The sequence below is a fragment of the Corynebacterium sp. LK2590 genome (assembly GCF_040946105.1).
In the GTDB taxonomy this organism is placed as follows: domain Bacteria; phylum Actinomycetota; class Actinomycetes; order Mycobacteriales; family Mycobacteriaceae; genus Corynebacterium.
This window is the reverse complement of record NZ_JAYWMH010000006.1, coordinates 1-212,750: the sequence shown is the minus strand read 5'-3', so window position 1 is coordinate 212,750 and position 212,750 is coordinate 1. Positions and strand designations below refer to the sequence as shown.

The window sequence follows — 212,750 nt, the reverse complement described above, 5'->3', positions numbered from 1 at the left end:
AGTGTCACTGAAATCTAGCACCAAGGAAGGTTAAATCAAGATGAACGGATTTTCCCGACGACAGTTTCTGCTCGGCGGGCTCGTCCTCGCCGGCACCGGGGCCGTGGCCGCCTGCACCAGCGCCCCTGGACCCGCTACCTCGGCACCAGGTCCCTCCCTTCGCCCCACTCCCACCCCCCACTGCGCTCGGTGAGCCGACGGTGCGCCGAACACTGACCGCCCGGCCCCTCTCTCTGGATATCGGCGGCATCGAAGCCAAGACGTGGGGATACGTCTCTGACACCGGGGATGCGGCCATTGAGGCCACCGCCGGCGACGTCCTCCAGGTCGATATCACCAATGAACTGCCTGAGAGCACCTCCATCCACTGGCATGGCATCGCACTCCACAACGCAGCCGACGGTGTGCCCGGCATGACCCAGGACCCCATTGAACCTGGCGAGTCTTTCTCCTATGTTTTTGAAGTCCCCCACGGTGGCACCTACTTCTACCATTTCCACACCGGCCTGCAGCTTGAACGCGGCCTCCACGCCCCACTGATCATCCGTGACCCGCAAGACGCTGAGGATCAGGACGTCGAGTGGACCATCGTGCTCGACGACTGGGTCGATGGCATTCAGGGCACTCCCGACGATGAGCTCGGCAAGCTCACCGGAATGGGTTCGGGCGACCATAACGGGAGGATGGGAATGGGAGGCCACGGCCGGATGATGCACGGCACCCCGGACCGGGTACTGGGCGGGGATGTCGGCGATGTGGTGTATCCGCACTACCTCATCAACGGACGTATCCCCCGTGCTCACCGGACCTTCGAGGCTCGCCCGGGAGACAAGGGCCGCCTGCGGTTTACCAACTCCGGCGGTGACACCATTTTCAAGGTGGCCCTCGGTGGTCACCGCATGACCGCCACCCTCACCGACGGCTTCCCTGTCCAGCCCTGGGAGACCGAATCGATCTACCTGTCGATGGGCGAGCGTGTCGACGTCGAGGTCATCCTCGGCGACGGCATCTTCCCGCTCACGGCTTTGGCGGTGGGTAAGGACGACCGCGCCTTCGCCGTCATCCGCACCGCCGGCGGCCAGGTCCCCCACCCCGATGTCGACTTCCCCGAGTTGTCGTCCACCGGACTGCTTCTGTCTTCCCTGAAGCCAGCAGACCGTGCACTCCTGCCCGAGGACACACCAGACCGAGAAGTCAGCATCGACCTGGGCGGGCAGATGATGCCGTATGAATGGAGCATTCTCACCGACGGCCAATCCTCCTCCGCGACCGTGCAGGAGGGCCAGCGCCTGCGGATGGTCATGCGCAACAGGACCATGATGCCCCATCCCATGCACATCCACGGCCACACGTGGGCGCTGCCCGGCAGCGGCGGGCTACGCAAGGACACCGTCCTTCTCCGCCACGGTGAAACCATGATCGCCGACCTGATCGCTGACAACCCCGGTGAGTGGGCATTTCACTGCCATAACGCCTATCACATGGAAACCGGGATGCTCAGCTCGCTTCGCTACGAGTAACCCCCACAGCAGGGTTGAGTGCCGAGGTGGGCGGGGTGTCCCCCCGAGTAGTGGACACGGCTTTGGTGTCAGGGTTGAGCAATGTGTGCCAGGAGTCGACGGGATTGAAGTATGCGTCAGCGCGCACGGCAGCAAGTTCAATGATGCGGTCGTAGCGCTTGTTAAAGCCGGTGGTTTCGGTATCAATGACCGCAAAGACCGACATGCCCGCCTAAACGCTATCGAACACTGCAAACAACGTGGATTTCTTTGGATAGCCACACTGTGGGGTTACCCGCAAATCGTGGATAGCCACAAATCAAATCAACATGAGAGCCATTGCTTGCTGTGCCGTTGCCGAAGATGCTTTCAACAACGATCTCCAAGGTGTCCCCATCAGGCAAGGAAATATCTGTAAGGAAAGACTTTTCTAGGTTGAGGATGCCGCCTCCAGTTTCTGAAAGCAGCATCTTCTAATCACCAGGTAGCTTTTTGCCAAGCTTGTCTTCGATCTCAAGGATGTGCTGATCGCTTGCCGGCTGTGCAGTGTACTCAAAAAAGCTGGCGTAGTTTTTCATGATTACCCTTTAACAATTCGTAACGGACCTGACCCCTTTTAGGTGGACACCTGCTATCCAGCCTAGTCGGGCTAGGAAGAAAGGTAATCTACCATCATGTCCAGGTACTCCGAACAGTTCAAACGCGATGCTGTGGCTCTCTATGAGAACAATGAGGACCTCTCGCTGAACGCAGCATCAGCAGAGCTTTGAAGCACTCACATACGCTACACTGACCAAAGGAGCATAGCTAACCCCCGACGTGTCCACTTTCCGGGGTTCAGGCCCGTACACCAAGGGTCAGGCGAGCCGGACGCCACGATCAGCTCGTCGTGATCCGCAGGTAGTCGACGCAGCGCTCCAAGCCTGATCTGTCAGCGCGGGAGCGGGCAGAGAGCTTTCGAGGAACTCCTTATCTACGGTGCCGATCATCTCGCGCTGGCGGGCCAGGTTCTGGTCGGCACTGAAGACACGGATATAGGAAAATCTCTGACCCACAGCGTATACCTCGGGGTTACCGGCCAGGCGGAGATTACTTGACGGTCATGCCAAATGAGTCCGCGATGGTCCGGGCGGTCTGCTTGGCGTAGGGGCCTACCCCGGTGAGTGTGGCGGATCCGGGGCCGGTCCAGTCGCCGTAACCGACCAGGTGCAGGCCCGGGTATTTTGGGGTCGTGCCGTCCAGGAGCCGGCGCACCGGTCCGAGGGACGGCCGAAACCCGGTACACCAGATCAGATGATCGGCCCGTACTTCGTTGAGGGAGTTAAACATCGGCGTCGCCGCCAACCATCCGGCGTCGCGGGCAGCGCGCACCTCAGGCAGCACGACAATGTCGCCGAGCTCTGAGTCGGCCCCCGGATCGGTCTCGCCGCGCTGGACGGCCAGGGCGCGTTGCCGGTTCCGGCGAAACAGCACCCGCCCGTCGATCTCATCGGGCATCCACCGTGGTGGATGGCGGGTATACCAGGTGACTTCGGCAACACCGGTGAGTTCGGCGGCGATCTGCGCGGCGGAGTTCGCCGCCCCCACCACAGCCACGGTCGACCCCCGGAAGGGGCCCACCCCGGGATAGTTTGCCGAATGCCACTGCGTGCCGGTAAACAATCCCGGGTATGCCGGGACGAAGGGAGTAGACTAGGTACCGGTGGCGGCTACGACATGGGGAGCCGTCCACGATCGATCACCGGCGTAGAGGCGGTAGCCTCCATCCTCCCGGTCGACGCGGTCCACGTGCACGGGGCGCTCGACGGGGATCCGGTAGCGCTGCTCATAGTCAGCAAGGTAGTCGATGACATGGTCCGACGGTGGGAACCCCTCGTAGGCTGGCATGGGCTTGCCCGGCAGGCTGGAAAACTCTGCGGTGGAAAACAACGTCATCGACGGCCACACATGCCGCCACGCCCCACCGGCACCCTCTTGATCGTCGAGGACCAAGGCGTCCACGCCTGCTCGCAGCAGGTAGTAGGCGGTGGACAGGCCCGCCTGGCCACCGCCAATAATGATCGCCTCGAAGTGTTTGCTGGTCACGTGTGTGATCGTCTCCTTCTCGTCGGTGGTGGGTCAGTCCATCTGCAACACGGTGCGCAGCTCCGCGAACAGCTCCGGGCGCACCTGATGAGTCACCGTCCGACCGACCCGGACCTTGTCCAATAACCCGGCCTCGGTCAACCGCTTCAGGTGGTGCGACACGGTCGGCTGACTCAACCCCGACGTCTCTGTCAGCTCCCCGACGCTGGCCGGGCCGCAGCCTTCGGCCGCTAACTGCGATAGCAAACGCAGGCGGGCAGGATCGGCCAACACCTTGAACAACGTGGCGTAGCGCTCGGCCTCACCACTGGTCAAGGGGCCAGCACCCAGTGAGCAACAGGCGGACAAGTCCGCCAGCGGGAGAGTCTGCGAGAATGTCATACCAACCATCCTATATTGACAACCTTCAATATAAAGGCTACTTTTTGTATTGATGCTTGTCAATATTGTGAAAGGCTCGTATGAATATGAATGTTGATAACCGCCCACGCATGACGATTTTGGACCGCTTCCTGCCGGTCTGGATCACTCTCGCCATGGCCGCTGGCCTACTCATCGGACGGGTGGTCCCCGGTATTGGTGACGCCTTGGGCGCTCTGGAGGTCGGTGGGATTTCCCTGCCGATAGCGCTTGGCCTCCTGGTGATGATGTATCCGCCACTGGCGAAGGTTCGCTACGACAAGGCCGTCGAGATCGCCGCCGATAAACGCCTGATGACGGTGTCCATCGTCCTCAACTGGCTGGTCGGTCCGGCTTTCATGTTTGCCTTGGCCTGGATCTTCCTGCCAGATCAGCCGGAACTGCGCACCGGGTTGATCATCGTCGGCCTGGCTCGGTGTATTGCGATGGTGCTCGTCTGGACTGATCTGTCATGTGGTGACCGGGAGGCCACGGCCGTCCTGGTGGCGATCAACTCGGTGTTCCAAGTCATCATGCTCAGCGTACTCGGCTGGTTCTACCTCCAGGTCCTGCCGGCCTGGCTGGGCCTGGAGACTACCTCGGCCGAATTTTCCTTCTGGTCGATCGTGGTTTCCGTGCTCGTATTCCTTGGCATCCCGCTGGCCACCGGAGTGGCCTCCCGGATCATCGGTGAAAAAACCAAGGGCCGTGCCTGGTACGAAAACACCTACCTGCCGAAGATCTCCCCGCTGGCACTGAGCGGCCTGCTCTATACCATCGTGCTGCTGTTTTCCCTGCAGGGCGAGCAGATTACCTCCCAGCCGTGGACCGTGGCCCGCGTGGCTGTGCCGCTGCTGGCCTACTTCGTCGGCATGTTCGCCATCGCACTGATTGCGACGAAGGCGTCGGGAATGAATTACGCCCAGTCGGCGTCGGTGTCGTTTACGGCAGCGGGCAATAACTTCGAGCTGGCCATCGCCGTGGCCATCGGCACCTTCGGGGCGACCTCCGCACAGGCGCTAGCCGGCACGATCGGCCCGTTGATCGAGATCCCGGTGCTTGTCGGCCTAGTCTACACCATGCGGTGGCTGGGACCGAAACTCTTCCCCCAGGATCCGACCCTACCCGTATCCTCGACACCGTCCTCGCAGACTGCTGTATCCGAGAAGGAGACCTTCACCTCATGAGCACCCACCCAACAGTTCTGTTCGTCTGCGTCGGCAACGGCGGAAAGTCCCAAATGGCCGCAGCCCTAGCCGCTAAGCACGCCGGTGACCGGATCGAGATCCACTCCGCCGGCACGACACCCGGCACGAAGCTCAACACCCAATCCGTCGAGGTCATCGCAGAGGCCGGCGCCGACATGTCCGCAGGCCACCCTAAGGGTGTAGATCCACAGCTGTTGCGCGAGGTCGACCGCGTGATCATCCTGGGAGGTGATGCCCAGCTGGAGCTACCCGACGACGCCCACGGAACGTGCGAACGGTGGGTGACTGACGAGCCGTCCACGCGCGGTATCGAGGGGATCGAGCGCATGCGCCTGGTCCGTGACGACATCGACACCCGGGTACGCAGGCTCATCGCCGAGCTGCTTGAGAACTAATCACCCCACCCCACATCAACGACCCCGCGCGATTGTCACGCGGGGTCGTTGGTGTCTGCACCGGCTGTCAGCTCCTCGTCCGAGAGCCAGACACGCTGGTAGAGACCGGATGTGTCGGGTTAGGACGTAGCCTGCGGGTGCTGCTCCTCCTGGTCACTGGTGGTCTCAGTGGTGTCGGTGTCGTCGTCGGCGACGATCTCGACCCCGCAGCAGTCGGAGGTGGAGTTTTTCTTGGTAAACAGGTCTTTGAAGCCCATGAGGGTCTCCTTTCGTTAGAGGTACGTGGTTTAGAGGATGATCGTCATCGCGTAGCCGGCCAGCATGGCCGCCAGCAGAATGGTGATCACGAAGGTGGTCAACAGTTTCGGCTTGAACACCGCCGCCAACATGGAGACCTCCGGCGGAGAGGCCCCCGCCCCGCCGATCATCATCGCGAAGATCGGGCCGATGGCTACCCCGGCACCCGATAAAGCCAGGGCGACCGGCAGCATCGTTTCCAGTCGGACATACAGCGGGATACCGATCACCGCAGCCAGTGGAATCAGCCACCAGACGTTTCCACCGGCCATAAATCCCAGGCCGTCTTCGGGCACGACCCCGTAGATGAATGCACCGATGGCCACGCCGATGATCATCGGAAGGAGCATGGGGCGAAGATCGTCCCATGTTTGACGGATCGTTGCCGGGGTTTCTTGTTTGATTCCACGCCACGGGGTCCCGTCCAGCTGGCGCCCGCCCTTGACCTTGACCTTGCGCAGCTGGTCTTCCATACCCAGCGCGGTCCAGGCCCAGGGTGCTCCCAGCGCCAGCAGCACCATGATCACCGCGTAGCTGATCGCGACCTGCCAGGTAAAGATCAGCCAGATCCCGCCGACGATAACCGGGTTGAGCAGCGGCGAAGCGATCAGGTAGGTCACGGTGGTACGAAAGGCCACCCCGGCTTTGAGCATGCTGACAAACATCGGGATCGTCGAACAGGAACAAAACGGAGTGATCGCCCCCAATGCCAGCCCTTTGACCTGGCCGGGAACCGCTCCACCATCCATCCAGCTCTGCAACCGCTCCGGACCGAAGCGCCGGTTGATCAGCGCGACCGCATAGGAGATCACCAGAAATAGCAGGAGCAGTTCGACCAGGAGGATAGTGAACGTGCCGAGCGCGCTAATCAGCATCAACGACCTCGCTTCTCAGGGAGGTGTCCGTGCAGCAGGCGCGTTGTCCCTCCGGGGTCAACGCCGCCAGGTGCGCCAGCCAGCGCACCGGATCAGCCAGCTGAGCACAACACACCGAATTCAGCGTGGCACGACCCCTCGGCTCCGAGTCCACCAGTCCGGCCTTGCGCAGGGCAGCCAGATGATGGCTAACCAACGCCTGACTCATCCCGGTGACCTCATGGAGCTGGCGGTTGGTCATCGACTTCTCCGCCAAGGTGAGCAGGATCGTCAACCGGTTTTCATCCGACAGCGCGGACAGTGTGGGTGCGAGTAACTGGGCCCGCTCGGCGGGACTGAGATCTGACGCGGGGATGGATAAGGAAATCTCTGTAAGCACACTCCGATATTAACAAGCGAGTACTTGTATTTCAAGCAATAGTTTGAACGTCGGAAAAGGGGCCCCTTCCGGCCTTTCCCGAACGCCTCACTTTCAAGGAAGTGGGACACCATCAATGACAATGGATTGAAAATACACAGTCCCAGGAGGAGTATTTCCCACAAGTCATGCCACAACCATGTCCCATAATGTCCGCTACAGAATAGACTTCCGGCACTATTCTGGTTATGGATACTGGCTACGCTCGGGTGTCGACCGCGAAACAGGATCTTGACCGACAGATCGACGCTCTGCGCCAGGAAGGTATTGCCAGCAAATACATTTACGTTGATAAGAAATCCGGATCCACCACCAACTGAAGCGTCCTGGGTTTAGTTCCGCTTCTTTTACGGCCCTGTGCTGATCGGCTGGGTGAGACAATACTCGGTTTCTATTTCTTGTGGGGTGGTGTAGTCCAATGCTTCGTGAAGTCTCTTGGTGTTCCACCAATGCACTCACCGCAAGGTGGCTAGTTCGACTTCCCCCACCGATGTCCACGGGCCTTGGGCGTGAATGAGTTCAGCTTTGTAGAGTCCGTTGACTGTCTCCGTCAATGCGTTGTCGTAGGAGTCGCCGACTATTCCGACACTCGGGCGGATTCCGGATTCCGCTAGCGCGGTGGAACACTTCAGTGACACGTACTGGCTGCCCCGATCGCTATGGTGTGCCAGCTGGTTTCCATGGATTCGTCCTGCAGTCGTTAACGCATGTTCCAATGCCTCCATGGGCAGCGCATCGGTACGCATCGTCGAGCGTGTCGCAACACCAACAATTTTTCTATTGAAGACATCCACAACAAACGCGGTGTAGGCGAATCCTGACAGGGTGCGAACGTAAGTAATATCAGCAACCCAAAGCCTGCCTGGTGCTTGTGCACGGAAGTCTCGTTGTACAAGATCCGGGCGATGATCCGGTGTCTTCGGGCTGATCGTGGTGACCGGAGTTCGCCCGCGTCTGCGGCCGGAAACACCTGCTAGCTTCATCAGACGTGTGGTCTTGTCACGACCGATATGAAAGCCTTCACGGTTCATCGCGTGCCACATTGTGCGGATACCGTAGACCGAAAAATTCTTAGCATGCACGCGTTGAATCTCTGGGATAAGCAGGCTATCGCTTAACGCTCTCGCACTGGGAACACGTGTGGTGGCTTTTCGGTAGCCGCGTGAGGTGATGAATCCACGATCTGATTGTCGAAGCGCTCTGCAGATGGCCCCAGGCCCCAAACTGATCTTTATACGCGTCGATGTAAGAGATCATGTGGTCGTGGGTCGGTCGAGTTCCGCTGCGAAAAGCTGAAGTAGTCTTGAGAATCCCGTTTGCTCGTTTCAGTTCGCGGTTTTCTCGACGCAGGCGCCCCAAGTTCTTCTTCCATTGTTTCGCTATCCGGCGCTTTGCGGCCGTCTCGTGTAGAGGCGCTGTCGCGGTACCACGCCCGCAATGTGTGGCGTGATGCATCGAGGAGCTCACCGACTTCCTCGTAGGCGCGTTGTAGTGAGCAGGACTCCAAGCGGACCATTTCGATGACCTGATGGACCGCCTACTCCTTGAGCTCGACGGAATATTTTCTAGGCCTAGTGTCTTGTCCTTGCTTAGCTGAGAAAGGACCTAAACTCAGAACGCTTCAGTATGTTAATTAATCTAGCTGACCAAAAGCTCGGGCAAGAGTGAGAGCGAGGACGGTTCTATCGGAAGCCTTCATCTTGCGCAGTAGGACGGACACATGGTTCTTTACGGTGCCTTCGGCCAAGTAGAGAATTTCAGCGATTTCCTTGTTGTTCTTTCCTTCCGCAACAAGGGTCGCGACTTTGCGCTCTGCACGCGTCAAGGTGGTGACTCCCTCCACGGACGCAGGCTTTTTAGATGATGGACTGCAGCACGCGTTTGTTGGTCGGTGCAGCATGCGGGCAATACGGGGATCGAGGACGATGCCGCCGCTGGCGGCGGCATCGATCGCTTCCGCGAGATGATTGGCATCAATGTCTTTGAGTAGATAGCCTGCAGCACCAGCATCGATGAGTGAGCGGACCAGTGTGGCGTCGTCGAAGGTGGTGAGAACCAGTACGGGAACATGAGGGTAATGGGTCGCACACTCGCGTACGACAGCGAGCCCATCGAAGTCAGGCATGACCGCATCAGTGACAACAATGTCGGGAGCAAAAGCATCGATAAGCGAGCTCACCTCTTTTCCATTAGTAGTAGTTGCGACGACCTCGCACTCGTCGATGGTGTCGAAAATTAAGGCGAGACCGCGGAGAAGCAGCTCATGGTCATCGATGAGAATTACTCGGTTAGTCATACGTTGATCTGTCCTTCTGTTAGCAGCTAGTCACAGGCAGTTCGATACTGAGAAGAAACCCATCAGCAATTCCCCCGTGCCCCGAAACGAGGACTCGTCCGCCAAGCGCTCCGGCGCGTTCTTGTAGCGAGCGAATACCAAAGCCAGCCTGCGAGTCATCAGAACCTGGGCCGTTGTCGGAAACCGACATAGTGATGACGTTGAAATCGCTGTCAAAATTCACGGACATGCGTGCCGTGGTGGTGCTTGCACTGTGTCGGACCACGTTGGTTAAGGCCTCCTGTGCCGCAGCGAGAAGAATATTCTCCACGGGAGGTGTGAGTTCTGGGGCGTTTGATGCTACTTCTACCTCAACGGTCAGTGCGGTAGAAGAAAAGGAGTTTCCCAACGCAGTCAGTGCGTCATAAAACCCTTCGGATTCTAAACGAATAGGGTGGAGAGCCCGCACGACAGTGCGCATATCGTCGAGAGCGGCAATTGTTGTATTGCGCGCATGAGCTATCTCTTCGGCGGCACGTTCTGGGTTCTTCGCTATCATGCGTTGGGAAAAATCCAAGCTCATGCTGATGGCCGTGAGCCGATGTCCTAAACCATCATGCAAAGCTGCTGCAATGCGTCCGCGTTCTTCAGAGAGCGTGAGCTCCCGGGCGGTCTCGATAGAGCGCCGTAGCTGTTCATTTGCGACGGCGAGTTCTGCAGCCCGATGGGTCTTCTCTACAGCATCGGTGGCTGCCGTACGGGCAAGGCGTGCAAGAAAGACACCGATTGCTATCAGCGAGAACGACGCTAGAGCTTCGGTAATGATTCTGCCAAGGCTAGAACCGGAGACGACATGGATTCCGACTACGGCTAAAACAGGGAACAGACCGTAGATGATTCCAGCACGCAACGACTGGACAATGACTACGGCCACGACCCCAAGCCAGATTACTACCAGCGAGGACGAGTTATTTGCGGTGAGGAATACAACTAGGGCTGACGCAGCGAAGCACCACGTAGCCGCAGTGAGAGGCAGGCGCTTTTTTACCGCGTGCGACCACCAGATTTCAGTGCCAAGGAAAAGCGTCAGGGCTACGAGTTGAGGGATCATCGCCTGGGGAGTATCCCAGCGAACAATAGCCAGAATCATAAACACCGCTACTGGGCTGAGGAAAGCTAGAAAAGGCTGCGCAAGTATGGCGACGTCGTAGGTCGACGCAACATACGTGGATGGAGCAATGTAGCGAGCTCGGGAAGGCATAGGGCTAATCCTAGATCGCCCGACCCATGACGTGGGTCATATTTTCAGCGACCTGAAGTAATGACTGGAGACACTTAAAAACAGCTCATAGTAGCTGTAATTTTCCTGACATGAACAAACCTCAATTACCTCTTTCCCCACGTCTTCCATTGAACTGGTGGGGACTCTTGGTTCGCATCGTTGCCGCATTCGTCATACTTATGGCCTCTAATATGGTGCGTGTTCCGTTGCACCAGCTTCCCATCGCGAGGCGAGACGACGCTGTGGGTATCGGAGCTAATGCTGCTATCTTTCTGCTGACCCCCCTCGCTGTCGTGATCATGCTGTGGGGATGGTTGCGGTTTGTCGAGCGGAGAAAACTGCGAGCTATCGGGCTTCTCGATATCTCGAAAATCCTCCCTGGGATTCTCGGTGGCACGGCTGTCGTCGCAGTACCGATGGTAGTTGGCTGGGTTTTCTTATCTGCTTTCTCGGAGCCTGTGGCACAGCACGATGCAGACCCCAGCACTGCTCCAGTGGGAGTGATAGTGGCAGGTGTCGTCTTTGTTCTAGTACGTTCTTATTTCCTGCAAGGGATTCCAGAGGAATTGATTTATCGTGGATGGCTGTTTTCTACTACAGATGAGCGACCCGTATTCACGGTAGTGTGGACGACCTTGGCTTTCACTGTTCCGCACCTCTCCTCCTCGGGTGGGCAGCAAAGCACAACAGATTTTCTCTTATACCTCGTTCTTCCCTTAGGCATGGCGGTTCTCGCCGGCGCGGTGGTTGTGTGGAAGAAAAGCGTGTGGTGGGCGGCCGGTACACATGGTGGCATGCACGCGGTGATGACCGTGTTGGGAGGCCTCGTTCCCGTCGTCCTAGATTCGACGGCGTGGATCATACTCGGCGTGACGCAGCTTGTTACGGGGTTTGCCCTACTGGCGTGGTGGCATTCGAGAAAGAAGAGGCCTTAGATTTCCCTTTGAGAATGCTGCATGGTTTGTGTCTGGTTAATTCACAAAACAGTGAACCCAGCAAGTCTGCTGATTCCCTCTGAGTATCGTTGAGTGTGCATAAACCCGAAAGGGTATGAGGTGCAAAGAGTATCTCTTTTCGTGGGAAAGAATGGCTGAGTATGTCGGGGAAAGAAATCCATGGCGTCGACGTGGACGCCCAGGGGCGTTGCGCGCACTGGCATAGCGCGGTGGATGTGGTGGCCAACAAGTGTGCGACGTGCGGGCAGTTTTACGCGTGCTCTATCTGCCATGCGGAGCTTGCCGATCACCCGTTCGGCGCGATGGATAAGCAGGCGGACGCGGTTTTGTGCGGCGTTTGTGGGGAGACGATGAATTACGGGCGTTACCGGCTAGCCACCGCCTGCCCGGCGTGCGGGCACCCGTTTAATCCCGGGTGTCACGCGCACGAGGAGATCTACTTCCAGCTGGGTCCGGTCGACTAGAAGGACGACAGAGAGCCGAACTGCTGCTGCACCTGGGTTAGCGCGGTGCGAGCCAGGGCGGCGAGATCCGGGATGCGGAAGGTCTGACCGGCGAAAGGCACGTCGACGGTCGGCTGGCCGGGCGCGACCGCCAGCTCAATCACGTTCTGGGCGCGGTGGGTGTTCTGCGGAGCGCGGTTCTGATGGGTGTTTTGTGGGGCAGGCTGCTGCTGGTTGCCCGACTGTCCCAGGTTGCAGCGGTTGACCGCGTCGTCCATGCGGGCGATGGCGGAGCGGATCTCCCCGCCGCGCGGGTGGAAGGTGGCCACGGACAGCGCCTGGCTGCGCTTGGACTGGTAGTCGCCGGGGTTGGTCCAGTAGCTGCGGGCCTTTTCGCAAGAGATCTGGCCGGCGGGCACCTTGGCCAGCAGGTCGTCGACGGGATCGGCGGAAGCCACGGCGGGGGTTGCAAGGGTAGCGGTCAACACGAGGGCAGCGAGGCGTTTCTTCATGGGATACATCTTGGCACGAGTTCGCGGTTCGGGAAAGTGTACGCAGGAAACTTTCTAGACGCCCAGGAAGCGCCGCACCAGGCTGCGGTAGGCCCGGACCGTGAGATCGAGATCCTCCAAGTGGAGCGCCTCGTCGTGGCTGTGGAGCTGCGAATTGGCCTCGGCCATGTCCCGGGCCCGTGCGTGGAGGGCAAAGCCGTAGCCGTTGCCGCCGGCGCGCCGGGCGATGCGCAGGTCCGAGCCGCCCGTCGCCAGCACCGGGGTGACGTCCAGGTCGGGGAAGAACTCGTGGGCGGTGGACTCGATGGCCTGCCAGAGCGCGGTGTCGGTGCCCGACTGCGTGGCGTCTTCGGTAATGAGGTGCTCGATGGTGACCTCGTCGGCCAGATCGCCCAGCGCCTGGCGCAGGAACTCGTCCAGGTCCTCCTGGGTCTGGCCGGGGAAGGGACGGATGTCCATCTCCAGGTATGCGTGGGAGGGCAGAACGTTGATAGCGCCGCCGGCTCGCAGGACGGTCTGGGACAAGGTGGTGTGCGAAAAGGCGTGCGCGTAGGCGTCCAGGTTGCCGAAGGCACGGTAATCTTCCGCGGTGCCCTGGCCGCCGATGAGCGCTTGCTCCGTGGCGGGATCGAAGCGGAACGCCTTGACGAAGCCGGTCCAGGTCTCGCTGGTGGCCACGGGCGCGGATGCCTCTGCGATCCGCCGGGCGACCTCGCCGATCTTCACGATGGCGAAGTCCTTGCCGAAGGGCGTCGAGCCGTGCCCGGCGTCGCCGTGCACGTGGAGGCGGCGCTGGCCCGCGCCCTTTTCGCCCACGTTGAAAGCCAGCGAGTTCGGCAGGTGGCTGCCGCCGGTCTCCGACAGGCAGTTGTCCCAGCTCATCGCCTCCGGGTGGTGGGCATACAGCCAGCGCGAGCCCCAGCCGCCGCGGGCCTCCTCGTCCGCCAGGGCGGCGAAGGTGAGATCGCCCGCTGGCTTCCCACGGCGGGCCACCTCGCGGGTCACGGCCGCCATGGTGGCAGTAATGAAGAGCATGTCGACGGCGCCGCGGCCGTAGAGCACGCCGTCCTCGATGACAGCATCGAAAGGTGGCTTGGTCCACTTGTCTTGGTCGACGGGCACGACGTCCGTGTGGCCCATCAGGGTCAGCGGTTCGCCGTCGCCGCCCGGGACCGTAAACAACACCGAGACCCGCCCGGGGTGGGGCTCAAAGCGCTGTACCTGCACGTTAGTGCCGGCAAAGAAGCGCTCCAGCGTGTCTGCGTTGCGGACCTCGTGGCCCGAATCATCGGTCAGATCGTTGACGCAGGCGTTGCGGATAAGCTCCTGGAGTAGCTCCAGGGTGTCGTCGTACAGGCTGGTGTCTTCGCTCATGCACCCCAGCCTAGTGCCGCGGTCCACCCGCGAAAGAAATAAACTTAAAGTTGCAAAATTAAACGCCGTTCAACTTTGTTCGCTACGCTACCCGTATGAGTATTGTTGATATCGCCCGCGAGAAGGCCTTAGAGCAGGGCATCGGCCTGAACGAAGAAGAGCTCCTGCAGGTCCTTTCCGTCCCCGACGAGCAGCTGGAAGAAATCGCCGACATCGCGCATAAAACTCGCCTGCGTTGGTGCGGCCCGGACGTTTCGGTGGAAGGCATCATCTCCATCAAGACGGGCGGCTGCCCGGAAGACTGCCACTTCTGCTCCCAGTCGGGCCTGTTCGCCTCGCCGGTGCGCGCCGCCCGCCTGGATATCGCCGAGCTGGTGGAGGCCGCGAAGAACACCGCCAAGACCGGCGCGACCGAGTTTTGCATCGTCGCCGCGGTCAAGGGCCCGGACGATAACCTCCTGGACCAGGTGGGGGAGGCCATCGCCGCCATCAACGCGGAGGTCGACATTGAGATTTCCTGCTCCCTGGGCACCCTGACCCGCGAGCAGGCGCAGCGCCTGAAGGACATGGGCGCGCAGCGCTACAACCACAACCTGGAGACCGCGCGCAGCTTCTTCCCGCAGGTGGTCACCACCCACACCTGGGAAGAGCGCCGGCAGACCCTCGACTTCGTCCGCGAGGTCGGAATGGAGGTCTGCTGCGGCGGCATCATCGGCATGGGCGAGTCCCTCGAGCAGCGCGCCGAGTTCGCCGCCCAGCTGGCCGAGATCGAGCCCTGCGAGGTGCCCATGAACTTCCTCGACCCGCGGCCGGGCACCCCGTTCGCGGATCGCCCGCTGGTTCCCCTGGGCGAGGGCCTGCGCGCCGTCGCCGCCTTCCGGCTGGCGATGCCCGCTGTCACCCTCCGCTTCGCCGGCGGCCGCGAGCTGTCCCTGGGCGACGACGGCACGGAGAAGGGCCTGCTCGGCGGCATCAACGCCATCATCGCGGGCAACTACCTGACGACCCTGGGCCGCCAGATCGAAAAGGATGTGGACATGCTCGGGCGCATCGACCTGCCCATCAAGGCGCTGTAGATGTCGGGGAAATCTGCGGAAACTAATCACTCCGCGCTCGCCGCGTCCGTCCTCGCCGGCGATCCGCCCGTCTACCACCCGAATACCGGACAGCTCCTGGAAGCGGTCTCCGCCCTGCACCCGGCGGCCGCGGCCGGCCTGGACGTGCCGCGCTACTGCCGCCTGTGTGGGCGGCGGATGGTGGTCCAGGTCCGCCCCGACGGCTGGCACGCGCGGTGCTCGCCCCACGGGGAGCTGGACTCGAGCTGGCTTTTCGTCGAGACCATCCGGGAGTCGGACTAGAGCTGCCGGACGATGGTGCGCACGATGGCGCGCACCCGCCGGTCCACCGGCAGGTCGTGGTGGAGCACCACCGCGCGAGAATCAAAGTCCTGGACGTAGATGTTGCGCACCGTGCCGTCCTTGACCTTGCTGGGGGACAAAAAGCAAGTCTCGGGCGGGACCACCACGGCATCGTGGCGCGTAGCGATGCACGTGTAGGTCACGCCCTCGTCCAAGTCGCCGCCGTCGTTAACGGCGCTCAAGATCTCGCTGCCGACGATCTGCTGCTGGCCGGCGTCGCCGAAGAACGACTGGATGATGGATTTCATGATGGAGTCGTTGCGTTTGCTGGCCATCAGCGGGCTGATGATGCCGCCTTCGGTGGTGCCGTGGTTGGGCGCGCCGATCGAGATGAGGTGGCGGACCTTGCTGGCCCCGCCGAGCACGCGCATCCAGTAGCGGGCCAGCAGCCCGCCCTGCGAGTGGCCCGCGATGATGACCTTCTCCGCGCCCGTCATGGTCAGCACCGCGTCGATATAGGCGCCGACCTGCGCGGCGGACTCGGGCAGCAGGCCCGTCGCCCGCGTGCCGTAATCTGGGGCGAAGACGGCCCAGCCGTCCTCGCGGAGCTCGCCGCCCAGGATCTGCCAGATGCCCTTGGAATCGGCCGTGCCGTGCAACAAGATGATGGGCCAGGGGCGGTCCGGGCTGGGGCGGGCGGTCCAGTCGTCCTCGAAGATGCCGCGGGGTTTCAGCCGCGCGCCCAGCGGGAGCGAGTCCACCGTGGAGCTCGAGCCGGCCGAGTCGACCTCCTCGTTGGACACGGCCATCCGGGTGCGTGAATCCTCGCTCAGCGAGCCGAAATAGCCCTCCTTGGTGGGGTCTTTGCGCAGCATCTCGGCGATCTCCTCGGCGACCTCCTCGCGCAGCGCGTTGGGCGGGGCGGTGTTCTTGACGCCGAAACGGGGGTTGGCCGGGGCATCGTTCGACCAAAAGCGGCGCAGCTGCTTTTCGATTGTGGAGCGCAGTTCCTGTAGTGCATCAGCGGCCACGTACAACCATCTCCTTATACAATCCGGGGCCTTCCAGCCTAGCGAACTAGCAGGTGAGGCGGATTAGGAAAAACTTTTTTAAAAAAAATGTCATCCGAAGGGTTGACGCTCTTTCCAAAGTATCTTAAAGTAAGCCTTGCCTAATCACGGGCGGTTGTTTTGCAGAAGTTGCGCTCCACTCCTTCTGTTTAGCACCGATTAGATTAGTCATGGGGAGAAGGCCCCGCCAGCGTGCAGCCGGCGGGGCCTTCGTTTACGCGGTAGTGTGGCGGCATGCGCAATCAGGTAGAGACAGTGCAGGTGCAGACGGTGGACGAGGCGGTCACGCGCCTCATCGAACTCTACGAGCAGTCCTGTCGGCGCTCCCACGACTTCGCGGACTACGACCAGGTCCGCTACCCCAAAATCACCGTCGCCGTGCGCGAGTGGCACCCCATCGATCGCTCGCAACCCTTCGGCTACGTCAACGAGGCCGGCAACTATTCCGCGGTGATCTCCAAGCCCTACCTGCTGCGCGACTACCTGACCGCCCAGCTGCAGCGTCTAGTGGACAACTACCCGTGCGATATCTACGTCGGCTACTCGGACGTGCGCATCCCGCCCGAGTACATCCGCGGCGCCCCGCCGGCCCCGCAGGACCGCGGGACCACCGTCCCGCGCCCCACGCTCGACGACGTCAACGACGCCATCATCGACGGCGACTGGGACGCCTTCCACGGCGCGGAGAAGCCGCTGTTCCACTTCGGGCCGCAGCGCTTCGACATCGCCTGCGAGCGGATCGAGCACTACACCGGCATCGAGGTCGACACGGTGCAGAAGTACATCCTGTTCACCAACTACGCCATGCACACCACCGAGTTCGTGCAGTTCGGGCTACGCGAGCTCGCCAGCGAGGACTCGCGCTACACCGCGCTGGTGCTGCCCACGGGCGAGACCATCCACCCCAACGACGCGGTGGACCTGGACGTCGACGAGCTGACGCTGACCTCGCGCTACCAAATGCCCCGCTTCGACCTCATCACCGCCGCCGGCGACGGCATCACGATGATCAACATCGGGGTCGGCCCGTCTAACGCGAAGACCATCACGGACTGCCTGGCCGTACTGCGCCCCGAGGCCTGGATCATGATCGGCCACTGCGCGGGCCTGGACGGGCGCATGCGCATTGGCGATCTCATCCTGGGCAACGCCTACCAGCGCGACGACGGGCTCCTGGACGAGCCGGTCACCCCGGCGAACCCGATCCCCGCCATCCCGGAAATCCAGCGCATGCTGGAGGCGAGCGTGGACGAGATCTACGGCGCGGACAACCCCATCATGCGCACCGGCACGGTCTTGTCCACCAACGACCGGAACTGGGAGTGGCGCACCACCCGGCAGCTGTGGGAGTGGCTGCGGGCATCGGCAGCCGTGGCCGTGGACATGGAGTCCTGCACGCTGGCCGCCAACGGTTACCGCTACCGCGTGCCCTACGGCACCCTGCTGGCCGTCAGCGACCTGCCGCTGCACGCGGTGCCCAAGCTGCCGGCCCAGGCGCAGGCCTTCTACTCGAATTCCAAGCAGGCCCACGTCATGTGCGCGGTGCGCGCGGTCGAGCAGCTGGCGGAAAACCCGTCCCGCCTCCACACGCGCAAGCTCCGGCGGGCGCTGGGGGAAGTGCCTTTCCGTTAACGCTAATCCGGCGATAGACTAGACGGAAAGTTTCCCCATACGAGAGTCTGCAACCGTGATAGGAGCACCACGTGACTAATCCCCATAACCCCGACTGGGCGGTACCGGAAAGGGAGAACCTCACTTGGGAGACGTTTGGTGAGGCCAGCCGCAACCTATCGCAGCAGATCATCGACTCGGGCTGGATGCCGGATCTCATCATCGGCGTCGCCCGCGGCGGCCTGATCCCGGCCGGGGCCATCGGCTACGCCATCGGGGTCAAGGCCATGGGGTCCATCAACGTGGAGTTCTACACCGATATCGGCAAGACCCTGCCCGAGCCGGAACTGCTCCCGCCGTACCTGGACGCCTCCGACATGGACGGCAAGAAGGTCCTGGTGGTCGACGACGTCGCGGATTCCGGCAAGACCCTCGACCTGGTCTGCCGCATCCTCGAGCACGAGGATCTGGATCCGGAAAAGCCGAAGCTGAACGTGGACGTGCGCTCGGCGGTCATCTACACCAAGCCGGTGACCATCTTCCACCCGGACTTCGTGTGGCGCGAGACCGACAAGTGGATCAACTTCTGCTGGTCGGTCCTGCCGGTCATCACCGCGGATGGTTCTTTCCAGGAAGGGTCCTAAGACTCCGGTGAATGACACAGGTTCCCTGGGCGTAGCGGATAGCTTCCGCTACGCCTTTTCCTCTGCCCGCCGGCTGCGCATCGAGGTGCTCGGCGGCCTCGCGGTTTCCCTCGCCCTTATCCCGGAGGTGCTGAGCTTTTCCATCCTGGCGGGCCTGGACCCACGGGTGGGCCTTTTCGCCTCCGTGGTGATGGCTATCTCCATCGCCTTTACCGGCGGGCGCCCCGCGATGGTCTCCGCCGCGGCCGGCGCGGTCGCGCTGGTCATCGCCCCGCTCTCGGCCAGCCACGGCCTCGACTACGTGGTCGCGACCATCCTGCTGGCCGGGGTGCTGCAGCTGGTGCTGGCGGCGGTGGGCATCGCCAAGCTCATGCGGTTCATCCCGCGCAGCGTGATGACCGGGTTCGTCAACTCCCTGGGCATCATGATGTTCACCGCGCAGTTGCCGCACCTGCAGGACGTGCCCTGGCTGGTCTACCCGTTGGTCGGGCTAGGCCTGGTGCTCATGCTCGCCGCCCCGCGCCTGCTGCCGGCCATCCCGGCGCCGCTGATTACCATCGTGGTGCTCACCGCCCTGGTCATGATCTCCGGCTGGGAGGTCCCTGACGTGGCTGACCAGGGCGAGCTGCCGGACTCGCTGCCGGGCTTGTTCCTCCCCGATGTGCCGCTGAGCTGGGAGACCCTGCAGATCATCGCGCCCTACGCCCTGGGCGTTGCCCTGGTGGGCCTGATGGAGTCGTTGCTGACGGCCAAGCTGGTCGACGGCATCACCGATACCCACTCGGACAAGACCCGCGAATCCTACGGCCAGGGGATAGGCAATATCCTCTCCGCCCTCATCGGCGGCATGGGCGTGTGCGCGATGATCGGGCAGACGATGATCAACGTCCGCGGCGCCCGCGCACGGACCCGGCTGTCCACGCTCATGGCCGGCGTCTTCCTGCTCATCCTCATCCTGGTGCTGGGCCGGACCGTCGGGCGCATCCCCATGGCGGGCCTGGTGGCGGTAATGATCATCGTGGCGGCGACCACCGTCGACTGGCATTCCCTGCGGCCGCGCACGCTGCGGGCGATGCCCTGGTCCGAGACCCTCGTCATGGGCATTACAATGGCCGGGACCCTGATTACCTCCAACCTGGCAGTCGGCGTGGTGCTGGGCGTGCTGGCGGCGACGGTCAGTTTCGCCCAGCGGGTCTCGCACGTGGTGACCGTCGACCAGACCGGGCCGGGGGAGTACGCGGTGTCCGGCCAGCTCTTCTTCGCTTCCTCGAATGACTTGGTCTATTCCTTCGATTACGCGCCGGGCACGGACAAGGTCTCCATCGACTTTTCGGCCGCGACCCTGTGGGATACCTCCACCATCGCGGCCGTCGATGCCGTGCGCAGCAAGTACGCCTCCCGCGGAATCGAGGTAGAATTTAGGGGACTGGACGACGAAAGCCAGCGGCGGATCGAGAAATTCAACGAAGCATAACGCAGGTTACGTTAACATAACCTTAAATTGGTAAGGATTTCCTGCCTGGAAATAGTTTTTTAAACGCGTATACTTATCAGTAGTTAACCACCGATCCGAGAGAAAGGTCCAGGTCATGGACGAGAAACTGCAAACCGCAATGAACAACCAGGTCAATTCCGAGCACCAGGCGGCGCTCATCTACACCCAGCTGGCTTACGAGATGGATAACCTGTCCTTCCCGGGCATGCGCGACTGGTTCCTGGGTCACGCCGACGAGGAGCGCACCCACGCTCAGAAGTTCGCCGACCACCTGCTGGCCCGCGGCTACCGCGTCGAGCTGACCGACATCGCTATCCCGTCCCTGAAGGCTGCCACCCCGCTGGACGCCTTCGAGGCCGCCTTCAAGCACGAGCAGAAGGTCTCCGCCGAGATCCGCGAGATCGCCCGCATCGCGGACGAGGTCAAGGATCTGGATTCCCGTAGTCTGGTCAACTGGTTCCTGGACGAGCAGATCGAGGAAGAGGACACCGTCTCCGAGATCATCGACCAGGTCAAGCTGGTTGGCAACGACGGCTCCGGCCTGCTGCGCATCGACGCAAACCTGGGCTCTGCCGAATAAAGAATTAGACCAAATAACGGTCCGGTTAAAATAATCACTTTTGTCCCACTGGAGGCTTCTCCGGTGGGACAATTGTATTTTATGACCGCAAAGCAGAAAACGACCGCCGCCATCGCCCTCGGGCTGATGGTTCTCGCTTTGGTCGGGGGACTGGCACTGACGGCGGTAGACATCGCGTGGGGGATCTTCTTCTCCTCGGCCGCCCTCATGCTGAGCCCGTTCGCCGGCATGGCCATGCTCGCCGGCGTGCGCTTCCTGCGCGCCAGCGGCCTCGTCAAGGCCTTCTTCGGGGTCGGCGGCGTCCTGCTCCTGGCGGCCATCGCCCTGTTCTTCGTGAACCCCGCGGGCACGGGCCTGCCGGAGCTCATCGGCGGCGCCACCTGCGGCATCGTCGGCCTGTGCCTGCTCCAGCCCCGGGTGGTCACGCATGGCTAAGGCCAAGCTGCTCTTCGATCTGTACGGCGTGCTCATGCGGCTGCCCTCGGCCGCGGACCGCCGCCTCCTCGAGGAGACGCTCGGGGTGCAGGACAGCGCGCGTTTCTGGGAGACCTACGAGGAGTTGCGCCCGCCCTACGACGCCGGGCTGGTCTCCGACGAGCGCTGGTGGACCGCGCTCGCCCGCCGCAGCGGCCTGGGCGACATCGACACCAGCCAGGCCGTGGCCGCGGACATCGCGGGCTGCCTCGAGGCGGACATGGAGATGGTTGGCTTCGTGCAGTCGCTTATCGATGCCGGCCACCCCGTCGGCGTCCTTTCCAACATCCCGACTGGGCTCGCCGCCGTCGTGCGGCGCGAGCACCCCTGGCTAGAGGATTTCGCGGCCGTCACCCTGTCCTGCGATATCGGGGTGGCCAAGCCGGAGGAGCAGGCCTACCTCGTCGCCGTCGATGCCCTCGGCGGCACCCTCAAGGACACCATCTTCTTCGACGACCGCGACGACTTCGTGCGCGAGGCCCGCGAGGCGGGGTTGCGGGCCGAGCGCTTCGAAGGCATCGATAGCGTGCGGAAGGTGCTTTCTACACCCTGACCTTGCGCAGCTCGAGCGGCACGCGCAGCAGCGGGTCCAGGGCGACGGCGCGCGCGACCGCGCGGACGATCTCGCGGTGGGTGGGGATCATGCGCAGCTGGACCTCGGCATCGGGGGCCTCTTCCCGCACGGCGCTGGCGAAGCGGCGCGGGGCCTGCGGGTCATCCACGAAGGCGGAACCGGCCACCACCACGGTATTCGGGTGGTGCTCGCGCACCAGCCGGGCGGCGACCACGCCGAGATCGTGCGCGCGCTCATCGAGGATGGAGCGTGGGGCATCGGCAATGCTGTCGACCGTCACGCCCTGCTCCGCCGCCTTCTTGAGCACCGCCGCCGTCGACAGGGAATCCTGCGCGGGGCGGCCCTGCGGATCGGTCAGCGGGGTGAGCTGCTGGACCCCGTCGTCGTTGGACAGGGCCGCGCCGATGGAGTCGTCCGCGAAGAGCACTAGGACCTTGTCCTCGGAGGCGATGTCCGCGGCCTGGGTCTCGGAGCCCAGGATGGCCGGGATGGCTGCGGTGACCACGACCGGCACGCTGAACTGGAAGCGTAGGCGCTCGGCGATGTCGACGCCATTCCACCCCAGGTTCGGGGCGTAGACGAGGCCTTCGTCGTCGACCTGGCCGGAGGTGGTCACGCCGACGGAGACCAGCGCCTGGTCCAGGCCCGCGGTCAAGCGGTTGATGCCGGCCATGATGTGCTCGATGAAATCCGCCTCGCTCAGCGATGCCACCGGGGTGGTGATGTCATCCTCCCGAATGGTGCGGCCCTTGGTGTCGTAGAGGCCGATATAGGTCGAGGAGGTGCCGATGGCGATGCCAGCCAGCAGCCAGTTGTTCTCTGCTACCTCCAGCGGCACCGTCGGGCGTCCGCGGCCCTTCGTGCGGGTCAGGTCGGTGCGCTCTTGGATGAGCCCGGCCTGCAGCAGCGCCGTGGTCGCGCGCGTGATGGTGGGCTGGGACAGGCCGGTCGCTTCCACTAGCTCGCTCCGAGTGATGATCGGCTTGAGGCGCACCAGGTGGAGGCACTTGGCGGCGGGTGTGCGTGGGCGAGTGAAGGCCGGTCCTGGCTTGATCATGCAACTTAGTATAAAGAGAACAGACTGCATTGTCTAATTCTATACGTTGACCGGTGGCCGAAATTAGACTGCATGGTCTAGCAATTGTGGTGTTTTGGTGCGGAAATGTCAGATTTTTCGACATCACCCTCTCCGCCCGGCCATTACCTGTTCGACCGTCCGCAACCAATTGCAGGAGCGCCGGGACATCGGACCCTCGGGGCTGGTGGCCTGCCAGGTGCCGTCGTTGAACAGCCAGATGACGTCCGAGGTGTGCGGGTCGATGACGTAGGTCGCGCGCCCGTCGGTCTTGATGTTGTGGTGGTGCTGACACAGGTTGACGAGGTTGTACGCGGCCGTCGGGCCGCCGTCGCCGAAGTCGACGCAATGGTCCTTCTGGCAGCGCTCCGCCTTGACCGTGCAGCCGGGGTAGCGGCACGTGCCGTCGCGGCCGTTGATGAAGGCCTTGATGTCGTTCGGCGTCGCGTAGTTGCGGCTGCGCTTTTCCGCGATATCCGACATGTGGCGGACGGTGGTTGCTGCGTCCGCCAGCTTCTGGCCGCTTTTGTGGCTAATCCAGCCGAAACCGGCGACGAAGATGGGGGCATGGGGGACGTCGCTGGCCTGGTAGAGGTTGAGGACCACTTGCGGGGAGGAGTATTCCCCGAGGATGAGGCCGGCGAGCGCGGCGGCCGGGCTGATGCCGTGTTCTTTGGCGGTGCGGGAAATGGCGTCGTCTAGTTGGGCGGTGGTTGCGGGGTCGTAGTCGGCGTAGATGCCGGCGCGGGATCCTGACTGGGACTCGCAGGAATAGTTGCCGCCGTCTGGGCCGGAGGTATCGGTCGAATCTTTCGACGTGTCTTCGGGCTGTTCCGTGGCCACCAGGCTGTTGAGCTTGCGGCGCAGGTTGGCGTAGGAGGGCAGGCGCTGGCCCGGGCGGGTAGGGCTGAGGTATTTGTTTAATTCAGTATCTATGCGTTCTAGAACGTCCTGGGTGGGCTCGCCCAGGTTATTTAAGACTTGGTCGATCAGGATGAGGTAATTGAAACCGATGTGCTGGAGTCTTTCCACGGTTTCTTCGAGCTGGGGCAGGGTGTCGAGGCGTTCGAGGGCTAAGCAGCGGTTGAGGCAGGCGGTATAAGAAAGGCCGGTGCGGGCGGCGAGGTTGCCGACGGTGGTCTCGCAATCCTCGTTAATGGGCGGGCGGAGGCGTTGCCACAGGTGGTAGTCAACGCGGCGGATCTGGGTGGCCTCGTGGGCGATAGGGCAGTTCGGTGTATTGACGGTGTAATAAGGGTCCATGACATTCTCCCCGAATGAATATGTCGTAACTATGTTCTAACCCAACCCCCATAATAGCAATCCAAACCAGCACCGCAACCCCTGCGCCAAACTTTTTCGAAACTATGTTGCAATTTTCGAAGGGGACTAGTTCGGGAACTGATGCCTAAGTGTTATCTTCCTGCCGGCAGCGGGAAAAGACCTGGTAAGGGCGACTTTGGCGGGGCAGGAGGCATTCAGCGTTCTCACCGCGCCGCGCCAGGTAGCGGTGAAGCGGGGAAAGTGGCTAGACTTCCCAATCATGAGTTCCGAGCATAACGCCGAGCGTCAGCCTTCCCTTCTGGACGCTTCGTGCGATAATTTCGCAGCTGATTTGGCAGCCCTGACCCCTACCGATGCGACGGCGTGGGGCGTTGCGGGCTACGAGGGTGAGTTGCAGGACTTCTCGCCCGAATACTACGAAGCCGTGGCGGACCGTACCCGCGAGATGATTGCGGATCTCGACGCCCTGGATGACTCGACGGACGAGTCGGACGACGAGGACGACTTCGACGACGTCGACTACGTGACCGCAGCCGTGTTGCGCGATCGCCTCTGCCTGGACCTAGACATGCACCACCGCATGGAGGACCTGCGGCTGCTCAACAACATCGCCTCGCCGGTCCAGACCATCCGGGACACCCTCCTGCTCATGCCGCAGGAGACCGAGGAGGACCTGGACGCCATCCGCTCCCGCCTGTCCAAGGTGGGCAGCGCGCTGGCGGGTTATCGGGACTCGCTGACGGAGGCGGCATCGCACGGCTTGGTGGCGGCCAACCGCCAGATCAATGAGGTCATCGGCCAGTGCAACGCGCTGACGGATAGCGACTCGATGCTCGACGAGCTCGGCCTGGCCGAGGACTCCGCCGAGGTGGAGCACGCCAAGCAGGCTTTCGAAGAATTCTCCGCCTGGCTGTCGACGGACCTGCAGCCGCAGGCGCCGACCTCGGACGCTTTCGGCCGCGAGCGCTACGAGCTGTTCTCCCACCTGTTCGTGGGCGACGTCGTGGACGTGGACGAGGCTTATCGCTGGGGCCTGGAGCAGCTGCGCGAGATCAACGCCGAGCAGGAAAAGATCGCCCATAGCCTCTACGGCAACGAATGCACCGTGCGCACGGCGATGCGCAAGTTCAACCAGGAAGAGCGCTACCTCCTGCGTGGCAAGGACGCGCTGGTGGAGTGGATGCAGTCCACGGCCGACCGCGCCATCGAGGAGCTGGACGGCAAGTACTTCGACGTGCCGGAGCAGGTGCGCGAGATTGAGTGCTGCATCGATCCGGCGGGCACCGGCGGGATCTTCTACACCCAGCCGGCGGATGACTTCTCCCGCTCGGGCCGGATGTGGTGGTCGGTGCCGGCCGGCCAGGACGTATTCCACACCTGGCAGGAGTTGACCACGGTCCACCACGAGGGCGTGCCGGGCCACCACCTGCAGATCGGCCAGGCCCTGGTCGAGCCGGATCTGAACCTGTGGCGCCGCAGCGTGTGCTGGAACTCCGGCCACGGCGAGGGCTGGGCCCTCTACGCCGAGGAGCTCATGGCGGAGCTCGGATACATGGACGATCCCGGCTACCGGATGGGCCTTTTGGACGCTAAGCGCCTGCGGGCGGCCCGCGTGGTCGCGGACATCGGCCTGCACCTGGGCAAGAAGATGCCGGACGGCTCCGGCGTCTGGGACAAGTCCCACGTGCACACCTTCATGCGGGAGAACACCGCGATGGACTCGGCGAACCTCTCCTTCGAGGTCAACCGCTACCTGGGCTGGGCCGGCCAGGCGCCATCGTACGCGCTGGGGGCGCGCCTGTGGCGCCAGACCCGCGACGAGGCAGTCGCGCAGGGCATGAGCGAGCGCGAGTTCCACGCCGAGGCGCTGGCGCTGGGCTCGGTGCCGATGTCCATCCTGCGCGAGACCATCCTCGACTAGGTGCTAGCGTTTCCTCCGCGTGAAGAGGCGGATGAGCTGGGGCAGGTAGCCGGCAATCACCAGCACGATGATGAGCCGGATGAGCTGGATGGCCACCACTGCTGGCCCGGCCCCGCCTTCGGAGGACAGCGCCAGGACGGTCTCGAGCGCGCCGGGGCTGGTGGCCAGGTAGGCCTCGAAATAGGTGATGTCCAGCGCCCAGGTCAGCGGCCAAGCAGTTGCCGCGCAGAGGGCGATGACCACGACGATATAGGCCACGGTGGCGGGCAGCTGCGCCGCGAACCGCTGCAGTGCGGGCCACGACAGGCCGCCGCCGCAGACCCAACCGATGCACATGAACGCCAAGATTCGGAAGGGTTCGATGGGCTGGAGGGTGAGCTCACCGGGCAGGAACAACGAGGCCAGCACCGTCAGCAGGAGCGGGCCGATCACGCCCGGGGCGGGCAGGCGGAGAAGCTTGCCGAGGGGCTCGCCGGCGAAGGCGATGGCCAACACGAGCAGGATCATCCACCAGTGCTGATCCGGCTGCGGGGCGTCGACCGGATGGGAGTCGGCCGGGGTGGATAGGAAGCCGACGACGACCGGCAGGGTCATGGACACGGTCAGCAGGCGCAGGTACTGGGTCAGCGCCACGTAGCGGTAGTCCGCGCCGAGGTCGTCGGCGAGCACCGGCATCATGGACGCCCCGCCGGGCAGCATGGACAGGATGCCGGTGTCCCGGCTGACGGCCTTCGGCTGGGCGCGGTGCAGGAGGAGCCCGCCGCCAATGCCGACTAGCACCGTCACCAGGGAGACCACGACGCCCGCGGGCAGGAAGCCGACGATGCGCGACAGCGGCACCGTGGTCAGGGGGATCGCGGCCAGGATGCCGATGAACCCGCGGCTGAGCGCGTAGATGTGGCGGTTGACGGGCAGCTCTTTGCGGGTCGCCAGCGCCATGCCGGCGGAGACCACGATGGCGGCCACGATCCAGGCCGCCGGCACGTTCCAGTGGTCAAAGAGCCAGCCGAGGCCCACGGAGGCGGGCGCGACAATCATCCAGCGCACTGCCAACGGCATGCGGGCACCTCCTTGTAAATTCGATCCCCTTTATACTATTGGCCTTATACTGTTGCCATGGAAATAGGCGCGGGAACCTGGGCACTGCTCGTGGCGGGGGCCGGGGTGGCCGGCTGGATCGACGCGGTCATCGGCGGCGGCGGGCTGGTGCTCATCCCCCTGATCTTGGCGCTGGTTCCCGGCGTGGCCCCGGCCACGGCGCTGGCGACGAATAAGGTGGCGGCGGTCTCGGGCACGGCATCGGCGGCGGTAACGCTGGTGCGCAAGGTGCGGCCGCCCGCGCGGGAGCTGGTGCCGATGGCGGTGTTGGCGGCGGTGGCCTCGGGCGTGGGTGCGCTGATGGCCTCGCTGCTCAACGAGGACGTGATGCGGCCGCTGATCATTGTTCTGCTGCTCGCCGTGGGCACGTTCATCGCCTTCAAGCCGAGCTTCGGCGGCGGCGACAGCGAGGGGATCCACTCTGGCTGGCGGTCCTGGGCGGCGCTGGCAGCGACGGCTGCGGTGGCGTTCTACGACGGCATCTTCGGGCCGGGCACCGGCATGTTTTTGATCATGGCTTTTACCGCCATCTTCTCCCAGAACTTTCTGCGCTCGGCGGCGATGGCGAAGGTGGTCAACACCGCGACGAACCTGGGCGCGCTGGTGGTCTTCATCGTCGGCGGACACGTGTGGTGGACGCTCGGCATCGTCCTGGCGGTGGCCAATATCGTCGGCGCGCAGCTGGGCGCGCGCACGGTGCTGGGCGGGGGCACGAAGCTTATCCGCTACGCCCTGCTGACCCTCGTGGTGGTCATGAGCTGCTACCTCGCGTGGCAGCAGTGGGGCTAGGCCGGGTCTTCCGGCCAGGCGTGCTTGGGGTAGCGCCCGCGCATTTCGGCGCGCACCTGCTGGTAGGGGCCGGACCAGAAGCTGGCCAGGTCGTCGGTGACCGCGAGCGGGCGGCCGGCGGGGGACAGCAGGTGGAACTGGACCGGCAGGCCGGCTATCGCGGGGGAGGAATGCAGCCCGAAGCACTCCTGGAGCTTGACGCGCACGACGGGACGGCCGGTCGCGTAGTCGATGCGCGGGTGCTTGCCCGAGGGGACCGTGAGGCGTTCGGGCGCGGCGGCATCGATGTCGTTGGGCCACGGCAGCAGGCGCTGGAGCGCCGGGTACATGTCGACCTCGCGCGGGGGCTTGCCGCGGACGATGTCGCCGAGCTCTGGGCCCAGCCAGTACTGCGGATCGGCCTTTTGTGGATCCGGCCAGGGATCGCCGAGGCGCGCGTGGAGGAAGGCCAGGCGGTCGAAGAGGCGCTGCGCCTTGTCGGAGAAGTGGAAGATTTCTAAGCCAGTCCGTTCGAGCAGGCGGGCGAGGGCCTCTGCCGCGGCCTCCGGGCTCGGCTGGGTCGGGGTGGAGCTGAGCTCGATCTGCCCGGCCCGGCGGATCTGGCGGGCGCGCAGCTTGCCCTTGACGAAGTCGGTTTCCAGCTCTTCGGTCACGCCGATGATGTCCAGCGCGTCTTCTTCGGAAATGCGGGCGGCGGCGCGGATGGTGCCGCCCTCGGCGGAGCGGGTCACGACCGCGGTGGCCAGCCACTCGGAGCCGTCGAGGCCGAGGTCGTGGGGCAGGCGGGCCCGCGTTCCGGAGGCCAGCAGGTAGGTGTCGTCGTTCACGCGGCGGGCGATCCAGCGGGGGAAGGCCAGCCCGGTGATGGCGCCGGGATCGCTGACGCCGCTGCCGGTGCTCACCAGCTCGGCCAGGCGCTGGGATTCGGACTTCGGCGCGCGCTGGCGGGCGATGTCGCCACGGGGATCGTCGGCCAGCACGGCGACGGTGGCCGCGGCGGACGGCCCGCATTCGATAAGGGCGCGGCCCAGGTGCGGGTCCAGCGGCAGGCGGACCAGGCGTTTGCCTAGCTGGGTCAGGTGGCCGCCCCGCAGGGCGCCGAGGGATTCCAGGTGTTCTCGGGCGCGGGTCAGGTGCTGCGGCTGGGGGCTATCGAGCAGCGGGCAGTCGCCCCAGGCGGCCAGCTGCAGGGCGGCCTGGGTGAGATCCGTGGTGAGGATCTCCGGGGTGATGGCCTCGGCCGCGTGCTCGTAGTCGGCGGCGGAATAGGCGCGCACCACGGTGCCCGGGCCCTCGCGGCCGGCGCGGCCGGCGCGCTGGTCCGCGGTGGACTTGGCCGAGCTGATGGTGACCAGCCCCGTCATGCCGCGGCTGGCATCCAGCCGGGGCACGCGGGACAGGCCGGAGTCGATGACGGTGCACACTCCGGGCACGGTCAGGGAGGACTCGGCCAGGGAGGTCGAGACCACGATCCGCGGGGTGGACGAGGGTTGCAGGGCCGCGTCCTGCTGCCGGGAATCTAGGCGTCCGTGCAGGGGGAAGCTGCCGGGCAGGCGGCCGACGACGTGTTCGACCTCGCGCACGCCCGGCACGAAGACCAGGGCGGAGTGCCCGGTGGCGGAGACCTGCTCCTGCGCCAGCTGGGCCAGGTGGTCCAGGAATTCCCGGGAGCAGCTGCTGCGGTCGGGGTGTGGGCGGTAGGAGATATCCAGCGGGTAGGTCACCGCCGGGGTGCTGAGCGTTTCGGCTCCTAAGAATTCGGTGAGCTTGTCGCGCTCGAGGGTGGCGGACATGGCTACCAGCCGGAAGTCGTCGCGCAGCTCGGCGAGCTCCAGGCACATGCCTAGGATGAGATCGGTATCCAGCTGGCGCTCGTGGACCTCGTCGATGGCGACGGCGGAGATACCCTCCAGATCCGGATCCCGCAGCAGGCGCTGGAGGAGTACGCCCGGGGTCACGAACTCGACGTGGGTGCCGGGCTGGTGCTCGCCCTTGACGCTGAAACCGACGGCCTTCGGGGCTCCGGAGAGGTGGCGCAGCCGGCGGGCGGCGGCGCGCACGACCACGCGGCGGGGCGCGGTGACGATGACCTTGCCCCCGCAGTGGTTGGCCAGGGCGGGCGGGACCAGGGTGGTCTTACCGGTGCCGGGCGGGGCTTGGATGACTAGGCGCCCGGTGGCATCGACAAGCGTGGGCAGGCGGTCAATGACCCCGGCCACGGGCAGGTCGCGGCCGATCCGTGCGATGTCGAACATGTCATCCAAGCTTACGCACGACCCGCCCGGGGAGCCAAGCACCAGGGAATTGTCCGGCACGTCCTTGGTGACCAGGGTGCCGGCGCCGATGACGCAGTTGTCGCCGATGGTGACCCCGGGCAGGACGGTGACGTGAGCGCCGAACCAGCAGTTGGTGCCTACCGTGATGGGGTGGGCGATCTCCCAGCCGGCGGCGCGCATCGTCGCGTCGTCGATCGGGTGGCCGACGGTGATAAAGGAGCAGTGGGGGCCGACCAGGGTGCCCGCGCCTAGCCGGATCTTGGATTGAGCCAGGAAAGTCGCGCCGAAGTTGATGAAGACGTTGTCGCCGCAGATGAGGTTGTAGCCGTATTCCACGTTGGCCGGGGCAAACCACCCGGGGACTGCGGATTCTTCCGGTAAAAGCTCTCGCAGGATGGCTTCGGCGGCGTGCGGTTCGGTGTTGCCCAGGTCGTTGAACTGCTTGATGAGCCGGAAGCCGCGGAGTTGTTCCGTGCGGAGCTCGTCGCTGCCGGGCAGGTGCCACCGCCCGGATTCCATGCGCTCGCGGGTGCCGTAGACCGCGTGATTGTCCTCGCTGTCCTTGATCGTCATGCTGTCTATTGTGCCGACAATCGCGCCGCTGGTTGTGCCAGACTGGGTGTCATGCTTTTCGAGGTGGAGCGCCCCACGGCCAAGGTCGCGCCCGGGGTGGCGCACGTGCCGGGCTACTGGTCGGCGCCGGAGCAGCACGCGTGGGTCGCGCGGTTTAGGGACCTGGCGCGCCGGGCCAACGGCACGCCCTTTGCCATGCAGCGGCCCCAGCTGGCCTCCGGCGGGCGCATGAGCGTGCACATGCTGAACCTGGGGCATTACTTCGACTATGACAGTTACCGCTACGTGGACCGGAAATTCGGACACACCGTCCCGGCCCTGCCCGGGGATCTTCGGCAGGCGGCTATCGATGCCGTCTCCCGCGCCGCCGCCCTCGCCGAGGAGCTGGTCCCGTGGGCGGAAAGCTACTTGCCGGACATGGCCCTGGTGAATTATTACCCGCCGGGCGCGCAGATGGGCATGCACCAGGATCGCTACGAGTCCACGCGGGCGCCCATCGTCTCCTTTTCCATTGGGGAGGAGGCGCTGTTTCGCATCGGCGGCACGGAAAACCGCAACCGGCCCTGGGAGGAGGTGACGCTGGCCTCCGGGGATCTCATCGTCTTCGGCGGCCCGAAGCGTTTTGCTTTCCACGGGGTGCCCGAGGTTCGCCCCGGCACCGCGCCGGAAGGCTGCGGGCTGGCGCAGGGCCGAATCAATGTCACGGTGCGGCAGGTCTTTTCCGGGTAGGCTGTGCCAGAAACACTTAACCGTTAAACTGAAAGGAAGTCCGACATGGCAAAGATCGGCATCATCATTGGCTCTATCCGCGAAGGTCGCCTGGGCGAAGCCGTCGGCCGCTGGGTCGAGGGTATCGCCCGCGACCGCGCTGAGCAGGGCGTGGACTACGAGCTCATCGACCTGGCTGCCTTCAATGTTCCGCTGCTGACCGCCGCCACCGTCCCGGGCGCGGCCAACAAGCAGTACGACGACGCCAACGTGCAGGCGTGGTCCAAGGCTATCGATGCCTGCGATGCCTTCGTCTTCGTCACCCCGGAGTACAACCACTCCGTGCCGGGCGCCTTCAAGAACGCCTACGACTCCTTGGGCGCGGAGTGGGCCGGCAAGCCGGTCGCCTTCGTCGGCTACGGCGCCTCCGGCGCCATCCGCGCGGTCGAGGCCTGGCGCCTGGTGGTCAGCAACTTCCAGATGGCCCAGCTGCGCAACCAGCTGGAGGTCTCCATCTTCTCCGACTTCACCGACGGCGAGTTCACCCCGGACGAGGACAAGACCAAGCGCATGGACAACATCCTGGCCGAGCTCGAGGATGCGCTGGGCAAATAACCCCCCGGCGGAGTATTGCTTCGATTTTATAAAGCCTCAATATAGGCTTCGTTGATACATCAAGGTGTGTGGAATTACCCCCGGTGGGAGAAAGTCGCTGGCGGTCGCGCTGCGGGGTGCCTGGCTGCTTGTTACGGTGTCTGCGGCCGGCGGTGCCCACGGCATTCGCTGGCCCAGGACACCGTTATTTTTGAGTAGAAAGGACTTTCCGTGACCTTCCCGTTCATCCCGAAGAAGGGCATCGCCAGCGCGCTGGCTGCCGCACTGGTGACGACCGGCGCTGCCGCCCCGGCAGCGCCGGCCAACGAGCTGGATTCCAACATCCAGGGCCCGTTGGTGCTGGCCGAAGCGATGTACTACGACGCCGGGGAGGACGAGATCCGGCTCGACGAAGGCAAGATTGACCACGATCGCGTCACCGCCGAAGAGATTGATCAGGTAGAGGCTGGCCTGGCGGATTTGACCGATGAGCAGGTGGACCAGGTGCTGATCGACAACGGCTACGAGCCGGACGAGATGCGCGACTCGGATAACGACAACTCCGGGGTCTCCTTCCGGATCGCGCCCGCCATCATCTGGGGAGGCGTGGCCATCTTGGGTATTCTCACCGGTGGCGGATTGATCTTCTACTCGATGTACACTTCCCATGCAGAAAAGCAGAACCTGATTAACCAGTGCTACCAGAACGGTGGCAGCCCGGTGGTTGACAGCCGCGATTCCGCCGGCGTGGAGGGTACCACCGATTCCGGAGCAGCTAAGAATGAAGGAGGCTACCGCTTCGAATGCCAGAAGTAGAAACGACTCGAAACGCCCCCATGGTGGTTGCCGCGATCGTTGTGGTGGGGCTGTTCCTGCTGCTGCTGTTGTACCTGGGCCTAAGCCGCTACTACAACGCGCAGGAGCTGGACTCCCTCGTGGAGGGCGCCGAGGCTAACGGGCAGAGCTACTCCGTGGAGATCCACAACGGTCTGACGGGTAGCTATTCCTTCCGCGCCCACTAGCCGGCGATGTCCTTGAGTGCCGCCAGGTGCTCACGGAAGGCAGCGCGACCACGCGCGGTGAGGCTTACCCACACGGTGTCCTTGCCGCGCGTGGAGCCGTATTCGCGGAAGCGGCTGACGTATTCTACCTCCTGTAGGGCGCTGAGCTGCTTGGAGAGCGCGGACGGGCTTAAGCCCACCTCCCGGGCCAGCGAGGAAAACTCCATCTCTTGGTTGACTGCTCCCTCGGTCGCGCCGTAGGCGTTGAGTACGGCGCAGATTTTAAACCGGTTGAGAGGGTGGATGACTGGATCGAGCTGGCCGTTCATGAATGATTCCGCTCCCGGGAGCTGAGATCTAGGGCGCCACTGCCTAGGGCCCACCACACGCTGGCAAAGGCCAGGAGGCCAAGAGGTAGCACGACCCAGGCCGGCAGGTCGTGGGCGAAGATGAAGGCGGACATCGGCCAATAGAGGCAGAAAAGCCCCAGCCCGTAGCGCTTGTCCGCGGAGGGTGCGGCGAAGGGATCTTGGCGGTAAGACTGTCGCACCCGCGGGTAGCGCCGGGGCAGGAGGAAGGCGGCGACGAGTATAACGGCAACGACGATGAGGAGCGCCCACCAATGGCGGGGCCGAAACGCCATGAGCACGAAGGCCGCCAGGTAGGTCAACGCCAGGCAAAAAGCGACCCAGGGTGGGAACAGGGCGTTCTTTTTCTTTGCGAGGGATTCGTTAAAGGACAGAGCCTCGGTGGCCTGCTTCTTTTCATTGTTTTCCACAGTGGAAAGTATGACACTTTCCGTACTAGAAAACAAGGGTTTTGTTACACTGCGGGGCATGACTAATCATGACGCGGGTAACAAGAAAGTAGCAATCGTGACGGGTGCCTCCTCCGGGATTGGCGCCGCGAGCGCGCGGGCGCTGGCAGCCGACGGCTGGCACGTGATCGTGGCGGCGCGGCGCAAGGACCGGCTGGACGCCCTCGCGGAAGAAATCGACGGCACCGCCATCGAGCTGGACGTCGCCAGCCAGGAGTCCGTGGACGCGCTCGCCGCGCAGGTGGACCGGGTGGACCTGTTGGTCAATAACGCCGGCGGCGCCAAGGGCCTGGAGCCACTAGTCGACACCAAGATCGGGGACTGGCAGTGGATGTATGACGTGAACGTGCTGGGCACGGTACGCATGCTGCAGGCGCTGGTGCCGAAACTAGAACAAGCCCCGGATAACTCGGGGCTTGTCATCAACATGGGTTCGGTGGCCGGCTGGGGCGTCTACGAAGGCGGCTCCGGCTACAACAGCGCCAAGCACGGCGTGCGGGTGATCTCCCGGGCGCTGCGGCTGGAAAACCACAACATCCGCACCACGGAGATCGACCCGGGCCGCGTGGCCACCGATTTCTCGCTCGTCCGCTTCAGCGGCGACGAAGAGCGCGCCGCTAAGGTCTACGACGGCCAGCTCAACCTCGCCGCCGAGGACATCGCGGAGGCGGTGCGCTGGGTGGCGTCCCTGCCCGCCCACGTCAACATCGACGTGATGACGGTCAAGCCGCGCACCCAGAGCTAGGAGCTAAGAGCCTACTTCTGCAGACCGAACTGGCCGGAAACGGCCGGGGTCAGGTTCTGGTAGACGTGCTTGTGCTCCTGGTACTCTTCCAGACCCGTCGGGCCCAGCTCGCGGCCGTTGCCGGACTGCTTGTAGCCGCCCCACTCGGCCTGCGGCAGGTACGGGTGGAAGTCGTTGATCCAGATGGTGCCGTGGCGCAGGCCGCGGGCGACCTGCTCGGCCTTGCCCGCATCCGTGGTCCACACCGCGCCGGCCAAGCCGTACTCGGTGTCGTTGGCGATCTCGATGGCCTCCTCCTGCGTGGTGAAGGTCTCCACCGTCACGGTCGGGCCGAAGGCCTCGTCGTGGACGCAGTCCATCTCCCGGGTGGTGTCATCGATGATGGTCGGCAGGTAGTAGATGCCGGCGCCCAGGTCCGTGTTGCCGGTGCCGTGCTGGCCGTTGGTGTCCTCGCTGGTGGCCGCGCGGCCGCCGGTGAGGATGGAGGCGCCCTGCTCGCGGGCGCGGTCCACGTACTCGGCGATCTTCTCGCGGTGCTCGGCGGAGATCAGCGGGCCGGTCTCGGCCTTGTCGTCCGTCGGGCCGCCGATCTTGATGTTGTTGGTGCGCTCGACCAGGGCCTCGATGAACTTGTCGTGGATGGATTCCTCCACGATCAGGCGGGAGCCTGCGGAGCAGACCTGGCCGGAGTGGAAGAACGCGGCGTTGAGGGCGTTGTCCACGGCGGCGTCGAAGTCCGCGTCGGCGAAGACGACGTTCGGGTTCTTGCCACCTAGCTCCAGCGCGGTGCGCTTGACGGTCTCCGCGGCGTTCTTGGCGATCAGCTTGCCGGTGACCAGGCCGCCGGTGAAGGAGACCATGTCCACGTCCGGGTGCTGGGACAGCGGGTTACCGCAGTTGGCGCCGGCGCCGGTGATCAGGTTGGCCACACCGTCCGGCAGGCCGGCATCGCGCAGCACGGCCATGAGCAGCATGGCGGTGTGCGGGGTCAGCTCCGCCTGCTTGAGGACGAAGGTGTTACCAGCGGCGATGGCCGGGGCAACCTTCCAGGACACCTGCAGCAGCGGGTAGTTCCACGGGGTGATCAGGCCGCAGACGCCGACCGGCTCGGCGTCGATACGGGAGCGCACGTTCGGGTCCGCCGGGTCGACCACGCGGCCGGCCTGGTGGGAAGCCAGGGTGCCGAAGTAATCGAAAGCGCCGGCGATGTCTTCCATGTCGCCCATGGACTCTTCCAGGCGCTTGCCGGTGTCGGCGGATTCCGCCTTGGCGAAAAGCTCCTGGTTGTCGCGGATGGCCTGGGCCACGCGCAGCAGCAGCTTGCCGCGCTCGATGGCCGGGACGGAGGACCAGGTGCCGGCATCGAAGGTGCGGCGGGCGACTTTGATAGCGCGGATCGTGTCCTCGTCGGTGGCTTCGGAGACCTCGGCGACGACGGTGCCGTCGGCCGGGCAGGTGATGGTGCGGGTGCCGCCCTCAGCAGCGGCCTCCCACTGGCCATCGATGAATAGGGACTTCGGACCGTCGCCCGTGTGGACGCCGGAGAGGAGCTCCGTCGTAGAAGGATCAAACAGTGCGTTCTGGGTGCTCAACAAAGCATCCTTTCTTGTCGGCGCTTTAATAGGGGCCGGCATTCGTATTCAAACAGGGAAGTTGTTCGGTTCCGCTTTCCGGTCTACCAGAACTAATTATCCTCGCGCCAGATCTGCTCGGGCTCTGCGCCATCGGAAACATCGGACTCACCTGGGCGTTCGGACTGCATGTGCAGGAAGGCCAGGTGGCGTTCGTAGAGATCCAGCACGTTGTTGATGAGCTGGTTCTCGCTGTAGCCGTAGACGTCGTAGCCCAAAGAACCGGTGAGATCGTAGACCTCGAGGCGGAAGTATTCCTTCTGATCACCGGCCAGGAACTCCGGGCATTCGGAGGCCACGGGGAAGAGCTGGTAGCGGAACTTGCGCTCGTTGTGCAGCGTGACCTGCAGGTCCAGCTGGGGCAGTTCCAGGTCAGGCAGCTCGCTGGTCAGCAGGATGGCGTCGTAGCCGCGCTGGCGCATCTGGACCGCGACCTTTTCCAGGGCGAACTCGGCGGTGTTCCGCATATAGGTGTCCATGTCCTGCTTGGTCGGGTAGGTATTGGCGCGATCCAGGCGCTGCTTCCAGCTGTCGCCGTCGGCGGCGATCCGGTCGGTGCGGCCGGAGATAACGCCGTGGAGCGCGGTGGTGCGCGCCTCCTTCTGCAGGTTTTCCAGGCGCAGCGACTTCCACAGGGAGAACATCACCAGGTAGATGACCACGGCGAAGGGCAGGCCCATGACCACGGTGGCGGACTGCACCGTGGCGATGCCGTCGATCTGCAGCAGGGCCAGGGTCAACAGACCCACGGCGATGGACCAGAAGATGCGCAGCCAGCGGGTTCCGTCTTGGCGACTGTCGGTGATCTTCGAGGTGAAGTTCGACATCACCAGCGCGCCGGAGTCGGCCGAGGTGATATAAAGCAGCAGGCCGATGCCCGTGGTCAGCAGGATGATGAAGCCCGAGGCCGGGAACTCCTGCAGCATGTCGTAGAAGCCCTGCTCCGGGATGTTGACCGCGTTCTCGGCGAACTCGGGGTAATCACCCGAGCGCACCATGTCCAGGGCGGTGTTGCCGAAGAAGGACATCCACATCAGGATGAACAGGAACGGGAAGGTCAGGGTGCCGAAGATGAACTGGCGCAGGGTGCGCCCGCGGGAGATACGCGCCAGGAACAGGCCCACGAAGGTAGCCCAGGCGATCCACCAGGCCCAGAAGAACAGGGTCCAGGACTGCATCCACTCGGCCGTGGCGGCCGGATCATCCGTGAAGGCCATGGTGTCCATGGTCCAAGACGGGAACTTGGAGACGTAGTCGCCCACGTTCATCACGATGGCGTCGAAGAGGTAGGCCGTCTTGCCGAAGACCACGATGTAGATCATCAGTGCGATGGCCAGGAAGACGTTGAGCTCCGACAAGAAGCGGATGCCCTTGTCCACGCCCGAGACGGCGGACAGGGTAGCGATGGCAATCGCGATGATGATGAGGGCGGACTGCAGGCCGAGGCCCTGGTCGATATCGAAGATGAGGTGGATACCGTAGGACAGCTGCACCACGCCGATGCCCAGGGAGGCGGTCACGCCGAAGACGGTGCCCAGCATGGCGGCGACATCTACGGCGTCGCCGACTGGGCCGTGCACGCGCTTGCCAATGAGCGGGTACAGCGCGGAGCGGATGGCCAGCGGCATGTTCAGGCGGTAGGCGAAGTAGCCGAAGGCCATGCCCATCAGGGCGTAGAGCGCCCAGCCGGTCAGGCCGTAGTGGAACATGGCGTAGACGACGGCCTCCTTGGCCGCCTCCATGGTCTCCGGCTCGCCGGTGGGCGGGGCCAGGTACATGGTCACCGGCTCGGCCACGGCGAAGAACATCAGGTCGACGCCGATACCGGCGGCAAAAAGCATGGAAGCCCACGCGAAGGTGTTGAACTTCGGGCGCGAGTGATCCGGGCCCATCCGGATATTGCCGGAACTGGAAATCGCGATGTAGAGGACGAAAACGACCGCGATGGTCGCGGTCAGGATGTAGAACCAGCCGAGGTTGGTGCTGATCCAGCCGGTGACGCTGGCCAGCGTGTTGGCGGCGTGTTCGCGGCCCAAGCCGGCGTAGAGCGCCATCGCGATGATCAGCACACTGGAAACGGTGAAAACGGGCCAGTTCGTCTTGGGCGGCTCGACCTCGTCGGCACCGACATCGGAGCCGGTCTCCGCCTTGTAGCTGCCTACCAGGGCGCGGACCTGGTAGCGCGATCGACGTTTGGTGCGCGCCTTACCTTCTGAGGAAGGTTCGGCGTTAGTAGGTTGGGGCGATTCAGGATGATGCTGATCGAAATTCGCCATGGATCACTCCTCTGAAGTTATTAGCGCCCTGGCCCGCACCGACGCCCAAACGGACATAGACGGGCTTAAGGCTAAACGCTCAAACATATTTGATTCATATATTCGAAACGGCGCAAAAAACCCGAGCGCATTTAGGGTGGGAAGGGGCAAAGGCACTATCGAAAATACCAGTATGGAACACGTCAAACTTATCCTATTCTGGGCAAAATGCAAGCTTCTCAGGTAGGCTCGTTATGTAAGTAGGAGCGGAATAATGCGTATTTGTCCATGCACTGATTGCATAATATGCATTTCTGAACACCGCGAAGAAAGGAAGTGCTTTCCGTATGGGTCTATTAGACAAGGTGACTAAGAATAACTCGAAGAAGGTAACTGACGAGGTAAGCGACGTGGTTGTTGTCGGCGGCGGCTCCGCCGGCTCCGTGGTCGCTGCTCGACTGACTGAAGATCCTGAAACCCGCGTGCTGGTCCTGGAAGCCGGCCGCAACGACTCCCTGTGGGACCTGTTCGTCCACATGCCGTCGGCGTTCTCTTTCCCGATCGGCGCCAAGCACTACGACTGGATGTACGAGTCCGAGCCGGAACCGGAGATGAACGGCCGCCGCGTCTACCATGCCCGCGGCAAGCTGCTGGGCGGTTCCTCGTCCATCAACGGCATGATTTTCCAGCGCGGTAACCCCATGGACTACGAGAAGTGGGCCGACAACCCGGGCATGGAGCACTGGGACTTCGCCCACTGCCTGCCGTACTTCAAGAAGATGGAGACCGCCACCGGCGCCGACCCGAACGATCCGCGACGCGGCCACAGCGGCCCGCTCTACCTATCCCGCGGTCCGGCCACCAACCCGCTGTTCCAGGCCTTGTTCAAGTCCGTCCAGCAGGCGGGCTACAACCTGACCAACGACGTCAACGGCTACCGCCAGGAGGGCTTCGCGCCGTTCGACCGCAACATCCGCCACGGCAAGCGCTGGTCCGCGGCCCGGGCTTACCTGCACCCGAACAAGCAGCGTAAGAACCTGGAGATCCGCACCCACGCCTTCACCACTAAGGTCCTCTTCGACGGCCAGAAGGCCATCGGCGTGGAATATGAGTGGGAAGGCGGCGTCCACCGCGTCTACGCGGACAAGATCGTGCTGTCTGCCGGCGCCATCAATACCCCGCAGCTGCTGCAGGTCTCCGGCATCGGCGACCGCGAGCTGCTGGAGTCCCACGGCATCGAGGTCGTCAAGCACCTGCCGGGCGTGGGCGAGAACCTGCAGGACCACCTCGAGGTCTACATCCAGTACGAGCTGACCAACAACACGGATTCCTCCCAGCCGTACCTGGATAAGTGGCGCTGGCCGTTCATGGGCCTGGAGTGGCTGCTGACCAAGAAGGGCCCGGTGGGCACCTCCCACTTCGAGGCCGGCGGCTTCGTGCGCTCCAACGACAAGGAAGCGTACCCGAACCTGATGTTCCACTTCCTGCCGATGGCAGTGCGCTACGACGGGCAGAAGGCCGACGTCAAGCACGGCTTCCAGTGGCACGTTGGCCCGATGTTCTCCGACACCAAGGGTTACGTGCGCATCAAGAGCGCCGACATCCACGAGAAGCCGGAGATCCTGTTCAACTACCTGCGCACCGACCAGGACCGCCGCGAGTGGGTCGAGGCCGTGCGCGTGGCCCGCTCCCTGCTGGACACCGAGGCCATGGAGGAAGTCGGCGCCCGTGAGTTCAGCCCGGGCTCCGACGTCCAGACCGACGAGGACATCCTGGAGTGGGTCCGCAACGACGGCGAGACCGCGCTGCACCCGTCCTGCACCACCAAGATGGGCTCCAAGGACGACGAGATGGCTGTCGTCGACCCGGAGACCATGCAGGTCTGGGGCATCGAAGGCCTCTACATCGCCGACGCCGGTGTCTTCCCGAACGTCACCAACGGCAACATCTACGCCCCGACCATGATGGTGGGCGAGAAGGCCGCCGATCTGATTGCCGGCCGCACCCCGTTGGAGCCGGAGTACACCTCCTGGTACAAGGCCGGCGAGGACATGCCGCTCTACGCCGAGGGCGAGAAGGTCCGTGACCACAAGGACGCCATCGAGGGCGCCTGGTAAACCCACGGAAAACGCTCCGTTACACTAAAACCGTCACCTGCCACCCCGGCAGCGTGGCGGTTTTTCAATGACTGCCCCTTTAAATTACGGAAGGTAGAAACCCCCATGAGCATGGCCTCCCTGCTGACGCTCATCGGCGTGTGGATAGTCCTGCTGGTAACCCCGGGCCCGGACGTGGTGCAGGTGATCCGCACCGCGCCGCGCTCGCGCCGGGCGGGCCTTTTGTGCGCGGCCGGGATCGCTACCGGCACGGGTGTATGGCTGGCGGCCTCCCTGGCGGGCCTGTCCGCGCTGATTGCCGCCCGCCCGGAGCTGCTCAGCGGCTTGCAGGTCATCGGCGGCGGGGTGCTTATCTACATGGGGCTTAGCTCCCTGCGCGGCGGGCTGCGCACGAGCCAGCCCGAGGCCGCGCAGCCCGAGCGCGTCCAGGGGGTGCTCACCGCCGGCAAGTCCTATCGCCTGGGGCTGATGACCAACCTGTCCAACCCGAAGGCCCTGGTGTTTTTCGGCGCCGTCTTCGCCCAGTTCCTTTCCCCGGGCATCTCCGCGCTGTGGACCGTGGCGGTCGGCCTCATCCTCTTGGCCATCTCTTTCGCCTGGTTCGGCGGCTTTTCCCTCGTCGTGCGCACCGCCGCGCGCTGGTTGGCCCGGCACGGCAACTGGCTGGACATCGTCGCCGGCATCATCTTCACCATCTTCGGGCTTGTCATGGTGGTGGAAGGAGTCATGGGCCTGGTTAATTAGCCCAGTACACAAACCTGTTTCCCACTAGGTGGGATGGAGCGTACCTTCGATGGCGGTATCAACTCCGCCGTTTGCGGAGCCAAAGAGAGCTCATCCAAGGTCCCGATGTGCGGTCGGGGCCTTGCAGTCGTTTCTACAGGAGGTGCGCGTGTCTTTAGTCTCTTTGCTCACGCTGATGGGGGTGTGGCTGGTGGCCATGGCCTCACCGGGGCCCGACGTCATCCAGATCATCCGGCTGGGGTCCCGCTCCACCCGGGCGGGGCTGTGGGCGGCCCTGGGCAGCTCCACCGGCCTGCTGCTCTGGGTGGTGGCCTCGCTGGCGGGCCTGTCCGCCCTGATCGACTCGCACCCGGGGATTCTCATCACGCTTCAGCTGCTGGGCGGTACCTACCTGCTGTGGATGGCCTACAGCGCTATCAAGTCCGGGCTGGCGCAGCGCCGCGTGCCCGCCCGCGTGGTGCAGACGGAGACCTTCCAAGAGGACAACCCGGATTCGGCGCCGCGGGTGTGGATCACTGCCGGCAAGGCTTACCGGATGGGTTTCATCTGCGATCTGTCGAACCCGAAGGTCGTCATCTTCTTCGGCGCGGTCTTCTCCAATTTCTTAGAGCCGGGCATGAGCCTGGGCTGGTCGGTGCTGCTGGTGGTGTTGCTGGTGGGCGAGTCCCTGGCGCTTTTCGGCGCCGTCGCGCTGACCGTGCGGGCGTTTTCGCGCTGGATGTCGCGCCACTCCTCGTGGGTGGATCTCTTCTCGGGCGTGGTCTTCCTGCTCCTGGCCGCGTTCATCCTCTACGAAGGTGTGCGCGGGGCAATCGGGGTAGCCTAAAGGCATGATTTTCACGACGACGAACACAGTAGAAGGCCGCGAGATCGACACGTACCTGCGGGTCATCGCCGGCGAGACGGTTTCCGGCATCAATTTCTTGAAGGACTTCGGCGCGGGCATCCGCAACATCACTGGCGGGCGCTCCGCCGGCTACGAGGAAGAGGCCGTGCGGGCCCGCGAGTCCGCCCTGAACGAGCTGTGGAACCGCGGCCAGGAGCTGGGCGCGGACGCGGTGATCGGCATCGCCTTCGACTACACGGTGCTGGGCACGTCCAACAACATGCTGATGGTCACGGCCTCGGGCACCGCGGTGACGCTGAAACCCCAGCGGTAGACTGGTCCGCATGGCGGAAATTCTAGTGCCCATTGCGGGCGAGTCCATCAAGATTGGCCAGTTCCTCAAGCTCGCCAGCGCGGTGGCTACCGGCGGCGAGGCCAAGGAGCTCATCGCCGCCGGCGAGGTCACCGTTAACGGTTCGGTGTGCCAGACGCGCGGCGAGAAGATCGTGCCCGGCGACCGGGTGCAGGTAGCCGACGCCGTCTTCGTGGTGGGCCAAGCCGACGACGCGGACGACGACTTTTTCGACGAGGCCACGGCCGATGATGATTTTGACCCCGAGAAGTGGAGGAACCTGTAGATGCCAGCATTCGAGGCCGAGGTAGGCCTGCCCTTCTGGATCGACTTGACCACCGCAGACCATCCGGCCTCGGCGGAGTTTTACCGCTCCGTGCTGGGCTGGGACATCGAGGGCGAGCCGGGCGGTTACCAGACCGTGACGGTCAAGGGGCTGCCGATCGGCGGGTTTATCCCGCAGCCGGAAGGCGCCCAGACCCCGGATACCTGGGTCACGCATTTCCTGTCGGCGGATATCGCGGCCGACTGCGAGCGCGCGGAGCGCCTCGGCGGCAAGGTGATGGCGGATCCGCGCTCCATCGAGCGCGGGCAGATGGCGCTGCTGGTGGATCCCACCGGTGGCCTCTTCGGGCTGATCCAGCCCGCGGCACCCACCAGCTTTACCGCCGGCGGCGAGCCCGGCTGCGCGGTCTGGCACGAGCTGAGCGTCACGCGGGATTTCTCCGCGGCGCTCGACTTCTACGGCGAGCTCTTCGACTGGGAGCTGCGCACCAGCCCGGGCAGCGCAGGGGAGATCGAATACGCCACCGCGGAGGCCGAGGGCGCGGCCTTTGCCGGCTTCTGGAACGCGCAGGGACAGTTCCCGGACCAGGTCAATAGCTTCTGGCAGACCTTCCTGGGAGTCGCGGACCTCGACGCCGCGGTGGAGCAGGCGCAGGCCCACGGCGGGGAGGTCATCCGGCCGGCCGAAGAGTCCCCGTTCGGCCGCATGTGCCTGCTGGCCGATGCCACCGGCGCGACGGTTACCCTGGTCGAGACCCCGCCGGCGCCGGAGGAAGAACCGCGCGAGTCCGACGACGTGCTCAACCTCGGCGGCTAAGTGAAAGAGACGGTCCGCAGCGTCTGCGCGGCCATCCCGGCCGGCAACGTCACCTCCTATGGCGAGGTGGGCAAGGTCGCCGGCGTAGGCGCCCGCTACGTCGGCTGGTTCTTGAGCCGGCATGGCGCGCAGTTGCCGTGGTGGCGCGTGGTGCGCGCCGACGGCACCTGCCACGATCCGGACCGCGCGCGGGCCCACTGGCAGGCGGAAGGAATCGCGTTTTCCGCAGGTAGAGTGGATATGCGGCAGTGCGGTATCGCCGCTGAAGAATTACAGTCCATCTGGCAAAGGGGTTGAGTGTTTGCGCGCTGGGTTTTTCCTCCTGCTGGCGATTGCCAGCGAGGTGGTCGCCACCTTAGGACTGAAAATAGCCCTGGATCATCCGTGGGTCTACGCGGTGGTGGTGGCCGGCTACGCGGCGGCCTTCGCGCTGCTGCATAGGGTCCTCAAGCTGGGCATGGCCATCGGGGTGGCCTACGGCATGTGGGCCGCCGGCGGGGTAGTGGCCACCGCCGCGCTGTCGGCGGTGTTGTTCGGGGAGATGCTGACCTGGTTGAAGATTACCGGAATGGCGCTCATCGTGGCCGGCGTCGCCTGCGTGGAGATGGGCGCCAGGCCGCGCCCGCAACCGGCCCCCGTGGAGGTGGGTACCGTATGAGCTGGGCGTATATCATCCTCGCGGTGCTCTGCGAGGTCGCCGGCACGATGAGCCTGCGGATGTCCGCGGTGCGCGGCGGGCGCTGGTGGCTGTTGGCCGTCATCGCGGGCTACCTCGCGGCCTATGTCTTTTTGTCCCTGGCCCTGCTGGAGGGAATGGCCCTAGGCGTGGCCTACGGGATCTGGTCCGCGGTAGGCGTGGCGTTGACGGCGGTGCTGTCCTTCCTCTTTTTCAAAGAGCCTTTCACCTGGCTGAAATCCCTGGGCGTGGCGCTGATTATCGGCGGGGTGCTGCTCGTGGAGATGGGTTCTTAAGCAACCCTGTATTTCCCGCCGGCCGCGTATTAATATCAGGGCATGCGCTATTCCGTCCCCTGCGCTGCGGTGATTATCGCAGCGATCGCCAGCCCCGCCGTCGCCCACGCCGCGCCGTCTTTGACAGGTGTGCCGGAGCGCACCCAGGTCACGGTCCGGCACGCCAGCGGCTGGAGCATCGCCACGCCGAACGCCAACGAGTCCCGGCCGGCGCTGTCGCTGGCCAAGCTGTACCTGGGCTACTGGGTGCTCAAGCACGGCGCCGCGGCGGACAAGGCGCAGGTGGAAGAGATGATCCGGGTCAGCCACGACGGCATCGCCACGGACCTAGACGCCCGCTACCCGCAGGCCATCGACGGCGTGGCCCGCCAGTTCCGCCTGCATGCCACGCACCGCAACGGCTACTGGGGCAACTCCGTGACGTCGACGGAAAACATGGCCAGGTTCATCGACGCCATCCACGGCGACCCGGCGGCGGCGCCGCTGTTTCGGGGCATGAACACTGCTGCGCCGGTGGCGGCCGACGGCTACCGCCAGGACTTCGGCACCGCCACGTTGCCGGGCATGGAAGGCACGAAATTCGGCTGGTCCGACAGCCGACACATCCACGCTAGCGTTTCCCACGGGCACGGTTTCACCGTCGCAGCGCACACCTTCGGCACGGCCGGCGAGCACACCGCCGACGTGCGCCGCGTGGAACCGGCCGCGCAGGCGTGCGGGGCCGTCAACCGGGCGGTAGCGCAGATGGGGTCGTCGCGAGTCTGCTAACTCGCCTAAGCTGGGTGGGTATGAAAGACCTTTACCAGTTTGTCAATGGACCTTGGCTCGACGCACACGTCATCCCGGACGATCGCGGCGTGGACGGTACGTTCCACGGCCTGCGCGATGAGGCCGAGGAGATGGTGCACGAGATCGTGCAAAGCGATGACTCCCGCCCGGGCGCGCTTTACGCCTCCTTCATGGACGTCGACGGCGTCAACGGCGCCGGCCTCGCCCCGTTGGATAAGGACCTAGACCGCCTGGCCGTCGAGGACATGGACGCCCTGGCGGAAGTCCTGGGCCAGCTCGAGCGCGAGGGCGTGGGCGCCCCGGTGACCTTCTGGGTGGAAAAGGATTCCGGCTCCGAGGACGCCGTCCCTTACCTCATCCAGTCGGGCCTGGGCCTGCCGGACGAGGCCTACTACCGCGAGGAGGCGCACGCGGACACCCTGCGCGCCTACACCGAGCACGTGGCGCAGATGCTGGGCTTTTTGGATCCGGCCCGCCTCTTCGGTCTGGGCGCGGAGGTCGCCGCGCAGCGCGTGGTGCAGTTGGAGACCGACATCGCCGCCGGCCACTGGGACGTGGTCGCCACCCGCAACGCGGTGGAGACCTACAACCCGGTTGAGCTAAAGGACGTGCCCCGCGTGGCGCAGACCATCGTGCGCGCCGGGGGAATCAAGGACGGCCGCGTGGTCTCCATGATGCCGTCCTACTTCGACCACCTGGCCGGCCTGTTTACCGAGGACCGGATCGCCGACTGGCAGCTGTGGGCCACCTGGCACATCCTGCTCTCCCGCGCCGCCCTGCTGCCGGAGAAGGTGGGGGCGAAGAACTTCGAGTTCTACGGCACCCGCCTGTCCGGGGCCACCCAGCAGCGCGACCGCTGGAAGCGCGCGGTGGGCCTGGCGGAGAGCTTCGTGGGGCAGGAGATCGGCCGCGCCTTCGTGGACAAGCACTTCCCGGCCTCCTCCAAGCGGGAGATGGACGAGCTGGTGGACTACCTGATTGCCGCCTACCGCGAGCGGATTAGCACCCTGGAGTGGATGACCCCGGCCACCCGCGAGCGGGCGCTGGAGAAGCTGGGCCAGTTCAAGGCGAAGATCGGCTACCCGGATACCTGGCGCGACTACGGGGACTTAAGCTTTAGCCCCGCGGGCGCCGACCTGGTGGACAACGCGCGGCGCGGCGCGGCCTTCTCCCACGACTACGAGCTGTCCAAGGTGGGCAAGCCGGCCGACCGCGACGAGTGGGTCACCACCCCGCAGACCGTGAACGCTTTCTACAACCCGGTGGTCAACGACATCACCTTCCCGGCGGCCATCCTGCGCCCGCCGTTCTACAACCCGGAGGCGGACGCCGCGGAGAACTTCGGCGCTATCGGCGCGGTCATCGGCCACGAGATCGGCCACGGCTTCGACGACCAGGGCTCGCAGTACGACGGCCTGGGCAACCTGAACTCCTGGTGGACGGATGAGGACCGCGCCGCGTTTGAGAAGCTCACCGCCCAGCTGGTGGAGCAGTTCGACGGCCAGGTGCCCACGGTGCTCAAGGACAACGGGATCGAGTCCTCCGGCGTCAACGGCAAGTTCACCCTGGGGGAGAACATCGGCGACCTGGGCGGCCTGGGCATCGCCGTGGTGGCCTACCAAAACTACTGCCGCGACAAGGGCATCGATCCGCACGAGAAACTCGCCCCCTTCGAGGTCGATGGCGCCGAGCCGGAGCTCTACGAGCAGAACTACTCCGGCCTGCAGCGCCTGTTCCTGGCCTGGGCGCGAGTCTGGCGTACCGCCATCCGCCCGGAGATGGCCACCCAGTACCTGGCCATTGATCCGCACTCCCCGGCGGAGTTCCGCTGTAACCTGATCGCCGCCAACGTCGCGGAGCTCTACGAAGCCTTCGACGTGCCGGCCGATTCCCCGATGTACGTCGCCCCCGAGCAGCGCGTGACCATCTGGTAGTTATGAGCACTCCGGATAACGCGCGCCCCCTGGACGAGGGCCAAGAATGGTTCATCGGCGGCCAGGACCGGCAGCTGGACGACGACGCCCAGCTCGAACAGCTGGCCTCCTATATCGACGCCCACTACGAGCTGCCGGACTTCACCCCGCCGTGGAAGGGCGGGGCGGGGGATCCGGCCCCGGCGGACAACTACTGCGCTCAGCTGCCCGACCGCGTCACCCACGCGGCCATGATGGTCCTGGGCACCGGGGTGGACCACAGCCTGCCGGGCGTGGCTTTTACCCGCGACGTGGAGCAGACCGACCTGCCCGAGCTCCCCGCCTGCCAGTTCTTCTCCACCCAGGAGACCGCGCATTCGGGCACCTGGGTGGTCAGCCTGCACTCGGGCGGCTGGTGGCGCGGTTCCGGTAGCGCCCTGGACATGCAGTGGCGCCCGGAGGTCGCCGCCGCGGTCGGGCTGAGCGGGGCTCACGCGGTGGACCTGGACTACCCGCTGGCGCCGCAACACTCGGTCGGGCAGATGCTCGAGGCGGTAGCCAAGGCGGTCGAGTACTGCCGCGACCAGGGCGCGGACAAGGTCGTGGTCTGGGGTTATTCCTCCGGCGCCGCACTGGCCGCACTCGCCGCCCCGCTTGCCGATGCCCTCGTGCTCACCTTCCCGGACTTCGGCGCCCTGGCGGCCCTGCCGGACGAGCTGCGCGCAGGGCACGAGCTCCCCGACCCGGAGAGCTGGCCGTCAACCTTCCTCCAGCTCGCCCGCCAGGACGAGGTCGCCGCCCACCCGGACGTTAAAGGCAGCCACATCACCACCCGGGACTACGCCGGGCGGCACCGCTTCCAGACCCCGACTGTCATGCGTCAGCGCATCCGTGACGTTGCGGAGTTCCTCCGCGGGTTGAGCTAACGCAATTAGCTTTCCTGGGTAGCAGGTGCGACATCCATGGTCCGACCATAGAGTTTCACCTGCTTCGCGTTGTTCGGGATGACGAAGGCCCGGTAGATGCGGGACTTCTCGCCCCCGTGCCGGATGACGAACCAATCTTCCGCGCCGTCCGTGGCCATCTGGCAGTCGACGGCGAAGTCGGCTTCCTGGGTGAAGCCCTCGTCGTCGATGATCTCCGGACCCTCGAGCATCGCGCCATTAGCGCTCATGGGGTTGTCCAGCTTCTGGACGTCGAATTCTCCCCACACCTGCAGGTATTGCTTGCCCGAGGCGAGATCGTCCTGCTCGGGAACCCCGTAGGTGCCGTAGTGGCACTCCTCGCCCACGGTGGCGTCGGTGATGGTGAGATAGGCCTCGTTGTCGGGCAGCGAGGAGGTCTCGAAGGGAGTGCCAAACTCGATTGTCTGGGACTCGTTGGTTGGGGCCTTTGTGGTACTGGGCGCTGCGGCGGAGATCGTCTCCCTTGCGTTGTCTGTTTGCTCCCCGCTAGTGCAGGCAGCAGCGCTAAGGGCCGTGGCGGACAGTAGAACAAGGGTGAAGACTCTCTTCATGGTTCCTCCCTAGATGAGACAGTAAAGATGAAAAGAGTGTAGAAAAAGCGCTGGACACCCGGGCGTTTTACTTCGAAACAGTTTTCGATAGCAAATTCATGCCTCTGCTACGCTGGCCCTTGTTCATTGACCCAGCCACAGCAGGAGGACAGCACATGACCCCATATTTCAACGCCTTACTCGCCTTCATGGTGGTCTTTTCCATCGGTGGGGTTGCCTTCGATGGGTTTGCTTCCGTGGAGCGCTCGGTGGTGCTCGTGGCGGTATCCTACGCTGCGGCCATGGGGGTTTATGTCCTGACTAAGCGTTTCCAGAAATAACCCGCCTCAGCCGGGGTTTTAGCTGAGGCGGGTGCGGAGGGCTATGCCTCGCCCTCGGGGCGGACGTTCATCTCGGAGTTCTTCCACCAGCCGGAGCGGGTGATGTCTTCCAGATTGATGTCGGCCTTGTCCGGGGCGATGCCCTCGGAGTTGGTGCGCAACTCGTATTTGTAGATGGAGCCCCAGTCGCGGTCCCAATCGTTGTTGAGGTAGCTGGGGATTTCGTAGGAGTAGTTCACGGCCTCCGAAGTGGACATGGCGCCGCCGCCGCTGAAGGACTGGAAGTCGGTCAGGGAGGTCTGCGCCGGAGCGTCCGGCAGGATGCGGAATTCCGGAATCTCGGTCACGCCGGCGTAGTGGTCGAAGGTGCGCTGGCAGGGGAACTGCAAGGCGGTGGACCAGTCCAGCAGGGCCGGGCGGGAGCTGTCGAAGCGCGAGGTCATACTGGTCAGCTCCGGCACGCGGGGCGGGGTCACGGCGACCCAGTCGTCCTCGTTAGTGGAGTCGTCCACGGCGACGATGCGCACGACGTTGGCCTCGTCCGGGATGTCGGCCAGCGGGTAGCGCAGGTTGCGCCACTTCGGGGTGGCGCCGACGTCCATCATCTCAACCTCGCCGGTGTTGGAGACGCGCCCGGTCTCGTCCGCGGTGCCGTATTCGAGGGTGACGTCCATGCCCTCCTGCTCCACGCCGTTGACGTCGTGGTGGTGGATCTTGCCGGCCACGCCGACGGTGATCAGCGGGGAGTTTTCCTTCTCCTCCGGCAGGTTAAACCACTTGGTGGTCAGCTTCGCGGTCGAGTTCTGGCCCGCGTTGTAGGAGCCTAAGACCGGCACCTGGTGGTAGTCGAAGTTGAACGGCAGGTGCTTGACCGAGCCGTTGACGCCCGTGGTGTCGCGGGAACCGCCCTCGGAGGCGCCGGATTCCTCGGCCGCCTTGCTGGCGGAGTCCTTGTGGCTGGAGTCCTCGGAGTCGTCGGAACCGGTAGCGTCCGAGTCGGAGACGTCCCCGCCGGCGGAACGGTTGCCGCCGGAGGTGGCGGAACCGGCCGAGCCGGAGTCACCGATAGCGCCGACCGACGCGGAGTTCTGCGCCTCCGGCTCGATATCCTCCGGGATGCCGTTGGGGTCGAAACCGTAGTTGTCCTTGTCCGGATCGGTTAAGGAGTCACCCAAGTCGCCGTCTATCGGGGCCAGGAAGGCGTCGTTGGTATTGGTCTCGATCATGGCTTCATCCGACAGCGAGCAGGTCTTGCCCGCCAGGGCCTGGGTGTTGCCCTTGCCCACGCTGTAGGCCGGGTACTGGTCGACATAGGCCTTGGCGAAGGAGGCCACGGAGATACCCACGATGAACGCGCAGGCCAGCGCGATAGGCGCCGACATGACCCCGGCCCAGCGGGACACCCGGGCGGCCTCTTGGCGTGCGAATTCGTCGGTGGCGCCGGCGGCCTCGGCCTTCGCCTTGCGCGAGTTGTGGCGGAAGGACTGCCAGATGCCTATGCCTACGAGGATCAGCCCGATGGCCAGCAGCACGGTGTTGGCCTCGATGGCCCGGAACTGGATGGTGCGGTCCCACCACGGCACGCCGAAGGCGGAGACATACCACCAGGCATTCCAGCCGGCGGTGGAAAAGGCCAGCAGAATTACCACAGCGGCCAGGGAGAAGGTCCTCGCCCGCGGCGACTTCAGCGCGATCTGGGACAAGACCACCGCACCGAGCGCGGCGATGACGCCGGCCACCCCGGCGTAGATGCCGAAGTGGTGGGTCCACTTGGTCGGGGTGAACAGCAGGAAGAACATGGACATGGCCACGATGAGCAACAGGCGCCGGGTGATGTCCTGCGGCGCGCCCGCCACGCGGTGGTCCTTGATGTAGGCGTAGATGATGAGCACCAGGCAGAACAGCATGGTGAACATGGCGAAGCGGCGGGTCATGGAGCCGTCCACGGACTGCTGGAACAGCGTGGAGTAGCGCACGTACTCGGAGTACCACGGCAGCGCCGGGCCGACCTCGGAGCGCACGCGGATGGACTCCATCACCGCGGCTAGGGTCTGGTCGCCGAAGACGGCCACGAAGATCGCCGTGCCGGAGGCCAGGAAGGGAGCGATCATGCTCAGCCAGCCGGTGGCCCCGCCGCCCAGCAGCGGCAGGCGCTCGCGCATGATCTTGAATAGCTGCGGCAGGCAGACCAGGAAAACGCCGACGGCGAACAGGCCGGTCGGGCCCGCGCCCAGGGTCAGCGTGGCGGCGATGGTGCCCACGGCCGCGGGCAGCAGGCGGCGCGTGGCGATGGCGCGCTCAAAGGAGGCCCAGGTGAAAATCACGCCGAGCGCGATGACCGGTTCCGGGCGGACACCGTTGTTGTACGGCAGCCAGAAAGCCAGGAACATCAACGCCGCGGTCCAGTGGGCCACGCGGCGCGAGTCAATCAGCTCGCCGAAGCGGGGGAGCAGTTCGCGCGAGAGGATGAACCAGATGAGAAACGCGGAGACCAGCGCGGGCAGGCGCATGAAGACCGAGGTCGCGGAAATCTGGGACAGGAAGGCCACCAGGTCGTAGTACGGGGAACCGAACGGTGACTCCGGCACGCCGTACCAGCGGTAGTAGTTGGCCATGTAGTCCGCGTTCTCCGAGACCCGCCCCATGGTCAGGATGAAGCCGTCATCGGAGGTGTTGGCGCCGAAGATATGCCAGAAGACCAGCACCGCGGCGACCACACCGTCCAGCGGGCGGATCTTCTTCCAGGACTCCGGCATGAAGCCCGGGCGCTTGCCGTCCAAGCGGTCGATGCGCCACAGCGTGAACAGGCTGACCAGCACCATCGCGAGGCCGCCCCACATGGCCAACGACTTGATCAGGGTGGGCGAAGAGGTAAACCGCGAGTTGATCTCGACCTGGACGTCGAGCCCGTCCGCGCGCAGCTGGGCGAGGTTTTCCGGGGTGTCTTCGATCTCCGAGTAGGCGCCGGTGACCTGCGGGCGCAGGTCGTCGTCATCGATCGACTGGGAGAACGGGCCCACCTTGACGGTGGTCTCGTCCTCGGTCGAGGAGATGTGGATGACGTCCTTGTCGTCCAGGCGCTCCATCTGATCCGGGGTCAGGGAGAGCACGACCTCGTTCAGGGAGCTGACCGACAGGCCGAAGTCGCCCGCGTTGACGAAGAGGCCGCGGTCGGTGGCCTCCTTGGAGGAGGCCGGCAGCGTGCCGAAGAGCTGGGTCTGCCCCTCGCGCAGTTGGTCGATAGCGGAGACCGGGATATCGGCCTCCAGCTGTTCCGGCGCCAAGGAAATGAGCGGCGCGTTGACCGAGTTCAGCGAGTCGTCGCTGGGCCAGCTGAACGAGGACTGGACCTGGTTGACCGGCAGCAGCGGCGTGGCGATAAACAGCACGAAGCCCACCAGGCCCGCCACGATGGCGCTAAGACGGAGCCACCCGGGGGCGGGGGAGCCGTGGCTGGTGGGTTCGGCTGGCGTATACGGAGTTGCGAGGCTATCTGACACGGCGAATAGTTTACGGCACCGCGGCTAAAACTCCATGTCGCGGCATACCTTCCGCCGGCTAATCCGTGCGGACGGCGACCACGAAGGGGCCGACCTGTTCCATCGCCCAGTGCGCCTCGTCGAAGACCTCGGAGTCGAAGAAGACGGCCCGGTAGCGCACGTTCGGCTGGTTCGGGTAGATGTCCTCGGCCAGGTGGGTCTTGAAGCCGTCGGCGGAGTCTTCCAGGCTGCCGCGGAAGAGCATGGCGTCCGGCCCGCGCCAGGGGGCCGAGTCCAGGGCGTCGAGGAACTCCTCCGGGGTCTGGTCCCAGGAGTCGTTGGCCCAGGTCTCGATCTGCTCGTTGCGGGCGTCGAACTGGCCCAGCGGGTTGGCGTAGTGCGAGGTGAAGGCGTTAAAGCCCCAGTAGGGGTGGTAGGCCATGAACAGCTTTTCGTCGGTGAGCATCACGGATTCGTTGGGCACTACCCCGTGGTCTTCCAGGAAGCGCTGGATCTCCTGGTAGTGGCCGGAGGAGTCGCTGGTGTAGCGGTCGGCGCGCTCGCCGTAGCCGTCGGTGTCCGTGTAGGCGTGATCGATGGCGGACTCGTTTTCCTCGGGAATGCGCTGGGCGTAAAAGACCCCGCCCAGCACTAACACGGCCATGAACGCGGCGGTGATGCGGCGGTTGGTGGCGGGGCTAAAGCCCTGCGGCCAGAGCTTGTCGATGCCGTGCATGCGCACCTCGGCCAGCGCCAGGACGCCGGCGGTGGCCATGATGAGGACCACGAGGATTTCCAGGCGGAAGCCGAGCAGCGTGCTGCCCAGCAGGGTCAGCACCATCGATGCCGCGATCCACAGGTAGGCGCCGCCGAGCGCCCAGCCCAGGGTCCGGATGTCGCGGTTGTTCTGGCGCAGGAACAGGTACACCAGGCCGATGAGGCAGAGCAGCCCGATGATGGTCGGGGCCAGGAAGGGCACCGGGATCTGCGTGCCCTCTTCCGGCAGGTAGTGCTGCGCGGTGGAGTTGATGGGGACATCGGAGCGCAGCACGCCGAGGACGTACGGGCCCCAGCAGATGGCGGCCAGGGCCAGCGAGCCGACTCCGATGCAGATCAGGCGCACGATGGGCTCCCAGCGCCGCTCCAGCACCGCGGTAATGATGGCCACGAAGCTGACGACGGTCAGGGAGATCGCGCCGGTGAACAGGGTGTAGAAGGAGGCCGAAGCGCCCAGGAAGAGCGCCAGGCCTAGCGTGGACAGCCAGGAGCCGTGGAAGGCCCGGGAGCACAGGAAGGCCGCCGCCGGCACGCCCATCGCGATGACGGCGGAATAGGGCTCTTCGGCGGCAATGGTCAGCGTCACGGCCGTGGTGGTCAGCGCGATAGCGGTGGCTACGGGCAGGGAGCCGACCAGGCGCTGCCACAGAGGCACCAGGAGGCACCCGCACATGGCCAGGGAGATTAGCGCCCAGGGCTGGAAGACCTCCCAGCCGGGAATGCCCAGCACGTTGGCCAGGCGCCCGCCCAACCAGAACCAGCCCATCGGGTAGAAGGTGGGCAGATCCAGGTAGTTCATGTCCGCGTGCGTGGCGGTATCCGCCATCCGCGTCAGGAACTGCGTGCGGAAGACCTGGTCGACCTGGATGCCGGCCAGCCACAGGCGGCTGGCCGACAGCGGCAAGCCGATGGAGGACAGCACCAGCAGCGCCGGGGAAAGGTAGGACACGACGGTGGTCAGCCAGGCGCGCCAGCGCGGGCGCGGGCCGGCCGAGTGCTCGTCCCGGATCCAGAAAAACAGCAGGACGCCTACCACCACCAGCGTGGCGACAATACCTACCGTGGCCAACGCGCGCGTGACCATCGAGGTCGAAAACGCCGGCAGGGACACCGAGCGGAAGACTGCCCAGCCGGCCAGGGTGACCAGCCCGCCGCCCAGCGCGGCGAGCAGGATGGCCAGCAGCGCCGGCCCACGGCCGAGCTCATCGCGGTGATCGCCGAACTGGGACAGCGGCCGGGCGGAGGCAGGTGCGGAAGGAGTTGTCACGGTGGACTCAGTGGACATGCTCTCTAGTTTCTCATATAGCGCGGCTCGTTCCTCATAGCGCACGCTGCGAACGGGGATACTGGACGAGGCTGCGTACGTCGCTATACAGCACCAGGGATCTTAGGTACGGTGATACGCGGTTACCGTGATCAGAACTAGAGAGAAACTATGAAGCGAGGATACGCAGTCGCAGCGGCGGGCGCGGTCGCGGCGGTGGCTATCGCCGTCCCCGTGGTCGGCCAGTCCTTTGGCGAAGATGAGTCGGAGTCGGTGCCCGCCCAGAAGGTGGGAGTGACCGTCGAATGCGCGGTGGAAGGCCCGGGAGCGGCCGGTGACACGCGCGTTGTGGGCACGGTGATTGGCAACGGCCAGACAGAAAAAGAGGCCCAGCGCGATGCGGGCCTCTACGTCAGCCGTTTCGGCGATGCCGAGGAACAGGAATGTCGCCAGCTGCCCCGGAACGAAAGCTCCGGGGCCTATGACTCAACCGGCGAACCGATTTAGAACGGCAGCTTCCGGAAAACCGGCTGCGGGATGAACTTGAAGGCCAAGCTCACGTACTTGAACAGCGGGTGGACGAAGATGGACTGCTTGCCGTCGAGGACCGCCTGCACGGTGTCCTTCGCGACGTCGGAGACGTTGACGGTCAGCGGGGCATCGCCAGCTTCGGCGGACATGCGGGTGCGGACCTGGCCGGGGCGGACCACCAGCACGTTGACGCCGTCGCCGCGCAGGGCCTCGCCCAGGTTGACGTAGAAGCCGTCCAGGCCGGCCTTGGAGGCGCCGTAGACGAAGTTGGAGCGGCGCACGCGCATGCCGGCCACCGAGGACAGCGCCACGATGGTGCCGTGGCCCTGCGCCTTGAACCGCTCGCCCAGCAGCACGCCGACGGAGACCGGCGCGGTGTAGTTGACCTGGGCAGAAGCCACGGCCTTGGCCTGGTCCTGCCACAGCTGTTCCTGATCGCCCAGGGTGCCGAAGGAAACGATGGCGACGTCGACGTCGCCGCGGGCGAAGGCGGCATCGATAACCGCCGGGTGGGAGTCGAAGTCGGTGGCGTCGAATTCGATGACCTCCACGTCCGCGCCCTTGTGGGCCAGCTCCGCGCGGGCGGCCTCCAAGTGCTGGGAGCCCGGGCGGGCCGCCAGGGTGACCTTGGCCGGGCCGCGGTCCAGGAATTCTTCGACGATGCCCAGGCCGATTTCGCTGGTGCCGCCGAGCAGGAGAATGTGTTGTGCTTGGCCTACTGCGTTAAGCATGAGTGTCCTTTCTTAGTGCAGCTCGAGGCGCCGCGACATATCGGAGGCAAAGACGCCGGTCGGGTCGATTTCGTTGCGGGTTTTCAGCCAGCCCTCCAGGCCGGGGTACATGCGGTGGAAGTTCTCCGCCGAGGTACGCGACTCCTTGGCCAGGTAGAGGCGGCCGCCGAATTCCATAACGCGGCGGTCCAGGTCGTCCAGGAAGGAGCCCAGGCCCTCGCGGATGGGGAAGTCCACGCAGACGTTCCAGCCCGGCATCGGGTAGGACAGCGGCGCGCGGTTGCCTTCGCCGAAGAGCTTGAAGACGTTCAGCGCGGAGTAGTGGCCGGAACGCTGCATGTCCCGGATGATCTCCTTGAACGGCTCGACCGCGTCCATGGGGACCACGAACTGGTACTGCAAAAAGCCCTTGGAGCCGTAGCCGCGGTTCCATTCGCCGATGAGATCCAGCGGCTGGTAGAACTGCGTGAGGTTCTTGACCTGGTTCCGGGCGGGAGCGCCCATCAGGTAGTAGGCCTCACCGATGGCGGACAGCGTCAGCTTGTTCATGGTCCAGGACGGGAAGATGTCCGGCACGGTCATCAGCTGCGGCGCGTTGAACTTCAGCGGATCCTGCGCCAGCTTCGGCGCGAATTCCTTGAGCTGGTCCAGCGTGGCCAGGCTGCCGCGGGAGATGGTGGAGCGGCCCAGCTTCGGCTCCGGGGAGATGACGTCGAACCAGGCGGAGGAGTAGGTGTAGTTCTTCTCCGAGCCGTCCGAGTGGAAGGCGATGGTCTCTTCCAGGTTCTCGGTGCGGTCCGTGTCCGCGATGAAGTAGGCGGTCTCCGTCTTGGTCATGCGGATCTGCGCGCGCAGGATGATGCCGGTCAGGCCCATGCCGCCGACGGTGGCCCAGAACAGGGTGCCGTCCGGGTCATCGGAGCTGCCCTCCGGCTCCAGGTGGAGCACGCGGCCGTCGGCCACCAGCAGTTCCATGGAGACCACGTGGTCACCGAAGGAGCCGGCGGAGTGGTGGTTCTTGCCGTGGATGTCCGGGCCGATGGCGCCGCCGATGGTCACCTGGCGGGTGCCCGGCAGGACCGGGACCCACAGGCCGAACGGCAGGGCGGCCTTCATCAGCTGGTCCAGGGTGACGCCGCCGTCGACGTCCACGATGGCGCTGTCAGGATCGATGGAATGGATCTGGTTCAGTGCCTGCATGTCGATGACGAGGCCGCCACCGTTTTGGGCCGGGTCGCCGTAGGAGCGGCCCATGCCGCGGGCGATGACGCCGCGGCGCAGGTGCTGCGGGGCGTCGGCGTTGGCGTCCGCAACCTGTGCGACCGCGTTCTTGATGACATCTACATCCGGGGTGGACAGCACGTGCGCGGTGGTCGGCGAGGTGCGGCCCCAGCCGTGGAGAGACTTCTCAGTGGTGTGTAATTCCATCTTTCAACTCTTTGCTTGACGGATAGTTCAATGCCCTAGCCTACCTAGTGCCGATCGGTATAGGTGTGAAAGCCAGCGCGGCGAGTTCGTGATATTCGGAACAAAACGGGCAGTACAACCGTATTATTTGTGCCCGGTTTCTATCTTTTCGGGAAGGAAGCCTAGAGATCCATGAGCTCGCGGATCTCGGCGGGAAGCTCCTCCTGGGCGCAGATGACCGGGCCGTCGTAGGCCTTGATGATCTCCATGACCCGGGTGCGGGAGGCCGAGTCCAACATCGGCAGCTCCTGGGCCATCAGCCGCGTCATGAACCCGTCGAAGGGAAGGTTGGTGTGCTCGGTGGCCAGAAAGTGGCCGTGGCGGTGGTCGTCTTCGTGGGTCTGGTCTTTCGCCGCCTGCTGCGCCGGGGTGAGGTGTTGCGGATCCGAAGAATACATGCGCCCAATTCTAGCCCTGCCTACAGTGGTGTCATGACTTCTACCGACCGCGAACGGACCGAAACCACGGTCAGCGCAGACAATACTGACAACTACGCCCTGGATGACACGCTCGCCGGAAGGATCGCCCAATCGGCGATCATCGGCGTGGTGACTTCCTACCCGGACTGGATCAAAAACCGCACCGTGCTCATCGGCGCCTACGCCCTGTCCGCCGCCGGCTTTTTGGGCCTGGTGGGCTACCTGAACGCCCAGGACGAAGACGACGAGGAGTTCGGCCAGGTCCCGGACGACGCCCCGACCCTGCCCGCGTGGTCCATCGTGGCCGGCGTGGCGGTCTTCGCCCTCGGCGCGGCGCTGGACATCGCGGTCACCCGCCGGGTGGTCGGCTGGCTGCGCAAGCGCGGGGTCAGCAAGCCGTGGACGCTGCTGGGGGCCATCGGGGCGGGGTTGACCTTCGTGGTCAGCGAGGCAGAGGCCCGGGAGATCGCCCGCCGCGCGGATTAAGGTCCGTCTCAACTGGGGCAACGGTTAGCTAGCGGCGAAAGCGCTACGCTGGGGCCTATGTCAGAGATGGCCAGCGTCACCGATATCCGCGCCGCCCGCGGCCGCGGGGATCAGCTGGTGCGCCTTGCGCGCGAGCCGCTGACCGTCATCTGCCAGGTCTCCAACGTGCGCGCCGACGCGGAGGTCCACCGCCAGATCGGGCTGAACGACGCCCTGTCCTTCCACGACCTCCACGACGTCCTCACCGTCTGCTTCGACCTGCCGGACGAGGACTCGCCCTGGCACTTCTTCGAGCACCACGACGCCCGCGGCAAGCGCATCGATCCCACCCACCAGGTCTCGGAGTTCCTGTGGCGCGTGGGCTCGCAGGTGGACTACACCTGGGGGCTGTGGGACTTTTCCCTGGTGGTCGCCGATATTTACCCGCGCGACGCGGGATCGCCCCGGGCGCTGTGCGTGGGCGGATCGGGTTCCTTCCCGGGCTCGAGCTTCAACCTAACCGCGGTCAATGCGGCGCTGACCGGGCAGGACACCATCGACGAGGTCCTGGAGCTGGTCACCGACGAGGTGCGCCAGATAGTCGAGCGCACCCGGCTTTATGATTTCGTGCCGCTGCTGCAGGCGCTCGACTTGGAGCGCGAGGGGGATATCAGCCCCCAGGCGCAGCGGGTGCTGGCGAGCCTGCCGCGGGAGGTGACCTCCCAGGGCAAGGACGCCTTCTGGTCGACGGTGCTGGGGCTGGCCTGCCTGTCCGGGCCCGAGGTCACCGACAGCGTCATCGAGACCACCATGAACGCCCTGGGCTGGGTCGATGACGACGGCTCCGAGCTCGCCGCCGACCAGGCCCGCCACGAGTGCGAGGCCTCGCTGAGCGCCCTGGCGGAGATTGGCGGGCTGGGGGAGAAGAAGGCCTCCCCGGTCGAGCGCCTGGATATCTACCGCGCGCTGCTGCGGCGCTGATCATCAAGGCCGCGGGGCGCAGGCGGTAGGCTAGTGACCCGTGAATGACATGCCGGAGAATACCGAAGTCCAACGCGGATCCCTGAAACAGCAGCTGGGGCGCTTCATCGCGGTGGGCGTTTTCACCGCTGCCTTGGACTACGGGCTGACCATGCTGCTAATCGCGCTCGGCCTGCACCGCTCCGCGGCCAAGGCCATCGGCTGGGTCTTCGGCACCATCGCCGCCTACATGGCGAACGCGCGCTGGACGTTCGGCGCGCAGGTGACCGGTCGCACCGCCGCGACGGTGGCGGTGCTCTATGGCTGCACCTTCGCGGTGCAAAACCTGTTGTTCTGGCTGCTCAACTCGCCGCTGATGGCGCTGGGCCTGGACGGCGCGGTCAAAAACACCGTGGCCTTCGTCATCGCCCAGGGCGTGGCGACGGTGACCAACTTCGTCGTCCAGCGAGTATTCGTGTTCAAGTAGGCAAGTAGCGGAGAAACTAGTGGCGGAGCAAGCAGACCTATCGAAGATGGCGGGGCGGTTGTCCCAGTCGAACTCGCTGCGCGCCCAATCCACCAAGTTTATTATCACCGGCGCCATCTCCGCGGTCGTGGACTTGGGTCTGACCTGGCTGCTGCAGATCGCCCTCGGCGTGCTGGGGGAGACCGGGGCGCGCTCCGTCGGCTTCGTCGTGGGCACGCTCACGGCCTACCTGCTCAACCGCAAGTGGACGTTCAACGCGCGCCCCAGCCTGCGGCGCCTGCTGGCGGTGGCCGCCACCTACGCGCTGACCTTCCTGGTCAACATCACGCTCTACCGCTGGGGCTTTGGCTTCCTCGACCACGACCTCGACTGGCCGTCCACCCCGGCGCTGGTGGTGGCCTACGCCGTCTCCCAGGGCCTGGCCACCTTCGTGAACTTCTGGGTCCAGCGCTGGATCATCTTCCGCTCCACGCGCAAGAGCTTTGAGGTGGACTAGGCGCTAGCTACTAGGGCTTTAACGCTAATTCTTAGGCCGGCGGAAGTCCTCGGTGCGGCCGCGGTTGTGCAGCTTTAACCACTCGATGAAGCCGGCCGGGTCGCGGCGCTGGATGAGGAAGAACCAGCCGAAGCGGGCGAATTCCTGCGGCAGCAGCTTGCGCATGCCGCGCTGCCACAGCAGGTAGCCGCGGTTGCGGTAGGTGAAAAAGCGCTTGAACTCGCCTTCCGGGTACTGGGTGTGCATCCGCCCGCCCAAAATCGGCTTGAACTCGTCCGAGCCGTCCGGGTGCAGGTAGGCGCAGTTCAGTGCGGTGCCGAAGGGCAGGCCCGAGCCGACCAGCCGGCGGTGGTACTCGACCTCGTCGCCGCGGATGAACAGGCGGTAGTCCGGCACGCCGATGACCTCCATCGCCTTGGCGGAGATCAGCGCGCCGTTGAACAGGCTGGCGATGCCGGGCAAAAAGTCGCCCTCCAGCTCGTCCAGGCGGCGGCGCCAGACCAGGCCCTGGCGCAGCGGGAAGGCCAGGCGCTGCGGGTCGTCGATGTTGCAGACCGCCGGGGAGACCTCCGCCAGGTGGTGGGCCTCGGCCACGCGGTAGAGGGTTTCCAGCACGGAGTGGTCGGCCGGCCGGCCGTCGTCGTCGGCGCACCAGATGGCGTCCGCGCCCAGGGATAGCGCGGTCAAAAAGCCCAGCGCGAAGCCGCCGGCCCCGCCCAGGTTGGTCTCCGAGGGCACGTAGACCGCGCGCTCGCCCGCCAGTTCCTCGAGGGAGTCGCGCACGGCGTCCTCCGCGCCGTTGTCCACCACGATCACCCAGTCGACCGGGTGGGTCTGGTTGACCACCTGATCCAGCGAAAGGCGCAGCAGTTTGGCGCGCTGGTGGGTGACGATGACGGCGGCGGTGGTGCCGGAGGAATGCAAGGTGGCAGTCATGCGCTCTATTGTGCCACCGGCGGGGCGCCGGCCCGGCTACTGACACCCAGCGGAACTAGGATTGCGCGTCCTCGTTTTCGAAGCGCTTGCGCAGGTCGCGGACGTATTCGCCCACTTCGGGGCCTTCGTAGTCGGCCACCACGTCGGCGACCTCGCCGGCCGAGCGGATCTCGCCGTGGTCGATCCACAGGGCGGTGTTGCACAGCTGCGCCAAGAAGTCGTTGGAGTGGGACGCGAAGACCAGGATGCCGGAGCGCTTGACCAGCTCCTCCAAGCGGACGCGGGCCTTGGCCATGAAGGCGGCATCGACGGCGCCGATGCCCTCGTCCAGCAGGAGGATCTCCGGCTCGATGGAGGTGACCACGCCAAGGGCCAGGCGCACGCGCATGCCGGTGGAGTAGGTGCGCAGCGGCATGGACAGGTAGTCGCCCAGCTCGGAGAACTCCGCGATCTCGTCCATCTTCTTTTTCATCTGCTTGATGGTCTGGCCCAGGAACAGGCCGCGGATGATGATGTTGTCGTAGCCGGAGACCTCCGGGTCCATGCCCACGCCCAGATCGAAGACGGGCGCGACGAGGCCGCGCACGTCGGAAGAGCCGCGGGTGGGCTCGTAGATGCCGGACAGGAGGCGCAGCAGCGTGGACTTGCCGGCGCCGTTGTGGCCGACCAGGCCGACGCGGTCGCCCTCCCGCAGGTGCAGGTTGATGTCCTTGAGGGCCTCGACCACCACGGTGTTGTCCGAGTTCTTGCCGATGGCGCCGCCGGCGGAGGAGAGCACTGCCTTCTTTAGGGAGCGGGACTTCGCGTCGAAGATGGGGAAGTCCACGCAGGCGTTGTAAGTATCGATAGAAACCATAGTTGGTGCTCCTTCTAGACCCAGTAGCTCACGCGGAAGCGCCACTTGCGCATGGCCAGACCGGCGATGAACAGGCCGGCGATAGTGCAGCCGATGACGATCCACCAGTGGTAGGCGGCCACCGGCTCACCGATCATCGGGGCGCGCACGACCTCCAGGTAGTGGTACAGCGGGTTGATCTCCGCGATGCGGGCGCGGTCCGCCACGGCGCCGCCCTGGTCCTTCAGGGTGTTGGTCATCCAGACGATCGGCGTGACGTAGAACAGCAGCTGGGTCAGCGCCTCCAGCAGCGGGGCCACGTCGCGGAAGCGGGTGGCAATAATGCCGAAGAACATCGCTACCCACACGCCGTTGACCAGCAGCAAGAACAGGCCCGGGATGAACAGGAAGAACTCCCAGCCCAGGTGGCGGGGGAAGATGAGGATGAGCAGCAGCCAGATGATCATGTTGTGGCCCAGAAACAGCGTCTGCCGCCAGACCAGGCGGTAGACGTGCACCGACAGCGGGGCGGGCAGCTGCTTGATGAGCCCCTCGTTGTCGATGAAGATGGTGGAGCCTTCCTTGATGGCCCCGGAGATGAAGTTCCACATAATCAGGCCCACGGTGACGTGGGGGAGGAACTCCGCGACCGGGATCTGGAACAGCATGGAGTACAAAAGGCCGAGCGCCGCGGCCATCACGCCCGTGGCGATGGTGATCCACAGCGGGCCCAGCACCGAGCGGCGGTAGCGCTGCTTGATGTCCTGCAGGCCCAACATGAACCACAGTTCGCGCTGCTTGGCGCCTTGGATGAGATCGCCGAAAGCGGCGCTGAACGTCATGGACTTCGACTCCGGGGCGCCGCCGTCCGGAGTAGCCGTCATGCGCGCTACGTCTTCCTGCAGCTTATTTTCGTCTTGCACGTGAAATACCCTATCGCGCTGAAGGGCAAAAGTGGGTCTTGCCGCCCGAGAGTTAACGCACAACTGGCCAAATTACCGGCCGGCTCCGCACGCCTCCAGCGCAGCTAATGGCGGCATAAAGATGGTGAATATATACCTAATAACAGAGCGGAATAGCCGATCCTGGGCATTTCAGTATTGTGGTGAAGTGGCGTATAAAGTGGGGTGGCATAAGGCGCGAAGCCGCGCCCGCAACAACCACCCAAGGAGGGTTCGAACCGCATGGTCACACGGTACGATGTCGCCAGTGTGCGCGGCCTATATACCGGCTTGTCGGGCGGTTGGACGTATCTGAATGCACACGACGTGCCGCAAATCCCGGAAAAGGTGATCGCGGGCGTATCCCGTGCTTTCCGCACCTCCGCCTCGGTGGCGGATCAGGACATCCCCTCCGGCACGCACTCCGCAGCGCCGCAGCCCGGCCGCCTGGAGGGGCAGTACTATATCGACTCCGCGCGCACCGCCGTGGCCGACCTGGTGGGCGCTACCGCCGACCGCGTGGTGCTCGGCGCCAACCTGCCGGTGCTCTACCAGGCGCTGGCGCGGGCGATCGCGCCGCTGCTGCGCGCTAATTCCTCCGTGGTGCTGTCCAAGCTGGACCCGCCGGAGCTCTACTCCGCCTTCACGGAGGTCGACGCGCAGGTGCGCTGGGCGCAGCCGGACCTGGGGACCGGGGAGATGCCGGCCTTCCAGTTTGCCGATCTCGTCGACGGCTCGACCCGCCTGGTCTCCCTGGCCGCCGGCCACGAGCTGCTGGGCACGGTGGCGCCGGTGGCAGAAATCATCGAGAAGGTCAACACCCGCTCCCGGGCCTGGACCCTGGTGGACATCTCCGCCACGGCGGGCTACCGGCCGGTGGATATCGACGCGCTCGGCGCCGACATCCTGGGCGTCGACCTGGGCAAGCTCGGCGGTCCGCAGGTCGCCGCCCTGGTCTTCCGGGACACCCGCATGTTCAAGCGGATCGACGCGCTCAGCCCCGGCCGCCACGGCGCGGCGAAGCTGGAGACCCCCGTGTCCACGGGCCTGGCTGGCGGGGTCAGCCCGCTCATCGATCACTTCGCCGCCCTGGGCGGCGAAGCCGTCGGCCGCGGATCCCGGCGGCGCCGCCTGACGGCCTCGATGGAGCTACTCGAGCCCTACCTGAACGGGCTGCGCGACGATCTCTACCAGTTCCTCGGCACCCTGCCCGCCGTCCACATCCTGGGCGTGACCGGGGAAGCCGCCGCGGGCGCGAAGGAGGATCGCCTGCCGCGCCTGAGCTTCGCCGTCAACGGCGTGCCCGCGGAGACCGTCCACCAGCGGCTCTTTGATAACCGCCTGGTGACCACGCTGGCCCCGGCGACCCCGCTGCTGAGCGAGATGGGCGCCGACGAAATTGGCGGCGCCGTCACCGTCGCCCTGGGGCCGTTCAACACGGCCTGCGACGTGGAGCACCTCACGCGCGTGGTGGCCTCGCTGGCTTAATTAGTCCGCGACCTGCAGCACCAGCGTGCCGGTGACCTCGCCGGAATCCAGGGCCGCGTGGGCCTCGGCGGCCTCGGCCAGCGGGTAGGTGGCGTGCCAGTGGTGGCGCACCGTGCCGTCTGCCAGCCACGGCCAGACGTTGTCCACGGTATCCCGCACGATGGCCGCCTTGTCCTCCAGGGAACGCGCGCGCAGCGTCGTGCCCTGCAGGGTCAGGCGCTTGGCTACCAGGATGCCCATGTTCAGCTCTTCCTTGGTCCCGCCCTGCAAGCCGATGGTGACCATGTGGCCGTCCTTGGCCAGGGCCTTCATGTTCTGCTTCAGGTACTTCGCGCCGATGATGTCCAGGATGACGTCGCAGGAATTCTTGAGCTCTTCGGCGAAGTCCTGCTCGTGGTAGTTGATGAGGATATCCGCGCCGAGCTTCCGGCAGGCCTCCAGCTTCTCCGCCGAACCGGCGGTGACCGCCACCTGGGCGCCGAGCGCCTTGGCGACCTGGATGGCGAAGGTGCCGATGCCGCCCCCGCCGCCGTGGATCAGGATGGTCTGGCCCTCGTGCAGGCCGGCCTCCATGGCGATGTTCGACCACACCGTGCAGGCGACCTCGACGACCGAGGCCGCGTGCTCCAGGCTGTAGCCCTCCGGGATGGGCAGCAGCTGACCGGCCGGCACCGCGACGTATTCCGCGTAGGCGCCGCCGGCGAGCAGCGCGGCGAACTCCTGGCCGACCTCGAGATCGGTGTCGCCCGCGTCCGCGATGGTGCCGGCGCACTCCAAGCCGAGCAGCTCCGAGGCACCCGGCGGCGGCGGGTAGTTGCCCTGCGTCTGCAGGATATCGGCGCGGTTCACGCCGGCGTAGTGGACCTTGAGCAGCACCTCGCCGGGCTGCAGCTCGGGCCGGTCCACCTCGGCGAGCTCGAGCGAGCGTGGGGTATCAGGATCTTTTTGAATGATTGCCTTCATGCCCTTCCACGGTACCGAAACTTCCCCAGCTTCCGCAGGTAGAGAATCCGCAGCAAAGGCCCCGCTTTACCGGAGCGGAGACCCGCTCGGGTAAGGTGAGCATGTCGCCTGCGGGCGGCAGATGGAGACGTGGCAGAGCGGCCGAATGCACTGGTCTTGAAAACCAGCGTGGGGAAACTCACCGCGGGTTCAAATCCCGCCGTCTCCGCCGAAGGCTTCGGAAAATATCGCCTTCTGTCCTTTTCGCCGAACCCCGACCTGGGGAAACGTGCGCGCGGGGCGGCAAAGGTCGATATTTTCCTTAGCCCTTCGAATCCAACCAGGCATCAATCCCGCCGCGCAGCGAGTAGAGCGGGCCGGTAAGCCCGCGCTCGTGGAAAAGGTGCACGGCCTCGGCCGAGCGGACGCCGCCGGCGCAGTGGACCACCACGGTCCGATCATTATCCAAGGCGGCGGTCACCTCGGGCGGGGTATAGCCCTCGCGCAGGCGGGGCAGGGGACAATTCACCGAACCGTCGAGGGCGAAGGTGGCGACCTCGTCCGGGTTGCGCACGTCGAGCACGAGCGCGCCGGCGGGGATGGTCTCGGTTTCTTCTACGTCCGGGTAGGCCGCCGGCGAGGAGGCGGTGGGCTCCTCCGTGGCTGGGGCGTCGGTGACCGGCCCGTGCGCGCAGACCCGCTCGGCGACGGAAGGATCGCCGTTTACCGGGATGTATTCCCAGATCCCGTCGAGGGCGGAGAAGTATCCGAGCCGGCCGATGAGCGGGGCCCCGACGCCGGTCAGCAGCTTGAGGGCCTCGAGCGCCATGGCGGAGCCGACGGTGCCGACCACCGGGCCCAGCACGCCGGCCTGCGAACAGCTGGGCACCGAACCGGCCGGCGGAGGGGTGGGGAAGAGATCCTCGTAGATGGGCCCGCGGCCGGCCCAGAAGACGGTCATCTGCGCGTCGAAGCCGAGGATGGAGGCCCACACGTGCGGGATGCCGCGCCGCGCGCAGGCGTAGGAGGCCAGGTAGCGGGTGGCGAAGTTGTCGGATCCGTCCAGGACCACGTCGGCATCCGCCAGCAGCTTCTCGGCGTTGTCCGCTGTCAGGCGCGCGGAGACGGCGTTGACCTCGACAGTCGGGTTGAGGGCGAGCATGGCCCGCCGGGCCGACTCCGCCTTGGGCTCGTTCGCGCGGGCCGCGGCGTCGGTGTGGATGACCTGGCGGTGCAGGTTGGATACCCCGACGGTGTCGTCGTCGAAGACGGTAATATGCCCGACCCCGGCCCCGGCCAGGTACAACAAGGCGGGCGAGCCCAACCCGCCGGCGCCGATGACGGCCACGTGCCCCGCGCGCAGCCGCGCCTGGGCCTCACGGCCGAAGCCGGCCAGGCTGAGCTGGCGGCGGTAGCGCGCGACTTCCGCAGGGCTGAACTGCGGATCCGCGCCGGGCTGCCCTGTGCTCATTCGATTCCCACCCACTGCACCGAGTCGTCGTCCAGCAGCTGTTCCTTCCAGATCGGAACCTCGGCCTTCACGCGGTCGGTGAGCTCCGCGGCCGCGACGAAGGAGTCCTTGCGGTGGGCCGAGGCCGCGATGACCACGAAGGCCAGCTCGCCGATCGTGAGGGGCCCGGTGCGGTGGGCGGTCCACAGGCGCACCGCCGGGTGCGCGGCGGCGACCTCGCCTGCGATGCGGGCGATCTCCGCATCGGCGCTGGGGTGGGAGGAATAGGTCAGCAGTTTTACCCGCTGGCCGCCGTCGTGATCGCGGACGATGCCATCGAAGGTCACCGCCGCGCCCATCGCTGAAGTCAGGACCTCCTCGCGGGCGGGGCCGACCAGTTCTTCGAGGGGCTGTTGTGTCAGGAAAGCGCCCAGGACCTTGCCGGTCTGGGCGTGGACGTAATCCGGATCCCCGTTAGTGCTCATGTGTCCCTTCTAGCATGTCAACCAGGGGAACCACTAATTCTTCCAGGACTGAACAACCGTCCTTCACTCCTCCCGTGGAGCCGGGCAGGGTCATGGCGAAGGTCGTGCCGGTCACCCCGGCCACCGCGCGGGAGGCCAGGGCCGTGGGCACGGATTCCAGGCCCTTCTGCCAGAAGGCCATGGGGATGCCGGGCAGCTCGCGCTCCAGGTGCTTGGCGACGGCCTCGACGGTGCGGTCGTCCGCGCTCAGGCCGGTACCGCCGGAGGTCAGGATGACGGAGTGCCCGGCGGCGAACGCGGTCTCGACGGCCTGCTCGATATCGGCGTCAGGGACGACCACGGGGTCGGGAGTATCAAAGCCCTTGCGGCGCAGGAACTCCACGGCGATGGGGCCGGAGCGGTCCTCGTAAATCCCGGCGGCCGCGCGGGTCGAGGCGACGATGACGAGTCCAGTGCGGGTCATGGCAGCTCCTTCAATTCCTTCACATTCGGGGAAAATTACAAAGAATTACAGCGGGTAGATGGTCACTTGGGCGCCGGCGTCCAGCTCCGCGGCGATGGGGATGCGGATGAGGCAGTCGGCGCCGATGGCCTGCGCGACCAGGTGGGAACCCGGCCCGCCGACCTGGCTGGCGGTGATGGCGTCGGCCCCGATGGTCATGTGGCCGCGCAGGAAGCGCTCGCGGTCGTCCAGCCCGGTCACCGGGTGCGCGAGCTGGGCGGGCAGGGCCGGCAGGGTGGTCCCCAGCAGGTCGGCTACGTAGAGGTGGAAGCTGACCAGCGAGGAGATCGGGTTGCCCGGCAGGCAGATGACCGGCGTCCCGGAAAGCTTGGCCAGCCCCTGCGGGCCGCCCGGCTGCTGGTCGACGTGGCCAAACCAGCCGTGCGGTTCCAGCACCTGGCGCACGACCTCGAACTTGCCGGCGCTGATGCCGCCGGAGGTCACGATGGCGTCCGGCTGCAGCTCCGCGATGGCGGTGTCCAGGTCGCGGCGCAGCTTGTCCGGATCGTCGTCGGTGCGCACGTGGCCGGCCACGACGATGCCGGCTTCCGCGGCCAGGGCCGTGAGCATGGGCCCGTTCGAGTCCGGGATGGCGGCCGAGCGATCCGCCAGGTCCGCGCTGCTGCTACCGATCTCCGCCCCGCCGGTGCAGATCACGATCCGCGCCGGGGCGACCACGTTGAGGGTCGGGATGTCCTGGCCCGCCAGGGTGGCGATGACCGCCGCGTTGATGCGCGTGCCGCCGGTGACCAGCGTGGAGCCGCGGGAGATATCGCTGCCGGCGGCGCGCACGAACTGGCCCTCCGGCACGGCCGGGGCCGTGACGGTCTCACCTTTAGCCAGAAAGTCCGCCGGCTCGGTGCGCTCTACTGGCACGATGGCGGCGGTGCCGCGCGGGACCTTCGCGCCGGTCATGATGGGCGCGGCCTGGCCGTCCAGGCCGTCCGCGTAGAAGCGATCCGGATCCGTGCCGGCCGGGATGGTCTCACCGACCGTAAAGGTCCCTCCCGCCGCGGTGGGCAGGGCATAGCCATCCATCTGCGAATTATCGAAGCGGGGGGAGTCATAGGCGGCGACCACGTCCGTCGCCAGCGTGGCGCCCAAGGATTCGCTCAGTGCTACCTCGTGGTGCCGGCTGCGGTGGAGCGCGCCGCAGTCATCCAGCAATTGCTTGACTTCCGCATGGTGCTGTTCCGGAGTACGCATGGGCCCCATCTTAGCCGCCCCGGCGCGGCGGCCGCGGAAAAGAGTTGGCCGCGGACTGAACGAGCGTTCTAGTCGCGCTGGGGTGGCGGGTTCGACAAGGAACGCCCTAGCCCGGCATAGTAGAGGCCATGTTGGAGGTGCACTATTTCGCGGCCGCCCGCGCCGCCGCCGGGACGGCCCAGGAGCAGATCCCGGACGCGCAGGTGCCCGCCCGCCTAGGCGAGCTGCTGGACCAGCTGGCCGCCGCGCACCCGGGGACCACGGAGGCGGGGATGGGCCTGGAGGAAATCCTTCCTCGCTGCACCTTCCTCGTCGACGGTTCGGCCGCCGGGGACAGCTACCGCGAGGTAGCCCTGGCAGGGGTCGCCCGCGTGGACGTCCTGCCGCCTTTCGCGGGCGGCTAGGAGCGGCCGCCGCTGGCCAGGCGCCGGACCGGGCTGGTGAAGAAGTTGACCACGCCGGAGACCAGTGAGAGCACCACCGCGCCCAGGATGGCCGGCCACCAACCGTCGATGGCCAGGTTGCCCACGCCCAGATCCAGCTGGTTGAGCAGCCATTCGACCAGCAGCAGGACGGCGCCGTTGATGACCAGGATGAACAGCCCCAGCGTCAGGCAGGTAATCGGCGCGCCGAGGATCCGCAGCACCGGGGTAACCACCGCGTTGACCACGATGAAGGCGATGGCCACGGCGATGAACGTGCCAGACGAGCCGGGCTCGTTGGTCGATCCGATTTCGTTGAAGCCGTTGGCCGCCGGCGGGACGATGTCCACGCCCGGCACGAAGGTGACCACGACCCACAGGGCGATCGCGATGGCCACCACGTTCAGGGCCAGGTTGACGAGGGTACGCATGGCGGGGCACTCCTAGCGGTTGACGTTTCGCCCCATTCTAGCGGTCAGTCCGCCTGTGCCGTGGCGGCGCGGAAGGCGGCCACCAGCGCGTCGGTTTCCTCCGCGGTGGTCACGGTGATGCGGATGCCCTCGTCGAAGGCGCGCACCAGCACGCCCTCGGCCGCGATCTGGGCGGCCAGCTCCTGCGGGGTGCCAAAAGCGGCGATGGCCGGCGCCGGCAGCCACACGAAGTTGGCCTCAGAGTGCGGGCTGCCGAAATCGGCCAGCTCGGCGGCGACGCGCTCGCGCTGCTCGACCGCCTCGTCGGTGCGGGACTGGAGCGTGGCAGCATCCGCCAGCGATGCCAGGGCGCCGGCCTGGCCCACGGCGTTGACGGAAAACGGCACGGCCACCTTATTGAGCGCGGCGATGATATTCGCGGCGCCGAAGGCGTAGCCCACGCGCACCCCGGCCAGGCCGTAGGCCTTGGAAAAGGTGCGCATGCCCACCAGGTTCGGGTACTGGCGCAGGTACTGGGTGGCGTCCGGGGTATCCGCGGCGCGGTTGTACTCGAAGTAGGCCTCGTCGAGGGCGACGATGACGTCGCCGGGCACTTGGTCCATGAAGTCGGTGAACTCCTGGTTGGTGATGGTGGTGCCCGTCGGGTTATTCGGGTTGCACAGGAAGATCAGGCTGGTGCGCTCCGTGATGGCGCCGGCCATAGCGGCCAGATCCATGCCGTGGTCCGCGCCCAGCGGGATGGCCACCGGCTGCGCGCCGACCACCTGGACGAAGATCGGGTAGGCCTCGAAGGAGCGCCACGGGAAGATGACCTCGCTCTCGGCGGTGGAGGTCACCTGCACCAGCTGCTGGCAGATGGCCGAGGAGCCGGTACCTACCGCCACCTCGTCGAAGTCCACGCCCAGGTGCTGGGCCAGGGCCTCGCGCAGGGTCACGGCGCCCATGTCCGGGTAGCGGTTGGCCCCGGCGGCGGCACGGTTCATCGCCTCCTGCGCGGCCGGCAACGGTGGGTGGCTGGCCTCGTTGGAGGACAGCTTCACGGTGTCATCGTTGCGCGCGCCGGGCCGGTAGGCGGGTAGGGAGGAAAGGTCAGGGCGAATCATGGAATTAACCTTAGGGGTTGCGGGGCCCGCGTGGGCCGAAATCGAAATCAGCGGTGGTCGGGCCGAAGGCCTTGAGGTCTTGCGGCGCGTCGAAGGGATCGAGGCGGACCTCGAGGAAGGCGCCGGTCCCGCTGGCGGCAATCTGCTCCAGCGCGGCGTCGAGCTCGCCCTCGGTGGCGGCGCTGTAGGAGGCCATCGTGGTATCGGCCTTGAAGACCTTGGGCAGGGCGCCATAATCCCAGTTCTGGATGTCGTTGTACTCCTGCTCCATGCCCAGAATGTAACGCTCGATGGTGTAGCCGCGGTTGTTGACCAGCACGATGATGGGGTCCAATTCCTGGCGCAGGATGGTCGATAGCTCCTGGGCGGTCAGCTGGAAGGAGCCGTCGCCGATGAAGAGCACGTGCCGGCGGCCCGGCGCGGCCAGCTGGGAGCCGAGCAGGGCGGGTAGGGTGAAGCCGATCGAGCCCCAGATGGGGGAGTTGATGTACTTGGTCGCCGTGGGCATCGGCAGCGGCCCGAGCCCGATGTTGGAGGTGCCGGCCTCCGTGATGACCACGTCGCCCTCCCGCAGGAACCGCGCCATCCGCGGCCAGATGCGCGCCTGGGTGAGCGGGGTGGAAGGATCCGCGCCGAAATCGTCGGTGGCGGAACTGTCGGCGGCGAGGGCGGGGGAGGCGGGCGTGCGGGCCGGGACCTTCTCGACGAGGGCGTCTAGGAGCTCGCGGGTGTTGATGCCCACGAAGTATTCGCCGCCGACGTTGACGTGCTGGTCGCCGAAGTTGATGATGGCGCTCTCGTCCAGCTGGTGGGTGTAAGAGCCGGAGTTGACCTCGATGAAGCGCGGGTTGGTGGTGACCAGGAAGTCGGCGGACTCGACGCGGTCCTGCACGCCCGGCGCGGAGGAGGCGCCGTTGTAGGTGCCGAGGAAGAGCGGATCGTTCTCGTCCAGGATGGCCTTGCCGGAAGACAGCTGGGAGTACGGGATCTGGGCCCGGTGCACCAGCGCGTCCAGGGCCGCGGTGAAACCGTGGCGATCGGTGTCCTGGTCGATGAGCACGAGCGGCTGGTCTGCTTTCTCCAGCCGCGCGAGGACGGCCTCGGTGGCGGCCTTCAGCCGCTCCGGGTCGGAGGGGGCCAGGGCGGTGCTGAACGGGGCATCGTCGACCTCGATCTCCAGGTGCGTGATGTCCGAGGGGATCTGGATGTGCACCGGGCGCTTTTCCCGCAGGCACGTATGCAGCGCGCGGTCGAATTCCTCCACGACGTTCATCGGGGAAACCCGGGTGGAGACCTCCGTGAAGGGGGCGAGGGCCTCCAGCATGTTCGCGTAGTCGCCGTCGGCCAGGGAGTGGTGCATATTCCACCGGAACTCCGTGGCGTACTGCGGCGGGGCACCGGCCAGGGAGACGACGGGCACGTGCTCGGCGCGGGAACCGGCAATCCCGTTGAGGGCGGACAGTTCCCCCACCCCGTAGGTGGTCAGCAAGGCCCCGACGCCGCGCTGCCGGGCGTAGCCGTCGGCCGCGTACGCGGCGTTGAGCTCGTTGCAGGCGCCGACGAAGCGGATGCCGCTGGCGGCGTCGATCTGCTCCAGGAAGCTTAAGTTGAAATCGCCGGGCACGCCGATGGTCTCCGTGATGCCGATGGCCTTGAGCCGGTCCAGCAGGAACTCGCCGATGGTGGTGCGCATGAAAAATCCTTTCCGGTTAAGGTGCGCCAGCACGGCGCGGGGTGGTGGCTCGTGCTGTGGACGTCCTGCCTTCCGATTATGCCGCGAAAAGTGCGCTGGGTCACTATTTCTAGCGGAATTGTCCTGGCTTGTGGGTCTGGCGGGCGCTGCCGGGATGGTAGGGAGGGGCGAGTTTGTTTCTGTTTTGGTTAACAGGTACCCTAAATCTTCGTAACTCATGGTGCGATGGCTGGTTCGCGCTAGCTAGTAGCACCACGTTTTACGTTGGAGACGTGCCAGAGCGGCCGAATGGGGCTCACTGCTAATGAGTTGCCCTCTTAACGGAGGGCCGGAGGTTCAAATCCTCTCGTCTCCGCCGCATTTATAGCCCGCGCTCCGAGGTAGTTTATTCCTCGGAACGCGGGCGTTTTTGGCTTTGTGCAGGCCTTGTCCCGGCGGATTGCGAATCTGCGCGAGCAGAGTATAAGTAGTGTAATGACAAAATCCGGGCGCTTAGACAACGACGCATCTACAGTATCGGAGGCGAATGCCTCGGAGTACCCGGCCGGGCAGGATCCCGCCCGGTGGCGCGTGCTCATCGTCCTGCTTGTCGCGATCTTCATGTCGCTGATTAGCGTGTCCATCGTCAACGTGGCCCTGCCGTCCATCCAGGCCGGCCTGGACGCCAGCGACTCCGACGTGCAGTGGGTGCTGTCCGGTTACGCGCTCACCTTCGGCGTGGTGCTGGTGGCCGCCGGGCGCGCCGGGGACCTGGTGGGCCGCGGCGGCATCTTCCTCGGCGGCATTGCGATCTACACCCTGGCCAGCGCCTCGGCGGGGTTTGCGCCGAACGCCGAGTCGCTCAACCTCTCCCGCTTCATCCAGGGGGTGGGCGCGGGCCTGCTCAACCCGCAGGGCGTGGGCATGATCCAGCAGTACTTCCGCGGCGCGGAGCGCGGCCGGGCCTTCGGCTACTTCGGCTCCACCGTGGGTGTGGCGGTGGCCATCGGGCCGGTGCTGGGCGGCTTCCTCATCCGCATCGGCGGCGCGGACCTGGGCTGGCGCCTGACCATGCTGGTCAATTTCCCCATCGGGCTTCTGGCCATCGTCTTAGGGCTCATGTGGTTCCCGCGGCCGCTGTTTTCTAGGGTGCGCGACAGCGCCGGGGAGAAGGTCGGCGCGTGGCAGGCGTTTAAGTCCCTTGACCCGGTCGGCGCGCTGCTGCTGGGGCTGGCGGTGCTGTGCGTGCTCTTCCCGTTCGTGGAATCCTCCGGCTCGCGGTGGGTCTGGGCCCTCCTGCCGGCCGGGGCGGTCTGCGTGGCCATCTGGGTGGCCTGGGAGCGCCACCACAAGTCCACCGGCCACGAGCCGATGGTGGACCTGGGTATCTTCCAGACCTTTACCTTCCGCAACGGCACCATCATCGCGACGCTGTGGTTCATGGGCATTACCAGCATCTGGGTGCTGGTCGCGCTGTACTTCCAGAACGGGCTGGGCTACTCCGCGCTGGTGGCCGGCTGCGTGGGCCTACCCTCGGCGCTGCTGAACTCCGTGACCGCCACCCTGGCCGGCAAGAGCGTCTCGGTCTACGGGCGGCGCGTGGTGATTATCGGCATGCTGACCACGCTCTTCGGTCTGGTGACGACCATCGCGGTGATTTGGGGGACCACGCACTGGTCCGTCAGCGAGTGGTGGCTGGTGCTCACCCTGTGCTTCGTTGGCGCCGGCCAGGGCGCGGTGGTTTCCCCGAACCAGACGCTGACGCTGGCCGAAGTGCCCGCCAACTACGCCGGCTCCTCCGGCGCGGTCATGCAGACCGGGCAGCGAATCGGCACCGCGGTTGGCCTGGCGGTGACCACCGCCATCGTCTTCGCCACCCTGGGCAACACCGACGCCGATTGGCCCGGGGCCATCATCATGGGCTTCGCCATGATTACCGCGGTCTGCCTGGCGGCCCTGGGCTTCGGCGTGGCCGACCGGGTGGGGCGCCGGCGCTAGGCGCGGGCGGCTGATTAGGACCACTTGGGCCGGGGCGCGACCCAGCGGTCCAGCTGGGCGAAGAGCTCCTCGGCGGTGTCCGCCACGATGAGGCTGTCTCGGTCGGCAGCGCGCACCAGGCCCTGCTCCACCAGGTGGTCCAGCAGGTCCACCAGTGGGGCCCAGAAGGCCGCGCCGAACAGGGCCAGGGGCGTGGCGTGCAGGCCCAGCTGCTGGCGGGTCCAGACGTCGAAGAACTCGTCCAAGGTCCCGGCGCCGCCCGGCAGAGCCACGCAGGCCTCGGCCAGATCGCTCATGCGCTGCTTGCGCTCGTGCATGGTCTCTACTACCTCCAGCCGGTCGAGGCCCGGGTGGGCGATTTCGCCGTCGACCAGGTGCTGGGGGATGACCCCGGTGATGGGCGCGCCGGCGGCGTGGGCGGCGTCCGCCACCGCGCCCATCAGCCCGACCTTGCCGCCGCCGTAGATAAGGCGCACCCCGTGGGTGCCCAGCGCGGTGCCCAGCTCCCGCGCCAGCTCCAGGTTGTGCGGGTCCGTGCCGGTGCTCGCGCCGGTGTACACCGCGACTGAGTGCGGCGCGGATCTTGCCGCCAGCGCCGGGAAAACCTCCTCGGCCAGCAGCGGGGCGAGCGGCTTGTCCGGCGCGTGCGGGTTGACCCAGGCCAGCTCGGCGATCTCGTGGCTGGCCTGGGCGGAAACCTCGTAGGGGTAGCTAAAGACCGCGGCGGACACGGCGTACCCGGCCTCGTGGGCCGCCGGGGCGTTAAACGTGCCGAGCTCCTTCAACGCCGCGCCGGCAAGTTCCACGCCCAGCTCCTCGGCCACCTCGCGCACCGCGGCCTGACGGGCGTTTTCGCCCGGCTCCGGCTTCCCACCGGGGAACTGGAAGAGCTCGGTGCCGGCCTTGCGGACGGTGAGCACCTGGCCGGTGCGGTTGCGGAAAATGACGGCGCTGACGTTAATGGTCGGAGTGGGCATGGGCCATAGACTACACCGGGACCGCCGGCGCTTTGGCCGGTTGATGCGGTGCATCGAAAGGCGCAAAAGGCTGGCAGTCGCGTCCGTTGCCCAAATTCCGCACTTTGGGTTTATTCTTAGCAAGGCACGCCGGGAATCCCGGCACCAAACCAACGCCAATCAGTGTGGATATCAAGGGAGGTGGCGGGTATGAGCAACTCGGTAGACGAGGCCATCGATCGGCTAGAGGAATTGCTGCGGACCGAAGGGGAAATCGATCCGAAAGCGGCGCCGGACATGCAAAGGCTCCTAGACACGCCTCCCATCCAGGACATCGTGGCGCTGGTCGAGCGCCAGAACAACGTCCGCGCGGCCGTGGTGCTGCGCCTGTTGCCGCGGGAGAAGTCCATCGAGGTCTTTGACGCGCTGGACTCCGCGCACCAGGCCGATATCATCGACGAGCTGGGCAACGCCGACGTCTACGCCTTCTTCGACGAGCTCGACCCGGACGACCGAGTCTCCCTGCTGGACGAGCTGCCCGCAGAGATCGCAGATCGCCTGCTGCGCTCGCTGGACAAGACCGAGCGGGACGTTACCGGCGTCGTGCTGGGCTACCCGAAGGGCTCGGTCGGCCGCCGCATGTCCCCGGAGGTCCCGGAGATCTACCGGGAGATGACCGTGGACGAGGCCCTGGCCAAGCTGCGCGCTACTGCCGATGCCGTCGAGACCATCTACACCCTGCCGGTCACCCGCAAGGACCGCCGCTTGGTCGGCGTGGTCAGCTTCCGCGAGCTCTTCATGGCCCGCGGCAACCGCATGGTCGAGGACCTGATGCGCGAGCCGGTCTTCGCCTATGCCTACGACGACGCGGAGGAAACCGCCCGTTGGTTTTTGCCCCTGGACTTGCTGGCGATGCCGATCGTCGACGAATCCAAGCGCCTGGTCGGCCTGCTGACGTGGGACGACGCCACGGACATCGTGGAGGAAGAGGACTCCGAGGATAGCGCCCGCGCCGGTGGTACTGAGGCCCTGCAGCAGCCGTATATGTCCACCCCGCTGCTGAAGCTGGTGCGCTCGCGCATCGTCTGGCTGTTGGTGCTGGCGGTCTCCGCCCTGTTGACCGTCCAGGTGCTCGACGCCTTCGAGGAGACCCTCGCGGCCGCCGTGGTGCTCAGCCTGTTCATCCCGCTGCTGACCGGTACCGGCGGCAATACCGGCAACCAGGCCGCGACCACCGTCACCCGCGCGCTGGCGCTGGGCGACGTGCGAAAACAGGACATCCTGGCGGTAATGTGGCGCGAGCTGCGCGTGGGCATGCTGCTGGGCGCGGTGCTCGGTCTGCTCGGCGTCGGCCTGGCCACGCTGGCCTACGACTTCGACATCGGCCTGGTCATCGGGATCACGCTGTTCTTGGTCTGTTCCATGTCCGCCACGGTGGGCGGCATGATGCCTATCCTGGCCAAGGCCGTGGGCGCGGACCCGGCGGTCTTTTCCAACCCGTTCATCTCCACCTTCTGCGACGCCACCGGCCTCATCATCTACTTCTTCATCGCCAAGGCTGTCCTGGGCATTTAGGGGCCGGGGGAGTTACCGGGCTTAAGCGGATGTCGAGGCGGCCCCGCGCGGGCCGTTTTCGGGGGTGGCTAGGCGGCCAGGTTGTGGCATATGTGACACAAGTTTTGTAAAGTTCCCCACATTAGGCAACAAAGTGTTGTTTGTTTCCTTACCCCATATGCGCACACCTAGGCGCTATATCACCTAGTCGCGATATCTCAGTCTTACAGATTGGTGTTTCCCCATGACAACTCCACAGACTCACGAGTCCACCGCCCACCCAGAAGGCGAAGAGGACAAAGGCGTCAAGAAGGGTGAACTGCGCCGCCAGCTCATCGGGATCGTCGGCGGCCTCGCGCTCGCCATCATCGTCTTCTTCATCTTTCCGGCCAGCTCGGTGGAGACCGTGATGAACTCCAGCGGCGCGGATCCGGACGCGGACTACAGCCACATGGCCCTGCGCACCGTCGCGGCGGTGACCATCCTGATGGGTGCCTGGTGGATGACCGAGGCCCTGCCGCTGGCGGCGACCGCGCTCATCCCGCTGGCTATCTTCCCGCTGGCCGGGGTCGGTGAGATTTCCGACGTGTCCTCGCCGTACGCCTCGTCCACCATCTTCCTGTTCTTGGGCGGCTTCCTCGTCGCGCTGTCGCTGCAGCGCTGGAACGTCCACCGGCGCATGGCGCTGATGGTGGTCAAGCTGGTGGGCACCTCGCCCAAGCGCCTCATCCTGGGCTTCATGATCTCCACCGGCTTTTTGTCCATGTGGGTCTCCAACACCGCGACCGCGGTGGTCATGCTGCCCATCGGCATGTCCGTGCTGCAGCTGACCGCCGACACGGTGGGCGGCATGAAGAACCAGAAGCGGTTCGCCACCGTCCTGATGTTGGCGATTGCCTACTCGGCCTCCATCGGCTCCCTGGGTACCCTCATCGGTACCCCGCCGAACCTGCTGCTGGCCGGCTACATGAAGGAAACCCACGGCATTGAGATCGGCTTCGCCCAGTGGATGCTGGTCGGCATGCCGGTGGCCATCATCTTCACCTTCCTGGCCTGGGTCGTGCTGATTACCGTCTTCCCGCCGGAGATGAAACAGATCCCGGGCGGTAAGGAGCTCATCGACCAGGAGATCAAGGACATGGGCCCGTGGACCGCCCCGCAGATCCGCGTCGCCATCATCTTCGCGCTGGCCGCCATCTCGTGGGTCTTCGTCCCGCTGCTCATCGACTGGCAGGGCTGGGAGGTCGGCTACGACGACGCGATCGTCGGAATCATCGCCGGCCTGCTGCTCTTCCTGCTGCCCGCCGATAGCAAGAACGGTGTGCGCCTGCTGGACTGGAAGACCGCCAACGAGCTGCCCTGGGACGTGCTCCTGCTCTTCGGTGGCGGCCTGTCGCTGTCCGCCATGTTCACCAAGTCCGGGCTGTCCCTGTGGGTCGGTGAGATGGCCAAGGGCCTGCAGGTCCTGCCGCTCTTCCTCCTCGTGGCCGCTGTCGCCGCGCTGGTGCTGGTGCTCACCGAGTTCACCTCGAACACCGCCACCGCCGCGACCTTCCTGCCGATTATGGGCGGCGTGGCCGTCGGTATCGGCCTGACCGACGCGGCCGCCATCAACGTGATGATCCTGACCGTCCCGGTCGCGCTCGTGGCCACCTGTGCCTTCATGATGCCGGTGGCTACCCCGCCGAACGCCATCGCCTACGGCTCCGGCTACGTCACCATCGGCGAGATGCTCAAGGGCGGCCTCTGGCTCAACGTCATCGCCCTGGTCCTGGTGACCCTGGCGACCTATTTCATTGCCGTCCCCGTCTTCGGGATGGTCTTGTAAAAACCCGCCTCCGAAACGCCGGTTTATGTGCAATAAGCTGGCGTTTTGGTACTCGCCACAAGGACGGGTATAGTAATTCTTCGTTGCCGAGAGAACAGCAGTTCTTCGAGTTAGGCAACATGCGCCCGTGGCTCAACGGATAGAGCATCTGACTACGGATCAGAAGGTTGGGGGTTCGAATCCCTCCGGGCGCACCAATTGTCATGAGTCGCGACATGGTTGACAAACCGGCATCTCAGTTTCTTTTTGTTCTGGGGTGCCGGTTTCTTCTTATTCTGGGGCTAAGTGTGGGTCTGTTTGTTTCCAGTAGGGCTTTTGATAGTTGCGGCTGGTATCGATGTAGTGCTCGGTGATGACTTCGCCAGTTTCGGCTAGTGATGTGATGACGTGGTTGTCGGCGATGACCATGAGGATTTTCTGTCTTTTCCATTGGCGGCCGATGCCTGGGTGGAAGAGTTTGCCGGCGTAGCGCACGGTGGTTTTGCCGTTGTCCCAGACGACGTCGTTTCTGGTGCGCCATTCTTGTGTTGGGTTGTGGGCTGGGCTGGCTTTGGCGCCGGTGGTGTAGGCTTGGTGTGGGGTGCGTCGGCCTAGGGCTTTGTGGGGGCGTGTGGTGTTGTAGTAATCGCGGAATTCGTCAAGGCGTTTCTGCAGTTCAGCAACGGTTTTAGCGAGTGGGCGGGCAGTGATCCATTTTTTGAGTGTTTGGTGGAAGCGCTCGATTTTTCCTTGGGTTTGGGGATGTCCTGGCCGGCCGTTTTTCTGTTGGATTTTGTTGGTGGTGAGGACTTTTTCAAAGGCGTTTCGTCCACCTTTGCGCCCTGCTAGGCGGGCGGTAAAGACGAGGCCGTTGTCGGTGAGGGTGGATGCTGGCGGTCCGTATTCAGTTATCAGGCGTGATAGTTCCTCGGCGACTTGTGTGCCGCTAAAGGCTGGGGCTGCGGTGATTGATAGGAGGTAACGGGAGTGGTCGTCGAGGAAGTCAAGGACTTCGATGCGGGTGGTGTCTGCTAGGTACAGGTGGGTGATGTCAGCCTGCCAGCATTCGTTGGGCATGGCCGCTTCAAAGCGGATGAAAGAGCTTTTGGGCGTCTTCTTGGGTGCTGGGGTGAATAAGTCCTGCTGTGGTGAGGATGCGGCGGATTGTCGAGGTTGAAGGGACTCGTTTGCCGTCTTGTTGCAGGTGGTAGGCAATGGTTTCTGGGCCTGCGTCGAGTCCGTGGCGTGTGAGTTGTTTTCGGATGGCGATGATGTCTTTGCGCACGGTGTCTGGCACGGCTTGGGGTGAGTGCGTGGGGCGCGGGATTTTGGCGCGATGGCGTCGGTGCCGCCGGTGTCGAAGGCGTTGAGGATTTGGTAGACGCGTTGGCGAGAGATGCCGAATTGCTTGGTTACTTGTGATGGGCTTCGCTTTTGCTCACGGACTGCTTTGACGATGGCGAGGTTACGGTTGGGACTGTTCATGGTGTCAAACATGTCCCGACTCACCTGTCAAGTATCAGGACTGCCGTCGCAGGAACAGGGTGTCAAATATGTCGTGAACTCAGACACTCTCGTCTCCGCAAATTGTAGAACCCGAATCATCGATTTACCGGTGGCTCGGGTTTTTCTGTTTTCTTCGTCGGGAATGAGTGCTTAATTCAGTACTAACGTTAGGGCGAGCACTGCGGTCGAGAATGCGAGCATTCCCACACAGTTGAGCCAGAACGCGCTGCTGAGAAAGTGGGCGCGGATATGGGCTGCTGCGGCCGCGCAGAAATAAGCGATGACGCCAACCATGGCTGCAATTCCTACGCCGGGGAACCAGAGGCCGGCGATGAGGCCTGTGGCTGCAAGGCACTTGATGACAATGAGCGCCCACCACCAGTCTTGAGGAAGTTTGACGCCGCTAAGGCAGGCCTCGATGAAGGGGACTGGTTTGAGGGAGAGTGCGGCGTCGCCAAGCAGAATCGTCGCTAGCAGCAGGGATGGCCAGGCGGGGGAGGATTCTAGAATCATTGGTTGACTCCAAATGCGGTGTTGAGACGTTCGATCGATGAAGCGGCTTGGGATGTGAGGTGTTCGGTGTCGTAGAGACCGGCGGCCCAGCCGATGAGTAAGCCGAGGTAGACGTTGTACAGCAGGTTGGAGTATTCGGTTGCATCTTCGTTGCTGAACCCGGAGCCGAGGCGCAAGGTGATTTCATCTGTCAGGAGCGTTTTGAGCGCAGTGAGCGCTTCGCCTTGGTTGCCTTGTTGGATGAGCGCCGCGCCAAAGGCGCGGGAGAGCTCTTCGTGGCCAGTAAACATCTGGAGGAAAGGTCTCAGGACATCGAGGAGACTATCGGATTGCCCCCGAATTTCGTCGTGCAGATCTGAAATATGCTGGCCAATAGTGCGGATGAGCAGCGTCTGTTTGTCGCCGACTCCCATGACGGTGCCCACGCTAACGCCTGCCTCGGATGCGATGGTCCGGATGCTGGTGGTGGCGTAGCCCTGAGTGAGGAAGAGGTCGTAGGCGGTGGCTAGGACCTTGCTGACGGTGTCGGCTTTGGCGGCTGCACGTGGTGAGTGAACGTGTTCAGTGAACATGTTCAAAAGGGTAGTTCCTGGCGCCTTGAGGGTCAATGGGGTCGCAGTATGGGCAGCTTCTGCTAGTTCAGCGCGGGGAAGACGCGGTCGCGCAACAGGTGTGCGAGGTCGCGGTCGGGTGCTGCTGGGTTGACCCAGGCAATATCGCCGATTTCGGCGGCGGCGTGGGGTTCGTCGTTTGTGACGGTGTGGGTGCAGGTGAAGATGGTGCCGACGACTGTCTCGCCCGGCTCGTTGGCGGCGGGGGCGTCGAAGGTTCCTAGTTTGTCGAGGTTTTCCGCATCGAGGTGGAGGCCTACTTCTTCGGAGACTTCGCGGAGGGCGGCGTCGACAAGCGCCTCGCCCTCCTCGAGCTTGCCGCCGGGCAGCTGGTATTTCGTGGAGGACTTCTTGCGCACGGTGAGCACGTGGCCTTGCGGGTTGCGGATGACGATGGCGGCGACTTCAATCATGGCCGTCGATTTTAGCGCCTATGTATGCCGGTTTTCTGCCTAGCGGAAATGTTGCCGGCGTTTAGTTGTTAAGACAAGTTCATGTTTCATAACCAAGGGGTTTGATTCGGTAAACTATATTAATCTTTAATTGTTAATCATCGAAATTACTTTATGTGTTTTGGCAGGTTAGAGACTCGAACCAGCAACGAGTACACTGTCTTCAGTGCGCCAAAGTTGGAAGATTTTTATCAGAGATGTAGCCAGGCTTGGCCGCGTCCCCAGGGCGTGGATCATCCTCATCGGGCTTATCATCACCCCCGCGTTGTATTCATGGGTGAACATCGCGGCCTTTCGAGACCCCTATGGCCATACCAACAACATCAAGGTGGCCGTGGTCAACGAGGACAAGGGTGCAAACAACGAGCTCACGGGGGACATTGATGTCGGCAGCGAAGTTATAGAGAAGCTGAAAAAGAATGATCAGCTCGGCTGGCAATTCCTCGACGGTGAGAAGGCAGAGAAGGCCCTGTTAGAGGGAGACGTGTATGCCTCGGTGACGATCCCGGAGGACTTCAGCAAGAACCTCGTGAGCATGCTCGACGGGAAGTTCACGCAGCCACAGCTGATCTACCGCGTTAATGAGAAGAACAACGCCATTGCCGTGAAGATTACGGACACCGGTGCTAAAGGTCTGGACAAACAGATCACCTCGGCGTTCAAGGAGCAGGTGGCCACCGTCGCTGCGGAGAACGTCAAGGACACCGGTACGGATTTTGAGCGAAAAGTTACGCGCGCGATGAACAACACCAGTTCCGCGTTCGGGGAGACCGCGCAGGAGATCGACAGCAACCGCGAGAATCTTGCACGCATTCAGGACAAGCTTGACGCCGCTGCCGACTCCACGTCTGGAGCCAAGTCCACCGTGGCGGATGTGAGTACTGCGCTGGGCGACGCCCAAGCGGCCCTCGCTGAGATCTCTTCCTTGGTTGAGCAGGCCCAAGGGGGCATCGGTGACTTCACCGACCAGACCACGGCGGCCTTCGTCAACGGCGCTACTGCGGTGGCTGACGGCACCGCCCAGGCCCAGGATTCCATTGCGGATGTCACTGCGGGCTTGAACCAGGCCGGTGACCGTTTCGACTACGCCACGCAGCGAGCAAACACCGCTATCGATGCTAGTGCTGACTCGATTGCCCAGCTTAAGGCATTGCGCGATTCCGCGACGCTATCACCCCAGGCGGCCAAGGAAATTGATGATGCGATCCAGCGCCTCGATGAGGGAAATGAATCCAACCGCCAGCTTGTTGGGAACCTTAATGCGCTGAGCAAGGATACCCAGGCCGCGGCGACAAACGTGCAGGCTAGTGCAGACGCCATCAACCAGGCGGCGGCGGATACCAAGGCCACCTCGCAGACGCTGCGCGATACCGTGACGTCCGCCGTCCCAGAGATCAACCGAGCGATGAGCAGCCTGAGTACCACCGCGAGTGCTTTGAGCTCCACGCTGGAGGCGCAGAAGGGTACCATGCAGGAGGCCGATGGTCTTTTGGATGGCGTGGCCAAACAGCTTCGGGCTACGAAGGACACTCTCTCGGACTTCGACACCAACCTCGTTGCGCTCCAGGACAGCCTGCGCGCCATGCAGGGTGATGTGCGCTCGCTGCAAGCCGCGATGAACTCCAAGGTGGCCCAAGATGTCACCGGGCTACAGGCTGAAGAGATCGGAAAGTTCTTCGCAGAACCCATCGAGTTGAAGTCCGAGACCGTGTACCCGGTGAATAGCTACGGCTCCGCGATGGCGGCGCTGTTTACAAACCTTTCGCTGTGGATCGGCGCCTTCGTCCTCATGGTGATCTTCCGTGTCGAGGTGGATAAGGAAGGGTTCCACCGCATCACGGTGGGGCAGGCCTACCTGGGTCGCTTCCTTCTCATGGCCTTGATGGTCATTGTCCAGGCCGTCACGGTGACCGTGGGTGACCTGCTCATCGGTGTGCAGACCGTGAATGCGCCGGCCTTCGTCTTTACGGGCGTGCTCGTGGGATTAGCCTACTTGAGCATCATCTACGCGCTGTCGACCTCGCTGGGTCACCTCGGCCGCGGTCTGTGTGTGGTCTTTGCCATCATCCAGATTCCGGGTGCTTCGGGCCTGTATCCAATCGAGTTGCTGCCCAACTTCTTCCACGCCATCTACCCGTTGCTGCCGTTTACGTATGGCATCGACGCGATGCGCGAAACTATTGGTGGGTTCTATGGCGACCATTACTTCAAGTTTATGGGCGTGCTGGCCTTCATGTTCATCCTGTTTTTCGTCTTCGGCCTGCTGCTGCGTAAGGCCTTGGCGCACTTCAACGTCATCTTTAACCGCGAGCTGCGGGATACCGAGCTCTTTGACTATGAAAACGTGCAGGTGGTGGGCTCTGGCTACCGCATCGCAGACGTTATCCAGGCGCTCGATAGCCGCAGTGGTCTCAAGAAAGACTTGGACCGCCGCGCACACGACTGGGGCTATTGGCTCAAGCTGGTGGCCATTGCCGGCGTCATCGGAGTGGTGATCCTCATCGTGGTCTCAGGGCTGCTGCCTGCCCAGAAGCCACTGATCCTGGGCATTTGGACCGCATGGTGCTTCCTCATCATCGTCGCCGCGGTGACCCTGGAATACCTGCGCATCAGCCTCAAGCAGTCGGCAAAGCTCGTGACGATGGATGAGGACGAAATTAAGCATCCGGCCCGCATCGGCGCAGATTCCACGGAGGGGGAGAGCTAATGCGTGGAACACTCGATCTTTTCCTCAATGACATGCGCACCGCATGCCGCAACGTGATGAGCGCGGTGATGCTGGTGGGCCTCGTCGTGATTCCAATGCTGTTCACGTGGTTCAACGTGCTCGCTAGTTGGGATCCCTTCGACAACACGAGCCAGCTCAAGGTGGCGGTGGCTAGCAAGGACACCGGCTATGAAAGTGATCTACTACCGGTGCCCATCAACGTCGGCAACCAGGTGCTCAATGAATTGCGTGCAAATGAGCAGCTAGATTGGGTTGTGACCACATCCGACGAGGCGATTGAAGGTACGAAGTCCGGTGAGTATTACGCAGCCATCGTGCTTCCGGAAAACTTCAGTACCGACATGATGAACTTCTACACGGATGGTTCCAAACCCGCGGAATTGTCTTTCTACATGAACGAGAAGAAGAACGCACTGGCGCCGAAGATTACCGGCCAAGGTGCAGAAGGCGTGTCGGCCCAGGTTGCTGAGGCATTCACCACGACGGTCGGTGACGTATCCTTCGACCTGGTGACCTCGCTGTCGGATTTCTTGAACAAGGGCGATACCAGGGCTGTCCTGGACCGGATGCAGGCGCGCGCGGATGGCGTGCGGACACAGCTGGATATGGCGGCGCGTACCGCGCGCTCCTTTGCCGGCCTGGTCGATACTGCGGTTCCACTCATGGAGAGCGCTCAGCGCATTGCGGACTCGGCGGATCTGGATCTGCCGGAAGTCCAGTCCTCCTCACTCAACATTTCCACGGACGCCCTGCAACAATCTCTTGATGCCACCAGTGCTAGTTATGACGTGGTGCGTCAACGCGTTGATGCGCTTTTCGACGACGCCTCCACCTCCCGCGCCGACCGCGTAGCTGCGCTGAACACCTGGGCCGGCCAGGTAGAGGGCACCATTGCCCAGTACCAGAACCTGCACGGCCGCATTGAAGCCCTGCCACTTCCTGCCGGAGATAAGGAGAAGGTGCTGGGCCGTATCGAGGAGGCGATTGAGGCTCAACGCACTCTCCACGCGCGCCTCACCGCAGCGGCCAACGCGCCTGAACCCACGAAGCCCGACCTGTCTAGCTTCGACGATGCGAAGAAGGCAGTGGAAGGAATTTCTACCTCTGGCCTGCGTGAATCCCTGCGTGCGCTGCAGGATTCCTTGGGGCAGGTGAGCGCGGACCTGGATATCGCGAAGACCCCCGTCACTATCGATTCCTCCTCGCTGACGGACGCGCAGGACGCAGTGCAGAAGCTTGCCTCTGGCCTGCAGGATAAGGCCAACAAATTCGCCGATCTGAAGAAGGATATTGATTCCGCTGCGGCGTCCGGTGACCTCAAGAAGCTGGCGGACCTCATTGGTTCTGATCCCGATGCTTTGGCGCGTGCGATTGCTGCGCCAGTGGACGTCGACAGGCAAGCGGTCTACCCAGTCAAGAGCTTCGGCGCTGGTATGACGCCCATGTATACGGCGCTCGCGCTGTGGGTCGGTGCACTGCTGACTGCAGTGAGCGTGCGCACGGATGTGGTTGACAAGGATAAGTACTCGCCGATGCAGCGTTTCTTCGGCCGCTTCGGAATGTTTGCCACGGTTGGCCTCGTGCAGTCGACGATGCTCATTCTGGGCCTCATCTTCTTCGTGGGCATCGAGCCCGCGCACCCGATCCTCATGCTGTTGGCCGGCTGGGTTAGCTCGCTTATCTTTATGCTGATTTGCTACACCTTCGTGGTTTCCTTTGCCAACGCGGGCAAGGCGCTGGCGGTGCTCATGTTGGTGATTCAGGTGTCTTCGTCGGGAGGCGCCTACCCCTTGCAGGTGCTTCCTGAATGGTTCCAAAACATTAGTCCCTGGCTGCCAGCCACCTACACCATCCGTGCCTTCCGCGCGGCCATCGCTGGTACCTATCACGGTGATTTCTGGCTGTCTTTGCTGTGCTTGCTGCTCTTTGCGGTGCCGATGCTGGTGTTGGGCGTTGTCTTCCACAAGCCGTTGGAGAAATTCACCAACGGCTGGGTAGAGACCTTGGAGAAGACCAAGCTGATGTAGCGCATAAGATTGTCGGAATATTCACAGGCCAATGGGTTTCCTCAGATTGGTGCTAAGCGGTAGTGTGAATCGCGGTGAAACGCGGTCATTTCTTGGGCCCAGCTCGGCTCACTGCCGCGGGCTTTATCCTGCTCATTCTTGTGGGAACGGTGCTTTTGATGCTGCCGATTTCCGCCAACGTTCCGCAGTGGACTCCGTTCCTTCCTGCGCTTTTTACGGCGACCTTAGCAGTTTCTCTGACGGGGCTTGTGTTGGAGGACACCGGTACGTATTGGACGCCCTTTGGCCAAGCAGTCATCATTGTGCTCATCCAGCTGGGTGGTCTCGGCATCATGAGTTTGGTGTCGTTATCGGGCATGCTTCTGACCGGCCGGATCAGCTTAACAACGTGTCCACGATTTGCGGGTAACCCCAGACACGGTAAGGGTGGGCTAAGTGTCAAGTTTGTCGCGACTCACCTGTCAAGTATCAGGACTGCCTTCGCATATCAGGACTGCCTTCGCAGGAACAGGGGGTCAAATATGTGGTGAACTCAGACACCTCCGGGCGCACAACACAAAGCCCCTAGCTGTGAAAACAGCTAGGGGCTTTAGCTATGCACGGGTTGGTTTAGCGGTAGACCATGCCACCGTCGGTCAGGATGGCCTGGCCGGTGATGTAGTCCGCGCCGGGGCTAGCCAGGAAGGAGACCAAGTCGGCGACGTCCTCCGGGGTCTGGGCGCGGCCCAGGGCGATTCCCTCGACGTTCTTCTGGTAGGTCTCGCCCAGCGGGGCGCCGGTGAGCTCGTGGAAACGCTCGTCGATTTCGACCCACATGTCGGTGCCAACAATTCCCGGGCAGTAGGCGTTGACGGTGATGCCGTCTGCGGCGTATTCCTGCGCCGCAGTCTGGGTTAGGCCACGTACGGCGAACTTGGTGGCGGAATAGGCGCCTAAGACCGGGAAGCCGTCGTGGCCGGCGATGGAGGAGGCGTTAATGATCTTGCCGCCGTGGCCCAGCTCCTTGAACTTAGCGGCGGCCGCCTGGATGCCCCACAGAACGCCCTTGACGTTGATGTCGAAGATGGAGTCGACCTCCCCGTCGGCGATTTCCGCGATGGGCTGGACCTGGGCGATACCGGCGTTGTTGACCATGATGTCGAAGCCGCCGAGCTCCTCAGTGGCCTTGTCGATGGCGGCGTAGATCTGGTCGCGGGAGGAGACGTCGGCGCCAATGGCGATCGCCTTGCGGCCGGTGCCTTCGATCTTCGCGACGGTGTCCGCGCACTTATCGGCGTCCAAGTCCAAGACTGCCACGTTGGCGCCGTCCTCGGCCAGTCGCAGGGCGATGGCCTGACCGATGCCGCGAGCGGCGCCGGTAACGAGTGCGACCTTGTCATCAATGCGTTGGTTTGTCATGAAACTCCCTCCGGTAGGCGGGCGGGAACCCGCGTTTATTGGTTCACCATTCGAGTATCCGGGAGAATATAACTTCCGTCAATGATGTGGATCACGTGTCGGGTTTGGTGTGGCGTGGGGAATTATTGGGCGCGCGGAGAATATCGACTTGTGCCCGTATCCGACCATTCCACTTGGGAAAACGGCGAAGAAATCTGTCAGAGGTCGATAATTTTCCGATGGGAAACCCTAACCCAGCGCCCGCAGGTACCGCCGCGAGGTGAGGGCCCGCCGGGCGAGGTCGATGACGGGTCGGGTAAGCCGCAGCCACCGGGTGGCGGGTTCGGAGCGGGCGAGGATGTCCAGGCGGGCGCGGTTTCCGGGCAGGCGGGTTAGGGTGAAGGTTTCGGCGCCGCGCTCGAGGTGGCCGGAAAGCGTTCCGTAGGTGAAACCGCAGCGGTCGGGCTCGTCGATGACGTCGGTGACGCGGCAATAGAACTTCTTCACCAGTGGGCCCAGGCCGAAGCCCAGCTCAACTACTGCGCCGTGCAGGGCCGGGCCGGTGGCGCGGACGCGGAAGACGCTGGCCTGGACCCGCCAGCCGCGCAGGCCGGCCGCGGCGGTGTCGAAGTCGGCGTCCAGGACGCGGCTGGCGCGCAGCTGCGGGAGGCGGTAAAGCTCCGCGGGCTGGTAGGTCAGCGGCTGGGCGCGCCGGCGGGCGGCGAGGTGTTGGGGGAGCGGGCTAAAAGATTTCAATCCGTCCGCCCAGGGACTGGGACTGGCGCAGCAGCGCGACCCAGCCGTGGCCGCCGGGGTGCAGGCGCAGGACCGGGCGGGAGGAGATCTTGATGGGGGAGACCGACTCCTTGCGCGCGCCGGAGCGGGCCTCAATGCGGGTGCGGGCGCGGTAGCCGGCATCGGCGAGGTCCGCGATGGACGGCTCCGCGGAGGACAGCGAGTCGCGGGCGGCCTGGAGGAGCTCGAGGGACTCGTCCAGGGCGTCGACCAGGGCCGGGGCGTTGGTCTCACACATCTGCTGGACGAGCTCGGGGCGGGTGCCCGCCACGCGGGTGCCGTCCTTGAAGGAGCCCGAGGCCAGCGACTGGGCGAGGATGCCGCCGTTGTCGCCCACCACGGCGAGCAGCTCGGCCAGAATGTGGGGCAGGTGGGAAATCCGGGCCACGGCCGCGTCGTGGTTGTCCACGGTCACCGGGACGGCTTCCGCGCCGACCATCTGGGTCATCCGGGTCACGTCGGCGAAGAGATCGATCCAGAATTGGCCGATCCGCTCGCCGCGGGCCTCGCATTCCTGGGCGTGGTCGAAGGTGATGGCCCAGGCGGCGCGCTTGAACATGCCGGTCTGGGAGTTGTTCCAGCCCGAGTTGGAGGTGCCGGCCATCGGGTGGCCGCCCACGTAGCGGGTCTCCATCTGGCGCTGCTTAATCAGGTCGTAGACGGCGGTCTTGACGGAGACGACGTCGGTGACGCCGCAGGTCGGGGCGTGTTCAGCGATGGCGTCGAGGACCTCTCCTACGGCCTCCATGGGCACGGCCACGACGATGAGGGCCCCCTCGGCCTCGGCGCGGCGGAGGATGCCCGGCAGATCGTCCGTGACGTCGTAGCCCTGCTTGATTGCGGTGCGGGCGCCGGACGTGGAGTGGTTGTAACCGAAAACGGAGTGTTTACATTCGGTCAAATCGCGCAGCAGAGAGCCGCCGATAAGGCCGAGACCGATAATGCAAATGGGACGTTGGACATCTGAAGAACTCACAGTGACAATCTTCCCACATTGCGACTACTCTCACGAGGTATGAGCGACGCAAATTTTTCCGGGTACTCCTTCGCGGTCACGGTTCACCAAGATAACGGCCGCTGGGTGGTGCGCGAATTCGACGACGACTTCGACGACGCCGAGCGCACCGTGCGGGCCGTGCGGAGCCTGCGAGCCGAGGGTGCCGCTTTCGGTTTGGTCTGCGTCGACGACGACTATTTCGTCATCATCCGCCCCGTGCCCGGCGGGGTCTACATGCTGCTCTCGGACGCCACGATGGCGGTCGATGATGATTACGCGGCGGACTTTCTGGACATGCGGGGCCTGGACGTGCCGGATATCGACCCGGATGATTTGGACGACGTGGACGGCTTTGCCGACGGCGACTTCGATATCCTGGCGGATCTCGGCTTGGGCGAGGACCAGCTCGGCTTCATCGTGGACAACGACGAGGACTGGCCCTCGGACATGCTGCTGCGCATCGCGGGCGATATCGGCTTCGGCGACGAGCTGGAGGAGGCCATCGACAACCTCGACAGCGACACCGACGACGAGCTCGACTGATGCCCGCGCCCACCCACGGCCTGCCGGCCAGCGAGGGGTCGCGCCGGGCAGTACGCCGCATGCGCCGCGCGCTCGAGGTGGCGGCCGGCACCCCGGCCGGGGACGTGCCGGTCGGTGCCGTGCTTTTCGATGCCGCCGGGCGCGAGCTGTCCACCGGAGTCAACCGCCGCGAGCAGCGCCAGGACCCGACCGCCCACGCGGAGGTGGAGGCCATCCGGGCCGCGGTCAAAGAACACGGGGACGGGTGGCGGCTATCCGGCTGCGAGCTGGTGGTCACCCTGGAGCCGTGCGCCATGTGCGCCGGGGCGCTGCTGGGGGCGCGAATCGCCTCGGTGGTCTTCGGCGCCTTCGAACCGAAGACGGGGGCCTGCGGATCGTGGGTCGATCTGCTGCGCGCGCCGGGCGGGCTGCACGTCCCGCAGGTGCGGGCGGGGATCCTCGAGGAAGAATGCGCCCAGCTTATGGCAGGATTTTTTGAATCACTACGCTAAAGTGTGAGCCACGACACCTTCGTGGCGGCGCGGTCGAGTAATCACGGGTATGCTGGTTCCTGCGAAACAATTCCGCGTGAAACAAGGAGGAAAATCATGGCTGATTTCGAGAACGCCAAGGACAAGGTCGTCGGTCAGGCTAAGGAAGCTTACGGCGAGGCCACCGACAACGATCAGGTTGCCAACGAGGGCAAGGGCGAGCAGACCGCTGCTGACGCCAAGGACAAGCTGTCCGACGCTGCTAACAACATCAAGGACAAGGCCTCCGAGGCCCTGGGCAAGCTGACCGGCGACGACAAGTAAGTCTAAGACCCGGTGCGGCGGGCGCTACCCGGCGATTTTGTTAACGCGGGGCGCCTGCCGTAACCTGTTACGCGGTGGCGTGTCCGAGCGGCCGAAGGTGATCGCCTCGAAAGCGATTGTTGGGTAACCCCCAACCGCGGGTTCAAATCCCGCCGCCACCGCCAACTCAATTCCCTATCTGACCGGCGCATTCCGGTGGGATAGGGAATTTTTTGATCCATAACTTAGACTAGGGCAATACGGCTATGCAGTCCTTAACCTAGAATTTTTTTAAACTTCCTTCCCGTTTCTTTCCCGCGCAGCGGTGGGAATATTGATGCAGAAAAGGTGTTCACCTCGTGGCTAAACTCCTGTACCGGCTGGGGCATTGGTCCTACCTGAACAAGTGGAAAGTCATCGTCACCTGGCTTGTGCTCCTGGCCGCGACCGCGGGCGCGGCCGTGGCGCTGATGAAGCCAATGACGAGCGAATTCTCCATCGCGGGCACGCCGTCCATCGACGCGACCTACCGGACCATGGAGCTCTTCCCCGAGGGTGGCAACCCGGCGAACGCGCCCACGGTGAACCTGGTCTTCCACGCCCCGGAGGGCGAGAAGCTCAGCGACCCAGACAACGCGCAGGCCATCGACCAGGTGGTGGACTACCTCCGGGACAACCTGGAGATGGGCGACACCATGCGCTTTGGCAACCCGCTGGAGGTCTCGCCCCAGCTGCAGGACCAGGTCGTTGATCAGTTCACCTCGATGGGACTGCCGGAGGAGTCTGCCCGCCAGGACGCGGACAACCTGGCGATGGTCAGCGAGGACGAGACCATCGCCTACACGACCTTTGACTTCGACGCCGAGAGCCCCTATTCGGTGGACTCGGAAGACAAGGAGATTGTCAACGACGCGATGGACTTAGGCCGCGCGGCGGGCCTGCAGGTCGAGGCCGGCGGCGCCGGCTTCGGCGACGATATCCGGGTCAACTCGACCTCCGAGGTCATCGGCCTGGGCGTGGCCTTCCTGGTGTTGATCTTCACCTTCGGCTCGCTGGTCTCGGCGGGCATGCCGCTCATCTCCGCGGTGGTTGGCGTGGGGCTCGGCTCGCTGGGCCTGATGATCGCCACCCACTGGGTGGAGCTGAACAACATGACCCCGGTGCTGGCCGTGATGATCGGCCTGGCCGTGGGCATCGACTACGCCCTGTTCATCCTGTCGCGCTACCGCGCCGAGCGTGAGCGCATGTCCGGGCCGGAGGCCGCGGGCATGGCCGCCGGCACCGCCGGCTCCTCGGTGGTCTTCGCCGGCACCACGGTCTTCGTGGCCCTGTTCGCGCTGGTGATCGCCCGCATCGGCTTCCTGTCCGCCATGGGCCTGGCCGCCGCCGGCACCGTGGCCATCTCAGTGCTGGTCGCCCTGACCCTGATTCCGGCCCTGCTGGGGCTGCTGGGCGACAAGGCCTTCGCCGGCCGCATCCCGGGCGTGGCCGGCAACCCGAACCGCAAGGGCAAGCGCTCCCGCCGCCGCACGATGGGCAACCGCTGGGTCCGCGCGGTCCAGAAGGTGCCGGGCCTGACCATGGCCGGCGTGGTCCTTTCCCTCGGCCTGCTCTCGGCGCCGGTGCTGAACATGGAACTGGCGCTGCCGGCGGATACCACCTCGAACCCGGACACCACCCAGCGCAAGGCCGCGGACCTGCTCGCGGAGGGTTTCGGCCCCGGCGTGAACGGGCCGTTTTTGGTCATCGTGGACGCGGCCGACGTCAACGAGGACTCCGCCGCGCTCCAGCCGCTGATGTCCGCGCAGGAGGGCGACGACGAACATTCCAAGGCCGCGTTCTCCTCCTTCATGTACGCCACGGATCAGCTCAAGGGCGTGGGCGGGGTCAAGCACGCCCAGCTGGTGGGGCTCAGCCAAGACCAGAACGCCGCGCAGATCATGGTCACCCCGGAGACCTCGCCCACGGAGGAGGCCACCGTGGGCGTGGCCAACGCCCTGCGGGATACCAACTCCCGGATCGAGGACGCGACCGGCACCGAGGTCGGCATGACGGGCTTGACCGCCGTGCAGCTGGACATCACGGAACGCCTCGAGCAGGCCATGCCGCTCTACCTGGGCATCGTGGTGGGCCTGGCCATCCTGCTGCTGCTCGTGGTCTTCCGCTCGGTCTTGGTCCCGCTGGTGGCCGGCCTCGGCTTCCTGCTCTCGGTGGGCGCGGCGTTCGGTGTGACCGTGCTGTTCTGGCAGGAGGGCCTGTGGGGCCTGGTGCCGGCGCCGGGCCCGCTGATTTCCTTTATGCCGATCTTTCTCATCGGCGTGACCTTCGGCCTGGCCATGGACTACCAGGTCTTCCTGGTCACTCGCATGCGCGAGCACTACACGCGGACGGGCGGCACCTCCCGGCCGGGCTCGCCCTACAACGGGGTCGAAGAGGCCACCATCGTCGGCTTCACCCAGGGCGCGCGCGTGGTCACCGCGGCGGCCATCATCATGATTTCGGTCTTCGTGGCCTTCATCAACCAGCCGCTGCCGTTCATCCAGATCTTCGGCTTCGCCCTGGGCGCGGGCGTGCTTTTCGATGCCTTCTTCGTGCGCATGGCACTCGTGCCCGCCACGATGTTCCTGATGGGCCGCGGCACCTGGTGGATGCCGCGCTGGCTGGACAAGATCCTGCCCACCATCGACATCGAGGGCAACGAGCTGGAAAAGGAATGGGAAGCCCAGGCCACTAAGCAGAGGGAATATACTGACCAGCATGACGCACGCAGGTGACTTGAGCTTTAAGGTCCGTACCCGCCTGGAACAGGAAGGGGCGGGAAAGCACGGCCGCACCGGGGTGATTAGCACCCCGCACGGGGACATCCAGACCCCGGCTTTCATCCCGGTGGCCACCAAGGCCACTGTCAAGACCCTGACCCCGGAGCAGATCCGGGCCACCGGCGCGCAGGCAATCCTGTCGAACGCGTACCACCTCTACCTGCAGCCCGGCCACGACATCGTGGACGCCGCCGGCGGGGTCGCCGCCTTCGAGAACTGGCACGGCCCGACGTACACCGACTCCGGCGGGTTCCAGGTGATGAGCCTCGGCGTGGGCTTCAAGAAGGTGCTGGCCATGGACCTGGCCGACCTGACGGAGCAGGACATCCGCGCGGCCAAGAAGGAGCGCATGGCGCAGGTGGATGAAGACGGGGTGGACTTCAAGTCCGTCATCGACGGGTCCAAGCACCGTTTTACCCCGGAAAAATCCATGCAGATCCAGCACGGGCTGGGCGCGGATATCATGTTCGCCTTCGACGAGCTGACCACGCTCATCGACACCCGCGCCTACCAGGAGGAGTCGGTGGCGCGCACGCACCGCTGGGCGCAGCGCTGCATCGATGAGCACACGCGGCTGACCCAGGAGCGCACCCACCGGCCCAAGCAGTCCCTGTGGGGCGTGGTGCAGGGCGCCCAGTACGAGGACCTGCGGCGCCAGGCCGCCCGCGGCCTGGTGGAGATCTCCGATAAGGCCTGGGAGTCCGGCAGCCGCGGCTTCGGCGGCTTCGGCATCGGCGGCGCGCTGGAGAAGGAAAACCTGGGCACCATCGTCGGCTGGGTCTGCGACGAGCTGCCGGAGGACAAGCCGCGCCACCTGCTGGGCATTTCTGAGCCGGACGACCTGTTTACCGCGGTGGAGGCCGGCGCGGATACCTTCGACTGCGTCGCGCCGACGCGCCTGGCCCGCCGCGGCGGGGTCTACACCCTGGAGGGGCGGCTGAACCTGTCGAACGCGCCCTTCAAGCGCGACTTCGCGGGCGTGGACGAGGAATTCGGCGGCTACGTCTCCGAGAACTACTCGCGAGCCTACCTCCACCACCTGCTCAAGGCGAAGGAGTACCTGGCCGGGACGCTGTGCACCATCCACAACCTGGAGTTCATGGTCCGCCTGGTGGACAATATCCGCGCCGCCATCGACGGCGGCTACTACGCGGCCTACCGCGACGAATTCCTGGGCCGCTACTACGCCGGCCGCTAACGCGAAGGGCCCGCGCTGTGCCGCCTAGGCGGGTGTTACGGTGGCGGGTATGTCTGGAAAGAATTTTCGCGGTGACCGCCGCTCAGGCGGTACTTTAGAGGACCTCGCTAAGGCCTGCCACGGTATCGACGGCGCCGGTTACGGCGCGTACAAGAAGCTGGCCGGCACCTATACCGAGCCCGGCGCGGACGGGCTGACGGTGGCGATCGACAAGGTGCAAAGCGATCCCTTCGCCGCCCCGTCCAAGGTGCGGGTGCGCGTGCCCCGCGCGGTGGCCGACCTGCCGGCCGAGGTGGTCACCGATGAGCTCGACAAGGTCGCGGTGGCCGACTTTCTCGTCCGCCGGATTGCGCGCACCGTCGCCGCCATCGGCGGCGGCAAGGCAGGCAAAGGCCGCAAGGGCAGCGGCAAGTCCAACAGCGTGAGCGTCGGCTTCATCGGCCAAGAGGTACTCGAGCGCAGCGCCGTCGTGGTCACCGACGAGGTGATCGAGGTGCGCCTGCTGGTCGGCCTGCCGGCCCAGGGCCGCCGCGTCTTAGGCCACCGCGCCGCCGGCCTGCTGGCCGAGGACCTGCCGGACGCGGTGGAAGAGGCCGTTGTGGCCGAGGAATTCAACCCGGATGACCTGGCTGGTCACGTGTGGCTCCTGCGCGACCAGGAGGCCCTGCGCGCGCAGCTGGCTACCCGCGACCTGGTCGGCTTCGTGGGCAACGGCGCGATCCTGCCGCGCCGGGCCGGTGATAGCGACAAGCCGATGGACGCGGATACCGCCGCGGCCTTCATCGCCCCGGAGGAGCTCACGCACAGCTTCGAGCTGCCCAGCGGCCGCACCGTGACCGGCATGGGGGTGCCCGCCGGCCTGACCGTCATCGTGGGCGGCGGCTACCACGGCAAGTCCACGCTGCTGCGCGCCCTGGAGCGCGGCGTCTACCCGCACGTGGCCGGCGACGGCCGCGAATGGGTCATCACCCGCGCGGATGCCGTCAGCGTGCGCGCCGAGGACGGCCGCCCAGTCACGGACCTGGATATCTCCCCGTTCATTACCAACCTGCCGACCGGGGCGGATACCCGCCGCTTTTCCACCACCAACGCCAGCGGCTCGACCTCCCAGGCCGCCAACGTCGTCGAGGCCGCTGAGGCCGGCGCCACCGCCCTGCTGATCGACGAGGACACCTCGGCGACGAATTTCATGATCCGGGACCGCCTCATGCAGGAGCTCGTCCCCGGCGACCAGGAGCCCATCACCCCGTACGTGGCGCGGGTGAAGGCGCTCTACCAGGACAAGGGCATTTCCACCGTCCTGATTGCGGGCGGCTCCGGCGCCTACCTCAGCCTGGCCGACACGGTCATCGCCATGGACCGCTACCAGCCGCACGACATCACCTCCCGCGCCCATGAGATCGCCGCCGGCTCCCGCCCGCACGAGCTGGCGCTGGGGCCCGGCATGTTCGATCCCAGCTTCCGCGCCCTGGCCCCGGGCTGCCTCCAACCCACCGCCGGGCACAAGGGCAAGCCCCAGGGCGCGAAGCCGCGCGGGCTAGACACCATCAGCTTTGCCAAGAGCGACATCGACCTAAGCGCGGTCTCGCAGCTGGCCGATGCCCCGCAGACCGCCGCCATCGCGCTGTGCCTGGAGTGGCTGGGCAAGCACAACGACTCCCGCCCCGTCACCGAACTGGTCGACGAGCTGCTGGCGACCATCACCGCCGAGTCCCTGACCGCGCTGACCCCGGGGCGCTCCCACCCCGGGCACCTGTCCCGCCCCCGCAAGCACGAGATCCTGGCCGCGGTGAACCGTTACCGGAGGTTAGATATTAAGCGCTAAGGGGAAAGCCCGCGAATTTAGGCCGCCGCCCCGCCGGCGACGTAGTTCTCCTTCTTCTTGACCCACTTGATGACCTGGGTGGTCACCGGCAGGAGGACGACCTCGATGAGGGTCTTCCACAGGAAGCCGACGATGACGTAGTTGATGAAGTCGCCGGCGGTGGATATGCCGATGACGGGCGCCGCGATGGCGCAGAACAGGAGGGTGTCGCCGAACTCGCCCACGACGGTCGAGGCGATGAGGCGGACCGGCAGCTTCTTCTCACCGTTGCGGCGCTTGAGCACCGACATGACCCAGGCGTTGAGCAGCTGGCCGACGAGGTAGCCGCAGAGGGAGGCCAGAACGATCTGGGGGACCAGGCCCAGGGTGGCGGCGAAGGCCTCCTGGCCCTCGTAGAACTCGGCTTCCGGCAGCCAGATGCCGATGTAGAAGGACAGCACGGCCAGCAGGGCCATGGCGAAGCCGATGTAGATGGCGCGCCGGGTGGACTTGAAGCCGTAGCACTCGGCCAGCACGTCGCCGGTGATATAGGCCAGGGGGAAGAGGAAGAAGGCGCCGTCGGTGACTAGGGGGCCAAGCTCGACGCCCTTCGTGGCGTTGATATTCGAGATCAGGAAGGTGACGACGAACAGCGTGACCAGCCACGGGTACAGGCTGGCCTGCACCGGGATGAATCGGATGCTCTCGCCACCGGGGTTGGTGGTTGCGGTTGCCGATTGTTTTGTCATGCACCTTATCGTGCCAGAACGCGGGCGGTACGCTGTAATTTATGAGTTCTGAGACCCTTCCTGCGGCCGGGCGTTACGCGCCCAGCCCGAGCGGCGACCTGCACTTTGGAAACCTGCGTACTGCGCTGCTGGCCTGGCTGTTTGCGCGCTGGTCCGGCCGGAAATTCTACCTGCGGGTCGAGGACGTGGACACCCAGCGTTCCTCGCTGGAATCCGCCGCGCGGCAGCAAGAGGACTTGCAGGCCGTCGGCCTGGACTGGGACGGTGAGGTGCTGCGCCAGCAGGATCGGTTTGCGGCGTACGAGGCGGCGCTGGCGCGCCTGCCGCACTACGAGTGCTATTGCTCCCGCAAGGACATCCAGGAAGCCGCCCGCGCCCCGCACGCCATTCCGGGCCAGTACCCGGGCACGTGCCGGGACTTGAGTGATAAAGAGCGGGAGGCCAAGCGGGCGGAGCTGGCCGCGGCCGGCCGCGTGCCGGCGTTGCGCCTGCGCGCCGACCGCGACGAGTACACCGTGCACGACTACCACCGCGGTGACTACACCGGCGAGGTTGATGACTTCATTCTGCGCCGCGGCGGGAACGCGAACCAGCACCAGGACTTCGCCTACAACCTGGCCGTGGTGGTTGATGACGCCTACCAGGGCGTGGACCAGGTGGTGCGCGGCGACGACCTGCTTACCTCCGCCCCGCGCCAGGCGTACCTGGCGCACCTGTTGGGGAAGGCGGCCCCGGAGTACGTCCACGTGCCGTTGGTGCTCAACAGCGACGGCCGGCGCCTGTCCAAGCGCGACGGGGCGGTGACCCTGCGCCAGCTGCTGGAGACCGCCAGTGTCCAGCAGGTGGTGGGGCAACTGGCGGCATCGTTGGGGCTGGCCGGGGCCCGCACTGCGGAGGAAATCTTAGAGCGCTTCGACCCGGCCCGGATGGGCTGGGATCCGGTTTTCTGGGAGCCGGCAGGAAACTGACTGGTGGCTGCCAGCCCCGCGTCCTACACTTAAAACGTAAAGAGAAAAGGCGCGGGGAGAAGGCGTTGTGGAAATAGTTCTAGGGGTAGTGGCGTTGCTGCTGCTCAGCATCATTTCAGTCGCAGTGGGGGAAAAGATCGGGCTGCCGTGGCCTGCTCTGCTATCGGTCGTGGCGATGGTCATCGTCTTCATCCCGGGCATCCCGGCGCTTAACGTGCCGGCCGATCTCATCCTGCCCATCTTCCTGCCGCCGCTGCTGTGGGCGCTGGCGCGGCGGACCTCCTGGGGAGTTATCCGGCAGCAGTGGCTGACCATCGTGAGCCTGTCCGTGCTGCTGGTGGTCGTGACCACGGCCGCGGTGGGAGCTGCCGCGTACGTCTTCCTGCCCGGCGTCGGGGTGGCCGCGGCCCTGTTGATTGGTGCGGCCATCGCCCCGCCGGATCCGGTCGCGGTGGACGCGGTGGCCGAGCCCGCCGGCATTCCGCGCCGTATCATCTCGGCCCTGCAGACCGAAGGTTTGTTTAACGATGCCGCCTCCATCGTCGTCTTCCACATGGCCCTGTTGGCCGTGACCCGCGGCGCGGAACTCTCCGTGGGGGAGGGCATCTTGAAGTTCGCGTACTCCGCCGCGGTGGCCAGCGTCATCGGCCTGCTGGTCGGCCGGGTGGCCAGCTGGTTTATCAAGCACGTGCACGATGTCACCGCGCGCAACGCACTGACCTGGGTGATCCCTTTCGCCACCTATATCCTCTCCGAGGAGCTGGGCGCCTCCGGCGTTATCGCCGTGGTCATCGCCGCGGTGGAGCTCAACTCCCGCGCGCCCATCGAGGCCGAGGACCGCGTCAGTGGTCAGGCCTTCTGGTCCACGGTGGACCTGCTGTTTACCGGCCTGGCCTTCGGGCTCATCGGGCTGTCCGTCAACGACGCCATCACGCAGGTCGGCTCGGATCTGTGGCACTCGGTTGTGGTGGGCGTCATCCTGTCCCTGGTGGCCTTCGCCGTGCGCCTGGCGTGGATGTACGTCTTCTACCGCATCAACCTGCGGCGCGGGAAGCCCGGCGTGGCCCCGCTGCGCCTGCAGGAGGTCCTGCTGATGACCTGGTCCGGCATGCGCGGACTCGTCACGCTGGCCCTGGTGCTGTCGGTGCCGAGCGGGGCCATCCCGTTCTACAACGAGCTCGCCGTCATCGCCCTGACCGTGCTGCTGGTGACCATGGTGCTGCCTGGCATGCTCCTGCCGTGGCTGATGAGCAAGCTGGATCTGGCGGCGGATTCGCAGGCCGCCTCGGACAAGATGCACGCCGAAGTCACGGAGCGCGCCCGCAAGGCCGCCATCGATAGCCTGCGCAAACAGCACGATGACTTGGATCCGGAGGTCGCCGCCAACATCGACGACTGGTTCGACAAGGTCTTCGGCACCGACGACCTCGGCGCGGAGGATCAGAAGGCCCGCCTGGAAAAGGCCCACCGCGCCCGCGCTTTTGCGGCCCAGGCCCGCGCCACCGCCTTCCAGGCCTCCCAGTCCGTCCTGCTGGAGATGCGCAACGATCCGCGCTACAACCCAGCCCTAGTCGACGAGGTCCTTCACGAGGTCGACCGCATGGTGCTCGCCGCCCGGAAATAAGCCGCCGGTGATTAGGATTCGCGGCCGGTCAGCTTGTCGATTTCACGGCGGATGGGGCTTAAATCAAAGCCGTCTTCGCGCAGCCACTCCACCTGCGGCGGGGTGTTCATTCCCCACTCCGCCCGGCAGAAGACGTAGGCCTGCTCCACCTCCGCGGTGTCGAATCCGCCGTCGGCAAGGTACTGGCGGAAGCCGTTGGCGCCGGTGTCTTTAAACCACAGCCACACGAAGTCCTCGAGCGAGTCATCCAGCAGGAAGTCCTCCATCCCGGCCGGGATGTACTGCAGCTCGTCTTTAATCCGCGCCAGCAGGTCAGAGTCCAAGAACGCGTGGAGATAGTCCAGCGAGTCTTCTAAACCGGCGTAGGTGAGGGCGTCCATGGGGCCCAGCTTAGCGCCTGCCGTACACCGGCCGCGCACGACCGCGAAACAACCAGTCACCCGCCCGGCATTTGGTACCCTGAGGCATCCGGCAACCGATGCCCTTTTCAGCCAACAAAGGAGCCGCCATGGCCACCATCCGCCCTGAGACCCCCGCCGATAGCGCGGGTATCCACCAGCTCGTGGAGGCCGCCTTTGCCCCCGTGGAGCTATCCGATCACACCGAGCAGCACATCGTCGATGCCCTCCGCGCAGCAGGCGCACTGACCGTCTCTCTGGTCGCTGAGGACAACAACACCCTGGTCGGCCACGTGGCCGCCTCCCCAGTCACCCTGGGCACCAGCGCCGAAGGCGCGCACGGGTGGTACGGAATCGGCCCCGTCGCCGTCGCACCGCAGTGCCAAGACGAAGGAATCGGCAGCGCCCTCCTGGAAGCCGCACTAGACCACCTGCCCCAAGCCGGCGCAGCCGGCGCAGTGGTCCTCGGTGAGCCCGCCTACTACAACCGCTTCGGCTTTCACTCCGTACCTGGCCTGGAATACCCCGGCGTACCCGCACAGTACTTCACCGCCTGCTCCTTCGGACCCGAGATTCCACTCGGTGAGGCGCGTTACCACCCGGCGTTCGGCTAGCCTGGGGCTAGTACCTGGACATCACCTACCAGTAAGTGCCCGGTCAACGGTGTCACCGTGCAGGAAAAGAAAATGAAGTTCTTCCTCTTGTTTGTTGAGCTTGTTTCCCAGGGTATGCGCCCGCCGCACTTAGTGCGGAGGGCTGAGGTGCGCGCTAGCTGCGGCCTTGGACGTCGATGAGGATTTTCACCTCGGTTGGGTCTTCCTTTAGGGCCTTGTACCCTTTCTCCACGAGATCGTCCATGGGGATCCGGGAGGTGATGTACGGCGCGAGGTCTAGGCGGCCGTCTTGGATCATCTTGATTACCTGTGGGTGGTCGTTGTTGTATCCTACGGAACTGCCGATGGAGCGTTCGGGCATCGTCAGATCTCCCACGATGTCGAGCTCGAAGTTCCGGTTGTGCAGGGCGATGATTTCGATGTGCGCGCCGGGTCGGGTGACGTCGATCAGCTGCTGGAGCACCGTGGGAACGCTGGTGCACTCGAAAGCGACGTCGGCCATGGCGCCGTCGGTGAACTCGCGGACTTTCTCGGCTAGATCCTCGTTCATCGGGTCCACGCTCAGGTCTGCGACCCCGGTCTCCAGGGCTTTCTCGCGCCGGGCCTGTGACGGTTCGGAGATGATGACCTTCACCCCGTAGGCCTTCAGCACTGCGGCGGCGAGCAACCCAATGGGGCCGGCGCCGCCGATGACTGCGACTTCGCCGGTGTGGTCGCCGTTGGCGAATCCGGCGTGTGCGATGGAGTGGTGGGACACGGACAGCGGCTTGATCAGGGCCGCCTGGTCTAGCGGGATATCGCCGATGGGGTGGACCCAGCGCTTTTCGACCACGATATGCTCGGCGATACCGCCGCCCCGGCCGGAGATGCCGATAAAGCCCATGTTGTCGCACAGATGGTAGTCGCCACGCTGGCACGCGTGGCAGGTGCCATCGACCATGAACGGCTCGACCACGACGGACTGACCTGGCTTGAACCCCTCGACATCGTCAGCGACCTCCTCCACAACGCCGGAGAACTCGTGGCCTAAAACGACGGGCAGCGTCTCCCCGGAGACCGGGTGCGGTGCGGTCTCACTGGGTGCTGGCCGGAACGGGCCGTCGAAGTAAAGGTGCACGTCAGAACCGCAGATGCCGCTGTAGGCGGGCGCGATCTTTACCGTACCGGGCTGCAGTTGGGGCTCTTCAATGTCATCGATCCGGACGTCTTCCTTGCCGTAAAGGCGGGCGGCTTTCATGGGCGTTCCTTCCTGTTGTGTGCGCTCGCTTAATTCCCAGGATACGTCGTATTTTCAAGTCCTTCCTGGTAACTGAAACTGGGGAGTTGGGAAGCGCTCTACAGGCGGCTAGAACTGGTAGAAAGGGATAGGTGAGTAATAAAGACACCTTCAATCGTTGGACTTTGAAGGATCCGAGGCGTATTTCCGCGTTGTTCGCGGGCAAAGGCCGCCGTGGCATCTACGTGCTCGAGTACGCGGACGGTTCGATGTACGTGGGCCAGGCAACGGACGTGGTGGGGCGGTACAACAGTCATTACCACGGGAGTGGCCACCACGAGGCCTGGGAGGACGTTGTAGCGCTGCGGTTTGCCGAAGTCCCAGCGGGGCAGGACCTCAACGAGCCGGAGCGCGCGGAGATTCACCGGCTGCAGGCCAAAGGTATTCCGCTTCGTAACCGGCAGTTCGTGCTCGACAGCGTCTCGCCCTCGCCGATGGACCAGGTGGTGACTGTCGTAGAGCAGGAGCATTGGATCCAGGGCCACGAAAGTGTATGCCGGAGCGATTTCGAATCGCACCCGCTGCGACAGCGAATTAGGCCCGGGAAATTCAAATCGTGGTCGAAAAAGAAACGGGGACGTCCGGCGCTTTACGATGCCGTCCTGAACGATCTGGCCATCGCCATCGGTTGCCTCATCCCGGCGCCACTAGAGACCGACGGGCACTATTGGACGCTCAGCGATTTTCCGTCGACTTCCGGTGGCCGGTTCGCCACGTTGAATACCGGGCGCTTGGAATTTCTGTATTTCCCGCGGTGGACTTTTGGCGACTGGTATGGCGCTCCGAAGCGCTTTACGGCAGAGCAACTCGAATGCTTCCCGGGCAATGTCAATATTGAGTATTACCGTTCAGGTGGGCCCCACCCGAGTTTGAAGATTGAGAAACGGTTGAAGAATTCCTACTTGTGGTCGAAGGGGATAGCCAACTACATCGGCCGCGGCAGGCCCACCCAGCGTGTGAGCTTTCCCATTGGTCACCTAGGCGACCTCTTGCTGGAGCGGCCCGACGTGGCCGTCCGAGCACGCGAGTTTGCTCTTACCGAAATGCGCTACACGGGCTCTAATCTTTTCCGCCGCTGGCACAGCAGGGATTTCACTGACGATGTGTACCGGCGCGTGAAGCAATCCTCTGAGATCATTAACGCTGTAAATGCTGCGGTTTCTGAAGAATAAAGATGTGACAGACCAAATCGGTGTTTAGGCTGAAGCTACGTAGTGGTTGTGGATCATCGTCCCCTTCGAGCAAGGCGCGCTCACTGGGGCTTCGAGGGGATCGTCGTCCGGCTGCTGAACCTAGAGCTCTTATCCCAAGTTGGCGCAAAGAAAAACGCGCCTCACCGAAGTGAAGCGCGTTGTGGCGGAGGATGTGGGATTTGAACCCACGAGGGGCGTGAGCCCCGCACGCGTTCCAGGCGTGTGACATAGGCCGCTAGTCGAATCCTCCGAGAAGAAACTGTAGCAGCCCCGGCAAGTAGCGACAAAATCGGCAGGTCAGCTTGGGAAATGGGTGGGTGTTCTAGGGCTATGAAAGTGTCTGTCGGGTAGCTGGTTGTTGGGGCCGGTGGTGGTGGCGCGCGTGGGCGCCTGGGCGGGGAGTGGACTGTTTGGACTATCGCCGGAATCCTGGCTAGAGTATGGGGCAGGATCTCGCGTGGCGTCCATCCTGTGAACTCCCCCAGGGCAGGAATGCAGCAAGGGTCAGCAGGCTCTGACGGGTGCGCGAGGTCCCCTTAATTTTTGTGGCCATCCGGTTGGTGCCGGGTGGCCTTTTTCTATGCCTCCTTCGCGTTTGGGGTCTTGACGGGGTGGGTAGTCTGGGCTAGGTTTACTACCTAAGTAGTAAACCATGTTGGTAGGTCGGTTTGCTGCGGGAACGACAAGGAAGGTGACGGGATGGCTATAACGGCTAAGGATCCCCGCCCTATCTATCAGCAGATAGCGGAGGAGCTGCGCGGCATGATCTTGTCCGGGCAGCTGCCCGAAGGCGACAGGACACCGTCGACGCACGAACTAGCAAATTTTCATGAGGTCACGCCGACGACGGCATCGAAGGCGCTCACGGCGCTGGCGCAAGCCGGGCTCGTGGAGAGCCAGAGAGGACGAGGGATGTTTGTCATGCCCGGGGCGCGCGAGCGCATCAGGGACCAACGGAAGAAGGCGTTCGCCCAAGACTTTGTCCGCCCGCTCGTGGCGGAGGCCAATGCCCTGGGCTTGGGGGAAGACGATATCGCCCAGATGATCGCTAAGGAGTTAAGGCCATGACTAGCACGCAAGATACGGGGAGCCCGCGGCCCATCGTGGGGCTGATCGGGCCGAACGGCTCCGGCAAGACCACGTTTTTCCGCCGGCGCAGCACGGAGCCCGATGTGGCCTTCGGCCAAGCCAGCGCCGATATTCACTTCTTCGGTGCCACGCCCCGAGACCATTTTCGCGTTGTGCAGCGCGGTTGGCAGGGGCTGGACGTGAGCGAAGCGGAGAAAACGCTGGGCTTCGACCCGACCACGCCGCTGGCAAAGCTGAGCGTGGGCCAGCGCCAGCTGGTCATCGTCGGCAGCGTAGTGGCCGCCGGCAAACCGGTGTTGCTGCTGGACGAACCCTTCAACGGCTTGGACGCCCCACACCGCAACCAGGTGCGGGAGCGGCTACGGCAAGCCGCAGAAACCGCCGAAGTATGGGTGAGTTCCCAGCACTCGCAGGACCTGGCGGGCCTGGTTGATGCGGTGGTGGTCATGCGCGATTTCCGCGCCCAGGAGCCTGTGGCCATGGATGAACTGCGTGAGACCCACCCCGTGCTGAGCGGGCCGGCCGAGGCGATTGCGGAGGTCATCGGTAACGCGCCGGTCCTATCCGACAAGGCGCTGGGTGGGCACCGTCGGGCGGTGCTGGGTTCCGGTCTTTCGGCCTCAGGCCGGGATTTTGCCCAGTCCCGCGGCGTAGACGTGACGTATCTCGAAGCCAGTGAGCTGCTGGACGTAGCGGTAGCGGGTGCGCTGGTGCAGAAACAAGGGGAGGAATAACAATGAAAATGCCAGTATTTATCGCCAGCCAACCGTGGCTGATCATCGGGTGCATGGCGGTGGCCCTGGGGCTGGCCGCCGGCGGCCGCTTCCTCTTTATGGACGGCGGGTCGTGGACCATCCTGGCCGTCGTGGCCACGACCGTGATTTTCACCCTCGCCGCGGCGGACTCGGCCCACCTGCTTGACTACCAGGTCGCACCCGGCCGCTGGTTGGGTTCCGCGGTCGTGTGCGCGGTAGTCGCAGCCGCGGTGGCCGCGGGCGTGCTTGGTGTGGCGATGTTTGTCATGCAGGATGACTCGCCGTATTACTCCGGCTACGACAGCTTCATCGTCACCTCCGGCCCGGTGGAATGGCTCGATACCAATGGGCAGCCCTATATCGTCCCCGACGCCGGGGTAGGCGGGCGCGAGGTGGTCCTGACTCTCTTGGTGGTCTTCACCGTCTTCCTAGCCGCCGCGCTCGTCGGGGTGGGGCTGGGCGCGGTGCGCGCCCGCCGCTCGGCCCGCGCGCAGTGGGTGGTGGTCTTCGCCGGTATCGCGGCTGCCATCGCCGTCGCGTGGTTCATCGACCAGGTGCTGGGCATTTCCGTGCCCGCGCCGCTGCCGGGGGTATTCCTCTTTTGTATCCCGGTAGCCGTGGTGGGGGTAGTGGCGGCCGGTGTGAGTATCCAGCGGTCCCGCACACGCTGGGCGGGTAGTGCGGATAGGGTTAAACTCGCCCGCAGCTGAGTGCTAAATCACGTAGGCGGCGCTATGCTAGGGGGCCAATAAGCAATCACTGATCTCTCCTCGGATACCGGAAGGTAGGCAGACTAGCTCCTATGTCTCTTCTAGATTTGGGCGCGGCAGAGCGCGCCGAACTAGCAACTCAGATTCGTGCCGATTACGAAGATTTGAAGGCCAAGGGCCTGAAACTGGATCTGACTAGGGGCAAGCCCTCCAAGGAGCAGCTGGCGCTGTCCGAGGACCTGCTGGAGCTGCCGGGCCGCAACAACTACACCGACGCCACCGGCGCGGATGTGCGCAACTACGGCAACCTGCAGGGCATCGTCGATATCCGCCAGCTGTGGGGCAAGCTGCTGGGCATCAACCCGGACCTGTTGATGGCCGGGGACTCTTCCTCCCTGAACTTCGAGTTCGACGTCATCTCCTGGGCCTACACCTTCGGCACCAATGACTCGGAGCGCCCGTGGAGCCAGGAAGAAACGATCAAGTGGATTTGCCCGGTGCCGGGCTACGACCGCCACCACGGCATCACGGAGCGCTTCGGCTTTGAGATGGTCACCGTGCCCATGCTGGAAGATGGCCCGGACGTGGAGGCCATCCGCGAGCTGGTCAAGGACCCGCAGGTCAAGGGTATGTGGGCCGTGCCGATGTTCTCCAATCCTTCGGGCGTTACCTTCACCGAGGAGGTCGTGCGCGAGCTGGCCTCCATGGACACGGCCGCCCCGGACTTCCGCATCATGTGGGACAACGCCTACGCGGTCCACACGCTGACCGACGAATTCCCGGAGATCATCGACGTGCTGGGCCTGTCCCGCGAGGTGGGCAACCCCAACCGCTTCTTCGTTTTCTCTTCGACCTCCAAGATCACCTTCGCCGGCTCCGGCGTGGGCTTCGTGGCTTCCTCCGAGGCGAATCTCGACTGGTTCAAGTCGATCGCCGGCAAGCGCGGCATCGGCCCGAACAAGGTCAACCAGCTCGCCCACGCGGAGTTCTTCGGCTCCGCCGAGGGCGTGCGCGCGGTCATGCGCCGCCACGCCGCGCTGCTGGCCCCGAAGTTCGAGGCCGTGCTCCGCATCCTGGACGAGCGCCTGGGCAAGTACGAGGTCGCGCAGTGGACCAAGCCCACCGGCGGCTACTTCGTCTCCCTGGACGTCATCGACGGCACCGCCACCCGCGTGTGGGAGCTGGCCAAGGAGGCCGGCATTGTGCTGACCCCGGCCGGTTCCTCCTTCCCGCTGGGCCAGGACCCGAACGACCGCAACATCCGCCTGGCGCTGTCGATGCCGCCGCTGGAAGAGGTCGAGGCCGCCATGGACGGCGTGGCCGTCTGCGTGCTTCTGGCCGCCCTCGAGAAGCTGGGGGCGTAGCGCAATTAACAACACGGAAATTGCGTATTGGCTCGATCAAGTAATCCCGGCCTCCCTGGAGTTCCGCGACGTCTCTTCCGCTGACGGCGGCACCCGCTGGCGGATCGGAACCGCCGAGCTCGGCGACGGCCAGGCGCTGGCGGTGACCGTGGGCTTTAGCCAGGTTGATACCGGCCTGCAGCGCGCCGACGATGGCGTCGACGTGCGCTGTGAGCTGCTGGCCGTGGGCCGGACGAACCCCGCCACGGTGGCGGCGGCGGTGCAGGCTGCCGCGGATCAGATTGCGGCGGCGGCCGGGGTCATCCCGGCCCAGCCCGGCGTCCTACTGCCGAACATGGCCGCGGGCAGCGCCCTGGAGCGCGACGAATCCGTCACGGCCCGGCACGGGCTGCTCATCGCCCCCTACCTCTGGGGCGGGCAGACCCCGCAGGTGGCAGAGGACAAACGCCTGACGCTGATCTGCCAGCTGCTGGTGCTCACCGACGCCGAATACTCTTACGCCGCCGACGAAGGCGTGGGGCCTTTCCAGCAGGCAGTCGCCGACGGCGGGATTGACCTGCTCGACTTCTCCCGGGCCGATGGCTAAGCGGTAGGATTTACGGCGTGGCTCTTTACCGGAAATATCGTCCCGCAAGTTTCTCCGAGGTGGTAGGCCAAGAACAGGTCACCACCCCGTTGTCGGCTGCCCTGGACTCGGGGCGCATCAACCACGCCTACCTGTTTTCCGGGCCGCGGGGCTGCGGCAAGACCTCCTCGGCGCGCATCATGGCGCGCTCGCTCAACTGCGTGGAAGGGCCCACCTCCACCCCGTGCGGGGTCTGCGAGTCCTGCGTCTCCCTGGCCCCGGGTGGGCCGGGCAACCTGGACGTCACTGAGCTGGATGCCGCCTCCCACAACGGCGTGGAGGACATGCGTGAGCTGCGCGACCGCGCCTACTACGCCCCGGCGGAGTCCCGCTACCGTATCTTCATCATCGACGAGGCGCATATGATCTCCGCCTCGGGCGCGAACGCCCTGCTCAAGGTGGTTGAGGAGCCGCCGGAGCACGTCATCTTCATCTTCGCGACGACGGAGCCGGAAAAGATCATCGGCACCATCCGCTCGCGTACCCACCACTATCCCTTCCGGCTGCTGACCCCGCCGGCGATGAAGGGGCTGCTGCAGCGCACCGTCGCCGCCGAGGGCGTGCAGGTCGAAGACTCCGTCTACCCCATGGTCATCCAGGCCGGCGGCGGCTCCCCGCGTGACACCCTCTCCATCCTGGACCAGCTGCTGGCCGGCGCCGGCCCGGACGGCCTGACCTACGAGCTCGCCCGCCCGCTGCTGGGCGTCACGGACATCACGCTCATCGACGACGCCGTCGCCGCCCTGGCCAGCGGCGACAAGGCCGCCCTGTTCCAGCTGGTCGACCACGTCATTGAGGCCGGCCACGAGCCGCGCCGTTTCGCCGTCGATCTGCTGGATCGCCTGCGCGATCTCATGGTGCTCCAAGCCGTCCCGGACGCCATCTCCGCTGGCCTGGTCGATGCCCCCGCCGACCGCGCCGAGGTGCTAACCGATCAGGCGCAGCGCTTCAGCGGCGACCACCTGGTCTTTCTGGCCGAGACCGTCAGCGAGCAGATCGCCGGCCTGCGCGGGGTGACCTCGCCGCGCCTGCTGCTGGAGATCCTCTGCGCTCACCTGGTCTCCGCCGCCCGCCCGGCAGTCGGCCCCGCGGCGCCGACCACCAGCGGCCAGCCCCACCCGGCGGCCCAGTCCGGCCAGCCGCAGCAGCAACCACAGCAGGCCCAGTCCCGGCCCGCCGGCTCCGCCCAGGAGGGCGCGGCAGCCGCCGCGGCCACCGCCGCTCGAATCGCAGCCGCCCGCCGGGAGCGCCAGCAGCAGGGCAACGCTCAAAACCGCGACGCCCAAGCCCACGGCACCCAGGCCCAAAACTCTCCGGCCCCAAGCTCTCAGGCCCAGGGCAACCAGGACCACGGATCCGAACCAACACCCGCACAGGAACCGGCACCGGTCCACGTCGAAAAGCCGGTGCCTGCCGAGCACCCGGGTGAGCAACCGGCGGAAACCGCAGCGGCTGACGCGCAGCATGAGCAGCCCCAACAGGAACAGGCCCCGGCCGCCGCGCCGGTAACGAACGGCGCGGACGCGGAGCCGGAGCAAGCGCCGCAGCCGACCGAGCAGCCGGAGCGCCCGGAAGCGGAGCCCGCTGAGCAGGAGGATAACGCCGAGCAGTCTGGGCAGGCCGCGGAATCGGCACCGGAGCAGGCGCAGGCTTCCGACCCGGAGGAGCTGACCGCGGCTATCCGGAACCAGTGGGCCACGTTGCGCGAGCGCGTGGGCGCGACCAACAAGGTCGCCGAGATCATGCTGACCGAGGCGCGCGTGCTGGGCATCCGGGACAACACCCTGGTCTTAGGGCACACCACCGGGGCGCTGGCGCAGCGCTTGAACGCCCCAGAAAACGCAGGGGACCTGCAGCGGGTCCTGCGCGAGGAATACCAGGTCGAGCTCGGCATCGAGTGCGTGGTCGGAACCGACCCCGTCCAGCAGGGCTTCAACGCCCAGCCGGGCGCCAAGCCGGCCTGGGACCCGCAGAAAAACCAGCGCGAATCCAGCGACGATCAGGAGTCCGAGAGGCCTAGCTCTGCTGCCCCCACGCCCGAACCGCAACCCGCGGATAATTCTGGCTGGGGCAGCCCACGGCCTTTAGGCGGGCCGGAAGAGTCGGGGACAGCACCGTCCCCGCAGCCCCAACAGGCCCCGCCCGCCGCGCCCACCGCGCAGGGTCCCAGTGCGGGTGCAGGTGCGGGCGCCGGCGGAGGGAATGCCGCTAACGCGCGCCCGAGCTGGCAGGACCGCATTCAGCAGGCAGCGGCGCAGGCGAAAAAGCGCGATGCCAACACCTTCAGCAACGGGGTGCCGCTGCCGCCGGACCCGGGCCCGGAGGAAGGCTACGGCGTCCCGCCGGAAGACGATTACGTGCCGCAACAACCGGCCGGTCAGCCAGCGGCCCCGCAGCAGGGCCAGGCGCAAGGCCAGCCCGGCCCACAGGACGCGGCGGCGCTGCGGGACGAGGAAGAGCAGATGATGGCGGCCGCGGCCCAGGAGACCGGGGAGCGCGACCACCGCAGTGCTTTGGAGGTGGCGATGGAGCTGCTCAGCGATCAGCTGGGGGCGCGTCGCTTGTAGCGATCAGGGGCACGCAGCCTCTTCAACGCCCGAGTTTTGGCGGTAGACTCGGGCACTGGCGAATTTATCCCTAAATTTCTTGAGAGAAAGGCATAGCCATGACCCAGCCGGATCAACCCGCAGACATGAATGAACTGATCGCCCAGGCCGCCCGCGTGCAGGCCGAACTGCAGAAGGCCCAGGAAGAAATCCTGGCTTCTGAGGTCGAAGGCACCGCCGGCAACGGCCTGGTGACCTGCACCATGACCGGTGGCGCGGAGCTCAAGGACCTGAAGATCGACAAGTCCGTCGTGGACCCGGAGGACGTGGAGACCCTGCAGGACCTGGTCATCGGCGCCTTCAAGGACGCCCACCAGAAGGCCGGCGAGCTGGCCCAGGAAAAGATCGGCCCGCTGTCCCAGGGCATGGGCGGCGGCGCGGGCGACATGGGCAACCTGATGGGTTAGTCTTGCCCCCGGCTGCGTGACGTAGCCGTCTTACCGGGCCGCGGTTTGCTTTTGGGAAAAAGCAGGCTGCGGCCTTATTCTTGTTCTCGTTGCCTTTCCCGGAGTAAAGAAAGTAGGTCGGTGCCCGGTGTTTGAAGGACCTTTGCAGGATCTCATCGACGAGCTCTCCCGGCTGCCGGGCGTGGGCCCGAAGAGCGCGCAGCGGATCGCGTTTCACATTCTGCACATGGAACCCGAGGACATCGAGCGACTGCGCAACGCGCTGGCCGCCGTGCGCGACGGGGTGACCTTCTGCCGGATTTGCTGCAATATCTCCCGGGAATCGGTCTGCCGCATCTGCGTGAACTCGCAGCGCGACCGCAGCACCATCTGCGTGGTGGAGGAGCCGAAGGACATCCAGGTCATCGAGCGCACCGGCGAATACGAGGGGCGCTACCACGTGCTGGGCGGGGCGCTGGATCCGTTGGCCAATATCGGCCCGAAAGACCTGAACATCTCCCAGCTGCTGCAGCGCATCGGCGGCGTGCTGCCCGACCGGGAGCTCGCGGACTCCACGGAGGAGAACCCGCAGTACGACTCCACGCCGGAGATCAAGGAAGTCATCCTGGCCACCGACCCGAACACGGAGGGCGAGGCCACCGCCTCCTACCTGGTGCGCCTGCTCAAGGACTTCCCGGACCTGCGTATAACCCGCCTGGCCTCCGGCATGCCGCTGGGCGGCGACCTGGAATTCGTGGACGAGCTGACGCTCTCGCGCGCCCTGTCGGGCCGTCTGACGGTCTAGGCCAGGCGCTCCGCCCGCAGCTGCTGGACCGCCGGCAGGTCCAGCGGAGCCAGGTCCTGGAGCCGCTGGCCGGTGGCGCGGGCCAGCAGCAGATCGGCCAGCTGCGGGTTGCGGGCCAGGGCCGGGCCGTGCATATAGGTGGCGATGACGCTGTCCTGGACCGCGCCCTCGCCGACGCGCTGCTGCTTGGCGTCGGGCAGATCGGCGGTGGCGGCGGCATCGCTGTTGCCGGTGCCGCGCTTGACGATACCCAGGGGCTGGGCCGACGGGCCCAGGATGGTCGCGCCCAGGTGGTTTTCGAAGCCGGTCAGCGGCTCGGTCAGCTCGCTGGTGTAGCCGGCCGCCCAGGGGGTGGACTGGACCTCACCGATGGCGCGTTCCTGCAGGGGAGAGGTGGTCGCGTCCAGCAGGCCGACGCCGTCGACCACGCGCCCGGAGGCGCGGAAGGACTCGCCTAAGACCTGCAGGCCCGCGCAGATGGCGAAGATGGGGCGCCCGGCGTGGGCGGCGCGGATCAGGCCGCCGTCGGAGATGAGGTGCTCCGCGGCCAGGATCTGGGCCGAGTCCTCGCCGCCGCCGAGGGTGTAGATGTCCAGCTGTTCCGGGACCGCCTCGCCCAGCTTGATGGGCACGATCTCGGCGTCGAAGCCGCGCAGCCGGGCGCGCTGGCGCAGCACCAGGGCGTTGCCGTCGTCGCCGTAGGTGCCCAAGACATCGGGAAGAATCAGGCCGATGGACAGGGTATTAGGCATGGCGGTTCTCCTTATTCTCCGAGTTGTCGTGCTGCGCAGCGGCGTCGCGCTCTAAGGCCTTTTTCAGATCGCGGAAGGCGGTGTAGTTGGCCAGGACCTCCACGCGGCCCGGCGGGCAGGCGTCGATGGCCTGGACCGGATCCGGGATGAGCTCGTGGGTAATGTCCGCGTAGACCAAGCGCACCGCCAGGTCGGTGCCGCGCTCGCCGGCGGCCTTGACGGAAATGCCTTCGAAGTCCTCGAAGCGCACGTCCCACAGCCAGGACATGTCCACGCCGTCGGCCACCTGGCCGTTGGTGGCAATCACCAGCCCCTCGGCGCTGCGGTCCACCATGGACAGCGCTTCCTGCCAGCCGGCCGGGTTCTTGGCCAGCAGCAGGCGGATCTCGTGCTCGCCGCGGGTGATGGTGGAATAGCGCCCGGCCACGTCGTCGATGCTTTCCACGGCGGTGACGGCGGCGTCGGTAGCAATGCCGAAGGCCTCCGCGGCGGCGGCGACGGCCTGGGCCGCGTTACCGCGATTGGCGCGCCCGGGAAGCGCCAGGTTCAGCGGGAAGGTGCCCGCGGGGCTTATGATGCCCTCTTCGCTGACCGTCCACTCCGGCTGCGGGCGGCGGAATTCACGCCCGTCGGGCAGCTTCTTGACCGCGTACCAGTCCTCCGGTTCGCGGACCACGTGGCCGCCGGTGCGCGGGCAGGTCACGGAGTCGCCCAGCCAGCCGGCGCCGGCCGCCACCCAGATGACATTCGGGGCGTCGTAGGCCACCGAGGTCATCAGCACGTCGTCGCAGTTGGCGATGACCAGCATGTCCGGGTGGGCCTCCACGCAGGAGCGCAGGGCGCGCTCGATCTTGTTGATCTCGCCCACGCGGTCGAGCTGATCGCGCGAGAGGTTCAGCAGCACCAGCGCCTGCGGGTTCAGGTTGTCGGCCACGTGCGGCACGTGCAGCTCATCGACCTCGAGGACCAGGTGGGAGGCCTCCTTGCCCGCCAGCAGGGCGGAGATGATGCCGGCGTCCATGTTGTCGCCGCCGTCGTTGGTGGCCACGGTGTGGCGCGTACGCAGGGCCGCGGCCAGCATCCGGGTGGTGGTGGACTTGCCGTTGGTGCCGGTGACCAGGACGGCCGGGCGGCCGCCGCCCAGGGAGGACATGATGCTCGGGTCGATGGCGTTGGCCACCAGGCCGCCGATCATCCCGCCGGCGCCGCGCCCGGTGGCGCGGGAAGCCGTGGTGGCCAGGTTCGCGGCCGAGGTGGCGACGGACGTCCGCACCTTCCTGAGCGTTCTGCGTAGGTTAAAACTCATAGGCTACAGGTTAGTCCGCCGGTGGGCCCGGGCGCGATTGTGCACGCGGGTGGGCTTTTAAGAATTTGCCTGCGGTTTGCTGTTGCGCTGCCCGCCGCGGTTGCCGCGCCCACCGCGCCGCCGCCCGCCGCGCTTGCGCCGGGAGCCGCGGGAGCCGCCCTGCCCTGCGCCTTCGCCATTACCCGGCGACGGCGAGTCGGTTTTCGCCCCCGCCGCATGCTCCGGCGCGGAACCCGACTGGGCGCTGGAGTTGTTGGACCCGGAGCGGTTCGCCCCGCCGCGGCTGCTGCGCCGGCGCCGCCGCCGGCTGCGGCGCGAGCGACGCGAGCCGTTGTCCTCGGCCCGGCCGCCGCGGGAGCTGCGCGCGCCCCGGTTGGCGCCGGTGGTGTTGTTTCCCTCGGCCTCTTGTGCCGCGGCGTTATCCGCGCCGGCCTGCTCGCTGGCGGGAGTGATGCGCTCGACGGCCTCGAGGAAGGCCCGGTCCGACATCAGCGGGATGCCCTTGCGGTGGGCGTGCATGGGCTTGCCCACCAGGTCGGTGGTGACGTTGCAGACCACCAGGGAGGTCTCCCGGCTGAGCTTTTCCGAGTAGTTGAGCTCGTGCCGGGTAATGGCGGCGATGATCTCGTCCGGGTCCGCCGTGATCTCCGGGGCCACGACGATCTCCATACCCGGCTCCAGCTCGTGCCCGGGCCGGTAGGGGCCGGGGTTCTGGTGGATGCGCGGGGCCTCCTCCGCGTCCACACGCAGGTGGGAGCGCTGCAGGCCGAATTTATCGCCGCGCACCTCGTCCGGGGTGGTGGCAGCCAGCGGCCCGCGCTCGGCCTGGGCGAGGTAGAGGGCCACGAGGAGCTCGGTGGCCTCGCGAGAGGTCTGCGATTCCGGGACGTTGGCCCGCTCCGTGGTGGCGACCGCGCTCGGGGTCAGCACCCCGCAGTGGCGGGCGGTGGTGGCCAGCCGGATGTCCTCGAGCTGGGCGCCCTGGCGCCGCGCGGAGGCCAGTGTGTCGATGATCAGCTCCGGGGCCGGCACGTGGCCGACCTTCTGCCGGCGGCGGTTGTTGCCGCGGTTGCGGTTGCGACTCCGGTTCTGCCGGGCCGCGGCCGTCATGGCGCGCCGGGCCTCGGAGACCACGAATCCCCACGCGAAGGGGGTGTCGTGCACGACCAGGGTGCGCCCGTCCAGGAGACGGTCCAGGGGTTTGAGGATCCGGGAGAAGTTCTGGCCGGCGGAGACCTCCTCGTGGCTGAGCCCGTGCAGGTGCCTAGGGCCGGGATCGCTGCCGGGGTTGAGGACGGCGTGGAAATCCTGGCCAACTTCCCCGGCGGCGTTGAAGGTCACCGCGTCCAGGGCCACGAGCCGGGCCGTGGACGGGTGGATGCCGGTGGTCTGCACGGTCAGGGCGACGAAGGGGAAGTCCGCCGCGGCGGGGGCGGCCTGTTCCGCCGCGGCGTCCTCCGGAAGCTGGGCGCGCGGGTCGTGCGGCTTGGGCGGAGTCGACCCAGCCGAGGTCGCGGACTCAGACCCGGAACCGTTGTTCGGGCGCGCAGGTGAAGTACTCATTGAGGCTAGTCTAGTTCACCGTTTTCCGCTGGGACGATTAGCAGGGCCCCTAGTGCCAAGACCGGCGCCCCGCCGTTTAAGGGGTGGGCTCCGCAGTCTCCGCAGCCGTGGGCTCTGCCGGTTCGGTGGAGCGTTCCGCGCTAAACGTCACGTGGATAGTCGCGGTAGCCTCCGCGGTCCACTCCGACCTATCCGGCGTCGGCTCCCCGGTCGGCGTGGTGGGCGCCGTAGTCGGCGCAGCAGTCGTCGGCGTCGTTGGCGTCGTTGTTGCTGCCGGGGTCGGGGTGGTGCCGGAAGAACTGGAAGTCGACGTGGGATCTGTCGGCCCCAGCGGGACCGTCGGCCCCGTCGAGTCATCCGTGGGCTCTACCGAGCGCGAGCGCCCCGTAAAACCCGGGGTAGTGGCCGCGGTCCCCGTGGTGAGCGTGGTTCGCGCGGCGCTCCTGTCGCGGGTGCCGGTGCTACGGGTGCTCCGGGGCGCGGTACCGCTGGTGGGGGTAGTGCCGGTAGCGGGGGTGGAGCCGTACGCGGGATCCGGGGTGGGGGACGTCCCCTGGCCGCTTCCCGCGGTGACGGGGATTATCACCTGGGGATCGAGGAAGTCCGCCGGGGCCGCGGCCGGGGCCGCCAGCGCGGGGAGCAGCGGAGCGGCTAGGGCCAGGCCCGGATCGGGCAGGAGCGGCTCAGACAGGCCCAGTTGCACAAGAACCGGCTGTAGGACGCTGGTGTGGTCAGGCTCCGGCTCAGCCGGCGCCGCGGACTGGGCGGGGCGGCTGCCATCCGCGCCGGCGGGGGCTGCGCTGGGAGCGGGGGAGCCGGGACGGTGTGCGCGCGTCGGGGCAGCAGGCTGGCGCGGGGAGGAGGCGGCGATGGTGCGCCCACCGGAATAGTCCGGGTCTTCCGCCTTGTTCCAGTTCGCGGAGGTGACGGCGAATCCGCCCACGGCTACTAGCACGCTCGAGGCGACGGCCAGGGCAGAGGTACTCAACCCGGTGGCGCTGCCCGCCCCGATTGCGGTGGCGGTGGATGCGGTAGATGCGGTGGTGGCAGCGGTGCCCGAGGCGGCGGTAGCGCCGGCCGTCCCGAGGCCCGCCGCGCCGGAGGACCCGTAAGCGCCGGTGAAGAAAGAGGCCTGCGCGGTGGAGGCCTTCGCCCGGGCGGTGGCGAGGGCGGTCAGTGCCGCGGCGGAGGTCGAGGCCAGCACCACGGTGGCCCCATGGCTGGAGCGGGCGTCGGTGCGGCCGGAGTGGTTCAGGTGCACCACGGTGCGGGCCAGGTGCTGCGCCTGCGATCCGGAGAATTCCCCCACGACGTGGTCGTCGATGATGGCGTGGACGCGGTAGCGGGTCAGGTGCCGCTCGGCCGTGAGCGTGACGAGGACATGCTGGTCGCCTTCCGGCAGGTGCGGCAGCCCGGATTCGAAATCGCGCAGGACGAGCCCCTCGCCGCAGTCGCTGCCCGGGAGCATGGCCCACGGGGTCGCCGGCGGGTTGTTGACGGGCACGCATAGGCCCGGCCGCGGCAACAGCAGGGAGAACTCCGGCCAGTCGTCGGTCAGGCGAACCTCGGCGGTCACCAGGGGTGACAGGCCTGCCTCCAGAACCCAGGCGAGCTCGGAATAGGCGTTGGCGAACTCGGGCGCCAACTGGCCGATGACTAGGTCATCCACCAGCACGTCGAAGCCCGTGCCGGCCGCGCGGGCGCTTAAGGTACAGTCCACTAAGCGATCGCTGCGGGAAGACAATAGGTCGGTAAAGACCTCCGGGGATACTCCCTGTACGGGCAGCTTGCGGGTTGTCCCGAAGCCCCGGAAAGGGACCGCGTAGGTAGAGTCCATTCCACCTCCTGACTTAGAAACCTGAGGACAATGACCACGCGTGCGACCGTGTGCGCTTGGGCACGCGGGCACGAAGTATGCAGTACCTAAGTATTATCTAAGTAGCTTTAAGTCTGCAACTGCTAATGCCAACCCGCGGGCCGCCGGGCGCGTTACGGGGATACGCAGGGAAATGGTGGGCTAGGGGCCCAGACTCGGGAGCTAGTTTAGGGGGTGGACCAAATCGCGCGGGCCCGCCCCGGGCTGGGGGAGAACCCAGCCGGGGCGGGCGCGGGAAAGCGCTAGGCCAGCGCGCGGTTGACCGCGGAGTCGATGGCGCGCAGGGATGCGGTGGTCGTGGAACCGGCGATCCCCACGCCCCAGACCTTGGTGCCGTTGACGTCGGCGGCGATGTAGCAGGCGGCCTCCGCGTCGTCGCCGGCGCTGCGGGAGCGCTGCGAGTACTCGATGACCTCGAACTCCAGTCCCAGGTTTTCCAGGGCGTTGGCATAAGCCGCGATGGGGCCGTTACCGGAGCCATTAACGGTGGAGGTCTCGCCGTTGTAGACGACCTCGGCGCTCAACTGCGTGGCGCCGCCGGCGGCCTCCGCGTTGTCGATGGAGACGTGGACCTGCTCCAGCGGGGCGGTGCGATCCAGGTATTCCCGGGCGAAGATATCCCACATGTTCTTGGAGTTAATCTCGCCGCCCTCGGCGTCCGTGACCGCCTGGACCACGGCGGAGAACTCACTCTGCATGGCCCGCGGCATGTTGATGCCGTGGTCGGTCTTCATGATGTAGGCAACCCCGCCCTTGCCGGACTGGGAGTTGACGCGGATGACCGCCTGGTAGTCGCGGCCCACGTCCTTCGGGTCGATGGGCAGGTAGGGCACCTCCCAGGTGGTCTCCCGCAGCTGATCCCAGGAGACTTCCGTGTTGTTGGCGCCCGGCACGACCTGGTCCGCCATGGCGTCCAGGCCCTTGTTGATGGCGTCCTGGTGGGAGCCGGAAAACGCGGTGAAGACCAACTCGCCGCCGTAGGGGTGGCGCTCCGGGACGCGCAGCTGGTTGCAGTACTCCACGGTCTCGCGGATGGCCGGCAGATCCGTGAAATCAATCTGGGGATCGACGCCCTGGGTCAGCATGTTCAGGCCCAGCGTGATCAGGTCCACGTTGCCGGTGCGCTCGCCGTTGCCGAACAGGCAGCCCTCGATGCGGTCGGCGCCGGCCAGGTAGCCCAGCTCCGCGGCGGCGATGCCCTCGCCGCGGTCGTTGTGCGGGTGCAGGGACATGATGATGTCGGCGCGCCGGGCGAAGTTGCGGTGCATCCACTCGATGGAATCCGCGTACACGTTGGGCGAAATCATCTCCACCGTCGACGGCAGGTTGATGATCATCGGGTCCCCGGGGCTCGGATCCATGATGTCCACGACCGCGTCGCAGACCTCGACCGCAAACTCCAGCTCGGTGCCGGTGAAGGACTCCGGCGAGTACTCCCAGCGCCAGTTGGTGTCCGGGTAGTCCTGCGCGATGTCGCGGATCAGCTGCGCGGCGTCGGTGGCCAGCTTCTTGATAGCCGGCTTGTCCTTGCGGAAGACCACGCGGCGCTGCAGCTTCGAGGTCGAGTTGTAGAAGTGCACGATGACGTTCTTGGCGCCGGCGCAGGCCTCGAAGGTGCGGCGGATCAGGTGCTCACGCGCCTGGACCAGCACCTGGATGGTGACGTCCTCCGGGATCTTGTTCTGCTCGATGATTTCGCGGACGAAGTCGAAGTCCGTCTGGGAGGCTGAGGGGAAGCCGACCTCGATCTCCTTGTAGCCCATCTTGACCAACAGGTCGAACATGCGGTGCTTGCGCTCGGGGCTCATCGGGTCGATGAGCGCCTGGTTGCCGTCGCGCAAATCCACCGCGCACCACTGCGGCGCGTGCGTGATGGTCTTGTCCGGCCAGGTGCGGTCCGGCAAGCGGATGTCTTCTACCTCGGTGGCAAACGGCTGGTAGCGGCTTACCGGCATGGAGGAATTGCGCTGCTTATTCCAGGCCGGCTGGCCTTCCCGGCGGGGGCCGGCCGGGGTGGTGATTTCGCGCGGGGCGGAGATGAATGCGTCGTTCGGGCTCATGGTGTCGTTCCTTTTCTGCGTGGTCTTCGTGGTCGTTGCTATTAGCTGGTCTGCCTTAACGGGCGGCGGAGACTGTGCGATAGTTGGCGCGGAATGCGCGCGTGGCGTCAAAACCAAGTGGTGGTGATTGGGTGAGCCCTCCGGCGAAATGCGGGGCGGTCAGCGTAGGGGATAAGCCGGCACGGGCGCGGCGAGGTCACCGCGGCGGGGCGCTGACCGCAATCTGCCGGTCGGGGGATGCAGTGCCTGCATCCAAACCGTCGGGCAAACCGGGCTGGGGCTAAATCCCGCCGCGGCTGATAAGTAGTAGCATTTGCCGCGAAGTCATGTGGCACAGACTACATGCCATTCCACGGGGTGGCAACTAAATATTCTTTTATTTCATTAGATGGGAAATTCTGCGCTGTGGCGACGCCGCGGGGAGGAAAACCCCAGCCGTGCGCGAGGTGTGCTGCGGCTTCCCGTGCGCGCGGCGGGCCGCTACCATTTTCAGACGTGGAAGAAACCAAGAGTACCGACGCGCCCCGGCTGCACCGCCGCGACTGGGCGGGGGCCGCGGCCGTCGGCCTGGGCGGTTCGGCCCTGCGCCTGGGGGTACTCGCGGGCATGGGGGCGGCTAACGGCCAGTGCCTCGGGGACCTGCTCAACAAGTGGGATGCCGAGTACTACACGCAGATCGCCGCTCACGGCTACTTCGAGGCCCAGATAGCCGACGACGGCCCGGCCTATGAGAAGACCCTGGCGTTTTTCCCCGGCTTCCCCTTCCTGTTGCGCGCCGGGCACGCGCTGACCGGGGTGCACTATTCCACCCTGGCGGTGGTGCTCAACATCGCGCTGACCGTCGTGCTGGCCGCCGGGTCCATGGCCTTGGCCAACCGGGTGGCCTTGTACTGCGGGGCCGCGCCGGGGCGGGGCTACCGCCTGGCCGCGGCGGCGGTGGTGACCGGCGCGCCGATGGCCATCGTCCTTGCCATGCCCTATACCGAGGCGCTCTTCGGGGCGCTGGCCATCTGGGCCCTGGTGGCGCTGTGGGACAGGCGCTGGTGGTCCGCGGCGGCGCTGGTTTTCTGCCTGGGCCTGGTGCGCCTGACCGCGGTGGATATGCTCGCCGCATTCGCCCTGGCCGTGCTGGTCTACGGCCTCCGGCAGTGGTCCGCGTGGGCGGGGCTGGTGGTCTCCACGGTCCCGCTGGTGGCCTACCTGGCCTGGGCGAATTCCCACCTCACCGCGGTGGGCGGGTACTTCGGGACCCAGCAAAAGCACTGGAACTCCGGCTTCGACGGCGGGCTCGCTAGCCTGCGTTGGGTGGGCACGAGCCTGACCAGCGCGGACAACGCCGGCTTCCTGCTGACTACCGCCGTGATGCTGGCCGCCCCGCTGTGCCTGGTCCTGGCGTGGCGCCGGATGGGGCTGGCGCCGTGGTGGTTTAGCGCGGCGCTGATGGTCAACGTCTTGGCCTCCGACGGCATCATGCACTCGCGCCCGCGGCTGCTGCTGCCGGCGGTCATCGTGATGCTGCCGCTGCTGGTTGCCGGCTTCCGCCGCCTGCCCGGCTGGGCCATGGGGCTGCTGGTGGCCCTATGGGTGCTATTCGGCGCCTGGTTCTCGGCCTATATGCTGGCCGTGTTCGAGTGGGCCATCTAGGCGGCTAGCGCGGTTCGGCGGCTAGCGCGGTTCGCTGCGTGATTTCTCGCCGCTGCCGACGGACTGCTGGGAGAGCACGATGGTGGCTGCGATCATGAGGGCCAGCGCCACGCCCATCACCGCCCAGCCGGCGGCGGAGGTGATCTGGAATTTCTCGCCGAGGATGGCATAGCCCAGCAGGAAGGCGACCATGGGCTCGACGATGGTCATCGCGGGCAGCGACTGCTTGAGCGGGCCGGCGTGGAAGGAATACTGCTGGACCACCGTGCCGGTGGCGGCGGTGGCGATAAGCGCGTAGAACTCCCAGCTGGTCAGGAGCTCGCCTACGCCGGAGTGGGCGAAGATATCGACGACCGCCTTGGACAGCACCGCCACGTACCCGTAGATGCCGCCGCAGATCGTGCCGAGCATCAGGGCGCGCTGGCTGCGGTGGCGCCAGCCGATAAAGGCCAGCACCGCCATGACGGTGATGCCCACTAGCAGCGCCGGCGCCCAGTCGGAGACGGCCGGCTGTGGTTTGCCGGCGCTGGGGCGTCCCAGGATGATGAGCGTGCCCACCGCGACGGTCAGCACCAGGGACCAGCCGATCTCCTGCCCGCTCATGCGGCGGCGGGAATACCAGGCCGCCAAGGGCAGTGTGAACATCAGGGACATGACCAGGATGGGCTGGACGATGAGCAGGGTGCCGAAGCCCAAGGCGACGACCTGCAGCCCGTAGGCCGCCAGCGCGGCGAAGGTGCCCACCCACCACAACGGCTGGGTCATGGCGGTGCGCATGACCGAGGAGGGGGCATCGAGGGCAATCCGGTGCCGTACCACTGTCCCCCAGGCCACGGTGAGGGCCGAGGCCAAGGCGAAGAAGATGGCGAGGAGACTGCTTAACACCTACCCAACCGTAGTGAATGCTACGGAATTCTGTGCCCATTGGGGCACCGATGTCGCGCAAAAAGCTCTACCATGAAAGGGGTGCATGTAAATGCTGGCTCCGTGAATCGCGCGGGGTAACATGAGCACTTGACTACTGATTGACAGGTATTCAAGCAGACTAGTATTCGCGAAAGGTGGCAACAGCAGGTGGCCTTAGTCGTTCAAAAATACGGTGGCTCTTCCCTGGAATCGGCCGAGCGCATCCGCGCGGTTGCCGAGCGGATCGTCGCCACCAAGAAGGCCGGCAACGACGTGGTGGTCGTGTGCTCCGCCATGGGTGATACCACGGACGAGCTGTTGGACTTGGCAGCCCAGGTCAACCCCGTTCCCCCGCGCCGCGAGATGGATATGCTGCTGACCGCCGGTGAGCGCATCTCCAATTCGCTGGTCGCGATGGCCGTGGAATCCCTGGGCGCGCACGCGCAGTCCTTCACCGGCTCCCAGGCCGGCGTCCTGACCACGGAGCGGCACGGCAACGCCCGGATCGTGGACGTGACCCCGGGGCGCATCACGGAGGCCCTCGACAAGGGCAAGATTTGCATCGTGGCGGGTTTCCAGGGCGTGAACAAGGAGTCGCGCGACGTGACCACCCTGGGCCGGGGCGGTTCGGATACGACCGCCGTGGCGCTGGCCGCGGCCCTGAACGCCGACGTGTGCGAGATTTACTCCGACGTCGACGGCATCTACACCGCCGATCCGCGCATCGTGCCGAACGCCCAGAAGCTGGAGAAGCTGTCTTTCGAAGAGATGCTGGAGCTGGCCGCGGTCGGTTCCAAGATCTTGGTGCTGCGCAGCGTTGAATACGCCCGCGCCTTTAATGTTCCGTTAAGAGTTCGCTCGTCTTATAGCAATGACCCCGGCACCCTGATCGTCGGGTCGATGGAGGATATTCCCATGGAAGAAGCAGTACTGACCGGTGTCGCCACTGACAAGTCCGAGGCCAAGGTGACCGTCCTGGGCATCCCTGACCGCCCGGGCGAGGCGGCCAAGGTCTTCCGCGCCATCGCGGATGCCGAGATCAACATCGACATGGTCCTGCAGAACGTCTCCTCCCTGGACGACGGCCGCACGGACATCACCTTCACCTGCCCGCGCGCCGACGGCCCGCGCGCCATGGAGCTGCTGTCCAAGCTGCGCGGCGAGGGCGACTGGTCCAACGTGCTCTACGACGACCAGGTCGGCAAGGTCTCCCTGGTGGGCGCCGGCATGAAGTCGCACCCGGGCGTGACCGCTGATTTCACCGAGGCCCTGCGCGACGTCGGCGTCAACATGGAGCTCATCTCCACCTCGGAGATCCGCATCTCCGTGCTGACCCGCGAGGCCGACCTGGACAAGGCGGCCCGGGCGCTGCACGAGAAGTTCCAGCTGGGTGGCGAGGAAACCGCCACGGTTTACGCTGGAACCGGACGCTAAAGCGCGCAGTCACAGCACCAACCACACAAGTACGGCACGTACGAGACAAGGAGTTTTACAATCATGACCACCGTGGCGGTAGTAGGGGCAACCGGACAAGTCGGCCGCGTGATGCGGCAGATCCTGGAGGAGCGCAAGTTCCCGCTGGACAAGATCCGCTTCTTTGCTTCCTCCCGGTCCGCCGGCACGGAGCTGGAATTCGCCGGCCAGCAGGTGACGGTCGAGGACCTGGCCGAGGTCACCGAGGAGTCCGTCGCGGACGTGGACATCGCGCTGTTTTCCGCCGGCGGGGACACCTCCCGCCAGTGGGCGCCCGTCTTCGCTGCCGCCGGCGCCATGGTCGTGGACAACTCCTCGGCCTTCCGTAAGGACCCGGACGTGCCGCTCATCGTGGCGGAGGTCAATCCGGGCGAGGCCAAGGATCTGCCCAAGGGCATCATCGCGAACCCGAACTGCACCACCATGGCAGCCATGCCGGTGCTCAAGCCGCTCAGCGATGCCGCCGGCCTGCGCCAGCTGCACGTGTCCTCCTACCAGGCCGTCTCCGGCTCCGGCCTGGCCGGCGTGGAGACCCTCGCCGCGCAGGTCTACCAGGTCGGCGAGCACAACGTGGACCTGGTCCACGACGGCTCCCGCCTGGACGGCGAGGACACCGGCCCCTACGTCGCCCCGATCGCGTTCAACGCGCTGCCGATGGCCGGCAACCTGGTCGATGACGGCTCCCTGGAGACCGACGAGGAGCAGAAGCTGCGCAACGAGTCCCGCAAGATCCTGGGCCTGCCGGATCTGAAGGTCGCCGGCACCTGCGTGCGCATCCCGGTCTTTACCGGCCACACCATGACCATCCACGCCGAGTTCGACAAGTCCATCACCCCGGATAGGGCCCTGGAACTGCTGGGGAACGCCCCGGGCGTGAAGGTCGTGGACGTGCCGACCTCGCTGGCCGCCACCGGCATCGACGACTGCCTGGTCGGCCGCGTGCGCCAGGACCAGACCGTGGACGACAACCGCGGCCTCGTTCTGGTCGTTGCCGGCGACAACCTGCGCAAGGGCGCAGCGCTCAACACCATCCAGATCGCCGAGCTGCTGGTCTAAACCAGGCATCTGCCCATAGCAAAAGGCCCACCCGCGAGGGTGGGCCTTTAATTGTTCCCGACGGGCGGGGGCTTAGCGCTAGTCCTGAGAGGCAGGGGAGGCGCCGGACTGCGGCGTGGAACCGGGGCCCTTGGAATTGTCCTTATGCCCGTCGAAGTCGAGGTCGTTGTCAGCAGACGGAACCTCCGGCTTGGTGTGCTGGACGTAGGTCACGGAAGGATCCAGGTCCTCGCGGTCGAAGTCCTCGAGCTCCTCGTCCGCCTCGAGCTCTTCGTAGATCTCCTCGGCGACGAGGTCCTCGAATTCGCCGGTGGCCATGTTGGAGGCCGCGGCCAGGCGGGCGAGCTCGCGCTCGTTCTTCTTGGTGAAGCGCTCGCGCGGGTCCAGCTTGCGCTGCACCAGGGTGCGGGCGCGCATGCGGCGGTCGGACTCGTCCATGAGCTTGCCGCGGCTGCGGATCCAGGTAAAGGACATCACGACGATCATCAGCAGGCCGAGGTAGCCCAGGATCGGGTAGACATTGCTGACCAGCTGCTGGAAGCCCACGAAGGACAGCACGAAGCCGATGAGGCAGGCCACGCAGTAGACTGGGTAGAACAGCTGTGGCTTGGAGCGGGTCAGGCGCTTGCCCAGCGCGTAGAACATGCCCACCGCGGTGTTGAAGACCATGCCGTAGATGACAAAGGTCATGACGTAGCCCAGGGTCGGGTGGATGGTGTTGATGAGCTCCAGCACCGGCATGTCCTGGCCGTTGACGGTCGGGGCGACGAAGAACAGGGAGAAGACCAGCAGGGCCAGCAGGATCAGGTAGATGATGCCGCCGATGAGGCCGCCCCAGCCGACGGCGCGGTTGTCCAGGAAGTTGCCGCCGATGACGATGGACATCGACACCGCGCACATGACGTTCAGGCCGGTGTAGTTCAGTGCGGAAATCCACCAGTTCGGCAGGGTGGTATCCACGTTGTTGGTGGTCCACTCGTGCATCTGGCTGAAGTCCACGTCCACGGTGAGGATGGTGTAGCCGGTGGCCAGGACGATGAAGATGACGATGAACGGCGTGATGGTGCCGATGACGGTGGTCACGCGGTCCACGTCGAGCAGGCCGACCAGCAGCACCAAAACCAGCATGACGGTTCCGCCCACCCACACGGGGATGCTCGGGAACTGCTGGGTGATGTTCGAGCCGCCACCGGCGAACATCACGAAGCCGATGCTAAACAGCGTGGCCAGCGTGGACCAGTCGAGGATCCGGGACGTAATCGGCCCGGAGACCTTTTCGTAGACGGCGGTGTGCTCCGAGGCTTGGAAGTAGGAGCCCAGCTGCAGGATGGAGATGCCGGTGATCATCATCAGGCCGGCGGCCAGGGCGATGCCGATTAGGCCCCATTCGCCGAATGCCACGAAGTACTGCATGGCTTCCTGGCCGGAGGCGAAGCCGGCGCCGACGACGACGCCGATGAACGCCATCGAGATTGCTATGGCGCGTTTAAACATGGAAGTTAAACCCCAAATCTGTTATCAAAAAGCAGCGTAGCCCGAGGTGGGCCTAAAAACGTACGGTTTATGAATTTACCTGTTTCTGGCCTGGTTTTCCGGGTAAACACCAGACAGACCGCCCGGAAATTCACAATGTTAACCGGCCGGCCAGGTGTCCCGGCCTGGATGTGCCCAGCTTTTCTCCCGTTTGTCACTATTTGGGCACAATCTGGCGAGCCCTCAGTCGGCGGAGTTCTGGCTGGCCTCCGTGGCGGTGATGAGGTCCTTGCGGGCGCGGGCGACGCGCGAGCGGATGGTGCCGACGCGCACGCCGGTGATTTTGGCGGCTTCCTCGTAGGTATAGCCCAGCACCTGGGTCAGGATGAGGGCCTCCCGGCGGTCGGCGGGGAGGGCGTCGATGAGCGCGCGGGCGTCGATCCAGTCGCTCCAGGTGGCGGAGTTTTCCAGGGCGGGGGCCTGGGCGGCGGCGTCCTCGTAGGAGGTGGCGGACTTGCGGGGCCGGGCCATGTCGTGGCGGATGTTGTCCACCCAGGCGCGGCGGGCGAGGGAGAGTAGCCAGGTGCGGGCGGAGGACCGGGCGGCGAAGCGGGGGAGGGCGGAGATGACCCGCAGGTAGGTTTCTTGCGCTAGGTCGTCGGCGTTTTCGGGCCCGGCCAGGTGAGCTAGGAGGCGCCAGACGTCGTCCTGGGTGGCGCGGATGAACTCCGTCAGCGCGCGGCGGTCACCGCGCCCGGCGGCAAGGGCCAGGTCGGTGACGCGCGCGTCGTCGGCTGCGGAGTGGTGTTTCATCATCCTGAATTTACCAGGCGCCGAAAGCGGTTTTGGACCTACACTGGGGGCCAGGCAGGGTGCTGCACGAACCCTGACTGAGGCAAACCTATCAATAGTTGGAGTTTGTTTGCCAACCGCTATTAAATGGGCTAGACTATAAGCCAACGGCTTTTGATAGCTGACCAATATTGCCACTGAAGGAGGCATACCCCATGACTCAAGATTCTTCTGCAGCAGACCAGATCCTGGGCCGCGGCAACCGCACCGCCGGCGAGGGCCAGACCACCCGCCCGTCCGGCCAGCCGGTAGCGTCGGAGAACCGTTCCATCACCGCCGGCCCGCAGGGCCCGAACGTGCTCAATGACGTTCACCTGATTGAGAAGCTGGCGCACTTCAACCGCGAGCGGGTCCCGGAGCGCACCCCGCACGCCAAGGGGCACGGCGCCTTCGGTGAGCTGCACATCACCGAGGATGTCTCCCAGTACACCAAGGCCAAGCTCTTCCAGAAGGGCACCGTTACCCCGATGGCCATCCGTTTCTCCACCGTCGCCGGTGAGCAGGGCTCCCCGGACACCTGGCGCGACGTGCACGGCTTTGCCATGCGCTTCTACACCGAGGACGGCAACTACGACATCGTGGGCAACAACACCCCGACCTTCTTCATCCGGGATGCCATTAAGTTCCCGGACTTCATCCACTCCCAGAAGCGCCTGGGCACCAACGGCCTGCGCAACGCGGATATGCAGTGGGACTTCTGGACCCGCTCCCCGGAGTCGGCGCACCAGGTGACCTACCTGATGGGTGACCGCGGTACCCCGAAGACCTCCCGCCACCAGGACGGCTTCGGCTCCCACACCTTCCAGTGGATCAACGAGGAAGGCAAGCCGGTCTGGATCAAGTACCACTTCAAGACCCGCCAGGGCTGGGACTGCTTCACCGACGCCGAGGCGGCGGAGATGGCCGGCCAGAACGCCGACTACCACCGCGAGGATCTCTACAACGCCATCGAGCGCGGTGACTACCCGGTCTGGGACGTCAAGGTCCAGATCATGCCTTTCGAGGACGCGGAGACCTACCGCTTCAACCCCTTCGACCTGACCAAGACCTGGTCGCAGAAGGACTACCCGCTGCACGATGTGGGCTACTTCGTGCTCAACCGCAACCCGCGTAACTTCTTCGCGCAGATTGAGCAGCTGGCCCTGGACCCGGCCAACCTGGTCCCGGGCGTGGGCCTGTCCCCGGACCGCATGCTGCAGGGCCGCGTGTTCGCCTACTCCGACCAGCAGCGCTACCGCATCGGGCCGAACTACAAGCAGCTGCCGGTCAACCAGCCGCTGAACGCGGATAAGGTCAACACCTACGAGCACGAGGGCCCGATGTCCTTCCTGTTCAACGACCCGCAGGATCCGGTCTACTCCCCGAGCCGCTACGACAAGGGTGCGGGCTACCTGGACGACGGTGAGACCTCCAACCAGCACGATGACTTCGGTCAGGCTAGCGATCTCTACGTCAACCCGGACCCGCACGGCACCGACCTGTCGCGCGCCCCGTACGTCAAGCACGCCGAGGATGACGACTTCATCCAGCCGGGCATCCTCTACCGCGAGGTCATGGATGACGGTGAGAAGGAGCGCCTGGCCGACAACATCACCAACGCCATGGCTGGTGTCTCTGAGCCGGTCGAGCAGCAGGTCTACCACTACTGGGATCAGGTAGACGAGAACCTGGGCAAGCGCGTCCGCGAGCTCTTCGCCGAGAAGAAGTAACCAGCGCGCTGACCCAGCCGTTCCACCCGGCTAGAAACGGCCGAAGATAGCTAGTACCCCGCGGGAAACCGCGGGGTACAGTGCTTTGTGCACTACATCAGCCTCCCCGCGCGCCGCCGGGCGGCAAGCGCTGCGGCCGGCGCGGCACCGGGGCCGGCCCGCCGGGAATAAAAATGGCAGCAGTGGCCGAAACGGCGCGCCTAGCCGAAACTATAGGTGCTGGTAGATATCGTTTCTTAGTATGAACGACGCCCGCCTTGCTAGCCCCGCCAGCCCCTCTGCCGCCGCGGATTCCGCGGACGGCCACCGCCAACCCCACCGCTTCCGGTCCGGGCTGGCGGCTCTGGTCGTTCTGGTGCTGCTCGCCGCCTGCGCCGGTATTGCTGCCGCGGTGGGGATGAGCCCGGAGAAGGCCTGGAACTCCGCCGACTCGGAGGAGGGGGTGACCGGCGCCCCGGCCGCCGACGCCCCCGCCGGCATCGATCCGAACGAGCTGGTTGACGCCCGGCGTGCGACCGGCGAGGCCCAGAGTCAGGCCGGCTTCCTCAAGTCCGGCACGCAGCAGCTGGCCGACGGCACCGGCCAACTCAAGGACCGCACCGGGGAGATCACCGGCGGCGTGGATCAGCTCAGCCAGGGCACCCAGGAGCTGGTGGACGGCTTGGTGCAGCTGCAAGCCGGCACCGGCCAGCTGGGCGCGGGCGCTACCGAGCTCGCCGACGGGGTCGGCCAGGCCGTCGATCAGATCACCGGTATCGAGGTGGTCCGCGGGCAGATCCTGACCGCCATCGACGGCGCGCTGGGGGATCTGCGCGGCAACGACTCCGCGGACGCGAAGAAGCTGCGCGGTCAGCTCAAGGACCTGCGCGGCCAGGTCGATACCTTCAAGATTGACGAGTCCATCACCGGGGAGCTCAACCGCCTGAAGGACGGCTCCCGCGAGCTGTCCAACCAGCTGGCGGTGCCCGGCTATGCCTACCACGACGGCATCTACTCCGCGACGGAGGGCGCCAAGCAGCTCAACGCCGCCATCGGGGAGTTAGACGGCGGCGCCGACGAGGCCGTCAACGGCATCAACGAGCTGGACGAGGGCGCGCGCAAGATCGACGGGATGGCCGATCAGAACAAGACCAAGGTGGAATCCATCCAGCGCGCCATGCCGCCGGTCCAGTTCGCCGCGGACGGGCAGGACGCCGGCCCCTCGCGGCTGCTGGCCCCGGTGGTGGCCATGCTGATCGCCGCGCTGGTAATGCTGGGCGGTATCGGCCTGGGCTGGCTGTCCACCCAGCGCGGGTGGCTGAGCCTGCTCGGCGGCCTGGTCGGCCTGGTGGCCGCGGGCGAGGTGGCCCTGTTCGTGCTGGCCACCGGCCTGACCGCCGCCGCGGCAGCCATCAGCGCCGGTGTCTTCGCCCTCGCCGCGGTCGCCGCCGCGGTAGTCACCCGGGCGCTCGTGGGGCTGCTGGGCCGCTCCGGTGGCATGGTGGCCGCGGCCATCCTGGGCATCGTGCAGGTGGGCGTGGTCGGCTGGTTCTGGAAGTCGGTCGCGGCCAGCGATGCCCCGACCTACTGGCAGGTCATCGCCAACCTGCTGCCGCTGAACTGGGCCACCAATGCCCTGACCGTGGTGGGCAACGGCGGCCAGCAGTCCCTGCTGTGGATGTCGCTGGGCGTGCTCGCGGCCGTCGCCGTCATCGGCGGCGCCGGCGTGTGGTGGGCTAATCGCTCCAGTGTCCGCCCGGCCCGGGCTTAGGCGCCCGGCTCGGGCCTAGGCACTAGCGGGGAAGAATTAGTTGTCCTGGGGGTCCTCGAGGGCCTCGGGCTCGCCGAAGTACTGCTCGGGGATGGGGCGCGGCTGCGGGTTCTGCGCGCGGAAGAGCTGCAGGCGCGGGCGCCAATTGCGGGGATCGGTGTCGTACTGCTCGAGCTCACCAGTTTCCCGGTTCACAAACGTCGGGCCCAGCTCCTTGTCTGGGTGGGCCGGGCTGAAAAGCCAGTGGGTGTCGGTCTCGGCCGCGCCGGAGAGCGGCCCGCGGTGTTGGTAGGCCTTGGCGACTGCGTCCTGGAATTCCATCATGGTTGTCCAATCTAGCCCATTTCCTGGCCGCGCCGGGCCGGTTCTCGGAGCGCCTGCCGGTGTGCTGCCTGCCCGCCCGGGGCGTGCTCGCCCGGGGTTGCGTTTTCCACCCAGATTTTAGGATGAATGAAAATGCGCAGCATACGGCGGTGATGATTTTGTCAGCTTTATGCCGCAATTGGAGATACCTTAACAGGATTCTGTGAAAGTGCTGGTGAGCTAGGATCTGACACTTCGGGGTGCTAGGCTAGGTCTCGCTCACGTAGTCCGCTTAGGGGGCGGACTAGCGGTTTAAATCCGTTGTGAGTGATAGGGAATAGGGGCGGCGCCGCAGCTGTAGGGATGCGGCGCCGTTTCCCTGTATCTAGGGGGATAACAAAAACTCAGCCGCAGTTAGGCCGGTGCGTCGGGGGCCTGGCGCAGGAGCGCTTCGGCCATGGGGAGAAGGTAGTCCACGAGTTCTTCGGTGCTGGCTTCGGCGGTTTCCGAATACTCCATGAGGTAGCGGGTAATCGCGACTCCTAGCAGCATGCTGCCCATGACGGGGAAGAGCGCAATCTGTTTGGGACTGAAGCGCTCTTGCAGGCCGGGGGTCTGTTTGATGGTGTCGAGGAAATTCGCGCTGAAGTAGTCGCGCAGGCGCTCGGCCGCGAACTCGGAGCCGATGCCCGCGCGGACGATAGCGCGTAGCCGCGGGCCGGTGTACGGGTCCTCCCAGTTGCGGAAATAAGTCAGCAGCATGTCCCGCAGATCCGCGCTGTGGTCGATGTCCGCCGGCACGGTCAGGAGGGTCTCCACGGCGGCATCGAAAAGCCCGGCCTTGCTCTTGAAGTAGTGTATGACCAGCGCGGGGTCGACGTCGGCGGCGCGGGCCACGGCGCGGATGGTGGTGGATTCGTAGCCGACGCGGGCGAAGGAGTCGCACGCCGCTTCTAGGATTGCCTCCCGGGTCTCCTCGTTGCCGGGGCGGCGCCCCAACTTCTTGGGCGCGGGATTGTCTGCTGCGTCCTTACCTGCTGATTCCTTAGCCATACATTCCATACTAGCTGGGATCTCTGTGCGTAAATTCACCGGGTGTTGACATTCAATGCTCGTTGAATTACGTTTCTTCAACGTACGTTGAGATACTGACGGAGGGAAAGCTCACATGCGGGACTGGATGAAGGCGGTAGCGGTCGGCGTGGCAGCACCGCTGGCCGTGATGATTTTCATCATGGCTTTCATGTGGCCGATGGCCACGATGGAGTCCAAAGACATCCCCGTTGCCGTGGTAGGCAGCGAGGAGCAGGTGGCCCAGATTGAGAACGCCATCGATGAACAAAAGCCCGGACTCCTGGACATCGAGCGCGTCGACAGCCGCGACGAAGCCCAGCAAAGGGTGGAGGAGCGAAAGGCCGACGGCGCAATTGTCTTAGGCCAGCAACCGGAACTCCTGGTTGCCTCGGCGGCCGGAAGCGCCCAGGCGGGAGTAGTCAAAAACCTGGCTGAGCCCCTGACCGCCATGGCCAACAAGCAGGCCCAGGCGGCAGCGGCGGCCAAGGGTATCCCTGCCGATGCCGTGCCGGAGGTCCAGGTGGAGGTCACCGACCTGGTCCCCTTCAGTGCGGATGACCCCCAGGGCCTGGGAATGAACTTCGTGATCCTGCCCATCGCCATCGGCGGGCTGATCGGCGGCGCGATTGCCTCCTTCACGCTGCGGCGCCCCGGGCAGCGCCTGCTGGCCGTGGCTATCCACGCGCCGCTGGCGGGCACCCTGGTCGCGGTGGTTATGGGGCCGCTCTTCGGCATGCTGCCGGGCGGGTTCTGGGCCTCGGCGGGCGTTCTGGCGCTCGGTATTGGGGCCTTGTCGAGCTTGATTGCCGGGCTGCGATCGGTGCTGGGCATCGGCGGCTTCGTGCTCGGTGCGGTATTCAACATGCTTTTCGCCAACCCCTTGGCCGGCACCATGGCGCCGAAGGAATTCGTGGCGGGCGACTGGGGCGCGCTGGGGCAGCACCTGCCCAACGGCGCCACCGCGACGCTGGTGCGCAGCGTGAACTACTTCCCGTCCGCTCCCATCGGGCAGCCGGTGTGGACGCTGCTGGCCTGGATTGCCGTGGGTGTGTGCCTGCTGGGGGTCGGGATGGCGCTCGGCAAGCGCGGCGCGGCTGCGCCAAGCGCCGAATAGTCGGCAGAAAGCCCGAGGTCACGAGCAGGGCCTCGGGCTTTGGTGAAGGCAAATCGACTGAATCGATCCAGCATGGTTTAAGCTGGGTCACACTAATGAAAATGGTGTGACGCACCTGGTGAACCGTCTGGATAAGGAGCCGGCATGCAAACCCCGCTCGGCCTGACCCTCATGGGCCTGGCCATCATCATTATTACCGTGACCATCCTGATCCGGGGGCGGACGACGCCGCTGGTGCCCATGACCATCGTCCCGGTCGTCGGCGCGCTGATCGCCGGGTTCGGCTTCGGGGAAATCGGGGACTTCTTCGAAGAGGGCCTGGGCTCGGTCATGAACGTCGTGGCGATGTTCATCTTCGCCATCATCTTCTTCGGGATCTTGCAGGACGTCGGGCTATTTAACCCGGTAATCCGGGCGCTTATCACCGCCACCCGGGGCAACGTCATCGCGGTGACCGTGGGCACCGCGGCCATCGGCATCGTGGCGCACCTGGACGGTTCGGGGTCGACCACCTTCTTGCTGACCATCCCGGCGCTGCTGCCGCTGTATACCGCGCTGCACATCTCCCGCTACGTGCTGGTGACCATCGTCGCGCTGGCAGCGTCCGTGATGAACATGGTCCCCTGGGGCGGGCCGCTGGGGCGCGCGGGCTCGGTGGTCAACCAGGAAACCCACCAGATCTGGATGCACTTGCTGCCCATCCAGGGCGTGTGCGTGGTGATGGTCCTGGCCATCGCCGCCGCGCTGGGCGTGTGGCAGAAGCGGCGCATCGCTAAGCTGCGCGCCGCCGGCCAGCTGGAGGGGGAGGACGCCGTCGACGTTAACGCCATCGCCGGTGACTTCATCCGCAAGCAAAAGCAGGAGCAGGAGGACAAGGGCTTCCGCAACCGCACCGGGCGGGTGGTGACCATCCTGAACGTGGCCGTCATCCTGCTCGTGCTGGTGGCCCTGCTGTCCGGCCTGCTGCCGCCGGCCCCGGCCTTCCTGCTGGCGGCCACCGTTGCTCTGCTCATCAACTTCGACTCCCAGTCGGAGCAGACCGATGCCCTGCGCCGCCACGCCCCGAACGCGCTGTCCATGGCCGGCATCATCCTGGCCGCCGCCATGTTCCTGGGCGTGCTCAACGGCGCCGGCATGCTGGAGGCCATCGCCCAGCAGCTCATCGCCATCCTGCCGGCGTCCGTGGGGCCGTACCTCCACGTGATCATCGGCCTGCTCGGCGTGCCGCTGGACCTGATGACCTCCACGGACGCCTACTACTTCTCCATCCTGCCCATCGTGCAGGAAACCGTCGCCAACTTCGGCGTCAGCGGCATGGGCGCGGCCAGCGCCCTGATTATCGGCAACGTCATCGGCACGTTCGTCTCCCCGTTCTCCCCGGCCCTGTGGCTGGCGCTGGGCCTGGCCCGCGCCGACATGGGCAAGTACTTGAAGATCGCCTTCCCGCTGGCGTGGGCGTTCTCCGTCGCCATCGTCCTGGTGGCCTTCGTCTTCGGCCTGCTGGCCTAAGGGCAGCAGGGCTGGGCAGAAGAAAACCCCGCTCTCACGGAAAGTGAGAGCGGGGTTATTGTTGGTCGGGATAACAGGATTTGAACCTGCGACCTCCTCGTCCCGAACGAGGCGCGCTACCAAGCTGCGCCATATCCCGGCGACCGTTCTTTGCGGTACCGGAATACTGTAACGCACTTTCTTCCCAACTAACAAAACGCCTGCACAGCGGGTGTGTATTTGGCGTGTGTCGGGGAGGCGTTGGTTAGGGGGCCTACTAGGCCTCCCGCTCGGTGATGCGCAGCAGCGTGGCCGAGGGGCGGCAGAAGATGCGCACCGGCGCGTACTTGGAGGTGCCCAGGCCGTTGGACACGTGCATCTTCATCGGCCCGAAGTCGTGGAGGCCCTGGACGCGGGCCCGGTCGATGTCGCAGTTGGTCACCAGTGCCCGGGAGCCCGGCAGGCAGATCTGGCCGCCGTGGGTGTGGCCGGACAGGGACAGCTGGTAGCCGTCCGCGGCGAATTGCTCGAGCACGCGCGGCTCCGGCGAGTGGAGCAGGGCCAGGCGGAGATCCGAGTCCGGGTTCGGGGCGCCGGCTACCTCCGAGTAGTCGTCCAGATCGTGGTGTGGATCGTCCACGCCGGCCACGGCCAGGCGCACGTCACCCACCTTGAACTCCAGGCGGGCCTGGTTGGCGTCGCGCCAGCCGTGCTCCAAGAACGCCGCGCGCATGTCCTTCCACGGCAGGTCCACATAAGACGGCTCGCGCTTGGCGCCCCACAGGTACTTCAGCGGGTTGACCGGGCGCGGGGCCCAATAATCGTTGGTGCCGAAGACGAACAGGCCGGGTCGCTGCAGCAGCGGGCCCAGGGCGCGCAGGACGTCGGGGACCGCGGCGGCGTCGGAGAGGTTGTCGCCGGTGTTGACCACCAGGTCCGGCCGGAGGGCATCGAGCGCGGAGACCCAGGCGATCTTCTTGTCCTGCCCGGGGATCATGTGCAGGTCGCTGACGTGCAGCAGGCGGAATTCTTTGTCTCGGCGCAGCGTGCCCGCCGGCAGCAGGGGAAGGGTGTATTCCTTGAGCTCGAACTTGTCTAGTTCGGTATAGCCCCAGGCCAGGGTCGCGGCCCCGGCGGCGGCGAGGGCGCCGATGCTACTGAGTGCTTTCGTCGAATTTTTCACGCCGTCCAGCCTACCTGGCGTATCTTTTACGGTATGAGCAACCTAAAAGAAACCATCCGTGCCGATCTGAAAACATCCATGAAGGCCAAGGAGAAGGAGCGCACCAGCGCCATCCGCTCCCTGCTGGCCGCTATCCAGGCAGAAGAGACCAACGGCTCCCGCCACGAGCTGACCGACGAGGACGTCCTCAAGGTCATCGCCCGCGAGATTAAGAAGCGCCGCGAGTCCGCCGACGTCTATAAGGAAAACGGCCGCCCGGAGCTGGCCGAGGCCGAGCTGGCCGACGTGCCCTACTTCGAGGCCTACCAGCCCGCCCAGTTGGACGACGCCGAGGTCGAGCAGCTGGTCGCTGAGTCCGTCGCCGAGGTCGAGAAGGAGACCGGGGAGGCCGCCAGCATGAAGCAGATGGGCGAGGTCATGAAGGCCGCCAATGCGAAAGCCGCCGGCCGGGTCGACGGCAAGCGGCTCTCAGAGGCGGTCAAGGCGCGGCTGCAGGGCTAGCAGCTAGCTGTAGGGGGGTAAAACTACAGCCCGAACAGCCCGCGCAGATCGTTGGTGAAATTATCGATGTCGCGCTGGGAAATCAGCGGCTCGGGGCGGCTCTGGCCGCCGCCACCGCCGCCGCCTTGGCCGCGGCCGGAGGGGGCATCGTTAGTAGCCGGGGAGGGGCTGGACGCGCCCGTGCTGTTAGAGTCGGCGGTGCCCGACGAGCTGCCGCCCCCGCCGGAGCCGTCCGATAGCTGGACGCGCACCGTCGCGCCCTCCTTGAGGCCGGCGGCGCTGGGCACCACGCGCACCACGCGGCCGTAGGGGGTGTCGCCGCCGATGACCTGGGTGGTCTCCACGTTCAGGCCCTTGCCTTCGAGCACGCGGCGGGCCTCGGCCTCGGACTTGCCCCGCAGGCCGTCCAGGACCGCGTCATTGTTCGTGCCCTCGCGGTATTTCTCGTCGCCTTGGGCGACATTGCCGTTTGCCGCCTGCGGGACCTGGCTGGCGAAACCGAAGAAGGTCTGCGCCGGCTCGTCGCCGCCGTACATGCTGCCGCCGCCGCACTGGCGGGTCGGGCCCGTGCACAGCGGGGAGGTGGAGGTGCCGTCGTTGAAGATATAGGGAGCGGCGGCCACGCCGGAGTTGAATCCCAAAAAGGCGGCGGATTGGTGCGACTCGGTCGTACCGGTCTTGGAGGCGGCCTGCCCGGAAAAGCCCATGGACTTGGCGGCCTCCTCCGCGGTGCCGTGGTCCATATCGGCGGTCATGGCGTCCGCCAGGGCGTCCGCCACGCCCTTGTCCAGGGCGCTCTCACAGGGGGTTTCCTCCAGGTAGACCTGGTTGCCCTCCTTGTCCGTGACGCTGGTGATGGGGTTCGGCTCGCACCACTTGCCGCCGGAGGCGATGGTCGCGCCGACGTTGGACAGCTCCAGCGGGTTGACCGCGGTCGGGCCCAGCGTGAACGAGCCCATGGGGGCCTCCTTGGCGAATTCCGCCAGGACGGCGTCGCCGTAGGTGCCCTCGTCCTCGTAGGAGCGCATGCCCAGATCCACGGCCATGTCCACGATGGCCTCGATCCCGACCTGCTCGGAGAGCTTGATGAAGGTCGTGTTGGGGGACTCGGCCAGCGCGTCCTGGAATGTCAGCGTGGGCTTGTAGGTGCCGGCGTTTTCCACGCAGTACTTGTTGGCCGGGCAGCCGTCCGCGCCGCCGTGACCCAGGCCCTCGGCCTCGTAGCGGGTGGGGACGTCGAGCAGGGACTGGGTGCCGTAGCCGCCCTTCAGCGCCGCGGCGGCGGTAAAGACCTTGAAGACCGAGCCGGCGCCGTTGCCCACCATGGAATACGGCTGGGGCAGGATCGTCTCCGCGTTGTCCAGGTCGAGTCCGTAGGTGCGGGAGGAGACCATGCCCAGCACCTTGCGGGAGTCCTGGCCCGGCTCGACGACGTTCATGACCTCGGCCACGCCCGGGGTGGTCGGGTCGGTCTGCGCGTCCACGCTTTCCTTCGCGGCGTCCTGGACCTGCGGGTCCAGGGTGGTGTTGACCGTGTAGCCGCCGTGCTTGAGCTCCTCGGTCGACAGGCCCTTCTCCTCCAGGTACTGCAGCACGTAGTCGCAGAAGAAGCCGCGGTCGCCGGCGCCGATGCAGCCGTTGGCCATCAGGTTGGGGCTGTCGAGCACGCCCAGCCCCTCGCCGGCGAAGCGGTCCGCGTCCGCCTGGCTGAGGTAGCCGTTATCGGCCATGGACTGCAGCACCTGGTTGCGCCGGTCGGTGGCGCCTTCCGGGTTGGTGTACGGGTTGAGGTACTCCGAGGACTGGACCATCCCGGCCAGCAGGGCGGACTGCGGCACGCTCAGGTCGGCGGCGGGGATGCCGAAGTAGGTCTGCGCGGCGGCCTCGATGCCGTAGGAATGGTTGCCGAAGGGCACCAGGTTCAGGTAGTTGGTCAGGATCTGGTCTTTGCTCAACTCCTTATCCATCTCCGCGGCCATGCGGATCTCCCGCAGCTTGCGGGGGATGGACTGCTCCGTGGCGGCGGCGCGCTCCTCGTCGGTCTGGGCCGCGACCAGCAGGAGGTAGTTCTTCACGTACTGCTGGTTCAGGGTGGACGCGCCCTGGGAGACCCCGCCGGCGGCGAGGTTGCTGGCCAGCGCGCGGAAGTTGCCCTGGAAGTCCACGCCGTCGTGCTCGTAGAAGCGGTGATCCTCGATCGCGACGATGGCGTCCTTCATCGACTGCGAGATCTGATCCGGCTCGACCGGGTGGCGGCGCTGATCGAAAAGGTAGGCCAGGTCCTCGCCCTGGGCGTCCTTGATGGTGGTCACCCCGGGGGCGGCGCCGGCGTTGAGCTCGTCGATGTCGGACTCCATCGTGGCGCCGGTGCGGGCGATGGCGACCGACGTGATGCCTGCAATGGGGGCGAAGGCGACGGCGATGAGCACCCCAACCAGGAGGGTGGCTAGGGCGATCTTTGCCAGAGGTCTAGATGCATTCACGCGTAATACCCTACGTTGCTTTGGCCCGTGGGGAAATATGCAACTCCTGTTGGCGTGGGTATAGCTATGGGAAATGGGCGAACTCACAGTGCGCTGTGATCTAGGCGAACACCCCCTAAAGTGTGACCTGTTAGACAGCTAATCGGTGCTGTTAATACACTGACCCTAAGCATCACGACGACTGCTGGTCACGCCGCACGGACGGTGCGTGAAGGCGTGGCAGTAGATGGCTCACCGAAAGGAGTGCAACCCTTCCATGACTTTAAGCCTGCAGGGTTCTGGCCAACGCACGAAAGCTACCGGCACGGCCTCCGGTTTCGAGCGGGGTGAGTGGATTACCCAGGCCAAGTGCCGCAACGGCGACCCGGACGCGCTTTTCGTGCGCGGGGCGGAGCAGCGCAAGGCGGCCGTCATCTGCCGCCACTGCCCAGTCATGATGGAATGCCGCGCCGATGCCCTGGATAACCGCGTCGAATTCGGCGTCTGGGGCGGGCTGACCGAGCGCCAGCGCCGCGCCGTGCTGCGCAAGAACCCGGACGTGAAGAACTGGGCCAACTACCTGGCCGGCGGTGGGGAACTGCACGGCATCTAAAGGGTTGTGCCCCGGAGAACCGACTCAGTTAAGAAATAGTGAGAATCTGTGAGAAAGCGCCCCGCAAGACCAATGTCTTCGGGGCGTTTCTTCGTCTAAAATGGACACCATGACTAAATGGGAATACGCGACCGCGCCCGTACTCACCCACGCCACCAAGCAGATCTTGGACACTTGGGGTGAAGACGGCTGGGAATTGGTGACTATTACTCCCGGGATGAACCCGGAGAACGTCGTTGCATATTTCAAGCGTGAGGTGGAATAACACATGAGTTTCAAGAAGCGACTGGAAGAGCTGGGCTACGAGCTGCCGCAGGTGGCCAAGCCGCTGGCCTCGTACGTGCCGGCCCTCAAGGTGGGCAACCAGGTCTGGACCTCGGGCCAGCTGCCCCTGGTCGACGGCCAGCTGCCGGCCACCGGCAAGGTCGGCGCCGAGGTCAGCCTCGAGCAGGCCCAGGACCTGGCGCGCCGCAGCATCCTCAACGCGCTCGCGGCTGTCGATGCCGAGGTGGGCCTGGACAACATCTCCCGCGTCCTGAAGGTCGTGGGCTTTGTCTCCTCCGACCCGGACTTCGTGGACCAGCCCGAAGTCATCAATGGCGCCTCGAATCTCATCGGTGAGATCTTCGGGGATGCCGGCCAGCACGCTCGCTCGGCCGTCGGCGTGGCAGTTCTGCCGAAGAACTCCCCGGTGGAAATCGAGCTCATCGTGGAGATTTCTTAAAGATCGGATAGGGTAGGATTTATGGAGCATCCTGCATATAGCCAACTTCGCCCGGTGACTCGTTCAGCGGGCGTTGTCCTGTGTGACAACCCCAGCTACACGGCCCTCGAAGGGACCAACACCTGGATCATCCGCGCGGCGGAAGACGCCAAGTCGATCGTCGTCGATCCGGGCCCGGAGGACGAGGGAAACCTCAACGTCATCCGCAACAACGCCGGGGAAATCGGCCTCATCGTACTGACCCACCGGCACAACGACCACGCCGACGGGGCCACCCGGCTGCGCCAGCTGACCGGCGCCCCCGTCCGCGCCTTCGACCCGAACTACTGCTCAAGCGGAGTTGAGGCCCTGGAAGACGGGGAGATCATCTCCCTGGACGGGGTCACCCCGCAGCTCGAGGTGGCGCACACCCCGGGCCACACTGCGGATTCCACGTCCTTCTTCGTCTGGAGCGGCGAGCCGCACAACTCCCACCTGGAGGGCATCATCAGTGGCGACACCATCGTCGGCCGCCACACCACGCTGCTCTCGGAGACCGACGGCGACTTGGGGGCCTACCTGGAGTCGCTGGCCATGCTGGAAGAGCGCGGCAAGGACGTGCCCCTGCTGCCGGGCCACGGCCCGGACCTGGAGGACACCTCCGCGATGGCGCGCAAGTACATCGACCGCCGCCACTACCGCCTAGACCAGATCCGCACGCTGCGCCAGGAGCACGGCGAGGACATCGAGCTGCAGACCCTCATCGACAACATGTATGACGACGTCGATCCGGTCCTGCGCCACGCCGCCGAGCAGTCGACCCGCACGGCGCTGAAGTACCTCGACGCCGAGAAGAACAGCTAAAAGACCCTTCCCAGGGCACTTGCCTCCCCGCCCCTCAACTGGCTTTCGCGAGTCAGTGGGGCGGGGAGGTTTTTGTCTGCCGTTCGCGCCCACGGGGCCCGGGAATAAAAATAACCCCGCCCCCGCGGGCGCGGGGCGCGAGGCTGGAAAAGGCCGGCCTTAGCGGGCGCGGCGAGCCAGGTGCTCGGTGTCCACGATGATGACGGACTTGCCCTCCAGGCGGATCCAGCCGCGGTGGGCGAAGGTGGCCAGGGCCTTGTTGACGGTCTCGCGGGAGGCGCCGACCAGCTGTGCGATCTCCTCCTGGGTCAGGTCGTGGTTGACGCGCAGGGCGCCACCTTCCTGCACGCCGAAGCGGTTGGCCAGCTGCAGCAGCGTCTTGGCCACGCGGCCCGGCACGTCGGTGAAGATGAGGTCCGCCAGGTTGGCGTTGGTGCGGCGCAGGCGGCGGGCCAGCACGCGCAGCAGCTGCTGGGCGATGGACGGGTGGTCGCTGACCCACTGCTTGAGCATCTCCGAGTTCATGGTGGCGGCCTGGACCTCGGTCACGCAGACCGCGGCGGAGGTGCGCGGGCCCGGATCGAAGATGGACAGCTCGCCGAACATGTCGGACGGGCCCATCACGGTCAGCAGGTTCTCGCGGCCGTCCGGGGCGTGGCGGGCGAGCTTAATCTTGCCCGAGGTGATGATGTAGAGGCGGTCGCCCGGTTCGCCCTCGTCGAAAATGGTGGTACCACGCGGGAAACGGACCGTCTCCATCTGCTCAATCAGGTTGTTAACCGCGACGGGATCGACACCCTGGAAGATACCCGCGCGGGAGAGAATATCCTGAACGCTTTCCACTAATGCTCCTTGGTCAATCAGCTGATGGGGTCGAAGGTGTAAATCTGCAGTGAATTTCACCGCAGGCACCGGAAAATTTTATGTAACGGCTCATATCCTACCGTGGAATTGGTCACTTATGGGGTTAAAAGCGCAATTCCTAACAGAAACAGAGCCTGCACACAGGGCACGCGTAGTCGCGTAATCCGTGCGTATGAAAGATAAAAGCCACCGCTGCAACCTCCGGCTCCGCAAGGGGAACCGCCAACTCAGTCGTGACAACCGGGTCTTTTCCAGACGCCCGGTTGTGGTATCTCCAGTTAGCCCGAGGCGCGAGCGTGTCAGTCCTGCTAGCTACCAGCTAATGCAGGCTAGTCGAGGACGCTTGATTCAAGCTTCTCCATGAACATGGCGAACACGGCCAGCGCGACGGGCGCGACGATGACTAAGACGATCATGGCCCCCATCTTACTAAGCTTTTATTCATGCGCGACCATAAACCCTCGAATTCTGCGAAAAATCTTCGCAATTCCGGCCCGCGGCGGGCCGAGACGATCAACAAAATTCTCAGCCAGGAATATCCGGACGCCCGCTGTGAGCTGGACTTTGAGACCCCACTCGAGCTGCTCGTGGCCACGGTGCTGTCCGCGCAGTGCACCGACGCCCGGGTCAACCAGGTCACCCCTGCACTCTTCGCAAAATACCCAAACGCCGCCGCCTACGCCCAGGCCGATCCGGCGCAACTGGAGGAAATCCTGCGCCCGCTCGGCTTCCAGCGGGCCAAGACCAAGCACCTGCTGGGGATAGGCGAGGGGCTGGTGGCCCACTTCGGCGGCGAGGTCCCCCGCGGGATAAAGGAGCTGACCAGCCTGCCCGGGGTGGGCCGCAAGACCGCCCTGGTGGTGCGCGGCAACGCCTTCGGCCTGCCGGGGCTGACCGTGGACACGCACTTCCAGCGCCTGGTCACCCGGCTCCGCCTGACGGAGAAAACGACCCCGGTGGCCATCGAAAAGGACATCGCCGGCCAGCTGCCGGAGGAGGAGTGGACCATGTTCTCCCACCGCCTCATCTTCCACGGACGGGCGGTCTGCCGGGCCCGCAGCCCGCGCTGCGGCGACTGCGTGCTGGCCCACCTGTGCCCGGCGGCTGCGGAATACGGGAAAGCGCCCCGGCCCAGTAGACTGGTGGGGAGATGAAAAAGCAGGTTTTCTGGTCCATCGGGGCGGCCGTCGTGCTGACGGTCGCCGTGGTCGCCGCCGCCCTGGCACTCCTGTCTCCCGGGGGCGGTGGCGAGCAGGCCTCCGGCCCGGACGCGGCCGGGGCATCGTCGGCCCCTGCGGCATCGCCGGCCGAGCAGGGTCAGGCCGCCGACGTGCCGGCCCGCCCGGACTGCCCGGCCGGTCCCGTCGCCGGGGTCGACCTGGACTGCCTGGGCGGGCAGGAATCCGCGGAAGAAGGCTCGGCCGATAGCGGGGTGACCATCGTCAACGTGTGGGCCTGGTGGTGCCAGCCCTGCCGGGAGGAGCTGCCCCTGCTGGAGGAGGTCGCCGCCAGCCACCCGGAGTGGGAGGTGCTCGGCGTGCACGCCGACACCAACGCGGCCAACGGTGCCGCGCTGCTCGAGGAGCTGGGCGTGGGCCTGCCCAGCTTCCAGGACTCGGATAATTCCTTTGCTGGTGGGCTCGGCCTGCCGCGGGTCATCCCCATCACCCTGGTGCTGAAAGACGGGCACGAGGTCGGCCGCTTCGTCCAGGCCTTCGAGTCCACCGCGGAGATTGAGTCCGCGGTCGCGGGGGCGCTGGATGGCTAAAGCTAGCGCTCTGATAACGGGACGGTCAATGGCCGGGGCGGTGAGGCGCTGATGGGGCTGTACTTGCCGCACCACGGGGACCGGCCCGGAGAGAACGTGACGGTGCGCCCGGCGGCCGCGCCGCGGTGGCTGCGCCCGGCCCTCGGGGTGGATTCGCACCAGATCGAGGCCACCATGGGCCAGCGCCTCGACCGCAACTTCCCGCCGGTGAAGAAGCTGCGCCGGGACGCGGCGGTGCTGGTGCTGCTGGCCGGGGACTGCCTGGACAACGCCCGGGTGCTGCTCACCCACCGCACGCCGACCATGCGCTCGCACTCCGGCCAGATCGCCTTCCCCGGCGGCCGGGTGGATCCGGAAGATACCAACCTGGTCGACGCCGCCCTGCGCGAGGCCTGGGAGGAAACCGGGTTGGATCGCCGCAGCGTGACCCCCATCGATCAGTGGGAGCGGCTGCGGATCCGGGCGACCGGCAACCCCGTGACCCCGGTGCTGGCCTACTGGCACAGCCTCTCCCCGGTCGGGGTGGCCAGCCCCGCGGAGACGGACGACGTCTTCACCGTCCCCCTGACCGATCTCATCGATCCCGCCAACCGGATCCAGGTGGGGTGGGGAGCCTGGACCGGGCCCGCCTTCCGGATCCAGGGCTACGTCATCTGGGGATTTACCGCCGGGGTGCTGGCCACCACCTTGCGGCACGCTGGCTGGGAGCAGCCCTGGGATAACAATTCGGTGCGACCGCTCCGCGCCACCCTCGCCGCGTCGCGCAATCGTGAGAAGATGAACGAACCGCACCAGCAGCAACCGGCGACCGAATAGTTGTGTAGCTGTTTAGCAGCTGCGTCGCCGCGCGGTAGTATGCTGGCCTAGCCAAAACAGATTTTTACAGGAAGAACCCTTTTTCAGTGAGCGCATTTTTAGTGGTCGACGCCCTCATCGTGATCGCCGTGCTAGCCGCGGTGTTCGCCGGGTGGCGCCAGGGCGTGATGTCTTCCGTGCTGTCCTTCATCGGCATCGTCGCCGGCCTGGTCATCGGCATGGGCCTGGCCCCGCTGGCGATGCGCCTGACGGACTCGGTGGCCCTGCGCCTCTTGCTGGCCGTCGGCGTGATGATCCTGCTGGTCGGCATCGGCCACCTGGCCGGGTCCTCCCTCGGCGCTCGGCTGCGGGACAGACTCCGGCTGCGCTCGGCCCAGCGCATCGACTCCCTGGCCGGCTCGGTCTTCCAGGCCGTGGCCGCCCTGCTGGTCATCTGGCTGGTCTCCATCCCGCTGGCCAGCGGGCTGACCGGCGTGGTGGGCAAGGGCCTGCGGGAATCTCAGATCCTGGGCGGCATCCACTCGGTCGCGCCGGAGCAGCTGAAGGCCCTGCCGGGCGGGGTGACCTCGCTGCTGAACCAGACGGGCCTGCCGCCGCTGGTGGCGCCCATCGACGGCGACCGCAACGTGGAGGTCGCCGCCCCGCGCATCGAGGTCGAGAACAAGGCGCTGGTCAAGCAGTTGCGCCCGTCGGTCATCCACGTGCTGGGCGACGCGGACTCCTGCAGCCGCCGCCTGATGGGCTCCGGCTTTGTCATCCAGGACGACTACGTGGTCACCAACGCCCACGTCGTGGCCGGGACCAACCTAGTCAACCTGGACACGGTCACCGGCATCCAGCAGGCCGAGGTGGTCTACTACAACCCCGAGGTCGACATCGCCGTGCTGCACAGCGAGAACCTGCAGCTGCCGCCGCTGGACTGGGCGCCGGAGCCGGGGGTGACCGGCGACGACGCCATCGTCATGGGATTCCCGCAGTCGGGCCCGTTCAGCGCCACCCCGGCCCGCGTGCGCGATCGCATCACGATTGCCGGCCCGGACATCTACAACATGGGTCGCGTCGAGCGCGACGCCTACACCGTGCGCGGCAGCATCCAGCAGGGCAACTCGGGTGGGCCGCTGTTCAACACGGAGGGCCAGGTCCTCGGCATGGTCTTCGGCGCGGCCGTGGATGACACGGACACCGGCTACGCGCTGACTGCCGACGAGGTGATTTCCCACATCGGGGACGTCGCGCAGCTGACCGAGCCGGTCAACACCGGCGAGTGCGTGGCCCGCGACGTCGTGTCCAATTAGGCCTCGGCCCGCCGCCTTCGGCTAAAGCTGGCGCGCCCAGTCCGCGACGGTCGCGACGAAGTCGGCGGGCTCTTCCACGTGCGGCAGGTTCTTGGCGTGCCGCAGGCTGTGATCGGCAAAGGCGCCGGTGGTGCGGGATCGCGCGCGCCGGATGATGGGGTTCCACAGGCGCTGCCCGGAGTGGAAGAAAAGCACGGGCGCGGAGATGGTCTCCTCGACCCAGCGGCGCGGGACGGCGGCGGTCAGCAGCCGGTGGTTCCACAGGATTCCGCGCACGACGTTGCCGATGGAGGCGGCCTCGAGCCGCAGCTGCAGCAACCGCTGGAAGCGCTCGCCGCGGAAGCGGCCGGTGGTATTGAGCAGCAGCTCCTTGCGGTAGACCCACTCGGAGAGCCCGGGCACGCGCTGCAGGGCCCGGTAGGGCAGGCGGCACAGTCCCGCGCGCAGCCACAGCCAGAAGAAATCCCAGGGGCGGGCGGCCATGGCGCGTCGCAGGTCCACCGGGTAGGCGCCAGAGATGCTCACGATGCCGGCGACACGCTCGGGGTGCTCCACCGCCAGGGACCAGGCCACCGAGGCGCCCGTGTCGTTGCCGATGATGATGGCCCGGCGGTGGCCCAGCGCCTGGATGAGCCCGGAGAGATCGCCGGTCATTACGCGGATGTCGTGGCCGATATCGGCCGGGGGCTTGTCGGACATGCCGAAGCCGCGGGCATCGATAGCCGCGACGTGGAAGCCGCGCTCGGCCAGCGGGGCGATGACGTCCCGGTAGTCGAACCAGCCGCCGTAGGACCCGTGAATGGCCACGACGAGGGGATTTTGGGGATCCCCGGCCACCGCGGCGTGCAGCCGGATGCCGCGCGTGTGCACCAGCTGGTGCGTAAACGGGCCGTCCAGCTCCACGACGGAGGGCGAAAGGTTGCGTGCCGACACGGGCGATACTCCTCCAGGTTGGGCTCGGTAGAAACTGACAAAACTCCGCCGAACGCGGTGCGTGGGGCGGAGTTAGGGGGTAGGGAGGGGGGCTTTAGGGGCTGGCCTAGGAGTTGGTGAACAGGCCCTTGTTGCCCTCGACCTTCTTCTGGGCCTTGCCCGGGACCAGGTCCTTCATGTCGCTAAAGGAGTTGATGGTCTTTTCCGGCTTCTTGACCTTCTTTACGTTCTGGATACCCACCAGGGCGCAGACGCCGGCGATGACCAGCATGATGAGGAAGACGATAAGGAAGGCGGCCCAGCGGTCCAGCCACTTGGCGAGCAGCTCCGCGAGGAAGAAGAAAAAGAAGAAGGAGCTATACAGGGCGACGGTGCCGGCCACACCGAAGAAGCCGGCGCCGATGCCGCCCTTCTTGGCGGAAGCGGCCAGCTCGGTCTTGGCCAGCTCGACCTCCGAGCGGACCAAGCTGGAGACCTGCTCAGTGGCGTTGGAGACCAAGGTGCCGATGGAAGCCTCACCGGAGCGGGAGGTGTCAGCGTCGCTGAGGGGGATCGCGTTGACCTTCGGGGCAAACTGATTACTGCCGTCGGTGAAAAGTCCGTCGTTGCTCACAGGTTAAACCTTCCTTGGGTGGAAAATATTTCGTAACTTAAATACTACGTGGAAACGTCGTCCGAGCGCACAGCGTCCCGACACGCGGGTCACAGTCTAAAAAACGACCGGCCGCAGCCCGTCGCCACGTTTGCTAACGCCTATCCTAGTTCATATGGCCGAAAATGACCCGCTATCCCCGCTGTTAAGGGACGAAGAAGTCTCCCGCCTGTCCGGGCGGGCCGAGAGCGCCATCGCGGCGGCACACCGGCGACCTGCGGCTTTGCGCAAACCCGAGGTCGTATCTTCGGAGTCCCTGCTGCGCGGCGCCAGGGCCAGCGCGGGGCTGGTCAGCGGGCGCGTGGCCCGCGACGTGGAGGAAGAATTTAATGCCGACGGCAGCCTGCTGGCCCGCCACATCAGCGCCTATTCCACGCTGGCGCCCGAGCAGTTCGCTGCGACCATGCGCACCTTCACCCGCGCCCCGCTGCAGGTTTTGGCCCGCTGGGACGTGGCCGGCGGCGGGGCCGGCAAGCCCCAGGCCGCGGCGGATCGCCTGACGGTGCTGGCCGGCTGGGTCGTGGCCGGTGCGGGCAGCGCGCCGGGGCCGGGACTGCGCTTGCTGCTTCCGGCGGTGCTGCACGCTGAGGTCGCCGCCCACGGCTGCTTCGGCGAGCGCAGCGGGCTGGTGGGGCGGATGGCCGGGCGCGCCGCCGCCATCGCCACGGGCCTGGATCCGCGCGGTTTCGCGGTGCCGGAGACGTATTTCTCGCGGCACCGGCAGCAGTACACGGAAACGCTGCAGGCCTACCGCGCCGAGGATCCCTTCCCGCTGCTGCGTCTCCACCTGGCGGCCTGGGAGGCCGGCGGCAAGGAGGCAGACGGCATCGCCCGCGCCGCTTAAGCCTGGGGCTTAAACCTGGGGGCTTAAGCCTGGGAGCTTAAGCGGTAAACGGCACTAGGCCGGCCACTTGGCGGGGCCGGGGCGCCCGGCCAGCCAGATGCCGCCGGCGATGAGGGCGGCGATGCCGGCGACCACGCCGGCGCCGATGCCGACCTCCTTGGCGCCGGGCAGGGTGAACAGGGGCTCGGGGTCCTTGAAGGTGCGGATGTCCCAGCCGTGCTCTAGGGCGTGCTTCTTCATGGCCCGGTCCGGGTTGACGGCCACGGGGTTGCCCACCTTTTCCAGCATGGGGATGTCGGTGGCGGAGTCGGAGTAGGCGAAGCTGCGGGGCAGGTCGTAGCGGCCGGACTCGGCGAGGCGGTCGAGGGATTCAGCCTTGGCCGGGCCCTTGCAGTAGTAGAGGACCTCGCCGGTGAACTTGCCGTTTTCGGCGGCGAGCTCGGTGGCCACGACCTGGTCCACGCCGAGCTCGTCCGCGATGAGCTGGACCAGCGGGCGCGCGGAGGCGGAGATGATGATGACCTCGTGGCCGGCGGCCTGGTGGTAGGTGATCAGCTCGCGGGCCTCCGAATAGATGGCCGGGGTGAGCACGGTGTGCATGGTCTGCTGGGCGATGGCCTCGACCTCGTCCACGGGCCAGCCGGTGACCATCTTGGCGAGCTGGTCGCGGGTGGCGTCCATCTGCTGGCTGGACTGGCCGGCCATCATGAAGCTGGTCTTGGCCAGGGACAGCTGCAGGGCCTCCGTGGGGGTAATCAGCCCGTTGTGCATGAACTCTTTGCCGAAGGCGAACGCCGAGGAGGTCGCGATGATCGTCTTATCGAGATCGAAGAAGGCCGCCACGCGGGCGGTGTCGGCGGGGAGGCGTTCGGGCTGGCGAGTCATATGGGTGAAATCCTGGCGCTAATTTCCGTTACTGAAGTGTCTGTCGAGTCCTGTGTTGCAATTGTTATGTTTGTGTTTAATCTACCGCAGTTTCCGGCAGTTTCCTAGGGGAGCCGGGATACTACCTACTCAATCGTAGGTTTGGCCTCGATGGTTACACTCCGCCGGCAGCCGCGCAAGGGCGAACGCCGGGTCATTCACACCAGGATGGTTACATGTGTCGCGGGCCACTCATGAGTGGCCACCTGCGGCGGGGTTGTCCACAGGCGTTGTCGCCCGCCCTGGATTGGGCGGGGGACACCGGCCAGAGTGAGGGGCATGAACGCACCGATTACTGACTTCATCCTCATCGCGGTCACGGACCCGCTGCTTATCCCCGAGGCTCAGCACGCCGCGGCGGCAGCCAGCGCGGAGGTCCGGCACGCCGTCGACCCGCGGGAAATCTCCCGGCTGGCGGCCCAGGCCCGGGCCGTGGTGGTCGATGAGACCACCGCCGCCCACGTGGCCAGCCTGCGCGGCCGGGCCCCGGTCTATTTCGTGGGCAATGAGCCCGGCCCGCTCAACTACGAGGCGGTGCTTAACTGCCACGCGGAGGCGGCGTTTATCCTGCCGGCGGAGTCCCGCCAGCTGCTGGAGACCCTGGGCGAGGTCATGCGCGGGCCCGAGGAGGCCAACGCCGAGCACCGCCTGGTGGCCGTGGTGGGCGCTGGCGGCGGGGCCGGGGCATCGCTGCTCGCGGCCGTGCTGGCCCGCACGGCCGGCCAGCACTCGGCCTGCGGGGCGGTCATGCTGGTCGACGCCGGCGAGTTCTCCGGCGGGCTGGATCTTCTCCTGGGGCTCGAGCAGCAGCCCGGGGCGCGCTGGCCGGAGCTGCGCCTGGGGCAAGGTGCTATCGCCGGGAACGAGCTGCGGGCCGCGCTACCGACCACGGCGGACGGGATAGCGGTGCTTTCGGCGGCGCGCAGCGCGGTGGCCGATCCGTTTCGCCTCGAGCTGGCCGCCGTCGAGGCCGCCGCGGAAAGCGTGCGCGGGCAGGCGGGGATAAGCATCTTCGACTGCGACTGGCACCTGCTGCCGCGGCAGGCCCAGCACGTGGTGGTGCTTACGGCCGCGGAGGTGCGCTCGACTGCGGTGGCCGCCCAGCTGGTGGCCCGGCTGGCGGCGGACAACCGCCGCTGCCACCTGGTGGTCCGGGACCGCGGCTGGTCGGGGCTCGGCCTGGGGGAGGTCGAAAAGATCTGCCACGCCGACGCGGTCGCGCAGGTGCCGACCAGCAAGAAGCTGGCCGCGGCCGTGGAGATGGGCGGGCTGCCGCAGCGCCTGCCCCGCGCCATCGATGCCACCTGCCGCCAGATCCTGCAGGCGGTGGGCCAGGATGTCTAAGGTCTCGCGGCCTGCGCCGACGCCGTCGCCGGCGCAGCTTATCGACAGCCTCCAGCAGTGCGTGGCGGCCGAGCCGGAGCTGCTCCACCGGCCCGCCGATCTAGCGCGCCGGGTCCGCCAGGAGGCCGGCGTCATCACCGACGTGGAGGTCCTGCGCGTGCTGCGCCAGCTGCGCGACGACACCACCGGGCTGGGCCCGCTGGAGCGGGTGATGAGCTACCCCGGCATCACTGACGTGGTGGTCAACGGCCCGCACTCCGTCTTCGCCGACACCGGGGCCGGGCTTGCGGAGGTCCCGGTCCGCTTCGCTGACGATGCCGAGGTCCGCCGCCTGGCCACCCGCCTGGCCGTGAGCTGCGGGGCGCGCCTGGACGACTCCCAGCCCTTCGCCGACGGGCGGCTCGAGCGCAGCGACGGCACGGTCCTGCGTCTGCACGCGGTCCTGTCCCCGCCGGCCGAGGGCGGGACCTGCCTGAGCTTGCGCGTGCTGCGGCAGGCGCAGACCAGCTTCACAGAGCTCGTCGACAACGGAACCATCGACCCGGCGGTCGCCCCGGTGGTCCGCGATATGGTCGCCGCCCAGGTCTCCTTCCTGGTGGTCGGGGGCACCGGATCCGGTAAGACGACGCTGCTCTCGGCGCTGCTGGGCGAGGCCGATTCCGCCCAGCGCCTGGTGGTCATCGAGGACACGGCCGAGCTCAAGCCCAACCACCCGCACGTGGTCAGCCTGGTCGCGCGCCGCGCCAACGCGGAAGGGTGCGGCGAAATCACCATGGCCACCCTGCTGCGGCAGGCGCTGCGGATGCGTCCGGATCGGATCATCGTCGGCGAGATCCGCGGCGCGGAGGTCGTGGACCTGCTGGCGGCGCTGAACACCGGGCACGACGGCGGGGCGGGGACCCTGCACGCCAACTCCCTGGCCGAGGTGCCCGCCCGCATGGAAGCCCTCGCCGCCCTCGGCGGGCTGGACCGGGCGGCGCTGCACTCTCAGCTGGCGGCGGCGGTGCACGTGGTTTTCACCACCGAGCGCGGCCGGGACGGGCGCCGCCGGCTAGCCCAGATCGGTCTCCTGGAGGGAAACCCGGTGCGGGCGCGCGTGGTGTGGAGCACGGAGGCCGGCCCGCGCGAGGGCTTCGCCGAATTCGCCGCCGAGCTTTCCGGGAGGTTGGCATGACTAGTGCTCTGTGGTGCTTGGCCGCGGCTGCTGGCGTGTGGGCCACGCTGCCCTCTGCGGCTCCCCGCTTGGGAGGGGCCCGCGGCGGCGCGCCGGGTGGGCGGGGATCGCTGCGCGCCGCGCCGGCCGTGCTGGCCGGGGTCTTCGCGGTGACGCTGGTCAGCCTGTGGGTGGGCCGGGCCAGCGTGGTGCTCGCGGGGGCCGTGGTGGCCGTGACGGTCTGCTGGGTGGTCCGCGACGTGCGGCGAAACCGAAACCGGCGCGCCGAGCGGGAGGTGCTGGCTGCCTTCCTGGGCACCGTGACCGGCGACCTGCAGGCCGGGGCCACCCTGCCGACGGCGTGGGCGCGCGGGGCGGAGGCCCTGCCGGCGGGCGGGCCGCCGGGGCTGCGCGACGTGTTAGTCAGCGCCGGGGTGGTCGCCGCCCGCGGCGGCAGCCTCCCGCAGGTGCTGCAGGCCAGCCCGCAGCTGCGCGGCCTGGCCCAGCTGTGCGCGCTCAGCGACGACTACGGCATCCCCCTGGCCCGCCTGATGGAAAGCGCGCAGGCGCGCTTCGACGCCGCCCGCCGGCACGCCCAGGCCACCCGGTCGAGCCTGCAGGGCCCGCAGGCCACCGCCTACGTCCTGACCTGCCTGCCGCTGGCGGGGATCGCCATGGGCGTGGTGATGGGCGCCGACCCAGTCGGCTTCCTCTTCGGCGGCGGGCTGGGCGGCGTCCTGCTGGTCTTAGGGGTGGTGCTGGCCTGCGCCGGGTTCGCGTGGTCGCGCTACATCATCGGGAAGGCGGCGGGCTGATGTCGTCACTGGCGTTTTCTGGAGGGCTGTCCTTGCTGTTGCTGGCCGCGGCGGTGGCGTGCCTGCCCACGGCGGCAGGTGCCCGGGTCATACCGAAGACCCCGCGCGATGGCCCATCGGCGCTCCTGCGGGGGATTTCGGAGCGCCTCACCACGCGGCAGGGGCCCGACCCGCTGGATGTCGCCAGCGACGTCGAGCTCTTCGCCGCTTGCCTGCGGGCCGGGCTGTCCACCCAGCAGGCGGCCGGCGCCCTCGCCCGGGTAGGCCAACTATCCGAGCGCTGGGGCGCGGTGGCCGCGCTGCTGGCGGTGGGGGCCCGGGGGCAGCGGGCCTGGGGGCGGCTGGGCATCGATGAGCTCGCCCGCCTCGTGGTCATGTCCGGGCAGTCCGGCGCGGCGATCGCGCGGGGCTGTGAGCGCATCAGCCACACGCTGCGGGTGGATGCGCAGGCCCAGGCGACCGCGGCGGCGGAGCGGGCCGGCGTCTTCGTCGCCCTGCCGCTGGCCGTGTGTTTCCTGCCCGCCTTCGTGGTGCTGGGCTTGGTGCCGGTGGTGATAAGCCTCGGCGCGCAGCTGCTTTAACCGGGCAGCTTCGACCTGTTCCTGTTCGCACGACCATTCAACCAACCACATTCCACCAACCAACTGACACTCAGAAGCCAAGAAAGAAAGAGAAAATACCATGAAAATTACCACCTACCTGCGCAGGAAGGTCTCGGTCCTGGGCAACGAGGACGGGATGTCGACCATCGAATACGCCATGGGGAGCCTGGGGGCCGCGGCCCTGGCGGCGGTGCTCTACATGGTCATCAACAGCGGCGGGGTCTCCGACGCCATCGAGGGGATTATCACCGACGCCCTCTCCAACACCCCGGGCTAAACCATGCGCGATGATTCCGGTTCCGTCAGCATCGAGGCCGCCCTGGCCTTGTCCAGCCTGGTCATCGTGGCCGCCGCCATCCTGGGCGGCATCGCGACGCTGGCCGCGCACTTGACCGCCGTCGATACCGCCGGGGCGGCCGCCCGCGCCCACGCCATCGGCGTGGACTACGTCCCGCCCCGGGGCGATATCGAGGTCGTGGTCAACGAGTCGGGCGGGCTGGTCACGGCCGAGGCCCGCGTGCCGGCGGCGCTGGGCACGATGAGCCACACCGCCGTCTTCCCGGCGGAGGTCTCCGGTGAATAGCCCGGTCTCGGCGCGCGGGCAGGAGGACGGCTACGCCACCGTGACCGCGGCCGGAATCATCGTGGCCTTAGCCAGCGTCTTGCTGGCCGTGGCGGGGATCGCCGCGCACGTCATCGCCCGCCACGAGGCTCAGGTGGCGGCGGATCTCGCCGCGGTCGCCGGGGCGTATGCGCTGGCCACCGGCGGTGATGCCTGCCCGGCGGCCCGGCGCACGGCCGAAGACAACGCCGCCCGCCTGGACCGGTGCACCGTTTCCGGCCGCGACGTCGTGGTCGGCGCGTCGGTGCGCTGGCGCGGCGCCCAGGCCAAGGCCGGGCCCGCCTAGTGCGCCCGCGCTAATCCAGTAACACTCCGAATAAGTATCACTCCGACCCAGCCGTGGAGCCCTGCGTCATCGTGACCAGGGCTCCCAGCAGTTTCAGGGCCCCGGCCTTGTCGAGGGGGTTGTTGCCGTTGCCGCACTTGGGCGACTGCACGCACGACGGGCAGCCCGACTCGCAGCCGCAGGAGCGCACGGCCTCGAAGGTGGCCTCGATCCACTCTGGGAAGCGGCGGAAGCCCTCGTCGGCGAAGCCGGCCCCGCCGGGGTGGCCGTCGTAGACGAAGACGGTGGGCAGCTGGGTATCCAGGTGCCGGGCCGTCGAGACCCCGCCGATGTCCCAGCGATCGCAGGTGGCCAGCAGCGGCAGCAGCCCGATGGCGGCGTGCTCGGCGGCATGCAGGGTGCCCGGGGTATCGGCCGCGGTGACCCCGATCTTGTCCAGAACCAGCGGGTCGATGGTATAAGCCACCGCGCGGGTGCGCAGGCTCTGCTCCGGCATCTCCAGCGGCACCTCCTCGCCCACGGTGCCGTCCGGCAGGCGGACCACGTACCCGGTGACCTGGTTGGTGACCTCGACTTCCACGTTGGCCACCCACAGTCCGGGCGAGTAGTTGATGAGCTCGTCCGGCCCGGCCCCGGACAGGATCCGGATGTCGGTGGTGGAGTGGGCCTGGGTGGAATAGTCCGGCACGTCGGGGCGCGCCAGGGCCACGTAGTCGTCCAGGTCGAGGTCCTCGATGACGAAGGTCTCGCCCTGGTGCAGGTAGACCGCGCCGGGGTGGACCTGGGCGGCGGCCCGGGCGGCATCGACGGTGCCCAGCAGGCGCCCGTCCGAGCTGTCGACGATCATGACCTCCTGGCCCGCCCCGCCGCGCAGGGCCACCTGCCCGTGGGCGGTCTCGGGGCGCCACTCACCCTCCAGCTGCGGGGTGGGGAACCAGCCGCGGGCCCGCTTCTTGATGAGTCCGTCGCGGGCTAGCGCCTCGACGACGTCGGGGGCAAAGGCGGCCTCGGCATCGCTGAGCGGCAGCTCCACGGCCGCGCAGTAGAGGTGGCCGTAGAGCAGGTAGGGGTTGCGCGGGTTGAACACGCTGGCCTCCACGTCGCGCTCCAGCAGGGCGGCCGGGTGGTGGACCAGGTAGGTGTCCATCGGCTCGTCGCGGGCGACCAGGACCACCAGGGAACCCTGGCCGCGGCGCCCGGCCCGGCCGGCCTGCTGCCAGAAGCTGGCGACGGTGCCGGGGAAACCGGCCGTGACCACCGCGTCCAGGGTGCCGACGTCGATGCCCAGCTCCAGCGCCGAGGTGGTGGCCACCCCCAGCAGGCTCCCGTCGTCGAGGCCGGCCTCCAGGGCGCGGCGGTCCTCGGCGAGGTAGCCGGCCCGGTAGGAGGCGATGCGCCGGGCGAAGTCGGCCCGGCCCAGGCGGCCGGATAGCTCCTCCTGGCAGAGCATGGAGACCAGCTCGGCGGCGCGCCGGGAGCGCACGAAGGTCAGGGTGCGCGCGCCCTCGGCCACCAGGGTCGCCATGATGTCGGCGGCCTCGGAGGTGGCGGCGCGGCGCGTGTTCTCGTCGAGGAAGCCGGGCTCCCACAGCATGATGGTGCGCGCCCCGGTCGGCGCCCCGTCGGCGGTCACGGCCTGCGCCGGCCGGCCGGTGAGCCGCTCCAGGTGGCGGGCCGGATCCCGCATGGTGGCCGAGGCCGCGATGATGGTGGGGTTCGCCCCGTAGTGGCGGCACAGGCGCAACAGGCGGCGCAGCACCAGCGCGATATTGGCCCCGAAGACCCCGCGGTAGGAGTGGCACTCGTCGATGACGATGAATTCCAGGTGCCGCAAGAACCGCGCCCAGCGCTGGTGGGCGGCCAGCAGTGAGACGTGCACCATGTCCGGGGTCGAGAAGACGAACCGGGAATTGTCCCGGATGCCGGCGCGGGCCTCGGCCGGGGTGTCGCCGTCATAAGGCGCCGGGTTGGCCCAGCCGGCCAGGCGCCCGGCGGCCAGCAGCTGATCCGATCCCAGCGCCTTGGTGGGGGTCAGGTACAGCGCGCAGGCCGTCGGGTTGGCCGCCAGCCGGGTCAGGATGGGCAGCTGGTAGCCCAGCGACTTACCGGAGGAGGTGCCGGTGGCTACCACGACGTCGTGGCCCTCCCACGCCGCCTGAGCCGTGGCGGCCTGGTGGCTGTAGAGCTGGCCGATGCCGGCATCGACCAGCAGCTCCTTGAGCCCAGGGTCCACCCAGGCGGGCCAGTCCGCGTACTCGGCCGGGCGGGGCGGCAGCGTGGTCAGGTGGGTGCACTCCGACTCCGGGAAGCGGCGGGTGAGAATCTCCGCGAGCTCCGCGCCCAGCGGGTTCGGGGACTCAGCTACCATCGCGCATACCCCTTTCCGGGTGGAAAAATACCAAGAATTTTAGTCAATAAAGCCTCCCAAGACTATCGCGCGGCGCCAAAACGTGTCACACTTACCAGTGGTCGAAGATTTCTTAGCGCAGTGTTTAGATTTAGGTGCTCGTGAAAGATTTTGGAAAACGCGGGCACTTTCTGGCTTAACCAGCAGAGAGGTTCGACGCCTCGACCACTTCGAAAAAGTTCAACACATCCCTATATACGCCGAAAGAGGTACATAATGGCACAGGGAACCGTCAAGTGGTTTAACGCTGAAAAGGGCTACGGCTTCATCGCTCCGGAGGATGGATCCGCAGACGTCTTCGTGCACTACTCCGAGATCCAGGGCGGCGGCTTCCGCACCCTGGAGGAGAACCAGAAGGTCTCCTTCGAGGTCGGCGAAGGCGCCAAGGGCCCGCAGGCCCAGGGCGTTACCGTCATCTCCTAAGGCGCGAAGCCTCCGGCTTTCGCCTCGCTACCTGTTTTTAAGGTGCGGGGCGAAAGCTTTTTTATTACGTAGGGTCAGGCGGCAGGGGAGTTTTAGGGGGTCTCGGCGTAGCCGTTGCGGGTGTCCTTCCAGTCCAGGATGCGGTTTTGCAGCCACTGGATGGCGAAGCCGATGACCACCGCGGCCACGATACTGACCAGCATGGCCACCAGGGGGGAATCCGAAAAGGCCATGCCGCCCAGGTAGCCGATGGCCAGGGCCTGGAAGGCCCAGATGGCCACGCCGATGCTGTCGAAGAAGAAAAACAGCGGCCACGGGTAGCGCACCGATCCCAGCAGGATGGTCATGAGCAGGCGCGCCGAAGGGATGAAGCGGGCGATGATGATGGCGGCCCCGCCGCTGCGCCGCATGTGGCGCTTGACCCACAGGAGGCCCTCGTAGGCCTTGGACCCGCGCCGCAGGCGCTGCACGTACGGCATGAAGCGGGTGCCCAGCAGGAAACACAGGTTGTCGCCGAGGATGGCGGCGAACAGGGCCGTGAAAAACATCACGGTCACGGACGGGACCCCTTGGCTGCCGGCCCAGGCCCCCACCAGGTTCAGGGGGATTTCAGACGGCAGGACGGGGAAGAAGCAGTCGAAGAAGATGAGGCAGCCGATGACCGGGTACACCCAGTCGGTGGTCATAATCGACTCGATGACCTGCAGGATTGAGTCCACCATGAGGCAGGCCACCTCCTTTGTGTAGTCGGGCCGTGCGCGCTGGCGCGGAGGGGACAAGCGCCCGGGACGGTCCGCGATTAACAAGTTCAATAGTGCAGGATACACCCACCGCCGGCCAACGCTATACCCCATGGGTTATGCCCCCGTTGGGGCGGTAAATGTTGGTTTCGGGGCTAGACAAGTGATAAACAGTTCGGAAGTGGCCCCATTAAATACTGTATTACTGTGTAGCCGGTTTTGGCTCTGTGTAGGCTAGGGGCACTTGGCCTTGCCTGGGATGCGGCGCGCGAAAGCTCGGAAGCTAAAAGCGCGCGGCGCCCAAGGCGGGGCGGACAGCGTAAGTCTCGTGTGAGAAAGCCTCGAAAGGGATGAAGTCGAAGTGGCAGAAGCTTCCGACACGTCGGGCAAGACCCTGGTCATCGTAGAGTCGGCGACCAAGGCGAAAAAGATCCAGCCGTATTTGGGCGACGACTACATAGTCGAAGCCTCGGTCGGCCACATCCGGGATCTTCCCCGCGGGGCGGCAGACGTACCGGCGAAATACAAGAAGGAGTCCTGGGCGCGCTTGGGCGTGAACCCGGAGGACGACTTCACGCCGCTGTACGTGATCAGCGCTGACAAGAAGAAAAAGGTCGCGGACCTCAAGGCCAAGCTGAAGCAGTGCGATCAGCTCTTCCTCGCAACAGACCCCGACCGCGAGGGCGAGGCCATCGCTTGGCACCTGCTCGAGGTGCTCAAGCCCAAGGTGCCGGTGCGCCGCATGGTCTTCAACGAGATCACCAAGTCCGCCATCCTGGAGGCGGCCGAAAACACCCGCGAGCTGGACGAGAACCTCATCGATGCCCAGGAGACCCGACGCATCCTGGACCGCCTCTACGGCTACGAGGTCTCCCCGGTGCTGTGGAAGAAGGTCATGCCGCGCCTGTCGGCCGGCCGCGTGCAGTCGGTGGCCACCCGCGTCATCGTCGAGCGCGAGCGCGAGCGCATGGCGTTCATCGCCGCCGACTACTGGGACCTGGCCGCCGACCTGGACACCGGCAACAGCGGATCCGAGGAGCCGCGGACCTTCTCCGCCCGCCTGGCGGCCGTTGATGGCCAGCGCGTGGCCGTCGGCCGCGACTTCGACGACCGCGGGCGCGTCAAGAACGACGACGTCGTGGTGCTGGGCCAGGAGCAGGCCGAGGCCCTGGCCGACGGGCTGAACGGCCAGTCGGTGAGCGTGGCCAGCGTGGAGCACAAGCCCTATACCCGCAAGCCCTACCCGCCGTTTATGACCTCGACCCTGCAGCAGGAGGCGGGCCGGCGCCTGCACTTCACGTCGGAGCGCACCATGCGCATTGCGCAGCGCCTCTACGAAAACGGTCACATCACCTATATGCGTACCGACTCCACCTCGCTGTCCAAGCAGGGGCTGAACGCGGCCCGCAACGCCGCGACCAGCATCTACGGCCAGGAATACGTGGCTAGCTCCCCGCGCGTTTACGACCGCAAGGTCAAAAACTCCCAGGAGGCCCACGAGGCCATCCGCCCGGCCGGCGAGTCCTTCGCCACCCCGGGGCAGCTGTCCGGCCAGCTGGACGCGGAGGAGTTCCGCCTCTACGACCTCATCTGGAAGCGCACCGTCGCCTGCCAGATGGAGGACGCCAAGGGTACGTCCATGAAGGTCACGGTGGCCGGCACGGCCGCCACCGGCAACGAGGTGGACTTCACCGCCACCGGCCGCACCATCACCTTCCCCGGCTTCCTGAAGGCCTACGAGGACCCGAGCAACCCGGGCAAGGGCCGCAAGAATGACAAGGACGACGCCAGCAAGCGCCTGCCCCAGCTGCGCGAGGGCCAGGGCCTGACCATCGCCGATCTCAAGGCCGAGGGCCACTCGACCAACCCGCCGGCCCGCTACACCGAGGCCAGCCTGGTCAAGAAGATGGAGGACCTGGGCATCGGCCGCCCGTCGACGTACGCGTCCATCATCAAGACCATCCAGGACCGCGGGTACGTCGTCTCCCGCGGCAACGCCCTGGTGCCCAGCTGGGTGGCCTTTGCGGTCACCGGCCTGCTGGAGAACAACTTCACCGAGCTGGTGGACTACGACTTCACCTCCTCGATGGAGGACGAGCTGGACGCCATCGCGGCCGGCAACCAGGACCGCACCCAGTGGCTGAAGGACTTCTACTTCGGCAACGCGCAGGTGGGCCAGCAGAAGGCGGCATCGGTGGCGCGCCACGGCGGCCTGAAGTCGCTCATCGACGTCAACCTGGAGCAGATCGATGCCCGCCAGGTCAACTCCCTGAAGCTCTACACCGACTCCGAGGGCCGGGACGTGGTGGTCCGCGTGGGCCGCTACGGCCCCTACATCGAGCGCGTCATCGGCCGCGACGAGGAGACCGGGGAGCCGGTCTACCAGCGCGCCAACCTCTCGGAGACCACCACCCCGGACGAGCTGACCGAGCAGCTGGCCGAAAAGCTGTTTGCCACCCCGCAGGGCGGCCGCGAGCTGGGCGAGAACCCGGCCAACGGCCGCATGGTGGTGGCGAAGGAGGGCCGCTTCGGCCCGTACGTGACCGAGGTGGTCCGCGACGACGAGCGCGCCACGGCGGAGGCAGAGGCCGAGGAGGTTGTCGCCAAGGAGCGCGCCGAGGAGGACGCGCAGCGGGCGGCCGAGGGCAAGCGCGCCAAGAACTGGGAGACCAAGACCGCGGCCAAGCAGAAGGAAAAGCGGGTCGCCCAGTACATCGACGAGAAGCTGAAGCCGGGCACGGCCTCGCTGTTTAGCTCGATGGAACCCTCCGAGGTCACCCTGGACGAGGCCCTCAAGCTGCTCTCCCTGCCCCGCGAGGTGGGCGTGGACCCGTCCGACGGGGAGGTCATCACGGCCCAGAACGGCCGCTACGGCCCCTACCTGAAGAAGGGGACGGATTCTAGGTCGCTGGCCAACGAGGAGCAGATCTTCAGCATCACTCTGGACGAGGCCCGCCGCATCTACGCGGAGCCGAAGCGCCGGGGCCGCCAGGCCGCGCAGCCGCCGCTGAAGCAGCTGGGCGACAACGACGTCTCCGGCAAGCCGATGACGGTCAAGGACGGCCGCTTCGGCCCCTACGTCACCGACGGGACCACCAACGCTTCCCTGCGCAAGGGCGATAAGCCCGAGGCCATGACCGACGCGCGCGCCAACGAGCTGCTCTCGGAGCGTCGTGCCAAGGAGGCCGCCAACGGCGGTTCCAAGGCCAGCAAGAAGGCGGGCAAGAAGTCGAGCAAAAAGACGACCAAGAAGTCGACTAAGAAATCGACCAAGAAGGCCGGCAAGAAGTCGACTAAAAAGTCGACGAAGAAGACGGCAAGAAGCCGTCGCCGGGTACTAAGAACGTGGTGAAGGCGGGTTCTCGCCGGTCGAAGTAGGCGAGTTGGCCGCGTCAGGCGTGCCGGGCGCCTGCGGCGTGCGGTACTTGGCCGGCAGCTCGGCCCGCCGGGTCGGCCCGTAGGCCAGGCGCCGGTGGGCCCATTCCAGCGGGCCGGGCGCGCCCAGCGCCTCCAAAACGCAAGCCAGCACCAGGGTGATAAGCCAGGTGACAAAGGCCAGGCCCAGCATCTGGGCGGCGCTAAAGTCGGCGCCGATGCCGGCGGTGAACGGGAAGGTCAGCGTCAGCAGGATGACGGACTGCATGACGTAGCCGCTCATCGAGCGCTTGCCCAGGGCGCTGAACGGCCACAGCCACCGCGGCATCGCCGCGCCGGTGGAGACGGCCTTTTGCACCGGGTTGAGCACGAGCGCGACTGCGGCGAGGATGCCAGGCCCGCTCAGGATGCCGACGGTGAAGTTGAGGGCCGCGAACACCGGGGTGAGGTTGTCGGGCAGGACCCCGATGGCGCACAGCCCCCAGGGCAGCCCGATAAGTAGCACGACGGCGGCGGCGATGCCGGTCCAGGCCAGCAGGGTGCCGCGGTGGGCGTCGACGTCGGCGAGCACGCCCCGGCGGGCCCAGACGAAGCCGACCAGCATCACCGGCAGGTACATCAGCATAAACAGCGGGGCTCCGACCAGCTGGCCCAGCATCACGATGAGGTTCTCGCCCAGCATGCCCAGGAAGGTCTCGGCCGGGGCCGTTGCCCCCGCGCTGAAGGGATCGGCGCCGGCAAAATCGTCGCGCAGCCAGGCCGCAAGGGCGGCGATGGTTGCCCCGCCGACGCTGACCAGCCCGAGCAGGCCGTAGGCGATGCGCAGCAAGACCTTGTCGGTCAACGACAGCAGGAGCGCGATGAGGATGCCGCACAGGCCGTAGAACATCATGATGTCGCCGCTGAACAGGAAGATGCCGTGGGCCAGACCGAAGACGGCCAGAAGGCCGTAGCGCTTGACGATGACGGACCGGGTAGCCGGCAGCGGGAAGCCGCGGCGCCACAGGCTCATGGTGATAAGGCCTACGCCGAAGCCCAGCAGGGTGGAAAACATCGGCAGCCCGCGGTCGTGGGCGAACATCGCGGCGAACAGCGCTGCGGCCTTATCGGCCGTGCTGTCGCCGTCGATGCCGCCGAACATCCCCGCCGGTCCGGTCCCGTGGGTCAGCCAGGCGGTGGACATGTTGGCGATGCAGATTCCCAGCAGGGCCAGCCCGCGGGCGATGTCGGGCACGACCATGCGGGGCCTATGAGTCGGTTGAGTCATGCCTAAAAAGATAACTTAATGGCCCCGGCCGCGCAGGCGGCGGTCGCCGGCGCTCTTTCCCGGCCGGTGTTGCGGGCTACTGCGCGGGCTACTGCTCGGCGCGGTCGGCCAGGGTGGCGCGGATGGGCCGGGCCAGCTGGGTCATGCGGCGGCGCCCGCGCAGCTCGATGGACTTCATGAAGGTCCAGCGGGCCTGCTCCGCCTCGTTGGCGGTGCGCAGGGTCGAGGCGTTGGTGAGCACGCGGCCCGGGGTGTCCTTGGCCAGCTCGGTCAGGCGGGCGGCCTCGTTGACGGCGTCGCCGATGACGGTGTACTCGAAGCGATCGGCGCCGCCGATGTGGCCGGCCACCACGTGCCCGGCGGCCACCCCGATGCCGGCCTGCAGCTCCAGGTTGCGCAGCTCCTGGCGCAGCTCGCGGGCCGCCTGCAGGGCCATCGAGGTTGAGTCGTTGACGTTGATGGGGGCGCCGAAGACCGCCAGGGCCGCGTCGCCCTGGAACTTATTGATGATGCCGTGGTTGTGGTGCACCACGGTCACGACGTGCTCGAAGAACTTGTTGAGCTCCTCGACGACCTTCTCCGGGGTGTGGTTGACCGCGAAGGTGGTCGAACCGATGACGTCGATGAACAGCACGGCGACCTTGCGGTCCTCGCCGCCCAGCTCCGGGCTTTCCTCCAGGGCGCGCTGGGCAACCTCGGTGCCGACGTACTGGCCGAAGATGTCGCGCACCCGCTGGCGCTCCCGCAGGCCCTTCATCATCTCGTTGAAGCCGGCCTGCAGCACGCCCAGCTCGGATCCGTCGTAGATGTCCACCTCGACGTTCTGCTCGCCGCGGCGCACCCGGTTGATGGCGTCCTGGAGCTCCAGGATGGGATCGACCACGCTCATGATGGCGAAGGAGGTGCCGATGAAGCCGGTGCCCATCGCCGTGATCGCCAGGACCAGGATGGCGGGGATGAGGTCGTCGGCATCGGAGGTAAAAAAGCCGGAGCGCTGCCCCAGCAGGAGCAGGACGATGCCCAGCATGGGCACGCCCGCCGTCATCGCCCAGGAGGCGGTCAGGCGGGTCTTGATGGGCGGCTCCAGGGAGGAGTCCTCGAAGCGGCGGGCCAGGGCGTTGGCGGCGACCGGGCGGACCAGGCGCTCGGCCTGCAGGTAGGTCAGCAGGACCACGACCATGCCGGCCAGGATGGTGGACAGCCCCACCACCAGGCCCAGGCGGCCGTCGACGGAACTGGTCAGAATCACGGAAATGACGATGCCGATGGCCCAGACCACGGCCGCCACCCCGGCCTGGTAGACGGGGATGCGCAGCACCAGGTTGCGCACCATGTTCGGATCGTGCGCGTCCGGGTTGCGCTGCCAGTCCAACACCGGCCTAAACAGCAGCAGGGTCACGGCGATGCCGACGATGACCGCGAAGACCACGTAGAGCACGCCGATCCAGGCCAGGCCCGGCACGCTCTCCTTGAATTCGGCGATCTCCGGCATGGGCAGGAATACCGCGACGAACATCATGATGGCCACGGCCCCGATGATGTTGGCCCCGAGGACGACGGCGGCATAGATCGGCCACTGGGTCTCCAGTAGCCATCGCAGTCTCCGCACAGTAGAGCTCATGTCTTAATACTCTAACCGCTCGCCGCCGCACTGTGGGTTAGTAGGATGGGGCGGGTGAGTACTCCAGATGTGGCACAGCGGTTGGCCGACACCCCCGCGGTCCGGGACACCATCCTCCGGGCGGCGGCCGGGGCCCGCGGTCTGCCGGGGGCAGACCCCCGCGCGATGAGTCATTCCTGGCTGTTCACCGGGCCTCCCGGGGCCGGCCGCTCCCAGGCTGCGCTCGCCTTCGCCGCGGCGCTGATGTGCGAGCGGGGCGAAAAACTGGGCTGCGGCGAATGCGCGTCCTGCCGGGGCATCCTCGAGGAGGGCCGGCACACCGACTTGGTCTACCTGCGCCCCCAGGAGCTATCGATCGCGGTGGACACGGTCCGCGACATCATCGGCCAGGCGGCCTCGCGCCCGACGGTGGCGCGCTGGCGGGTCATCATCTTCGAAAACGCCGATCGGCTCACCGACGGGGCGGCCAACGCCCTGCTCAAGACGGTCGAGGAGCCCACGGCCAGCACGGTCATCGTCATGCTGGCGCCCTCGGCGGACCCGGAGGATTTCTCGCAGACCCTGCGATCGCGCTGCCGGCACCTGTACATCCCGGCGCCGTCGACGGAGGCCATCGTGAGCCAGCTGGTGGCCGAAGGCGCCGGCGAATCCGATGCCCGGCTGGCCGCCGTGACCTCCCTGCGCCACGTGGGCCGGGCCCGGCGCCTGGTCACCGATCCCGCGGTCCAGCGGCGCCGCGCCCAGTCCATCAACCTGGCCGAGGAGGTTTTCCAGGGCCCCCGGGGCTTCCAGGCCGCCGGCGCCCTAATCAAGGCCATTGAGAAGGAGTCCAAGGAGGCCGGCGCGGAGGCCGACGAGAAGGAAAAGGCCGACCTGGAAAAGGCCTACGGGGCCGGCGGTAAGGGCAAGGGGGCGGCCAAGGCCCAGCGCGACGTGCGATCGGCGGTCAAGGATCTGGAAAAGATCCAGAAGAAGCGGGCCACCCGCCGGGTGCGGGACCTGCTGGACCTGGCGCTGGTGGATCTGGCCGGCATCTACCGCGACGCGCTCATGCTGCGGGTGGGCGCCGACGTGGAGATGACCCACCCGGACTTTTCCGGCCTGGCCCAGGAGCTGGCTCAGCGCGTCGGGGAGGAAGGGCTGGTCGCCTGCCAGGAGGCGATCGTGACCTGCCGCAACCACATCGCCGTCAACGTCGCCCCCGGCACCGCCTTCGACGGGCTGGTCGGCCGCCTGCGGCGCGCCTGCGGGGCCTGATGCTCGACCTGATTTCTCGATTGGGGACCGGCTAGGTTAAACTTTGCGGTGCTGCACAGTACTGCTGTGGTACCAGCAGGCCGCTTTAGCTCAGTCGGTAGAGCGTTTCACTCGTAATGAAAAGGTCGCGAGTTCGATTCTCGCAAGCGGCTCTCGTGAAATAACCCGCCGTCTCCCTAGGTTTTCCCAGGAGGCCGGCGGGTTTTCGCATGCGGCGGGCCCGATCCAGCCCGACCCAGTCCGGCCCGGCCCGGCCTAGCGCGGCAGCTGGCGGGGCACGACCTTGCCGGTGGCGTTGCGCGGCAGCAGGTCCAGGAAGTGGACGTCGCGGGGCACGGAGTGATCGGCTAGGTTGGCGCGCACGAACTCGCGGATCTTGTCGGCGGTCAGTTCCTTGCCGGCGGGGGAGTCCTCCGGCACCACCCAGACGGCCACGCGGGCGAAGGTCTCCGGATCCTCGACGCCGGCGGAATGCAGCTCGCGGATGCCGTCCATGGTCTCGAGGACCTCGGTGACGGACTGGGGGTGGACGTTCTCGCCGCCCACGATGATCATGTCGTCGGCGCGGCCGACCACGTGCAGGTTGCCGTCGGCATCGATGCGCCCCAGATCCCCGATGGAGATAAGCCCCTGGGCCTGCTTGGACTGGATGGTGGGGTTGGTGTAGCCGATCAGGGCGGTCGAGTTGGTCAGGTAGATTTCTCCCACCTCGCCGCGGGGGACCTCGTGGCCCTCGCGGTCGAGGATGCGCAGGCGGGTGCCGGAGGCCACCTGCCCGCCGATGGTGGGATCGGCGGCGATCTGCTCGGCGGTGGCGGTGGCGGCCAGGGCCAGCTCGGTGGAACCGTAGATGTTGCACAGGATGGGGCCGAACCGGTCGATGGTCCGCTGCACGATGGACGGGCTCAGGGCGTGCCCGGAGGAGGCGATGAAGCGCAGCGAGGAGGCATCGTAAGCGCCGTCGGGATCGGCCTCGACCATGCGCAGGTAGAACACGGGGGAGGACAGCAGCCCGTCGAGGCGGTAGCGCTGGATGTCGCGCAGGCAGGCGACCGGATCGAAGACGCGGCGGGTGACGATGGTGTTGCGGGCCGCCAGCGCGATGTTCAGGCAGGCCCAGCCCCAGGTGTGGAAGATCGACGCGGTCAGCTGGATGCGCTGATCGGCGCGCCAGGGCATGGTCGACATGATGGAGGCGACCACCACCGGCAGGGTGGGCTCGTTGCGGATGATGCCCTTCGGGATGCCCGTGGTGCCCGAGGACATCAGCACGATGTGGCCGTGGCGCGGCAGGACGGGCAGGCGCAGGTGATCGACGCGCTCCGGGTGGCGGACGATGTCGGCCAGGCGCGGCCAGCGCCCCGCCTTGTGCGCCTGCCCCGACTCGTGGGCGATGATGACGTGGGTGGTCTCGTTGACGCCGGCGGGCAGGCGGTCGACGGATTCGTCGTCCATGACCAGGACGTTGATCTTGTTCTCGGCGATGACGCCGGCTAGCTGCTCGGCCGAGGAGCCGATGTTGAGCAGGAAGATGCTGCCGCCGGCCAGGCCCTTCGCGCCCAGCGGGATGATGATGCCGCGCCCGTTTCGGGCCATCACGCCCAGGCGGATCTCGTCCAGGTTGAGCGAGAGCAGGTGGCGGGCGAAGGTGCGGGCCTGATCGCGCAGCTGGCGGTAGGTCAGGGTGCCGTCGTCGTCGATGAGCGCCAGCCGGTCGGGGCAGGCGCGGGCGCCCTGCTCGAGCTCGCGGGCCGTGGTGAAGCGGTAGCGGGCCAGGATTGCCGGGGTGGCCGCGGCGGCGCGCACCCCTCCGGCGGGGCTGACGATGCCGGTGCGCACCAGGCTGGCAGCCAGCCGCGCGAGCGCCCGGGAGTGGAAGGACAGGGAGTGGGCCGCCGAGGAAAAAGACATAAATACCAATCTAAAAGCTACGGGGTTGACATCCGGTATATCGCCGCGGGGGTGGCCCGGCGCTACCCGCCGGTAATGCCGGGGGCGTGTGCAGCGATTGATAAGTACCGGTCGTTGTGGCTGTGAATATAGTGTACTTTTGTAGGGGAATGTAGCGGAGAAAGGAAGCTCGTGTCTGTCGATCTACTGAAAAAGCCTGTTCTAGCCGTCTTTGTTTCTGTCTTTACTTTGCTGGCGGCGCTGCTGGCCGCCCCCGCCCCGCAGGCCCAGGCCGCCGAGCGCAACCTGGTCGCCTTCGGGGACTCGGTGCTGGCGGACCCGGACATGGGGACCTACCTGCGCGACCGCATCGGCGGCGCCTTCGACCAGCGCCCGCTGGGGGTCAACTGCCCGAAGGGCAACAACTACGCGGCCCGCACCGGCGCCAAGCTGGGCCTGCCGGTGCGCGACTTCTCCTGCTCCGGGGCGGCCTCCATGTCCCCGGGGCCGCAGATTTCCGCGCAGATCGACACCGCCATCGCCCGCGGGGCGCTGAACCCGTCGACGGCGCGCGTCATCTACGCCACCGGCTTTAACGACACCTACAACAACGCGAACCTGAACCAGGCCCAGATCCGGGACAAGTTCGTCCGCTTCAACCGCCCGCTCATCGACCGCATCCGCGCGGCCGCCCCCAACGCCCGCATCCAGATCGTGGGCTACCCGACCATCGGCGACGGGATCCACTACTGCCTGATCCACGCCGGTTCCTCCTGGGACCGCACCCCGCTGCCGCAGGTCGCCGACTTTGAGAACAAGGCCCAGTGGATGCAGGTCGACCTGGCCCGCGCGACCGGCACCGAGTTCGTCGACCTGAAGCCCTCGACCCGCAACGCCGGCATGTGCGGCCCGGACGGCAACCGCAAGTGGGCCGGCCTGGTGGACTTCAACGCGGGCGGCGGCAACCTGCCGCTGCACGTCAATGCCCGCGGCCACGAGCACATCGCGAACGTGCTGGCGGCGTCGTAGTCTCGCCCGTTCTTCCGCGCCCGTTCTGCGGGGAGGAGCGGGCGCCTAAACCCCTGGTTGCCCCGGCAATTGGGGGTTGTTTTCATTAGCTGCCGGGTAGTGAAAACATGGGTAGGCTCGCGGGTATGAGCGAGAAGAATGAACAGATTGTATCTGGTGTAATCGCCCGTTCGAAGGGCGCGGAAGTCGAGAAGGTCAACATTGTCATCCCGGCCCCGGGCCCGAATGACGTTGTCGTCAAGATCCAGGCCTGCGGCGTCTGCCACACGGACCTGGCCTACCGCAACGGCGACATCGAAGACGCCTACCCCTTCCTGCTCGGCCACGAGGCGGCCGGCATCGTCGAGACGGTCGGCGAGGACGTCACCCACGTCGCCGAGGGCGACTTCGTGGTGCTGAACTGGCGCGCCGTGTGCGGCGAGTGCCGGGCCTGCAAGAAGGGTGAGCCGAAGTACTGCTTCGACACCTTCAACGCCTCCCAGGCCATGACCCTGGAGGACGGCACCGAGCTGACCCCGGCCCTGGGCATCGGCGCCTTTGCCGAGAAGACCCTGGTCCACGAGGGCCAGTGCACCAAGGTGGATCCGGACGAGGATCCGGCCGCCGCCGGCCTGCTGGGCTGCGGCATCATGGCCGGCCTCGGCGCGGCCGTCAACACCGGCGAGGTCCAGCTGGGCGAGTCGGTCGCCGTCTTCGGCTGCGGCGGCGTGGGCACCGCGGCGGTGGCCGGCGCCAAGCTGGCCGGGGCCGCCAAGATCATCGCGGTCGACCTGGATCAGTCCAAGCTGGACGTGGCCCGCGAATTCGGCGCCACCGACACCATCTGCTCCGCCGGCATGGAGGAGCAGGAGGTCATCGACGCCGTCCGCGAGCTCACCGAGGGCTTCGGCGTCGACGTGGCTATCGATGCCGTGGGCATCCAGCCCACCTGGCGCCAGGCCTTCTACTCCCGCGACCACGCCGGCCGCTTGGTCATGGTGGGCGTGCCCAACCTGACCGACCACGTCGACGTGCCGGCCATCGACCTTTACGGCCGCGGCGGATCCATCCGTCCGGCCTGGTACGGCGACTGCCTGCCGGAGCGCGACTTCCCTGCCTACGTCTCGCTGCACCGCAACGGCCAGTTCCCGCTGGACAAGTTCGTCTCCGAGCGGATCGCCCTGGACGACGTCGAGCGCGCCTTCGGCACCATGCAGGAGGGCAAGGTCCTGCGTTCGGTCGTCGAGATCTAGGCCGGAGATTGAGGCCGCGCCTCCACGCCCCTAGATCCCTGATTCCCCTGTCTGAGTAACCGCACGATAAGGAGACTAACCACATGCGGATTGAAAACCTGGTGACTTCCGGCAAGTTCTGCCTCGACGGCGGCTGCTGGGACGTCGACAACAACGTCTACGTGCTGTCGGTCGGCGACTCCGTCGTGGTGGTTGACCCCTCCCACGATCTGGACGCGATTGCCGACCAGGTGGGCGACCGCGAGGTACGCGCCATCCTGCTCACCCACGCCCACAACGACCACTGCGAGCTGGCCCCGCGGGCGGCCCGCCGCTTCAACGCCTCGGTCTACCTGCACCCGGACGACGACGTCCTGTGGCAGGAGTCGAACGGCAACGAGCCCTACCTCCACCTTTACGACGGGCAGCGCTTCCTGCTCAAGGGCGAGGAGATCCGCGTGCTGCACACGCCGGGTCACTCCCCGGGCTGCGTGGTGCTCTACCTGCCGGGCGAGGAGACCCTGCTCTCCGGCGACACCCTCTTCTCGGGTGGCCCGGGGGCTACGGGGCGCAAGTACTCCGACTTCGATGTCATCGTCGAGTCCCTGCGCGACGTCGTCTTCTTCCTGCCGGCCGAGACCCGGGTGCTGCCCGGGCACGGCGATTCCACCACGGTCGGGGCTGAGGCCGACCGCATCGACGAGTACGTGCGCCGCGGCTACTAAGCGCCGCTAGCGATTACTGGGAGGGCCGGGCTGGACATTACCCGGCTGGGGCCGGGGTGCGGGCGGCCTTGAGGCCCACCGCTGCGGCCGCCACCCCGCTGATCCCGCAGGCCACCCAAGCGTCGGGGACGCAGCTGGCCAGGCGTGCCACCCATTCCTGCACGGCAAAGGCCTCCTCGGTGCCCACCGGGCTGGGCAGCAGGCTCGTGCCGTGGGAGAAGATAAACAGCACCCCGATGCCCACGAACAGGGCCCCGGCCAGCACCGACAGCGAATTGGTGCGGATGGGCCCCAGCTGCAGGGGACGCCCGCGCAGCCAGGGCCGGCGACCCAGATCGAAGCGATCCCAGGCGGCGGCCAGAACGAACAGGGGGATGGTCATGCCGAGGGCGTAAGAGAGCATCGTTAGCGCCCCGTAGCCCAAGGAACCGCTGACGGCGGCCGTGGTGAGGACCGCACCCAGCAGGGGGCCGGCGCAGAACCCGGCGAAGCCGTAGACGCAGCCCAGCAAGAAGACGCTCACGTAGCCGTCGCCGCGGACTTGCTGGCTGAGCCGGCCCAGCCCCGGGAGGGTGAAGCCGCCGCCGAGGGCGATAAAGATCCCGAGGGCCACCATGGCGGCCCCGCCGGCGGTGATGACGGCCTCGCGGTGCTGGTTAAACAGGCCGCCGATTCCTCCCAGCCCCGTGCCCACCGGCACCAGCACGGCCGCCAGCCCGCAGAAAAACACCCCGGTCCGGGCCACCAGCTGGGTCACCGACCGGAAGGCGTAGGCGAAAAAGGCCGGTAGCAGCAGCGCGGAACAGGGGCTGAGCAGTGACAAGACCCCGGCCAGGAAGGAACCCAGCAGGCCGATTTCCACCATGCGGTGCGTCTCCTTTCTCCTGAAGTCTCTTTAAGCTCTTGAAGTCTTCCCTTTAAGCTCCCAGCGCGCTGCCGAGGCCGAGCCCAAAGAAGAACCCGGTGCAGGCCAGCAGGGCGATGAACAGCCAGACGAGCCAGTGGGCCTTACGCACCCCGGGACAGCTCCTCCTCGATGACCTGGCGGAAGACATCCTCGGGCTGGGCGCCGGAGACGAATTGGTTGCCCACCACGAAGGACGGGGTGCCGGTGATGCCCAGGCTGGCCGCGTAATCGCGGGCGTCCTCGACGACCTGGGTGTAGGTGTCGTCGCCGGCCTCCTGGCGGAAGCGTTCGATGTCCTCGACGCCGGCCTCCTCGGCGAAGCGCACGTAGTCGTCCATGCCGAAGTTGGGGTGGCCGTCCATGTCGGCGCTGGCGGCGAAGGCGGCCTTCTGGAACTCCGTGAACTTGCCCTGGGCGGCCGCGGCCCGGCCGGCCTTCGCCCCATCGATGGCGTGGGGGCCGTTGACCGGGAAGTCATTCCACTCGATGCGTACCAGGCCCTTGTCGACGTAATCCGCGATGAGGGCGGGCGCGGTCTGGTTATGGAAGCGGGAGCAGAAGGGGCACTCGAAGTCGGAGAACTCGGAGATTACGACGGGGGCATCGAGGGTGCCGAGGGCGAAGGGATCGTTATCGGCCCGGCGGTGGACCTTGTCGATGTCCTCGTTGGAGGAGATGGTGCCGGCGGGGCCGTACAGCTTGGGATCGCCGTTGGGCTCTTCGAAGTTGGTGCCCGGGGCGGGCTGGGATGCCTCGTCTGATTGGCCGTCTGCCGGTTGGCTGTGGCTGGCCGCCCCGCTGCTGCTGTTGCCGCCGTTGCTGGCGGCATCGTCGGCGTCGTTGCGGTCGGCGACCAGGAAGCCGATGACGATGGCCAACACCACGATGACGGCGGTGAGCACCCACACCAGGGCGGGGACGTCGCGGAGGGCGGAGGGGCGCTTCTGGTCCACCAGGGGTTGGTCGTACATTGAGCTATCGGGCACGGGGCCTCCTCCGTAAAGAACTCTAAAGGTGCGGCGTGAATAAACCTGCGTACCGGACAGTCTAGCCCGGGCGGGGTCGCGGCTAGTCCTCGGCCGCGGCGCGCAGATAGGCGCCGTAGCCCGATTTGTCGAGGCCGGCGGCCAGGCGCAGCAGCTGTTCGCGGTCGATGAAGCCCTCGCGGTAGGCAGCCACCTCGGGCGATCCCAGAACGGTGCCGGTGCGCTTCTGGATGACCTCGACGTAGGCGGAGGCCTCGCTCATCGAATCCACGGTGCCGGTGTCCAGCCACACGTCGCCGCGGCGCATGCGCTTGACCGAGAGTTCCCCGCGGCGCAGGTATTCCTCGTTGACGGCGGTGATTTCCAGCTCCCCGCGGGCCGAGGGCTGAATGGACCGGGCGATCTCGCAGACCTGCTTGTCGTAGAAGTACAGGCCGACGACGGCGTGGCTGGACTTCGGGTGTTCCGGCTTCTCCTCGATGCTGATGGCCCGCCCGTCGGGGGCGAACTCCACCACGCCGTAGCGCTGGGGATCGGAGACCTCGTAGGCGAAGATGACGCCCCCGTGCGGGGATCGGCACTCGGGCAGGGCGCTGCTGAAGCCGTGGCCGTCGAAGATGTTGTCGCCCAAAACGAGGGCGACGTCGTCGCCGCCGATGAACTCCTCGCCGATGATGAAGGCCTGCGCCAGGCCCTCGGGACGGGGCTGGACCGCGTAGGAGAGCATGAGGCCCAGCTGGGATCCGTCGCCGAGCAGGCGCTGGAAGGAGGCGGAATCCTCCGGGGTGGTGATGATGAGGATCTCCCGGATGCCCGCCTGGATCAGGGTGGACAGCGGGTAGTAGACCATCGGCTTGTCGTAGATCGGCATGAGCTGCTTAGAGATCCCCTGGGTGATGGGGTAGAGCCGCGTGCCGGAACCGCCGGCCAGGATGATGCCTTTCATGCTTTAAAAGTCTAGCTTTCCGCTTCCCCGGCGGCCGGGTACAACGCCAGGTAGAGGGCCAGGGCGGCCCGCCAGTTCTGGGGCCGGAAGCCGGTGGCCTCCAGCTTGCTCAGATCGAGGGTCGACTCGGCCGGGCGCGGGGCCGCGCCGGGCTGGGCGAAGTGATCGGTGGTGGTCGGGTGGACCTCGGCCGGATCGTGCCCGATGCCGATGAAGGCGGCCATCGCCAGCTCGTCCCGCCCGACGGTGTCACCGGAGTTGGTGACGTTGTAGACGCCGTACTCGGCCCCGGAGTCCAGCAGGTGGGCGATGGCCTTGGCCAGGTCCTCGGCGAAGGTGGGGCGGCCGCGCTGATCGGCGACGACCTCGGGCTCCACCCCGCGCAGGGCGAGGCCGCGCATGGCCTCGACGAAGTTGTTGCCGTCGCCGAAGACCCAGCTGGTGCGCACCACGTAGTGGCGGGCGGTGGCCTGGGCGGCGGCATCGCCAGCCGCCTTCGATGCCCCATACACGCTCAGCGGGCTCACCGGTTCTTGCTCGGTGTGGAGCTTCTCGGTGCCGTCGAAGATGTAGTCGCTGCTGACGTGCACCAAGGTCAGGTTGTGGGCGCTAGCGATTCCGGCCAGCCGCGCCACCGCCTCCGCGTTGACGGCCCAGGCGCCTGCGCGATCGCGCTCGGCCCCGTCGACGTTGTTGTAGGCGGCGCAGTTGATGATCGCGGAATACTCGCGCCAGCGGCGGGCCTCGGCGAGGCGGGGGTCGGTGATGTCGAGATCGGCGCGGGTGGCGAACTCGGCGTGGGGCAGGATCCGCCGGAGGGCGCGCCCCAGCTGCCCGTCGGCGCCGGTGACCAGGACCTTGCGCGGGGGCATCGGGGTCGCCTCGGAAAGCTGCGGGTGGGCCGCGTCCTTGTCGGAGATCTCGGTCGGATCCAGCGGCCAGTCCACCAGGTCGAGGTTGACGGCCGGGTAGGTGGCCTCCGGGGACCAGTGATCGTTGACCAGGTAGGAATAGGCGGTCGGCTCCAGGGCCTGGAAGCCGTTGGCCACCCCGCGGGGGACGAAGACGGCCGTGTCGGGGCCGATCGCGGTGGTGACCAACTCCCCGTAGGTCTCGGATCCTTCCCGCAGATCGCACCAGGCCCCGAAGACCTTGCCGTAGGCGACGGAGACCAGCTTGTCCCAGGGCTCGGCGTGCAGGCCCCGGGTCACCCCGGCGGTCGCGTTGAAGGACACGTTGTTTTGGACCGGCGCGAAGTCGGGGAGGCCGGCCGCGACCATCTTCTCCCGCTGCCAGTTCTCCTTGAACCAGCCCCGGTCATCCCCGTGGACGTCCAAGTCCACAATGAGGAGCCCCTCGATGCCCGTGGTGCGAATGTCCATTCTGTCCTTCCGTGGTTCTTAGCTGCTAGGTCTGGTTTTGAGTCTGGTAGTGGGTCTGGTTGTTAGACCTGGTTGTTAAACCTTGGCCGATCCTACTGTCCCTGCCGCGCGTAGCCGGCCTCGACGTCCTGCTTGCTGGCCTCCCACCAGTCGCGGTTGTTGGCGTACCACGCGATGGTGTCTTCCAGGCCGGCCCGCAGATCCGTGAACCGCGGGGTCCAGCCGAGTTCGGTGCGCAGCTTGGTCGCGTCCATGGCGTAGCGCTGGTCGTGCCCGGGCCGGTCCGCCACGTGGTCGAAGCCGTCGGCCCCCATGAGGTCGCAGATGATTTCCATGACCTGCAGGTTGCTGGTGTCGGGTTGGTCGGCGCCGATGTTGTAGGTCTCGCCCAGCCGGCCGCGTTCCAGGATGTCGATCACGGCCCGGTTGTGGTCGTCGACGTGGATCCAGTCGCGCACCTGCTCCCCGGTGCCGTACAGCTTCGGGCGCAGGCCGGACAGGATATTCGTGATCTGGCGGGGGATGAACTTCTCGATGTGCTGGTACGGGCCGTAATTGTTCGAGCAGTTCGACACCGTCACGGGCAGGCCGAAGGACCGCGCCCAGGCGCGCACCAGGTGATCGGATCCCGCCTTCGATGACGAGTACGGCGACGACGGCTGATACGCCGTCGATTCCGTAAAGCGCGTGTCGGCCCCAATCTCCAGATCGCCGAAGACCTCGTCGGTAGAAACGTGGTGGAAGCGGGTCCCGCGGGCGCGGGCGGCTTCAAGCAGGGTAAACGTGCCCACCAGGTTGGTCTGGATGAACGGCGACGGGTCGCGCAGGGAGTTGTCGTTGTGGGACTCGGCTGCGAAGTGGACCACGGCGTCAACGTCCCGCATGACCTGGTTAACCAGTTCTACGTCCGCGATGTCGCCCTGGACGAAGGAGCAGCGGTCCCCCTCCAGATCGGCGATGCTGGCGCGGTTCCCCGCGTAGGTCAGCTTGTCGAGGACGACCACCGAGTAGTCGGTTTCCGCTAGGGTCAGCCGGACGAAATTGGAACCGATGAAGCCGGCCCCGCCGGTCACGAGCAACGTAGACATAATGGTCACCATCCTACTTCAGCGGATCCCGCGGAGCCTGCCACCGCCATCTCCCGCTCCAAAGTTCTGCAGCCAACTCCCGCAGCCAACCCCCCGCTGGCAACTCCCGCTGCCAGCACTTACCGTTAGATCCCCGCCAAGATCCCCGGCGACCATCTCCCACCCCGAGCAGCCCAGTGGACCCAAGCTGCCCCGAACAGTCCTCAGCAGCCCCGGGCAGCTCCGAACAGCCCCGAGGAGCCTCAAGAGCCCAGGCACGCGTGAATCCCCGCCAGGACACACGGGCGTGCCCTTGGCAGGGGAGGGTGAACAGGGACAACATCTTAACTAAACAAAGGAGCCTGGCTGTGCGACTTTGGCGGGGGATCCTCGGCGCCGGGGCTAGCCCCTGCGGTTGGTGCCCCGCGGTGGCGGACCTTATGGCCGCACGATTGCTGGGCCGCGGGCGATTCGTTGAACCGCAGCGGTTGTCCCGGCCCGGCCCGGTGGCCGGTGCGCCCGGTATCGGGGGACCTGTCGGCGTGGCCCATGTTGTTGGCACCATCCCGGAAGTCGTTGTTATCCACGTGATGGCGCCGGCACCGGAGCGTGAGGTTGGAAATATCGGTATCTCCTCCCAAAGCCCAGGCGATGACGTGGTGGACGTCGCAGTCAATCCAGGCCCGGTTGCAGTCCGGGTGGGTGCACACCAGCTCGGAGGCGGCCAGGGCAATCTTTTGCCAGAGGCTCGCCGTGCGCTTATTGCGCGCTAGCTCGAGCGGGAAGCCGTGGGGGTCGAGGACGCAGAGGAAGTCGTGCTCAGCCAGCCCCATCCGGAGAAGGTCGAGCGGGCTGACCGAGATTCCCGCGGTGGTGGGGAAGCGGCTGTCGCCGGTCATGTTCTCGAGGTCGTCCATGGTGAGGGTGACCAGAAGGCCCGCCGCACCACCGGTGGACTGGTCCTTGGAGGATAGGTACCGCCGGCAGATATAGCGCAGGTGGTCCACGTTGCGTTCTTGGAAGCTGCGCTTGTCTTCCTGGTCCAGCCCGCTTTCCTTCAAAGCGGCGTTATCCGCGTTGCGGGCGTTCGCCAGGGCGCTCTTGACGAGCGCGGCGGTGGCGGGGTCCAGGTAGCCGCGGACGTGCACGCCGCCGTCGGCGTCCGGGTTGGACAGGGATAGCCGGCGCTTCTTGTAGGCTGCGTCCTTGTCCTTGGTGCCTTCCGGGGTGCGGGCGGCCAGGTTGGCGTTCTTAATCTGCTTGCGCAGCCAGTCCCGCAGCGTGTGCAGCGAGGTATCTTTTGCCTTTTCCAGGGCCTGCTCGCGCAGCTGCTTGCGGCCCGGGGTGGCGTGCTGATTGAGGTGCTTGAGCTCCGACTCAATCATCGCCAGCACCTTGGCGCTGGTGGTTTGGCCGTCCTCCAGGAGGCGCTTGCGGCGACGCTCCTCAGCTTCCTTTTCCGCCTGTGCGCGGCGCTGCGCTTCCGCGTCGGCGGCCTGCTGGCGGGCGCGCTCCTCATCGCTGACAGCCTGGGCGTCGTCGGGCAGGGGAGTCGGTTCCGGGGCGGGCGCGGCCTCCTCGAGAGGGCTGAACAGATCGCGGCCGGTCTCGAGACGCTCCCGGGCGGTGGCAAAATCCAGGCCGAGGCGTGCCATGAGGTAGTCGATGGCCTTGGATGAGCCGACCTGGCGGCCGGCGTCGTCGCGCTCGGCGAGGAAGGCGAAGGCGGCATCGATGACGGTCTTGTTGTTGAAGGCGTATTCGAAGGCCTCGAAGCCGCGGTGAAGGCGTCCAAAGGACAGGTCTTCGGGTTTCTTCATCAGGGAGCGTAACCGCTCCATGGAGCCAGAGATTTCTTTGAGCGTTGCTAGGATTTCGTCGTGCTGGTCAGTCATGGCGGTCACCCCCTAAGGAACCGTCGTATAGAACCTTTGTTCGCTTACGTGTTCTAGTATACCGACGAAAAAGCCCGTGTCAACAGCAAAAAAGAAAATATGTTCGAATTTTCTAAAGTCCCTGTTCGCCAGAGCTGGCTTAGTTTAAGCCGAAACTAAATTAGGCCGCGAACCAAGCCAACCCAGCCAACCAAGCCAACCAAGCCAACCAAGCCAACCAAGCCAACCCAGCACCAACTACTCCGGGAACCGCGGCAACTCCCGCTCGTTCAGCCATTGGTTCCAGAGGCCCTCCACGTCCGCAACAGAAACACCGGAAGCGCCCTCTTCTGCGTCTTCTACAGCCCCCGTCAGAGCCTCCCAGAAGTCCTGCGCAACCACGTTTCCGTGCTGGTTATCGGCGAGGTAGGAGCGGACGAGGGGGAAGAAGGTGGCATCGCCAAGCAGGCGCCGCAGGGAGTGGATGAACAGGGCGCCGCGCTTGTAGACGCGGTCGTCGAACATGTCGCGGGTGCCGGGGTCGCCCAGCAGGAGGTCGTGGGGCTTGCGGGAGAGGACCAAGTAGTGGGAGTGGGCGGCATCGTGGGCCGTGGCCTGGCCGGTGTGCTCGCCCCAGAGCCACTCGCAGTAGCAGGCGAAACCCTCGTTGAGCCAGATGTCCTGCCAGCGGCTGAGGCCCACCGCGTTGCCGAACCACTGGTGGGAAAGCTCGTGGAAGATGAGCCGCTCAAAGGCGTGGTCGCCGCGCACGTGGTTGGAGCCAAAGATGGAAATGCCCTGCGCCTCCAGCGGGATTTCTAGTTCGTCTTCGGTCACGACCACGCGGTAGTCGGGGAAGGGGTACGGCCCGAAGGTCTCGGCCAAGAAATCGAGCATCTCCTGCTGGCGCCCGAATTCCTCGGTCACCTGTTCACGCAGGTCCGCGGGCGCGTACGCCACCGTGTTGGGGCCCAGGCGGAACTCGCTGAACTCGCCCACCTGCACCGTCGCCAGGTAGGTCGCCATAGGCTTATCGATGCGGTAGTGCCACGCCGTCCGCGACGACCCCGCCGTGGCCTTGTCGACCAGCGTGCCGTTGGCGACGACGGTGAAGGGGTCGTCGGCCGTGATGGCGAGGTCAAAGGTCGCCTTCTGGCTCGGGTGGTCGTCGCACGGGAACCAGCTCGGCGCCCCGTTGGGCTGGCTGGCGACTAGGGAACCGGATTCGGTTTCCTCCCAACCGATTTCACCCCAGGGGCTGGCGATGGGCCGCGGGTTGCCGCCGTAGTGGATAGCCAGCGTGATTTCTGCCCCCGATGCCACCGGCTCCGCAAAGGAAATCCGCAGCTTGCCGCCCGAGGTCTTAAAGCGGGCCACCCGCGGGCCCCCGGGGCAGCTAACGCGGCGCACCGCCATCGCGGGGCCCAAGTCGAGCTGCAGGGCGTTCAGGTCTTCCTCGCCCACCTCGATGGTCAGCGTGGCCTGCGCAGACAGCAGGTTGGGCTCGACCTTGTAGTCCAGCTCCAGCTGGTAGTGGCGCACCCGAAAGCCCAGGTTGTAGTCAACCTTGGTGTACGGGTCCCGGGTGGCGTTAGAGGCAACCCCGGCACTAGAACCAGCAACAGCAGAAAGGGCGGTAGAAGAAAGCATCATGATAGATGCTAAGTCTACCGCCCTTGCAGAAAGCCCCAGGAGCCAGTCCGAGAACCGGCGTTAAGGCCCGCGCTTAGAACGCAGCGTTAGTTGTAGAAGGCCTGCCAGAAGGTGGCCCAGGACTTCTCCAGGTCCTCGCGCCAGCCGGTCCAGTTGTGGACGCCGGCGTTGCGGAAGTTGTAGGTAGCCGGGATCTTCTGGGAGTCCAGCTTGGCCTTGAGGTTGTGGGTGCAGTGGTTGACGCCGGCCTCGATGACGCCGCCCTCGACCTGGTTGATGGCGGAGCCGACGGCGGCCTCAGCCTGGCTGGCGCCCTTGGACTGCAGGTAGCTCGGCATGGCGGTCTCATCGGCTAGGCCGGAACCGGAGGAGATGTAGAGCTTGGTGCCGCGCAGCTTCTCCGAGTTCATCAGGGCGTCGTTGTAGCGGTTGTTCGCGGAGCCCTGGCGGCCCCACATCTGCTCCGGCTGGCCGCCGCCCCGGTTGACGGTCAGGCGCAGGAACTCGTATTCCATCGGGTAAGCGGTGGCGGCGCAGCCGGCGAAGGAGCCGACGGCGTCGTAGAAACCCTGGTTGTGCTGGGCCAGCAGCAGCGAGGAGGTCGCGGACATGGACATGCCGGCGATGGCGCGCTTGTTGTTGGCCTGCAGGCGGGACTCGATCGAGCCCGGCAGCTCCTTGGTCAGGAAGGTCTCCCACTTCTGCGGGCCCTGCAGGTACTTGCCGTTCGGGGTCTGCTCCCAGTCGGTGTAGTAGGAGAAGGCGCCGGCCTGCGGGATGACCACGTTGACCTTCTTGTCGGCGTAGAAGTCGACGGTCTGGGCCTTGGACAGCCAGTCCGCGTCCTGCTCGGCGCTGCCGGCACCGTTGAGCAGGTAGATGGTGGGGCGGTTGGGCTCGCCCGCCGGGATGACGGCCAGCGGAATCTGGCGGCCATTCATGGCCGGAGAGCTAGCCTGCAGCTTGAGTACCCGGTCGTCGTCCTTGTACTGCTTGTACCACTTGGAGTTCGCGACGGCGTCGGTGACCTGCAGGTCGCTAACCTCTGAGACTGGGGCGCCGCCGTTGACGTCAGCCGGGGTCAGGGTGGCAGCGGTGGCCGCCGGGACGGCGGTGGCCGTGGCAGCCAGGGCTGCGGTGGCCAGGAGGGTACTCAGTCGCTTCATGCTAGCGCTCTCTTTCTGGTTATGTTCTTAGTTCTTTAATTCTCGCCGAAGGCCCGCTCGAAGGTCGGCCAGGACTCGCTGATGTCCTTGATCCAGCCCGGCCAGGAGTGGGTACCGGTGTTGCGGAAGTTCCAGTCCGCCGGGATGGACAGGGAGTCCATCTTGGCCTTCAGGTCGTGGGTGCAGGCGTTCATGGCCGCCTCGATGACGCCGCCCTCGATGGTGAGGGTGGAGGACCCGGCCAGCGCGGTCGACAGGTCAGCGCCCTGGTTCATCAGGTGGGAGACGGTGTCTTCCTTGCCCACCAGGCCGGAGTTGGCGGACACGTAGATCTCGTGGCCGCGGAGCTTCTCAGCGTTGGCGAGGCCGTCGTAGCGGCGGTTCTCGGCGGAGCCGCGGGCGCCCCAGATCTGCTCCGGGGTGGCGCCGCCGCGGTTGACGGTCAGGCCGACGAACTGGTGCGGCAGCACCGTCGAGGTGGCGGCGCAGCCGGAGAAGGAACCGACCGCGTCGTAGAGGTCCGGGTGCTGCTGGGCGAGCACCAGCGCGGAGGTCGCGGACATGGACATGCCGGCGATGCCGCGCTTGCCGTTACCGTTGATGGTCTGCTCCAGTGCGCCCGGCAGCTCCTGGGTCAGGAAGGTCTCCCACTTCTGCGGGCCCTTCAGGTACTTGCTGTTGGGGTCCTTCTGCCAGTCGAAGTAGTAGGAGAAGGCGCCGGCCTGCGGGATGACCACGTTGATGCCCTTGTCGACGTAGAAGTCCACCATGTCCTGGGTGCCTTCCTTGGTCGGGTCGACATCCTTGCGGTAGGTCTGCTTGATCCACTCCATGTCCTGGTCCGCGCCGCCGGCGCCGTTGAGCAGGTACAGGGTCGGGCGGGCCTGGTCGAAGTTGCCGTCCGGGGTGATGACCGCCAGCGGGATTTCGCGCCCGCCCATAGCCGGCGAGGTGGCGTTGAAGGCCTTGACGTGCTCGCGGTTGAAGGAGCTGGCCTGGGCATAGGCCATCCACTGCTTACCGCTGGCCATCTTGGACGGGCTGATGACGCGCTTGCCCTCGGCGTTGGTGGACCATGCCGGGGCGGTCTCCTGCGCCAGGTCGATCTCCGTGATGACGGACTCGCCGGCCGCGGTCTCTGCTTCCTCGGCAGCGGCGTCGGACTGCGCGGACTCGGGAGCGTTCTCGTCGCCCAGGATGGCGTCGTCAATTGCCGGATCCTCGGCCGGCTCTTCCAGGTCGGCAACAGCCTCCGAGTCAACAGCCTCCGAATCACCAGCCTCCGGAGCAGCGGCCGGGCTATCGATGGCCGGGCTTTCGACGGCCGGCTCGTCAGCCAGGGCCGGGGAGACGCAAAGGCCAAGGGCAAGGGCGGTGGCGGCGGTGGTGCCAACCAGCGGGCGAATAATCTTCATAAGGTTAACGCTTCCTGAGAGAGGGGCCCTTTTCGCAAAGGGTAGAGAGAGTTTCCTGACTGGTTATCGTAGGCGCAAACAAAGTTGTTAGCAGCTGTCCGTCAGCTGAAATTTTTCAGCAAATCCCAGCCTAAAACAAACAACTGTCGCTCACAGTGCGAATATAGCTTAGCAGCCGGACATGAAACAGGTGGTGTGCAAGTGAAAGGTGTGTCATAATCTAGGGGGTTTCCGGCTGTCGATGCCGGCTAGCCGCCCGGAAGTTCCCCGCCGACGTAACGCGAGCTGGGAATTTTTCGTTAAAATAACCGCACCGCTTTACCGCGTTCGCGCTGTCTCTCCACCGTTTACAGAAGGGTTTTTAAGAATGAACGCTTTCGACACCATCTTGGTCCAGATCAACGAATTCCTGGGCGGCCTCGTCCACGCTGGTTCCTCCACCTCGTCGACCATCGCTCTGGCCCTGGGGATGTTCTAAACACAAGATCCCCAGCCGATTGGCTGGCCAGACCCCCAGTAGCCGCGCTTTGTTTGCCCCTTTGGCAGACAGCGTGGCCAAAGTTACGTATCCTGTAGGACGTGACTAATGAACATTATGACGTTGTAGTACTCGGCGCGGGCCCTGGCGGCTACGTCGCCGCCATCCGCGCAGCCCAGCTCGGCAAGAAGGTAGCCGTGGTGGAGAAGCAGTACTGGGGCGGTATCTGCCTCAATGTCGGCTGCATCCCCTCCAAGGCGCTGCTGAAGAATGCCGAGGTGGCCCACACCTTCAACCACGAGGCCAAGGACTTTGGTATCTCCGGTGAGGTCTCCTTCGATTATGGGGCAGCCCACAAGCGTTCCCGCAAGGTTTCTTCGGGCATCGTCAAGGGCGTGCACTATCTGATGAAGAAGAACAAGATCACCGAGGTCAACGGCCTGGGTTCCTTTAAGGACGCCAAGACGATTGAGATCACCGAAGGTGACGACAAGGGCAAGACCCTCACCTTCGACGACTGCATCATCGCCACCGGATCCGTCGTTAAGTCCCTGCCGGGCGTTGAGATCGGGGGCAACATCGTCTCCTTCGAGGAGCAAATCCTCAAGGAAGACGCTCCCGAGTCCATGGTCATCGTGGGCGCCGGCGCCATCGGCATGGAGTTCGCTTACGTCCTGGCCAACTACGGCGTGGACGTGACCATCGTGGAATTCATGGACCGCGTCCTGCCGAACGAGGACAAGGACGCCTCCAAGGAGATCGCCAAGCAGTACAAGAAGCTGGGCGTGACCCTGAAGACCGGTTACAAGACCACCTCCATCAAGGACAACGGCGACGACGTGACCGTCGAGATCGAGTCCAAGGACGGCGAGAAGACCGAGACCCTGACCGTCGATCGCTGCATGGTCTCCATCGGCTTCGCCCCGCGCACCGAGGGCTACGGCCTGGAAAACACCGGTGTCGAGCTCACCGACCGCGGCGCCATCGCCATCGATGAGCGCATGCGCACCAACGTCGACGGCATCTACGCCATCGGCGACGTCACCGCCAAGCTGCAGCTGGCCCACGTGGCCGAGGCGCAGGGCGTGGTGGCCGCCGAGACCATCGCCGGCGCCGAGACCCAGGAGCTGGGCGACTACCAGATGATGCCGCGCGCGACCTTCTGTAACCCGCAGGTTGCTTCCTTCGGCTACACCGAGGAGGCCGCGAAGGAGAAGTTCCCGGACCGCGAGATCAAGGTCGCCAGCTTCCCGTTCTCCGCGAACGGCAAGGCCGCGGGCCTGAACGAGACCGCCGGCTTCGTCAAGCTGGTTGCTGACGCCGAGTTCGGCGAGCTGCTGGGCGGCCACATGGTCGGCGCCAACGTCTCGGAGCTCCTGCCGGAGCTGACCCTGGCCCAGCGCTTCGACCTGACCACCGAGGAAATCGGCCGCAACATCCACACGCACCCGACCCTGTCGGAGGCGATGAAGGAAGCTGCCGAGGGCATCGGCGGCCACATGATCAACCTCTAACATGATCAACCTCTAAGGAGCCTTCCTTAGGCGCCTATCCGGATTCCCTGCCCCACCTGTTGGGGGAGGGAATTTTTGCGTTTTATAGACCGAGCGGTTCGAATTTTGCTAGGCTGCGCTAGACCGCTTAGTTCATGGGCATGCCCAGGCCGGGCGCGCCGAATAACGCAAAGGACAAACGCATGAAGCTTCGCCGCATTATCGCTACCGCCACCGCCGTGGCCGTCGCCAGCACCGGGCTGGCGGCCTGCTCTAGCTCCGACGGGGAGGGCAAGGACCAGAAGATCGTCGTCGGCACCACCGATGCCGCGAAGAAGGCCTGGACCGCCTTCGAGGAGGTAGCCGAGGAGAACGGCTTCAACATCGAGGTCGAGAACTTCGAGGACTACGCCACCCCGAACGTCGCGCTGGCGCAGAGCCAGAACGACATCAACAACTTCCAGACCCTGCGCTTCCTGGCGGAGTACAACGTGGGCAACGCCGAGGACCTCGTGCCGATCGTCTCCACGGAGATCGTGCCGCTCGCGCTGTTCTGGAAGGACCACGACTCCCTGGACGGCATCGAGGGCGAGACGGTGGCCATCCCGAACGACCCGTCCAACCAGGGCCGCGCGCTCAACGTGCTGGCCGCCGCGGGCCTGGTCGAGCTGACCGTCGAGGGCAGCCTCTCGCCGACGCCGGCCGACGTCGACGAGGCCAAGTCCAAGGTCAAGGTCACCACCGTCGATGCCGCCCAGACCACCTCCGCGTGGGGCGAGGGCACCCCGGCCGTCATCAACAACTCCTTCCTGGAGCGCGCCGGCATCGACCCGACCACCGCCGTGGCCCAGGACGATCCGGCTTCCGACGAGGCCGCGCCGTACATCAACGCCTTCGTCGTGCGCGCCGAGGACAAGGACAACGAGGTCTACCGCGAGCTGGCCCAGCTGTGGCACGACCCGAAGGTCCAGGCCGCCGTCGACGAGGACTCCCAGGGCACCTCCGTCCAGGTCCAGCGCTCCCCGGAGGAGATGGACGAGGTCCTGCAGCGCGTCATGGACGAGCTCGAGGCGGAATAGCCGCACCCACCCGCTTAGTACGGCGCCACCGCCGAGCGGTGCGTGTCGATGTCCAGCGCCTCGTGGATGGGCGGGAACGCCCGTTGGGCGCAGTTGCTGCGGGGGCAGATGCGGCAGCCGGCGCCGATCGGGGTGGCGCTGGACATGTCGGATAAATCGAGGCCGGCGGCGTAGACGGTGCGGTCGGCGTGCCGGGCCTCGCAGCCGAGCCCGATGGCGAACATCTTGTTGGTGTCGCCGTAGCGGCCCTGCAGGTACTGGACGGTCCGGGCCACCCACAGGTAGTTGCGGCCGTCCGGCATCTGCGCCAGCTGCCGGGAGATGGTGCCGGGCCGGGAGAAGGTCTCGTAGATATTCCACAGCGGGCAGGTTCCCCCGGAATTGGAAAAGTGCACTCCGGTGGCGGACTGCCGCTTGGACATGTTGCCCGCGCGGTCGACGCGCACGAAGGTAAAAGGAATGCCGCGCTGGTTGTCGCGCTGCAGGGTGGACAGCCGGGAGGCGACCGTCTCGTAGCCCACGCCGAAGGACTGGCACAAAAACTCCACGTCGTAGCCGGACTTCTCGGCTTCCGCGTGGATTAAGCCGTAGGGCAGCACGGTCGCGGCCGCGAAATAGCTAGCGATGCCGCGCAGCGCCAGCCGGCGCGAGGCCTGGGAGGTAAACGGCTCCTCGTCGGCGGCGTCCGTGATGAGATCACCGGCCTCCAAAAATCCCAGCTCCGTGGCCATGCGGAAGGCGCGCTGGCCCTCGGTCAGCCGGCTGGCCAGCAGCAGGGTGCCGGCCTCCCGGTCGAGCCGGTGGAGGGTGCCGTCGAGCTGGCCGACGGTCTTGATCTCCAGGTTGTGCTTGGAGCGCAGCCGGTCGGCCAGGGCCCGCTCGGTGTCGCGGATGTGGAAGGGCTCGACGCCCAACTCGCCGGCCAGGTCCTCGGCGTGGTGGTCGAGGCCGTCGAGGTAGTTCTGGCGGGCGTAGAAGAAGTCGCGGACCTCGTCGTGGGGCATCGATAGCGCCTGCGCGGAGTCCGTGACGCGGCGCGAGTCCGTGGCCAGGGAGAGCTTGTCGCGGACGTTGCGGTAGCGCCGGTGCATGTCCACCAGCGTGCGCGCGACGGTGGGGTGGTTGTAGACCAGCTCGGACAGCTCCTGCAGCTCCACGGGGGAGGGGCAGAGCTCCTTGTCCTGGATGACGTCCTGGATTTCGGCGAGCAGCCGGGAGTCGTCATCGCGGGAAAAGAACGTGGCGTCTACGCCGAAGACCTCGGTGATGCGCAGCAGGACGGGCACCGTCAGGGGGCGCACGTCGTGCTCGATCTGGTTCACGTAGCTAGCAGACAGGCCCAGGGTGGACGCCAGGGAGGCCTGGCTGAGGTCTCTTTCGCGTCGCAGCTGCCGCAGCCGGGAGCCCACGTAAGTCTTCGTCATGACGGTTAGATTACCTCCCTAATACCCCTATAACAGTGTTTTAGCAAATTTTGTGTGAAGGTTCTTAGCGGTGGTGTGAAAGTAGTGCTTAGGGGATAAAAGGTACGAACGTCCGGTTTTGAAAAACGCCCGATCCGGGGGCGATACCTGCGAAAGTATGACACCAATTGGGGTAAGTCATTCACCATTAACGCGCCGGGTGACCAACCTCACAAATGTCAAAATAATTACACAACACACGTGTTTTCTAATTGCGAGTTGCCAAGGTGGCGCCCCATTTCCTAAAACGCAGATTTGGACACCCTTACCTAAAGCTGGGGAATTTCGAGCAAGGCAAAATTTGCCTCCGGTCCTTTAGGCCAGCTCATAACTAGGAGAAGGGCCCATATCCTGCGTAAAGTCTAGGTTGACTATGGAGGTGTCATGACTTTGAAGAAACCTGACCGTGAGGCAATCGCTCACGGTCGTATCAGTGAAGAACCGATCCGCCAGACCCCCGGCGTCCCGTCGTGGGCTCTCAAGCTCATCATGGCGGTCAGCGGTCTCTTGTTCGCTTTGTTCGTCGTCGGCCACATGGCCGGCAACCTGAAGCTGTACATGCCCGCCCATGGCGGCGAGGAAGCCCTGGACGTCTACGGCGAGTTCCTGCGCTCCCTGGGTGAGCCGCTGCTGCCGCACGGCACGGCCCTGTGGATCATCCGCATCGTGCTCCTGGTTGCCCTGGTCGGCCACATCTACGGTGCCATCGCGCTGCACTCGCGCTCCAAGGCTTCGCGCGGCAGCTTCCGCCGCTCCAACCTGATGGGCGGCCTGGACTCTTTCGCTACCAAGTCCATGCTGGTCACCGGCATCGTGCTGCTGCTGTTCCTCATCTTCCACCTGCTGGACCTGACCATGGGCGTGGCCCCGGCCGCTCCGGACGCCTTCGTCCACGGCGCCGTCAAGGCCAACATGATTGCTACCTTCAGCCGCTGGCCCGTGACCATCTTCTACGTGCTGGCCATGTGCTGCCTGTTCCTGCACCTGACCCACGGCATCAAGCTGGCTGCGTCTGACCTGGGTATCACCGGCTACAAGTGGCGTCAGACCTTCCTGGTGCTGGCCTACCTGATTCCGGCCATCGTCTGCATTGGCAACATCGTTATGCCCCTGTCCGTCGCCTTTGGCTTCGTCAGTTAGTAACTAGGACTGATAGGAATATTTGAACCCATGACTAATACCGAACTGAAGCGAGAGCACCCGGACTTCTCGCACCCAGAGTCCATCGTCGAGGGCGTGCGCCCCGGCAAGATCCTGGAGTCGAACGAGCCCCACGGCGTCCCGATGAAGGACATGTGGAGCTACCAGAAGGACCACATGCAGCTGGTCTCCCCGCTGAACCGCCGCAAATTCGAGGTCCTCGTGGTCGGCACCGGCCTGTCCGCCGGCGCCGCTGCGGCCTCCCTCGGCGAGCTCGGCTACAACGTGAAGGTCTTCACCTACCACGACTCCCCGCGCCGTGCACACTCCATCGCGGCCCAGGGCGGCGTGAACTCTTCGCGCTCCAAGAAGGTCGACAACGACTCGGCTTACCGCCACACCAAGGACACCGTGAAGGGCGGCGACTACCGCTGCCGCGAGTCCGACTGTTGGCGCCTGGCCTCCGAGTCCGGCCGCGTCATCGACCACATGAACGCCATCGGCGCCCCGTTCGCCCGTGAGTACGGCGGCACCCTGGCCACCCGTTCCTTCGGTGGTGTGCAGGTCTCCCGTACCTACTACACCCGTGGCCAAACGGGTCAGCAGCTGCAGCTGTCGACCACCTCGGCGCTGTACCGCCAGATCGGCCTGGGCAACGTGGAGCTGTTCTCCCACCACGATCTGCAGGACATCATCACCTACGATGACAACGGGACCAAGCGCGCCGGCGGCATCGTCACCCGTAACCTGATTACCGGCGAGCTGAAGGCCTTCACCGGTCACGCCGTCATTCTGGGTACCGGTGGCTACGGCAACGTCTTCCACATGTCCACCCTGGCGAAGAACTCGAACGCCGGCGCCATGATGCGCGCTTACGAGCAGGGCGCCTACCTGGCCTCCCCGTCGTTCATCCAGTTCCACCCGACGGGCCTGCCGGTCAACTCCGAGTGGCAGTCGAAGACCATCCTGATGTCCGAGTCGCTGCGTAACGACGGCCGCATCTGGTCCCCGAAGACCGAAGGTGATGACCGCGACCCGAACTCCATCCCGGAGGAGGAGCGCGACTACTTCCTGGAGCGCCGCTACCCGGCCTTCGGCAACCTGGTCCCGCGTGACGTCGCCTCCCGCGCCATTTCCCAGCAGATCAACGCCGGCCTCGGCGTGGGCCCGCTGAAGAACTCGGTCTACCTGGACTTCCGCGACGCCATCGAGCGCCTCGGCAAGGACAAGATCCGCGAGCGCTACTCGAACCTGATCGAGATGTACAAGGAAGCCATCGGCGAGGACGCCTACGAGACCCCGATGCGCATCGCCCCGACCTGCCACTTCACCATGGGTGGCCTGTGGAGCGACTTCAACGAGATGACCTCCATCGACGGCCTGTTCGCCGCCGGTGAGTGCTCCTGGACCTACCACGGCGCTAACCGCCTGGGCGCTAATTCGCTGCTGTCGGCTTCCGTGGATGGCTGGTTCACCCTGCCGTTCACCATCCCGAACTACCTGGCCAACCACCTCGGTGAGGACAAGCTGGCCGAGGACTCCGAGGCCGCACAGCACGCCCTGGAGCGCGCGAAGGGCCGCATCGACCGCCTGATGAACGTCCGCGGCAACGACCCGCACGGCCCGGCCTACTACCACCGCAAGCTGGGCGAGCTCCTCTACTGGGGCTGCGGCGTGTCCCGTAACGTCGAGGATCTGAAGACCACCATCGGCAAGATCCGCGAGCTGCGCGCCGAGTTCTGGGCCAACGTCCGGATCCCGGGCTCCGCCGAGGACATGAACCAGGTGCTCGAGTACGGCGCCCGCGTGGCCGACTACTTGGACCTGGGTGAGCTGATGTGCATCGACGCCCTGGACCGCGACGAGTCCTGTGGCGCGCACTTCCGCGACGATCACCTGTCCGAGGACGGCGAGGCCGAGCGCGACGACGAGCACTGGTGCTTCGTCTCCGCTTGGGAGGCGGGCGAAGGTGAGCACGAGTTCATCCGCCACGCCGAGCCCCTGTACTTTGATTCGATCCCGCTGATGACAAGGAACTACAAGTAATGAAACTGACACTTGAGATCTGGCGTCAGGCCGGACCGACCCAAGAAGGCAAGTTTGAGACGGTCCAGGTCGACGACGCTGAAGAGCAGATGTCCATCCTGGAGCTGCTGGACCACGTCAACGACGGAATCATCGAGCGCGGCGAAGAGCCGTTCGCGTTCGCTTCCGACTGCCGCGAGGGCATCTGCGGCACCTGTGGTCTGACTGTTAACGGCCGCCCGCACGGCCCGGGCCAGAACACCCCGGCTTGCCAGCAGCGCCTGTTCCAGTTCAACGACGGCGACACCCTGAAGATCGAGCCCTTCCGCTCCGCGGCCTACCCGGTCATCAAGGACATGGTGGTCGACCGCAGCGCCCTCGATCACGTGATGGAGCAGGGTGGCTACGTCTCCATGGACGCCGGCACCGCCCCGGACGCCGACACCATGCACATCAACCACGAGACCGCCGAGTACTCGCTGGACCACGCGGCCTGCATCGGCTGCGGTGCCTGCGTGGCGGCCTGCCCGAACGGCGCAGCCCACCTGTTCACCGGCGCCAAGCTGGTGCACCTGTCGCTGATGCCGCTGGGCAAGGAAGAGCGCGGTCGTCGCGCCCGCAACATGGTCGACGACCTAGAGCAGAACTTCGGCCACTGCTCGCTGTACGGCGAGTGCGCCGACGTCTGCCCGGCCGGCGTTCCGCTGACCGCGGTCTCTGCGGTCACCCGCGAACGTGCCCGTGCTGCTTTCCGCGGCAAGGACGACTAGACTATAGTCAGTAGAGAAACACCAGTAACAACCGATTCCGGCAGAAAGTTCATCCCTATGAGCACTCATTCCCAGGCAATCGCGGATCACGCGAGCGAGACCTACCCGGAGTTTTCCGGCAAGATCCAGGACAACTACATCGAGGGCTACGAGCCCATGTCGTTCGCCGCACCGCACTCTTCGCTGCTGCGCACCTCCACCTGGGTGGGCATGGGCCTCATCATGGGCATCCTGCCGGCCATCGGCATCATCACCTGGGGCCTTGGCATTTATCTGTTCCCGAACGGCACCGCCTCCGAGGCGCACGTGGACACCACCATCATCATCGGTGTGGTCCTGGCCGTCATCATCACCATCGCGGCCATCGTCTCCGTGAAGTTCGGGCGCCGCTACTACCACCAGTACCGCAAGGAAACTGGTCGCGTTAACTAGGCCAAACGCCAAGGACACAAGCCGTACCCGCTGCCTGTGGGTGCGGTTTTTTCTTGCCCTAAAGGGCTTAACGATGCCACCTCGCCCGGCCCAGCACCCCGGCGCCGGGCCCCACATGAGGCAGAATGGTGAAGAGAAAACACACTGCGCGGCGGTTAAGGAGTATTCACGTTGGGCAAGCACAGCACTGTTGCTAGCTACGAGGGGGCTAGCCTCGACGGCCAGGCGGTAGAAGCCAGCACCGGTGGCATCGCTAGCCGCCCCGTGCCGGGGCCGTCGCCGGAGGTGGAGCAGGAGCGGCGCCGCACGCTGCGGAACCACAAGATTTTCGTCACCGCGCTGCTGGGCCTGGCGGCCATCATCTTCTTCGCGTGCTCGTGGTGGCAGAACCAGCCCGGGGGCGCGCCGGTGTGGGTCGGCTACGTGCGCGCGGCCGCGGAGGCCGGCATGGTAGGCGGACTGGCGGACTGGTTCGCCGTCACGGCGCTGTTTAGGCACCCGATGGGCATTCCCATCCCGCACACGGCGCTCATCCCGCGCAAGAAGGACCAGGTGGGCGAGGCCCTGTCGGAGTTCGTCGGGGAGAACTTCCTCAACGCCGAGCTGATCACGGACAAGGTCTCCCAGGCGCAGCTGCCGGACAAGCTGGGCCGCTGGCTGTCCCAGGAGGAAAATGCCGCGAAGGTCTCCCGGGAGGCGGGCAAGCTGACGGCCAACGCCGTCCGCGCGCTGGACCCGAAGGACGCCGAGGCGCTCATCCAGTCCCAGATCCTGGACCGGCTGGCCGAGCCCGAGTGGGGCCCGCCGGCTGGGCGGCTGCTGGAAGGGCTTATCGCCGACGGTAAGGTCGAACCCGTCGTCGACGAGCTCATCGACTACGCCCACGCCAAGGTCGGCCAGATGGAAGAGCCCGTCGTGCGGCTCATCGACGAGCGCATGCCGCAGTGGGCGCCGCGCTTTGCGCGCTCGCTGGTAGGTGAGAAGGTCTACCGGGAGCTGGTCCAGTTCGCCGACGAGGTCAAGGCGGACAAGAACCACCCGGCTCGCCAGTCCATCCGCCGCAACCTGGACAAGTTCGCCGACGACCTGCAGCACGACCCGGGCATTATCCGCCGCGTGGAGGAGCTCAAGGTGGACCTGATGGGCTCGGAGCGCATGCAGCGCGCCCCGCAGGCCATCTGGCGCGAGTCGGCGGCCGCTATCATCGCGCAGGCCGAAGACCCGGACTCGATGCTGCGCGAGAAGATCCGGGACCTGTGCCTGCAGTGGGGCACCAATATCTGCGAGGACCCGCAGCTGCGCGCCAGCCTGGACCGCCGCATCAACGGCACCGCGGCCTTCCTGGCGGACAACTACTCCGGCGAGGTCACCTCGATCATCTCCGAGACCATCGAGCGCTGGGACGCGGAGGAAGCCTCCGAAAAGATCGAGCTCATGGTGGGCAAGGATCTGCAGTTCATCCGCCTGAACGGCACCATTGTCGGTGCGCTGGCCGGCTTGGTCATCTACACTGTTAATCACCTCATATTTGGCGTTTAGGGACGGTGTTCTGGGACTTCCCACTGGGCTCTCTCCGCGGCGCCGAATCCGCCTGCACGACCAGTTTTTAAAAATCCCATACCGGCACGACCTAAAGAACCGAACGAAAGTATTTCCCCGAGGAGAAAACCATGGCCGAGCACACGCAGCAGCCGAACAACGGAAACAACGACAAGTCCATCGCGGATTCCCTGAAGGGATCCTGGGGCTCGATCAAGGAGGCCGGCGCCTCCGCCCTGGGCGTGGCGAAGGACTTCACGGACCGCTTCCGCGAGGACCGCAGCAGCCACGTAACCGATAAGCCGGAGGTCGGCGAGGACGCCTCCCTGGTGGACAAGGCGAAGGCCGCCGCGAAGGACTACGGCGGATCCCTGCGCCGCGCGGTGGAGAGCACCAAGGACTCCGAGTCCTTCAACGCCGCCAAGGACAACTTCGGCCAAGCCTACAACGCCACCAAGGACGGCGTGAACGAGGCCGTCAACACCGCCCAGGAGCGCCGCCGCGCCAACGGTGCGACCACCGAGCAGGAAGGCGCCGGCAAGCACGCCAAGGGCGCGGATTCGGTGGCAGATCCGACGCAAGATATCATCGATGGAGAGGTAATCTCCACTGAGGACAACCAAGAGAAGTAGGTTTAACAGCTAGTGTTCTTTCTCGATAATCCCGTTATTTTCGTACTGACCGCGATCGAGATGGTGCTGTTCTGGGGCGTGGCCATCGCCGCCATCGTGGGCGCCGTGATGGCCGCCAACACCCGGGAGGACGCGTTCACGGCCGGGGACCGCCAGTCCAAGATGACGTGGGTTGCGATCATGGCCGGCTCGGCCCTGGCACTGCTGCTGAACCTGCCCTTCCTGAAGTGGATCGCGGCGGTCTGCGTGGGCGTCTACTGGTTCGACGTGCGCCCGCAGCTGCGCGCCCTCATCAACGGCGACTACCGCTACTAGGCTTTAGTGCCGCTATGTCGCTCAACGATGCCGAGTGGCTCGCCCAGCGGGTCTTCCGCGATCTGACCCGCGCGTCCCGGCCGCAGGTGGAGCGCGCCCTGCGGGAATCCGCCGGCCCCGTGCTGCTGAGCCCGCACCACCTGCCGCAGGCCGCCGCCGGCCACGTGGCGGCCGTCGCGGGCTTTCCCACCGGTAGGCACCACAGCCTCATTAAGGCCACGGAGGCCCGCCTGGCGGTCCAGAACGGCGCCGCCGAAATCTGGGTGGCAGTCGATGCCACCTTGAACGACCCCAACGCCCTGCTCACCGATCTGGTCACGGTCCGTGAGGCCTGCCCCGACCCGGTCGTGCTGGGCGTCATCCTCCCGGCTGCCGATGCCGCCGCCGACGCTACCGTGCTCGACACGGTGCTCGAGACGGCCGAGAAGGCCGGCTACCAGCGCGCCATCACCCGCGGCGACCAGGAGGGGTCAGAGACGACCCGCCTCGAGCAGGTCTACTGGGCGGATGCCCCCTTGGATACCGCGCAGCAGGTAGACGCGCTGGCCGCCGGCCGCGTGGCCATCGCCGCGCCTTAGGCCGGCTGCTGTTCCTGCTCGTTGGCGGCCCCGCCGGCGGCGTTCTGCGCCTCGGAGAGCTTGACGTTATCCCCGGCCACGGTGATCTTCAGCGTGCCCTCCTGGACCTGCACGTCCTCGATGGCTAGCGCGTTGCCGGCCATCTGATCGGACAGGCCGTCGGAGAGCGACTGGGTGATCTGCTGGGTGACCTCCGCGGGCAGCTCCATGCCGAAGAGGGTGGACTTGGTGGCCTCGATCTTCAGGTTGCCGTCGGCGGCGTGCGGGGTCAGCGACAGGGTGGCCAGCCCGCCGCCCAGCTGCACCTCGAGGACGTTCTCGGCGTCCTTGGAGGTGATGTCGGTGACCACGATATCGCCCAGCATGTCCAGGCCGGACTGCTCGCGCAGGCTGTCTTGGAAGGTCTTGAGCAGGAACTCGTCGGGCAGGGTGGTGGTGGCCACCAGGTGCCCGGCGGTCTCGGAGTTCATCTCCAGGTCGGTGACCTCGAGCTGCGCGGCGGGCTGGCCCTTGATGCCCGCGTCCGAGATGTCCAGCGTGGAGGGCACGTCCATGTTGATCTGCCCGATGGTGCCGCTGAGCACGCCGATGACCAGCGGGCTGGCGCCGAAGTTCACGGAAGGATCTTCCTGCATCACCACGCCGTCGGCCTCGGCGTTCTCGCGCAGCTGCGTCTTCATCCTGTCGCCGACGACCCAGCGCAGGCCGAACTCGGCCACGAGGACGAGAACCAGGAGGGCGACGAGCACCCCGACGATGATCTTCCAAGCCGTCGATGCGGCAGATTTCTTTTGAGCCATGCACACCAGTTTCGCCCATAACGGTGGGCTTCGGCAATGCGGGGCGCAAAAATCGCCCTAGGGGGCGACGAATTCCCAGTCCACGGTCAGCTGGTTGTCGCGCAGCCGGCGGCGGGAGGGCGCGATGGGCAGGCCGGCATCGCGAAGCAGGGCCTGGGCCATCCGCCAGCGCACGCGCGGGCCGTGCGGCGCCCAGCCGGCGCAGTGATCCCAGGCGCGATCCGCGGCCGAAAGCAGCTCGTAGATGCCCTCGCCCGGCACGTTGCGGTGGATGAGCGCCTTCGGCAGGCGCTCGGCGAGCTGGGAGGGCTGCTCCACGTCGAAGGGATCCCACGCCAGGGTCAGCGTCTGCGGGCCGGCAGCGTCCAGCAGGATCCAGGTGGCGCGGCGGCCCAGCTCGTCGCAGGTGCCCTCCACGAAGACCCCGCCCGGGGCCAGCCGCGCGCAGACCGTCTCCCAGGCCTCCGGAACCTGGTCGACGTCGTACTGGCGCAGCACGTTGAAGGCGCGCACCAGGTGCGGGCGGTAGCCGGCCAGCTCGAAGCCGCCGAGCTCGAATTCCACGCCGTCGCGCGGCGGCAGGACCCGCTCCGGGTTGACCTCCAGCCCCGTGACCCGCGTGTGCGGGTTGATCCGGCGCAGCCAGCGCGCCCATTCCACGGTGGTGGTGTGGGAGGCACCGTAGCCGACGTCGATGGCGTGCGGGACCGGGTGGCTGCGCAGCAGCGAGGTGATGTCCGGGTGGGCGTGCATCCACCGGTCGCAGCGCCGCAGTCGGTTGACCGCGGTGGTGCCGCGGGTAATGACGCCAAAAGGCCGACCCGCGCTGGGGTTAGCCTTCAGGTTATGCGCGTGGTCGGCCATTTAAGGAGCAAGCGTTTAGAGGTTGTCGGTGATCCACTTGTCGGTCAGGGCGCCCTCGTTGTTGAACAGCTCCTCGAGAGCCTCGCCCACCTTGGGCTCGATGGCAGCACCCATCATCGGGATGTTGACGGAGATCTCGTTGGTGTAGGCCAGGGTGGTGGTCTCGCCCTCGCCGGTCAGCTTGATCTCGCCCTTGAAGTCCACCGGGGTGCCCTTGACGTCGGCGGTGTAGTTGGCATCGGCCGCGTTGCCGTCCAGGTCAGAGGTGGTGAACACGCGCTTGACCTTCAGGTCCTGGGAAACCATGGCGCGCACGGCCTCCGGCAGCAGGGTGGTCGGCAGGATCTCGTACAGGATCGCGGTGTCGTTGGTGAAGTCGTGCACCTGGCCCGGATCCGGCGACAGGTTGGCTACCACGTACTCCCAGTAAGCCTCGGTACGCAGAGCTTCGTGCACCTTCTCGATGGGCTGATTGATAGTCACGGTGTTTTCGCTACGAGTTGACATGGTATACAGACTACCGTGGATAACGTGCCGAAAGAATTATTGACCCAGCAGCTGAATGAAATTGACGGGGTGGAGCTCGATCCACAGGTGACGTTCGCGGATCTGATCACCTTGCGCATCGGCGGCTCCCCGCGGGCCTGTGTGCGCGCCGCGACCCCCGAAGCAGCTGCCCAAGCCATCGCTGCTATCGATGCCTCCCGCGCGCCCCTAGTCATCGTCGGCGGCGGCTCCAACCTGGTCGTCGCCGAGGGCCAGCTCGACTACGTCGCCGTGCTGCTCGACTTTGACGCCGTGGCCATCGATGCCGAGACCGGCATCGTCCGCGCCCAAGCCGGCGCCAACTGGGACGCCGTGGTGGCTGCCACCGTCCAGGCGGGCCTGGGCGGCATCGAGTGCCTGTCCGGCATCCCGGGCAACGCGGGCGCCGTGCCGGTGCAAAACGTCGGCGCCTACGGGGCGGAGATTTCCGACGTGCTCACCCAGGTCAAGCTCTACCACCGGGAGAGTGGACAGACCGAGTGGGTGCCGGCCAGTGACCTGGAACTGGCCTATCGCTACTCCAACCTGAAGTTCACCGGCCGCGCCGTCGTGCTGGAAATCGAGCTGCAGCTGACCACCGACGGGCTCTCCCGGCCGCTGCGCTTCGGCCAGCTCACCGACACCCCGGGCGAGCAGCGCCCCGTCGCCGACGTACGCGAGCAGGTGCTCAGCCTGCGCCGCGGCAAGGGCATGGTCCTAGACGCCAGCGACCACGACACCTGGTCCGCCGGCTCCTTTTTCACCAACCCCATCGTGCCCAGCGCCGTCGCCGATTCCATCCAGGCCGCCACCGGCGAGGACTCCATGCCGCGCCATGTTGTTTCTGGTGGTGCTTCTGTTGGAAACGGCGAGAGCGGCACCCAGGAGAAACTGAGTGCCGCGTGGCTCATCCAGCGCGCCGGCTTCGACAAGGGCTACCCCGGCCACGGGGCCGCCACCCTGTCTACCAAGCACACGCTGGCGCTGACCAACCGGGGCGGGGCCAGCGCGGACGACATCGTTCGGCTCGCCCGCGACATCCGCGCCGGGGTAAAGAAGGCCTTCGGCGTGGAGCTGGTGCCCGAGCCGGTCTGGCTGGGCGTGAGTATCTAGCTGCTTGTCCTCGGGCTGCTTGTCCTCTAGCTATTTGTCCTCGGCCATGACCTGGTCCCACTCGTCCTTCTTGTCCAGGAAGGCGCGGGCGGCTTCCTGCGCGCCCTCGAGGGAGTGGTTAGCGCCCCAGCCGCACTGGACCTCGTTGGCGGCGGGGACCTCGGTGGCGTTCAGGATGTCGTTGAGCCCGCCCTCGAGCGCGCGCAGCAGCTCCTCGCGGCCCATGCCGTTGGTGATGGCGTAAAAGCCGGTCAGGCAGCCCATCGGGGCAAAGCCGATGAGCTTGTCGGTGTAATTGCGCATGAACTGGGCCATCATGTGCTCGATGGAGTGCATGGCCTTCGGATCCAGGTGCTCCTTGTTGGGCTGGCAGAAGCGCAGGTCGTACTTGATGACCTCCTTGCCATCGCCCAGATCCGTCTTGCCGGCCACGCGCACATACGGCGCGGCCACCAGGCGGTGGTCCAGCTCGAAGGATTCGACGTTCGACGGGGTCTTTTCGGAAGCGTTGTTCTTCTCAGTCATACCTCCCAGTCTAACGACACCCCGCCGGGGAGGGTGTCCATTTCTTGCGCACCCAGCGGGTGCTTTAAGGTCTATAGCTGTGACTAAGCACGAACCGGCGGACGCTGTACCCGTGGAGACCGTCGTCCCCATGGACGGCTCCGACGTCCTGCGCGTGGCCGGCCACTCGGAGGACGCCGATCCTTTAGCCCGCAGCAACCGGCTGCGCAAGGACAGCTGGGCGTTAGTCGTCCGGCGCACCTGGCGCGACTTCTTCCACGACGGCTTTTTGGACCGCGCCGCCGCGATGACCTACTTCACCCTCATGGCCTTTGCCCCGACGGTGCTGGCGGCCTATTCCATCGCCACGCTGCTGTTTGCCAGCCGCAAAGAAGAAGTTCTGCGGCTGACCTCGGAATTCATCGACCAGTACCTGCCGCAGACCTTCGAGGAACAGGCCAATTCCATCGTCGGCTCCATCATCGGCTCGACGGCCGAAGGCACCCTGGCGCTGGTGATCTCGGTGCTCATCTCCCTGTTTTCCGCCTCCGCCTACGTGCGGGCCTTCTCGCGGACCGCGAACCTGGTCTACGGCCGGATGGAGGGCCGCAGCCTCATCCGCACCTGGTCGCTGATGTGGGGCCTGACGGTGGTGCTGGTCATCGGCGCGGTCATCGTGCTTTTTGCCAACCTGCTGCGCGATACCATCGTCACCGGCGCCATCCAGCCCGTCGCCGACCAGCTCGGACTCCAAGAGGCCGCCGAATTCCTCATCAGCATCTTCCTGCCGGTGTGGAACTGGCTGCGTTTCCCCATCACGCTGCTGGTGGTCCTGACCCTGGTGGCGGTGCTCTACCACTACGCGCCCAACGTGCGTCCCGAGCGCTTCCGCTGGCTGACCCTGGGCTCCATCGTCGCTGTCGGGGTCAACGGCCTGGTCTGGTTCGCCTTCGGCCTGTTCGTGCAGTACGTGGCCAGCATGAGCGCCTACGGCGCCATCAGTACCGTCATGGCCCTGTTCGCCGCGATCTGGATCATGAACACGGTGCTCATCGTGGGCATCAAGATCGACGCCGAGATCCTGCGCGCCAAGGAACTGCAGCTGGGCCTGCACTCGGAGCAACACATCCAGGCCGCCCCGCGCGACGACACCGCCGCCCGCGCCCAACTCGCCGCCCAGGAAGACCTCTGGGCCCGCTCCGGAGACATCCGCGACGCCGCCGAGGCCGACAGCCCCGAAACTCCGGACGAGTCCTAGGCAGTCGCCAGCCCCGGGGTATAGGGCCAGCGCCTGCTAGCCGATCAGCAGGAACGCGAACAAGGTGTTGAGCACCGTTGCGGCGACCATCGGTACGGCGGTGCGCTTGACCAGGCGGACGGGGTTGACGTTGATGGCGCCGGAGACGATGATGACCGCGGCGTTGACGGGGGAGGCTTGCCGCATCAGATTCGAGGTGCCCCAGATTGCGGTGAGCATCTGCGGGGCGTGGATGGACGTGTCGGCGGCCAGCGAGGGAACGACCTCAGAAAAGGCGAAGTAGGGAGCAGTACCAGACCCAGTGAGCGCGGCCATCGCTGCGGTGGCTAGCACGAAGATGAGGACGATGACCACGGCGGCGCCGCGCGAACCTTCAGTGGCGCTAATGAGCATGTCGATGACGCCCATTTGCGTGATGCCCTCGATGAGCACCGCGGCCGCGACCAACAGGGCCACGACGCCAGCCGCACCTTCGCCCATCCCCTTGAAGAAAGACTTGCCGGAGTCGAGCGCGCCATTGATAGAGCGGTGTCGGGCAGACTCAATCACCATGGCGATGAGGAGGGAAACCACCGTGACAGGGAGAATGCCAGCCTCGAAAGGAAGGGCTCCCAGCCGGTTTAGAGCAGCCGAAATAAGAATGAGCACTAGCGGAAGCAGGGGCAGCAGGGCGTAGTAGCGCGGTAGGCCTGCGGCGCGCTCGATGGCGTCCCGTGCGGTCTGGTCTGAGGCGTCGGTAGGGACGGCATCGTCGGCAGTAGCGGCTTTATCCGCGGCGGCCTCCTTCAGGTCACAGCGGCGCTGCCACCACACGTGGATGAATGCTGTAATGACCAGCGTCGGAACGGTGGCCCAGGCGACCGAACCGTAAACGAATTCAGTGACGGACATGTCGGTGAGATCGGCGCCCTGGATGAGGCCGGCCTCTAGCGGGGTAGGGATGATGGTCGAAGACGTGACCACAATGGCGCCCACGGTGAGCGGAGTCAGCCCCGCGGCGATGAGGGCCGGCAACAGGGTGGCTACCAGGAGCAGCGAGAGGGAGGCGGCCGAGGGAATAACCAGGGAGAGCAGGTTACCTATCAGGAAACCGACTGGCACGAGCCAGTAGGAGCCCTTAAAACGGCGCAGCGGGCTGGAGAGCGCGACGACTGTCTTCGCGTCCGCGCCGATATGGCGCATATAAGACACGAAGCCGAAGAGCACCATGATCGCCATACCGATGCCGGAGAAGCGCTCCTTGAACAGGGATTCCACGACGAGCAACTGGTCGTAGAAGGAATTACCGGTGGGGTCGATTTCGGTGGCTCGGAACTCGGCGCGGCCGGTGGCAGCGGCGAGCATTAAGAGGATGACGCCAGTAAAGAAAATGGCAGAAGCTGCGTGAACCTTCTTGTAAATGAGGTAAGCCACCGCGGCGATGGAAAGCAGGGAGATGAACAGGTAGAGCATAAGGAGCCCTTTCGCTGATGGAGAGAGACAGGACTTGTTATAACCACTGCTGTTTTAGGATATCACCATCGCAGGCCGGTCACTCCCGAAATGGGAATAGAAATGAGAATCGTTATAAAAGTCAAAGCGAGAGTTCCGGGCAAGTTTGGGGCTGGGAGCCCGTCCTGGAACGCAAAACTTGTCCGGAACTCGCATTGGGGTCGCCGGGAGTGCGTTGGATGCGCCGGCAGGCTTGGGCACTGCCGTCGCTGGGCCGCGGCCGGGACACCTCAGGGCGGTTTAAGGCTGCCCAGGGCTTCCCGGCAAGAAAAGAGAGTTCCGGGCAAGTTTAGGGCTGGAACCCTGCCCCGGAGGGCAAAACTTGTCCGGAACTCTCGTGGTGGCGCCTAGAGCGGCTGGAGTGCCTAGAGCGCTAGGCCTCCGGGTAGAAGCCGTCCGCGCCGAGGCGGGCGTTCTCGTCCAGGAGCATGGCGGCCTCGGCCTGCTTGGACTCGCCGGGCAGGCGGCGGGACTCGATGATCTCGAACAGCGGGGCGCGGCCCAGCATGCCGGCCTCGAAGTGGGCGTGCCCGCGGGCTAGGCGCTGGTTGGCGTGGGCTAGCCAGGCATCGGCGGCGTCTTGGCCGCGCTGTTGGCGCACCGCGGCGTAGAAGACGCCGGGGTGGGCGTAGACCAGCAGGGCGCCGACGTGGCCGAAGCCCAGGGAGGTCAGCGCCGCCGCGCGGACGGGCTGGCCGCCGCCGGCAAGATCCAGCGGGCTGCGCAGCCAGACCAGGTTCTTCGCCTTGGGCGCAATCAGCGGATCCACGCAGTCCAGCGACACGTTCGCCGGCAGGACGCCGGTGCGGAAGACGTCGATGAGCCCGCCCGTCTGGAACAGGGCCGCGCCCGCCTTGGAGTGGCCGGTCAGGGTCTTCTGCGAGATGACGAACAGCGGCTGGTCGGCATCGCGGCCGATGGCCGGCCAGAGCAGGGAGTGCAGCTCCGACTCGTTCGGGTCGTTGGCGTTGGTGGAGGTGTCGTGCTTGGACAGCACGCTCACGTCGTTGGGGGAAAGCCCCAGCCCGCGCAGCGACTTGGCCAGGCGGGAGTTCTCCCGGCCGCGGCCGGCACCCAGCGCACCCAGGCCCGGGGCCGGGATGGAGGTGTGCGCGCCGTCGCCGTAGGAGGCCGCGTGCGCGACCACGGCGTGGACCGGCAGGCCGAGCTCGGCGGCCAGGCTGCCGCGGGCCAGGATGACGGTGCCGCCGCCCTCGCCCTCGAGGAAGCCGCCGCGGCGCCGGTCGTTGGCGCGGGAGATGAACCGGCCGTCGATGCCCTTGTCCAGCATCGCCGCGGTCTCCGCCGTAGCGTTCATGTCGCCGAAGCCGGTCAGGGACTCGACCTGCACGTCGTCGATGCCGCCGGCGATGACCACGTCGGCCTTACCCAGGGCAATCTTGTCCACGCCCTCCTCGATGGACACGGCCGCGGTGGCGCAGGCGCCGATGGGGTGAATCATCGAGCCGTAGCCGCCCACCAGCGACTGCATGGTGTGCGCCGCGATGACGTTCGGCAGCGCCTCCTGCAGGATGTCGCTGGGCCGGTCGCCTCCCAGGAAGCGGGTGACGAAGACCTTGTGCAGGCTCTCCATGCCGCCGATGCCGGTGCCCTGCGTCGTGGCCACCTGGCCCGGGTGCACGGCCTGGAGCAGCTCGGTGGGGCTGAATCCGGCCTGGGTGAAGGCATCGACGGCCGTGACCAGGTTCCAGACCGCCATGCGGTCCAGCGAGTCCAGCATGTGGTCCGGAATGCCCCAGCGGGAGGCGTCGAAGTTGTCCGGCATCTGGGCCGCGATGGTGCGCGTCAGCGTGGCCTTGCGCGGCACCTGCACGCGGGCGCCCTTGAGGCGGGTGACCTCCCACTCGTCGTCGGCCGGCTGAATGCGGACGAAGTCCGGGTCGGCGGTGGCGATGTCGCGGGCGGACTGCTCGTCGGGCACGGTGAAGGTGATGTCGCGGTCCAGGAAGACCTCGGTGAGATCGATGGAGCCCTGGTCGACCAGGTGGTACTTGTCGCTGAGCGTGCGCACGCCGGCGCGCGCGACGACCTCGTCGCGGAAGCGGGAGTAGATCTCCTCCTCGGCGACCTCGTTGCCCTCGGCGTCGAACCAGCCCGGGTGCGGATCCTCCGACCAGGAAATCAGCCCGGTCATCCAGGCCAGCTCGAGCACGCCCGCGGCGGTCAGCTCGGCGCCGCCGTCGCGGTCCAGGCCGTATTCGGCCTCGAAGCGGGTGCGGCCCGAGCCCCAGGAGCTGACCTCGCCCACGCCGGCGATGACCACCAGGTCATCCAGGTCCGTCGTGACTGTGCCAACGCCTTCGTCCGGGGTGGCGCCCAGCACCGGCTGCTGCGGGCGCGCCGGGGTGGGCAGGGCGGTGATCGTGGCGGGGGCTTCGGCTACCTCCTCCGTCGCCGCCGGCTGGGCGGCGGCGTTTTCGGCCAGCTCGCGCAGGGACACGCCCTCCAGCCCGCCGGTCAGGTCGAGCTCGACCGGGGTCTGGGCGGCGCGCTCGCGGTTGTCGGCGGAGGCCAGGTCCAGCAGCTGCGCGGAGATCTCCTGCGGGGACCAGACGTGGATGCCGGCGGCCTCGGCGGCGGGCACCAGGCCGTCGTTACCGCCCATCAGGTGGGTGCCGGCCACCCAGCCGATCTTCGCCTGCGCCAGGGTGACGCCGGCCGGCCAGCCGGCCTCGGCGCTCCACTTGGCCAGGATGGCATCGAGGGCGGCCTTGACCTCGCCGTAGGCGCCGTCGCCGCCGAACACGCCGCGGTTCGGCGAGCCGGGCAGCACGACGTGGCAGCGGGTGTCCACGGCCTGCTGCGCCAGGGAGCTCAGGCCCGCGATGGTGCGCTCCAGCGACCACAGCAGCAGGCGGGCTTGGTTCTCGGTGGCGGAGCCGGCATCGGCCAGCGAGCCGGTAACCGAAGGCGCGGCGAAGGGGAAGGCCAGCGTCGGGGTCAGCGCGGGCTTTAGGATCTTGACCTCGTTGCCCACGGACTCGCGCTGCTCGGTGCCGATCCACTCGATGAGCGAATCCACGTCGCGGAAGCTGGACAGGTTGGCCGGCACCAGCCACAGGGCCGCGCCTGGGGCGGCGTGGCGGGCGTAGAGCTTGCGGGCGAATTCCTTGCGGGACTGGCTGACCCGGGAGGCGGTCATGATGACCGTGGCACCCCCGGCCAGCAGGCCCTCCACCAGGGCGGAGGCAATCGAGCCTGGCGCCGCGCCGGTGACCAGCGCGACCTCGCCGGCAAAGTCGCCGGCCGGGTCCTGGCCCGCCAGCTTGGCGATGCCGCGCAGGCGCCGCTCGGCAGCCTCCGGCAGGTCGCCGTGCTCGGCCCACCAGGTGGCCTGCTCTGCGACGGTCTGGCCCGCCCCGCTAAAGCGGACGGTGTCCTGGTCCGCCGTGTCGGCCGCGTCCGTCTCGCCCAGGGCGATGCGGGCAAGATCCTCGCGGGCGCTGGCCCAGCGGTCGTCGAAGAGGACGGCGCGGTTGGCGTCGAAGGACGGGGTGACCAGCTTGAGCCAGCCGGAGCCGAGCTCGGCCTCGACGGCCTCGATGAGCGTGGTGTCCGGGGCCTCGGGCGTGGTCTCCTGCGGGGCAAGTCCCAGCTGGTCGAGCACCTGGCGCGCGGCGGTGGCCAGCACGCCGTTTTCGCCGGTGACGGTCTCGGCGTAGGCCTCCAGCGCGGCGGAGTCCACCACGCCGCCGCCGGCCGCGGAGCTGGCCGCGCCCTTGCTGACGGTGACGGAGTAATCCGCTGCGACGGCCTCGATGGCCTGGTCCAGAAGGTCGGTGACCGCGGACTTGGAGCTGGCCGAATCCGGCAGGGTGGCCAGGCTGCCGCCGCGCACGGAGTCCTCCGCGCGGGTGCCCAGGAGTACCTCGGCCTCCACGAAGGCGGTCCAGGACTCGGGCAGGCCCCAGGTGCCGGTGACGTACTCGCCCACGAAGGCCGGCTTCAGGCCGGCGGCGCCGAAGAGCTGGCGCAGGCGGGAGCCGATGGCCTCGGTGAGCACGGAGCCGAAGGCGGCGTAGCCGGGCGCGGCGGTGTTGACGCGTTCGCGCAGGGTGGCGACGTCGGCATCGGCGGCGCCGTCGATGGCGGGCACGCCGATCTCGGCCGACATGTCCATCAGCAGCTGGTTGCGGCGCGAGGACACGCCGTTGGTCAGCTCCTCGACGGTGTCCGTGTCATTGATCTGGGACAGGCGGATCTTGTTCTGGAAGGCAAAGAGCACCATGATGGCCTGCGCCGCGTCGAAGTTAAGCTCCGGAGCGGCAGACGCCGGGGCGCCTGCAGCCGGGGCAGCCGGGGCAGCAGGCGTAGACGGAGCCGGGGCAGGCGCGGGGGCCGCGGCCGGCTTGGCGGTGGCCGGCTCAGCAGTGGAGTCCGAGTCTGCGGCCGCGGCCTCCTCCGGCGCCGGGGTGGCTGGGGCGGAGCGCACGTCGGAGAGCATGACCTGGTCCTGGTCGCGCTCGACGTTGTAGACGGGCAGCTCGAGGCCGGCCACGGCGAGGGAGCGCTGCGCCAGGTTGGTCAGCGTCGGGGAGCTGGCCAGGCCGACCTCGATGATCTGGTCGACGCGGCCGAAGAGCAGCTCCTGGGTCTCGATCCAGCGCACCGGGGAGGCGAACTGCCAGGACAGCAGCTCGATCATGAGCAGGCGGGCCAGCTGGTTGTCGTCCATGTCGTCCACGCGCAGGCCGTCCAGGCGGCCGGAGGGCGCCAGCGGGGCGACGGCGTCGACGAAGTCCTGGGTCAGCTCGAACGGGCGGGCCACCAGGTTCGGCACGTAGCGGCCGACCAGGGCGTCCAGGTCGAGCTGCTCCGGCAGGAGCTCGTCCAGCTTGTCGGCAAACGCCGGCACGCCGTCGCGCAGCACGCGGGAGTGGAAGGGCACGTCGATGCCCGGCACCATCACCACGGCACGGTCCTTGATGGCGTTGGTCTTTTCCAGCAGCGCGGCCAGGCCGGCCTTGGTGCCGGCCACGGAGTACTGCTGGCCGGCGATGTTGTAGTTGACGATCTCCAGGAACTCGCCGGTGGCTTCGGCCACGCCGGCGACGTAGTCGGCGACGTCCTCGGCCGGGATGCCCACCATGTTCGGGCGCAGCGCGGCCATGGCGTAGTTGGAGTTGCCCTCTGCATCGCGCGGGACCAGCGAGCCCATGGCGGAGCCGCGGGAGTAGACGATGTCGATAACGCCCTCGAGGTCGAAGATGTTGGCCAGCGAGGCCAGGGCGGTGTACTCGCCCAGGGAGTGGCCGGCGTAGTAGGAGCCGGACGCCAGGGCGTCGGCCTCGCGGAGGCGCTCGGTCTGGGCGTAGGCGACCACGGCCAGGGCGACCTGGGTGAACTGGGTCAGGTGCAGCACGCCCTGCGGGTGGCGGAAGACCTCGCCGCGTACGGCCAGCTCGGTCGGGTTCTCATCGATGATCTGCTGGATGGAGAAGCCGAGGTGGTCGCGGGTGTGCCGGTCAGCGCGGCGCCAGATCTCGCGGGCGGCCGGGGAGGCGTCGCGGTCGCTGCGGCCCATGCCGGGGGCCTGGATGCCCTGGCCCGGGTAGACGTAGGCGGTGCGCGGCTGGGCCAGCAGGGCCTGGCCGACGGAGACGACCTCGCCGTCGATGCGGCAGGTGACCTCCAGGGCGGCGTGGATGCCCTTGCGGCCGACGCGCTCGACGGTGATCTCTACGGCATCGTTGAGCTGGACCATCCCGAACATGGAGTAGGTCCAGCCCACCACTCGGCCCTGGCGCCCGGCCAGGTGCTGGGCGGTGGCAGACAGCCACATGCCGTGCACCAGCGGGGCGGACAGGCCGACCAGGCCGGCGGCGTTGGCGGAGGTGTGGATCGGGTTGTAGTCGCCGGAGACCAGCGCGAAGGGGGTCATGTCAGCCGGGGCGGTGACCACGGCGCGGTCCAGGAAGGAGCGCGGGGTGGATTCCACCTTGGCGGCGGACTTGCCGCCGCCCCACTCCGGGGCGGGGCTGGGCTGGTTGTGGCCGTGGGCGCGGCCGCGGATGGCAAAGCGCTGCATCTGGGTGGCCACGACCTCGCCGCTGGCGTGGTCGCGCAGCTCCAACTCGACGGTGACGATCCGCCCGGAGCTGGACTCCTCAATGGCCGAGCACCAGGAGGTCACGTCAATGCGCCGGCGGTCGGCCAGCTCCTCGAGCGGGACGCGCACGTCGATGACGTGGTTGAGGTGGACGGCGTTGAGCAGGCCCTCGATGACCGGGTAGCCATCCTCCAGCTGCCCGGAGCCCAGGGCGGTGTAGATGGCCGGCCAGCAGGGCCCGACCAGCACGTCCGGGGTGCCGGCGGCGGGGCTGGCCGATGCCTCCTCGGCCGGGGTGTTAGCCGGCAGGGCCGCGCCGGTCACGGCGGTGTGGGCGGACAGGAGGGAGGCCGGCAGGTGGAAGGAATAGTGGGCGACGCCGAAGGGGGTGGACTCGGTGATAGAGCCCGGCACGATCTGGGGCATCTCGGTGATTTCGTCGCCCTGCTCGGCGGTGGAGCCGACGCCGGCCAGGCCGGACAGGAGGGCGAAGACGGAGTCGGGCAGGCGCTCGTCGGAGACGACCGGGGAGCCGCCGGTGGCCACGTCTGCCGGCAGGTCCACCGGGACGGTGACCTCGCGGACGTAGAAGGGGCGCTCGTATTCCGGCAGGTTGTCCCAGTAGGAGTCCGCGGTAATGCGGATGGACCAGTTGCCGTCCTCGTCCTGGATGAGGTCGTAGGCGTCCGGGTCCATCTCGTAGGCGGGGTTGGCCATCAGGTGGCCGTGCCAGACCAGGGTGGGAGCGGCGCGCAGGAAGGCGGCGGCATCGCGGGCGTCGGCCAGGCGGGAGAAAGCCTCGACCGGCTGCTGGCCCGCGGTCTCCAGGGACTGCGTGGTGCCCTGCTCGAAGCGGGCGAGCAGCTCGGCGACGGGCTCGTTGAGTTTGGTGATACCAGCAACGGCCACCGGGCCGGGGATGATGCGGACCTGGTCGGCGGTGTAGCGGGCGTCCTGGGCCTGCCAGAGGGTGTCCTTGCCGAACCAAGTCTTGAGATCGCCATCGATGGCGGGCACCCACGGCATGGGCTTGACGTGCTTGTAGTGCAGGGAGATCCACCAGGCGGCATCGCGCGGCGAGACCTGGACCTCGTTTGCCTCCGGGTAGGCCTCCAGCAGCCGGGCGGCGGCGGCCGGGGCGTCGGCGACGTCGTCGACGGTGGCAAAAAGGGTGTCGATCTCGCCGTGATCGGCGGCGTTGAGGCGCGCCTCGATGCGGTGGAGCAGGTCGAGGAAGCGGTCGTCCCAGCTGGGATCGGCGAAGGGGTGGGCCAGCTCGACGAAGCGGTTGACCCACTCGGCATAAGTCATGGTCTCCACGTCGCCGAAGTAGGGCTTCGAGGTCTTGGCGAGCGCGGCGATGATGTCCTCGCGCCAGGCGCCGTAGTCCTCGATGGGCAGGGAGGTGATAAGGCGGGAGGCCTTGGCGAAGGAGTTGTCCAGGTCGTGGATGTCGGCCAGCAGGTGGGACTGGGAGGAGGCCACGCCGCCGGTGCCCTGGCCGCGGCCGACCCAGCCGCCGTTGTCGTTCGGGGTGACACCCGGAGTGTCGACTAGCAGCTGCTTGACGGAGTCGGTGGCCTTGGCCTCCTTAGTGGCCATGGCGACGGTGCCGATGAAGACGGCATCGACGGGCATGGCCGGCAGGTCGTAGTCGGTGGACCAAGAACCGGTCAGGTAGGTCGCGGCGCGCTCCGGGGAGGAGATGCCGCCGCCGACGGCCAGCAGCACGTTGCGGTGGGCGCGGATATCGGCGTAGGTGGCCAGCAGCATGTCGTCCAGGTTGACCCAGGAGTGGTGGCCGCCGGCGTGGCCGTCCTCGACCTGCATGAGGATGACCGAGTCCGGGTTGGCGGCGGCGATCTTCAAGGTGTCCTGGATCTGGCGGGCCGTGCCCGGCTTGAAGGAGACGAAGGGGAAGCCGTCCGCGTGCAGCTGGTCGAGCAGGGCCGTGGCCTCGTCGACCTCCGGGATGCCGGCGGAAACGCACACGCCGTTAAACGGGGCGCCGGCCGCGCGGGCCTTCGGCACGATGCGCGCCTGGCCGAACTGCAGGTTCCACAGGAAGCGGTCGAAGAACATGGTGTTGAACTGGGCGGTGCGGCCCGGCTTGAGCTGCGCCTCCAGGTTCTTGCGGTGCTCGGTGAAGACCTCATCCGAGTACATGCCGCCGCCGGCCAGCTCGGTCCAGTGGCCGGCGTTGGCGGCCGCGGCGACGATGTCCGCGTCCGCCGAGGTCGGCGTCATCCCGCCTAGCATGATGGGCGACAGGCCCGTGGCGGCGGAAAAGCGCGTCTGGGTGTAGACGCCGCCGTCCGGCAGGCGCACCAGGCGTGGGGCGAACTCGGAGTAGTCCGTGCCCTCCGGCAGCTCGCTGCCCGGGGTGGCCAGCGCGTTGCGGGCGGCGGCGGTGGTGGTGTCCACGATGGCCACGCCGGTGCCGGCCACCAGCGGCTGGGTCAGCTTGGTCAGGCCCTTGTCCAGGCTCAGCAGGTAGTCGGCGTCCAGGGCGGCGACGGTGGCCGGCCAGTCGTGCTCGTTGACCAGGATCTGCTGGGCGAGCGTGCGGGCGAAGTCTTCGTCGAGCCCGCACTTGCCGGCGAATTCGACGGTGCGTTCGACGGCGCCGGCCAGGCTGGCGTGATGGAAGGGCAGGGCCACCGGCAGGTAGTCGAAGACGGGGGCGAGCTCGTCGCCGCCGAATTCGCGGGACTCCAGGCGCTCGTTGAAGGCGGCGGCCGCGGTGGTGACGGCCGTCTCCGTGGCGGCCAGGTCCTCCGGCGTGCCCGCGATGACGAAGTGGCGGCGGCCGTTGACCACCGCCACGGCGGCCTCACCGGCCAGGTGCTGTTCCACCTGCGCGCGGTTCAGGCCCCGGATGGAGAGCATGTGGCTGCGGGTGTCGTGGGCGCCGTGGACCTGGGCGGCGGCGGTGCCCATGAGCACGGCCAGCAGCAGGGCGTCCTGCGGGGTCTCCACCGCGGCCGCGCCCAGGGATCCCTGCGAGTGGCCGGCGGTCTGCGCCTTGTCCACGTTCAGGCCGAGGTCGCGCAGCTGGCCCACGGCGGCGATCTGGCCCAGGACGATGCCCGGTACCGAGTAGGCCGGGAAGGCGTCCGCGTCGACGGCCTCGGCGGCCGGCGCGCCGGGCTTGTCAGCGGCAGCGGCCTCCGCGCTGGTGGTCTCCGGGCTGTGCAGCAGGGACTCCAGGCGCTCGAACACACCCGGGCAGGTGGAGGCGATGGTCCGGGCCACCGGGCCGGCGGCCACGCGCACCTGGGCGAGCAACCCGGTCAACTGCTCCGCCTGCGGGCTCGCTCCGGCGGCGGCCACTGCCTCTTGCCAGGGGGAACCTTGGCCGGCGAAAAGGAGGGCCGGTGAGGTCTCAGCGGCGTTTAACGTCAACAAGGGAGTCAAAGACATATAGGTGTCTACCTCGATTTTTCTGGATTTGGCAACAACTTGTGTGGCACCAACTTCTCCTGTTGCTGGGAACGATGTTGTTAGCAATAGGAAATCAATGCGGTCTAGACACAGTAACCCATCCCACAGCCGCAGACGTACCGCCACGCGCGAAATGTGAGTAATTACTCATATTTTGGGGGCGGGTGACTTCCTCGCGCGGCCGGCGCCGAATCCGCCGGGCGCGGACGCGAATCTGCCGGGAGCGGTTTCGCTGGGCCCAGTTACTGTGCGGCGGCAGCGCCCAGGCGTCGAAACTAAGTAGTTATCTAGATAACGTGAATATTAGGTTGCGAGTTTCTTGCTGAAAGTCTCCGACGGCAAGCCAAAGGCCTTGCGATGCGCAGATGGCCGAGTTATAGGAGGTCTTTTGCGTGATCGGGGGTATCAAGCGAAAGCCATTTGCCTACTGGTGTTGGTCGCAGGGAGACATTTGATCCGCCGCCTGCTTAGGTTCAGGCATAATTGGCGAGTATGAGAGGCGACGTAAACGACATTGTTCGGATATTTGACGGCAACGACACGGAGCTTGTTATCCCCGTCTACCAACGCAATTATGACTGGAGTGAAGAACAGTGCTCGAGGTTGTTTGATGATCTTGTTGAGGTCATCAAACAAGGGCGTCTAAAACATTTCTTCGGGGCAGTCGTGGGGAACCCGGAGACCAAATTTCGTTGGGTTATCATTGATGGTCAGCAACGTATCACGACCGTTAGCCTGCTTATCTTGGCTTTGGTGGATTCGCTAGATGCTGAGGAAATCGAATCGGAAGACCCAGAGTTGGCCGACAGACTGCGGCGTAACTATCTAGAAAACTCCGGCTCCACTGTCGCAGAACCGAAGCTCAAACTGAAGCCAGTCAAAGACGACATGGATTCTTACCGGCGGCTGCTGACCGGGCAAGAGTTTAATGAGCGCTCCAACGCCACCGCGAACTACCGCTATTTCCGGGAGCGGATCGTAGCTGGTGAATTAAACGGCGATGAGCTCTGGGAAGCCATCGGGCGTCTACAGGCGATGATTCTCGATCTAGAACCGCACGATGAGCCGCAGCGAATCTTCGAGTCCTTGAATTCAACAGGTAAGAGTCTTACCGAGGCGGACAAGATCCGTAACTTGGTCCTTATGGGGCAGCCCGTGGACGTGCAAGACCGCCTGTACGAGGACTTTTGGAACCGAATCGAGCATAACGTCTCGTTCGAGACGAATACCTTTATTCGTTTGTACTTGGTGTCTCGTACTCGTAGGATGCCTCGTTTTGACGCCTTGTATGACGCTTTCAAGAAGTTCTTGGTGAATGAGGGGCGGGAAGTAGAAGAAACGTTGCGTTTAATGCGCGACTATTCCGAGTATTTCCGGGATCTCAACTCCGCGCAGACTGGGGTCCCCTACGCTGACAAGAGGCTGCGTCGATTAAATCTTGCCCCGCACGAGGTGGCCATGCCGGCGTTGATGCCCCTGTTGGCGGACTATCGGGAAGGTGCCATTTCCGCTGATGACTTTGCTAAGACTGTAGAGCTCATCGATTCCTACATTTTCCGGCGCCTTGTGGTGGGATTGCAGACGAATGCTCTAAATAAGATCTTTGCCACCCTGTACAGCGAGGCTCGAAGAATTCGACATGGGGGGGCTTCCATCGCTGATGTGATTGCATTCCTGCTCTACCGGCGCGCAGATACATCCGGCGAGTTTCCGGATGACGAGAGATTCGCTGAAGCATTCAAGACTAAGAACTTCTTCAACTTCCGCGCTCAGAACCGGCGGTATCTCTTTGAATGCCTGGAAAATGGGTTTTCTAAGGACACCGTGGACATTGCGAACGCACTTGAGAGAGGAGACTTGTCCGTCGAGCACATTATGCCGCAAACGCTCACAAAGGAGTGGCGAGCATCCTTGGGGCCGGAGGCCGAAGAGATTCATCAGACTTGGCTGCACCGTATCGGCAATCTGACCGTTACTGGGTACAACTCCGAATACTCCAACTATTCGTTCCAATTGAAGAAGACGGTTGAGGAGGGCTTTAACGCTTCGCCTTACCGGCTCAATCGATTGGTCAAGACCGAAAACGAATGGGGCGTGGAACAGATGCGTCGCCGTACCGATGACTTGGTTGAACAGGCTTTGACGTACTGGCCGATGCCTTCGAGCGAATTCGAGCCGAAGCGGGAACCCCTGCCGCAGATTCCCATGGGGGAGGACACGGACTTTAGCAACCGGAGAATCGTTGCCTACGATTTCGATGAGATGTCTGTGGCGGTTAGTAGCTACAGGGAGCTGATGCGTTCCCTGATTAAGCACTTCGTGACGCAGAGAAGGGATGACATCTTTGCGTATGCGGCAGGACCTTCAGTCGGATTCACTGCGGGGGCGAAACCTGCCAATAGGTATCAGGAAGAAATTGTTCCTGAGCTGTGGGTGACGACTCGAAATTCCACTCACGACAAAATGACGATTCTGCGGAGTCTTTTTGCCCACCTCGATTTGGACCCAGATGAATTGGTATTCACTCTGCGCCCGGAACCCGCTAGGGAAGAAGAAGCTGAGGAAGAAGGGTGTTTCTCCGATGTCATTAAATACTTGCCGCAGTTCGAAGCGCTAGAGGGGACGGACGCTACCGAAGAGGATATTGCTCCCCTGCGTGCTGGGCTTGAAGGCGCAATGGCAAGCCATTTTCCCGAGCCTCTACCCATGCGGGATACGGGGAATTTGCTCACGGAAGCGACTGAGTCAGAGCTTGAGCCGGAGGAAATCGCGGCGGCTTTTCAGTCGTTGGTTGCTGTCGACAAGCTGCTCTCGGGCCAATACCGAAACGCAGTTGTCAATGGCACTGTATCGGCATTGCTGAGGCAGCTGAAACGATTTAATTAGGTCTAATTGCTGCGCTGGGTCAACGTCTAACTTCGCTACGAACTGTGCAGGGGTAAAACCCTGATGTTTTTAAGCAGGAGAGAGCTCGTAAACTGTGACCTAGAGCTAGCATCACCCCCTTAACAGGGGTGGTTATTGGCTGATTGGGCGGAAGTATTTATCCACGTCACAGAGCTTTGGAATATCTTGAGACGCCTCTTTGCCGGGTTTTGCTAATTTTCTACGCTATTTTCATGAAACAGATCACTATGACTGGCTACACACGGTAGCTTAGAGTGCAACCTCATCACAGGTTAGTCTCATGAAAATGCCGGTGCAGCTCAGTTGCTGTTATCCCGAGTGGCAGGGTTGCACCCAAAGCATGGAGGTATCTCCCCCCTATGACAGTTAAGAAGATCATTGCCACCCTGGCAGCCGGTTCCCTGACCCTTGGGTTGGCTGCCTGTGGGAGTGACGGATCGTCCGCCGGAGGCAACTACGTACTAGCTAACGGCACTGAACCACAAAATCCCCTAA

The 212,750-nt window shown here is 65.9% G+C and carries 187 protein-coding genes, 7 tRNA genes, 1 other RNA gene and 8 pseudogenes; 114 read left to right on the top strand and 89 right to left on the bottom strand.

Annotated elements, in window-relative coordinates; genetic code table 11:
* Nucleotides 1-40: 40 nt before the first annotated feature.
* Nucleotides 41-1,520: pseudogene (locus VVR85_RS09165) on the top strand (multicopper oxidase domain-containing protein).
* Here the strand turns inward: VVR85_RS09165 and VVR85_RS09160 are convergent.
* The 4 genes and pseudogenes from VVR85_RS09160 to VVR85_RS09145 all read right to left on the bottom strand — a co-directional run bounded on the left by VVR85_RS09160 (nucleotide 1,498) and on the right by VVR85_RS09145 (nucleotide 3,965).
* A complete protein-coding gene (locus VVR85_RS09160) occupies nucleotides 1,498-1,725 on the bottom strand; it encodes a 3'-5' exonuclease (protein WP_052292422.1) in 228 nt (75 codons plus the stop codon). The pseudogene VVR85_RS09165 and the gene VVR85_RS09160 sit on opposite strands and share 23 nt — an antisense overlap.
* A 13-nt stretch (nucleotides 1,726-1,738) precedes the next feature.
* Complete coding sequence (locus VVR85_RS09155) at nucleotides 1,739-1,969, bottom strand: hypothetical protein (RefSeq protein ID WP_368520592.1); 231 nt, start codon at nucleotides 1,967-1,969, stop codon at nucleotides 1,739-1,741.
* A 619-nt stretch (nucleotides 1,970-2,588) separates the two neighbouring features.
* A pseudogene (locus tag VVR85_RS09150) lies at nucleotides 2,589-3,584 on the bottom strand (ArsO family NAD(P)H-dependent flavin-containing monooxygenase).
* Between the two features lie 33 nt (nucleotides 3,585-3,617).
* Nucleotides 3,618-3,965 (bottom strand): metalloregulator ArsR/SmtB family transcription factor, encoded by a 348-nt coding sequence (locus tag VVR85_RS09145; protein ID WP_368520591.1) that lies wholly within the window; start codon nucleotides 3,963-3,965, stop codon nucleotides 3,618-3,620.
* 86 nt (nucleotides 3,966-4,051) lie between these two features.
* On the opposite strand from VVR85_RS09145, the gene arsB reads away from it, so the two are divergent.
* Complete coding sequence (arsB, locus tag VVR85_RS09140; RefSeq protein WP_368520590.1) at nucleotides 4,052-5,170, top strand: ACR3 family arsenite efflux transporter; 1,119 nt, start codon at nucleotides 4,052-4,054, stop codon at nucleotides 5,168-5,170.
* The gene (locus VVR85_RS09135; RefSeq protein ID WP_368520589.1) at nucleotides 5,167-5,586 is read left to right on the top strand and encodes a low molecular weight phosphatase family protein; all 420 of its coding nucleotides are present in this window, start codon (nucleotides 5,167-5,169) and stop codon (nucleotides 5,584-5,586) included. The genes arsB and VVR85_RS09135 overlap by 4 nt, the downstream gene beginning before the upstream one ends.
* 119 nt (nucleotides 5,587-5,705) lie before the next feature.
* Here VVR85_RS09135 and VVR85_RS09130 read toward each other — a convergent pair whose 3' ends face one another.
* Genes VVR85_RS09130 through VVR85_RS09120 form a run of 3 tightly spaced genes read right to left on the bottom strand, consistent with a single transcriptional unit; the run spans nucleotide 5,706 to nucleotide 7,137 of the window.
* The gene (locus VVR85_RS09130; RefSeq protein WP_169833256.1) at nucleotides 5,706-5,843 is read right to left on the bottom strand and encodes a hypothetical protein; all 138 of its coding nucleotides are present in this window, start codon (nucleotides 5,841-5,843) and stop codon (nucleotides 5,706-5,708) included.
* Between the two features lie 30 nt (nucleotides 5,844-5,873).
* Complete coding sequence (locus VVR85_RS09125) at nucleotides 5,874-6,758, bottom strand: permease (protein ID WP_368520599.1); 885 nt, start codon at nucleotides 6,756-6,758, stop codon at nucleotides 5,874-5,876.
* Nucleotides 6,748-7,137 carry an ArsR/SmtB family transcription factor gene (locus tag VVR85_RS09120; protein WP_368520588.1) on the bottom strand — a complete coding sequence of 130 codons (390 nt, stop codon included), beginning with the start codon at nucleotides 7,135-7,137 and terminating at the stop codon, nucleotides 6,748-6,750. The genes VVR85_RS09125 and VVR85_RS09120 overlap by 11 nt, the downstream gene beginning before the upstream one ends.
* Before the next feature lie 227 nt (nucleotides 7,138-7,364).
* Between VVR85_RS09120 and VVR85_RS09115 the strand changes: the two are divergent.
* A pseudogene (locus VVR85_RS09115) lies at nucleotides 7,365-7,493 on the top strand (recombinase family protein); the annotation flags it as partial.
* A gap of 30 nt (nucleotides 7,494-7,523) precedes the next feature.
* Here VVR85_RS09115 and VVR85_RS09110 read toward each other — a convergent pair.
* The 3 genes and pseudogenes from VVR85_RS09110 to VVR85_RS09100 form a co-directional block, all read right to left on the bottom strand.
* Nucleotides 7,524-8,692, bottom strand: a pseudogene (locus tag VVR85_RS09110) (IS3 family transposase).
* 117 nt (nucleotides 8,693-8,809) lie between these two features.
* Complete coding sequence (locus VVR85_RS09105; protein WP_368520587.1) at nucleotides 8,810-9,472, bottom strand: response regulator; 663 nt, start codon at nucleotides 9,470-9,472, stop codon at nucleotides 8,810-8,812.
* Nucleotides 9,473-9,491: 19 nt separating this feature from the next.
* Nucleotides 9,492-10,712, bottom strand: coding sequence for a sensor histidine kinase (locus tag VVR85_RS09100; RefSeq protein WP_368520586.1), 1,221 nt, complete (start codon nucleotides 10,710-10,712; stop codon nucleotides 9,492-9,494).
* A 110-nt stretch (nucleotides 10,713-10,822) separates the two neighbouring features.
* Here VVR85_RS09100 and VVR85_RS09095 point away from each other — a divergent pair, with 110 nt between their 5' ends.
* Both VVR85_RS09095 and VVR85_RS09090 read left to right on the top strand, forming a co-directional pair.
* Nucleotides 10,823-11,668, top strand: coding sequence for a lysostaphin resistance A-like protein (locus tag VVR85_RS09095; RefSeq protein WP_368520585.1), 846 nt, complete (start codon nucleotides 10,823-10,825; stop codon nucleotides 11,666-11,668).
* Nucleotides 11,669-11,829: 161 nt separating this feature from the next.
* Complete coding sequence (locus tag VVR85_RS09090; protein ID WP_368520584.1) at nucleotides 11,830-12,153, top strand: CHY zinc finger protein; 324 nt, start codon at nucleotides 11,830-11,832, stop codon at nucleotides 12,151-12,153.
* Here the strand turns inward: VVR85_RS09090 and VVR85_RS09085 are convergent.
* Together VVR85_RS09085 and VVR85_RS09080 are read right to left on the bottom strand one after the other, a co-directional pair.
* Nucleotides 12,150-12,644 carry a hypothetical protein gene (locus VVR85_RS09085; protein WP_368520583.1) on the bottom strand — a complete coding sequence of 165 codons (495 nt, stop codon included), beginning with the start codon at nucleotides 12,642-12,644 and terminating at the stop codon, nucleotides 12,150-12,152. The genes VVR85_RS09090 and VVR85_RS09085 overlap by 4 nt on opposite strands.
* A 54-nt stretch (nucleotides 12,645-12,698) precedes the next feature.
* Nucleotides 12,699-14,018: a M20/M25/M40 family metallo-hydrolase gene (locus VVR85_RS09080; protein ID WP_368520582.1), complete on the bottom strand. Its 1,320-nt coding sequence runs from the start codon at nucleotides 14,016-14,018 to the stop codon at nucleotides 12,699-12,701.
* A 95-nt stretch (nucleotides 14,019-14,113) separates the two neighbouring features.
* Between VVR85_RS09080 and bioB the strand changes: the two genes are divergently transcribed.
* Nucleotides 14,114-15,094, top strand: coding sequence for a biotin synthase BioB (gene bioB, locus VVR85_RS09075; RefSeq protein WP_070768579.1), 981 nt, complete (start codon nucleotides 14,114-14,116; stop codon nucleotides 15,092-15,094).
* Nucleotides 15,095-15,376, top strand: a complete 282-nt coding sequence (locus VVR85_RS09070; protein WP_368520581.1) for a hypothetical protein — start codon at nucleotides 15,095-15,097, stop codon at nucleotides 15,374-15,376. It abuts the gene before it with no gap.
* On the opposite strand, the gene VVR85_RS09065 is transcribed toward VVR85_RS09070, so the two are convergent.
* Nucleotides 15,373-16,407, bottom strand: a complete 1,035-nt coding sequence (locus VVR85_RS09065; protein ID WP_368520580.1) for an esterase/lipase family protein — start codon at nucleotides 16,405-16,407, stop codon at nucleotides 15,373-15,375. The two genes, VVR85_RS09070 and VVR85_RS09065, sit on opposite strands and share 4 nt — an antisense overlap.
* 273 nt (nucleotides 16,408-16,680) lie before the next feature.
* Here VVR85_RS09065 and amn point away from each other — a divergent pair, with 273 nt between their 5' ends.
* The 6 genes from amn (at nucleotide 16,681) to VVR85_RS09035 (ending at nucleotide 21,803) form a co-directional block, all read left to right on the top strand.
* Nucleotides 16,681-18,078 (top strand): AMP nucleosidase, encoded by a 1,398-nt coding sequence (gene amn / locus VVR85_RS09060; RefSeq protein ID WP_368520579.1) that lies wholly within the window; start codon nucleotides 16,681-16,683, stop codon nucleotides 18,076-18,078.
* A 71-nt stretch (nucleotides 18,079-18,149) separates the two neighbouring features.
* The gene (locus tag VVR85_RS09055; RefSeq protein WP_368520578.1) at nucleotides 18,150-18,701 is read left to right on the top strand and encodes a phosphoribosyltransferase; all 552 of its coding nucleotides are present in this window, start codon (nucleotides 18,150-18,152) and stop codon (nucleotides 18,699-18,701) included.
* On the top strand, nucleotides 18,676-20,175 hold the full coding sequence (locus VVR85_RS09050; RefSeq protein ID WP_409338201.1) for a SulP family inorganic anion transporter: 1,500 nt from the start codon (nucleotides 18,676-18,678) through the stop codon (nucleotides 20,173-20,175). Before VVR85_RS09055 ends, VVR85_RS09050 begins: the two co-directional genes overlap by 26 nt.
* Before the next feature lie 115 nt (nucleotides 20,176-20,290).
* Entirely contained in the window at nucleotides 20,291-20,776 is a 486-nt protein-coding gene (locus tag VVR85_RS09045) for a ferritin (protein WP_368520576.1), read from the top strand.
* Between the two features lie 81 nt (nucleotides 20,777-20,857).
* On the top strand, nucleotides 20,858-21,211 hold the full coding sequence (locus VVR85_RS09040; protein WP_368520575.1) for a hypothetical protein: 354 nt from the start codon (nucleotides 20,858-20,860) through the stop codon (nucleotides 21,209-21,211).
* Nucleotides 21,204-21,803: an HAD family hydrolase gene (locus VVR85_RS09035; RefSeq protein WP_368520574.1), complete on the top strand. Its 600-nt coding sequence runs from the start codon at nucleotides 21,204-21,206 to the stop codon at nucleotides 21,801-21,803. The genes VVR85_RS09040 and VVR85_RS09035 overlap by 8 nt, the downstream gene beginning before the upstream one ends.
* Here VVR85_RS09035 and VVR85_RS09030 read toward each other — a convergent pair.
* Both VVR85_RS09030 and VVR85_RS09025 read right to left on the bottom strand, forming a co-directional pair.
* Nucleotides 21,793-22,881: an ROK family protein gene (locus tag VVR85_RS09030; RefSeq protein ID WP_368520573.1), complete on the bottom strand. Its 1,089-nt coding sequence runs from the start codon at nucleotides 22,879-22,881 to the stop codon at nucleotides 21,793-21,795. The genes VVR85_RS09035 and VVR85_RS09030 overlap by 11 nt on opposite strands.
* 123 nt (nucleotides 22,882-23,004) lie before the next feature.
* Nucleotides 23,005-24,162, bottom strand: coding sequence for an HNH endonuclease signature motif containing protein (locus VVR85_RS09025; protein ID WP_368520572.1), 1,158 nt, complete (start codon nucleotides 24,160-24,162; stop codon nucleotides 23,005-23,007).
* Nucleotides 24,163-24,442: 280 nt separating this feature from the next.
* Here VVR85_RS09025 and VVR85_RS09020 point away from each other — a divergent pair, with 280 nt between their 5' ends.
* Nucleotides 24,443-26,104 carry a DUF885 domain-containing protein gene (locus VVR85_RS09020; protein ID WP_368520571.1) on the top strand — a complete coding sequence of 554 codons (1,662 nt, stop codon included), beginning with the start codon at nucleotides 24,443-24,445 and terminating at the stop codon, nucleotides 26,102-26,104.
* A 3-nt stretch (nucleotides 26,105-26,107) separates the two neighbouring features.
* Here VVR85_RS09020 and VVR85_RS09015 read toward each other — a convergent pair whose 3' ends face one another.
* A complete protein-coding gene (locus VVR85_RS09015) occupies nucleotides 26,108-27,163 on the bottom strand; it encodes an AbrB family transcriptional regulator (RefSeq protein WP_368520570.1) in 1,056 nt (351 codons plus the stop codon).
* A 57-nt stretch (nucleotides 27,164-27,220) separates the two neighbouring features.
* On the opposite strand from VVR85_RS09015, the gene VVR85_RS09010 reads away from it, so the two are divergent.
* On the top strand, nucleotides 27,221-27,991 hold the full coding sequence (locus VVR85_RS09010) for a TSUP family transporter (protein WP_368520569.1): 771 nt from the start codon (nucleotides 27,221-27,223) through the stop codon (nucleotides 27,989-27,991).
* Here the strand turns inward: VVR85_RS09010 and VVR85_RS09005 are convergent.
* Together VVR85_RS09005 and VVR85_RS11200 are read right to left on the bottom strand one after the other, a co-directional pair.
* Nucleotides 27,988-30,246 carry an ATP-dependent RNA helicase gene (locus VVR85_RS09005; protein WP_409338203.1) on the bottom strand — a complete coding sequence of 753 codons (2,259 nt, stop codon included), beginning with the start codon at nucleotides 30,244-30,246 and terminating at the stop codon, nucleotides 27,988-27,990. The two genes, VVR85_RS09010 and VVR85_RS09005, sit on opposite strands and share 4 nt — an antisense overlap.
* A 75-nt stretch (nucleotides 30,247-30,321) precedes the next feature.
* Nucleotides 30,322-30,786, bottom strand: a pseudogene (locus VVR85_RS11200) (DapH/DapD/GlmU-related protein); the annotation flags it as partial.
* Between the two features lie 105 nt (nucleotides 30,787-30,891).
* On the opposite strand from VVR85_RS11200, the gene VVR85_RS09000 reads away from it, so the two are divergent.
* The 4 genes from VVR85_RS09000 to VVR85_RS08985 all read left to right on the top strand — a co-directional run bounded on the left by VVR85_RS09000 (nucleotide 30,892) and on the right by VVR85_RS08985 (nucleotide 33,164).
* Entirely contained in the window at nucleotides 30,892-31,569 is a 678-nt protein-coding gene (locus tag VVR85_RS09000) for an alpha-ketoglutarate-dependent dioxygenase AlkB (RefSeq protein WP_368520567.1), read from the top strand.
* A 45-nt stretch (nucleotides 31,570-31,614) separates the two neighbouring features.
* On the top strand, nucleotides 31,615-32,163 hold the full coding sequence (locus VVR85_RS08995; protein ID WP_368520566.1) for an NADPH-dependent FMN reductase: 549 nt from the start codon (nucleotides 31,615-31,617) through the stop codon (nucleotides 32,161-32,163).
* Nucleotides 32,164-32,373: 210 nt separating this feature from the next.
* Nucleotides 32,374-32,958 carry a chromosome partitioning protein ParB gene (locus VVR85_RS08990; protein ID WP_368520565.1) on the top strand — a complete coding sequence of 195 codons (585 nt, stop codon included), beginning with the start codon at nucleotides 32,374-32,376 and terminating at the stop codon, nucleotides 32,956-32,958.
* Nucleotides 32,946-33,164 (top strand): hypothetical protein, encoded by a 219-nt coding sequence (locus VVR85_RS08985; protein WP_070768564.1) that lies wholly within the window; start codon nucleotides 32,946-32,948, stop codon nucleotides 33,162-33,164. Before VVR85_RS08990 ends, VVR85_RS08985 begins: the two co-directional genes overlap by 13 nt.
* Here VVR85_RS08985 and VVR85_RS08980 read toward each other — a convergent pair.
* On the bottom strand, nucleotides 33,161-33,472 hold the full coding sequence (locus tag VVR85_RS08980; protein ID WP_368520564.1) for a transcriptional regulator: 312 nt from the start codon (nucleotides 33,470-33,472) through the stop codon (nucleotides 33,161-33,163). The genes VVR85_RS08985 and VVR85_RS08980 overlap by 4 nt on opposite strands.
* Nucleotides 33,469-33,921, bottom strand: a complete 453-nt coding sequence (locus tag VVR85_RS08975; RefSeq protein WP_368520563.1) for a hypothetical protein — start codon at nucleotides 33,919-33,921, stop codon at nucleotides 33,469-33,471. Before VVR85_RS08975 ends, VVR85_RS08980 begins: the two co-directional genes overlap by 4 nt.
* 58 nt (nucleotides 33,922-33,979) lie before the next feature.
* Here VVR85_RS08975 and VVR85_RS08970 point away from each other — a divergent pair, with 58 nt between their 5' ends.
* Nucleotides 33,980-34,705 carry an SDR family oxidoreductase gene (locus tag VVR85_RS08970; RefSeq protein WP_368520562.1) on the top strand — a complete coding sequence of 242 codons (726 nt, stop codon included), beginning with the start codon at nucleotides 33,980-33,982 and terminating at the stop codon, nucleotides 34,703-34,705.
* A gap of 11 nt (nucleotides 34,706-34,716) precedes the next feature.
* Here VVR85_RS08970 and VVR85_RS08965 read toward each other — a convergent pair whose 3' ends face one another.
* Nucleotides 34,717-36,297: an aldehyde dehydrogenase family protein gene (locus tag VVR85_RS08965; protein ID WP_368520561.1), complete on the bottom strand. Its 1,581-nt coding sequence runs from the start codon at nucleotides 36,295-36,297 to the stop codon at nucleotides 34,717-34,719.
* A gap of 92 nt (nucleotides 36,298-36,389) precedes the next feature.
* Nucleotides 36,390-38,612: a choline BCCT transporter BetT gene (betT, locus tag VVR85_RS08960; protein WP_368520560.1), complete on the bottom strand. Its 2,223-nt coding sequence runs from the start codon at nucleotides 38,610-38,612 to the stop codon at nucleotides 36,390-36,392.
* A 326-nt stretch (nucleotides 38,613-38,938) separates the two neighbouring features.
* Here betT and betA point away from each other — a divergent pair, with 326 nt between their 5' ends.
* The 12 genes from betA (at nucleotide 38,939) to VVR85_RS08900 (ending at nucleotide 48,332) form a co-directional block, all read left to right on the top strand.
* On the top strand, nucleotides 38,939-40,708 hold the full coding sequence (betA, locus tag VVR85_RS08955; RefSeq protein WP_368520559.1) for a choline dehydrogenase: 1,770 nt from the start codon (nucleotides 38,939-38,941) through the stop codon (nucleotides 40,706-40,708).
* A gap of 105 nt (nucleotides 40,709-40,813) precedes the next feature.
* A complete protein-coding gene (locus VVR85_RS08950) occupies nucleotides 40,814-41,452 on the top strand; it encodes a LysE family translocator (protein WP_368520558.1) in 639 nt (212 codons plus the stop codon).
* A 148-nt stretch (nucleotides 41,453-41,600) separates the two neighbouring features.
* Nucleotides 41,601-42,278: a LysE family translocator gene (locus tag VVR85_RS08945; RefSeq protein ID WP_368520557.1), complete on the top strand. Its 678-nt coding sequence runs from the start codon at nucleotides 41,601-41,603 to the stop codon at nucleotides 42,276-42,278.
* Between the two features lie 4 nt (nucleotides 42,279-42,282).
* Nucleotides 42,283-42,612 carry a YbjQ family protein gene (locus VVR85_RS08940; RefSeq protein WP_070768555.1) on the top strand — a complete coding sequence of 110 codons (330 nt, stop codon included), beginning with the start codon at nucleotides 42,283-42,285 and terminating at the stop codon, nucleotides 42,610-42,612.
* A 10-nt stretch (nucleotides 42,613-42,622) separates the two neighbouring features.
* Nucleotides 42,623-42,916 (top strand): RNA-binding S4 domain-containing protein, encoded by a 294-nt coding sequence (locus tag VVR85_RS08935; protein WP_368520556.1) that lies wholly within the window; start codon nucleotides 42,623-42,625, stop codon nucleotides 42,914-42,916.
* Nucleotides 42,917-43,732: a VOC family protein gene (locus VVR85_RS08930; RefSeq protein WP_368520555.1), complete on the top strand. Its 816-nt coding sequence runs from the start codon at nucleotides 42,917-42,919 to the stop codon at nucleotides 43,730-43,732.
* Complete coding sequence (locus VVR85_RS08925) at nucleotides 43,733-44,029, top strand: MGMT family protein (protein WP_290224161.1); 297 nt, start codon at nucleotides 43,733-43,735, stop codon at nucleotides 44,027-44,029.
* A 4-nt stretch (nucleotides 44,030-44,033) separates the two neighbouring features.
* Entirely contained in the window at nucleotides 44,034-44,390 is a 357-nt protein-coding gene (locus VVR85_RS08920; RefSeq protein WP_368520554.1) for a multidrug efflux SMR transporter, read from the top strand.
* Nucleotides 44,387-44,704 carry a multidrug efflux SMR transporter gene (locus tag VVR85_RS08915; protein ID WP_368520553.1) on the top strand — a complete coding sequence of 106 codons (318 nt, stop codon included), beginning with the start codon at nucleotides 44,387-44,389 and terminating at the stop codon, nucleotides 44,702-44,704. The genes VVR85_RS08920 and VVR85_RS08915 overlap by 4 nt, the downstream gene beginning before the upstream one ends.
* 42 nt (nucleotides 44,705-44,746) lie before the next feature.
* The gene (locus VVR85_RS08910; RefSeq protein WP_368520552.1) at nucleotides 44,747-45,472 is read left to right on the top strand and encodes a hypothetical protein; all 726 of its coding nucleotides are present in this window, start codon (nucleotides 44,747-44,749) and stop codon (nucleotides 45,470-45,472) included.
* Nucleotides 45,473-45,492: 20 nt separating this feature from the next.
* Nucleotides 45,493-47,427: a M13 family metallopeptidase gene (locus VVR85_RS08905; RefSeq protein WP_368520551.1), complete on the top strand. Its 1,935-nt coding sequence runs from the start codon at nucleotides 45,493-45,495 to the stop codon at nucleotides 47,425-47,427.
* Nucleotides 47,428-47,429: 2 nt separating this feature from the next.
* Entirely contained in the window at nucleotides 47,430-48,332 is a 903-nt protein-coding gene (locus tag VVR85_RS08900) for an alpha/beta hydrolase (protein ID WP_368520550.1), read from the top strand.
* Nucleotides 48,333-48,337: 5 nt separating this feature from the next.
* Here the strand turns inward: VVR85_RS08900 and VVR85_RS08895 are convergent, their stop codons facing one another.
* The gene (locus VVR85_RS08895; RefSeq protein WP_368520549.1) at nucleotides 48,338-48,922 is read right to left on the bottom strand and encodes a hypothetical protein; all 585 of its coding nucleotides are present in this window, start codon (nucleotides 48,920-48,922) and stop codon (nucleotides 48,338-48,340) included.
* A gap of 155 nt (nucleotides 48,923-49,077) precedes the next feature.
* On the opposite strand from VVR85_RS08895, the gene VVR85_RS08890 reads away from it, so the two are divergent.
* The gene (locus VVR85_RS08890; RefSeq protein ID WP_368520548.1) at nucleotides 49,078-49,242 is read left to right on the top strand and encodes a hypothetical protein; all 165 of its coding nucleotides are present in this window, start codon (nucleotides 49,078-49,080) and stop codon (nucleotides 49,240-49,242) included.
* A gap of 41 nt (nucleotides 49,243-49,283) precedes the next feature.
* Here VVR85_RS08890 and VVR85_RS08885 read toward each other — a convergent pair whose 3' ends face one another.
* Complete coding sequence (locus tag VVR85_RS08885; protein WP_368520547.1) at nucleotides 49,284-52,742, bottom strand: arabinosyltransferase domain-containing protein; 3,459 nt, start codon at nucleotides 52,740-52,742, stop codon at nucleotides 49,284-49,286.
* 58 nt (nucleotides 52,743-52,800) lie between these two features.
* On the bottom strand, nucleotides 52,801-54,783 hold the full coding sequence (locus tag VVR85_RS08880) for a galactan 5-O-arabinofuranosyltransferase (protein WP_368520546.1): 1,983 nt from the start codon (nucleotides 54,781-54,783) through the stop codon (nucleotides 52,801-52,803).
* A gap of 150 nt (nucleotides 54,784-54,933) precedes the next feature.
* Between VVR85_RS08880 and VVR85_RS08875 the strand changes: the two genes are divergently transcribed.
* The gene (locus VVR85_RS08875; RefSeq protein ID WP_368520545.1) at nucleotides 54,934-55,269 is read left to right on the top strand and encodes a hypothetical protein; all 336 of its coding nucleotides are present in this window, start codon (nucleotides 54,934-54,936) and stop codon (nucleotides 55,267-55,269) included.
* On the opposite strand, the gene VVR85_RS08870 is transcribed toward VVR85_RS08875, so the two are convergent.
* From VVR85_RS08870 to VVR85_RS08860, 3 genes are all read right to left on the bottom strand, one after another.
* Nucleotides 55,266-56,024 (bottom strand): decaprenylphospho-beta-D-erythro-pentofuranosid-2-ulose 2-reductase, encoded by a 759-nt coding sequence (locus VVR85_RS08870; RefSeq protein WP_368520544.1) that lies wholly within the window; start codon nucleotides 56,022-56,024, stop codon nucleotides 55,266-55,268. The genes VVR85_RS08875 and VVR85_RS08870 overlap by 4 nt on opposite strands.
* Before the next feature lie 12 nt (nucleotides 56,025-56,036).
* Nucleotides 56,037-57,452, bottom strand: a complete 1,416-nt coding sequence (locus VVR85_RS08865) for an FAD-binding protein (protein ID WP_368520543.1) — start codon at nucleotides 57,450-57,452, stop codon at nucleotides 56,037-56,039.
* A 161-nt stretch (nucleotides 57,453-57,613) separates the two neighbouring features.
* A complete protein-coding gene (locus VVR85_RS08860; RefSeq protein WP_368520542.1) occupies nucleotides 57,614-57,889 on the bottom strand; it encodes a hypothetical protein in 276 nt (91 codons plus the stop codon).
* 33 nt (nucleotides 57,890-57,922) lie between these two features.
* Here VVR85_RS08860 and VVR85_RS08855 point away from each other — a divergent pair, with 33 nt between their 5' ends.
* Genes VVR85_RS08855 through VVR85_RS08840 form a run of 4 tightly spaced genes read left to right on the top strand, consistent with a single transcriptional unit; the run spans nucleotide 57,923 to nucleotide 60,318 of the window.
* Entirely contained in the window at nucleotides 57,923-58,396 is a 474-nt protein-coding gene (locus VVR85_RS08855) for a hypothetical protein (RefSeq protein ID WP_368520541.1), read from the top strand.
* Nucleotides 58,397-58,453: 57 nt separating this feature from the next.
* Nucleotides 58,454-59,356 (top strand): hypothetical protein, encoded by a 903-nt coding sequence (locus VVR85_RS08850; RefSeq protein ID WP_409338200.1) that lies wholly within the window; start codon nucleotides 58,454-58,456, stop codon nucleotides 59,354-59,356.
* 49 nt (nucleotides 59,357-59,405) lie between these two features.
* Nucleotides 59,406-59,822, top strand: coding sequence for a GtrA family protein (locus VVR85_RS08845; RefSeq protein WP_368520597.1), 417 nt, complete (start codon nucleotides 59,406-59,408; stop codon nucleotides 59,820-59,822).
* A gap of 19 nt (nucleotides 59,823-59,841) precedes the next feature.
* Nucleotides 59,842-60,318: a GtrA family protein gene (locus tag VVR85_RS08840; RefSeq protein ID WP_409338199.1), complete on the top strand. Its 477-nt coding sequence runs from the start codon at nucleotides 59,842-59,844 to the stop codon at nucleotides 60,316-60,318.
* A gap of 24 nt (nucleotides 60,319-60,342) precedes the next feature.
* Here VVR85_RS08840 and VVR85_RS08835 read toward each other — a convergent pair whose 3' ends face one another.
* From VVR85_RS08835 to VVR85_RS08825, 3 genes are read right to left on the bottom strand one after another with little or no spacing between them, the layout of a single operon-like run.
* Complete coding sequence (locus VVR85_RS08835; protein WP_368520540.1) at nucleotides 60,343-61,254, bottom strand: glycosyltransferase; 912 nt, start codon at nucleotides 61,252-61,254, stop codon at nucleotides 60,343-60,345.
* Between the two features lie 55 nt (nucleotides 61,255-61,309).
* The gene (locus VVR85_RS08830; protein ID WP_290224192.1) at nucleotides 61,310-62,110 is read right to left on the bottom strand and encodes an ABC transporter ATP-binding protein; all 801 of its coding nucleotides are present in this window, start codon (nucleotides 62,108-62,110) and stop codon (nucleotides 61,310-61,312) included.
* A 14-nt stretch (nucleotides 62,111-62,124) separates the two neighbouring features.
* Entirely contained in the window at nucleotides 62,125-62,973 is an 849-nt protein-coding gene (locus VVR85_RS08825) for an ABC transporter permease (protein ID WP_409338202.1), read from the bottom strand.
* A 300-nt stretch (nucleotides 62,974-63,273) separates the two neighbouring features.
* Between VVR85_RS08825 and VVR85_RS08820 the strand changes: the two genes are divergently transcribed.
* Complete coding sequence (locus tag VVR85_RS08820) at nucleotides 63,274-64,518, top strand: aminotransferase class V-fold PLP-dependent enzyme (protein ID WP_368520538.1); 1,245 nt, start codon at nucleotides 63,274-63,276, stop codon at nucleotides 64,516-64,518.
* Here the strand turns inward: VVR85_RS08820 and VVR85_RS08815 are convergent, their stop codons facing one another.
* Nucleotides 64,519-65,481 (bottom strand): NAD(P)H-quinone oxidoreductase, encoded by a 963-nt coding sequence (locus tag VVR85_RS08815; protein ID WP_368520537.1) that lies wholly within the window; start codon nucleotides 65,479-65,481, stop codon nucleotides 64,519-64,521. It lies immediately after the preceding gene.
* 123 nt (nucleotides 65,482-65,604) lie between these two features.
* Between VVR85_RS08815 and VVR85_RS08810 the strand changes: the two genes are divergently transcribed.
* A tRNA-Ser gene (locus VVR85_RS08810) sits at nucleotides 65,605-65,689 on the top strand.
* Between the two features lie 93 nt (nucleotides 65,690-65,782).
* Here VVR85_RS08810 and VVR85_RS08805 read toward each other — a convergent pair.
* From VVR85_RS08805 to VVR85_RS08790, 4 genes are read right to left on the bottom strand one after another with little or no spacing between them, the layout of a single operon-like run.
* Nucleotides 65,783-66,931 carry a ThiF family adenylyltransferase gene (locus tag VVR85_RS08805; protein WP_368520536.1) on the bottom strand — a complete coding sequence of 383 codons (1,149 nt, stop codon included), beginning with the start codon at nucleotides 66,929-66,931 and terminating at the stop codon, nucleotides 65,783-65,785.
* A complete protein-coding gene (locus VVR85_RS08800) occupies nucleotides 66,928-67,395 on the bottom strand; it encodes a molybdenum cofactor biosynthesis protein MoaE (protein WP_368520535.1) in 468 nt (155 codons plus the stop codon). The genes VVR85_RS08805 and VVR85_RS08800 overlap by 4 nt, the downstream gene beginning before the upstream one ends.
* Nucleotides 67,385-67,858, bottom strand: coding sequence for a MogA/MoaB family molybdenum cofactor biosynthesis protein (locus VVR85_RS08795; RefSeq protein ID WP_368520534.1), 474 nt, complete (start codon nucleotides 67,856-67,858; stop codon nucleotides 67,385-67,387). The genes VVR85_RS08800 and VVR85_RS08795 overlap by 11 nt, the downstream gene beginning before the upstream one ends.
* 45 nt (nucleotides 67,859-67,903) lie before the next feature.
* Entirely contained in the window at nucleotides 67,904-69,103 is a 1,200-nt protein-coding gene (locus VVR85_RS08790) for a molybdopterin molybdotransferase MoeA (RefSeq protein ID WP_368520533.1), read from the bottom strand.
* A gap of 128 nt (nucleotides 69,104-69,231) precedes the next feature.
* On the opposite strand from VVR85_RS08790, the gene VVR85_RS08785 reads away from it, so the two are divergent.
* Entirely contained in the window at nucleotides 69,232-69,507 is a 276-nt protein-coding gene (locus VVR85_RS08785; RefSeq protein WP_368520532.1) for a MoaD/ThiS family protein, read from the top strand.
* Here VVR85_RS08785 and VVR85_RS08780 read toward each other — a convergent pair.
* Genes VVR85_RS08780 through VVR85_RS08770 form a run of 3 tightly spaced genes read right to left on the bottom strand, consistent with a single transcriptional unit; the run spans nucleotide 69,504 to nucleotide 72,752 of the window.
* Nucleotides 69,504-69,956 carry a phage holin family protein gene (locus tag VVR85_RS08780; RefSeq protein WP_368520531.1) on the bottom strand — a complete coding sequence of 151 codons (453 nt, stop codon included), beginning with the start codon at nucleotides 69,954-69,956 and terminating at the stop codon, nucleotides 69,504-69,506. The genes VVR85_RS08785 and VVR85_RS08780 overlap by 4 nt on opposite strands.
* A 44-nt stretch (nucleotides 69,957-70,000) precedes the next feature.
* Nucleotides 70,001-71,059 carry a histidinol-phosphate transaminase gene (hisC, locus tag VVR85_RS08775; protein ID WP_368520530.1) on the bottom strand — a complete coding sequence of 353 codons (1,059 nt, stop codon included), beginning with the start codon at nucleotides 71,057-71,059 and terminating at the stop codon, nucleotides 70,001-70,003.
* A gap of 10 nt (nucleotides 71,060-71,069) precedes the next feature.
* On the bottom strand, nucleotides 71,070-72,752 hold the full coding sequence (locus VVR85_RS08770; RefSeq protein WP_368520529.1) for an alpha-keto acid decarboxylase family protein: 1,683 nt from the start codon (nucleotides 72,750-72,752) through the stop codon (nucleotides 71,070-71,072).
* 266 nt (nucleotides 72,753-73,018) lie between these two features.
* On the opposite strand from VVR85_RS08770, the gene VVR85_RS08765 reads away from it, so the two are divergent.
* Nucleotides 73,019-73,107 (top strand) — tRNA-Ser (locus VVR85_RS08765).
* 119 nt (nucleotides 73,108-73,226) lie between these two features.
* Nucleotides 73,227-74,729, top strand: coding sequence for an MFS transporter (locus tag VVR85_RS08760; RefSeq protein ID WP_368520528.1), 1,503 nt, complete (start codon nucleotides 73,227-73,229; stop codon nucleotides 74,727-74,729).
* Between the two features lie 14 nt (nucleotides 74,730-74,743).
* Here the strand turns inward: VVR85_RS08760 and VVR85_RS08755 are convergent, their stop codons facing one another.
* Nucleotides 74,744-75,706, bottom strand: a complete 963-nt coding sequence (locus VVR85_RS08755) for a TIGR00730 family Rossman fold protein (RefSeq protein WP_368520527.1) — start codon at nucleotides 75,704-75,706, stop codon at nucleotides 74,744-74,746.
* A gap of 189 nt (nucleotides 75,707-75,895) precedes the next feature.
* On the opposite strand from VVR85_RS08755, the gene mgtE reads away from it, so the two are divergent.
* The 3 genes from mgtE to VVR85_RS08740 all read left to right on the top strand — a co-directional run bounded on the left by mgtE (nucleotide 75,896) and on the right by VVR85_RS08740 (nucleotide 79,264).
* Nucleotides 75,896-77,260 (top strand): magnesium transporter, encoded by a 1,365-nt coding sequence (mgtE, locus tag VVR85_RS08750; RefSeq protein ID WP_368520526.1) that lies wholly within the window; start codon nucleotides 75,896-75,898, stop codon nucleotides 77,258-77,260.
* 223 nt (nucleotides 77,261-77,483) lie between these two features.
* The gene (locus tag VVR85_RS08745; protein ID WP_368520525.1) at nucleotides 77,484-79,067 is read left to right on the top strand and encodes an SLC13 family permease; all 1,584 of its coding nucleotides are present in this window, start codon (nucleotides 77,484-77,486) and stop codon (nucleotides 79,065-79,067) included.
* A gap of 121 nt (nucleotides 79,068-79,188) precedes the next feature.
* Nucleotides 79,189-79,264 (top strand) — tRNA-Arg (locus VVR85_RS08740).
* A gap of 73 nt (nucleotides 79,265-79,337) precedes the next feature.
* Here VVR85_RS08740 and VVR85_RS08735 read toward each other — a convergent pair.
* The 4 genes and pseudogenes from VVR85_RS08735 to VVR85_RS08720 all read right to left on the bottom strand — a co-directional run bounded on the left by VVR85_RS08735 (nucleotide 79,338) and on the right by VVR85_RS08720 (nucleotide 82,089).
* Nucleotides 79,338-80,531, bottom strand: a pseudogene (locus VVR85_RS08735) (IS481 family transposase).
* Between the two features lie 171 nt (nucleotides 80,532-80,702).
* Nucleotides 80,703-81,065, bottom strand: a complete 363-nt coding sequence (locus tag VVR85_RS08730; RefSeq protein WP_368520524.1) for a DoxX family protein — start codon at nucleotides 81,063-81,065, stop codon at nucleotides 80,703-80,705.
* Nucleotides 81,062-81,637 (bottom strand): TetR/AcrR family transcriptional regulator, encoded by a 576-nt coding sequence (locus VVR85_RS08725; RefSeq protein WP_368520523.1) that lies wholly within the window; start codon nucleotides 81,635-81,637, stop codon nucleotides 81,062-81,064. The genes VVR85_RS08730 and VVR85_RS08725 overlap by 4 nt, the downstream gene beginning before the upstream one ends.
* A 62-nt stretch (nucleotides 81,638-81,699) precedes the next feature.
* Nucleotides 81,700-82,089 (bottom strand): NUDIX domain-containing protein, encoded by a 390-nt coding sequence (locus VVR85_RS08720; protein ID WP_368520522.1) that lies wholly within the window; start codon nucleotides 82,087-82,089, stop codon nucleotides 81,700-81,702.
* 205 nt (nucleotides 82,090-82,294) lie between these two features.
* On the opposite strand from VVR85_RS08720, the gene VVR85_RS08715 reads away from it, so the two are divergent.
* The 3 genes and pseudogenes from VVR85_RS08715 to VVR85_RS08705 all read left to right on the top strand — a co-directional run.
* Nucleotides 82,295-84,835 (top strand): YhgE/Pip family protein, encoded by a 2,541-nt coding sequence (locus VVR85_RS08715; protein WP_368520521.1) that lies wholly within the window; start codon nucleotides 82,295-82,297, stop codon nucleotides 84,833-84,835.
* Complete coding sequence (locus tag VVR85_RS08710) at nucleotides 84,835-86,883, top strand: YhgE/Pip domain-containing protein (RefSeq protein WP_368520520.1); 2,049 nt, start codon at nucleotides 84,835-84,837, stop codon at nucleotides 86,881-86,883. The genes VVR85_RS08715 and VVR85_RS08710 overlap by 1 nt, the downstream gene beginning before the upstream one ends.
* A gap of 74 nt (nucleotides 86,884-86,957) precedes the next feature.
* Nucleotides 86,958-87,263, top strand: a pseudogene (locus VVR85_RS08705) (TrkH family potassium uptake protein); the annotation flags it as partial.
* A 229-nt stretch (nucleotides 87,264-87,492) separates the two neighbouring features.
* Here VVR85_RS08705 and VVR85_RS08700 read toward each other — a convergent pair.
* From VVR85_RS08700 to VVR85_RS08690, 3 genes are all read right to left on the bottom strand, one after another.
* The gene (locus VVR85_RS08700; RefSeq protein WP_368520519.1) at nucleotides 87,493-88,281 is read right to left on the bottom strand and encodes an acetoin reductase; all 789 of its coding nucleotides are present in this window, start codon (nucleotides 88,279-88,281) and stop codon (nucleotides 87,493-87,495) included.
* A 228-nt stretch (nucleotides 88,282-88,509) separates the two neighbouring features.
* The gene (locus VVR85_RS08695) at nucleotides 88,510-89,016 is read right to left on the bottom strand and encodes a DUF1990 family protein (protein ID WP_368520518.1); all 507 of its coding nucleotides are present in this window, start codon (nucleotides 89,014-89,016) and stop codon (nucleotides 88,510-88,512) included.
* Entirely contained in the window at nucleotides 89,003-90,031 is a 1,029-nt protein-coding gene (locus VVR85_RS08690) for a prephenate dehydrogenase (RefSeq protein WP_368520517.1), read from the bottom strand. The genes VVR85_RS08695 and VVR85_RS08690 overlap by 14 nt, the downstream gene beginning before the upstream one ends.
* Before the next feature lie 39 nt (nucleotides 90,032-90,070).
* On the opposite strand from VVR85_RS08690, the gene VVR85_RS08685 reads away from it, so the two are divergent.
* From VVR85_RS08685 to VVR85_RS08655, 7 genes are all read left to right on the top strand, one after another.
* Complete coding sequence (locus tag VVR85_RS08685; protein ID WP_368520516.1) at nucleotides 90,071-90,595, top strand: tRNA adenosine deaminase-associated protein; 525 nt, start codon at nucleotides 90,071-90,073, stop codon at nucleotides 90,593-90,595.
* A gap of 59 nt (nucleotides 90,596-90,654) precedes the next feature.
* Nucleotides 90,655-91,086 (top strand): nucleoside deaminase, encoded by a 432-nt coding sequence (locus VVR85_RS08680; RefSeq protein ID WP_368520595.1) that lies wholly within the window; start codon nucleotides 90,655-90,657, stop codon nucleotides 91,084-91,086.
* 96 nt (nucleotides 91,087-91,182) lie between these two features.
* Complete coding sequence (locus VVR85_RS08675) at nucleotides 91,183-91,389, top strand: CsbD family protein (RefSeq protein WP_070768522.1); 207 nt, start codon at nucleotides 91,183-91,185, stop codon at nucleotides 91,387-91,389.
* A gap of 73 nt (nucleotides 91,390-91,462) precedes the next feature.
* A tRNA-Ser gene (locus VVR85_RS08670) sits at nucleotides 91,463-91,553 on the top strand.
* Between the two features lie 174 nt (nucleotides 91,554-91,727).
* A complete protein-coding gene (locus VVR85_RS08665) occupies nucleotides 91,728-94,142 on the top strand; it encodes an MMPL family transporter (protein ID WP_368520515.1) in 2,415 nt (804 codons plus the stop codon).
* Nucleotides 94,126-95,385: a tRNA guanosine(34) transglycosylase Tgt gene (tgt, locus tag VVR85_RS08660; RefSeq protein ID WP_368520514.1), complete on the top strand. Its 1,260-nt coding sequence runs from the start codon at nucleotides 94,126-94,128 to the stop codon at nucleotides 95,383-95,385. Before VVR85_RS08665 ends, tgt begins: the two co-directional genes overlap by 17 nt.
* A 49-nt stretch (nucleotides 95,386-95,434) precedes the next feature.
* Entirely contained in the window at nucleotides 95,435-97,210 is a 1,776-nt protein-coding gene (locus VVR85_RS08655; RefSeq protein ID WP_368520513.1) for an ABC-ATPase domain-containing protein, read from the top strand.
* A gap of 17 nt (nucleotides 97,211-97,227) precedes the next feature.
* Here the strand turns inward: VVR85_RS08655 and VVR85_RS08650 are convergent, their stop codons facing one another.
* Complete coding sequence (locus tag VVR85_RS08650; RefSeq protein ID WP_368520512.1) at nucleotides 97,228-97,938, bottom strand: queuosine precursor transporter; 711 nt, start codon at nucleotides 97,936-97,938, stop codon at nucleotides 97,228-97,230.
* Nucleotides 97,939-97,979: 41 nt separating this feature from the next.
* Between VVR85_RS08650 and gluQRS the strand changes: the two genes are divergently transcribed.
* Nucleotides 97,980-98,906: a tRNA glutamyl-Q(34) synthetase GluQRS gene (gene gluQRS / locus VVR85_RS08645; protein ID WP_368520511.1), complete on the top strand. Its 927-nt coding sequence runs from the start codon at nucleotides 97,980-97,982 to the stop codon at nucleotides 98,904-98,906.
* Nucleotides 98,907-98,973: 67 nt separating this feature from the next.
* Entirely contained in the window at nucleotides 98,974-100,530 is a 1,557-nt protein-coding gene (locus tag VVR85_RS08640) for a cation:proton antiporter (RefSeq protein WP_368520510.1), read from the top strand.
* Between the two features lie 11 nt (nucleotides 100,531-100,541).
* On the opposite strand, the gene VVR85_RS08635 is transcribed toward VVR85_RS08640, so the two are convergent.
* Nucleotides 100,542-100,910 (bottom strand): hypothetical protein, encoded by a 369-nt coding sequence (locus VVR85_RS08635; RefSeq protein ID WP_368520509.1) that lies wholly within the window; start codon nucleotides 100,908-100,910, stop codon nucleotides 100,542-100,544.
* A 128-nt stretch (nucleotides 100,911-101,038) separates the two neighbouring features.
* Between VVR85_RS08635 and VVR85_RS08630 the strand changes: the two genes are divergently transcribed.
* On the top strand, nucleotides 101,039-101,542 hold the full coding sequence (locus VVR85_RS08630; protein ID WP_368520508.1) for a GNAT family N-acetyltransferase: 504 nt from the start codon (nucleotides 101,039-101,041) through the stop codon (nucleotides 101,540-101,542).
* 154 nt (nucleotides 101,543-101,696) lie between these two features.
* Here the strand turns inward: VVR85_RS08630 and VVR85_RS08625 are convergent, their stop codons facing one another.
* On the bottom strand, nucleotides 101,697-102,779 hold the full coding sequence (locus VVR85_RS08625; protein WP_368520507.1) for a 2,3-butanediol dehydrogenase: 1,083 nt from the start codon (nucleotides 102,777-102,779) through the stop codon (nucleotides 101,697-101,699).
* A gap of 131 nt (nucleotides 102,780-102,910) precedes the next feature.
* Here VVR85_RS08625 and VVR85_RS08620 point away from each other — a divergent pair, with 131 nt between their 5' ends.
* Nucleotides 102,911-103,990 (top strand): GIY-YIG nuclease family protein, encoded by a 1,080-nt coding sequence (locus VVR85_RS08620; protein ID WP_368520506.1) that lies wholly within the window; start codon nucleotides 102,911-102,913, stop codon nucleotides 103,988-103,990.
* 182 nt (nucleotides 103,991-104,172) lie between these two features.
* On the opposite strand, the gene VVR85_RS08615 is transcribed toward VVR85_RS08620, so the two are convergent.
* Nucleotides 104,173-104,261 (bottom strand) — tRNA-Ser (locus VVR85_RS08615).
* Between the two features lie 194 nt (nucleotides 104,262-104,455).
* On the opposite strand from VVR85_RS08615, the gene ffs reads away from it, so the two are divergent.
* The 9 genes from ffs to recR all read left to right on the top strand — a co-directional run bounded on the left by ffs (nucleotide 104,456) and on the right by recR (nucleotide 112,351).
* Nucleotides 104,456-104,554: signal recognition particle sRNA small type (gene ffs / locus VVR85_RS08610), an RNA gene on the top strand.
* 156 nt (nucleotides 104,555-104,710) lie between these two features.
* Nucleotides 104,711-105,079, top strand: coding sequence for a GntR family transcriptional regulator (locus VVR85_RS08605; RefSeq protein WP_368520505.1), 369 nt, complete (start codon nucleotides 104,711-104,713; stop codon nucleotides 105,077-105,079).
* Complete coding sequence (locus VVR85_RS08600; RefSeq protein ID WP_368520504.1) at nucleotides 105,076-105,834, top strand: ATP-binding cassette domain-containing protein; 759 nt, start codon at nucleotides 105,076-105,078, stop codon at nucleotides 105,832-105,834. Before VVR85_RS08605 ends, VVR85_RS08600 begins: the two co-directional genes overlap by 4 nt.
* A gap of 8 nt (nucleotides 105,835-105,842) precedes the next feature.
* The gene (locus VVR85_RS08595; RefSeq protein WP_368520503.1) at nucleotides 105,843-106,565 is read left to right on the top strand and encodes a hypothetical protein; all 723 of its coding nucleotides are present in this window, start codon (nucleotides 105,843-105,845) and stop codon (nucleotides 106,563-106,565) included.
* Between the two features lie 92 nt (nucleotides 106,566-106,657).
* A complete protein-coding gene (locus tag VVR85_RS08590; protein ID WP_368520502.1) occupies nucleotides 106,658-107,929 on the top strand; it encodes an aminotransferase class I/II-fold pyridoxal phosphate-dependent enzyme in 1,272 nt (423 codons plus the stop codon).
* A gap of 142 nt (nucleotides 107,930-108,071) precedes the next feature.
* Nucleotides 108,072-108,515, top strand: a complete 444-nt coding sequence (locus VVR85_RS08585; protein WP_368520501.1) for a suppressor of fused domain protein — start codon at nucleotides 108,072-108,074, stop codon at nucleotides 108,513-108,515.
* Between the two features lie 59 nt (nucleotides 108,516-108,574).
* Nucleotides 108,575-111,121: a DNA polymerase III subunit gamma and tau gene (locus VVR85_RS08580; protein ID WP_409338198.1), complete on the top strand. Its 2,547-nt coding sequence runs from the start codon at nucleotides 108,575-108,577 to the stop codon at nucleotides 111,119-111,121.
* A 98-nt stretch (nucleotides 111,122-111,219) separates the two neighbouring features.
* On the top strand, nucleotides 111,220-111,567 hold the full coding sequence (locus VVR85_RS08575) for a YbaB/EbfC family nucleoid-associated protein (protein ID WP_368520499.1): 348 nt from the start codon (nucleotides 111,220-111,222) through the stop codon (nucleotides 111,565-111,567).
* Between the two features lie 127 nt (nucleotides 111,568-111,694).
* Nucleotides 111,695-112,351 carry a recombination mediator RecR gene (recR, locus tag VVR85_RS08570; RefSeq protein ID WP_290224279.1) on the top strand — a complete coding sequence of 219 codons (657 nt, stop codon included), beginning with the start codon at nucleotides 111,695-111,697 and terminating at the stop codon, nucleotides 112,349-112,351.
* Here recR and VVR85_RS08565 read toward each other — a convergent pair.
* The 5 genes from VVR85_RS08565 to leuA form a co-directional block, all read right to left on the bottom strand.
* Nucleotides 112,348-113,103, bottom strand: a complete 756-nt coding sequence (locus tag VVR85_RS08565; protein ID WP_368520498.1) for a type 1 glutamine amidotransferase — start codon at nucleotides 113,101-113,103, stop codon at nucleotides 112,348-112,350. The genes recR and VVR85_RS08565 overlap by 4 nt on opposite strands.
* Nucleotides 113,096-114,409 carry a MurT ligase domain-containing protein gene (locus VVR85_RS08560; protein WP_368520497.1) on the bottom strand — a complete coding sequence of 438 codons (1,314 nt, stop codon included), beginning with the start codon at nucleotides 114,407-114,409 and terminating at the stop codon, nucleotides 113,096-113,098. Before VVR85_RS08560 ends, VVR85_RS08565 begins: the two co-directional genes overlap by 8 nt.
* 57 nt (nucleotides 114,410-114,466) lie before the next feature.
* Nucleotides 114,467-115,972, bottom strand: coding sequence for a DNA polymerase III subunit epsilon (locus VVR85_RS08555; RefSeq protein ID WP_368520496.1), 1,506 nt, complete (start codon nucleotides 115,970-115,972; stop codon nucleotides 114,467-114,469).
* Between the two features lie 76 nt (nucleotides 115,973-116,048).
* A complete protein-coding gene (locus VVR85_RS08550) occupies nucleotides 116,049-117,809 on the bottom strand; it encodes a hypothetical protein (RefSeq protein WP_368520495.1) in 1,761 nt (586 codons plus the stop codon).
* A 281-nt stretch (nucleotides 117,810-118,090) separates the two neighbouring features.
* Complete coding sequence (gene leuA / locus VVR85_RS08545) at nucleotides 118,091-119,908, bottom strand: 2-isopropylmalate synthase (RefSeq protein WP_368520494.1); 1,818 nt, start codon at nucleotides 119,906-119,908, stop codon at nucleotides 118,091-118,093.
* A 495-nt stretch (nucleotides 119,909-120,403) separates the two neighbouring features.
* Here leuA and VVR85_RS08540 point away from each other — a divergent pair, with 495 nt between their 5' ends.
* Nucleotides 120,404-121,552: a mannosyltransferase family protein gene (locus VVR85_RS08540; RefSeq protein WP_368520493.1), complete on the top strand. Its 1,149-nt coding sequence runs from the start codon at nucleotides 120,404-120,406 to the stop codon at nucleotides 121,550-121,552.
* A gap of 21 nt (nucleotides 121,553-121,573) precedes the next feature.
* On the opposite strand, the gene VVR85_RS08535 is transcribed toward VVR85_RS08540, so the two are convergent.
* Nucleotides 121,574-122,437: a DMT family transporter gene (locus VVR85_RS08535; RefSeq protein WP_368520492.1), complete on the bottom strand. Its 864-nt coding sequence runs from the start codon at nucleotides 122,435-122,437 to the stop codon at nucleotides 121,574-121,576.
* A 189-nt stretch (nucleotides 122,438-122,626) separates the two neighbouring features.
* Here VVR85_RS08535 and VVR85_RS08530 point away from each other — a divergent pair, with 189 nt between their 5' ends.
* A complete protein-coding gene (locus tag VVR85_RS08530; RefSeq protein ID WP_368520491.1) occupies nucleotides 122,627-123,892 on the top strand; it encodes an aspartate kinase in 1,266 nt (421 codons plus the stop codon).
* A gap of 63 nt (nucleotides 123,893-123,955) precedes the next feature.
* On the top strand, nucleotides 123,956-124,987 hold the full coding sequence (locus VVR85_RS08525; protein WP_368520490.1) for an aspartate-semialdehyde dehydrogenase: 1,032 nt from the start codon (nucleotides 123,956-123,958) through the stop codon (nucleotides 124,985-124,987).
* 78 nt (nucleotides 124,988-125,065) lie between these two features.
* On the opposite strand, the gene VVR85_RS08520 is transcribed toward VVR85_RS08525, so the two are convergent.
* Nucleotides 125,066-126,481, bottom strand: coding sequence for a hypothetical protein (locus VVR85_RS08520; RefSeq protein WP_368520489.1), 1,416 nt, complete (start codon nucleotides 126,479-126,481; stop codon nucleotides 125,066-125,068).
* A gap of 222 nt (nucleotides 126,482-126,703) precedes the next feature.
* Nucleotides 126,704-127,273 carry an RNA polymerase sigma factor gene (locus tag VVR85_RS08515; RefSeq protein ID WP_368520488.1) on the bottom strand — a complete coding sequence of 190 codons (570 nt, stop codon included), beginning with the start codon at nucleotides 127,271-127,273 and terminating at the stop codon, nucleotides 126,704-126,706.
* Between the two features lie 194 nt (nucleotides 127,274-127,467).
* Here VVR85_RS08515 and VVR85_RS08510 point away from each other — a divergent pair, with 194 nt between their 5' ends.
* Both VVR85_RS08510 and VVR85_RS08505 read left to right on the top strand, forming a co-directional pair.
* On the top strand, nucleotides 127,468-129,021 hold the full coding sequence (locus VVR85_RS08510) for a catalase (RefSeq protein ID WP_368520487.1): 1,554 nt from the start codon (nucleotides 127,468-127,470) through the stop codon (nucleotides 129,019-129,021).
* Between the two features lie 241 nt (nucleotides 129,022-129,262).
* Nucleotides 129,263-130,771 carry a hypothetical protein gene (locus VVR85_RS08505; RefSeq protein ID WP_368520486.1) on the top strand — a complete coding sequence of 503 codons (1,509 nt, stop codon included), beginning with the start codon at nucleotides 129,263-129,265 and terminating at the stop codon, nucleotides 130,769-130,771.
* Between the two features lie 36 nt (nucleotides 130,772-130,807).
* Here VVR85_RS08505 and VVR85_RS08500 read toward each other — a convergent pair whose 3' ends face one another.
* Nucleotides 130,808-131,095 (bottom strand): peptidase M23, encoded by a 288-nt coding sequence (locus tag VVR85_RS08500; RefSeq protein WP_368520485.1) that lies wholly within the window; start codon nucleotides 131,093-131,095, stop codon nucleotides 130,808-130,810.
* A gap of 393 nt (nucleotides 131,096-131,488) precedes the next feature.
* Entirely contained in the window at nucleotides 131,489-132,127 is a 639-nt protein-coding gene (locus VVR85_RS08495; RefSeq protein WP_368520484.1) for a TetR/AcrR family transcriptional regulator, read from the bottom strand.
* 115 nt (nucleotides 132,128-132,242) lie between these two features.
* On the opposite strand from VVR85_RS08495, the gene VVR85_RS08490 reads away from it, so the two are divergent.
* Nucleotides 132,243-133,262, top strand: a complete 1,020-nt coding sequence (locus VVR85_RS08490) for a hypothetical protein (protein ID WP_368520483.1) — start codon at nucleotides 132,243-132,245, stop codon at nucleotides 133,260-133,262.
* Nucleotides 133,263-133,406: 144 nt separating this feature from the next.
* On the top strand, nucleotides 133,407-134,771 hold the full coding sequence (locus VVR85_RS08485) for a CitMHS family transporter (protein ID WP_368520482.1): 1,365 nt from the start codon (nucleotides 133,407-133,409) through the stop codon (nucleotides 134,769-134,771).
* Nucleotides 134,772-134,833: 62 nt separating this feature from the next.
* On the opposite strand, the gene VVR85_RS08480 is transcribed toward VVR85_RS08485, so the two are convergent.
* Nucleotides 134,834-134,910, bottom strand: a tRNA-Pro gene (locus tag VVR85_RS08480).
* 117 nt (nucleotides 134,911-135,027) lie between these two features.
* On the bottom strand, nucleotides 135,028-135,933 hold the full coding sequence (locus VVR85_RS08475; RefSeq protein WP_368520481.1) for a metallophosphoesterase: 906 nt from the start codon (nucleotides 135,931-135,933) through the stop codon (nucleotides 135,028-135,030).
* Between the two features lie 33 nt (nucleotides 135,934-135,966).
* On the opposite strand from VVR85_RS08475, the gene VVR85_RS08470 reads away from it, so the two are divergent.
* Nucleotides 135,967-136,434 carry a GatB/YqeY domain-containing protein gene (locus VVR85_RS08470; RefSeq protein WP_368520480.1) on the top strand — a complete coding sequence of 156 codons (468 nt, stop codon included), beginning with the start codon at nucleotides 135,967-135,969 and terminating at the stop codon, nucleotides 136,432-136,434.
* 23 nt (nucleotides 136,435-136,457) lie between these two features.
* Here VVR85_RS08470 and VVR85_RS08465 read toward each other — a convergent pair whose 3' ends face one another.
* Nucleotides 136,458-138,917, bottom strand: a complete 2,460-nt coding sequence (locus tag VVR85_RS08465; protein ID WP_368520479.1) for a transglycosylase domain-containing protein — start codon at nucleotides 138,915-138,917, stop codon at nucleotides 136,458-136,460.
* Between the two features lie 256 nt (nucleotides 138,918-139,173).
* Between VVR85_RS08465 and VVR85_RS08460 the strand changes: the two genes are divergently transcribed.
* From VVR85_RS08460 to VVR85_RS08445, 4 genes are all read left to right on the top strand, one after another.
* Nucleotides 139,174-139,509: a WhiB family transcriptional regulator gene (locus tag VVR85_RS08460; RefSeq protein WP_070768883.1), complete on the top strand. Its 336-nt coding sequence runs from the start codon at nucleotides 139,174-139,176 to the stop codon at nucleotides 139,507-139,509.
* Nucleotides 139,510-139,618: 109 nt separating this feature from the next.
* Entirely contained in the window at nucleotides 139,619-139,774 is a 156-nt protein-coding gene (locus VVR85_RS08455; protein WP_168166954.1) for a DUF4177 domain-containing protein, read from the top strand.
* Nucleotides 139,775-139,777: 3 nt separating this feature from the next.
* Nucleotides 139,778-140,233 carry a RidA family protein gene (locus VVR85_RS08450; protein ID WP_368520478.1) on the top strand — a complete coding sequence of 152 codons (456 nt, stop codon included), beginning with the start codon at nucleotides 139,778-139,780 and terminating at the stop codon, nucleotides 140,231-140,233.
* Nucleotides 140,234-140,254: 21 nt separating this feature from the next.
* Complete coding sequence (locus VVR85_RS08445) at nucleotides 140,255-141,076, top strand: MBL fold metallo-hydrolase (protein ID WP_368520477.1); 822 nt, start codon at nucleotides 140,255-140,257, stop codon at nucleotides 141,074-141,076.
* 159 nt (nucleotides 141,077-141,235) lie between these two features.
* On the opposite strand, the gene glxR is transcribed toward VVR85_RS08445, so the two are convergent.
* Nucleotides 141,236-141,919: a CRP-like cAMP-activated global transcriptional regulator GlxR gene (gene glxR, locus VVR85_RS08440; protein ID WP_070768258.1), complete on the bottom strand. Its 684-nt coding sequence runs from the start codon at nucleotides 141,917-141,919 to the stop codon at nucleotides 141,236-141,238.
* Between the two features lie 464 nt (nucleotides 141,920-142,383).
* Here glxR and nth point away from each other — a divergent pair, with 464 nt between their 5' ends.
* The 4 genes from nth to VVR85_RS08420 all read left to right on the top strand — a co-directional run bounded on the left by nth (nucleotide 142,384) and on the right by VVR85_RS08420 (nucleotide 145,819).
* The gene (gene nth / locus VVR85_RS08435) at nucleotides 142,384-143,094 is read left to right on the top strand and encodes an endonuclease III (protein ID WP_368520476.1); all 711 of its coding nucleotides are present in this window, start codon (nucleotides 142,384-142,386) and stop codon (nucleotides 143,092-143,094) included.
* Nucleotides 143,091-143,708 carry a TlpA family protein disulfide reductase gene (locus VVR85_RS08430; protein ID WP_368520475.1) on the top strand — a complete coding sequence of 206 codons (618 nt, stop codon included), beginning with the start codon at nucleotides 143,091-143,093 and terminating at the stop codon, nucleotides 143,706-143,708. The genes nth and VVR85_RS08430 overlap by 4 nt, the downstream gene beginning before the upstream one ends.
* A gap of 51 nt (nucleotides 143,709-143,759) precedes the next feature.
* Nucleotides 143,760-144,524, top strand: a complete 765-nt coding sequence (locus tag VVR85_RS08425) for a CoA pyrophosphatase (RefSeq protein WP_368520474.1) — start codon at nucleotides 143,760-143,762, stop codon at nucleotides 144,522-144,524.
* Nucleotides 144,525-144,610: 86 nt separating this feature from the next.
* Nucleotides 144,611-145,819 (top strand): MarP family serine protease, encoded by a 1,209-nt coding sequence (locus VVR85_RS08420; protein ID WP_368520473.1) that lies wholly within the window; start codon nucleotides 144,611-144,613, stop codon nucleotides 145,817-145,819.
* 21 nt (nucleotides 145,820-145,840) lie between these two features.
* Here the strand turns inward: VVR85_RS08420 and VVR85_RS08415 are convergent, their stop codons facing one another.
* Both VVR85_RS08415 and VVR85_RS08410 read right to left on the bottom strand, forming a co-directional pair.
* Entirely contained in the window at nucleotides 145,841-146,752 is a 912-nt protein-coding gene (locus tag VVR85_RS08415; protein ID WP_368520472.1) for an alpha/beta fold hydrolase, read from the bottom strand.
* Nucleotides 146,753-146,858: 106 nt separating this feature from the next.
* Entirely contained in the window at nucleotides 146,859-147,365 is a 507-nt protein-coding gene (locus VVR85_RS08410; protein WP_070768264.1) for a phage holin family protein, read from the bottom strand.
* A 154-nt stretch (nucleotides 147,366-147,519) separates the two neighbouring features.
* On the opposite strand from VVR85_RS08410, the gene VVR85_RS08405 reads away from it, so the two are divergent.
* The gene (locus VVR85_RS08405; RefSeq protein ID WP_368520471.1) at nucleotides 147,520-148,248 is read left to right on the top strand and encodes an oxidoreductase; all 729 of its coding nucleotides are present in this window, start codon (nucleotides 147,520-147,522) and stop codon (nucleotides 148,246-148,248) included.
* 54 nt (nucleotides 148,249-148,302) lie between these two features.
* On the opposite strand, the gene VVR85_RS08400 is transcribed toward VVR85_RS08405, so the two are convergent.
* Complete coding sequence (locus VVR85_RS08400; protein WP_368520470.1) at nucleotides 148,303-149,133, bottom strand: HAD family hydrolase; 831 nt, start codon at nucleotides 149,131-149,133, stop codon at nucleotides 148,303-148,305.
* 318 nt (nucleotides 149,134-149,451) lie between these two features.
* On the opposite strand from VVR85_RS08400, the gene ssd reads away from it, so the two are divergent.
* From ssd to VVR85_RS08365, 7 genes are all read left to right on the top strand, one after another.
* Complete coding sequence (gene ssd, locus VVR85_RS08395; protein WP_368520469.1) at nucleotides 149,452-150,516, top strand: septum site-determining protein Ssd; 1,065 nt, start codon at nucleotides 149,452-149,454, stop codon at nucleotides 150,514-150,516.
* A complete protein-coding gene (locus VVR85_RS08390) occupies nucleotides 150,509-151,690 on the top strand; it encodes a TadA family conjugal transfer-associated ATPase (RefSeq protein WP_368520468.1) in 1,182 nt (393 codons plus the stop codon). The genes ssd and VVR85_RS08390 overlap by 8 nt, the downstream gene beginning before the upstream one ends.
* On the top strand, nucleotides 151,687-152,484 hold the full coding sequence (locus VVR85_RS08385; protein ID WP_368520467.1) for a type II secretion system F family protein: 798 nt from the start codon (nucleotides 151,687-151,689) through the stop codon (nucleotides 152,482-152,484). The genes VVR85_RS08390 and VVR85_RS08385 overlap by 4 nt, the downstream gene beginning before the upstream one ends.
* Nucleotides 152,484-153,065, top strand: coding sequence for a type II secretion system F family protein (locus VVR85_RS08380; RefSeq protein ID WP_368520466.1), 582 nt, complete (start codon nucleotides 152,484-152,486; stop codon nucleotides 153,063-153,065). Before VVR85_RS08385 ends, VVR85_RS08380 begins: the two co-directional genes overlap by 1 nt.
* A gap of 100 nt (nucleotides 153,066-153,165) precedes the next feature.
* Nucleotides 153,166-153,363, top strand: a complete 198-nt coding sequence (locus VVR85_RS08375) for a DUF4244 domain-containing protein (RefSeq protein ID WP_368520465.1) — start codon at nucleotides 153,166-153,168, stop codon at nucleotides 153,361-153,363.
* A gap of 3 nt (nucleotides 153,364-153,366) precedes the next feature.
* Nucleotides 153,367-153,669 carry a hypothetical protein gene (locus VVR85_RS08370; RefSeq protein ID WP_368520464.1) on the top strand — a complete coding sequence of 101 codons (303 nt, stop codon included), beginning with the start codon at nucleotides 153,367-153,369 and terminating at the stop codon, nucleotides 153,667-153,669.
* Nucleotides 153,662-153,994 (top strand): Rv3654c family TadE-like protein, encoded by a 333-nt coding sequence (locus VVR85_RS08365; RefSeq protein ID WP_368520463.1) that lies wholly within the window; start codon nucleotides 153,662-153,664, stop codon nucleotides 153,992-153,994. The genes VVR85_RS08370 and VVR85_RS08365 overlap by 8 nt, the downstream gene beginning before the upstream one ends.
* Before the next feature lie 37 nt (nucleotides 153,995-154,031).
* Here VVR85_RS08365 and VVR85_RS08360 read toward each other — a convergent pair whose 3' ends face one another.
* Nucleotides 154,032-156,362, bottom strand: coding sequence for a DEAD/DEAH box helicase (locus VVR85_RS08360; RefSeq protein WP_368520462.1), 2,331 nt, complete (start codon nucleotides 156,360-156,362; stop codon nucleotides 154,032-154,034).
* A gap of 255 nt (nucleotides 156,363-156,617) precedes the next feature.
* Here VVR85_RS08360 and VVR85_RS08355 point away from each other — a divergent pair, with 255 nt between their 5' ends.
* Nucleotides 156,618-156,824, top strand: a complete 207-nt coding sequence (locus VVR85_RS08355) for a cold-shock protein (RefSeq protein WP_296202465.1) — start codon at nucleotides 156,618-156,620, stop codon at nucleotides 156,822-156,824.
* A gap of 92 nt (nucleotides 156,825-156,916) precedes the next feature.
* Here VVR85_RS08355 and VVR85_RS08350 read toward each other — a convergent pair whose 3' ends face one another.
* Nucleotides 156,917-157,546: a DedA family protein gene (locus VVR85_RS08350; RefSeq protein WP_368520461.1), complete on the bottom strand. Its 630-nt coding sequence runs from the start codon at nucleotides 157,544-157,546 to the stop codon at nucleotides 156,917-156,919.
* A gap of 379 nt (nucleotides 157,547-157,925) precedes the next feature.
* Here VVR85_RS08350 and topA point away from each other — a divergent pair.
* Nucleotides 157,926-160,942: pseudogene (topA, locus tag VVR85_RS08345) on the top strand (type I DNA topoisomerase).
* On the opposite strand, the gene VVR85_RS08340 reads toward topA, so the two are convergent.
* Entirely contained in the window at nucleotides 160,902-162,206 is a 1,305-nt protein-coding gene (locus tag VVR85_RS08340; RefSeq protein ID WP_368520460.1) for a DUF418 domain-containing protein, read from the bottom strand. The pseudogene topA and the gene VVR85_RS08340 sit on opposite strands and share 41 nt — an antisense overlap.
* Nucleotides 162,207-162,294: 88 nt before the next feature.
* The gene (locus tag VVR85_RS08335) at nucleotides 162,295-163,827 is read right to left on the bottom strand and encodes an adenylate/guanylate cyclase domain-containing protein (RefSeq protein ID WP_368520459.1); all 1,533 of its coding nucleotides are present in this window, start codon (nucleotides 163,825-163,827) and stop codon (nucleotides 162,295-162,297) included.
* A 45-nt stretch (nucleotides 163,828-163,872) separates the two neighbouring features.
* On the opposite strand from VVR85_RS08335, the gene VVR85_RS08330 reads away from it, so the two are divergent.
* Both VVR85_RS08330 and VVR85_RS08325 read left to right on the top strand, forming a co-directional pair.
* Nucleotides 163,873-165,084, top strand: coding sequence for a DNA polymerase III subunit delta' (locus VVR85_RS08330; protein WP_368520458.1), 1,212 nt, complete (start codon nucleotides 163,873-163,875; stop codon nucleotides 165,082-165,084).
* A gap of 79 nt (nucleotides 165,085-165,163) precedes the next feature.
* Nucleotides 165,164-165,236: transfer RNA gene (locus VVR85_RS08325), tRNA-Thr, on the top strand.
* Nucleotides 165,237-165,339: 103 nt separating this feature from the next.
* On the opposite strand, the gene VVR85_RS08320 is transcribed toward VVR85_RS08325, so the two are convergent.
* A complete protein-coding gene (locus VVR85_RS08320; RefSeq protein ID WP_368520457.1) occupies nucleotides 165,340-166,995 on the bottom strand; it encodes an AMP-binding protein in 1,656 nt (551 codons plus the stop codon).
* A 171-nt stretch (nucleotides 166,996-167,166) separates the two neighbouring features.
* On the opposite strand from VVR85_RS08320, the gene VVR85_RS08315 reads away from it, so the two are divergent.
* From VVR85_RS08315 to VVR85_RS08305, 3 genes are all read left to right on the top strand, one after another.
* Nucleotides 167,167-168,003 carry a GDSL-type esterase/lipase family protein gene (locus VVR85_RS08315; RefSeq protein WP_368520456.1) on the top strand — a complete coding sequence of 279 codons (837 nt, stop codon included), beginning with the start codon at nucleotides 167,167-167,169 and terminating at the stop codon, nucleotides 168,001-168,003.
* Between the two features lie 125 nt (nucleotides 168,004-168,128).
* Nucleotides 168,129-169,235, top strand: coding sequence for an S-(hydroxymethyl)mycothiol dehydrogenase (locus VVR85_RS08310; protein WP_368520455.1), 1,107 nt, complete (start codon nucleotides 168,129-168,131; stop codon nucleotides 169,233-169,235).
* Between the two features lie 83 nt (nucleotides 169,236-169,318).
* Complete coding sequence (locus VVR85_RS08305) at nucleotides 169,319-169,939, top strand: MBL fold metallo-hydrolase (protein ID WP_368520454.1); 621 nt, start codon at nucleotides 169,319-169,321, stop codon at nucleotides 169,937-169,939.
* Between the two features lie 37 nt (nucleotides 169,940-169,976).
* Here VVR85_RS08305 and VVR85_RS08300 read toward each other — a convergent pair whose 3' ends face one another.
* The 9 genes from VVR85_RS08300 to VVR85_RS08260 all read right to left on the bottom strand — a co-directional run bounded on the left by VVR85_RS08300 (nucleotide 169,977) and on the right by VVR85_RS08260 (nucleotide 181,335).
* On the bottom strand, nucleotides 169,977-170,804 hold the full coding sequence (locus VVR85_RS08300; protein WP_368520453.1) for a cytochrome c biogenesis CcdA family protein: 828 nt from the start codon (nucleotides 170,802-170,804) through the stop codon (nucleotides 169,977-169,979).
* Nucleotides 170,805-170,947: 143 nt separating this feature from the next.
* Entirely contained in the window at nucleotides 170,948-171,832 is an 885-nt protein-coding gene (locus VVR85_RS08295; RefSeq protein WP_368520452.1) for a DsbA family protein, read from the bottom strand.
* A gap of 82 nt (nucleotides 171,833-171,914) precedes the next feature.
* Nucleotides 171,915-172,778 (bottom strand): glucose-1-phosphate thymidylyltransferase RfbA, encoded by an 864-nt coding sequence (gene rfbA, locus VVR85_RS08290; RefSeq protein ID WP_368520451.1) that lies wholly within the window; start codon nucleotides 172,776-172,778, stop codon nucleotides 171,915-171,917.
* Nucleotides 172,779-172,789: 11 nt separating this feature from the next.
* The gene (gene rfbD / locus VVR85_RS08285) at nucleotides 172,790-174,160 is read right to left on the bottom strand and encodes a dTDP-4-dehydrorhamnose reductase (protein ID WP_368520450.1); all 1,371 of its coding nucleotides are present in this window, start codon (nucleotides 174,158-174,160) and stop codon (nucleotides 172,790-172,792) included.
* A 92-nt stretch (nucleotides 174,161-174,252) separates the two neighbouring features.
* Complete coding sequence (rfbB, locus tag VVR85_RS08280; RefSeq protein WP_368520594.1) at nucleotides 174,253-175,251, bottom strand: dTDP-glucose 4,6-dehydratase; 999 nt, start codon at nucleotides 175,249-175,251, stop codon at nucleotides 174,253-174,255.
* A 320-nt stretch (nucleotides 175,252-175,571) separates the two neighbouring features.
* The gene (locus tag VVR85_RS08275) at nucleotides 175,572-177,122 is read right to left on the bottom strand and encodes a DUF222 domain-containing protein (protein WP_368520449.1); all 1,551 of its coding nucleotides are present in this window, start codon (nucleotides 177,120-177,122) and stop codon (nucleotides 175,572-175,574) included.
* A 237-nt stretch (nucleotides 177,123-177,359) separates the two neighbouring features.
* A complete protein-coding gene (locus tag VVR85_RS08270) occupies nucleotides 177,360-178,754 on the bottom strand; it encodes a M1 family metallopeptidase (protein ID WP_368520448.1) in 1,395 nt (464 codons plus the stop codon).
* Nucleotides 178,755-178,840: 86 nt separating this feature from the next.
* The gene (locus tag VVR85_RS08265; RefSeq protein ID WP_368520447.1) at nucleotides 178,841-179,920 is read right to left on the bottom strand and encodes an alpha/beta hydrolase; all 1,080 of its coding nucleotides are present in this window, start codon (nucleotides 179,918-179,920) and stop codon (nucleotides 178,841-178,843) included.
* Between the two features lie 35 nt (nucleotides 179,921-179,955).
* Nucleotides 179,956-181,335, bottom strand: coding sequence for an alpha/beta hydrolase-fold protein (locus VVR85_RS08260; protein ID WP_368520446.1), 1,380 nt, complete (start codon nucleotides 181,333-181,335; stop codon nucleotides 179,956-179,958).
* A gap of 579 nt (nucleotides 181,336-181,914) precedes the next feature.
* Here VVR85_RS08260 and lpdA point away from each other — a divergent pair.
* Both lpdA and VVR85_RS08250 read left to right on the top strand, forming a co-directional pair.
* Nucleotides 181,915-183,327 (top strand): dihydrolipoyl dehydrogenase, encoded by a 1,413-nt coding sequence (gene lpdA, locus VVR85_RS08255; protein WP_368520445.1) that lies wholly within the window; start codon nucleotides 181,915-181,917, stop codon nucleotides 183,325-183,327.
* Between the two features lie 182 nt (nucleotides 183,328-183,509).
* A complete protein-coding gene (locus VVR85_RS08250; protein ID WP_368520444.1) occupies nucleotides 183,510-184,385 on the top strand; it encodes a MetQ/NlpA family ABC transporter substrate-binding protein in 876 nt (291 codons plus the stop codon).
* Between the two features lie 14 nt (nucleotides 184,386-184,399).
* Here the strand turns inward: VVR85_RS08250 and ramB are convergent, their stop codons facing one another.
* Entirely contained in the window at nucleotides 184,400-185,809 is a 1,410-nt protein-coding gene (ramB, locus tag VVR85_RS08245; protein WP_368520443.1) for an acetate metabolism transcriptional regulator RamB, read from the bottom strand.
* A 423-nt stretch (nucleotides 185,810-186,232) separates the two neighbouring features.
* On the opposite strand from ramB, the gene VVR85_RS08240 reads away from it, so the two are divergent.
* The 8 genes from VVR85_RS08240 (at nucleotide 186,233) to VVR85_RS08205 (ending at nucleotide 193,279) form a co-directional block, all read left to right on the top strand.
* Nucleotides 186,233-186,988, top strand: coding sequence for a succinate dehydrogenase cytochrome b subunit (locus VVR85_RS08240; RefSeq protein WP_290224413.1), 756 nt, complete (start codon nucleotides 186,233-186,235; stop codon nucleotides 186,986-186,988).
* A gap of 30 nt (nucleotides 186,989-187,018) precedes the next feature.
* Entirely contained in the window at nucleotides 187,019-189,034 is a 2,016-nt protein-coding gene (locus VVR85_RS08235) for a fumarate reductase/succinate dehydrogenase flavoprotein subunit (protein ID WP_368520442.1), read from the top strand.
* Nucleotides 189,034-189,783, top strand: a complete 750-nt coding sequence (locus VVR85_RS08230; protein ID WP_290224417.1) for a succinate dehydrogenase/fumarate reductase iron-sulfur subunit — start codon at nucleotides 189,034-189,036, stop codon at nucleotides 189,781-189,783. The genes VVR85_RS08235 and VVR85_RS08230 overlap by 1 nt, the downstream gene beginning before the upstream one ends.
* Nucleotides 189,784-189,840: 57 nt before the next feature.
* Nucleotides 189,841-190,215 (top strand): hypothetical protein, encoded by a 375-nt coding sequence (locus VVR85_RS08225; RefSeq protein WP_368520441.1) that lies wholly within the window; start codon nucleotides 189,841-189,843, stop codon nucleotides 190,213-190,215.
* Between the two features lie 249 nt (nucleotides 190,216-190,464).
* On the top strand, nucleotides 190,465-191,754 hold the full coding sequence (locus tag VVR85_RS08220; protein WP_368520593.1) for a DUF445 domain-containing protein: 1,290 nt from the start codon (nucleotides 190,465-190,467) through the stop codon (nucleotides 191,752-191,754).
* 131 nt (nucleotides 191,755-191,885) lie between these two features.
* The gene (locus VVR85_RS08215) at nucleotides 191,886-192,386 is read left to right on the top strand and encodes a CGLAU_01105 family protein (protein WP_368520440.1); all 501 of its coding nucleotides are present in this window, start codon (nucleotides 191,886-191,888) and stop codon (nucleotides 192,384-192,386) included.
* Nucleotides 192,387-192,422: 36 nt separating this feature from the next.
* Nucleotides 192,423-192,701, top strand: coding sequence for a DUF2516 family protein (locus VVR85_RS08210; RefSeq protein WP_371259779.1), 279 nt, complete (start codon nucleotides 192,423-192,425; stop codon nucleotides 192,699-192,701).
* Nucleotides 192,702-192,715: 14 nt separating this feature from the next.
* Nucleotides 192,716-193,279: a hypothetical protein gene (locus VVR85_RS08205; RefSeq protein WP_368520439.1), complete on the top strand. Its 564-nt coding sequence runs from the start codon at nucleotides 192,716-192,718 to the stop codon at nucleotides 193,277-193,279.
* Here the strand turns inward: VVR85_RS08205 and VVR85_RS08200 are convergent.
* Genes VVR85_RS08200 through VVR85_RS08190 form a run of 3 tightly spaced genes read right to left on the bottom strand, consistent with a single transcriptional unit; the run spans nucleotide 193,276 to nucleotide 195,450 of the window.
* Nucleotides 193,276-194,079: a DUF2993 domain-containing protein gene (locus tag VVR85_RS08200; RefSeq protein WP_368520438.1), complete on the bottom strand. Its 804-nt coding sequence runs from the start codon at nucleotides 194,077-194,079 to the stop codon at nucleotides 193,276-193,278. The two genes, VVR85_RS08205 and VVR85_RS08200, sit on opposite strands and share 4 nt — an antisense overlap.
* Nucleotides 194,080-194,136: 57 nt before the next feature.
* A complete protein-coding gene (locus VVR85_RS08195) occupies nucleotides 194,137-194,943 on the bottom strand; it encodes a class I SAM-dependent methyltransferase (protein WP_368520437.1) in 807 nt (268 codons plus the stop codon).
* Nucleotides 194,944-194,958: 15 nt separating this feature from the next.
* Complete coding sequence (locus VVR85_RS08190) at nucleotides 194,959-195,450, bottom strand: DUF2505 domain-containing protein (protein WP_368520436.1); 492 nt, start codon at nucleotides 195,448-195,450, stop codon at nucleotides 194,959-194,961.
* Nucleotides 195,451-195,474: 24 nt separating this feature from the next.
* Between VVR85_RS08190 and VVR85_RS08185 the strand changes: the two genes are divergently transcribed.
* Nucleotides 195,475-196,581 carry a UDP-N-acetylmuramate dehydrogenase gene (locus VVR85_RS08185; protein WP_368520435.1) on the top strand — a complete coding sequence of 369 codons (1,107 nt, stop codon included), beginning with the start codon at nucleotides 195,475-195,477 and terminating at the stop codon, nucleotides 196,579-196,581.
* Nucleotides 196,582-196,611: 30 nt separating this feature from the next.
* On the opposite strand, the gene VVR85_RS08180 is transcribed toward VVR85_RS08185, so the two are convergent.
* On the bottom strand, nucleotides 196,612-197,106 hold the full coding sequence (locus tag VVR85_RS08180) for an S-ribosylhomocysteine lyase (protein WP_368520434.1): 495 nt from the start codon (nucleotides 197,104-197,106) through the stop codon (nucleotides 196,612-196,614).
* Nucleotides 197,107-197,185: 79 nt separating this feature from the next.
* Here VVR85_RS08180 and VVR85_RS08175 point away from each other — a divergent pair, with 79 nt between their 5' ends.
* On the top strand, nucleotides 197,186-198,343 hold the full coding sequence (locus tag VVR85_RS08175; protein ID WP_368520433.1) for a YihY/virulence factor BrkB family protein: 1,158 nt from the start codon (nucleotides 197,186-197,188) through the stop codon (nucleotides 198,341-198,343).
* A 36-nt stretch (nucleotides 198,344-198,379) separates the two neighbouring features.
* Here the strand turns inward: VVR85_RS08175 and dcuC are convergent, their stop codons facing one another.
* Together dcuC and VVR85_RS08165 are read right to left on the bottom strand one after the other, a co-directional pair.
* Complete coding sequence (gene dcuC, locus VVR85_RS08170) at nucleotides 198,380-199,795, bottom strand: C4-dicarboxylate transporter DcuC (RefSeq protein WP_368520432.1); 1,416 nt, start codon at nucleotides 199,793-199,795, stop codon at nucleotides 198,380-198,382.
* A gap of 412 nt (nucleotides 199,796-200,207) precedes the next feature.
* Nucleotides 200,208-209,327 carry a fatty acid synthase subunit beta domain-containing protein gene (locus tag VVR85_RS08165; protein WP_368520431.1) on the bottom strand — a complete coding sequence of 3,040 codons (9,120 nt, stop codon included), beginning with the start codon at nucleotides 209,325-209,327 and terminating at the stop codon, nucleotides 200,208-200,210.
* 513 nt (nucleotides 209,328-209,840) lie between these two features.
* Here VVR85_RS08165 and VVR85_RS08160 point away from each other — a divergent pair.
* The gene (locus VVR85_RS08160; RefSeq protein WP_368520430.1) at nucleotides 209,841-212,234 is read left to right on the top strand and encodes a DUF262 domain-containing protein; all 2,394 of its coding nucleotides are present in this window, start codon (nucleotides 209,841-209,843) and stop codon (nucleotides 212,232-212,234) included.
* Nucleotides 212,235-212,750: the final 516 nt, after the last annotated feature.

Bases quoted from the DNA above. Each gene is read 5' to 3' on its own strand.
- VVR85_RS09160 (WP_052292422.1), bottom strand. From the start codon at position 1,725: ATGTCGGTCTTTGCGGTCATTGATACCGAAACCACCGGCTTTAACAAG.
- VVR85_RS09155 (WP_368520592.1), bottom strand. From the start codon at position 1,969: ATGCTGCTTTCAGAAACTGGAGGCGGCATCCTCAACCTAGAAAAGTCT.
- VVR85_RS09145 (WP_368520591.1), bottom strand. From the start codon at position 3,965: ATGACATTCTCGCAGACTCTCCCGCTGGCGGACTTGTCCGCCTGTTGC.
- arsB (WP_368520590.1), top strand. From the start codon at position 4,052: ATGAATGTTGATAACCGCCCACGCATGACGATTTTGGACCGCTTCCTG.
- VVR85_RS09135 (WP_368520589.1), top strand. From the start codon at position 5,167: ATGAGCACCCACCCAACAGTTCTGTTCGTCTGCGTCGGCAACGGCGGA.
- VVR85_RS09130 (WP_169833256.1), bottom strand. From the start codon at position 5,843: ATGGGCTTCAAAGACCTGTTTACCAAGAAAAACTCCACCTCCGACTGC.
- VVR85_RS09125 (WP_368520599.1), bottom strand. From the start codon at position 6,758: ATGCTGATTAGCGCGCTCGGCACGTTCACTATCCTCCTGGTCGAACTG.
- VVR85_RS09105 (WP_368520587.1), bottom strand. From the start codon at position 9,472: ATGACTAACCGAGTAATTCTCATCGATGACCATGAGCTGCTTCTCCGC.
- VVR85_RS09100 (WP_368520586.1), bottom strand. From the start codon at position 10,712: ATGCCTTCCCGAGCTCGCTACATTGCTCCATCCACGTATGTTGCGTCG.
- VVR85_RS09095 (WP_368520585.1), top strand. From the start codon at position 10,823: ATGAACAAACCTCAATTACCTCTTTCCCCACGTCTTCCATTGAACTGG.
- VVR85_RS09090 (WP_368520584.1), top strand. From the start codon at position 11,830: ATGTCGGGGAAAGAAATCCATGGCGTCGACGTGGACGCCCAGGGGCGT.
- VVR85_RS09085 (WP_368520583.1), bottom strand. From the start codon at position 12,644: ATGAAGAAACGCCTCGCTGCCCTCGTGTTGACCGCTACCCTTGCAACC.
- VVR85_RS09080 (WP_368520582.1), bottom strand. From the start codon at position 14,018: ATGAGCGAAGACACCAGCCTGTACGACGACACCCTGGAGCTACTCCAG.
- bioB (WP_070768579.1), top strand. From the start codon at position 14,114: ATGAGTATTGTTGATATCGCCCGCGAGAAGGCCTTAGAGCAGGGCATC.
- VVR85_RS09070 (WP_368520581.1), top strand. From the start codon at position 15,095: ATGTCGGGGAAATCTGCGGAAACTAATCACTCCGCGCTCGCCGCGTCC.
- amn (WP_368520579.1), top strand. From the start codon at position 16,681: ATGCGCAATCAGGTAGAGACAGTGCAGGTGCAGACGGTGGACGAGGCG.
- VVR85_RS09050 (WP_409338201.1), top strand. From the start codon at position 18,676: ATGGTTCTTTCCAGGAAGGGTCCTAAGACTCCGGTGAATGACACAGGT.
- VVR85_RS09045 (WP_368520576.1), top strand. From the start codon at position 20,291: ATGGACGAGAAACTGCAAACCGCAATGAACAACCAGGTCAATTCCGAG.
- VVR85_RS09040 (WP_368520575.1), top strand. From the start codon at position 20,858: ATGACCGCAAAGCAGAAAACGACCGCCGCCATCGCCCTCGGGCTGATG.
- VVR85_RS09035 (WP_368520574.1), top strand. From the start codon at position 21,204: ATGGCTAAGGCCAAGCTGCTCTTCGATCTGTACGGCGTGCTCATGCGG.
- VVR85_RS09030 (WP_368520573.1), bottom strand. From the start codon at position 22,881: ATGATCAAGCCAGGACCGGCCTTCACTCGCCCACGCACACCCGCCGCC.
- VVR85_RS09025 (WP_368520572.1), bottom strand. From the start codon at position 24,162: ATGGACCCTTATTACACCGTCAATACACCGAACTGCCCTATCGCCCAC.
- VVR85_RS09020 (WP_368520571.1), top strand. From the start codon at position 24,443: ATGAGTTCCGAGCATAACGCCGAGCGTCAGCCTTCCCTTCTGGACGCT.
- VVR85_RS09015 (WP_368520570.1), bottom strand. From the start codon at position 27,163: ATGCCGTTGGCAGTGCGCTGGATGATTGTCGCGCCCGCCTCCGTGGGC.
- VVR85_RS09010 (WP_368520569.1), top strand. From the start codon at position 27,221: ATGGAAATAGGCGCGGGAACCTGGGCACTGCTCGTGGCGGGGGCCGGG.
- VVR85_RS09005 (WP_409338203.1), bottom strand. From the start codon at position 30,246: ATGTTCGACATCGCACGGATCGGCCGCGACCTGCCCGTGGCCGGGGTC.
- VVR85_RS09000 (WP_368520567.1), top strand. From the start codon at position 30,892: ATGCTTTTCGAGGTGGAGCGCCCCACGGCCAAGGTCGCGCCCGGGGTG.
- VVR85_RS08995 (WP_368520566.1), top strand. From the start codon at position 31,615: ATGGCAAAGATCGGCATCATCATTGGCTCTATCCGCGAAGGTCGCCTG.
- VVR85_RS08985 (WP_070768564.1), top strand. From the start codon at position 32,946: ATGCCAGAAGTAGAAACGACTCGAAACGCCCCCATGGTGGTTGCCGCG.
- VVR85_RS08980 (WP_368520564.1), bottom strand. From the start codon at position 33,472: ATGAACGGCCAGCTCGATCCAGTCATCCACCCTCTCAACCGGTTTAAA.
- VVR85_RS08970 (WP_368520562.1), top strand. From the start codon at position 33,980: ATGACTAATCATGACGCGGGTAACAAGAAAGTAGCAATCGTGACGGGT.
- betT (WP_368520560.1), bottom strand. From the start codon at position 38,612: ATGGCGAATTTCGATCAGCATCATCCTGAATCGCCCCAACCTACTAAC.
- betA (WP_368520559.1), top strand. From the start codon at position 38,939: ATGGGTCTATTAGACAAGGTGACTAAGAATAACTCGAAGAAGGTAACT.
- VVR85_RS08950 (WP_368520558.1), top strand. From the start codon at position 40,814: ATGAGCATGGCCTCCCTGCTGACGCTCATCGGCGTGTGGATAGTCCTG.
- VVR85_RS08940 (WP_070768555.1), top strand. From the start codon at position 42,283: ATGATTTTCACGACGACGAACACAGTAGAAGGCCGCGAGATCGACACG.
- VVR85_RS08935 (WP_368520556.1), top strand. From the start codon at position 42,623: ATGGCGGAAATTCTAGTGCCCATTGCGGGCGAGTCCATCAAGATTGGC.
- VVR85_RS08930 (WP_368520555.1), top strand. From the start codon at position 42,917: ATGCCAGCATTCGAGGCCGAGGTAGGCCTGCCCTTCTGGATCGACTTG.
- VVR85_RS08915 (WP_368520553.1), top strand. From the start codon at position 44,387: ATGAGCTGGGCGTATATCATCCTCGCGGTGCTCTGCGAGGTCGCCGGC.
- VVR85_RS08910 (WP_368520552.1), top strand. From the start codon at position 44,747: ATGCGCTATTCCGTCCCCTGCGCTGCGGTGATTATCGCAGCGATCGCC.
- VVR85_RS08905 (WP_368520551.1), top strand. From the start codon at position 45,493: ATGAAAGACCTTTACCAGTTTGTCAATGGACCTTGGCTCGACGCACAC.
- VVR85_RS08900 (WP_368520550.1), top strand. From the start codon at position 47,430: ATGAGCACTCCGGATAACGCGCGCCCCCTGGACGAGGGCCAAGAATGG.
- VVR85_RS08895 (WP_368520549.1), bottom strand. From the start codon at position 48,922: ATGAAGAGAGTCTTCACCCTTGTTCTACTGTCCGCCACGGCCCTTAGC.
- VVR85_RS08890 (WP_368520548.1), top strand. From the start codon at position 49,078: ATGACCCCATATTTCAACGCCTTACTCGCCTTCATGGTGGTCTTTTCC.
- VVR85_RS08880 (WP_368520546.1), bottom strand. From the start codon at position 54,783: ATGTCCACTGAGTCCACCGTGACAACTCCTTCCGCACCTGCCTCCGCC.
- VVR85_RS08875 (WP_368520545.1), top strand. From the start codon at position 54,934: ATGAAGCGAGGATACGCAGTCGCAGCGGCGGGCGCGGTCGCGGCGGTG.
- VVR85_RS08870 (WP_368520544.1), bottom strand. From the start codon at position 56,024: ATGCTTAACGCAGTAGGCCAAGCACAACACATTCTCCTGCTCGGCGGC.
- VVR85_RS08865 (WP_368520543.1), bottom strand. From the start codon at position 57,452: ATGGAATTACACACCACTGAGAAGTCTCTCCACGGCTGGGGCCGCACC.
- VVR85_RS08860 (WP_368520542.1), bottom strand. From the start codon at position 57,889: ATGTATTCTTCGGATCCGCAACACCTCACCCCGGCGCAGCAGGCGGCG.
- VVR85_RS08855 (WP_368520541.1), top strand. From the start codon at position 57,923: ATGACTTCTACCGACCGCGAACGGACCGAAACCACGGTCAGCGCAGAC.
- VVR85_RS08850 (WP_409338200.1), top strand. From the start codon at position 58,454: ATGTCAGAGATGGCCAGCGTCACCGATATCCGCGCCGCCCGCGGCCGC.
- VVR85_RS08845 (WP_368520597.1), top strand. From the start codon at position 59,406: ATGCCGGAGAATACCGAAGTCCAACGCGGATCCCTGAAACAGCAGCTG.
- VVR85_RS08835 (WP_368520540.1), bottom strand. From the start codon at position 61,254: ATGACTGCCACCTTGCATTCCTCCGGCACCACCGCCGCCGTCATCGTC.
- VVR85_RS08830 (WP_290224192.1), bottom strand. From the start codon at position 62,110: ATGGTTTCTATCGATACTTACAACGCCTGCGTGGACTTCCCCATCTTC.
- VVR85_RS08825 (WP_409338202.1), bottom strand. From the start codon at position 62,973: ATGACGGCTACTCCGGACGGCGGCGCCCCGGAGTCGAAGTCCATGACG.
- VVR85_RS08820 (WP_368520538.1), top strand. From the start codon at position 63,274: ATGGTCACACGGTACGATGTCGCCAGTGTGCGCGGCCTATATACCGGC.
- VVR85_RS08815 (WP_368520537.1), bottom strand. From the start codon at position 65,481: ATGAAGGCAATCATTCAAAAAGATCCTGATACCCCACGCTCGCTCGAG.
- VVR85_RS08805 (WP_368520536.1), bottom strand. From the start codon at position 66,931: ATGAGCACAGGGCAGCCCGGCGCGGATCCGCAGTTCAGCCCTGCGGAA.
- VVR85_RS08800 (WP_368520535.1), bottom strand. From the start codon at position 67,395: ATGAGCACTAACGGGGATCCGGATTACGTCCACGCCCAGACCGGCAAG.
- VVR85_RS08795 (WP_368520534.1), bottom strand. From the start codon at position 67,858: ATGACCCGCACTGGACTCGTCATCGTCGCCTCGACCCGCGCGGCCGCC.
- VVR85_RS08790 (WP_368520533.1), bottom strand. From the start codon at position 69,103: ATGCGTACTCCGGAACAGCACCATGCGGAAGTCAAGCAATTGCTGGAT.
- VVR85_RS08785 (WP_368520532.1), top strand. From the start codon at position 69,232: ATGTTGGAGGTGCACTATTTCGCGGCCGCCCGCGCCGCCGCCGGGACG.
- VVR85_RS08780 (WP_368520531.1), bottom strand. From the start codon at position 69,956: ATGCGTACCCTCGTCAACCTGGCCCTGAACGTGGTGGCCATCGCGATC.
- hisC (WP_368520530.1), bottom strand. From the start codon at position 71,059: ATGATTCGCCCTGACCTTTCCTCCCTACCCGCCTACCGGCCCGGCGCG.
- VVR85_RS08770 (WP_368520529.1), bottom strand. From the start codon at position 72,752: ATGCGCACCACCATCGGCGAGTTCCTGCTGGACCGGCTCAAGGCCATC.
- VVR85_RS08760 (WP_368520528.1), top strand. From the start codon at position 73,227: ATGACAAAATCCGGGCGCTTAGACAACGACGCATCTACAGTATCGGAG.
- VVR85_RS08755 (WP_368520527.1), bottom strand. From the start codon at position 75,706: ATGCCCACTCCGACCATTAACGTCAGCGCCGTCATTTTCCGCAACCGC.
- mgtE (WP_368520526.1), top strand. From the start codon at position 75,896: ATGAGCAACTCGGTAGACGAGGCCATCGATCGGCTAGAGGAATTGCTG.
- VVR85_RS08745 (WP_368520525.1), top strand. From the start codon at position 77,484: ATGACAACTCCACAGACTCACGAGTCCACCGCCCACCCAGAAGGCGAA.
- VVR85_RS08730 (WP_368520524.1), bottom strand. From the start codon at position 81,065: ATGATTCTAGAATCCTCCCCCGCCTGGCCATCCCTGCTGCTAGCGACG.
- VVR85_RS08725 (WP_368520523.1), bottom strand. From the start codon at position 81,637: ATGTTCACTGAACACGTTCACTCACCACGTGCAGCCGCCAAAGCCGAC.
- VVR85_RS08720 (WP_368520522.1), bottom strand. From the start codon at position 82,089: ATGATTGAAGTCGCCGCCATCGTCATCCGCAACCCGCAAGGCCACGTG.
- VVR85_RS08710 (WP_368520520.1), top strand. From the start codon at position 84,835: ATGCGTGGAACACTCGATCTTTTCCTCAATGACATGCGCACCGCATGC.
- VVR85_RS08700 (WP_368520519.1), bottom strand. From the start codon at position 88,281: ATGACAAACCAACGCATTGATGACAAGGTCGCACTCGTTACCGGCGCC.
- VVR85_RS08685 (WP_368520516.1), top strand. From the start codon at position 90,071: ATGAGCGACGCAAATTTTTCCGGGTACTCCTTCGCGGTCACGGTTCAC.
- VVR85_RS08680 (WP_368520595.1), top strand. From the start codon at position 90,655: ATGCGCCGCGCGCTCGAGGTGGCGGCCGGCACCCCGGCCGGGGACGTG.
- VVR85_RS08675 (WP_070768522.1), top strand. From the start codon at position 91,183: ATGGCTGATTTCGAGAACGCCAAGGACAAGGTCGTCGGTCAGGCTAAG.
- tgt (WP_368520514.1), top strand. From the start codon at position 94,126: ATGACGCACGCAGGTGACTTGAGCTTTAAGGTCCGTACCCGCCTGGAA.
- VVR85_RS08655 (WP_368520513.1), top strand. From the start codon at position 95,435: ATGTCTGGAAAGAATTTTCGCGGTGACCGCCGCTCAGGCGGTACTTTA.
- VVR85_RS08650 (WP_368520512.1), bottom strand. From the start codon at position 97,938: ATGACAAAACAATCGGCAACCGCAACCACCAACCCCGGTGGCGAGAGC.
- gluQRS (WP_368520511.1), top strand. From the start codon at position 97,980: ATGAGTTCTGAGACCCTTCCTGCGGCCGGGCGTTACGCGCCCAGCCCG.
- VVR85_RS08635 (WP_368520509.1), bottom strand. From the start codon at position 100,910: ATGGACGCCCTCACCTACGCCGGTTTAGAAGACTCGCTGGACTATCTC.
- VVR85_RS08630 (WP_368520508.1), top strand. From the start codon at position 101,039: ATGGCCACCATCCGCCCTGAGACCCCCGCCGATAGCGCGGGTATCCAC.
- VVR85_RS08625 (WP_368520507.1), bottom strand. From the start codon at position 102,779: ATGAAAGCCGCCCGCCTTTACGGCAAGGAAGACGTCCGGATCGATGAC.
- VVR85_RS08605 (WP_368520505.1), top strand. From the start codon at position 104,711: ATGGCTATAACGGCTAAGGATCCCCGCCCTATCTATCAGCAGATAGCG.
- VVR85_RS08600 (WP_368520504.1), top strand. From the start codon at position 105,076: ATGACTAGCACGCAAGATACGGGGAGCCCGCGGCCCATCGTGGGGCTG.
- VVR85_RS08595 (WP_368520503.1), top strand. From the start codon at position 105,843: ATGCCAGTATTTATCGCCAGCCAACCGTGGCTGATCATCGGGTGCATG.
- VVR85_RS08590 (WP_368520502.1), top strand. From the start codon at position 106,658: ATGTCTCTTCTAGATTTGGGCGCGGCAGAGCGCGCCGAACTAGCAACT.
- VVR85_RS08575 (WP_368520499.1), top strand. From the start codon at position 111,220: ATGACCCAGCCGGATCAACCCGCAGACATGAATGAACTGATCGCCCAG.
- VVR85_RS08565 (WP_368520498.1), bottom strand. From the start codon at position 113,103: ATGCCTAATACCCTGTCCATCGGCCTGATTCTTCCCGATGTCTTGGGC.
- VVR85_RS08560 (WP_368520497.1), bottom strand. From the start codon at position 114,409: ATGAGTTTTAACCTACGCAGAACGCTCAGGAAGGTGCGGACGTCCGTC.
- VVR85_RS08555 (WP_368520496.1), bottom strand. From the start codon at position 115,972: ATGAGTACTTCACCTGCGCGCCCGAACAACGGTTCCGGGTCTGAGTCC.
- VVR85_RS08550 (WP_368520495.1), bottom strand. From the start codon at position 117,809: ATGGACTCTACCTACGCGGTCCCTTTCCGGGGCTTCGGGACAACCCGC.
- leuA (WP_368520494.1), bottom strand. From the start codon at position 119,908: ATGAGCCCGAACGACGCATTCATCTCCGCCCCGCGCGAAATCACCACC.
- VVR85_RS08525 (WP_368520490.1), top strand. From the start codon at position 123,956: ATGACCACCGTGGCGGTAGTAGGGGCAACCGGACAAGTCGGCCGCGTG.
- VVR85_RS08520 (WP_368520489.1), bottom strand. From the start codon at position 126,481: ATGTTTAAACGCGCCATAGCAATCTCGATGGCGTTCATCGGCGTCGTC.
- VVR85_RS08515 (WP_368520488.1), bottom strand. From the start codon at position 127,273: ATGAAACACCACTCCGCAGCCGACGACGCGCGCGTCACCGACCTGGCC.
- VVR85_RS08510 (WP_368520487.1), top strand. From the start codon at position 127,468: ATGACTCAAGATTCTTCTGCAGCAGACCAGATCCTGGGCCGCGGCAAC.
- VVR85_RS08505 (WP_368520486.1), top strand. From the start codon at position 129,263: ATGAACGACGCCCGCCTTGCTAGCCCCGCCAGCCCCTCTGCCGCCGCG.
- VVR85_RS08500 (WP_368520485.1), bottom strand. From the start codon at position 131,095: ATGATGGAATTCCAGGACGCAGTCGCCAAGGCCTACCAACACCGCGGG.
- VVR85_RS08495 (WP_368520484.1), bottom strand. From the start codon at position 132,127: ATGGCTAAGGAATCAGCAGGTAAGGACGCAGCAGACAATCCCGCGCCC.
- VVR85_RS08490 (WP_368520483.1), top strand. From the start codon at position 132,243: ATGCGGGACTGGATGAAGGCGGTAGCGGTCGGCGTGGCAGCACCGCTG.
- VVR85_RS08485 (WP_368520482.1), top strand. From the start codon at position 133,407: ATGCAAACCCCGCTCGGCCTGACCCTCATGGGCCTGGCCATCATCATT.
- VVR85_RS08470 (WP_368520480.1), top strand. From the start codon at position 135,967: ATGAGCAACCTAAAAGAAACCATCCGTGCCGATCTGAAAACATCCATG.
- VVR85_RS08460 (WP_070768883.1), top strand. From the start codon at position 139,174: ATGACTTTAAGCCTGCAGGGTTCTGGCCAACGCACGAAAGCTACCGGC.
- VVR85_RS08455 (WP_168166954.1), top strand. From the start codon at position 139,619: ATGACTAAATGGGAATACGCGACCGCGCCCGTACTCACCCACGCCACC.
- VVR85_RS08450 (WP_368520478.1), top strand. From the start codon at position 139,778: ATGAGTTTCAAGAAGCGACTGGAAGAGCTGGGCTACGAGCTGCCGCAG.
- VVR85_RS08445 (WP_368520477.1), top strand. From the start codon at position 140,255: ATGGAGCATCCTGCATATAGCCAACTTCGCCCGGTGACTCGTTCAGCG.
- nth (WP_368520476.1), top strand. From the start codon at position 142,384: ATGCGCGACCATAAACCCTCGAATTCTGCGAAAAATCTTCGCAATTCC.
- VVR85_RS08430 (WP_368520475.1), top strand. From the start codon at position 143,091: ATGAAAAAGCAGGTTTTCTGGTCCATCGGGGCGGCCGTCGTGCTGACG.
- VVR85_RS08425 (WP_368520474.1), top strand. From the start codon at position 143,760: ATGGGGCTGTACTTGCCGCACCACGGGGACCGGCCCGGAGAGAACGTG.
- VVR85_RS08405 (WP_368520471.1), top strand. From the start codon at position 147,520: ATGGCCGAAAATGACCCGCTATCCCCGCTGTTAAGGGACGAAGAAGTC.
- VVR85_RS08400 (WP_368520470.1), bottom strand. From the start codon at position 149,133: ATGACTCGCCAGCCCGAACGCCTCCCCGCCGACACCGCCCGCGTGGCG.
- ssd (WP_368520469.1), top strand. From the start codon at position 149,452: ATGAACGCACCGATTACTGACTTCATCCTCATCGCGGTCACGGACCCG.
- VVR85_RS08390 (WP_368520468.1), top strand. From the start codon at position 150,509: ATGTCTAAGGTCTCGCGGCCTGCGCCGACGCCGTCGCCGGCGCAGCTT.
- VVR85_RS08385 (WP_368520467.1), top strand. From the start codon at position 151,687: ATGACTAGTGCTCTGTGGTGCTTGGCCGCGGCTGCTGGCGTGTGGGCC.
- VVR85_RS08380 (WP_368520466.1), top strand. From the start codon at position 152,484: ATGTCGTCACTGGCGTTTTCTGGAGGGCTGTCCTTGCTGTTGCTGGCC.
- VVR85_RS08375 (WP_368520465.1), top strand. From the start codon at position 153,166: ATGAAAATTACCACCTACCTGCGCAGGAAGGTCTCGGTCCTGGGCAAC.
- VVR85_RS08370 (WP_368520464.1), top strand. From the start codon at position 153,367: ATGCGCGATGATTCCGGTTCCGTCAGCATCGAGGCCGCCCTGGCCTTG.
- VVR85_RS08360 (WP_368520462.1), bottom strand. From the start codon at position 156,362: ATGGTAGCTGAGTCCCCGAACCCGCTGGGCGCGGAGCTCGCGGAGATT.
- VVR85_RS08355 (WP_296202465.1), top strand. From the start codon at position 156,618: ATGGCACAGGGAACCGTCAAGTGGTTTAACGCTGAAAAGGGCTACGGC.
- VVR85_RS08350 (WP_368520461.1), bottom strand. From the start codon at position 157,546: ATGGTGGACTCAATCCTGCAGGTCATCGAGTCGATTATGACCACCGAC.
- VVR85_RS08340 (WP_368520460.1), bottom strand. From the start codon at position 162,206: ATGACTCAACCGACTCATAGGCCCCGCATGGTCGTGCCCGACATCGCC.
- VVR85_RS08335 (WP_368520459.1), bottom strand. From the start codon at position 163,827: ATGAGCTCTACTGTGCGGAGACTGCGATGGCTACTGGAGACCCAGTGG.
- VVR85_RS08330 (WP_368520458.1), top strand. From the start codon at position 163,873: ATGGGGCGGGTGAGTACTCCAGATGTGGCACAGCGGTTGGCCGACACC.
- VVR85_RS08320 (WP_368520457.1), bottom strand. From the start codon at position 166,995: ATGTCTTTTTCCTCGGCGGCCCACTCCCTGTCCTTCCACTCCCGGGCG.
- VVR85_RS08310 (WP_368520455.1), top strand. From the start codon at position 168,129: ATGAGCGAGAAGAATGAACAGATTGTATCTGGTGTAATCGCCCGTTCG.
- VVR85_RS08305 (WP_368520454.1), top strand. From the start codon at position 169,319: ATGCGGATTGAAAACCTGGTGACTTCCGGCAAGTTCTGCCTCGACGGC.
- VVR85_RS08300 (WP_368520453.1), bottom strand. From the start codon at position 170,804: ATGGTGGAAATCGGCCTGCTGGGTTCCTTCCTGGCCGGGGTCTTGTCA.
- rfbA (WP_368520451.1), bottom strand. From the start codon at position 172,778: ATGAAAGGCATCATCCTGGCCGGCGGTTCCGGCACGCGGCTCTACCCC.
- rfbD (WP_368520450.1), bottom strand. From the start codon at position 174,160: ATGGACATTCGCACCACGGGCATCGAGGGGCTCCTCATTGTGGACTTG.
- VVR85_RS08275 (WP_368520449.1), bottom strand. From the start codon at position 177,122: ATGACTGACCAGCACGACGAAATCCTAGCAACGCTCAAAGAAATCTCT.
- VVR85_RS08270 (WP_368520448.1), bottom strand. From the start codon at position 178,754: ATGATGCTTTCTTCTACCGCCCTTTCTGCTGTTGCTGGTTCTAGTGCC.
- VVR85_RS08265 (WP_368520447.1), bottom strand. From the start codon at position 179,920: ATGAAGCGACTGAGTACCCTCCTGGCCACCGCAGCCCTGGCTGCCACG.
- VVR85_RS08260 (WP_368520446.1), bottom strand. From the start codon at position 181,335: ATGAAGATTATTCGCCCGCTGGTTGGCACCACCGCCGCCACCGCCCTT.
- VVR85_RS08250 (WP_368520444.1), top strand. From the start codon at position 183,510: ATGAAGCTTCGCCGCATTATCGCTACCGCCACCGCCGTGGCCGTCGCC.
- ramB (WP_368520443.1), bottom strand. From the start codon at position 185,809: ATGACGAAGACTTACGTGGGCTCCCGGCTGCGGCAGCTGCGACGCGAA.
- VVR85_RS08240 (WP_290224413.1), top strand. From the start codon at position 186,233: ATGACTTTGAAGAAACCTGACCGTGAGGCAATCGCTCACGGTCGTATC.
- VVR85_RS08235 (WP_368520442.1), top strand. From the start codon at position 187,019: ATGACTAATACCGAACTGAAGCGAGAGCACCCGGACTTCTCGCACCCA.
- VVR85_RS08230 (WP_290224417.1), top strand. From the start codon at position 189,034: ATGAAACTGACACTTGAGATCTGGCGTCAGGCCGGACCGACCCAAGAA.
- VVR85_RS08225 (WP_368520441.1), top strand. From the start codon at position 189,841: ATGAGCACTCATTCCCAGGCAATCGCGGATCACGCGAGCGAGACCTAC.
- VVR85_RS08215 (WP_368520440.1), top strand. From the start codon at position 191,886: ATGGCCGAGCACACGCAGCAGCCGAACAACGGAAACAACGACAAGTCC.
- VVR85_RS08205 (WP_368520439.1), top strand. From the start codon at position 192,716: ATGTCGCTCAACGATGCCGAGTGGCTCGCCCAGCGGGTCTTCCGCGAT.
- VVR85_RS08200 (WP_368520438.1), bottom strand. From the start codon at position 194,079: ATGGCTCAAAAGAAATCTGCCGCATCGACGGCTTGGAAGATCATCGTC.
- VVR85_RS08195 (WP_368520437.1), bottom strand. From the start codon at position 194,943: ATGGCCGACCACGCGCATAACCTGAAGGCTAACCCCAGCGCGGGTCGG.
- VVR85_RS08190 (WP_368520436.1), bottom strand. From the start codon at position 195,450: ATGTCAACTCGTAGCGAAAACACCGTGACTATCAATCAGCCCATCGAG.
- VVR85_RS08180 (WP_368520434.1), bottom strand. From the start codon at position 197,106: ATGACTGAGAAGAACAACGCTTCCGAAAAGACCCCGTCGAACGTCGAA.
- dcuC (WP_368520432.1), bottom strand. From the start codon at position 199,795: ATGCTCTACCTGTTCATCTCCCTGCTTTCCATCGCCGCGGTGGCTTAC.
- VVR85_RS08165 (WP_368520431.1), bottom strand. From the start codon at position 209,327: ATGTCTTTGACTCCCTTGTTGACGTTAAACGCCGCTGAGACCTCACCG.
- VVR85_RS08160 (WP_368520430.1), top strand. From the start codon at position 209,841: ATGAGAGGCGACGTAAACGACATTGTTCGGATATTTGACGGCAACGAC.